Source organism: Pseudomonas sp. JE3303, from assembly GCF_056312565.1.
The window spans coordinates 57,672-269,607 of sequence record NZ_JBWGIF010000007.1 but is presented as its reverse complement, the minus strand read 5'-3'; the positions used below and the strand labels follow the sequence as shown (position 1 = coordinate 269,607).

Below are 211,936 nucleotides of genomic sequence, written 5' to 3'. Positions count from 1 at the left end.
CACGCCGAGCTGATCGACAAGATCTACGACGCCACCGCCCCGACCGGCAATGCTGCCGTGACCATGGTGGTGCGCGAAGCCATCGGCGTGGTCGGCCTGGTGCTGCCCTGGAACTTCCCGCTGCTGATGCTGGCCTGGAAGATCGCCCCATCGCTGGCCGCCGGTTGCTCGATCGTGGTCAAGCCGGCCAAGGAAACCACCCTGAGCGCGCTGCGCGTGGCCGAGCTGGCACACCAGGCTGGCGTCCCGGCGGGCGTGTTCAACCTGGTGCCTGGTGGTGGCCGTGAAGTGGGCGAGGCCATCGGCCGCCACATGGGCATCCCGATGGTCAGCTTCACCGGTTCGACCGACACCGGCCGGTTGTTCCTCAAGTACTCGTCCGAGTCCAACCTCAAGCGAATCGTCCTTGAACTGGGTGGCAAGAACCCGGCCGTGGTCATGAACGACTGTGAAGACCTGGACGAAGTCGCCCAGTTCGTCACTGCCGGTGCCTTCTGGAACATGGGCGAGAACTGCTCCGCGTCCTCGCGCCTGATCGTGCACAAGGACGTCAAGGACGACCTGTTGGGCCTGATCGCCAAGCACTTGAAGGACTGGAAACTGGGCGACCCGCTGGATCCGGACAACCGCCTGGGCGCGATGGTCAGCAAGTCGCACTTCGAGAAAGTGCGCGAGTACCTGGAATATGCCGCCGAGCAGAAGCTCGACGTGGTCCAGGGCGGGCAAACCGAACAGGGCGTGTTCGTGCAACCGACCATCGTCGACAACGTGGCGCGCGACAGCCGCCTGTTCGTTGAGGAGATCTTTGGCCCGGTGCTGAGCGTGACCAGCTTCTCGACCATCGACGAGGCCATTGAACTGGCCAACGACACCATCTACGGCCTGGCGGCCTCGGCCTACACCGGCAGCCTGCGCAATGCGCTGCGCCTGTCGCGTGAAATCCGCGCGGGTGTGGTCACGGTGAACTGTTTTGGCGAAGGCGACGCCTCGACGCCCTTTGGAGGCTACAAAGAGTCCGGATTTGGCGGTCGCGACAAGTCCATCTGGGCGCATGATCAATATACGGAGCTGAAGACCATCTGGATCAATGCCTCGTGATTGAAGCGGTGCTGTTCTGACGGAGTTCGGCACCCCGGCCACCGCCTCATGCAGGCGGTGGCCAACCTGATTCAACCTCTGTTGCAAGGCGGATAAGCAGCTCGGCTCGTCAGAGTCAGACAACGCTGCGGCGCTTGAGGCACCCGGATCACCGGGGCCATACATCTCCCCAAACAAACAAACCCGTGCACAGGTCCGCTGGGGAGTGGATGCGTGCGCATACCTTGTAGATCCAACTGCCCATGATCGCTTCAGATGTAAACGCTATCGTCCACGGGACGAGTCCTCGCCACGCCCTCGTGGTGGCCCATATCGCTGCGGTGCTGTTCGGTCTGACCGGCATCCTCGGCGCCCTTATCCATGCCGATGCGACCATCATTACCTATGGCCGCGCCGCCTTCGCCGTACTCGCCCTCGGCCTGGTCGCCCAGCTCCAGCGCCGCGCCCTGTTCAAGGGGCTCGACGTGCGCAAGCTGGTCGTGATGGTGATTACCGGTGCCTTGCTGGCCACCCACTGGGTGACCTTCTTCATTGCCATCAAGGTAGGCGGGGTCGCGGTAGCTACCTTGGGTTTCGCGAGCTTCCCGGCCTTCATCGCGTTGCTTGACCTTGCCGTGTTCCGCGAGCGCATTGGCGCCAGTGAAGCCATGCTGCTGTTGCTGGTGAGCATCGGGCTGGTGCTGGTGGTGCCCTCGTTCGACCTGCTCGACCAGGGCACCGTCGGCCTGCTCTGGGGCCTGGCCTCGGGCCTGTCGTTCGCCTTGCTGGCCATCGCCAACCGCCGTGCCGTGCGGGGCATGGATGCCTTGCAGGTGGCCTTCTGGCAGAACGTCACCGTCGCCGTGCTGGTCGCGCCGTTTGCCCTCAGCCACTTCGAGGCGCCCGGCCTGCAGGTGTCGGACTGGGTGTACCTGGGACTGCTGGGTGTGTTCTGCACCGGGCTGTCGCAGTTCCTGTTCGTCAAGAGCCTGGAAGGCCTGGAAGCGCGCAGCGCCGGGATGATCATCGCGCTCGAACCGGTGTATGCGATCGCCTGTGCCTGGTGGTTGTTCGGCGAAGAGCCTTCGGTGCGCATGGTCGTCGGGGCAGGCGTGATCATCCTGGCGACCGTGTTGTCGGCTTGGGGCAAGGTCAGCAAGACCAGCGAACGGGTAGCCTGACCAGGGCCGAGTGCGATGATGGCGAGTGGATATCCTGCTGATCGCGATTATGCTTCAAGAGACCTCGCCGCACGGCGGGGCCGTCAGTCTGTGTTCCATGCTTTCGTGCGATCCGTAGTCCGATGACCGCAGTCCGATGACAGCAGTCCGATGACATCAGCCCCAGGGCCAGGGTGCGGCAGAAAGAGGTAGTGGGGTACTCCGGCCTACAAGAAAAGACGGAGAAGACAATGGCGGCAATCGACAGTACAACCACGGGCCACGCGCCCAAACGAGGGATAACCAAGGAGGAGCGCAAGGTCATCTTTGCCTCGTCCTTGGGCACCGTGTTCGAGTGGTACGACTTCTACCTGTACGGCTCACTCGCCGCCATCATCGCGAAGCACTTCTTCGCCGGGGTCAACGAGACCACTTCCTTCATCTTCGCCCTGCTGGCGTTCGCCGCTGGCTTTGCCGTGCGCCCCTTCGGGGCGATCGTGTTCGGGCGCCTGGGCGACATGATCGGACGCAAGTACACCTTCCTCATCACCATCGTGATCATGGGTATCTCCACCGCCGTGGTGGGCCTGCTGCCCAGCTACGCCACCATTGGCGTGGCGGCGCCGATCATCCTGATCACCCTGCGCCTGCTGCAGGGCCTGGCATTGGGCGGCGAGTACGGCGGGGCGGCGACCTACGTAGCCGAGCACGCGCCGCCCGGCAGGCGCGGCTTCTTCACTTCGTGGATCCAGACCACCGCGACCCTGGGGCTGTTCCTCTCCTTGCTGGTGATCCTTGCCTGCCGCACGATCCTCGGCACCGAAGCCTTCGAGGCCTGGGGCTGGCGCATCCCGTTCCTGCTGTCGATCCTCTTGCTGATCGTCTCGGTGTACATCCGGCTGCAGCTCAGCGAGTCGCCGGTGTTCCAGAAGATGAAGGCGGAAGGGAAAGCGTCCAAGGCGCCGCTGACCGAATCCTTCGCCCGCTGGGACAACCTCAAGGTGGTGATCATGTCGCTGCTCGGCGGCACCGCCGGCCAGGCCGTGGTCTGGTACACCGGGCAGTTCTACGCGCTGTTCTTCCTGCTGCAGACCCTCAAGATCGACCCACAGACCGCCAACCTGCTGATTGCAGGCTCGCTGCTCATCGGCACGCCGTTCTTCATCCTGTTCGGCAGCCTGTCGGACCGTATCGGCCGCAAGGGCATCATCATGGCCGGCTGTATCCTCGCGGCGCTGACGTACTTCCCGATCTTCAAGGCGCTGACCGAGTACGGCAACCCGGACGTGTTCGCCGCCCAGGCGCAGAATCCGGTGAAGGTGGTCGCCGACCCCGACCAGTGCTCGTTCCAGTTCGACCCGGTGGGCAAGGCCAAATTCACCAGCTCCTGCGACTTGGCCAAGACCGTGCTCGCCAAGCGCGCCATTCCCTACGAGAACGTGAAAGCCGAGCCCGGCACCGTCGCTCAGGTCCGCATCGGCGACAAGGTGATTACCAGCTTTGACGGCACTGCCATGCCCGCGGCCGACTTCAAGACTCGCAACGATGCCTTTGTCGCCACCCTGGGTTCCGCCCTCAAGGACGCCGGCTACCCCGAGAAGGCCGACCCGGCCAAGACCAACTACCCGATGGTTCTGCTGCTCTTGACCGTCCTGGTGATCTACGTCACCATGGTCTACGGCCCCATCGCCGCCTGGCTGGTCGAACTGTTCCCCACCCGCATCCGCTACACCTCCATGTCGCTGCCGTATCACATCGGCAACGGCTGGTTTGGTGGATTCCTGCCAACGGTGGCATTCGCCATGGTCGCGGCGACCGGGGATATCTACTACGGGCTGTGGTACCCGATCGTGATTGCGGTGATGACGGCGATCCTCGGGACGTTCTTCCTGCCGGAGACCAAGGACCGGAATATCACGGATGACTGAGGCGTGGTCGCCCTCTCCTGTTTCTTGGGGGAGGGCGATACTCGCTGTGCTTGTTCACGGCCTCGCGAGGTCATGAACCTGATAAGGGCGAGTCCACCGGCTAACTCGGGACAACGGCCTCGGTGATCAGGGTATCCCTGGTTTGGCTTTTTTCTCAAGCCACTGCATCCAGAATCCCCTCTCGCGGGTAGTACAGGTAGCAGCCAAGACGCTGCCAAGCCGATTACCCTTTGGAGAGAGTTGCATGAACGCCAAACGAGTCCTCTGCATTGCCGCCACCTGCCTGGCGGTTGCCGTTCCCGCAGCATATGCCCAGTCCAGCGTGCCCGAGAGCATCAAGGTGCCTGACGGCCACAAGGTCGCGCTCGAGACCGTGGGCGTGGGTGAGATCACCTACGAGTGCCGTGACAAGGCCGGACGGCATCTAGCGCTCAACTACGTGCGCAACAGCGCAAGGGAGGTGCCGGTGGGCGAGCCCGATGAAATCGTGGACCTCGAACAGGAAAGCCCATTCGAGTTCAGCGCACGTTCCGATCGGGTGTTCCTGTGTCTTGAACAACTGGAACCGGCGCGGCGCAACTGCATCGTCCACGCCTACGTTGATGGTTAGGCCTACGCCAATCTAGCCGACCAGGGCCTCGACCAGCGTCTTGGTCAATGCACCGAGTCGCTCATTTTCGCTCCGCGCGAGCAATATGAAGCTGGCTTTGGGCAGCTCCGGCAATCTGTCCTGATGCAACGCAGCGACCCGCCCATCAACCAGCGAGGACGCATTCAGGCAGCCGACCCCAAGCCCGGCACCAACCGCAGCCTGCAACCCGGCCACTCCCGACGCCACATGTGTTACCACATGCTCGACCCCTTGCGCTCGCAGCCGGTCAATCGCCAACCGATGCAACGAGCAACCCTCTGGCAACAGCACAAGCGGCAGTGGCCGCCGCTCGGCAATCTTCCGTGATTCTGGCGCCGCCACCCAGTGCATCGCCTCGGTTCTCAGCAGATGCGCGTCCCCTGCATGCTCCGTGCGCAGAATGATTGCAAGCTCCAGTTCCCTGCGCCGATGCGCAGCCTCAAGCTCGTCGCTTTTCCCGATGAGGGTGCGCAGGCGCACGCGTGGATAGTGCTGGCCCAACCGGGCCAATATCACTGTGAGGTCGGCAGGACGGAAGTAGTCTGTAATGCCAAGCCGCACTTCACCTTCGAGTGGCACGTCGTGCAGGTCGCGCCAGGCAGTATCGGACAGCGCGAGGATCTGCCGGGCATGCATCAGCAGGCGGTCGCCTGCGGGAGTGGGGCGTACCCCGGCCTTGCTACGCACCAGCAGCACCTGCCCGGCGCGTTCTTCTAGCTTGCGAAGCTGCTCGCTCAGCGATGACTGCGAGAGATTGCGGACGGGCACTGCAGCCGAGAGGCTCCCGGCGTCGACAGCCGCGACCAGTGTGCGCAATTGTTCCAGGTCGAACCCACGCATGGCCATCCATCCGTTATCACGATGCCTGTAATCGTATCTTCCGGCTTTTCCGATTGATAGCAGGTTCCGATAATCGATCTATCCATCCGTCATCCAGGAGTACCTGAACATGCCACACATCGTCATCCAGCTTTCCGGCCCGCGCGATACCAGGATGAGTCGGCAAGTGGTCGCTACGGTCAATCAGCTGACGGAACGTGTATTGGGCAAGCTGCCTGCGGTCATGGCCACTACTGTCCAATACATCCCTGACGAAGACTGGTTCATTGGTGGACGGCCGCTGGCAGAGTTGGGCGGTAGCGCATTCCACCTGGATATCAGCATCACCGATGAAACCAACACCAAGGCGGAAAAGGCGCGGTTCATCAAGGAGGTCTTCAGTGCCCTGGCCGCGCTCAGGCCAGGGCTGCATGAGACTTCATACGTGCACCTGATCGACGCCCGCGCCGCCGCGTACGGTTATGGCGGGCGTACCCAGGAGTGGCGCCATCAGCAGGCTGGGGTCTGAGGCCTCAGGAGCGGGCGCCAAGCAGGTTCCAGTCATGCGGGAAACGCACCCGTACCGGCAGGGAGTCGACCCGCCACTGGTCTGCCAGCGGCTCGTCGAAGCGGGCCAGCACCATCAGGCCGCGGGACGGACTGCTGAAGGGCTTGCGCAGGTCGCCTGGCAATGGGTTGGCGCTTTCGGCGGGATTGATCACCGTTGCGCCGATGGAGCTGCCGTCGGGCAGGCGCACGTCCAGGCGCGAGCCGATGGCGGAGTGGGCGACGTCCTTGGGGTCCAGGTAGACCCACAGTTGCGCGGGGCCGGTACGTTCAAGGCGCAGCAGCAGGGTGCCGGGCCCGACGTTTTCGCCAGGCGCGGTGACGACTTCGGCCACACGTCCACCTTCCGGTGCAACGCTGTTGAGGTGGCTGAGCTGCCCGTCGAGCCAGCGCACTTCCAGCTGCTGCTGGCGCTGATAGCGATCGTCTTCACTGGCCGCGGCACCGCCAGCGACGCTGCGCTCGAAGGCCAGGCGTTCCGACTCTCGGCTGTCCAGTGCGTTTTGCGCCTCCAGCAGCTCGCCACGGGTCGCAGCGCCCTGGGCTACCAGCTTGCCGACATCCCGGACCCGCTGCCCGGCGCGCTGCACCAGTTGCTGCAGCACCTGGCGGTTACGCTCGACCACCGTGGCCGGTGCCGCGCCCGCAGGCGCCAGGTTACCTTGCAGCAAGGCCAGGCGCAGGCGCAGCTGTGGGTTGTCCAGATCTACCAGCGGGGCGCCAGGCGTCACATGGTCGCCGACCTGCACGTGCAGGGCGGACACCTGGCCGGGTTGCATGGCGCGCACCTCCAGGGTCGGCAGGCGTACCAGGGCAGGCGCTTCGACGCGGACCATGTCCAGGCCATAGCGCGCGGCCAGCCACAAGGCAGGCAGCAGGATGAGAAACAGGATCAGGTACCAGCGCAGGCGGAAGGCCAAGCGTTTGCCTGGCGCGTAGAGCACCTGCATGCCGCTGTCCTGGGTAGGGTTCTGTTCTTTGGGGCTGCGAAAACGTATCTTCATCGGGTTCTCGGGTAATCGGTCCAGGATTGCCAGTCAATACCGCCCAGGCCGCCGGGCAGCAGGGCGTCACGCCAGTCGGTGTGCTGCTGGCGCAGTTGCGCCGCGTTGGTGCCATGCCAGCTGAGGTCTTGCGGTTGGTCGCTCTCGACGCTCTGCGCAAGGCGCAGGTGCAGCCCTGGCCACTGTTTGGCGATCGCCAGTGCCTTGTCGCCGCTGCGCTGGGGGTTGCGGGTGTAGATCATCAGGCTGATGTCGTTCACCCCGATCTTTTCAAGCCCGCAGGGCACGCACGGGTCGCGCTGCGCCTCCTCGGCAAACCAGCGCGGGTGGCTCGACAACTGCAGAGGCCACGGGCTGGCGGCCTTGGCCTGGCGCACGGTTTCGAGCCAATCGCGCAGGCGAAGGCCAGGCACCGGCCAGCCGAGCTGCTCGACCTCGAGGTCCAGGTGCAGTCCATCGAAGGGCAGGGCGCGCAACTGCTCGATCGTTGCCATCAGCCCGTGACGCTGGCTGGGCTTTATCCAGTTGGGGTCGCCCAGCAGCAGGTTGACCTGCAGCGCCTGGCGATGAGCCTCCTGCAATAAAGTGCGCAACGCCGGGATGAGCTGGGTATCGGCCAACTGCACGCCGGTCAGGCCGAGGTTGATCCGGCCCATGCCCGCCTGGCGCAGGGCCGCGAGTTCGCCGGACTGCCGGCGCTGATCCAGCAAGGCGGTGCTGTCCCAGATATACACGCCCTGGGTCCAGGCCGTGCGGGTCGGCTCGCTGTCACGGGTCGCCTGGCTTGATGCGTTCTGCCAGTTCAGCCGGCCGCTGCCCAGCAGCGCGTCGAAGGCCTCGCTGTCATCACCGAACAAGCGCAGGGCGGCGTCCTGCAGCCAGGCTCCGTGCCATGCGGAGATCTGTCCGAAGCCTGCGGTGTAGCCGTCGACCTCCGCCTGCAACAGGCGCAGGCTGGCTTCGCCGGCATCGAGCTCGCCACGCTGTCGGCGTTCGCTGAGCAATTGCTGCAAGGCGTCGCGGCGCTCGCTCAGGCGCTGGTATTCGTTGACGCCCCGGCGCTGCTGCTCGATCACCTTGCCCAGCTCGCGCAGCAGGGCGCTTTGCTCTTGCTCGCGGGCCCGCACTGCCGCCTGGTAGCGCGCCTCGCCTTCGCGGTTGCGCGCCGAGCCATAGTCGAGCAGGTCCACCGGGGCCGCCAGGGTAATGCCGACGCTCAGGCCATGGCCGTCTTCCGGCGCGCCGCTGCGCTGCTCGAGGGTCTGCGCGACGCTGACGTAGGACTCGATGGCGCTGTACCACGGCTGCTCACGGCGGCTTTCGGCCGCGGCCAACTGCGCGTCACGGCCGGCGATGCGCGGATTGTAGTCCAGCTGCGTGCGCCAAGCGGCCAGCGGCTGCGGATGGCTGGCCAGCGGTGCAGCCTGCGGTGTGTCATCCGCACCTACGCTGACACCCAGGCTTTGCAGGCTGGCGCGGACATCCGCCAGCACGTCGTCCTGCAATTCGCAGCGGCGAGTAACGGTGGCCCATTCATTGCTCATCAGCTGAGCGTCCGAGGGCAGAATCCACTTGGCCTGCAGGCGCTCCCGGACCTGTGCTTCAGCGCGCTGGGCGGCTTGCCCGACGCCCCGGCACAAGCGCTGCTCTTCGTACGCCCGCCACCAGTCGGCATAGGCACTGCGCACCGCCAGGCGCTGCTGGGCCCGGCGAAAGCCTTGCTCGATGGTTGCCAGGCGCACGTCCCGGTCGCTGTCGCTGACCGCGTCGAGACGCCTGCGCAGGCTGCCCAGCAACGGGTAGCGCACTCCGACCGCGAAGCTGCGGCCGTAGTAGTCATTGCGCAGGTCTTCGGTGACCAGCTCGTGGTAGCGGCCGACATTGGCGTTGCCGAACATCTCCCAGCCGGCTTCGGATTGTCGTTGATCCCGCGCGGCATAGCGCGCTTGCAGCTCGGCGTTGGCTGCGCTCACCCCATGGCCGTCGCCGGCCTGGGACAGCGCCTGCTCCAGCGACAGTGGGGCAGCGCATGCCAGCCAGGGCGCGCAGCACAGCGCGGGCAGCAGTGTCCGTAATAGTTGTTTTGCACTCATGCAGCTAGGCAGCCTTAGAACCGATTGGCTCGTTTTAATACCCACCAGGGCGCCATGCTCGACTCTTCATGGCCGCGGCGCAGGGTTTCGTTGAGGGTGGCGACGACGCTCCAACAGCGCAGGGCGTACATCGCGAAGGGATAGAACGGCAGGATCCACGCCAGGCGCAGGTCTTGCCGAGGCCGCTCGCTGACCATCAGCACCAGCCCGAGGTAGAGCAGGGTGCTCAGCGCCAGGTACAGGGCATAGATCAGCAGCGAATAGAACACGAACGCGGTAAACGGCAGCACGATCGCCGCCACCAGGCTGTAGCCCACGATGATGAACGGCAGCACCAGCTGGAAGAACAGACCGCCCACCAGCAGCATCAGGAAATTCGGCCAGCCGACCAGGCGCGGGTTGAAGGTATGCCGGTGCTTGCGCAGGTAGACGAAGAACAGGTCACCGTCCCAGCGCAGGCGCTGATCGAGAAACCCGCGCAGACTCGAAGGCGCATCGGTGTGGCCGATGGCGCGGGGCTCGAACGGAATGCGCAGGCCATAACGGCGGAAGTAGCTCTTGATCCGCAAGGTCAGGTCCAGGTCTTCGGCAGTGTGCGTGTCCCAACCGCCGATCTGCTCCAGGAAACTGCGACGAAACGCGCCGAAGGCACCGGACACGTTGTTCACCAGGTTCCATTCGGCCAGCCCGATCTTGCTCATGTGGATCGACAGCAGGTATTCCAGCGCCTGGATCCGCGCCACCCACGACTGGCGCGCATTGCGCACCCGCAGGCTGCCCGCTACGGCCGGCACCTTGGGGTCGCGGAAGTGCCGCACCATGCGTACCACCATGTCGTTGTCGAACGAGGTATCGCCATCGACATTGATCAGGATTTCGCCGGTGCTGAACGACAGTCCTGTGTTCAGCGACGAGACCCGGCCACCACGCTGCCACTTGGCGATCGGCCGCAGCAGCCGGTTGGCGGGCAGTTGCTGGCGCGCCTTGAAGCGGCGCACCACTTCAGTGGTCTCACGGTTGGCGCTGGCGCCGTCGACGATCGGGATGATCTCGATTACGCCAGGATAGGTCTGCTCGGCCAGGCTGCGCAGTGTCAGCTCGACGTCCTTGCCCTCGCTGTAGCAGGTGATGATCACCGAAACCCGAGGTCGCCACGGACTGTTCACCGGGATCGTGCTGCGCCTGCGCACGAACCAGCGCAGGGTGCCGAGCAGCACCAGCAGGTTGAGCGGCACCTCCAGCAGCAAGAAGTACGGGAACACCATCAGAAACAGCTGCCAGTGGCCGTTGGGGCCGGCTATCTCCGCCAGCCACGCCTGCCAGTGCTCGAGCAGTGCGTTCATCCAAGTTCCCCGGCCAGGCGTGCCATCAGCAGCTCGGCGGTTTCCTTCTCGAGCAGGCCGGCCGGCGCCACGACGCCTGCGGTATGCAGCCGGATGTCCTGCAAGTCCTGCCCGACGAACAGCTCGCCGATCTGGTTCAACCGCTGGGTGACCCGCGCCATGCCCGCATCATCGGTGTACATCAGCAAGACCCAGAGCTGGTCTTCGCTGGTGCGGGTGCAGCGATCGGTATCGCGGATCGCCACCTGAATGCGCTCGATCAGCGCGTCGAGCAGCGCATGGCCCCGTTGCGGGCCTAGCCGAGCCAGGGTCACGCCCAGGTTGGCGAAGCGCATGCCGAGCAAGGCGAAGCTTGGCGCCTGGTGCCGCTCGATCAGTTCCAGCTGCCAGTCCAGCAGGGTCTTGAAGGTATTGGCGCCAACCATGGCCAGGCCGCCGAAGTAGTGATCGGTGTTGCGCTCCAGGCCTTGGCGGGCGTTGAGCAGGCCGGTTTCGGAGAGCTGGTAGTCGCGCATCTCGCGCACCTGCAGCTCCTCGGGCTGATGGTGCTCGCCACAATCCAGGCAGCGGGCCTCGACGTCGGCGTCAACGAAGAAGGCCTGGCAGCTGTTGCAGTTGTAGTTCTCGAGCGGACGGTCGTAATCGGTGCCGATATGGCGCAGGCGCGTCAGGCAGTTGGGGCAGACCAGCACGCCGTCCTTGAGAAACTCCGTCTGCCGGCCGATGTGCCCGCAGGTGAAGCAGTGCAGCGAGGCCTGGCGCTGGATGTCCAGCGAGGTACATTCCACGCACACATCGACGTAGTTCAGGTGGCCGCTGCCACAGCGGCGGCACAAGCGGATGCGGTCGACCAGTGCCGTGCTGTCGAGCAGGTTGCGTTGCACCAGGTTGCGCACCAGCGCCTGGCCATTGGCGGTCTCGCCGCCCAGGCAGTCCAGCAGCGGGTAGCTGTACAACTGCGCGCTGCCCGCATCGCGCAGGACCCTCAACCGTCCCGGCGTGCGCAGCCACAGGTAGGCCAGCAACTGAGCCTCGAGACCTTCGGGCGGCCGGCCGTTGTTGAACACCGCCAGGCGTTCGCGCCACCTGTGGCAATGCGCTTGCAACTGGGTATACGCGCCCGGCGCCGGGCCATCGCCGAGTGCCGAGACCAGGACATCGTCGCCGCCCTCGCAGAAGATCGGCACAAGCCGGAATTCGGGAGCCGCCCGCAACTGACGGAGCATCTGGCGGTTGTCTTCCAGGGAGGCCCGCAGGAACACGGCATCGAAGGGTGCGGCGCGCAGCAGAGTGGTGAGGTCGGTGAAGCAGATCGCTTGAGGGTAGAGCGACGTTTGGCCAGGGCCTACTTCAGCGACGCGAAGGAGAGCGTCGGTCATGGCAATTCCGTATCAAAGTTCGGAGGCTCGGACCGGGGAGAGGACGGGTAAGTTCTACAAAAGTGTTACAGCTTTAGGAATATGTATAACCATCGCGACCGATTGTGTCGCTGCGGGTAATGGATTCATTTGGTTTCCTGATCAATGTCGAAGAAAAACAAACTTCCCAAATCAGCATGCAGCACCGATGCTGGCCGACACGATCGCTATCCATCCTCAGGGAGAACACCGCATGAAAGACGTCGTTGTCGTCGCCGCGACCCGTACCGCCATTGGCAGTTTCCAGGGCGCACTGGCCGGCATGCCCGCTGTTGAGCTGGGGGCGGCCGTGATCAAGCGCCTGCTGGATCAGACGGGCATCGCACCTGGCGAGGTGGACGAGGTGATCCTTGGCCAGGTCCTGACGGCGGGTGCCGGCCAGAACCCGGCGCGGCAAGCCGCCATCAAGGCGGGCCTGCCTTACGCCGTCTCCGCGCTCACCTTGAACAAGGTCTGCGGCTCCGGCCTGAAGGCGGTGCACCTGGGCGTCCAGGCGATCCGCTGCGGCGACGCCGAAGTGATCGTTGCCGGCGGGCAGGAAAACATGAGCCTGGCGCCCTATGTCATGCCTGCTGCGCGCACCGGGTTGCGCATGGGACATGGCCAGTTGGTCGACACGATGATCAGCGATGGCCTGTGGGATGCCTTCAATGACTACCATATGGGTATCACGGCCGAGAACCTGGCTGCTCAGTACGACATCAGCCGCCAGGCGCAGGATGCTTTCGCCAGCGAGTCCCAGCGCAAGGCCTTGGCTGCGATCGAGTCCGGACGCTTCAAGGACGAGATCACCCCGATCAGCATTCCCCAGCGCAAGGGCGAACCGATGGTCTTCGACACCGACGAGCAGCCGCGCGCCGGGACCAGCGTCGAATCGCTGGGCAAGCTGCGGGCGGCATTCAGCAAAGAGGGCAGTGTGACTGCCGGTAATGCCTCGACGCTGAACGACGGTGCGGCTGCTGTGCTGCTGATGAGTGCCGACAAGGCCAAGGCCCTGGGCTTGCCTGTACTGGGCACGATCAAGGCCTACGCCAGCGCGGGTGTGGACCCGGCGGTGATGGGTATCGGTCCGGTGGCCGCTACGCGCCGGTGCCTGGACAAGGCGGGCTGGGAATTCGATGAGCTTGATCTGGTCGAGGCAAACGAAGCCTTCGCGGCCCAGGCGCTTGCCGTGGGACAGGAACTGGGCTGGGACAGCGGGCGGGTGAACGTCAATGGCGGCGCAATCGCCCTGGGGCATCCGATTGGCGCATCGGGATGTCGCGTGCTGGTGACGTTATTGCACGAGATGACCAGGCGCGATGCACGCAAGGGCCTGGCAACCCTTTGCATCGGTGGCGGCCAAGGCGTGGCACTGGCTATCGAACGCTGATGGAAGGCTGCCAGTCGAGTGCTATGCACAGGAGACGATCGGTACAAACCTAGCCGCCGCCTGCACCGCCGTTCATGTCGCTAGGACCATTGCTGCCGGTCTCGCCAGAAGTGCCGGTGCCGTTCATGGTCTTGCCGGGCGAGCGGTCGGTGCCGTCGCCGCCTGTGGCGCTGGTATCATTGCCGCCCTTGCCGCCTCGGCTTTCGCCACCGCCCTTGCCAGGACTGGCGCGGGTGTCGGAGCCACTGCCATCGCCAGCGTTGGCGCCTTCCTCAGGGGCGTTGGCGTTACCCGGCACCTGGCCGGCCTCCGGTGAATTGCTATGACCGGTGCCATCCATGTCGGTATCGGCCATGGCGAAGGGTGCGGCGAGCCCCAGGCACAGCGCCAAGGCTACAGAGGTTCGGATCCTGCTGTTCATGAGTGGTCTCCTGCTGGATCACGGTTAACTCCCAGGGGCGTAGTGCAGGCTCGCCCCTGGGAGCAGTTCAGCATGCCTGGACGATCAGCTACCGCCACCGCTGCCGCCGCTACCACCTGCACCGCCGCCTGCGCCGCCGCTACCTGCACCGCCGCTGCCACCTGAACCGTCCATGCCGCCGCTGTTGCCCGTACCCGCGCCGCCGGTACCCGAGCCCGTGCCGGTACCTGCGCCGGTGCCGGTACCAGCACCTTCGCCGCTATTGCCCGCCGCGGGCCCAGTCCCCGGTCCGCTGCCAGTGCCGGTCCCACTAGGGCCGCTGTTGGAGCCGTTCATGGTTCCGGTGGAGGTGCTGCTGCCGTTCTGGGTCTCGTTGGCCGCTCCGGGCCCGGTAGGATCACCGGCCGCAAAGGTCAGCGGCGCTGCCGCGCCCAGGCACAAGGCAAAGGCAAGATGCAGAGGTCTGATCTTCTTCATGGTGAATCTCCTTGGTGAGATGAGTCATGCATTGGGCTGCGCCATCGGGCGTCGGGTGCCCTGTGTGCGACAGGCGGTCATATCGACGGCGCGGCGGGCCGCTGGCGCCTGCAACTGAACCCGTGCCTGCCCGGTCCGTCAAACCTCACGACTGTCCATAAACAGACCAGGCGAGGGTGCCATGAAAATAGGCTGTCTAGGATGGGGGTCATTGCTCTGGAAACCGGGGCCGCTGCGCCTTGCGGGGCCTTGGCGGGAGGATGGCCCCAAGCTTGCCATCGAGTTCTGCAGGGTGGGCGATGGTGGAGAGCTGGCCACGGCCATCTGCGTCAATGCATCGCCGGTGCCAGTGTTCTGGGCACCGCTTGAAGTGGATGACCTGGGATCGGCCTGTGCAATGCTGAAGGAGCGGGAGCAGATTCCAGACCACCGCAGTGACGGCATCGGCTCGCTGATCGTCAGCCCCGACGCCACGGGGGCGCTGTGCGAGTGGGCGTTGGCCAGCGGACTGGACGCGCTGGTCTGGACTGCCTTGCCACCACGCTTCGACGATATTGAAAACCGCGTGCCGAGCGAGCGTGATGTGCTGGGCTATCTGGGCAGCCTGCAGGGTGAAACCCTGGAGCATGCCAGGCGCTATATAGAACAGGTGCCTCTGCAGATACAGACGCCGTACCGGGCCGCTATTGCACGTTTCCTGGGCTGGGAGCGCGGGCGAGGGACGGCGACGTGAGCTCCAGCGTGACTGCGCACGACCTTGGCATCGACCTTGAAAGCGGCGGCGAGGCGGCACTGTTCAGCTGGCTGGTCGCGAGCTTTCTGATGGGCAAACGCATCCGCGCCGCGACGGCGGTCAGGGCGCACCAGGTGATCGTGGAGCGCGGTGGCTGCGATACGCCACGCAAGCTTGCGCAGCGACCGCATCGGGAGCTGGTGCGGATGCTGGGGGAGGCCGGATATGCCCGCTATGACGAGTCCACCGCCCGGCGCCTGCATGCGCTGGCCCAGACACTCGAGCAGGATTACCAGGGCAGCCTGGGCTTTATGCGCGCGGTCACGGCAAGCGCCGAGGCGTTCGAGCGGCGTCTGCTGGCCTTCGACGGCATCGGGCCCAAGACGGCGGAGATCTTCATGCGTGAGGCGGCAAGCGTCCTTGGGTGAGAGAGATGGATGTGATCATTGGCACAGTGGAGCGGTCTATTGCCTGAATGAAGTTTCAGGAGGTACCCATGCCACTACCGTTGAATGACCAGCAGCGCCACGCCCTCTCGACCTTGCGCAAGCAGCATCCGCCGATCGGCAAATGGCTCGCGCGGCTGTCCCGCGTAGTTGCCGGCGAGGACTTGAAAGATGCGGATCTGGTCGCTGAAGTGTTATTGATGAAAACCGCTGCGTTTCGTGAATTCGGCGCCCCGGCGGCGGATGCGTTGATCACGGATCTGCTACGCCTCGACCGGATAGGGGCGCTGGAGCATGCCCAGGCACAGCGGTTTACCCTCGATCTGGAGGAGCTGCTGAAAGACTAGTTCTGGAGCGCCACCCCGCTGGGATGGCGCCGCGCTACTTCTGTTCACCACCGGGAGCATTTTCCCAGTGCTCACTACCTTCGGCGTTTCCGAGCTTCCTGTACGCCTTGCGCATTTCCCGCAACTGCTTGCTTTCCAGGTCTTCGAGCGACAGGACCGAATTCTGCGCGGACTTGGAGGCACGGATAAGTTCGTCCAGCTTGAGGTGAAGAATGTCGTTGTCGCGGTTCTGCGTGTTCTGGATCAGGAACACCATGAGAAAGGTGACGATGGTCGTCGAGGTGTTGATGATCAGCTGCCAGGTGTCGTTGTAATGGAAGTAGGGTCCCGTGGCCGCCCACAGGACGATCAGCCCCAAGGCGACCTGGAAAGTCCGTGGGTGCCCGGCCTTGTCGGACAGCGTCTGGCAGAACTTGGCGAATCTCATTGCACGTTTTCCTCTGCGGTTTACCTGATCGGTAGACCTCGGTGAAGCGGTGAAATTCTTTTTTACAACTTGGACAGGCCGAGCCCCCGCAGAAAACGCTGCGGGTGATCGGCGCGCGGTTCCACGCACGAGTCAAAGCGTCCGAACAGCTTGTAGCGATTCAAGGCAATCCTGTCGTACATCCAGTCACGCGCGACCCTTGGTACGAGCTTGGCAATGTTCAGCAAGCGCCAGGCTGGCGACAGGCGAGAGAAAATCTCGAACATCGCATCCGAGCGGGTGAACACGTCATTGCCTTCGACCAGTACGATGGTGTTGAACCGGTCCTGCGGCAGGCCCGCCCAGCCCAGCAGTGCCTGGCCTTCGGGCGACTGCACGGTGGCCAGGCGGATGCGTCGCCGGGTGTCGTGGCGGATGATGAAGTTCGCCCAGCCGTTGCACAGCTTGCAGGTGCCATCGAACAGCACCGCTGTCTCGCCTGGTGCCATCACCGGTGCCTGGTCACGCATGATTCGCATCTCCAAGTCCGAGGCAGCGCAGAATGCAGCCCCTGGCAGTCATCAGAAAGCACCTGGCGGCCATAGATTCATTCGCATTGCCCTTCACGCGGTTCTTGAACACCTGACACTATGCCCAAGGGTTATTTGACCATTGGTTCAAGATTCCCTAGGGTGGCCGACCATTATCCTGCCTGAGTTACCCATGACTGACCGCTCTACACTGCCCCCTACCGTCTACCTGCTGGGGTTGACCATTTTTTCGCTGGTGACCGCCGAATTCATGGTTGCGGGCATGATGCCCGCCCTGGCCGAGGCGTTTTCGGTGAGCCTTGCACAGGTGGGCAACCTGATTGCGTTCTATGCCTTGGGCATGGCGCTGGGAGGCCCGCCTGTCACTGTGCTGCTGCTCTCCCGCGGCATCAGCAACAAACGCGCACTGGTCGGGCTGCTGGCAGTATATGTCGCGTCGGGTGCATTGGCCGCCGCCGCGCCGACCTACACCGTGCTGGTACTGGCGCGGATTCTCATGGGGGTGTCCAGCGCGGCCTGTATTGGTCTCTGCATGACCCTCTGTGCCGGGCTGGTGCCGACCGAGCAGCGGGGCAGGGCGATAGCGGTGGTCCTGGCCGGCTTGATGCTTTCGCCGGTGGCCGGTGTGCCGATGGCGGCCTGGGTCGAGCAGCATCATGGCTGGCGTGCCAGCGCGTGGTTGGTGGTGGTGCTGGCTCTGGTCTGCACCGCGCTGGTCGCCAGCCGTCTACCCAAGGCCGAGGCGGGCAGCGAACCTGCGCTCGCGCGGCAATGGATCGCGTTGCGCAACCGCAGCCTGTGGGCCGCCTACCTCACCAGCGGCTTGATCATTGGCGCGACCTTCGCAGCCTTCAGCTACTGCACCCCGATTCTCATCGAGGAGGTCGGCATAGCCCCCGCCCAGGTCGCGCCCCTGCTGGCGCTGTACGGCGTGGCCAACGTGCTGGGCAACATGGTCGTGGGGCGCATCGCTGATCGTCATACGCTCTCTGCCCTCGGCTGGGGGCTCACCGTGATGGTACTTGCTCTGGCGGGCTTCGCGCTGTCGGGCGAGCAGCACTGGCTGAGCCTCGGCTGCTTCATGGCTTTGGGTCTGACTGGAGTGGCGCTGAACCCCGCGATGGTCGCCCGCGTGATGAAAGCGGCCGAGCCGGGTGCGCTGGTCAATGCCCTGCACACCTCGGTGATCACCGCAGGGCTGGCCCTGGGCAGTTGGGCCGGCGGCAGCGCGATCGATGCAGGTTACGGCCTGCGCGCCCCGTTGTGGGTGGGCGCCGGGATGGCGCTGCTGGGCGTGCTGAGCCTGGTGCGGCCGGTGATGGCGGGGAGGATGGCCAGGTCTTGCGCCTGAACCTGTAGGAGGGGCTTGCCAGAGCGCAGACCCCCGCAAACCCGGGCGCAGCCCGGGTTTGCATTTCAGGCATCCTGACGCTTATTGCATCCAGGGCGGCGGTGGCTCTTCGCCCTTCACCGGGCCGCGCTCGGCGTCTTCGCGGGCGGCGCGGCGGCGGGCGTCGTCGAGACGGGCGGCATCGATTTCGCGGAGGACGCCACCGACGTCGGCGTCGTGGTCGTCATCGGCGAACTCGCCGGTCAATGGGCTATCGGCACGCAGTTCGCCGGCCTCGTAGAGCGACCACATTTCGCGCGCGTAGCGGGTGGCCTTCAGCTCGGGCGCGAAGCGGCCGAAATAACCGCTCATGTTGCCTACATCCCGCTCCAGCATGCTGAACGCGTGGTTGTTGCCGGCTGCGTCCACGGCCTGGGGCAGGTCGATGATCACCGGGCCGTCGGGGCCGAGCAGTACGTTGAACTCCGACAGGTCGCCATGCACCAGTCCGGTACACAGCATCAGCACGATCTGGCGGATGACGAAGTCGTGATACTCAAGGGCCTGCTCGGGCTCGAGATGCACGTCGTTCAGACGCGGCGCGGCGTCGCCGTCGGCGTCCACCACCAGCTCCATCAGCAGCACGCCGTCCTGGAAATCGTAGGGCTTGGGCACCCGAACGCCAGCCCCGGCCAGGCGGAACAGCGCTGCCACTTCGGCGTTCTGCCAGGCATCCTCGGCCTCCTTGCGGCCATACTTGGAGCCCTTGGACATGGCCCGGGCCTGGCGACTGTTGCGCACCTTGCGGCCTTCCTGGTACTCGGCGGCCTGGCGGAAACTGCGTTTGTTGGCCTCTTTGTAGACCTTGGCGCAACGCACCTCGGCCCCGCAGCGCACCACGTAGACAGCCGCTTCCTTGCCACTCATCAAGGGCCGGAGCACTTCGTCGACCAGCCCATCTTCAATCAGCGGTTCAATCCGTTTTGGAGTCTTCATCGTTTCTTTGCTTTGGGTCCTGTCTTGCCAACACACGGGTTGCACGGGGCCGGCCATCGTCTCACAGACTGATGAGACTTGCTCGGCCAGGATGCAACAAAGACCCTGAACTTTCCCTGAACGGTCATCTCGAAATATCTAGACACATCCACCGTGGCCTGGCCAAAGCGAGCACCCCATGCAACTCCTTCACCCGAAGGCGCGTTTCAAGCCCTATCTTTCGGCCAGCGGGGGATGGGGGTCGGCGCATTCGGTCATGACCATTCTCTGGCGGGAACAGGCGCTGGCCAAGGCGCCCAGGGCCCTGCTGCACCAGAACAAACCCGACGGCTTTGCCTGCGTCAGCTGTGCGTGGGCCAAGCCGGGCCATCCCCATGCACTGGAGTTCTGCGAGAACGGGGCCAAGGCCACGGCGTGGGAGCTGACCAGCCTGCGCACCACCCCGGATTTTTTTGCCCGTCACACGCTTGCCGAGCTGCGCAGCTGGAGCGACTACGACCTGGAGCAGCATGGCCGCCTCACGCACCCGCTGCGCTACGACCCGGCTACCGACCGTTACCGTGTCACCGAGTGGCGCGAGGCCTACCAGGAAATCGGCCGCGAGCTTCGTGCGCTGCGGCCTGAAGAGGTGGTGTTCTACGCCTCCGGCCGTGCGTCGTTGGAAGCCTCGTTCATGTACCAGCTGTTCGCCCGTGCCTATGGCACCAACAACCTGCCGGACAGCTCGAACATGTGCCACGAGAGCACTTCGGTGGGGCTGCAGGAGAGTATCGGGGTCCCCGTCGGCACTGTCACCCTGGCCGATTTCGAGCACACCGACTGCATCTTCTTCTTTGGCCAGAACGTGGGCAGCAACAGCCCGCGCATGCTTCACCCGTTGCAGGAAGCGCGCAAGCGGAAGGTACCGGTCATCACGTTCAACCCGTTGCGCGAGCGCGGCCTGGAACGCTTCGTCAACCCGCAATCACCGCGCGAGATGATCGGTCCGGCCTCCACCGTCGTCAGTACTCAGTATCACCAGGTGGCGATCGGCGGCGACCTGGCGGCCGTCATGGGTATCGCCAAGTCGCTGCTGGAGATGGATCGCCAGGCGACGGCAGATGGCACGCCGGCCATCCTCGACCACGCCTTCATCGCCGAGCACACCCATGGCTTCGAACGCTTCGTCAGCGAGGTCGAGCGGTATTCCTGGGACACGCTCGAGCACCGCTCGGGCCTTGGGCGCGCTGCGATGGAAGCAGCTGCCACCGTGTACGCGCGCAGCGGAAGGGTCATGGTGATCTACGGCATGGGCATGACCCAGCACCGTCATGGCGTGGAAAACGTGCAGATGCTGGTGAACCTCCTGCTGCTGCGCGGCAACATCGGCAAGCCTGGGGCAGGTATCTGCCCGGTGCGCGGCCATTCCAACGTGCAGGGGCAGCGCACGGTAGGCATCACCGAAGACCCGGCAAAGGTGCCGGGGGACAAGATCGAAGCGCTGTTCGGCTTCAAGGTTCCCGAGCAGAAGGGCCGTGCGACGGTGGAGACCTGCGAGGGCATCCTCGATGGCAGCGTCAAGGCCTTCATCGGGCTGGGAGGCAACTTCCTGCGCGCCGTGCCGGATACCGATCGCATGGAGCCGGCCTGGTCTGGCCTGGCGTTGAATGTGCAAGTTGCCACCAAGCTGAACCGTACCCACCTCGTTGCGGGACGCAAGGCCTGGCTCTTGCCGTGCCTCGGACGTATCGAGATCGACCGCCAGGACGGCCATGCACAGACCTACAGCACAGAGGACAGCACCGGCTGCATCCGCGCCTGGAAGGGTACCAGCGAGCCGGCCGGTGATCAGCTTCGCTCCGAGGTGGCGATCATCGCCGGGCTGGCCGAGGCCACGCTCAAGGGGCCGTGCCAGATTCCCTGGGATGCCTGGCGGCACGACTACGCGCTGATCCGCTCGGCGATCAGCCAGGTCTACCCCGAGATCTTTCACGACATGGAGACCCGCATGTGGGAGCCCGGTGGCTTCCATCGCCCGATTGCCGCCAGTGAACGGAAGTTCAAGACCGAGTCCGGCAAGGCGCAATTCGTTGCGCCAGGCAAGCTCGATGAGGACGACGATGTCACAGTGGATCCCGACCGGCGTGATGTCCTGCAATTGATGACGCTGCGCAGCAACGACCAGTTCAACACCACCGTGTACGGCTACGATGACCGCTTTCGCGGCGTGCATGGCACGCGCAGCGTGGTGTTTCTCAACCGCAGCGACGTGATCCGCCTGGGGTTTGCGCCGGGCGACTGGGTCGACGTGCGCACGGCCATCGAGCCGCAGGTGCGGCGTCAGGTAGGGCCCCTGCAAATCATCGCCTATGACATTCCGGAGGGCTGCGCCGCAGCCTACTACCCGGAATGCAACCCGCTGGTCCCCCTGTGGCACCACGCCGAACGCAGCAAGGTGCCGGCCGCCAAATCCATCCCGGTCACCCTGCACCGGTCGCGCCCGTCGGCGGACGACCTCAAGCACGCAGTACCGGCGGGCGACCAGGTTGGTTGAATACAGCGACGCCGCCGCGGCACTGTTGGCCGCTCGTGCGCAATTTGCCATAACGATCAGTTTTCACATCGTGCTGGCGGCATTCAGCATCGGGCTTGCGCAAGGCCTGATGGTGCTCGAGGCGCTGTGGCTGTGGCGCAAACGCCAGGTCTACCTGGACGTCTACCACTTCTGGCTCAAGGTGTTTGCGCTGACAGTCGCGGTGGGCACTGCGTCGGGGCTGGTGATGGAATACCAGTTCGGTCTCAACTGGTCGCGCCTGTCGGCGCAGGCTGGGGGCATCATCGGACCACTGATGTTCTACGAAGTGATGGTGGCGTTCTTTCTTGAGGCGGGATTTCTCGGGATCATGTTGTTCGGTATGAAAAAGGTCGGGCCGCGTTTGCATTTCCTGGCGACCTGCGCCGTCGCGTTCGGGGCCTTGGTCAGTGCTTTCTGGATTCTCTCGGCCAATTCCTGGATGCACACGCCCGCCGGCTACTCGATCGATGCGAACGGCCGGTTCATTGCCGAGGACTGGTGGGCCATCGTGTTCAACCCCTCTTTTCCCTACCGCCTGGCGCACATGATCATTGCCGCGCTGATGGGCAGCGCGACCATGGTTGCCGGTACAGGCGCCTGCCAACTGTTGCGCGAGCCTGGCAATCCACGGGCACGGCTGCAGTATTCGATGGCCCTGTGGACGATCGCCGTGCTGGCCCCGCTGCAGATCGTCGTGGGCGACCTGCATGGCCAGCACACGCTCGAGGTGCAGCCGATCAAGATAGCGGCCATCGAAGGCTCCTGGCATCGCCCGGCGGAAGGCGCCGGGGAGCCAATGCGGCTGTTCGCCGTGCCGGACATGAGCGAGCAACGCAACCACTTCGAAGTGGCCATTCCTCGCATCGGCTCGCTCTACCTGACCCACGACCTGAGCGGCACCATCCGCGCGCTGGACGAGTTTGCCCCAGCCGACTTGCCGCCGGTGCCGATCGTCTTCTTCGCGTTCCGCGTGATGGTCGGCCTCGGTGTGCTCATGGCGGCCCAGGGGGTCGCCAGCCTGGTGCTGCGATGGCGCGGGCGCCTGGTGCAGGCCCGCTGGCTGCAACACGTGAGTGTCATCCTGGCGCCCGCGGGTTTCCTGGCCATGCTCGGCGGCTGGGTAGTCACCGAGGTCGGCCGCCAGCCTTTCACCATCCAGGGTCTGCTGCGCACCGCCGACAGTGTCTCGCCGGTGTCGGCGCATAACGTGGTCTGGGCGACAGTGGCGATTCTCGTGTTCTACACGCTGGTGTTCGGCGTTGGACTGTGGGTGCTGCTACGCCTGTTGCGTCAACCGCCCCGCGCGGGGGAACCCGGCCCGAAACCGGGCCTGAGCGAGGACAACTGACCATGTTCGGCGTCGACTGGCTCACCTTGCTCGGTGCGGGCGCCCTGGCGTTCTCGGTGCTGACCTATGTGCTGCTCGATGGCACCGACCTGGGCGTGGGCATGCTCATGGGGGCCAACCATCGTGCCCAGGACCGAGAGGTGATGGTGCTGTCGATCCTGCCGATCTGGGACGCCAACGAAACCTGGCTGGTACTGGGAGGAGGAGGGCTGCTTGCGCTGTTTCCGCTGGCCTACGCGACCTTGCTGCCCGCGCTGTATGTGCCTTTCCTGCTGATGTTCATGGCGCTGATCCTGCGCGCGGTCGCGCTGGAATTTCGTGAGTACCTGTCACGCAAGGACCTGGCCGATGCAGTGCTGCTGGCCGGCTCGCTGATCGCCACGTTCTGCCAGGGGTTGGCGCTGGGCACGCTGGTGCAGGGCGTGCCGCATACCGACGGTCAGTACAGCGGCAGCGGCTGGGAATGGCTGGGGCCGTTTCCGTTGTTCTGCGGACTGGCGCTGGTCGCAGGCTATCTGTGGCTAGGTGCCTGCTGGCTGTATTGGCGTACGGAGGGAGACCTGCACCGGCGCTCGGGAGGCCAGGCAAAGGCTCTGGCGGTGGTGGCGATGACGCTGCTGGCAGGTGTGCTGGGCTGGAGCCTGACCCTTGACGAGCGCTACGTACAGCATCTGTCACACCCCTGGATAGCTGGACCCGCCGGGCTCGCGGTGGTCGTCCTGCTCGCAGGCTTCTGGGTGGGCTTTCGCAGCTCGCGCCATTACTTGCCGCTGTTCTCGGCACTGGGCGTAGTGGTAGTGGCATTCGCAGTGATGCTGATGCAGATCTTCCCGCTGATCGTGCCGCCGAGCGTGACGTTGACCCAGGCCGCGTCGTCCTCATCGACCCAGGTGTTCATGCTGGTGGGGTTTGCGGTCATCGTCCCGGTGACGCTGGCCTACAACACGCTGGGTTTCCGGGTATTCGCCGGCAAGATCCGGCCGCCGAAACGGTAGAAGCCATGGGGCAGGGGCGCCCCATGGCAAACAGGCCTATTGGTTACGTGTCACTCGCCAGATGGTGTTGGCAAGATCGTCCGCAATGATCAGCGCACCCTTCGGATCGACGGTTACCCCTACTGGCCGACCGCGCGTCTTGCCATCGGAGCCACGGAAGCCTGTGGCGAAGTCGACCGGCTCGCCCGCCGGGCGGCCATCGCTGAACGGCACGAAGATCACCTTGTACCCCACCGGGTTTTCCCGGTTCCAGCTGCCGTGCTCGCCCACGAACACGCCCTGGGCGAACTGTTCGCCCATCGCCGGGATCGAGAAGTCGACGCCCAGCGCAGCGACGTGAGAGCCAAGGCTGTAGTCCGGCTTGATCGCGGCGGCCACCTTTTCAGGATTCTGCGGCTGCGCGCGTGGGTCGACGTTCTGGCCCCAGTAGCTATAGGGCCAGCCGTAGAACTCGCCTTCACGCACAGAGGTCAGGTAGTCCGGCACCAGGTCAGGCCCGAGCTCGTCGCGTTCATTGACCACGGCCCACAGCTGGCCCGAGTCTGGCTGGATGGTCAGCGCCGTCGGGTTGCGCAAGCCCGTTGCATACGGCTTGTGGGCACCCGTTTCGGCATCGATCTGCCAGACCAGCGCGCGGTCGATCTCGACCTCCATGCCACGTTCGGTGATATTGCTGTTCGAGCCGATACCCACGTACAGGAAGCGGCCGTCAGGGCTGACGGTCAGCGATTTGGTCCAGTGGTGGTTGATCTCCGAAGGCAGCTCGGTGACCGTGACGGGCGGCCCGCCGGCCTTGGTCTGGCCGTCCTGGTAGTCGAAGCGGACCAGCGCGTCCTGGTTGGCCACGTAGACCTTGCCGTTGGCAAAGGCCAGGCCGTACGGCGCATTGAGGTTTTCGGCGAAGACTTCCTTCACCTCGTAGGTCCCATCGCCATCGGCGTCGCGCAGCAGGGTCAGGCGGTTGCCACCCTTGACCTTGGTATTGCCCTGGGACTTGATGTAGCCGGCGATGACATCCTTGGGCTTGAGTTTCGCAGCGTTGCCGCCTCGGCCCTCGGCTACCAGGATATCGCCATTGGGCAATACCAGGGTCTGCCGTGGGATCCTCAGGTCCGTTGCGATCGCGGTGACGTTGTAGCCGTCTGGCACCGTGGGCTTCTGGTCGCCCCATTGCGCGGGTTCGGCGATCTTCATGCTCGGCAGCAGGCTGCGTTGCGGCTCGGGCAGTTTCGGGTCCGGGCCGCGGGCCTGGGTGCTGTCCGCCTCGCCGCCACATCCGCCCAGCAGCAGCGCGATGCTCAGGGCGGTCAGTGTGCTTGGATATTTCATTGCTCACCTCCCGAGCGCAGGTTGGTCAGCCCGGTCCAGGCGGTTACGAGGCTCAATACGCTCACGATCACCGACAGCACGAGGCCCGATGGCATCGCGGCCCAGGCGTCCTTGGCATGCTCGAAGGCGTTGACCAGGCCCAGCGCCCACGTCACCAGCAACAGCAGGAAATAGAGCACCGGTCTTCCCGCCTTGCGGTCCGCACGCACCAGGTTGACCAGTGCGAACAGCAGCGCAAGCCCGCAGAACACCAGGCCTCCGGCGATCAGCCAGGACGCGAAGTTGCTCCATTGGATCTGATAGGTCTTGAAGTAGGCGATGTCGCTTAGCAATGCGCCGAGAAACAGCGGTACGGTCCCGGCAAGCAAGATCGCGTGAAGCGGGCTTGGCGTGCAGCGGTAGAGAGGGGGGGCGGTAACGGACACGGCGGCTCCTTATCGTCAGAGGCTCTGGGCCAGAGGCTCGCGCGGACTGCGCGCTTAGGAAAGGATCGCGTTGTCTGGGGTTTAGTTCAGCGAGATTGCTTGACCCGGAAGCACCTGTGGGAACGGCCTTAGCCGCGAAGAAGTTGATGCGGTGCCTGGCACCGGCTTTGCCGGTGTTCGCGGGTAAACCCGCTCCCACAGATTGCAGTTGCTCCCTCAGTAACCATGGTGCGGTGTCGGGTCAGGTCGAGACACGGCTCAGCGCCGCCTGCAGCAACGGCGCGGTCTGCTCGTCGGTCATCGCCGGGTACACCTGCATGTCCATCAGGTCGCTCCACTCCAGCACCCATTTGAGCACCAGGGACAGGTCGTCGGTCTCGGCCACCGCGACGCCAAGGTGATGCCCGATGGCGTGCCAGCGGCCGTGGACCTTCAAGCCAGGGGGCGGGGCACCGCCGGTCTGTATGAAGCGCGCCATGGCGGCATTGCGGTTTTCGGTGGAAATGGTCCAGTGAATGAGAAAGAGCATGTGGCACCTCCCATCGGGTACCGGCACCAGGTCACAGCCCTGTCTGTGTGGCGCCGGGGCCACAGACAGGCAGACTGAGAAAACGGCTTCAACCCATAGGAATAGCAGCGTTCCCGGTATTGGAGCGGAGTTGTCGATCAAAGGCGCCGCGCATTCGACGCGCTGTCCGGCTAGGCTGCTCCTATTGCTGCAATGGGAAACCCGTCAATGCTGGTCGTCGAGCAACTGCACAAATCGTTCACTACCGTCCAAGGTCCGCTCCCGGTGCTGCAAGGGGTCGACCTGAGCCTGGAACGCGGCAGCAGCCTGGCGCTGATGGGTGAGTCAGGCAGCGGCAAGAGCACGCTGCTGCACCTGGTGGCAGGCCTGGACCGCGCCGACAGCGGACGCATCCTGATCGATGGCGACCCTCTCGACGGCCGTTCCGAATCCGCCCTGGCGCGCTGGCGCCGGGAAGGCATCGGGCTGGTATTCCAGCAGTACAACCTGATCAGCAGCCTGAATGTGGCCGCCAACCTGGCGTTCCAGGCAAGGCTTGCGGGACGGCACGATGCCCGTTGGGTGGATTACCTGGCGCAACGCCTGGGACTGGCTGCACTGCTGCAGCGGTATCCCGAGCAACTGTCGGGGGGGCAGCAGCAGCGGGTTGCCATCGGCCGGGCACTGGCGGGAAGACCCACGCTGGTGCTGGCCGATGAACCCACCGGCAGCCTTGATGAGGCCAGCAGCGACGAAGTGCTCGACCTGATGCTGCAACTGGTCGGTGAGGCGGGCAGCAGTGTGCTGATGGTGACCCACAGCCGGCGCCTGGCGGGACGGCTGGCACAACGATGCTTCTTGCACGCCGGCCGCGTGCAGGATGAGAACGCCGGATGAGCGCCTTGGTAATCACCCTGCAGGCGCTGATGAGTCACTGGCGGCGCCACCGCTTGCAGTTCTTCAGTATTCTCACGGGACTATGGCTGGCCACGGCGCTGTGGACCGGCGTGCAGGCGCTCAACACCCAGGCGCGCGCCGACTATGCCCGGGCCAGTGCCGTACTCATGGGCCCCGCGCAGGCGCAACTGGTGCCGCGCGGCGTGGAACGCTTCGAGCAGGGACTGTACCTGAGGCTGCGGCAACTCGGCTGGCAGGTCTCGCCGGTGCTGGAGGGCCGCCTGCGCCTGGCCGGGGCACAGCCGCGCAGTGTCCGGCTGATCGGGATCGAGCCGCTGAGCCTGCCACCGGGGACGGCTGTCGCCGGCACTCAGGCACAGTCTTTCGACCTGGAGGCGTTTCTTGGTACGCCCGGTCAGGCCTGGGTCAGCCCGGACACGCTGCAGCAACTTGGCCTGAACGCCGCAGACCAGGCCACCACCACTGAAGGGGAGCGGCTGCCACCCTTCGTCCTCAAGCCCGAGCTGGCGCCGGGGGTGATCGTGGTGGATATCGGTCATGCACAAGCCCTGCTGAATGCTCCCGCGCTGCTGTCACGCCTGCTGCTCACCGGCGATGCCAAGACACTGCCCGCGGAGATCGCCACCCGGCTCAGACTGCAGCCGCTTGGCGACGACGGCGACCTGCAGCGTCTGACCGACAGTTTTCACCTCAACCTGACGGCGCTCGGGCTGCTTGCTTTCGTCGTCGGTTTGTTCATCGCCAATGCGGCCATCGGCCTTGCCCTTGAGCAGCGCCGCGCACTGATCCGCACCCTGCGCGCCTGCGGCATCCGCCTGAGGACCGTATTGACCGGCCTTACGCTCGAACTGGGTGCGTTCGCGGTGCTGGGCGGCCTGGCGGGCGTCGCCAGCGGGTACCTGCTCGCCGGGCTGCTGTTGCCCGATGTGGCCGCCAGCCTGCGTGGTTTGTACGGTGCCCAGGTTGCAGGACAATTGAACCTGTCGCCCGAGTGGTGGCTGGCTGGGCTGGGGGTGAGCGTGCTCGGCGCGCTGCTGGCGGGGGTGAGCAGTGTCCTGCGTGCTGCCCGCCTGCCGTTGCTCGCCCTCGCACAACCCCAGGCATGGCGGCTTGCCCAGGGGCGATGGCTCAAGCGGCAGGCGCTGCTGGCTGGGCTGCTGATGCTGGTGGCATTCGCCTGCTGGCGATTCGGGGCCGGCCTGCTCAGCGCCTTCGGCATGCTGGCGGCGCTGCTGCTGGCGGCCGCATTGCTGTTGCCGGCATTGCTGGAGGGAACGCTTGCCGGGCTGGCCTGCTTGTGTCGCCGGCCATTGTCCGAATGGTTCATCGCCGACAGCCGCCAACAGCTGCCGGCACTGAGCCTGGCGCTGATGGCGTTGCTGCTTGCCCTGGCCGCGAGCGTGGGAGTGGGCAGCATGACCGAGGGCTTTCGCAAGACGTTCATTGGCTGGCTCGACCAGCGCCTGTCGGCAGCGCTTTACGTGACACCTGGAGATACCGCGCAGGCCCTGCGCATCAGTGAATGGCTGAAGCAGCAACCGTCGATTACCGCCGTACTGCCAAGCTGGCGCGTGGAGCTGCGCTTGCAAGGCTGGCCGGTACAAGTGCAGGGCATCGACGATCACCCGTATTACCATGCGCACTGGCCACTGCTGGAGCAGGGCCCGCAGCCCTGGGAGCGCCTGGCCGACGGCCAGGCAGTGATGCTCAGCGAGCAAATGGCCCGCCGTCTGGGCATCGCGGTTGGCGATACCCTCGAGCTGCCTACCACGCCCCGGCAAACCATGACTGTCGCAGCTGTCTATGCCGACTACGGCAACCCAAAGGGGCATATGCTGGTCAACGCCGGCTGGCTGCGCCGGTACGCTCCCCAGGCGATGCTCGCCAGTGTCAGCGTCAGCCTGGCACCTGAGCTTGCCGCGGGCCTCAAGGCACAACTGCAACGGCGCTTCGCCCTGGATGACAGCCGCGTGGTGGAGCAGGCCACCTTGAAAGCCTGGTCGACCGAGGTGTTCAGCCGTACCTTTGCCGCCACCGCCGCGCTCAACAGCCTGACCCTCGGGGTGGCCGGCGTCGCATTGTTCATCAGCCTGCTGACGCTGAGCCAGAGCCGGTTGGGCCAGCTGGCGCCGCTTTGGGCGCTGGGTGTGCGCCGCACACGGCTGGTCTGGTTGTCGCTCGGCCAGACCTTGATGCTCAGCAGCCTGACCGTGCTGCTGGCGATCCCCTTGGGATTGGTGCTGGCCTGGTGCCTGGTGGCCGTGGTCAACGTCCAGGCGTTCGGCTGGCGACTACCGCTGTACGTCTTTCCCGGACAACTGCTGCAACTGGCGGTACTGGGGATATTCACCAGCTTTCTGGCCAGTGCATGGCCGCTGTGGCAACTGGCGCGGCGTCAGCCGGGCGAGCTGTTGAGGCAATTCGCCGATGAAACCTGAAGCCTGCCTGTTGCTGCTTGCCATGCTGCTCAGCGGTTGCGACCCGCCGGAGCCCTCATCCAGGAGTTTCGCTGGCCTGGGGCAGGATGCCGCCGCCTTTGCGCAGGTGACCCCTGGTCACCCATTGGTCTTCCCCCGTGATCATGGCGCCCACGATGGGTTCCGGATCGAGTGGTGGTACGTCACTGCCAATCTCAGGGACGAGGAGGGACGTGACTGGGGCGTGCAGTGGACCTTGTTCCGCTCCGCCCTGCGCCCCGGCCCCGAGACTGCGGGCTGGGACAGCCCGAACCTGTGGATGGGCCATGCGGCGCTGACCGGTCCGGGCGGTCACCAGGCCAGTGAGACCCTTGCGCGTGGTGGCATTGGCCAGGCCGGCGTCGACCGCCAGCCGTTCCGGGCCTGGATCAATGACTGGTCGCTGCAGGGCGCCGGCAGTCTCGGGCAACTGCGGATGACCGCGAGCGGCAGGGGCTTTCGCTACGACCTGAAGCTCGCCAGCGCTCGCCCTCTGGTGCTTCACGGCGCACAGGGCTACAGCGAAAAATCCGGCAAGGGGCAGGCCTCGTATTATTACAGCCAGCCCTTTTACGAAGTCAGTGGCGAGGTGGAGCGTGATGGCCAGCGTATCCCCGTCACAGGCCGCGCCTGGCTGGACCGCGAGTGGAGCAGCCAGCCGCTGGCGGCGGGGCAGGAGGGGTGGGACTGGTTTTCGCTGCACCTGGACAGCGGCGCCAAGTTGATGCTGTTCCAGGTGCGCGAGGCTCAGGGCAAGCCCTACCGAGCAGGCACCTGGATCAGTGCCGAGGGTAAGACCAGGACAGTCCAGGGAGCACAGGTCCAGCTGACCGAGCTGGCCTGGACCACGCAGCAGAACGGGCGCCGGGTGCCCACCCGCTGGCGTGTGCAGGTGGCGGACCATGGCGTGGACATCGAGGTCGATGCGCTGGAACCCAAGGCCTGGATGCAGACCAGCTATCCGTATTGGGAAGGGCCGGTACGGTTGAAGGGAAGCGAGGGAGGCATCGGGTACCTGGAAATGACAGGCTATTGAAAATCATGAACCCCAACGGACGTCTATGATGAGTAGCAACCACACCTCTTGCCTGCTGATACAGGGGAATCGGGATGACCAGAAAAACAGCACGCCACTGCTCGGCATGGGTTCTGCCTTCCCTGCTCGCCCTCAACCTCGCCCTGGTAGCAGGATGCTCCAGCAAGCCACACACCGCTCGCTACGCGGCCTCCACCCTGGGGTCGGCCTGTTACGCCAAGGCCGTGCCCACCGCCGGTGAAGGTGGCCTGGCCTGGGGTTCCTCCCTGAGCGTGGCGCGGCAGAAATCCATGGCAAACTGCATGCGCTACGCCGGCCGCTCGGGGGGCACGCCCAAGACGTGTCAGGTCGTGCTGGCGAAGTGCAAATGATCCTGGCCCACGGTGCGCCTCACTTGAGGGAGGAACCTGCGTTTTGTCGAAAGAGGTAGAAAACCCATGCACTTCCAAGTGCAAGATCCGCGATGACGTGTGCGTGGGCTGCGGGCGGAGCAAGGATGACATCCGCAAATGGAAGAAGATGAAGAAGTCCGAGCGGATCGAAGTCGTGCACAAGGCCAAGGCCCGTCTGAAGGCATTGAAGAAAGCCAAGCGGTAAGGCCGTCGCTTATAGCTCGTCCGCGCATTCCGCAGCAAAGGTCAGCCTGCATTCCAGCCCAGGCCGGTTATCGATGAACTTGAGTTCGCCCTTCAGTTGCCGCGTCAGCGACCCGATGATTTTCATGCCCAGCGATCTGGACCGGAGCGGGGAAAAGTCCGCGGGCAGGCCCTTGCCGGAGTCGATGACGGATAGACGCCAGAGGCCGTCGATGGGTGCGAGACGGACAGTGATCGGGCCTGATGAAGGTTCTTCGTACGCATATTTGAGTGCGTTGGTTACCAACTCGTTGACGATGAGCGCCAAGGGGATGGCCAGGTCCATCGGCAGCAATACCGAAGCCATGTCCAGCACCAGGGACGCGGAAGCGGGCGCCGTCGCCGTGATGCCTTGCACCACGGTGCGCAGGTACACCCCGGCATCGACCGTATCGATGAGATCCGTCTGGTAGAGCTTTTCATGGACGGCCGCGATGCTCATGATCCGGCGCGAGATATCCGATAATGCCGTGCGGGCTTCCTGCCCCTCCATCTTGCGCAGCTGCAATTCGATCAGGCCAATGATCAGCTGCAGGTTGTTCTTGGTCCTGTGGTGGATTTCCTTGAGCAACATCTCTTGCTGCGCCAGCAGCGTCTGCTGCTGCTCGACCAGTTGGGTTTTCTGGCTGATGGTGCGGCGCAGTTCCATCTGGCCCATGACCTGGTTGGCCAGGATGGCCAGCGCGTGGAGCTGGTCGTCGTTCAGCGCGCGAGGTTGGTGGTCCAGCACGCAAAGCGTGCCGATGCCATGGCCTTCGGGGGTCTTCAGCAGGCAGCCGGCGTAGAAACGCAGGCCCTGATCGGCGGTAACCAGTGGATTCAGGCACATGCGTGGGTCAGCCAGCAGGTCGGGTATCACCGTGATGCCTGGCTGCAGCAGCACATGACGGCAGATCGACACATCCAGCGGAGTTTCACGGATGCCGAGGCCTACCTCGGCCTTGAACCACTGGCGGTCATCCTCGATAAGGTTGACCACGGAAATGGGGGTGCCGCAGATTCTCGCCGCCAAGCCGACAAGCTCGTCAAAATCAGCTTCCCGCGGGGTATCGAGAACCCCGTAGCTTCTCAGGGCCGCCAGGCGTTGTGGAGAAGAGGGCTCGTCAGCGGCAGGGTCAAGCTGCATGGGTTCACTCGCAATGGGCAGCCTGCAAAGGCGTTGAGTCATCAGGCCGCTGGCTGAAGTGAGGCGTAGCATCCGAGCTGTGCGTTGATGGTCGTGTAGAACGCGTCGATAGACCAGGGCTTGGGCAGGAAAACAGCGTGCTCAGGCAGCGGAGCGGCCATCCGCTCATGATAACCGCTCATGACGACAATGCGCATTTGCGGAGTCCGTTCATGGGCTGCCCAGGCCAGTTGCAATCCGTCGAGCCTGCCGGGGGTCTGCACATCGGTCAGCAGCAGGGTCCAGGGATATTCCTGCAGTCTCGTCAGACCTTCATCAGCGGTGGCAACCGCCTCGACGATCGCGCCCATGTCCTCCAAGGCGAAGACCAACAGCTCGCGAATGGCAGGCTCATCTTCGACAAGCAGAATGGCGGGGCTGTGCTGGGCTTGGATCAGATCGTTCATTCGGACATCTTGAAAAAAAAGACAGGGATAGGAGATGCGACATCATTACGACATCGGTGCGCCGTGGAAATTCACTGGCCGCTGTAAGGCCCCGCTGCACACCTCGGATCGATGACCCCCGTTGCCTCCTTGCGCTCCTTGTCCGGCAGTGACGACAGCAGGATCATCTGCTTGATGAACTCGATGATCCGCGGCTCGCCGATGTCGTTGTGTCCCTCGATGAGGTCGCCGGCAACGCTGACGTTCAGATAAGGGTTGCGCTCGCTAAGCTGTTCGCGGGTCAGGGTCAGGCCTGCCACGCAGATCTCCCGATCGGGTTTGGACTCGTCAAGCCATGCCTGCTGCAAGGTGACGCCAGGAGGGCTGGCCTGCCGGGTGAGGGTGTGGGTGATGTAGGGCTTGAAATGCCCCACTGCCGTGACGTTTTGCTGATCCCAGCCGTTGCGGTCGAAGACGGTGGAAACATACCGGCCCATAGGGAACAGGTACCGGGTCGCGTCATCCGATCGAGAGGTGAGTATCAGTTCCACCGGCAACTGCTCGGGAGGGTAGAAGGTGCGTGTGGCCGCCAGGTTGTGAATGACCGAATAACGCTGGGCCTCGAACGCCGGGTTGATCAGCACCACCAGGTTGCCGAAACCCTCCACGTCGAGTTGGCAGCCATAGTCACCGCCTTTTGTGCGCACGGCGCGGTCCTCGAGGATCTGGCCGACGGCTGACTGCACCACGAGGCCGCCGAAGCTGTGGCCTACCACCACCAGCTTGGTCTGGCTGGTGATGGCCTGGCCGGAGGCGACCAGGCGATCGCAACCGGTAGCAGGCATCGCCATCGTCTCTGGAACGGCAGGCTTGGCAGCCGCGTCCCGGGCCTTGCTGTCCTGGGTGCGCTTGATCAGTTCCAGACGGCTCAAGAGCTCGGTCACACCACCGTGGCCAACCTGCGCAGCCGTATTCTTGCGGTCCCAGAACGTCAGGTTGTTCAGGACCTTCAGCGTGATGGACTCGCCGCGCCAGCCCACATAGATCCCAGCCACCTCGCGGGCCGCACGGCCTTGCGCCAGGGCCTGCCTGCGCTCACCTCGGGCAAGGCTCTGGAGCACGCTCTGGAAGGTTTTCACGTTGCCGTCCCGTGAATCCTGGCGCAGTGCCAGCAGGTCCGGGTCCTGCCCTTTGGCCGAGTGGTGCCAGCCATGGACGAACACCACCATGAGCAAATCCTGATGAGCGGCCTGGCGCTCGAGATAGTCGAGCACCACGGCTCGCTGCTGCTCAGCACCAGGCGCTGGCCAGGGATCGCCCTGATCGTTGAATTCGACGAACCCCAGGGAATAGTCGAACGTGCTCTGGCCCGGCTCCTTGTGACGGTAGAGCATCGAGGTGGTACAGGCGGTGGCAGTGCCTTCGCAGAGGGTTGGCGACGTTCGGTAGGGGCCATACTGCGCGCAGCCGGCAAGGGCGATCGGGAGGCTCAAGAACAGGGCCGTGGGGAGAATCCTCATGATCGGTGCCTATGAGGTGGGTTTTACTGCTGTCAGAAATCCCTCCAGGAACGTTAGCAGGACTCTGGCGCGGCGTGCTCTGGGTGCTTTACTTGCCCGGTACCCACGCGAGCTGAGGGGGCAGGTGCAGATGTCCACCGAGACCGAGCAATACGATGCGGAGCGCGAGCGCATCACCAAGCGTCGCGAGCTGCTTGGCCTTCCTGTCTACCAGGCCGCCCTGAGGTCCGGCCGACCTTGGGGGCTGGCGCTTTCCGGCGGGGGCATCCGCAGCGCGACCTTCTGCCTGGGTGTGCTGCAAGCGCTGGCCCGGACCCGCTGCAACGATCAATCCGAGGAACAGCCACTGCTCGCGCGATTCGATTACCTGTCGACGGTCAGCGGTGGCGGTTACATCGGCAGCTTCTATTCGAGTCTGTTTCTGCCCAACCGGCTGCGCGGCACCGCAGTGGGGCAGCCGTCGCAGTCACCCGCCGACGCGGCGCGGGATGCCTGTGCAGTGTTGCAGCACGAGCCGCCCGGCAAGATCAGCACCGCCGAGGATTATTCCACCGGCCCGGTCGGCCGAGGGCCTGGTGCCTGGCTTCGGGAAAACGGACGTTATCTGACGCCAACCGGGGGCGGGGATAGTTTCTACGTACTGGCGATGACCTGGCGAAACTGGCTGTCGCTGCACTTCGTGATCGGCATGCCGATACTGTTGGCGCTGTGCCTGCTGTTTCTGCTCCAGGCGATACTGGGCATCAACCTGTTCGTCCTGCCCTTGCTCGCGCTGGTGACGCTGGCATTGCCCTGCACCCTGGCGTACTGGCTGGTTATCCCGCACCTGAGCCTGAATGAGCCCCCTAGGCTGAACAACCTATCGTACTGGGCCACGGTTGGTATCACCCTTGCGCTCGTGGTTGTGGGTCTGCTCGCCTGGCGCACGGGTGACTCACCCAAGGTCGGGCTGTTGACCCTGTGCTTCGCCCTTATTGCCGGGGCGGGCCTGGTCATCACCTCGCTGCTGGTGCGCAGTCTCTCATCAACCGGTGCGGGTGGCACCCTGCGTACCTATCGCGTGCTGGTGACCCGTTACCTGGGCAATGCGATCATCACGGTGGCAACGTTGTTGTTCCTCGCGAGCATGGCAGCGTTGGCGCAAGCCCTCTACAGTTTCCTCTTCCAGCAGTTCGGGGCCGCGACATTCGGCGGGCTGCCGGTGCTGATCTGGCTGGTACGTCATCTGGCGCTGGTCACGGATGAAAAATCCCTGCCGGGCTGGCTGCAGAAATTGCCGAGGGACGTGCTGGCGTTGATCGGCGGCACCGTGGTAGGCATCGCCGTGTGCCTCACGTGGGCCTTGATCGTGCTGTGGGTCGCGACCGATGGCAGCGATCTGTCGCTGAATTCCCATGGTGCTCCAAGGCTATGGGTGCTGGGGGCTCTGGCGCTGGTGCTTACCTTCGTGGCAGGCAGGTTTGTCGGTTTTCTCAATCTTTCCTCGCTTCACACGTTCTATGCGTCGCGTCTCACCCGCGCTTACCTGGGCGCATCCAACGGACGTCGCTTCTCCGGTTCCAGGGGTGGCAAGGAATTGAGCGTTGCCGAGCCACTGCCCGATGACGATATTGCCCTGGATGCCTACTACGGCACCGAGACCGCCGGTCCGCTGCACCTGATCAATGTCACCATGAACCTGACCGTGGACCCTGCCGAGCAGCTCGTCCAGCGGGATCGCAAGGGCAAGCCCCTGTGCCTGGCGCCCCACGGTTGGACGGCGAATGGGGCACGGTCGACAAGCTTCATGCTCGATGGCGTGAGCCATGAGCGTGATCCGACTCCAGGGCGCGCTTCCGAAATCATGCTCCCGCTTACCCTGGGCCAATGGATCGGGACCTCCGGCGCCGCCATTACCACCGGGTCGGGGCGTACCACCAGCCTGGGGCTGTCGTTGGCACTGGGGCTGGCCAATGTGAGGCTCGGGGTCTGGTGGTCCAGCCAGTTCCTGGACAAGGGGCAAGCGCGGTACATCCTCAAGGACCCACGCTGGGTGCGTCGCTTTCCCACTCAGTCGTACCTCTTCTATGAACTGACAGCCCATTTCCATGGGCATCGCCGAGACTTGCAGTACCTGTCCGACGGCGGACATTTCGAGAACACCGGCGCGTATGAACTGGTGCGCCGCGAGCGTGACATCGAGCTGATCGTGGTGTGTGACAGCGGTTGCGATCCCGCCTACCAGTTCAATGACCTTACCAACCTGGTGCGGCTCGCCCGGATCGACCAGCAACTGGAAATCAGGGAGGACCATGATGTGGTGAACCATCCGGTGCTCGGCCAGGTGTTCGGCAGCATCCGCGACTTCCAGGATCCCGCGGAACAGGGCAGCAGGAAGTGCGCGCTGCTGCTTGAGGTGTTCGATATGGCCGGCCAGGCCGAGTCACCCTCGCCACGGTGCCGGATTCTGGTACTCAAGCCACGCTTGATCCCCACGCTGTCGCCGGATGTCCTCAACTACGCCCTGGCCAACGAAACCTTTCCCAACCAGACCACCGCCGATCAATTTTTCGACGAGGCGCAGTTCGAAAGCTATCGCCAGTCAGGGCTGGGCATCGCCCGCATGGTGTTCGGGGCCCAGGGCATGGCGAATCCGGTGAGCAACGCGTTGTGGCATTACCTGGATCTGCGGTGAGGTTCAGCGGGTGGGTCGTTACGCTCAACGCATCTGTGGCCGCCCCGCCAAACCCTTCACTGCGCCCCATGCAAAACTGTTAGCCTTGCCAGGTTTGGGATGTATTGGACAGGCAATGGCCAACCACAAGATCGAGATTCGCCGGCGTAACGTCGAGAAGATTCTGCAGGCCGCCGAGAAGGTGTTCGCCGAAAAGGGCTATGGCGCCACGTCGATGGGCGACATTGCGGAGCAGGCCGAGCTGCCGCGCTCCAACCTGCATTATTATTTCAGTACCAAGGATGAACTGTACCGCGCGGTGCTGCAGGACCTGCTGGAAGTGTGGAAGCAGGACGCGCTGTGCTTCGAGTGCTTCGACGACCCGCGCGTGGTGCTCACCAGCTATATCCGGGCAAAGATGAGCCATTCACGCTCGCGGCCCCTGGGCTCCAAGATCTGGGCCGAGGAGATGCTGCATGGCGCGCCGCTGCTGGCCGTCGGCCTCGATGAGAGCCTGGTGCCCTGGGCGCAACTCAAGGAAGCCAAGATCCGCGCCTGGGTGGAGGACAAGCGCATTCTGCCGGTCGAACCCTCGGCGCTGCTGTACATGATCTGGGCATCGACCCAGCACTATGCCGACTTCGGGTATCAGGTAGCGTTGCTCAATGGAGGCGAGCCGCTGTCGGACATGGCGTTCGAAAGCGCGGTGCAGACGGTGACGAGCGTCATCCTGCGCGGTATCGGGCTCGAGCCATGAGGTCCTGCCTGGCGCGCTCCGCTGCGCACGCAGCGGAGCGCGCCCCAAACAGAACGGTCAGCTCGCCTCGCGGTATGGATTACGTGGATCCTGCGTCCAGTTGAGATAAGGCTTGCCGGTCTCCTGCGCCACCATGTCGATGCAGTTCTCCACCGGGCAGGTGATCTGGCACAGGTTGCAGCCCACGCACTCATCCTCGATCACACTGTAGACATGGGTGCCATCGGCGCGCGGGAGGCTGGCGATGGCCTGGTGCGAGGTGTCTTCGCAGGCAATATGGCAACGGCCACAGCCGATACAGGCGTCCTGGTCGATCTGGGCAATCACCTTGTAGTTGATATCGAGGTACTTCCAGTCGGTGGTGTGCCCCACCGCCAAGCCGCGGAAGGCCTCCAGGCTACGGTGGCCGTGCTGGTCCATCCAGCGCGACAGCCCGTCCTTCATGTCGTCGACAATGCGAAAGCCGTGCAGCATCGCCGCCGTGCACACTTGTACCGCGCCGCAGCCCAGGGCGACGAACTCGGCGGCGTCGCGCCAGTTGCCGATGCCGCCGATACCGCAGATCGGCAGGCCGCGGGTCTGCGGGTCACGGGCGATCTCGGCGACCATGTTCAGGGCGATCGGCTTGACCGCCGAGCCGCAATAGCCGCCATGTGTGCTCTGGTCGCCGACGATGGGGTGGGCCACCATGCGGTCGAGGTCGACGCTGGTGATCGAGTTGATGGTGTTGATCAGCGACACCGCATCCGCGCCCCCGCGATGGGCCGCGCGTGCCGACAGACGCACATCGGTGATGTTGGGGGTCAGCTTGACGATCACCGGCAGCGAGCAATGGGTCTTGCACCAGCGGGTGACCATCTCCACGTATTCGGGCACCTGGCCAACGGCGGCGCCCATGCCGCGTTCCGGCATGCCATGGGGGCAGCCGAAGTTCAGCTCGATGCCATCGGCGCCGGTGGCTTCGACCAACGGCAGGATGAATTTCCAGGACTCCTCCACACACGGCACCATCAGCGACACGATCAGCGCGCGGTCAGGCCAGTCCTTTTTCACCTGGGTAATTTCGCGCAGATTGATCTCGAGCGAGCGGTCGGTGATCAGCTCGATGTTGTTGATCCCTTGCACCAGCCGGTTGGCGCCAAAGTGCGCCGAGTAGCGCGACGACACGTTGACTGCGGCCGGATCCTCGCCCAGCGTCTTCCAGACCACGCCGCCCCAGCCGGCTTCGAAGGCGCGGACCACGTTGTAGGCCTTGTCGGTCGGCGGCGCGGAGGCCAGCCAGAACGGGTTGGGTGCCTTGATGCCGGCAAATACGATGGACAGGTCGGCCATTTATGCTGCCTCCACGTTGAGCATGAGTTCGGCATGGATGGCCTGAGCGGCCAGCTTGCCGTGTTGTACGGCCTGGACGGTCAGGTCCTGGCCCAGCGCGGTGCAGTCGCCGCCGGCATAGATGCCTGGCACGCTGGTGCGCATGCATGCATCGACGCGGATGCGTTCGCCATCCCGGGCCAGCTGCGCGGCCAGCGGGTCGGCAAGGCTGGCATCGTCGAAGCGCTGGCCGATGGCCTTGAAGATAGCGTCGGCGGCCAGTTCGAAGGTCTCGCCGCTGTCGCACAGGCGACCCTCGGCCAACAGCGTGCGGGCAAAGCGCATGCCGCGCACCCGGCCGCTGTCGTCCAGCAGCACGGCATCCGGGCGCGCCCAGGTGTGCAGGCGTACCTGGTTGGCCTTGGCAATGTCCTGTTCGTGGCCGGTCGCGCCCATGTCCTCGGCACCGCGCCGGTACACAAGGTTGACGTCGCGCGCACCCAGGCGGCTCATCTGCACGGCCATGTCGATGGCCGTGTTGCCCGCGCCGATCACCAGGCAGCGGTCGGCCAGCGGCAGTCGAGTCAGGTCGTCCGCCTGGCGCAGCTCGCGGATGTAGTCGGTGGCGGCCATCATGCCCGGTGCCTCTTCGTCCGCGAGGCCCAGCTGGCGCACGGCGTTCAGGCCCAGGCCCAGGAACACCGCATCGTACTGCTGGTGCAGTTCGCCCAGGTTCAGATTGCTGCCCAGGCGCAGGCCGTGACGGATCTCGATACCGCCGATCCCGAGCAGGAACTCCACCTCGCGCTGGGCGTAGTCGTCCACCAGCTTGTAGCGGGCAATACCATATTCATTGAGGCCGCCGGCTTTTTCCCGGGCTTCGAAGATCACCACCTCATGACCCTGCATGGCCAGGCGGTGGGCACAGGACAGCCCGGCAGGGCCAGCGCCAACCACGGCGATACGCTTGCCGGTGGCGGGGGAGCGCGTGAATGGATGCTCGGTGAAGGCGGCGTTGTCCAGCGCGTAGCGCTGCAACTGGCCGATGAGCACGGGCGCGCATTCCTGGGCGTTGTTGCGCACGCAGGCCTGCTGGCACAGGATCTCCGTCGGGCAGACCCGGGCGCAGCTGCCGCCCAGGATGTTCGCCGAGAGGATGCGTTCGGCAGCGCCCTGGAGGTTCTCGTCGCTGATGCGGTGGATGAACGAAGGGATGTCGATCTCGCTGGGGCATGCATTGATGCAAGGCGCATCGAAGCAATACAGGCAGCGCGCGCTCTCGAGGGCGGCCTGGCGGGCGGTGAGGGGAGGGGCGAGGTCGCCGAAGCGCTCGGCCAGCTGGTCGGCGCCGGCCCTGGGGCGCGGCAAGTGGTTCAGGGCATCGATCACGGTTGTAGCCTCTCTTTTCTTGTTGGACTCGCGGCCATCACGGGCGCTGTCCGTTCTGGGTGACGGCAGTCAACGGCAATACGGCGCCGTCCGGCCTCTGCGGGCCGGTGCGGCATTGCGGATGGATCAGCGGCTGACGGGGGTCGGGCGCTGCAACTCGGCGCGTCGGCTCAGCACCTCGTACACCGAGGGATAGGCCGGGCGCTCGATGTAGCGGCCGGCGCCGGGTTCGGCGCGCAGGTCGCCATCGGCCCAGACCACGCGGCCCTGGCTGATGGTATGGCTCGGGACCCCGTGCACCGTGCGGCCCTCGAAGATGTTGAAGTCGACCCGCTGATGGTGCGTCTGGGCCGAGATTATCCGCGTGCCCTGCGGGTCCCAGAGCACCAGGTCGGCATCGGCGCCGACACGGATGGCGCCCTTGCGCGGGAACAGGTTGAAGATCTTCGCGGTGTTGGTGGACGTCAGCGCGACAAACTCGTGCATCGACAGGCGCCCGGAATTGACCCCGGCGTCCCAGAGCACCGCCATGCGGTCCTCGATGCCGGCAGTGCCATTGGGAATGCGGCTGAAATCATTGCGCCCGGCCGCCTTCTGCTCGGCGCAGAAACAGCAGTGGTCGGTGGCGGTGGTGTGCAGGTTGCCTGACTGCAACCCCCGCCACAGCGCCTCCTGATGCTCGCGCGGGCGAAACGGAGGGCTCATCACGTAGCCGGCGGCGGTGGCCCAGTCCGGGTTGCGGTAGACGCTGTCGTCGATCAGCAGGTGACCGGGCAGCACTTCTCCATACACCGGCTGGCCCTTGGCCCGGGCGTAGGTGATCTCGTCCAGTGCCTCACGGGTAGACACATGCACCAGGTACACGGGTGTACCGAGGGTTTCGGCAATGCGGATGGCACGGCTGGCGGCTTCCCCCTCGACCTGCGGCGGGCGCGACAGCGGGTGGGCTTCGGGCCCGGTCAGGCCCTGTGCAAGCAGTTTCTGCTGCAGGTGGTAGACCAGCTCGCCGTTTTCCGCATGCACGGTCGGCACCGCGCCCAAGTGCAGGCAACGCTCGAAGCTGGCAACCAAGGTGTCGTCAGCGGCCATGATGGCGTTCTTGTAGGCCATGAAGTGCTTGAAGCTGTTCACTCCATGGTTCGCTACCAGCTCACCCATTTCCTCGGCCACCTGCTCGCTCCACCAGGTGACGGCGACATGAAACCCGTAGTCGGAGGCCGACTTCTGCGCCCAGCCGCGCCACGTATGAAAGGCCTCCAGCAGCGACTGCTGCGGATTGGGGATCACGAAGTCGATGATCGAGGTAGTGCCCCCGGCAAGACCCGCAGCGGTACCGCTGAAAAAGTCATCGCTGGCCACGGTGCCCATGAAGGGCAACTGCATGTGGGTATGAGGATCGATGCCGCCGGGCATCAGGTACTGGCCGCTGCCGTCGAGAATCTCGCAGCCGGCGGGGGGGTCGAGGTGTTCACCGATGGCGCGGATCAGGCCGTCGGCGCACAGGACATCGGCGCGGAAACTTTCTTCATGGGTAACCACGGTGGCGCCACGGATCAACAGAGACATGCCGTTTTTCCTCGCAGGCTGACCGGTCTTGGCCGGTTCTTGAAATTATGCTCGTGTCAGCGGCTGGAGGAGGAAAGATGCAATCCTGTCAGGCCTGACAAGAATGAAATCTAGATGCTGATCGGATAATGATCAAGAAAATATTTTATAAGCTTATTCAAATTATAACTTATTGAATTATAAGGATTTAAAACATAAAGAGCTAAAATGGTGAGGCCTCTCACCATTTTGACGCACTTGACAAGATGCGAATTTGAACGAGATTTTCCATGCAAAATCAGTCGTTTGAAACCTGCCTTCGAGGCGCGGGCGACGGTGAAAAAATCAGCGCTGCACCAGATTGAAACCTGCCGTGGCGTGCCGGCCAGGCTCATGGCGGACCAGGGAGACCGCCAGCAACTGCCCTGTTGCAGAAGAATGCGTCGAAAGATCAGTGAGTTACCTCCGGTTGGCGACGGCCATGCGGGACGGCTTCGGTCGACCCGGCACGCTTATTGAGTGCGGTCGCAACCGCCAGGCCGGACCGGAGGAGGAGTACTGGTGGTGTGTGCACTCCGGCCATCGCGTTAGCCCGATGAGCAAACAACTAGAAAAATCTGGAGAAGGCCCCATGCAACAGAGCAGATCGCAGGTGATCGAGCAGGACGGGTTGTATGAGTTGTCCGCGGGCAGCGATGTCCTCGACAGCCCTCGCTACAACCACGACATCGCGCCCACCAAGGTGCACCAGCGCACCTGGAACAAATGGCACATCACGGCCCTGTGGGTGGGGATGTCCATCTGCGTGCCCACCTACACTCTCGGCGGCGTGCTGACAGCCTACTTCGGCCTGAGCGTGGGCGAGGCGCTGCTGGCGATCCTGGTGGCCAACCTCATCGTGCTGATCCCGCTGACGCTCAACGCCTTTCCCGGTACCAAGTACGGCATCCCGTTTCCGGTGTTGCTGCGCTCATCGTTCGGCATCCTCGGCTCCAACGTGCCGTGCCTGATCCGCGCGGTGGTGGCCTGTGGCTGGTTCGGTATCCAGACCATGTTCGGCGGCCTGGCCATCCACCTGTTCCTGGGTTCGGTGTTCGACGACTGGAAGGCGCTCGGCGGTACGGGTGAGGTCATCGGCTTCATGCTGTTCTGGGCGCTCAACCTGTGGGTGGTGCTGCGCGGCGCGGAGTCAATCAAGTGGCTCGAAGTGCTGTCTGCGCCATTGCTGGTGGCGGTCGGTTTCGGCCTGCTGCTGTGGGCATTGCCGCACATGTCGATGACCGAACTGCTGGCCCAGCCGCCCAAGCGTCCCGAGGGCGCCAGCGTGGTCGGCTACTTCTGCGCGGGCCTTACCGCCATGGTCGGTTTCTGGGCGACGCTGTCGCTCAACATTCCCGATTTCAGCCGTTATGCCAAGAGCCAGAAGGACCAGATCCTCGGGCAGATCCTTGGGCTGCCACTGACCATGTTCCTGTTCGCATCCCTGGGGGTGGTGCTGACCGCGGCGTCGGCCTCGCTGGTGGGCGAAACGGTGTCCGACCCGGTGAGCCTGATCGGCCGTATCCAGAGTCCGGGATGGGTAGCGCTGGCCATGGCCTTGATCGTCATCGCCACGCTGTCGACCAACACGGCGGCGAACATCGTCTCGCCAACCAACGATTTCCAGAACATCGCACCCAGGCTGATCGGGCGCAGCCGCGCGGTCTGGCTCACCGGTTTCATCGGCCTGGCGCTGATGGGCCATGAGCTGTTGAAAAAGCTTGGCTGGATCGTTTCCGACCTGAGCCTTGAAAGCGTCTATTCCAACTGGCTACTGGGCTACTCGAGCCTGCTCGGGCCGATCGCCGGGATCATGGTGGTGGACTACTTCCTGATCCGCCGGCAGCGCCTGGACCTTGCCGGTTTGTACCGCGACGACGTCTACCCGGCCTGGAACTGGGCGGGATTCGCCGCCTTCGGACTGCCGGTGGGGCTTACCGTCATGTCGATAGGCAACAGCAGCTTCAGCTGGTTCTACGACTACGGCTGGTTCACCGGCTCGCTGTTGGGCGGGGCACTGTACTACGTGCTCGGTGCCCTGGCGGCGCGCAGCCCGGCACGTCTGGTCAAGCCGCTTCCCTGACGTTCACGGCCGCGTCACCGGCGCGGCTTCATGAAAACAACGACATGCAGACAATAACCGCCTGAGGAGACACCCCATGAGTCCCGCCCAGCAAGTCCTGCACTCCACCGAACACCACGTCGACAGCGCGCGCCTGTGGCAATCGCTGATGGACCTCGCGCGCCTCGGCGCCACGGCCAAGGGCGGCGTCTGCCGTCTGGCACTGACCGACCTTGACCGCCAGGCCCGTGACCTGTTCGTGCAGTGGTGCGAAGCGGCCGGTTGCAGCGTCAGCGTCGACGCGGTCGGCAACATCTTTGCCCGACGCCCCGGACGCAATCCCAACCTGCCGCCCGTGATGACGGGCAGCCACATCGACACACAACCTACTGGCGGCAAGTTCGACGGCTGCTATGGGGTGATGGCGGGGCTGGAGGTGATCCGCACCCTCAACGATCTGGGCCTGGAAACCGAGGCGCCGCTCGAAGTGGTGGTGTGGACCAACGAGGAAGGCTCGCGCTTCGCGCCCTGCATGATGGGCTCAGGCGTGTTCGCCGGCAAATTCACGCTTGAGGAGACCCTGGCCAAGACCGATGCCGAGGGCGTCACTGTCGGCGAAGCGTTGAGTTCCATTGGCTATGCCGGAGCGCGGGCCGTGCTCGGACATCCCGTCGGCGCCTACTTCGAGGCGCATATCGAGCAAGGACCCATTCTCGAGGACGAAGCCAAGACCATTGGCGTGGTGCTTGGGGCCCTCGGGCAGAAATGGTTCGACCTGACCCTGCGCGGCGTCGAGGCCCACGCCGGCCCGACCCCCATGCACCTGCGCAAGGACGCCCTGGTCGGCGCCGCCGCCGTGGTCGAAGCGGTGAACCGTGCGGCGCTCGGCCATCAGCCCCACGCTTGCGGCACGGTCGGTTGCCTGCAGGCCTACCCCGGTTCGCGAAACGTGATCCCCGGCGAAGTGCGCATGACCCTGGATTTCCGCCACCTTGAGGGCGACCACCTCGACGCGATGATCAGTGAAGTGCGTGCCGTGATCGACGCCACCTGCGCCAAGCATAGCCTCAGCCACGAGCTCACGCCCACGGCCAACTTCCCCGCGCTGTACTTCGACCCAGGTTGCGTCGATGCCGTGCGCGCGTCCGCGCATGCCCTCGGCCTGGCGCACATGGACATCGTCAGCGGAGCAGGGCATGACGCCATCTTCCTCGCCGAACTGGGGCCAGCGGGGATGATATTCGTGCCCTGTGAGGGGGGAATCAGCCATAACGAAATCGAAAACGCCACGCCGCAGGACCTGGCGGCCGGTTGCGCGGTATTGCTGAGGGCGATGCTGGCGGCTTCAGAGGCGATAGCGGAGGGACGATTGGCGGCGTGATCATCCAGAGCCGCCGCCGGCCCTGTATGCCGGCGTGCGGCCTCCTCCCGGAGCTCGCTTGGCGCATCCTGTGAAATCAATTCCACAGTGATGTGAATAAATGCCACCAATAGGAATCACCAGAACGAATAAGATGGCGTCCGCTAAATTGAGGATCCATCTGCATGACCGCGTTCGAAAATCCTGTCGCATCGCCAGTCAGCGCTCGCCGCGCGACTGTCGGTAGCCTGATCCTGGCCATCTCGGCCTTCCTGATTGTCACCACCGAGTTCCTCATCGTTGGCCTTCTGCCCGCGCTGTCACGAGACCTGGACCTGTCGATTTCCGCTGCCGGACAGCTGGTGACCCTGTTCGCCTTCACCGTGATGGTCGCCGGCCCACCCTTGACGGCGGCCCTGGCGCACCTTGACCGCCGCCGCCTGTTCGTCGGCATCCTCGTGCTGTTCGCCTTCTCCAATGCGCTTGCAGCGGTAGCGCCGAACGTGTGGGTGCTGGGCGTGGCGCGCTTCCTGCCAGCGCTGGCACTGCCGGTGTTCTGGGGCACGGCGAGCGAAACGGCAGCCAGCATGGCCGGTCCCGGCCGCTCCGGCCAGGCCATTGCCCGGGTTTACCTGGGCATCTCCGCTGCATTGCTGCTGGGCATTCCGCTGGGCACGCTGGCCGCCAACGCCATCGGCTGGCGTGGTGCGTTCTGGGCGCTGGCAGCCCTGTCGCTGCTGATGGCCCTGGCCATGCTGGCCTGGATGCCGCGGGTAGCACGCACGCCGCGCCTGGACTTCGCCAGCCAGGCACGGATCTACCGCGAGCCGTATTTCCTTGGCAATGTGGCATTGTCGGTGGTGGTCTTCACCGCCATGTTCACCGCCTATACCTATCTGGCGGATATTCTCGAGCGGCTTGCTGGCGTCGCCCCTGACCTGGTGGGCTGGTGGTTGATGGGCTTCGGCGCTATCGGCCTGGTCGGCAACTGGCTGGGTGGCCGGGTAGTAGGCCGGGCGCCGCTCAAGGCGACTGCACTGTTCCTGGTGCTGCTGGCCCTGGGCATGGCGGCGATTGCACCACTGGCAGGTTGGCCGATTGCGCTTTGCGCGGCGCTGGCACTGTGGGGTGTGGCCAATACCGCGCTCTATCCGATTTGCCAGGTGCGGGTGATGGGGTCGGTGACGCACTCCCAGGCACTGGCTGGCACGACGAATGTGTCTGCTGCGAACGCGGGTATCGGGCTTGGAGCGGTGATTGGCGGGTTGGTCATCCCGGCGCTGGGGGTGGAGTCGCTGGGGTATGTGGCAGCTGGAATAGCGATGCTGGCGGTGGTGCTGGTACCTGTGGTCGGCCGGTTGGGCGCCCGCCGATAAGTCCATGGCTTGAGCCGACGCGGAACCAGTGGGCCCTCAAATCCCACTGGACAGGCACGGCACGGGAGAATCGTGAACACTGCTGATGTCTGCCACGCCTTTTCCCCGGCACTCGCTCATCCCAGCAGTTGCTTTGAAATAAGCCGGGAAATCTCGACGATGGCAGTCCTGCCGGTAAACTCGAACTTGACCTTGCCCAACGACGAAAAATAGATTTCCAGCTCTGAATCAAGATCGAACGTGCCTGACGTTTCCACCGAGTATGCGACGATGTTCTTGTAGGGCAGGGAGGTGAAATCCTTCTTGCTCCCGGTGATGCCTTGAACGTTGACTGCGATGATCCGCTTGTTGGTGAATACCACACCGTCCCGCATGGACTTGTAGGCATCGATCACCTTTTCGTCGTCCAGCAACAAAGCCGTGACGCGTTCGGCGTACTCGTCGTTCTGCTTCAGCTTGAAGAAACCTTTGTTGTTGAAGTCGATCATGTCCGAAAAGTCCCTGATATCGAATGGCGTTATCCTGCGCCGTCGATTGTAGGCCGCGCTCACCTTATCGGTCACGGTTATATGCATATATCCAACTCGTCTTCCACAGTCCTCTTCAGCGCTTGCCCATCTGGCCGCTTGGCGCTTAGCTAATCGGTGGCCTCTCTCGGCCCACCCGCCGAACGGGCCAGACCCTCTCATCAACCTATGGCGCGCAGACCGCCCGAGGGATGACGGCCGCGCGGATAACATCAGGTGCACGCCATGAGCACACCCTTGGATCTGAAAGCATTGAAGGCCCGCCAGCAAGCGGCATGGGCCAGCGGTGACTACGCCGTGATTGGCACGACCTTGCAGCTGGTCGGCGAACGACTGGCCGAGGCCTGCGACCTGCGCTGGGACGAACAGGTGCTGGATGTCGCTGCCGGCAACGGCAACGCCACCCTGGCCGCCGCGCGGCGTGGCTGTCAGGTGACCTCTACCGACTACGTGCCGGAGTTGCTGAAGCGCGGTGAAGAGCGCACGCGGGCCGAACGTCTGAACAATGTGGTATTCCAGGCAGCTGACGTTGAAGCGTTGCCGTTTGACGACCGGACGTTCGATGCCGTGATTTCCACCTTCGGCGTGATGTTCGCTCCCGACCAGGCACAGGCCGCCAAGGAAATGATCCGGGTATGCCGGCCCGGCGGCAGGATCGGGCTGGCCAACTGGACGCCCCAGGGCTTCATTGGCCAGATGTTCAAGACACTGGGACGCCATGTGCCACCCCCCGCTGGAGCTCTGCCTCCGTCTCGCTGGGGGGATGAAGAGCAGCTGCACCAGCTGTTCGGGGATGCCGTTGGCTCGGTCAACGCGACCCGCCAGCATTTCAACTTCCGTTATCGCTCTGCGGCGCATTTCATCGAGGTGTTCAGGACCTGGTATGGCCCAGTGCACAAAGCCTTCGCTTCACTTGACGGTGACAAGGCCGCCGCCCTGGAGAAAGACCTGACCCAGTTGCTCGATGACAACAACGTGGCGGGCGCCACCTCGCTGGTGGTGCCCAGCGAGTACCTCGAAGTCGTCGTCCGGCGACGCTGAAGACAGGCTTCCAGGCCGGCAGATCAATGGAACGGGAACAGGTAGTTCATCCATGCCGCCATGCGCAGGAGGATCTTGCGCATGATCGCCACATGGTGGAAATGCTTGCTGTACAGCGCCGCCTGGCCATAGGCGCCGCCTGGCAGGAGCCCGGCGTATTGGGCGTAGTCCGGGTCGGTGATCTCGATGATCACCGGAACCCGGCCGGGTGGGGGTAGGCCGGTGTAGCTGATCAGGGTGCCGGAGGGTTGTATCTGGCCTTCGCCTATGACCGTGATGACATCTTTCACCCGGCCCTTGAACACCCTGCCCGGGATGCCGTCGAACGCGACCTCGGCTTCATCCCCGGGCGTGAGGCGCAACAGGCTGTTCTGCCGCATCCACGCGGCGAAGTACTGGTCGTCATCGGGAATGAACACCATCGACGGGCGCAGCGGCAGCTTGCTTGCCATCATCCCGGCGCGCAACGAAACATGGGTGACGAAACCCCGGCTCGGGGCCCGCACCACGGTGTTGTCCAGCTCGAACTGGGCGTTGTCGATCTGTGCCTGCAAGTCATCGACCCGGGCAATGGCCGCTTCCTGCTCGCGGCGAGTGCCGAAGTTGCGCTTGATCAGCTCGTTGATCCTGAACAGGTCGCCCCGCGCCGCCAGTTGCTGGGCCTTGAGCGACTTGAGCCGGTTCTGGAACGGTTCGGGATCGATGCGAAACAGCACGTCTCCCGGTTCCAGGCGCGTGTTGGCGCGCACGGGCACTTCGACCACCCGACCGGTGACGACCGGGATCACCGGCACCGAGGCGAAGTAGGAGCGCGCCACTTCCGAGTAGGGATGGTTGTAGTTCATCAGCAGGATCAGCGTGCCGATCAGCACGATACCGCCCAGCACCGCGGTGGGAACCGTCCATTTGTTCAGCGGGATGCGGAATACCTTGAAAATGGTCACGCAGATCGCCGAGTAGGTCAGGATCAGCAGCAGGTCCATGGGTCACACCCCGCGTTCGACGCGGGACTCCAGTCCTGCTTGATCTTCCAGCCGCTGGACCCGTCGGCGCAACTCGGCCAGCTCTTGTGTGAGCTCAGCTTCGCCTCTGCTCATCTGCTTGCCTGTCGCAAACCCCCAGCCCCGATCCTCCCGGTACAACATCGCCCAGATCCAGAGGAAGGGCCACAACGCATGGAGCGTGAACAGGCTCACCCAACCCGCTGCGTGGATCGCGTCCTGGTGTGGGTGATTGCGGTGTACGGCGATTTCATAGGGAATGTCGTGCAGCACGATGATCCCGTAGAAAAGAACCAGCGCCGCGAAGATGAGAATGCCGAGCGCAATATGATCGAGCATGATCGTTCTCCTGGAGGAAGGGGTAAGCCTTCACGAGTTGAATCACACGGCTGGCTAAACGAGTTTGGACCCGGCGCACACGGCAGGGGCGTTGGCTGACAAACGGCATGCAACTGTCAGAAACCGACCCTCCGGCTTGACCTGCTCCGCTGTCGAGTTTCCTATTCGGTGGAAACACTCCAGGAGAGCAATCAACATGAGCGAAACGAGCCACGTGTCGCCGGCCACGCTGCGCAAGGTCACCAGTGCCGCAGCGGTTGGAAACTTTGTCGAATGGTTTGATTTCGCGGTCTACGGGTTCCTGGCGACAACGATTGCCGGACAGTTCTTCTCAAGCAGCGATCCCGGTGCGGCATTGCTGCAGACCTTCGCGGTCTTTGCGGTCGCCTTCGCGCTGCGCCCATTGGGCGGCATCGTGTTTGGAGCGCTCGGCGACCGTCTGGGCCGCAAGCGCGTACTGTCGGCAACCGTGTTGCTGATGGCCGGTTCCACCACGGTGATCGGCCTGCTGCCCACCTATGCCAGCATTGGTCTGCTGGCGCCGGTATTGCTGACGATCACCCGTTGTGTCCAGGGCTTTTCCGCGGGCGGCGAGTACGCAGGGGCGTGCGCCTACCTGATGGAGCATGCACCGAGCGACAAGCGGGCCTGGTACGGCAGTTTCATCCCGGTCTCCACGTTTTCGGCCTTCGCCTGCGCGGCCGTCATGGCGTACCTGCTGGAGGCCAGCCTGTCACCCGCAGCCATGAGCGAGTGGGGCTGGCGCGTGCCATTCCTGGCAGCGGCTCCGCTGGGCCTGGTAGGTCTCTACCTGCGCTGGCGGATGGAGGAAACCCCTGCGTTCCGCCAGGCCATGTCCGAAGACCATACCGTTGCCCATTCGCCGCTGCGCGAAACGCTCGGGCAGCAGAAGGGCACCATCCTGCGGCTTGGAGCATTCATCTCGCTGACGGCGTTGTCGTTCTACATGTTCACCACTTATTTTGCGACGTACCTGCAGGTGGTGGCACACCTGGGACGGTCGCAAGCGTTGATGGTAACGACCCTGGCCTTGCTGTTCGCGGCCGGTATCTGTCCGCTGGCAGGGGCCTTTTCGGACCGCGTCGGCCGACGCAAGACCATCGGCGCGACCTGCCTCTGGGTGATCCTGACGGTATCCCCCGCCTATTGGCTGGCGAGCTCAGGCAGTGTTGCCGCAGCAATCGCCGGGGTCTTCATGCTGGCTGTTGGCGCGGTACTGTCGGGCGTCGTGACCGCGGCCTTGCTGTCCGAAGTCTTTCCTACCCGCACCCGCTACACGGCGTCGGCGATCACCTATAACGTCGCCTATACCTTGTTTGGCGGTACGGCTCCGCTGGTTGCGACGTGGTTGATCAGCCAGACGGGCAGCAGCCTGGCACCGGCGTTCTATCTGGTAGTGATCGCCTTGCTGGCCTTGGCGGGAGGCCTGGCCTTGCCAGAGACGTTCCGTATTTCGCTGCATGGCGATCCTGCAGCCGAGCCCGTCGACGCGGCGACGGGTGTTCGATCATTGGGGTGAGCCACTGGTCGCCGGTAGCGCAGGCACCTGCTCCAGGGTCCACACTTTAATGTGCGACTCTGAAGGAGGCGTACACGATGAGCACTACCTCACTGGGCGCGGTCATGGCGGCAGTGATTGCCGCAGCCAGCCAGTCAGCGCTCGCAGACTCGACGAACGATTACTACGGGACCGGTACCACGAACGAATCGACTTCTGCCCAACCTTTGACACGTACGGCACCAGCCATCGATCAGGATGACGCAGCCGACATTGCGGACGACAGCGTCCAGGCAACGGGAAGAAACGGTTCACACTCCATGCATCCCCCCGCACCCGTGGAGGCCGATCAGGTCGCCGAGGATCAATCGAAAGAGCCGTGACGCAGTACCTGCAGGGGCTGGCAAGCACGCTCCTGCAGGGTCCCGGCCAGGTCCTTGGCGTGTCCTCAGCGAGTCTGCTTGATGTGCGCGCGTACGCACTGGATCAGTTCGAGCAGACGCTCATCCTCGACCGGCACAGAGACGTCCACGGTATGCTGCCGCTTCGGCTGCTCGTCGGAGATCGTCACGATATACCGCTGGCAGTCTGCCGACCCCTTGGCGGGCACACACAGTTCGGCAGGCAGCTTGAAAAAGTCCGTGGCTTGCAAAAGATGCCGGATCCTCGATTGCTCCACCGGCGACAAGGTGTCCACATCCAGCCGTGACGCTTTGCAGAGGCCAGGCAAAAAGGCGATCCCGCCAGTCAGCTTCAACTCGATGTACATCAGAGTCACTCCTCTAGATCACAATGCCTACGGCGGCCCAGCCCTCGCTCACCGCCTTGTGCACGGTGCTGTCGATGCCATGCCTGCGTCCCGCCACATCCGCGGTGACCCGGGCGAAGCTGAGGAAGCCGCTGTCTGGCCTCACGCGTGGGTCCCTGAGCGCGTCGTACCAGATCCTGCCCGCTTTTTCCCAGGCATGGCCGCCGATGCGCGTGGCGACCTGGTAGAAGGCGTGGTTGGGAATCCCCGAATTGATATGCACGCCACCGTTGTCCTCGAAGGTACGCACGAACTGGTCCATGTGCTGGGGCTGCGGGTCCTTGCCGATGAGGTTGTCATCGAAGGCTGAGCCAGGATCGCGCATGGAGCGCAAGGCCTCGCCGTTTATACCGGGCGCGAACAGGCCGACGCCGATCAGCCAGTCAGCCTGATCGGCCGTCTGGCCGAGGGCGAACTGCTTGATCAACGCGCCGAAGACGTCGGCCACGGATTCGTTGAGCGCACCGGACTGATTGAAGTACACCAGTTGCGCCTCATCCTCGATGACCCCGTGGGACAGCTCATGACCGATGACTTCCAGCGCTATGGTAAAGCGGTTGAACAGTTCGCCGTCGCCGTCACCGAAGACCATCTGGGCCGAGTTCCAGAAGGCATTGTTGTAGTCCTCGCCAAAATGCACCGTCGCATCCAGGCGCATGCCCGCGTCGTCGATGGAGTTGCGGTCATACACCTGGGCAAAGAAATCGAACGTGATGCCTAACCCGTCGTAGGCTTCGTCGACGGCCAGGTCGCCCGTGGCCCCTTGCCCTTCAGCGCGGGCAAGGGTCCCCGGCAGCGTCTGGGTGCCCTTGGCGGTGTAGACGGTACGGCGTTTCTCGAGGCTCTGGGCCAACTGGACGGCTCGCTTGGTCTGCTGGATGTTCTGGTTCGAGAGCCGCATGGCCCGCAGGGTGTTGTCCACGGCCTTGGTGCGGATGGCGGCCTCGCGTTGCGATTGGGTGCCATTCCTGGCGATCGAATTGAGAATGTACGGGGGTACCAGGCAGAAAACCGGGTTTCGGCAATGCGTATGACGACACATGGCAGCTCTCCAGTCCAGATGGCCAGAGGCGTATCCGCCGGGGCATCTGTGGTCCGAAAGAGTGTTCAGCATAGTGCGCGGTGCGCGCATCGGCCAAGACTTCCGGTCGAAAAACCCGGATAATGCCGGCCTCTTCGCATTGCTCGTTATCACGGTGTTCCCGCATGGAAATCAAGGTCAACTTTCTCGACAACCTCCGACTTGAAGCCAAGTTCGATGACTTCACGGTGGTGGCCGATCAACCCATTCGCTACAAGGGCGATGGATCGGCGCCGGGGCCGTTCGACTATTTCCTGGCTTCGTCGGCCTTGTGCGCGGCCTACTTCGTGAAGCTGTACTGCGAAACCCGCAATATTTCCACCGAGAACATTCGGCTGTCGCAAAACAACATCGTCGACCCCGAAAACCGCTACAACCAGATCTTCAAGATCCAGGTCGAACTGCCTGCGGACATCTCTGCGAAGGACCGCCAGGGCATCCTGCGCTCCATCGACCGCTGCACGGTGAAGAAGGTGGTGCAGACGGGCCCGGAGTTCGTGATCGAAGAGGTGGAAAACCTCGATGCCGATGCCCAGGCATTGCTGATGCTCGATGCGGATCCAGAGGCGCGCACCTATATCGCGGGCAAGGACCTGCCGCTGGAGCAGACAATCGCCAACATGTCCGCGATTCTGGCGGACCTGGGCATGAAGATCGAAATCGCCTCGTGGCGCAATATCGTGCCCAACGTCTGGTCGCTGCATGTCCGCGACGCGCACTCACCGATGTGCTTCACCAATGGCAAGGGCGCCACCAAGGAAGGCGCGTTGGCGTCGGCGCTGGGCGAGTTCATCGAGCGCTTGAACTGCAACTTCTTCTACAACGACCAGTTCTGGGGCGAAGACATCGCCAACGCAGAGTTCGTGCATTATCCGAACGAGCGCTGGTTCCAGCCTGGCCGCAAGGATGAGCTGCCAGCGGAGATCCTCGATGCTTATTGCCTGAAGATCTACAACCCCGATGGCGAGCTGCGCGGCTCTCACCTGTACGACACCAACTCGGGCAACGAGGAGCGGGGCATCTGTTCGCTGCCGTATGTACGCCAGTCGGACGGCGAAGTGGTGTACTTCCCCTCCAACCTCATTGAAAACCTGTACCTCAGCAATGGCATGAGTGCCGGCAACACGCTGGAAGAAGCCCAGGTGCAGTGCCTGTCTGAAATCTTCGAGCGTGCGGTCAAGCGCGAAATCCTGGAGCGCGAGTTCACCCTGCCCGATGTGCCGCAAGAAGTGCTCGCCAAGTTCCCCGGCATCATGGCGGGTATCCAGGGGCTCGAAGAGCAGGGCTTCCCGGTACTGGTGAAGGATGCGTCGCTGGGCGGTGAACTCCCGGTGATGTGCGTCACCTTGATGAATCCGCGCACGGGTGGCGTGTTTGCCTCGTTCGGCGCGCACCCGAGCTTCGAAGTGGCACTGGAGCGCAGCCTTACCGAACTGCTGCAGGGCCGCAGTTTCGAAGGCCTGAACGATCTGCCCCAGCCCACCTTCGAAGGCTATGCGGTGACTGAGCCGAACAACTTCGTGGAGCACTTCATCGATTCGAGCGGCGTAGTGTCGTGGCGCTTCTTCAGTGCCAAGGCCGACTTCGAGTTTGTCGAGTGGGACTTCTCTGGCCAGGGTGAAGAGTCCAATGCCGACGAGGCCGCGACGTTGTTCGGCATTCTCAAGGACATGGGCAGGGAAGTGTACATGGCGGTATACGACCAGCTGGGCGCAACCGCTTGCCGCATCCTGGTGCCGGGTTATTCGGAAATCTACCCGGTGGACGACCTGATCTGGGACAACACCAACAAGGCGCTGTTCTTCCGTGCCGATATCCTGAACCTGCACCGCCTGGACAACGACGCCCTGCAGTCTCTGGTCTCGCGTCTCGAAGAAAGCGAGCTGGACGATTACACCGACATCAAGACCTTGATCGGCATCGAATTCGACGACAATACCGCCTGGGGCCAGTTGACCATCCTGGAGCTGAAGCTGTTGATCCATCTCGCCTTGCAGCAGTTCGAAGAGGCGAGGGACCTGGTAGGCGCTTTCCTGCAGTACAACGACAACACGGTCGAGCGTGGATTGTTCTACCAGGCGTTGAACGTGGTCCTGGAAGTGGTGCTGGACGAAGACCTCGAGCTGGAAGACTACGAAGTCAATTTCCGCCGTATGTTCGGCAACCCGCGGATGGATGCTGTGCTGGGGTCGGTGGACGGCAGCGTGCGCTTCCACGGCTTGACGCCGACCAGCATGAAACTCGAAGGCCTCGACAAGCACCTGCGCCTGATCGAGAGCTACAAGAAACTGCACAGTGCGCGGGCTGCTGCAGCGGTTCGGTAACAGCTTGGGGTCTTGTATAGAGCGCGGCGGCTAGGTTCTGGTCGCCCTCAGGACCAGGACAGGCATTGCGAAAGCCACCGTGCCGTCGGCACCTGCGAAGGCTCGCAGTGCCTGTTGCGCTTCTTGTTGCAACTGCTCGAACTGCGCATCGTCGAGCAGGCCGCCCAGCGTCCACACGCACGCTCGCTCGGTGGAAATCAGGGAGTTGATCGAGGCAAACCGTACTGTTCCCATGTGCTGTGTGACGGTCGCAGCGCTGACATTCGCCTCATGGCAGAGCGCGAGCAATCGCTCGCGGTCACCCAGCGCAAAGGGCGCACGGAACGCATCGGCCACATCATCGCCGAACAGACGCTGCAACACATCGGCCAGCGCGGCGTAGCCGGGCGAATGTTCCAAGGCGTCGCACACGGCGACGGCCAGGCGCCCGCCGGGGCGCAGTACCCGCAGCATCTCCCTCAGCGCGCCGGCGCAGTCATCAAAAAACATCATCCCGAATTGGCTGACGACCACGTCGAAGCTTTCGTCCGGGAAGGGCAGTGCCTCGGCCCGCCCGGCCCGCCATTCGATGTTCTCGTCCTTGCCCCGGGCTACCGTGAGCATCTCTTCATTGGCATCGAGTCCCACCACCTTTCCACCCGCACCGACGATCGCCGCCGCGGCGCAGGCCAACACGCCCGTACCGCATGCAACATCAAGCACCTTGTCGCCGCGGCCAATGCATGCCTCGGCCGCGACCCTCGGTCCCCACTGGTGGAACAAGGCCGGGACGAAGCACTGCTCGTAAACCTCGGCGGGGGAGCGCGGGGCTTGTTCTTCTTCGCAGCTGTTCACACTTCACCTCCGAAATTCATATCAGTATCGGTTTGCTGCGTCCGCTACACATTGATCGAGAAGGGGGTCAAAGCAAGGAGAAGCAGGAACGAGACTTTTCGCACGTTCCAGTGTTCAGCGACGCGGTCAACGAGGCCCTTGTCTTCCTCAAGGTCGCTGTAGGTGATCCCCTGCTGCTGCACTACCAGCGCAATAGGTATACTCCGCTGTTTTCCGGTCACTTCGAAGACATCACCGTGCCGGATTACAAAAGGACTTCGCAGACGCTTGCCAGTCGAGGGCTCAGGTTGAGGTTACGCCCGCCACCACGGCGCTGGCGCAGCAACTGACAGCTGGTTTTGGCAACCCCATCGAGCGTCGCTTCACGTTCATGAACCGCTGACTTCGGTCGCGCCGCTTTCAACCTGCATCGAGTGAACTATGTTAACGCTGGAACAATTCTCGGGTTTTCTGATTGCCGCACTGCTCATCACCGCCACGCCAGGCCCGGACAACCTGATGGTGCTGGGGATGGGGATATCCAAGGGGCGCAAGCAGGGGATCGCGTTTGGCCTCGGTTGTGCGATGGGTTGCCTTAGCCATACGCTGCTGGCGGTCGTGGGCATCAGCGCGCTGATCGCCGCCTCGACCGTTGCGTTCACCCTGCTCAAGGTGGTGGGAGGGCTTTATCTGATCTGGCTGGGCTACAACGCCTGGCGCAGCTCCGGCGTGGTGAACGTCAATGCGGTTGCCCCCCTGGAAACGTCCTTGACCAGGCTGTTTTTCAAAGGCTGCATCGCCAATGCCGTCAACCCCAAGGTGGTGCTGTTCTTCTTGTCTTTCCTCCCGCAATTCGTGGTCGCTGACCGCGGCCATGTCGGCGCTCAACTCGCAGGGCTTGGCCTGGTCTTCACCGTTCAAGCCGCTATCCTGTTCAGCCTGCTCGGCTACTTCTCAGGGAGCATTGGCCAATGGCTGAGCCGGAAACCCAAGGCCGGACTGATCCTGGACCGGGTGGCCGGCACGGTGTTCATGGGGCTGGGTTTGAAACTCATCTTTACCCGATAGACCGCCGCGGACCTTCGTTGCCCGCGAAAATATCCGCTTGGGAACAGGCCTATCACTAGGCCTTTTCGTTATTTCGCATAGGGGGTCTAGAACTTTTCTTTATTAAGCGGTCTATGTGGATGAGCCACTCTGACGTCCAGCGCAAACCTGCGGGTTTGAGCCGCCAGAGGGCACACGTCCAATTGCCATTGAGGTTGCCTTCGCTCATGAAATTCCATGATCCCCGGAGAGTGCTCTTCGCCCTGTTCGCGCTTGCGGCAGTGGGCTCGGCATCCGCAACACAGATCAAGACCCCTACACACACTGACATCTCTCAGGTCGCGGTCGTTGAGTCACCCGTCCACAGCGTCGAAAATCCCTGGCCGAGCCTGGCCACTGTCGGCGATGCCCAAACCGTGCCGTTGGTTGCTCATGAAGACCGGGACTGGCATGACGATCGTCGGCATGATCGTAGGGACGATTGGCGTCGAGACGAATGGCGCAGGGATCAATGGCGTAGAGAACAAGCCCGCCGAGAAGCCGATCGCCGTCGCGATTGGGAGCGCCACCATGATCGGCGCATGGGTCATCGGCACGAGGATGAGCGTCGTTACTATCGTCGCTAGTATGAAGCTGTCCGAAGGGGTTTAATCTCTCGGTACAGCTCTCTACGAGGTGTAAGACGATGACGACCAGCAAAAACACGATATGTCTCTGGTATGACGGCACTGCCCTTGATGCTGCAATGTTCTACGCCCAGACGTTCCCGGACAGCGCAGTAGGCGCCGTTTATCGTGCACCGGGCGATTATCCTGCGGGCAAGGAGAACGACGTGCTCACCGTCCAGTTCACTGTGATGGGCATCCCATGCCTCGGGCTGAACGGAGGGGATGCATTCAAGCATGACGAGGCTTTCTCGTTCCAGGTCGCAACGGACGACCAGGCCGAGACTGACCGCTTGTGGAACGCGATCATCGAGAACGGTGGCCAGGCGAGTGCATGCGGCTGGTGCAAGGACAAGTGGGGGGTGTCGTGGCAGATCACGCCACGTGTGCTGACCACCGCGATCGCCAGCCCTGACCGGGCAGCGGCCAAGCGAGCGTTCGAGGCGATGATGGGCATGCAAAAGATCGACATCGCTGCAATCGAAGCTGCGCTGAAGGGTTGACCACTGCGGGCCAAAGCCTAGCCCCACGACCCGCGGGGCTACACAGGCTGTTGTTCATCAGATTCGCTGGCACCGTCGTCCAGCGAATCCGATGCGGCCTCCAGCGCCGTCTCTGCCTCAACGGTACGCCAGCCATCGTGCGAGCCCAGCAGCGCAAGCGTGCTCGCGTCCTCGCATAACCGGTCGATATCGATATCCCGTTTTTGACATATGCGCAGTTCTGCATTGCTCACAGGCGTATTCTTGAACATGATGATTCTCCGCAAAGCTGCCCTGTCTTAGTATAGGTCCGCGCTGGAAACCGCTGGCGCGCGCGGCCATACAGCGGCACAACTTCGATCCAAGTGACGGAAACCAGGTGAGCATCAACTTCGATCTTAACGACCTTCAGGCCTTGCGTGCCGTAGTCGAAAATGGCAGTTTTCGCCGCGCGGCTGACTCAGTCCGTATCACGCAGTCAGCGCTGAGTCGCCGCATCGAAAAACTGGAGACAGCCTTGGGTGTCAAGCTCTTCGAGCGGACGACGCGAAAAGTGTCTTTGACCAATGTCGGGCGAGCATTTCTGCCCCAGGTCGAAAGGCTCCTTGATGACCTGGATCTGGCGCTGCTCAGCATCGGCGACGGAGGCGCAATGCGCCGTGGCACCCTTACAATTGCGTGCGTGCCGTCTGCTGCGTACTACTTCATGCCACAAGCAATTCGAAACTTTCATGGCCAGTATCCCAGGATCAAGATAAAGCTGATCGACGCTTCCGCGAACGAAGTCAGCGCTGCTGTAGCGTCCGGTGAAGCGGATTTCGGCCTGAGCTTTACCGGAAATCTTGCTCCGGAGATCGAATTTGTACCCTTGCTGGAAGAACGCTACGTCATTGCCTGTCGAAAAGACCACCCGCTGGCGTTGAGAGACAGCGTCTCCTGGTCCCAGGCCTACGAACATGACTACATAACGCTCGATAGATCATCGGGTAACCGGCTGGTGCTGGACCGTGCGCTTCCGGGACTACAGGTCGACAAGGACAGTATCTGCGAGGCTCGGCATGTCACCACGGTGCTCGGTCTGATCGAGGCAGGACTCGGGATCGCCGCCGTCCCGTCGATCGCCATGCCGATTTCACCCCATCCAATCCTTGCCAGCGTTGCGCTGGTGGAGCCTGAAGTCGTAAGGCACATGGGATTACTGAAGCGCCGCGGGCGTACGCTGACGCCTGCGGCTCTTGAGTTGGAACGCCTGATCAGGCAGTTGCCAGGCGTATCAGCGGGGGACTGAGTCCAGCCCGGTGGCCCGAACAGCGACCTGCGCTTCGGAGGACGAAAGGTACTCCAGCAGCTTTTTCGCTTCGGCCGGATGATCCGCACTTTTTGGAATACCGGCAGCGTAACGGGTCACCGACTGCACATTCTCAGGGATTTTGCCCACGAAGCTGACGCCCGGAACCGGCAACAGTTCAGCGACCTGCTGGAAACCGATCTGATAGTCCCCTTTGGCAACCACGGAGGCAACCGGTATGCGTTCTATCATCTTGCTCTTGGGGGCGAGCTGTTGCTGCATATCGAGCTTCCTGAAAAGCTCTTTCTCGATGTAGACGCCGCTTGCGCTGTCTGAGTAGGCGATGGACCGAGCGCCCAACAGCGTCTGTTTCAACTCGGCCTCGGTACCAATGGCAGGCTTGTCAGCGCCCGCTTTGACGACCATCCCGATCCGGGAGTCCGCGAGTTCGACACGAGAACTCGGGTCAACCTTGCCCTGCTTGATCAGTTCATCAAGCGCGTAGCCCACCATGATTACCACATCGGCATGTTCACCTCGGGCCAGGCGATTGGGAATCGCTTCCTGGGCCTTGCCCATCGAAGGGCCCAGCACTGTTTTCAGCGCATTGCCGCTGTGTTCCGCATACTGCGGACCCAGTCGCTGGTACGCGGGCGTGAAACCGCCAGATGTCATTACCGTCAGATCCTCAGCTTGAGCAAGATTTCCGTACGCACAGCCGACGAGGGCCAGAATCGATAGGGGTTTGAAAAGGGTTTTCATGACGACATCCTTCAAGCGGTAGCGAGTGACTGGGTGCCAAGGCGACGATAGAGAACCAGGGTCGCGGTGAACGCACACAGAGCGGCGAATATCATCCAGTAAGCGGGCGCAGCCTTGTCGCCGGTCAGGTGGATGAGCCAGGTAGACATGGCAGGGGTAAACCCACCAAACACGGCGGTCGCCAGGCTGTAGGCCAGCGAGAAGCCAGCGACCCGTACTTCCACCGGCATGATTTCCGTAAGTGCGGGGATCATTGCACCGTTGTAGATGCCGTAGAGGAAGGAGAACCACAGCAGCACTTCGAGCATGTGAGCGAAGCTGGGTGCCTGAGCAAGAAAGGACAAGGCGGGATAGGCAGTCAGCACCGTCAGCATCGACATTGTTGCCAGCAGAGGTTTGCGTCCAAATCGATCACTCAAAATGCCGCCGATGGGTAGCCAGATGAAGTTCGATACGCCCACCAGCAGCGTCACGATCAGCGCATCGCTTGTGCTCAATTGCAACACCGACCTGCCGAAGGTAGGGGCATAGACCGTGATCATGTAGAACGCGGTGGTGGTCATGGCGACCATCAGCATCCCCAGGATGACAATGCTGGCATTGCTGTAGAGCGTGCCAAACACCTGTTTCATCGTTGGGCGATGCTTGCGCGTCGAGAACTCTTCTGTCTCCTGAAGGCTACGACGCAGCAGGAAGATGAATGGAATGATCAGACAGCCTACTGCGAAAGGAATCCGCCAGCCCCATTCCGACAGTTGCGCAGGGGCGAGCCATTGATTCAGCGCGTATCCCAGTGCGGCGGCCACTACGATGGCTACCTGCTGACTGGCCGATTGCCAGCTTGCGTAGAATCCTTTACGGCCAGGTGTGGCCATCTCCGCCAGATAGACAGACACGCCGCCCATTTCCGCGCCTGCGGAAAATCCTTGGAGCAACCGCCCCAGAAGCACCAGCGCAGGTGCCCATAATCCAATGGTTGCATAGCCTGGCACCAACACGATCAGCAGGGTGCCGCTGGCCATGATCGCCAATGTGACTATGAGGCCTTTGCGACGCCCCACGTCATCGATATAGGCGCCGAGCAGTACGGCGCCGAGAGGCCGCATGAGGAAACCTGCGCCGAAGACCGCAAAGGTCATCATCAGCGAGGCAAACTCGTTGGAGGCAGGAAAGAATGCCCGGGCGATCTGGGTGGCATAGAAGCCGAACAGGAAGAAATCGAATTGCTCCAGGAAGTTCCCGGAAGTGACCCGGAACACCATCCCGGCCTTGGATTTCCCCTTGGGCGCCAGGCGTGACGTCTGATTCATATTGTTCTCCAGCGTTTTTAGAGTGTTTGTAACCGCTTGTAACTGGAGAGTGTGTGGGAACATGGCGGGAACGATAAACGTTGTTTTTTCATTGATTGATGCGTGATTGCGATCAATCCCTGTACAGATTTTCGGAAGCAGGGGCATCCTGTTGCCTGAAGGATCCGGCTGAATCAGCTATACAGCCTTGATCCACTTATCAGCCTGTAAGGACATTCAATGTTGCGCATACTCGGCAAAGCGTCGTCGATCAACGTGCGAAAGGTGCTCTGGACCTGCGCGGAAATCGGAATCCCCTTCGAGCGAGAAGATTGGGGAACAGGGTTCAAATCAACCCATGCACCTGAGTTCGTGGCACTCAACCCCAATGCAATGGTACCGGTCATCCAGGATGGAGACTTCACGCTTTGGGAATCCAACGCCATCATTCGATACCTGGCAGCCCGCTATGCACCGCAGCGGCTCTACCCGACCGAGGCGCGAGCCAGGGCAAGCGTGGATCAATGGATCGATTGGCAGGCTTCGGATCTCAACAGGTCCTGGAGTTACGCGTTCATGTCATTGGTGAGGCAGTCTGCCGAGCATCAGGACCGCGGTGCGCTGGCGGCAGGGTGCAATGAGTGGACCCGGCATATGCAGATCCTGGAGCGACAGCTCGACTCGACAGCTGCCTACGTCGCAGGCAGTGAATTTACTCTGGCGGATATTCCGATCGGTCTGTCGGTTAATCGATATTTCGAGACACCGTTCGATCAACCTCAACTGCCGGCTGTGCGCGATTATTACGAGCGGTTGAGTCTTCGGCCGGGGTATCTGTTGTACGGGAAGAACGGTACCCCTTAGCAAGCTGAGTCTGCTTGGCCTGCGAGCTAGAAGAAGCTGCGCTGTGCCTTGAACGTCACAACCCCGTCACAGAACGTGTTGATTCCGACGTACGCATCGCAGCCGCTGCCACTCAAGTCCGAGTTGCTGTAGACCAGGTTCAGGTCCATCCCGAGCCACGGCCGGGAAAGTTCCAGGGACCAATCGTTGAAGGTATCCACCTGGCTCCCGCCGCCAATGGTGAACGGTGTGCCCAGGCGGTGATGGGCCAGCTTGACGGTGACGCCTATATCAAACATCGGCAGTTGCCCGAAGTCGGCGAACAAGGTGCCCGTGCGGTTATCGGGATTGTCGTTCAGCGCCCCGCCCAAGCGGCTGCCGAACACCGACAGGCCACCGTACAGGGCGTAGCTGTCATTGCCCGAGATGTCCGGATAGCTGTAGTGGATCAAGCCCACTTCATAACCCAGGCTGGTGTCGAAGCGGTGCTTGTAGCCCATGTAGCTGTCCAGCTGCAGGGTGGAACTGGAGGTGATGCCCATGCTCGGCGCGTATTGGCCGAAGTACCAGCCGCTGGAGTGACTGAAGTCCAGCCCACCGTGAAACGAGCCGACGGCGCTGGGCGATATCAGCCCCTGCGCCATGGTACGGGTCGCAGTGGTGCCCAGCTTGAAGTCGAAATCGCCCAGCTGGCGCTGGATTTGCTGGGCCAGCAGCGATGGAGTGAACAGCGTGGCTGCGATCAGCAGCAGCAAGGGCCTGGTCATGATCGTCCTCCTGGAAAGGGCGCTCTAGAGCGGGACAGGATACCTGTGTGGGCGGCTGGGGGAAACCGCTCGGGCGTCGCGGCACTGCATGCAGGGTGTCATGGCGGGAACCTCGTGAGCGACCTACACTGGTTATCCACTGGTATTCACTGGCGTTTCGCTCACCCTGAAGGTAGCCGTTCATGAAGATCGTTCTTGCGTTTGCTCTTGCCGCTTGTGCCGCTGGCCCTGTCATGGCCGCCGACGACATGAACCTCTGTGAAGTGAATCTGCAAAAGCTGCGAGACCTGCGCGCCTCCATCGCAGTGGTGCCCCAACCGCTGCTGGGGGAGGTACAGCACTTGAGAATGGATGCACAGGATGCCAAGGACAATAACGATCCCAAGAAATGCGTAGGCTTGACGTTGAAGGCACTGCAGAAGCTCAGGACTGCCGGAAAAAGCTGAAAATCCAAGGTAGGGGGCTGAAGGCGGGCGCTATGACTGTACCTTTCAGCCTATTCGGCCACATTATTAGCACGCTATCGATTAGGCTGGCATTCAGGCAGCGGTCCATCCGGCCGCTGCAGTGATGTCAGGAGTATGAAAACAGTGCGTCCTTTCCTCCCGTTTCAAGTCGCCGCCAGCCTGCTGATAGGTGTGGCCACCCCCATTTTCGCCCAGTCGACCGAGCTTGAAGACCAGGCCTTCACCCGCGCTTCTGCCATCGAGCAGAAGCTGATCGACTGGCGCCGTGATATTCACCAGCATCCAGAACTCGGGGATCAGGAAACCCGGACATCGGCCCTGGTCGCCGAACACCTGCGCAAGCTCGGCCTCGAGGTGCATACCGGCATTGCGCGCACTGGCGTGGTCGCCATACTCGAAGGCGGCAAGCCTGGGCCAACCGTTGCACTGCGCGCCGACATGGACGCCTTGCCAGTCAAGGAGCCCGAGGGCTTGCCATTCGCCTCCAAGGCCCGCGGGACCTATAAAGGCCAGGAAGTGGACGTCATGCATGCCTGCGGCCACGATGCGCACACCGCCATGCTGATGGCCACGGCTGAAGTACTGGCCGGGATGCGCGAGAACCTGCCGGGCAAGGTGATGTTCATTTTCCAGCCGGCGGAGGAGGGCTCAAGCCAGGCCCTGACGGGCGACAACAAATCCTGGGGCGCGAAGCTGATGCTGCAGGAAGGCGCGTTCAAGAATCTCAAGCCCGATGCGGTCTTTGCCGTGCACGTCATGCCCGGCCGTTCGGGTGAGCTCAGCTGGCGTACCGGCGCGACCACTGCCAGCAGCGATGACCTGCAGATCACCGTCACCGGCAAGCAAGGCCACGGCGGCATGCCCTGGAACACCGTCGATCCCATCGTGGCCTCTGCCCAGGTGCTCACCGGCCTGCAGACCGTGGTCAGCCGGCGCACCAACCTGACGCAGTCGCCCGCGGTGGTCACCGTCGGCATGATCCAGGGTGGCAGCGCGCCTAACATCGTTCCTGGCGAGGTGCAGATGGCCGGCACCATTCGCACCTACGATGAAGCGGTGCGTGCGCAGGTGGGCCGGGACGTCAAGCTAAGCGCCGAGAAGATTGCCGAAAGCGCCGGGGCCAGCGCCGAGGTTTCAGTGGTTCCGTCGTACAGCACCACCGTCAACGATGAAAAGCTCGCTGCCCAGATGGCGCCAGTGCTTGACCGCGCGGCCTCTGGCAAGGTTGCCGTGGCTCCATTGGTTGGCGCTGCTGAAGACTTTTCATTCTTCGCCCAGCAAGTGCCGGGGCTCTACTTCTTCCTTGGCGTTACCCCGGATGGACAGGACCCGGCTACCGCCGCGCCAAACCACAACCCGAATTTCTTTGTGGATGAGCGCGCGTTGGTGGTAGGGACGCGGGCGCTTTCGGCGCTGACCATCGAGTTCTTGAACAGCGGGAAGAAGGGCTGAAACCTCGCGTGAATGGCCTGGGCTTCGCCTAGGTCATTGGCGTCACCCGCTACACCCTCTACCCCCGATCAAAGATCAAGCGCTGGTCTGAGACGTCCTCTTGTATTACGGAGTTGAAACAATGTCGCTTCACATCAAGACACCTTTGCTGGAATCCCTGCCGTTGTCCCAGCGCAACGGCACGAGGGTCTGGTTGAAAATGGAGGCGCTGCAGCCTTCAGGTTCGTTCAAGATCCGCGGAATCGGCCATGCCTGCGAACAGCACCTGGCCAATGGAGCACGACGCTTCATCTCCTCCTCGGGCGGCAATGCCGGGCTGGCCGTTGCCTATGCCGGGCGACGGCTTGGGGTGCCCGTGGTGGTCGTGGTGCCCGAGACAACGTCCGAGCGGGCGAAGCATCTGCTAGCGCTGGAGGGAGCTGATGTCATCGTTCACGGGAAATCGTGGTTCGAGGCGAACGAGCTGGCGCTTTCGCTGAAGACCGCCGAGGACGCGTTTGTCCATCCGTTTGACGATCCCTTGCTGTGGGAAGGGCATGCCACGATGGTGGATGAAGTCGTGGCCGAAGGCGTGCGGCCAGACGCGGTGGTTCTGTGCGTGGGGGGAGGAGGCTTGCTCGCTGGAGTCGAGGCCGGGATGCGCCGTAATGGGCTTGGAGATGTGCCTGTCTATGCGATCGAGACCGAGGGAATGGCCTCTCTCGACGCTTCGGTGCAGGCAGGTCGATTGACCGAGCTGCCTGCAGTTTCAGGCGTGGCTACTTCGCTGGGCGCTCGACAGGTCTGTGCGCGGGCTTTCGAGATTTCGCAAGAGCGGGAGGTGGTGCCGGTGCAGGTGTCGGATCGAGAGGCGGTGGACGCATGTCTCGCATTCCTCGATGACCATCGCGTGCTGGTCGAGCCGGCGTGTGGGGCCTCATTGGCGGTGCTTTATGGCGCCAAGCTCCCGGTCAGTCATTTGGAGAATGTACTGGTGATCGTGTGTGGGGGATCGACGGCGACGGTCGAAGCGTTGCTGCATTGCAAATGAGATGGGATGGTCAGTAATGTTCGGCGAGGACAATAGGTCAGGCCCGGGTATGGAAACACCGGGCCTGACCTGTCAACGCTCCATGACATCCCTGTCGCTTCGATCACTGAGCAGCGTGAATGTCCACTGGCTCGGCACTGACCGGCACGGGTTCACCTCGCGGCAGGTCATTATCGAGTAGTGTTCCCACGCCGAACCCCTGCATGGCCAGCGAGACCCGCAGTGCTCTGCAGGCCATGCGGGAATCTACTTCAAACCCTGCGAGGGCGTGAAGCATGAGGCGATCCATGTCCGGCTTCCGTCCAGAGCCAGGCTGTTTACGCGCTTTGGCCATGGCGATCTCCTTTACTCGTCTTTTCCTTGCACCAGACCAGACCCCAAGTCTGCACCGGTGATAGGGTTGCTCTCCGGATCAGAGGTCGTGCGCAGTTTCATGGCTTCCAGGACCTGCATTTCCCCGGCGGACAACGTGACCGATGCCATACCATCACCACCGTCCACAGCAGGACCAGGGTTCTCGACGTATTCCCACTCGCTGCCTTCATTCCAAGGACCACGAACGTTGGGCTCTCCGGACATGTTGAAGTACTTGTTGGTGAATTCTGGCATGCCGGGGAGCTTGCCCTGCGGGAAGTTGGGTTGGATAGCGTGCAGCGCTTTTTCGAACGAAAGCTGGTGGGCGATTTCCCGCGTCATCAAGAAGCCGAGAGCCTCTTTCACACCCGGGTCATCAGTGACGTTCATCAGGCGTTCATAGACAATCTTGGCCCGCGCTTCTGCTGCGATATTTGAACGGAAGTCCGCGGTAGGTTCCCCGATCGTATCCACATAGGCCGCAGACCACGGCACGCCTGCGGAGTTGGTGAGTGGTGCACCCGCCCCATAGAGAATGCTCGTGATATGCGAATCGTTGCCCGCGCCATTGATGGCTCGGTACAGTTCCCCCTCTTCTTCCACGCCTTCGGCGAGTCGGCCCTTGGCTCCCTTGTTCAGCATCACGATGATGGAACCGACGATCTCCAGGTGGCTCAGCTCCTCTGTGGCAATGTCCATCAGCAGGTCTTTGCGGCCCGGATCGTCCTCGGCCAGCGCTTGGGTGAAATAGCGACTGGCGGCTGCAAGTTCCCCTTGGGCACCCCCAAACTGTTCAAGCAGAAGATTCGCGAGGCCAGGATTGGGCTGAGCAACACGCACGGTGTACTGCAAACGCTTGTTATGAATAAACATGGTCTACCTCTCAGGCTGGTTCCAGATACCGTCACTTTCTTACGGACGAGAAAATGTTGACGGCGCTGTCCTAAATTCCGAGAGGTTGAGGCGCAAGTTGGTGCTGTTTTTTTTTGGCGTCTGCGGACGAATGGATGTGCCGGAATAGTTCAACGAGGCCGCCGAATTGCACGGGCATATCAGCGTTTTCGCGTTCCCACAAATTGAGTGGCATGGCCCAACAGTGGCTTTACTCACAATGTTTGAAATCTGCCTCGAACCGGCCCGGCGCACGGCGCTCTACTCTACCTTGTAGTCCATTTTGCCATTGGTCAGTACAGCGAACCTCTCCACACCCCCGTGGACTCCAAGATATCGAACCACTCGTTCGTTATCGTTGACCAGGAGGTTACATGAGCAAGAAACCCGAAACCGGCCATGGCTTTTCAGACAATCCACAGAAAGTGCATGACGCAGGAGGCAAGGGCGGATCCCACCAGGATGTCAAGACCGACAGGGCCGAAAAGGCGCGCGTAGGTGGGCAGCACAGTAACGGCGGAAGCGATCGCAAAGGCGGTCGCTCCTAGCTTGATCGACCGCTGTACAGATGCGGTGGCAGGGCAGGTCTACGCGTTCGTCGAGCCGGCCTGCTCCTGCTCCAACCGCTTGAGCAATGCCCGCGCAACCGCCTCGGAAGAAGCCGGGTTTTGCCCAGTGATGAGGTGCCCGTCTTCGACCACATAGCTCTCCCAGTCGGCAGCCTTTGAATAGTGCCCACCCTTGGCCTGGAGCATGTCTTCCACCAGGAACGGCACTACTTGGGTCAGGCCCACGGCCTCTTCCTCGGAATTGGTAAATCCAGTGACTTTCTTGCCCTTCACAACGGATTGGCCGTCGGGGGCGTTGACGTTCTTCAGCACGCCGGGCGCGTGGCAAACGGCGCCAATGGGCTTGTTCGAGGCATAGATGGCTTCGATGAGCGTCTTCGAGTCCTGGTCTTCCGCGAGATCCCAGAGCGGTCCATGCCCACCGGGGTAGAACACCGCATCGAAGTCATAGGGGTCGATTTCCCCCAGCGGCACCGTGTCGGCCAGTGCGGCTTGCGCTGTGGTATCGCCGCGAAAACGTCGGGTTGCATCCGTCTGCGCGTCTTCTTCATCGCTCTTAGGGTCAAGCGGTGGCTGTCCGCCCTTGGGCGAGGCGAGGGTGACGTGCGCCTTGGCGTCGATGAATTCGTAGTAGGGTGAGGCGAACTCTTCCAGCCAGAATCCCGTCTTCTTGCCGGTGTTTCCCAACTGATCGTGTGATGTCAGAACCATTAGAATCTTCATGCTAGCCAATCCTCCGGGGGTGCATGGGCAGTGCGCCGATCGCCTGCATTAACGTGGGAAACCGTACGGCAGCAGTCGTTCAGTCTCTCGCCATGACGCGAAAGCACCTAACCATCAAATCCCACTACGATATGACCAATCGAAGATAAAGCGAGCCGCCGGTGCTGGTCCGCCATTGACGGCAGCACCGATGAGCGCGGCTCGCGTGACGCGCCTCTAGCCCGCGCCGATGCTGCCGCAGAAAAGAGGGCGGCTACCGTCGGCCGGGCTGGTGCTGACGAGCAAGGCGTAACCACCCTTGCTCAGCTCCGTCAGCGGCACCGGTGCCTGGGCCCAGTACCGGGAGCGCGGGGCCAGCGATGGATAGTCGACGCTGTCGGCCTGACGGGTCGTGAATGCCGGCTGCGCACTCAGTTGCTGGCATGAGCCAGCATAAATCGCGGTGACCAGGCGGCTTGGTACAGCCAGGTCATGGGGGACGCCGCCGACGGTGACCCAGATGCTGGTCTCGTCGTGCGCCGGGCTTAGCATGGCTCGAGCGATGTGCTCTGCGTTTTGCGGGGTAGCATTGAGGGGGACATCAACAATCTCCGATCTGCTTGCGCAACCTGACATTGCCCCTGCAGCCACTACCAACGCCAGCCAAGATATTCTGTTCATCACAGATCTCCTGAGTTGAGGTGCGTTAGTTCATCCCCCCTGTGGAGTCTAGTGGTCAGTTCCAGTTGCGCGATTGAGCTGATGGGTGGTCGTCAAATCACTGGTATGTGTAGCGGGCTCGACATGCCCTCGTCCTGCAGGTACACCATCAACAGCCTCAGTCCCTCATCTGCGACAACGGCCTCGCCACCTGCTCCAGCGACTTGCGCTCCGCCGCCACTCCCCATGTTGCCTGAACGACCGCCGCAGCGATCATCAATGCCGCGCCGATCAGACATCCATACAGCACGTTGGTGCGCTCCCCGGTCTCGATCAGCGCGCCGAACAATGTCGGGCCAATCAACCCGCCAAGGCCCGTGCCGAACGCATAGAACACGGCAATGGCCAGTGCGCGGATCTCCAGCGGAAAGGTCTCGGCCACGGTGAGGTACGCCGAACTGGCCGCAGCCGAGGCAAAGAAGAAAATCACCATCCAGGCGATGGTCTGTTGGGTCACGTCGATCAGTTCCTGCTGGAACAGATAGCCGCTCAGGGTAAGCAGCACGCCGGAGGCGAGGTAGGTACCGCTGATCATGATGCGTCGGCCGACCACATCGAACAGACGGCCGAGCAACAGCGGGCCGCAGAAGTTGCCGAGGGCGAAGGGCAGTATGTACCAGCCTACCTGCGCCGATGGCACGCCGTAGAAGTCGGTCAGCACCAGCGCATAGGTAAAGAAGATGGCGTTGTAGAAAAACGCCTGGGCGGTCAGCAACGTCAGTCCCACCAGTGCGCGCTGCCGATGCTCGACGTACAGGCTCTGGAACACTTCGCGCAGCGGCGTGTGATCCCGCGCCAACAAGCGCAGGGGCGGCCCCTGCACAAGAGGAAGCTCGATGCCGCGCTCACGATACTGCCGCTCGATGCCGGCAACGATGCGCTCGGCTTCCTCAGGCCGATTGTGGATCATCAGCCAACGCGGGCTCTCCGGTATCCACAGCCGCATGAACAGGATCAGCAGGCCCAGCACTGCGCCGATGCCAAAGCACAATCGCCACCCCAGTTCGCCGCCGGCCACCGCCGGGTCCAGCAGGACCACCGCGCCAACCGCGCCCAGGGCCGCGCCGAGCCAGAAGGTGCCGTTGATGGTCAGGTCTACCCAGCCGCGATAACGCGCGGGGGTGAATTCCTGGATCGTGGAGTTGATTGCGGTGTATTCGCCGCCGATGCCCGCGCCGGTAAGAAAGCGAAACAGCAGGAAGCTTCCCAGGTTCCAGGAAAACGCGGTGGCCGCCGTCGCGCCGATGTACAGGAACAGCGTGATGAAGAACAACCTGCGCCGTCCCAGGCGATCAGTCAGCCAGCCGAAGAACAGCGCACCCAGTACCGCCCCGGCGATATAGGCAGCACCCGCCAGGCCGATCTCGATGTTGCTCATTGCCAGTGCCGGGCTGTCCTTGAGGGCGCCGGACACGGACCCCGCCAAGGTCACCTCGAGGCCATCGAGCAGCCAGGTGATGCCCAGCGCCAGTACCAGCAGCGTGTGGAAGCGGGTCCACGGCAGGCGGTCGAGGCGGGCAGGGATGTCGGTGCTGTAGACGTGTTCGTCCGCTGATGCGCCGGTGGGCTCCGGCAAGGCTTTGGTCGTCATGGCCACTCCTGTCGGGCATAGGTGCTCAGGCGCCAAAGCCACCATCGATCGTCAGGTTGGCGCCGGTGATATAGCCTGCCTGGGGACTCGCGATGAACACGACGAAGTCGGCGATCTCCTCAGCAGTGCCATAACGGTCCAGCGCCATCAGGCCAAGCATGCCCGGCGCCATCTCGCCATCGGCTGGGTTCATGTCGGTGTCCACGGGACCAGGTTGCACATTGTTGACGGTGATCTCGCGGGGGCCGAGATCACGGGCCATGCCCTTTACCAGGCCGGTCAGGGCAGATTTGCTCATGGCGTACGTGGCGCCGCCAGCGAAGGGCATGCGATCGGCATTGGTGCTGCTGATGTTGATGATGCGGCCCCCTGGACCCATGTGCTGCAGCGCCGCCTGGCTGGCGACGAACACACTGCGCACGTTGACTGCCAAGGTATGGTCGAAATCCTCCAGGGCCAGGTCTTCCACCGAGCCGAGGGCGAGAACGCCGGCATTGTTGACCAGGATGTCGATACGCCCGAACGCCTGCGCAGCTTTCGCGACCGCCTGTTGTACCGCCTGGGCGTCAGCGCTGTCTGCCTGGATGGCCAGGGCCTTGCCACCCGCGGCGATGATATCGTTTTGCAAAGCCTCGGCCTTGCTGGCCGAACTCACATAGGTGAACGCCACGCTGGCGCCCTCGGCCACAAGGCGCTTGACGATGGCCGCGCCAATACCGCGAGAGCCGCCTTGAACCAATGCGACTTTGCCCGCGAGCGAGGTAGGGTTTGTCATGACTGAGCTCCTGAACAGGGAAGGGCGTTGCGCCCGGGTTGATGGAAATTGTCCGCTAGGTGGCACGCAGGCCCCCGCGGACCCGTCGGTAGTATAGAAAGCCCAGAGCGCAGCGCGTTCGTCTGCTCAATGCCCCATGCCTCAGGTTTTGGCCATAATTTCTACGGCCGACCGCAGTCATCCCAGGATCGGCATGGCAACGTGCGCGTTCCCAGGAGGCCCACGATGGCTAGATATCGACATGCATTGCCGCAACTGAGCGAAAAGCTTTTCCTGACCGAGGGCGGCATCGAGACAACCCTGGTCTTTCATGAAGGGGTCGAACTGCCGCACTTCGCGGCGTTCCACCTGATGCACGACGCGCAGGGCAAGGCGCTGCTGCACAAGTGCTACAGCGCCTACGCCGACGTTGCCAAGGCCTACAGGACCGGTCTCATCCTCGAAGCACCCACCTGGCGCGCCAGCGCGGACTGGGGGCAGCGGCTGGGGTATACGCCTTACATGCTGGAAAACGCCAATCGCCAGTCGGTCGCGTTGCTGCAGGCGATCCGCGCGGCCTACGAGCCTGACGTGGAGACGATGGTCATCAGCGGTTGCCTTGGCCCGCGTGAAGATGCCTACCGTCTGGGCAACAAGATGACCGTCGAGGCGGCCCGCGAGTATCACCGTGCGCAGGTGCATATCCTGGCGGACACAGAGGCCGACATGCTGTGCGCCATGACCCTGAACTACATCGACGAGGGCATCGGCATTGCCCTGGCCGCACGTGACGAACACATGCCCCTGGCCTTGTCCTTCACCGTTGAGACCGACGGCAGGTTGCCCGAGGGACCGTCGTTGCGCGAAGCGATAGAAGAAGTCGACCAGCAGACGGGCAGCTATGCGCAGTACTACATGATCAACTGCGCCCATCCCACGCATTTCGAGTCAGCGCTGCGCGACGAGGCGGGCCCGTGGCTCCAGCGGATCCGTGGCGTCAGGGCCAATGCCTCGAGCAAGAGCCACGCCGAGCTCGATGACGCCACGGAGCTCGACAGCGGCGATCCCAAGGCGCTCGCCGCCCAGTACGCCGTGCTCAAGCGGCAACTGAGTCACCTGAACATCTTCGGCGGGTGCTGTGGTACGGATGCTCACCACGTCCGAGAGATTGCCAGAGCGTGTGCGCCGTTGTTCGGAGCCGCTGGATGAGGGTTGGGATGAAGCTTGGAATGACGTGACGCCCAAGGCGGGAATCTAGCCTAGGTCTTGCATATGTCTGCTTGTCCAGTTAAATTACATAGGTCGAACCTATGTCGGAGGAGCAACCCATGCGCACCGTCTCTATTTTCAGAAATGGCAAGAATCAAGCCGTTCGTTTGCCTATCGACATGGCATATGAAGGCGTTGGTGAGCTTGAGATCTCTCGGGAAGGGGACGTCATTACGCTGCGTCCCGCACGGCCATCCTGGTCCTCTTTCTTGGAGATGCCGATGGCGGATCCCGATTTCCTGCAAGAGCGCCCCGTTGTAGTTGGCGATGAAGGCAGGTTCAATCTGTGACCACGTACATGCTCGATACCTGCATTTGCTCGTTCATCATGAGAGAACATCCAGCGACGGTGATCCGGCGGCTGACATCTGAAGTCGAGCGGGGCAACCGAATTGTTATTTCTGCCATCACTTACGCCGAAATGCGTTACGGGCAAATCGGCAAAAAAGCTTCTGCCAAGCACAAAATGCTTGTGGATGAATTTGTGAAGCGGCTCGACGCGGTGTTGCCTTGGGATCACCACGCAGTCGACGCCACTGTTGAAGCCATGCGGGTACTGGGCGAAGCTGGCACGCCAATTGGTGCCAATGACAACGCTATTGCAGGCCATGCAATTGCTACTCGCTGCACGCTGGTGACCAATAATGTGCGTGAATTTGGCCGTGTTCCTGGCCTTGTATACGAGGACTGGGTTTAAGCCGCCGGAGCGGGAGGACACGTTTCACCCCTCACCACTCAACCGGCTTTCCATCCCAAGCCCAAAACGTCCCGCTCTGCGCAGGCCCATGGCGACCTACCAGCTCGATGATGCATTGCGCGGCGAAGGCCGGCTCGAACAGGTGCCCGGCGGGGACGTTGGCCTGGAAGGGCTGCGACAATGGCGTGTCGGTGGTGCCGGGGTGCAGCAGCAGTACCGTCGATGCCGGGTTGAGGCGTTTGAGCTCGATGCTGGCGGTGTGCAGCAGTTGGTTGAGCGCGGCCTTGCTCGCCCGATAGCTGTACCAGCCGCCCAGGTGATTATCGCCGATGGAACCGACCCTGGCCGACAGCGCAGCGAAGGTCGAGGGTTGCTTGCGCAACAACGGTAGCAGGTGCTTGAGCAGCAGCACAGGCGCGAAGGTGTTGGTGGAAAAGCTGGCTTGCAGGCCGGCCAGGTCCAGTTGCGAGAGGCTCTTTTCCGCCCGGGCGCCGTCTTGATGCAGTATGCCCAGGGTGCTGATCACCAAGTTGAGATGGCCGCAGGTGGTGCTGATCTCACGGGCCAGATCAGCCAGCGACTGCTCAGTGCGCGCGTCGCAATCTATGCGCACCAGGCGCTGGCCATATTGCCCGGCGAGTGCCGCCAGTCCACTGCTATCGTTCGCGTGGCGCGACGCAGCCCATACCTGGGCCACGTCTTTGCGCGCCAGCAATACCGCGCATAGCGCGAGCCCAATTCCCTGACTGGCTCCGCAGATCAATATGTTGGCCGGGGTGGGCAGGTCGGGAATCAGGCTCATGGAAAGACCTTGCATCAGGGGTTAGAAGGTATGAAAACGTCCAGGACCGGTCGTTCCGCAGACCTCGCAAACTCTGGCCCAATGCTGGGGAGTACCACTCACTGATGGGCTTGTGTCCCCTGTATTGGCCTCACCTGACCCTCACAACCCACGCAATATCGGCCTGAAATCTATTGAAATAAATAAGTAAAGCCTCCGGCTCACTTCTTGCTTTAGCCCTCAAAAAAGGCAAAAGGCCACCCCTGATGGCCTCAAGCCGCCTGGCACGACCCGAGGGCTTGTCGATGAAGAAACATGTTGCGTTGTGTGCTCATTTCCACGCGTTCAAGCTGTCCGCAGTGACAGCGCTGTTGCTCAGTCTGGGGCTGATTCCCGCAGTTGCCTCTTCATTGGACGATGTGGCTCAGCCACCGCCTACAGACCCTTCCGCATACTACGACCCCCCGGTCAATCCCTCGCAGGCATTGGAAGATCTGAAGAGTCTGCCCGAAGCCAACGAAGGTGCACTCGAGTTCAAGGACGGACTCTACGGCGACCGCTCGACCGTCAGCATCGACAACGTGCTGCCACCATTGCAGCAGACCTCCCGGCAGTACCCCACCAACGGCAAGCCGAGCCCGCTGTTCGGCGCCGAACCCTTCACCCAGCAGTTGCTCCTGTTCGAAGAGTTCGGCCCGGAGAAACTCGACCCCGCGACCGCACCGCCGACGTTGACCTTTCCACCTCCCACGGTAGGTCCCGCCCCGGCGCAGGACCCCAGCGCCGTGGCACGCAGCGGCCCCGATGGCAGCGCTCTGGAAGCCTTCCTCAAGCAGCCTGGCCTGTACCCGTACCCGTCCCAATATTCCAATGTGCTGGACCGCAACCCGTGGAAAGCGCAGATCGAAGACTTCCTCAACCGTCACTCGGTAGGCTCGCCCGCCGAAGGCCGGCCACCAGGAAAAGGCTGGTCGCACCAGCGCTGGAACGAGTTCTATCCCCAGGCCGCGTTCAAGACTGCCCAGGCAGGTGCGCGGATCAACCAGGGCCTGCGTGACCGCAAGCAGTTGCACGGTTATGCCAAGGGCGAGTTCGGCCCGGGCGGGCTCTATTACCAGACCTCCGACATCCCTACGACGCTGGGCACCACCCGGGGGATCGACACGCGTTTCCATCCCAAGATGCCCTTGCAGAATCACAAGTCACTGTGGACGTTCGATGGCACCTTCCCGGTAAAACTGCTGATGGTCCGGTACGGTCAACCGTTGCTGATGCGTCACTACAACGCCTTGCCGATCGACCCGTCGGCCAACGGCGGCTTCGGCCTGCACACCATCTCCACCCATGAGCACAACGGCCACTCGCCCGCCGAAAGCGATGGCTTCGCCAATGCCTACTTCTTCCCCGGGCAGTACTACGACTACCGGTGGCCAGTGCAACTGGCCGGGTACGACACGATCAACACACGCGCCGAAGATACACGCGCGGCCTTTCCCTGCGCGCCGGGCGAAACGCTGTTCGTCAATGACGCGTCACCCAGCCTGAAGACCTGCGAGAACGGCAGCATCAAGATCCGCGGCGACTGGCGCGAAACCATGAGCACCCACTGGTTCCACGACCACATGCTCGATTTCACCGCGCAGAACGTCTACAAAGGCAACGCGGTGATGATGAACTACTACAGCGCCCTGGATCGCGGCAACGAAGCGCTGCAGGACGGGGTCAACCTGCGTCTTCCCAGCGGCTCGGCCATGCCGTGGGGCAATCGCGACTACGATGTCAACCTGGTCATCGCCGACAAGGCCTGGGATGCGAACGGTCAGCTGTGGTTCAACCCGTTCAACACCGATGGCTTCCTGGGGGACCAGATGCTGGTCAACTGGCAATACGATCCTCGCCTCAAGGTACGGGCCCGCAGCTACCGCTTCCGCCTGCTCAACGGGTCGGTGTCACGCTATTTCAAACTCGCCGTAGTGCGTGAAGTGCCGGGCAATGCAGGGGAGTTCAAGGGGCCGTCGGGCTCCGGGGTGTCCTATGCCCGTGTGCCGTTCCACATGATCGCCAACGACGGCAACATCATGGAGCATGCCGTGCCCTTCGACGGCAGCATGGACCTCAACGGCGACGGCGACCGCCAGGACAGCAACGGCATCCTGCCCACCCAGTCCATCGCCGAGCGGTACGACATCATCATCAACTTCGCCAAGCACGGGATCAGCCCCGGCGACAAGCTCTACTTCGTCAATCTGCTGGAACACAACACCGGCAAAGGGCCGAACAAAGTCATCGCGCTGGGCGACGTGCTGTCCGAGAAGTACAAGGCAGTCATCAAGCAGACCAGCAAAGGCCCCGAATGGGACAAGGGCGATCCGGTGGTGGGCAAGTTCCTCCAGCTGGTGGTGCAACCCTACAGCGGCCAGGACCTGAGCATGGACCCGGTGGCCTACGAGCCGGCCAAGCCCGGCAAGGCCGCCGGCCTGAAGATGATTCCCCTGCCGCTCGACCGCGATGACGCGGGTGACAAGGCCAAGGTCAAGGCCGCCCGCCACCGTGAATTCACCTTCGGCCGCTCTGATGGCACCGACACCGCGCCCTGGACGATCAAGTCCGATGGCGGCTTCGGCTACAGCATGGACCCACGCCGTATCAGCGCCGCCCCTCAACTGGCGAGCGAAGCCACCGACGGCGGCTTCAGTGGCGACGGCACGCTGGAAGTGTGGAAGATCAAGAACGGGGGCAATGGCTGGAGCCACCCGGTCCACGTCCACTTCGAAGAGGGGGTGATCCTCTCGCGCGATGGCAAGGCCCCGCCAGAGTGGGAAAAATGGGCGCGCAAGGACGTCTACCGGATCGGCCCGGAGACCGACTCCTCGGTCGAAGTGGAAATGGCCATCCGTTTCCGCGAGTTCGCCGGCACCTACATGGAGCACTGCCACAACACCCAGCACGAAGACTCGTCCATGCTGCTGCGCTGGGACCTGGAGCATCCCGGGCAATTCCAGGTGATGCCAACCCCATTGCCCGGATGGGACGGCGTCGAATACATCAGTTCTGCAGCGCTGCCGGCTGTGCGCAGCAACAGCCATGGAGGTGGCGATGACAATGGTGATGGTGACGGTGATGACCAGGGCGCCAACAAGCCACCGGTGGCCATGCCGGACAGCGCTGCAGCCACCGCTGGCACGCCGGTCACCCTGAACGTGCTGGCCAATGACAGCGACCCCGACCGTAACCTGCCCCTGACGGTCTCAGGCCTCAGCCAACCTGACTCAGGGCAAGGCACGGTCAGCAGCACCGGTACGCACGTGGTCTATACCCCGCCTGCCACCGTGCAGACGCCGTTCACCGCCACCTTCACCTATGAGGCGCGCGACGCGCTGGGCGCTGTCTCGGTGGCGCCGGCAACCGTCAGTATCGCCGTCACGCCGGCCCCGCTCGCCGACGAGGTGCAGGTCAGCAGCGCCACGGTGCAGGTGCGCAGCAACAACCGCTACACCTGGGACCTGGCCGGCACTACCTCGCAGGCTACCGGCAACAGCATCCGCGTCACGGCCTTGACCAGCAGCGGAGCATTGGACCTGGGCGCTGCCACCTTGAGCCCGGCCGCCACAGGTGCGCGCTGGCGGCTGTCGGTCACCACGACGGGCAGTGGGCCTGTCAATCCCCCGACGGTCACGGTTCGCTCCGCGCTGGGCCAGAGCCTCACGGTGCCGGTCACCCTTCGCTGAAGCAAGGAGCAGGATCATGAGCAGATGCCGTCGTATCAGAGGTCCCCACCTGCTGCTGTTGCTCATGGTCGGCATCCTGCTCTGGCCCGCGCAGGCGCCCCGGGACGTGGAAGCCGCCACGCCCTGGGGGCAGAACTACTTCCCCAACACGCCGCTGGTGACCCAGGACGGCCAGCCGGTGCGCTTCTTCGATGACCTGATAAAGGACAAAGTGGTGGCGATCAATTTCATCTTCACCGGTTGCTCTGATTCGTGTCCGGTGGAGACTGCGCGGCTCAGGCAGGTGCAGAAGATCCTGGGCGATCGGGTGGGCAAGGATATCTTCCTGTACTCCATCAGCATCGACCCCTACAACGACACGCCGGCGACCCTCAAGCGCTACGCCCAGAAGTTCGGCCTCGGCCCAGGCTGGACGTTGCTGACCGGGGAAGCCGACGACATCGAGCAGTTGCGCCGACGCCTTGGCCTGTTCATCGAAGGGCTGGAAAACGGCCGTTCCAAGGACCACAACCTCAGCCTGATCATTGGCAACCAGGCGACGGGCCGCTGGATGAAGGCCTCGCCTTTCGAGAGCCCCTACATACTGGCGGACCGGCTGGGCAACAGCCTGCATAACTGGAAGAACGCCAGCAACCTGGCCAATGACTATGGCCATGCTCCGGAAGTACGGCCGCCCAGCACCGGCGAGCAGATCTACAGGACGCGTTGCTCGTCCTGCCATTCGTTGGGCGATGGCGCGTTGGGCGCGCCGCGTGGGATAGGTCCGGACCTGCTGGGGGTCACCCGGCAGCGTGAGGCCAAGTGGCTGGTCAGGTGGCTGAAGTCGCCGGACGGGATGATTGCCGAAAAAGATCCCCTGGCCATGCTGCTTTACGAGCAGTACAACCGCCTGGCCATGCCCAACATGCGCCTGGGCGACACCGAGATCACTGCGCTGCTGACTTATATGGAGGAAGAGACCCAGCGGATCCAGACGCCAGTGAACCCTTGAGCACGTTCGTCAGGCCAGCAGCTCGGTGATCCAGCGCGCGTGCCGGGCAACGTCGCGCACCTTGTCTTCCGGCACGGCGTGCCGCGCCCGGGCAAAGTGGGTCAAGGTCTTCTGCTTCTGCGTCAGCATGCACTGCCACTTGGCGAGAAACGCAGGGCTGCGTGCCTGCATCTGCATCGGGCCGAAATACAGCTCCTGGGCAGTGTACACAACAGGGCTGGCACGCTCGGCAACGATGATTTCGTAATCGAAACGGTTTTCCCGCAACAGCTGCTCGCAGACGATGCGGTAGCCATTGTCCATCAGCCACTGGCGCAGCGGCTGCTCGCCGCCGTTGGGTTGCAGGATCAGGCGCTCCTGGCCGCTCAGCCGCGCCATGCCGCTCTCCAGAATGTCACGGATCGTCTCGCCGCCCATGCCGCAGATGCTGACGGCCGTGATTCCGTCCTCCGGCTCGATGGCCTCCAGGCCATTGGCCAGGCGCACGCTGATCCGTTCTTCCAGCTCATTCTCCCGCACGGTGCGCTCAGCCGCCCCGAACGGCGTCAGCGCCACCTCGCCGGCCACCGCCGACACGATCGCGCCACGACGCATCAACGCCACCGGCAGGTAGCCATGATCCGAGCCGATATCGGCCAGCCGCGCGCCTGCTGGCACCTGCGCCGCCACGCACTCCAGGCGCATGGACAATGTTTCTACGTTCAACTACAGCCCCTTCTGACCATGAACCGTCGGCGCCCTGGCCGGATCGGGGGGCGATTCTGTCGTACGGAGATCGGGGCGGCAAGGAGCGCGTACTCGATTCAGTCGCCAAACGGACCCGCTGCAGTGAATGCGCCACCTTGCAGCCCGGCGGTGGGATCATCCGCCGCAGGCTTGGGCAGTTGATCCATCCGCGTGCGAAATCGCTCGGAGCTGTCCTGCGGGTTGAAGCCCAGGTGCGCCGCATGACGGTTGTTCCACCACAGGTCGCGGTTGGCCGAGACGCCATACACCACCGTGTGACCCACGTTTTCGGCAAGCAACCCACGTTCCACAAGGTGCGCCAGGTCTGGATAGCTCAGCCAGGTGGACAGCATGCGCAGGTTGCGTGGCTCAGGGAATGAGGAGCCGATGCGCAAGCTCACGGTTTCGATGCCGTAGCGATGGAAGTAGAACGTTGCGAGGTCTTCGCCATAGGACTTGGACAATCCGTAGTAGCAGTCCGGGCGGCGCTGGGAGTGCGCATCCACTGGCTCGTCCTGCGGGTAGAAGCCGGTGACGTGGTTGGAGCTGGTGAAGACCACCCGCTTGATTGCGCGCTTGCGCGCTGCCTCATAGATATGAAAAGTGCCACGGATGTTGGCCTCGAGAATCTCTTCGAACGCGCGTTCGGTGGAGATCCCACCCAGGTGCACGATGGCATCCACGTCGTCGGCGAGCGCCAGTACGCCGGCCTTGTCCGCCAGATTGCAGTTGATCACTTCTTCATGGCCGCCCGCCGGTGGCGCCATCGGGCTGATATCGGACACACGTACGACATTGGCGTGCGCCTGCAACGTTTCGCGCAGGATCTGCCCAAGACCACCGGCGGCGCCGGTCAGCAGGATGCGGTTGAAGGGTTTGTCCGGGGTAGCGGAGGAGGTTGGTGTCGTCATGGCGTACGCCTTTGGTTGAGATCGCGAGAGAGGTCCACAAAGGACTGCACCGGGCGTCCCTGGGGCGGGCTGCCCGGCGGCGGAGCATCACAGGAAGTTGTACTGGATCCCCAAGCGCCAGCGGGCCTGGCGGTCGTCGGTGGTGGACTTGACCTTGATGTCGCCCACCTCCATGAACGGCGCCCACTGCTTGTTGATCTTGTACTTGACGATCATGTTCTGCTCGTAGTCGTTCTTCTTGTTGTCGTAGCGGATGTAGTCGGTATCGAAGTAGATGTACTGGTACTCGAATGCCCACGGCCCTTGAGGGGTGTAGCCGAGCCATCCCTCCAGGCGGGTTGTGTTCTGGTTGTCCTTGGCGCGGTCGGCCCAGGAATGGTCGACCTGGTCGCGGTCGAGGTTCCTGGCGTCGTGACGTATGCGTGTGGCGGCGTACCAGCTATCAGAGATCTTGTAGCTGTACTTCAAGCCGAACTTGTAGGCGGTGGCGTCTTTTGAACTGTCCATCTGGAACGCGGGTGTCAGCGTCGACCTGGGGCTCAACTTGTAGTTGTAGTCCACGGTGAATTCATGACCGTTGTTGATCATGTTGTCGTACGCGACGTCCTCGCGGTCACCGGCGGTCTTGTACTTGATCTCGGCAGCGAATCCCAGCCCGCTGTCCATCCGGTAATTGAGCTTGATCCGGTCGGAATGGATGCTGTCGTCTTCGGTGTAGCCGTGGCGGTAGTTGATGCTGGCCGAGTCTGCGCAGACATGGAAGGACAGGCCGAGGGTACTGACAGCGATGAGATTGCGGAGTGTCTTGTTCATGCGATCTTCTTTTCTTGTTTTTGTCGAGGTCGTTATGAGCCGGATCGCCGGGATCTGATCCGGTAGTGCGAGGGCCGGGTGGCGAATTTCAGCACAAGTTATCGTACAACCATGGGGCTGTCTACGATTTCGTCAAATGTTGTCGGATGACTTGTAGAGATAGCTCTAGGATGGGCGTTTCAAGGGAAAATACGAGCGGGGTATGGCCGCTTCGAGGCTTCAAAACACACGAAGCGGGTGCCTAAACCTCATTTTGATAAAGTTTTCAGGGGCGCTTTTCAATTGTTGTATGATGACGTAGGATCAGGGCAGAGCGTGACACACCCGCCACAAATCCAATAAGAAGGCTCAGACGTCCATGATCATCACTGCTGTTAACGTTCAGGTTTTTTCCTACCCCACCCGCCGCGCTGTGGACAGCGCCGGCCATGCCCACCCGGGAGAAGTGACCCAGGCTCAGATGGCATTGCTGCGCATCAGGACCGAATGCGGCAACGAAGGCTTTGCACTGGGTGCGCCTGAGCTCATCCGCCCGTATGTGCTCGATGGTTTCGTGCGCAAGGTGCTGGTTGGCGCCAATGCGTTCGACCGCGAGAAGATCTGGCACGACCTGGCGCACTGGCAGCGTGGCAGCGCCAGCCAGTTGACCGATCGTGCCCTGGCGCTGGTCGAGCAGGCCCTGTGGGACTGGGCCGGGCGCAAGCTGAACGTGCCGGTGCATAAATTGATCGGCGGCTACCGCGACAAGGTTCCAGCGTACGGTTCGACCATGTGCGGCGACGAGCTGTCGGGCGGGCTGTCGACCCCTGAAGAATACGGCCGGTTCGCCGAAACCCTGGTCAAGCGCGGCTACAAGGCCATCAAACTGCACACCTGGATGCCGCCGGTATCGTTCGCGCCAAGCGTGAGCATGGATATCAAGGCGTGCGCCGCCGTGCGCGAGGCCGTTGGCCCGGACATCGCGCTGATGATCGATGGCTATCACTGGTACAGCCGCACCGAGGCCCTGACCATCGGCCGAGCCCTGGAAAAGCTGGACTTTGCCTGGTTCGAAGAACCGATGATGGAAGACTCCGCCGAATCCTATGCCTGGCTGGCTGGCCAGCTGGACATCCCGGTGCTGGGCCCGGAAAGCCTGGGCGGCAAACATTTGAGCCGCGCCAGCTGGGTGAAGAATGATGTCTGCGATATCCTGCGCGCCGGCGTTGCCGGGGTCGGCGGTATCGCACCGTGCCTGAAGGTCGCGCACATGGCCGAATCGTTCGGCATGGATTGCGAGATCCATGGCAACGGCGCGGCCAACCTGGCGGTGGTCGGTGCGATCAAGAACTGCACCTGGTACGAACGCGGCCTGCTGCACCCGTTCCTGAACTACGACGAGGTGCCGGCCTACCTCAAGCGCCTGGTCGACCCGATGGACGAAGACGGCTTCGTGCACCTGTCGGACCTCCCAGGCCTGGGCGAGGAGATCGACTTCGACTACGTCGAGACCAATACGCTGCACAGCTTCTGATTCGTGCATGGCGGTACGCGCCATGACGTGCCGCCCGAGAGTCCAATAACTATAAAAAGGCTATCTCACATGAGCGTTCTTCCCAAACTCTGGGCAGGGGTCTTTGCCGCATCGCTGGCAATGACCTCGATACCTGCGGCTTTCGCCAAAACGCCGGCCGACCAGTTGATCGTCGGCATGAGCATGATCAACCTGCTTTCCCTCGACCCGGCGGCGGCCACCGGGCTGGATGTCTCGGAGATCAACGCCAACCTCTATGACATGCTGCTGGTGCAGGATGTGAAGCAACCGGACCAGCTGGTACCGGCCTTGGCCGAAAGCTGGCAGGTCAGTGATGACCGCAAGACCCTCACCTTCAACCTGCGCAAAGACGTGAAGTTCCAGTCGGGAAACCCACTGGGTGCCGAAGACGTCGCCTGGTCGCTGCAGCGCATCCTCAAGCTCAACCTGGCCCTGGCTTCCACCTGGAAGGCTTACGGTTTCACTGCCGGCAACGCCGCCCAGTACATGCGCGCCACCGATGAGCACACCTTCGTTGTCGAGCTGCCGCGGGCGACCGATCCGACGCTGGTCCTCAACACCCTGGCTACCTCCCCCAGCGCCTTTATCCTCGACCGCAAGGTGGTGCAGCAGCATCAGAAGGGCGAGGATATGGGCGGCGCCTGGCTGACGACCCATGCCGCGGGCAGCGGCCCGTTCATTCTCAAGGACTGGCGCGCCAACGACGTGATCCTGATGACCCGTTTCGACGGCTACTGGGGTGGCCCGGCCAAGCTCAAGCGCATCGTCATGCGCAACATGACCGAGTCGCAGTCACTCCGGCTGATGGTCGAGCGTGGCGACCTGGACCTCGCCAAGGGCATGTCCGCCCCGGATATCGAAGCGCTGGAGAAGTCCGACAAGGTCCATACCCAGACCGTGCAGCGTGGCACTCTCTATTATGTAGCGCTGAGCGTCAGGCAAAAGCCCTACGATGACATCCGCGTGCGCCAGGCGGTCCGTTCGTTGATCGACTATCAGGGCATCAACCAGACCGTGATGCCGCACTATGGCCAGCTCAACCAGCGCCCGCTGCCGCTTGGCCTGTCGGCTCGCCTGGAAGACCCTGGCTACACCCTGAACGTGGCCGAGGCCAAAAAACTGCTGGCCGAAGCGGGTTACCCCGATGGTTTCAAGACCACCATCCGCGTACTGACCGAGCCGCCGTTCATCAACATCGCCTCCAGCCTGCAGTCGACCCTGGCCCAGGCCGGCATCCAGGCGACCATCGTCACGGGCACCGGCAACCAGATCTACGGCGCCATGCGCGAACGCACCTTCGACATTCTGGTAGGACGCGGCGGCGGCGGTGCGGAGCGGCATCCACATTCGAGCCTGCGCACCCTGGTGTACAACCCGGACAACCGCGACGAGGCCAAGCTGAGCAACTTCCAGGGCTGGCGTACCTCGTTCTTCAGCCCCGAGCTGAACAGCCTGATCGAACAGGCCGAAGTCGAACCCGACAAGGCGCAGCAGCTGGCCCAGTACCAGCAGATCCAGAAAACCCTGGACGCGCAGGTGGGGGCGATCCTGCCGGTGTCGCAGATGACCGACACCGTAGTGCTGTACCACGACGTGCAGAACTACCAGGGCCATACCGCGGCCACCACCCGTTACAAAGACGTCTACAAGTCGCGTTGAGCGGGAGCGGGGCATACGTGCCCCTCACGCCTCGGTCATTGGTGAACGCTTTTTCAGGAGCCTGTTATGTTTCTTTCGACTGCCTCTGTGCTGGGCACCCGCGTGTCTGGTACTGCGCGCCGGGCCAGCACGGTCCTGGTGACCCTGCTTGGTTTGCTGGCGCTGACCTTCGTCATTGGCCGGGTGATGCCACTGGACCCGGTGCTGGCCGTGGTCGGTCCTGACGCCGACAGCTCCACCTACGACCAGGTGTACCGATCCATGGGCCTGGACAAACCGATCTGGACCCAGTTCGGACTGTACCTGAACGACTTGCTGCACGGTGATTTCGGCAATGCGCTGCTCACCGGCCACCCGGTGCTTGAAGACATCAAGCGGGTATTCCCGGCGACTATCGAACTGGCCACCCTGGCAATCCTGTTCGGCATCCTCATCGGCTTGCCGCTGGGAGTGGTGGCGGCCAGCAATCAGGGCCGGCTGGGGGACCATGTGGCGCGTGTGATCACCCTGTTCGGCTACTCCACGCCGATCTTCTGGGTCGGCATGATGGGCCTGCTGGTGTTCTACGCCTGGCTTGGCTGGGCGGGCGGGGCAGGGCGTATCGACCTGGCCTACGACGGCATGGTGACCGAAGTCACCGGCCTGCTGCTGATCGATACGGCCGTGGCCCGCGACTGGGAAGCCTTCGCCAGCGCGCTGCGCCACATCGTGCTGCCGTCGCTGATTCTCGGCCTGAACTCGGTTGCCTACATCAGCCGCATGACCCGCAGCTTCATGCTCGAACAGCTCTCACAGGAATACATCATCACCGCACGGGTGAAAGGCCTGTCACGGCGCCAGGTGGTCTGGGGCCATGCGTTTCGCAACATCCTCGTGCAGTTGCTCACGGTCGTTGCCCTGGCTTATGGCTCGCTGCTCGAAGGCGCGGTGCTGATCGAGACCGTGTTTGCCTGGCCCGGCTTCGGCCAGTACCTCACCAGCAGCCTGATGCTCGGTGACATGAACGCGGTGATGGGGTGCGTGCTGGTGATCGGACTGATCTTTGTCGCACTCAATCTGATCAGCGATGCCTTGTACAAAGTGTTCGACCCAAGGACCCGCTAAGGCCCCCTCGGCCAGCGCGAACACAGCGAATAACTATAAAAAGAAGGTGCTCACATGAAGACAGTATTCCCGACCCTGCGCTCAAGCCTGCTGGGTGCGATCGTGGCACTGAGCCCGGTGGCTGCGGTGCAGGCCAAGACCCCCGCCGACCAGCTGATCGTTGGCATGAGCATGGTCAACCTGTTCTCCATCGACCCGGCCAACGCCCCAGGCCTGGATGCCTCCGGGGTCAACGCCAATCTCTACGATACCCTCGTCAAGCGCGACAACGGCAACCCTGAAAAACACATGCCGCAACTGGCCGAACGCTGGGAAGTGAGCGAAGACGGCAAGCGGATCACCTTTCACCTGCGCGACGACGTCAGGTTTCACTCCGGCAACGCCCTCACCGCCGAGGACGTAGCCTGGTCGCTGTACCGCGTGATGAAACTCAACTTCGGTCTCGCGACCACCTGGAAGGCCTACGGTTACAACGCAGGGAACATCCAGCAGCTGATCCGCGCCGCCGATCCGCACACCCTGGTAGTCGACCTGCCGCAGCCGACCGATCCGCTGCTGGTGATCGACTCGCTGGCGATTTCGCCAAGCGCTGTCATCGTGGACCGTGAGCAAGCCTTGAAACACGAGAAGAATGGCGATCTGGGCGCGGCCTGGCTGGTGACCAACGAGGCCGGAAGCGGCCCGTTCACCCTGAGCAAATGGAGCGCCAACGATGCGCTGGTCATGACCCGTTTCGACGGCTACTGGGCCGGCCCGGCGAAAATGAAGCGGGTGCTGGTCCGCCACTTGACCGAGTCGCAATCGCTGCGCCTGATGCTGGAGCGCGGTGACCTGGACCTGGCCTTCGGTATGGCTGCGCCCGACATCAAGGCCATCGAGAGCGCCGGTAATCTGCAGGTGCAATCGCTGCAGCGCGGCACGATGTACTACGTGGCGATGAACATGAAGCAGCCCGAATTCGCCAACCAGAAAGTGCGCGAAGCGGTGCGCAACCTGATCGACTACAAGGGCCTGGACGAGCAGGTGATGCCGCATTACGGCAAGCTCAACCAGCAACCGATGCAACTGGGCCTGGAGGCGCGCCTGCCAGACCCTGGCTACACGATGGACGTGGCCAAGGCCAAGGCATTGCTGACCGAAGCCGGCTACCCGCAGGGCTTCACCACCACCATCCGCACGCTGTCCGAACCGCCCTTCATCGACATTGCCGCACGCATGCAGTCGACCCTGGCCGAAGGCGGAATCAAGGCCAGCATCGTCACCGGCACCGGCAACCAGGTATATGGCGCGATGCGCGCGCGCAACTTCGAGATGATCGTGGCCCGGGGTGCCGAGCGCTACCCGCACCCGTATTTCAGCCTGCGTACATTCGTCTACAACCCTGACAACAGCGACGCCGCCGGCCTGCCCAACTTCCAGGGCTGGCGCGCGTCGTTCTTCAATCGCCAGCTCAACGACCTGATCGACAGGGTCGGGGTGGAGCGTGACGCCGGCAAGCGCCTGGCGCTGTACCACGAGGCGCAGACGCTGTACGACGAGCAGGTTGGCCCGATCATGATGATCTCGCAGATGACCGACACTGCCGTGAGCGCGGTGGACGTCAAGGGTTTCACCGGCGATGACGCCGAGGCGACCCGTTACCTGGACGTCTACAAGCAACGCTGAACCACCGCCCGGAGGCGTCTGCGGGCGTCCCCGGTCACCATGATTTCACATCGAGAGCATGCCGATGATTGCCAACATGTCTTCTACCGAATCAACCGCCAAGCGGCAGGCCGACAGCTCGCCCGCTTCGAGCCTCGACGCCTTGTACAAAAGCAGTGTGCGGGTGCTACGCCACCTGGTGCGCAACCCGATGACCCTGGTGGGGCTGCTGGTCGCCTTGCTGCTGGTCGTCGTGGCCGCCCTCGCGCCCTTGATCGCCACGCACGACCCGGTGGTGCAGAACCTCTCCAACGCCTTGCAGGCGCCTGGTGCCGCGCATTGGTTCGGCACCGATGAATACGGTCGCGACATCTTCAGCCGGCTGGTCTACGGCGCGCGCATCACGCTCTACATCATCGCCCTGGTGACCATCATCGTCGGCCCCATCGGGCTGTTCATCGGCACCGTCTCGGGGTATTTCGGTGGCATCGTCGATACGGTATTCATGCGCATCACCGACATTTTCATCTCGTTCCCCAGCCTGGTGCTGGCCCTGGCGTTCATCGCCGCCCTCGGCCCTGGCCTTGAACATGCCGTGGTCGCCATCGCGCTGACCTCATGGCCACCGATCGCACGTCTGGCGCGGGCCGAAACGCTTTCGCTGCGCAAGGCCGACTTTGTGGTCGCCGTCGAACTGCAGGGCGCGTCGTCGACGCGCATCATCCTGCGCCACATCGTGCCGATGTGCATGTCGTCAGTGATCATCCGCCTGACCATGAACATGGCTGGCATCATCCTGACCGCCGCGGCGCTGGGCTTTCTCGGCCTCGGGGCGCAGGCGCCGCTGCCGGAGTGGGGCGCCATGATCTCCACCGGCCGCCGCTACATGCTCGAGTGCTGGTGGCTGGTCGCGGTACCCGGTGCGGCGATCATGCTGGTCAGCCTGGCGTTCAACCTGCTGGGCGATGGCCTGCGGGATATTCTCGACCCGCGTAGCGAGTAACTGGAGGCTTCATGTCGACGCTCAAACTCAATGTCGATTCGCTCAACGTGCGCTTCGTCAACGGCAAGAAAGAAATGCACGCGGTGCGCGATGTGTCGTTCACCCTGGGCCGCGAAAAACTCGCCATCGTCGGCGAGTCCGGTTCGGGCAAGTCCACCGTCGGGCGCAGCCTGCTCAAGCTGCACCCTGGCAGTACGCAGATTACCGCCAAGGCCATGCAGTTCGGCGATGTCGACCTGCTCACCGCCAGCGAAAAGGCAATGCAGAAGATTCGCGGCCAGCGTATCTCGATGATCATGCAAGACCCCAAGTACTCGCTCAACCCGGTGGTCAAGGTGGGCGACCAGATCGCCGAGGCCTACCTGGCGCACCACAAGGCCAGTCGCAGCGAGGCGCGCGAGCGGGTGTTGCTGATGCTCGAGAAAGTGCACATCCGCGATCCCAAGCGAGTCTACAACCTGTACCCGCATGAAGTCAGCGGCGGCATGGGGCAGCGCATCATGATCGCCATGATGGTGATCACCAACCCAGAGGTGATCATCGCCGATGAACCGACCTCGGCACTCGATGTGTCGGTGCGCCAGCAGGTACTCAACGTGCTCGAAGAACTGGTGGTCGAGCAGCAGATGGGCCTGATCTTCGTCAGCCACGACCTTAACCTGGTGCGCAACTACTGCGACCGCGTACTGGTGATGTATGCCGGGCGCGTGGTCGAGTCGCTGGCGGCCTGCGACCTTCAATACGCCGAGCATCCATACACCCGTGGCCTGCTGGCGGCCTTGCCGAGCATGGACAACCGCCGCCCACGCTTGCCGGTACTGCAACGCGACCCGCTCTGGCTCACCTGCTGAGGTAAATGACCATGTCCATGATCCAAGCACAATCGCTGAACCTGAGCTTCGGTGCAGGCGCCGCGCTCAACCAGGTGCTGCACGACGTCAACCTGAGTGTCGAGGACGGCGAGTCGTTCGGCCTGGTGGGCGAGTCGGGTTCCGGCAAGACCACCGTGTTGCGTTGCCTGGCCGGCCAGTACCGGCACTGGAGCGGGGCGTTGCGCATCGCCGGCGTACCGCTGCAGCACAAGATCCCCAAGGAGCACTTTCGCAAGGTGCAAATGGTCTTCCAGGACCCGTACGGCTCGCTGCACCCGCGCCATACCATCGACACCGCGTTGCGCGAACCGCTGACCATCCACGGAATGGGCGAGCGTGATGACCGCATCAACGACATCCTGCTCAAGGTCGGCCTGAACGACAGCTTCCGCTATCGCTACCCGCACCAGCTGTCCGGCGGCCAGCGCCAGCGGGTGGCCATTGCCCGTGCGCTGATTCTGGAGCCGCGCGTGTTGCTGCTGGACGAGCCCACCTCGGCCCTGGACGTGTCAGTGCAAGCCGAGATTCTCAACCTGCTGTCGGACTTGAGGCAGCGCGAGAAGCTTACCTACCTGATGGTGACCCACGACCTGGGCGTGGTCAGCCACCTTTGCGACAAGGTTGCCGTGATGCAGCAGGGGCGCATTGTCGAGCGCCTGGACAGCCAGGCCTTGAGCCATGACCTGGCCACCCACGACTACACCCGCATGCTCGTGCAGGCCAGCCGCGACTTCAGTGCCGAGTCCCTACCCGCTGCCACTGCCTGAAGCTCGCAAAAAACAAGGAAGTCAAAACATGCCGTATGCAAAATCCCTCCTGAGCGCCCTGGCCATAAGCTGCAGCCCGCCACTCTGGGCGCTCGAAGCTCCGAGCAAGCTCCAGGTCCCCACCCTGGCGTACGATGACCAGCAGATTATCCTTGTATGGGAAAAGCCGGCTCGCCATGCCGATATCGTGGATTACCAGGTGTACGCCAACGGCAAGCTGCTGGGGAGCGCCAATGCCAACAATGGCCAGGTATCCCCGGCCAAGCCCTACATCGACAGGTTCTACGAACAGGACACCCGGAACTTTCATCACCGCATCGCCATTCACAGCTTCACAGCTCAGGGCCTCATGCCCGACACCGAATACCGTTTCACGGTGCGCTCGGTCAGTCGCGACGGCAAGGCGTCGGAGAACAGCCCGCCGGTGGTTCAACGCACCACTGCCGTGCCAGCGCTGTTCGATGTGAAACAATACGGAGCCCAGGGCGACGGCACCACGCTTGACACTGCCGCTATCCAGCGCGCCATCGATGCCTGTACCGTTGGCTGCAAGGTGCTACTGGCGGCCGGTACATACAAGAGCGGCGCACTCTACCTGAAAAGCAACATGACCCTTGAAATCGCGGAGGACGCGACGTTGCTTGGCTCCGAGCGCGCCGAGGATTACCCGCGCGACGGTTACATCCAGTACCCCTATTCAACCACCGTGCGCCCAGCCTCGCTGATCAACGCCCTGCCGCGTGACCCGCGCAAGCATCAGTCGTTCGAGAACATCCGCATCGTCGGCAAGGGCACCATCGATGGCAATGGCTGGAAGCGCAATGCGGATGTTGTGGATGAACGTGGCCAGGCTCTGCCGTTCTACCTCCCCAGCGACAATACCCGCTACCTGCACGATGGCGTGTTGGCCAAGGCCCAGGTGGAACGTGCAGTGGCCGAAGGCATGAACGTCAAGGACGCCTACGGTCAGATGCGCTCGTCGCTGATCACCCTGCGCGAGGTGAAGAACGTCTTCTATGGCGGCTTCACGGTGCTCAACCCGGCTTACCACGGCATCATGAACCTGGAGACCGAGAACGTGGTGCTGGCCAACACCACGCACAAGACCTACGACGCCAACAACGGTGATGGTATCGAGTTCGCCAACAGCCGGGGCGCACTGGTCTTCAACAACTTCTTCGATACCGGCGATGACTGCGTCAACTTCGCGGCCGGTACCGGCGCCGATGCGGTAGCCCAGAAACCCCAGGAAGATGCCTGGATCTTCAACAACTACTTCCGCAAGGGCCACGGCATGATTGTCGCTGGCAGTCATACCGGGGCGTGGATCCAAGACATCCTGGCTGAAGACAACGTTTCCGATGGCACCGATACTGGGCTGCGCATGAAGAGCACCGACTTCATGGGAGGAGGCGCGCGCAATGTCACCTTCCGTGATTCAGCAATACGCAACACCGCCAAGCAGGCGTTCATCTTCACACTGGATTACAACGATCCGAATGCCAAGCTCGATTACAAGCGATCGACGATACCGGGCCAGTTCCGCGATATCCGGGTCAGTGATGTCAGTGTCGAGAACGCCCGGATGGCAGCGATCGAGGTCAAGGGGGATAGCCAGCACGGTGCCTATCATCAGGGGCTGGCGTTTGAACGGGTACGGTTCAGCGGACCGGCCAGGGTGAAGATCGATGGCCTGAGGGATTCGCGCTTCGACAGTATCCGTTTCACCGAAACGGGGGGCGAGAATCCCTGGCAGGTGAGTGGCAGCCAGGGGCTTGCCTTCCATGACGTGGAGCCGCTACCGCAACAACCATGGCAGGCCGTGCTCCACTGACCCGTAACCACAGGTCTCACTCGCTGTAGAACGCCTGAAGCTGCTGCGCCGCACGCAGGCGCATGCGGCTGTTGCTCAGGTGCAGGTACATCGCCGCACGTGCGGCATCGACGTGTCTGCTGGCAATGGCGTCGAAGATCTGTTGATGTTCGGCGTTGATACCCGCGAGATAGGTGCTGCGATTGCTTTGCCCGGTGTAGGCGGAGTTCATGCGGGTTCGCGGGATCATCTTGGTGCCCAGGTGCTTCATGATGTCGATCAGATAGTGGTTGCCCGCGGCCTTGGCGATCTTCAGGTGGAACTGGAAATCGGCGTTGGTGGTGCTGCCGGATTTTTCCGGTCCTTGCAGCAACGCCTTCAACGCTTGTTCCAGCTCTTCAAGTGCCTGCGCACTGGAACGTTCGGCAGCCATGCCCGCAGCCTCAACCTCCAGGCTCAGGCGAAACTCCAGCAGGTCGAGAACATCGGACAACAGTACAATCGTCGCCGGCCCAACGTTGAACCCCTCTGGCGCCGGCATATCAAGCACGAAGGTACCGACACCGTGCTGGGTTTCGACCAGCCCCGCCGCCTGCATACGTGACAGCGCTTCGCGGACCACCGACCGGCTGACACCTTCGGTCTCCATGATCTTCGCTTCGGTAGGCAGTTTTTCGCCACGCTTGAGTGTGCCTTCACGCATGCGCTGGGCGAAGCGCTCCACCAGGGATTCGGCTAGACGGCGAGGCTTGTGAGTGGCGGGGGAGATTTGATCCGACATCATCGTGCTCTAGTGTGAACAGCGGCCATTATAGTGCGTTTCAACGTGAAGCTGCGGGTATAATCCAGCATCGTCTGGTTTGAATGGATCCATCCGATGGAGAATGTTTCCCCTGATCGACGCTTGAACCTCGCCCAGCAACTGGTGCTCGATCTGTCGCGCAGAATTCTCGCCGGCGAGCTGCCGGCGGGCAGCAAGTTACCGACCGAACAGGTCTTCACCGAGGAACGCGGGGTCAGCCGTACGGTAGTTCGCGAAGCGCTGTCGCGGCTGCAGGCAGAAGGGCTGGTAGAAACACGTCGTGGCATCGGCACCTTCGTGGTGGACACAGTCCGCCCAGGTGATTTCCAGGGCGGCAAGCCTGAAAAAGGCACCGCGTACGACGCCGTGGCGATCATCGAACTTCGCTTGAGCCTGGAAGTGGAGGCCGCCGCCATTGCTGCGCAGCGCGCCACACCCGAACAGTTGCTGGCCATACGCGCAGCGCTGGACGAGGCCAACGCCCTTGAGCTGACCGGGGAGGAAAGCACGCGCATCGACTTCAAGTTCCACGTGCAGATTGCCCAATGCACCGGCAACAGCTTTTTTATCGATGCCATGACTCATCTGAGCACTACGCTGATCTCTGCCCCGCAACAGGCGGCGCCTTACGTCTCGGAGCATCAGCGCGCACTACAGGTTCGTGAGCGCGAGCAGATCTACGCGGCGGTTGCGTGCAGAGACGCCGATGTAGCACGCGCGGCGATGCGACTGCACCTGACCAATTGCCTGCAGCGTGCGCGCGATGCCGTTGAGACAACGGCTGGATGATCGGATAGCGGCGGCGCGGGCTAGCAGGACGCAGCCCGGGCCATATGCATAGTCGCCTTTATATCTACTCCACGGCCTCGGCCACTCCTTGGTCCTCACCCAGGAACCCACCACTCTGGTGCTGCCACAGCCGCGCGTAGATGCCGTTCTTGCCGAGCAATTCGGTGTGGGTGCCTTGTTCGATGATGCGTCCCTCATCCATGACAATCAGCCGGTCCATGGCGGCGATCGTGGACAGCCGGTGGGCGATGGCGATGACGGTCTTGCCCTCCATCATTTCATCGAGGCTTTCCTGGATCGCGACTTCGACTTCCGAATCCAGGGCGCTGGTGGCTTCGTCCAGCAACAGGATCGGGGCGTTCTTGAGCATCACCCGGGCGATGGCAACGCGCTGGCGCTGGCCGCCCGACAGCTTGATACCCCGCTCACCCACCAAGGTGTCATAGCCAGAATGGCCTTGCCGGTCGCTCAGCTGGCTGATGAAACCATCCGCCTGAGCGTTGGCCGCAGCACTGTGGATCTGCGCGTCGGTCGCATCGGGACGGCCGTAGGCGATGTTGTCGCGAATGGATCGGTGCAACAGAGAGGTATCCTGAGTGACCATGCCGATGGCGCTGCGCAGGCTGTCCTGGGTGACATGGGCAATGTTTTGCCCGTCGATGCGAATCTCCCCGCTGTCCACGTCGTAGAACCGCAGCAACAGGTTGATCAGCGTGGACTTGCCGGCACCGGAGCGGCCAACCAGGCCGATCTTTTCACCCGGGCGGATGTTCAGGCTCAGGCCATCGAGCACCTGGCGTTCACCGTTGTAGTTGAAGCTCACGTTGTCGAAGGTCACCGCGCCGCCAGAGGTCGCCAGCACGCCCGCATTCGGCGCGTCCTGCACCTTGGGGCCACGGGTCAGGGTCGCCATGCCGTCCTGGACGGTGCCGATGTTCTCGAACAGCGACGTCATCTGCCACATTATCCAATGCGACATGCCGTTGATACGCAGTGCCATTGCAGTGATTGCCGCCACGGCACCCGTGCCGACTTCGCCCTGGTGCCACAGCCACAGGGCGTAGCCGCCTGCGCCCATGATCAGCGCGACCACCAGCGCCTGGTTGACGATCTCGAACTGGCTGACCAGGCGCATCTGGCGGAAACCGGTCTGCTTGAAGTCTTCCATCGCTGCGCGCGCAAAGTGCGCTTCACGCTTGGAGTGCGAGAACAGCTTCACGGTGGTGATGTTGGTGTAGGCATCGGAGATACGCCCGGTCATCGACGACCGTGCATTGGCCTGTTCCTGCCCGACTTGCCCCAGGCGTGGCACGAAGTACAGCATGGCCAGCCCGAACAACGCGACCCAGATGATGAAGGGCAGCATCAGTTTCAGCGCGAAGCCACCGGCCAGGGCGATGATCGCAATGAAGTAGACCCCGATCCCAGGTGCGATTTCGATAAGCGTGAACAGCACCTCGCGCACGGCCAGCGCGGTCTGCATTACCTTGGTCGTGACCCTGCCGGAGAACTCGTCGGAAAAGAACGAAAGGCTTTGCCGCAGCATCAGCCGATGGAAGTCCCAGCGCAGCCGCAGCGGCAGATTGATTGCCAATATCTGGTGTTGCACCATCGTACGCAGCGCCACCAGCCCGATGCTGGTGAACAGCACGATGCCGATGCCCCACAGCACGCGGCTTTCCTGCCCGTTCACCTCGCCCCCGGCCTGCCAGGCCGAGAGCAGGTCCACGACCTGCCCGAGAAAGGAAAACAACCAGGCTTCGTAGATCGATACACCCGCGCTGAGCAGTGCCAATGCGAGGATATAGCCACGCGCGCCTCGCGTGCAGGCCCACAGGAACCGTGCCAGGCCGACGGGGGGTGGGGGTGCCTCGTCGGGCGGGAAAGGGTCGAGCCTTTGTTCAAACACGCGAAGCATAGTGGTCTCCGAAATGGTCAAGTTACGGCGATTCTGCCATTTAACGGAAGCTTTGACTCATACCGCGCGCGAGGGTGCATTCGTATTGGCTTGAACGGTGCTGGCTATTCCGGCGTTGGCTATCTCCCAGGCATCACGCGGCTCGTCCAGGTCGCGGTTGCGCGTTTCCGGGGTCTTGAACGTGGTGTACAGGGTGATGAGGGTGAGCAAGGACAGGTAGCAGGCAATCGGCAACCAGGCACCCACGCCGGCGCTGGCGTCGCCGTCGTGACGCGCCACGACCCAGGCAATGAGCCCGGCCCCTATCATCGGCGCGATACCGCCCGCGATGACCGCCGACGCTTCCCGGGCGATCGACACGCCCATGTAGCGGTGACGCGAGCCAAACAGTTCAGGCATCAACGCCGCCTGGGTGCCGAACATGCCCCATGTGCCGATGCCCAGCGCGACCGAGATGGCAATGATGCTCGCCACGACGTTGCCCAGGCTGAGCACCCACCATACCGGGAATGCCAGCGCCAGTTGCAGGACCGCGAAGGCCCGGTAGACCACGACCCGGCCAAAACGGTCGCTGAGCTTGCCGGCGATGGGCACGGTCATCGCGCCGAGCAGGGCTGCGCAGATCAAGGTCAGTACCCCTACCGGCCCCTGCAGGCCCACCACGCCCACGATATAGCTCACCGCCAGGGCCTGGTAGATGGACGAGCCGCCGTTTTCACCCATCCGCAGGCCGATACCGATCAGCAGGGTAGGCCTGGAGTGCCTCATCGCGCTTTTCAGCGGGTTGTCGCACACGCGCTTGAGGGCCTTGAGGCGGATGAAGGTTGGCGATTCCTTGAGCGAAAGACGCATGTACAGGCCCAGTGCAATGATCACGACGCTGCTGAAGAACGGCACGCGCCACAGCCCGCTTTCGATGACGTTTTCATTGCCGATGACCACCAGGAAATACACCAGTGCCGCGAGGATGGTGCCCAACTGGATGCCAAGGAAGGGCAGGGCGGCATAGAAGCCGCGCCGGCCCTCGGGCGCATACTCGGTCATCATCACCGCGGCACCCGCCTGTTCGGCGCCTGCACCCAGCCCTTGCAGCAGACGCAGGACAACCAGCAGGACCGGCGCCAGGTAGCCGACTTGATCGAAGGTGGGCAAGGCACCGATCAGGGTGCTGGAAATGCCCATCAGCAGCACTGTGGCTGTCAGCACGAACTTGCGTCCGATACGGTCGCCGATCATCCCGAACAGCACGCCGCCCAGTGGCCGGATCGCAAAGCCCAGGAAGTAGGTGCCAAAACTGGCGATCAGGCTCATGGCAGGGGTCTGTTCAGGAAAGAACAATGGCCCGAAGATCAGTGCCGCGGCCAATGTATACAGCGCAAAGTCATAGTATTCCAGGGCGCTGCCCAGGGAGCAGGCCCAGGCCGCACGGTGCAAGTCTTTCTTGCGCTCCTGCGGGTCCTGGGTAGAGGCGATGTCGGATGCGGAATGATCGTGTGTCATCTTGGAACCTCCAGGTGCCTTTACGGCATCTTGTTTTTCACAGGTAGTGGGGCAATTACAATTTCAACCTCTGCATTTCCTGGAGCATGGCCTGCTCCATGATGTCGAGCGGCGCTTCCTTCCCGGTATACAGCTCGATCTGCCGGCATGCCTGGTGGACCAGCATGCGGGTGCCGGCCACGGTGCGGCAGCCCAGTGCCTTGGCTTGCGCCAGCAGAGCGGTCTGCACCGGTATGAATGCCACGTCCATGACGATCAGGTGGCTGGCCAGGCGGCCATCCAGTGGATTGCTGTCTGGCTGCTTGAAGCCCACGGAGGTCGCGTTGATGACGATGTCGAAGCTTTTCGCAGTGAACGTCTCGATGCCGCCGCCCCACTGGACCCCAAGGTCCTGGGCCAGCGCGGCGCCGCGCTCGGCACTGCGGTTGAACACCGTGACCTTGGCCGCCGCTTGCAGGCAGCCATAGACAACCGCACGCGCAGCACCGCCGGCACCTATCACGGCGATACGCTTGCCGCTCGGTTCGGTGACCTCCTGCAAGGCGCGTATCGCGCCCAGGTAGTCCGTGTTGTAGCCGGTCAATACGCCGTCGACGTTGTCGATGGTGTTGACCGCGCCAATCACCTGGGCCGATTCGTCGATGGCATCCAGATGCGCCATCACTGCCGTCTTGTAGGGCATGGAGACGTTCATGCCGCGCACCCCCAGGCTCCGGATGCCGGCCACGGCTGCGATCGGGTCTTCAACGCCAAAACAGACAAAGGTGTAGTCCAGGCCCAAGGCCGCGTATGCAGCGTTGTGGATCTTTGCGGACAGTGAAAACGGTGAACCCATGATTGAGCCGCAGAGTGTCGGCAAGGATTGAGGCATTGTTGAGGTCGTTGTTATGAGACTTAGACGACGCTGGTCAGGCCGCCATCGACAAATAGCGTCTGACCGTTGACGAAATCGGACGCAGGCGAGGCAAGGAACACGGCCGCGCCACACAACTCCTCCACGCTGCCCCAGCGCCCTGCGGGGGTGCGTTTCACCAGCCAGTCGGAGAACGCCGGGTCGTCGACCAGTGCCTGTGTCAGGTCGGTCTGGAAATAGCCCGGGGCCAGGGCATTGACCTGCAAGCCCTGCCCAGCCCAGTCGGCACACATGCCCCGGGTAAGCATGCGCACGGCGCCCTTGCTGGCGGCGTAGGCCGCGATGGAAGGGCGGGCCAGCTCGCTTTGCACCGAGCCGATGTTGATGATCTTGCCGCGCCGGCGAGCGATCATGTGACGGGCTACCGCCTTGGACACGTTGAAGACACCATCGAGATTGATGCTCATCAGCCGGTGCCAGTCCTCGGCGCTCACCTCCTGGAGCGCCTGGCGATGCTGCAGCCCGGCGTTGTTGACCAGGATGTCGATCGGGCCCAGGCGGTTCTCCAGCGTGTCGACCGCGGCCGCGACGGCCTGGTGATCGCTCACGTCGAACACTGAACACTCTACGTCCAGCCCTTCATCGCGCAACAGTGCGCAGGCACCGTTGGCGCGTTCGGCATCGCGGCCATTGAGCACCACCTGGGCGCCCGCCTGAGCCAGCCCACGCGCCAGGGCCAGGCCAATGCCCCGCACGGATCCGGTGATCAGGGCACGGCGCCGGTTCAGGCGAAAACTGTCGATCATGGGGATGTCCCTCTCTGGGGTTTAAGGCAATGGCGACACTTTCAACCGCTACCGCACCGGCGTGCCAATCGTTTATGGTGATCCCGTGATCACCGATCGTGATCACCAATGACTGGTTTCCAATTGGGGGGACGTATGGAACTCAAGCATCTGCGGGCGTTTGCGACCCTGGCCGAAGAACTGCACTTTGGTCGCGCAGCGGCGCGGCTGCACATCGTCCAGCCGGCCTTGAGTGCGCAGATCCGTGCGCTTGAGGAAGATGTCGGGGCGTTGTTGTTCGAGCGTGACCGGCACCGGGTCGAGTTGACCGAGGAGGGGGCGCTGTTTCTGCCCGAGGCTCTGGCGACCTTGCGGCAGGCAGCGCGGGCGCGGGAGGTGCTGCAGCAGGCGGCGGCTGGAGAAGTAGGCGTGTTGCGCCTTGCGTTCGTGTCTTCGACGTTGTCGCACTTGCTGCCCCGGCTCGTGCGTACGCTGGAGGAGCGCTATCCGCGTATCGAGCTTGAGCTCAAGGACATGCCATCACTCCCGCAGGGCCGGGCTTTGCTGGACAATGCCTTGGATTTTGGGCTGGTACGCCTGCCCCTGAACGTACCGGGCGTGCTTACCCGGATGCTCTTCGAGGAATCACTGGTGGTAGCGCTGCGCCAAGACCATCCCCTGTGCAACCAGCGCCGCATACAGCCTCGGGACCTGGCCGAGGCTCAAGTACTGGTGCTGGCGCGCAAGTTCGCTCCCGGTTTGCATGACCAGATGCTGGCGGGTTTCCAGCGACGCAAGATCACCCTGACGATTGCCCGGGAAATGGGCGAGTTCACGACTCAGTTGGCGTTGGTGGCCGCAGGCCTGGGGATCGGCATCTTGCCGAGCGGCGCTGCGTCGGCACTGCCCCTCGGGGTGGTAACCCGGCCGTTGAACCTGGCCATGAGCGGCGCGGGCATCGGCGTAGCCTGGACAGGACTGGAAAGCCCGCGCAAACGGGCGTTGATGCAGGTTCTCGACGAGCTTTATCCCGCTGATCCCCAGACCAATGCCGCGCTTACTGCTGCAGTGGTGGAGTGACTGCCTCATCAGCCGACTCAGCCGCAAGCTTCAATCGGTCAGCCTTGCTGATGTACTTGTCCTTGCTCTTCGGTGCCAGTTTGGCACTGGCCTTCTTGGCGCGCGCCTTGAATAACTGCTGCAGCTTCTTTTGACGATTCATGTGATCAACCCGACTTGCGAAGCCTGGAATGATATCAGCTCAAGAGAAGACAGGCAGAAACGACAGCTCGACGGATCGCCTCAATCGAAAGCGAAATCCCCGTAATTCAGACTTTGCATATTAGCTTATTCCTAAAATCAATTTAATTAATCATCAGATGCTCGTTAGAGTTGGGCTTCTACCGCCCAGGCCGGTACAGGTACAACCCTAAGGAGCATCATGCACACACGTCCGCGCTTTCTGATTCTCGCCGCCGCCTTGCTCGCGGCCACCCAGGCCCTTGCCGCCGACCGCCTGACCCTTCGCATCGGAGACCAGAAGGGCAACATGCGCGCCCAGCTCGAGGCCGCCGATGCCCTGCGCAACCTGCCCTATGAGATCAAATGGGCCGAATTCCCCGCTGCCGCGCCGTTGGCGGAGGCGCTGAACGCCGGGGCGATCGATGCCGGCATCATCGGCGATGCACCCCTGTTATTCGTGCTGGCTTCTGGCGCACCGGTCAAGGCGGTTGCAGTCGACAAATCAGACCCGTACGGCACCGCGCTGCTGGTGCGCCCCGACGCGCCGCTGCAGACCGCAGCCGAGCTCAAGGGCAAGCGCATCGCTACCGGCCGGGGTTCGATCGGCCATCATCTGGCGCTCAAGGCACTCGACAAGGTCGGCTTGAGCGAAAAGGACGTGGAGTTCCGTTTCCTTGGCCCGGTGGACGCGAAGATTGCCCTGGCCAATGGCTCGGTGGATGCGTGGTCGACCTGGGAACCCTATACCGCACTTGCCGAGCTGAGCGGGCAGGGCAGGGTGCTGGTGGATGGCCGAGGCCTCTCGAGCGGCAACAGCTTTCTCGCCGCGACCGAAAGTGCCCTGGACGATCCGGCACGACGGGCTGCGCTGGAGGATTATCTCAAGCGGCTGGCTGGCGCGCAGGTCTGGGCCTACCAGCACCTGGACAGTTATTCGAGCACCCTGGCGAAGATCATCGGCTTCCCCCAGGACGCCGCCCGCCTGCAGTTCGAGCGCCGCAAGCTGAACTGGCAGGGCATCGATGCGAAGACTATCGCCGAACAGCAGGAGACCGCCGACTTCTACCACGCCCATGGCTTGATGAGCGAGCGCCTGGACGTGGCCCCCACCTTCGCCAAAGGCTTCAGCGTGCCCAGCCCGGACGCCGTCGCAGCCCAACACTGATCGGAGAATGCCCCCATGCCTCATTTCAAACGCCTGCGTCACCTGGCCGCCGGCCTGCTGATCGGCGGCCTGCTGCCGGGGCTCGCCAGCGCCGAGCAGACCTTGCGGATCGGCTACCAGAAATCATCCACCCTGCTGACCCTGCTCAAGGCGCGCGGCACGCTCGAGCAGCGGCTACAGAAAGAGGGCATCCGTGTCAGCTGGCATGTGTTCCCGAGCGGCCTGCCGCTGCTCGAAGCGCTCAACCTGGGCAATGTCGACCTCTCGGCGGATGTCGCCGATACGGTGCCGGTGTTCACCCAGGCTGCGGGTGCGCGGCTGACCTACTTTGCCCGCGAGACACCATCGCCAACCGCCCAGGCGATCCTGGTGCCGGCTGACTCCCCGCTCAAGACCTTGGCCGACCTGAAAGGCAAGCGTGTCGCCGTGACCAAGGCCGCCGGCAGCCACTACCTGCTGATCCAGGCCCTGGCCAAGGCTGGATTGAGTTTCAAGGACATCAGCCCGGCCTACTTGATCCCTGCCGATGGCCGCGCCGCTTTCGAGAACCGCAAGGTCGATGCCTGGGTGACCTGGGACCCGTATGTGGCCAGCGCGCAGCGCCAGCAGAACGCACGCATCCTCGCCGACGGCAGCGGCCTGGCCAGTTACCAGCGCTACTACCTCGCCGGCAGCGACTACGCCAAGGCGCATCCAGAGGTACTCCAACAGGTGTATCTCGCATTGCGTGAAATCGGCCAGTGGACCAAGGCCAACCCGGAGGGTGCCGCCCGTGTCCTCGGACCGCTGTGGGGTAATCTGGACAGCGCCACGGTGCAGCAGGCCAATGCCCGTCGCAGCTATGACGTGCAGCCAGTGCGCCTGGACGACCTGGGTGAGCAGCAGCGCATCGCCGATGCGTTCCTGCGTGAAGGCCTGCTGCCCAAGCCGGTGGACGCCCGGGCCGTGACGCTGTACGAGCCCAAGGCTGTTCAGTGAAAAACGAAACAGGGCTGGGGCAGATCTCTACGGTATCAACCGCTCCGCCCGCAACCTGTCGAACACATCGAAAAACGCCTGATCGCTGGCCTGATACGCCGTGAATCCCATGCCCCGGCTCTTCGACATGTCCGTGACCACTTCAATCGGACGCCCGAGGTCCGCATCGGTGTGCCACGGCGAAACCAGGCGGGTGATATCCGCCTCCTCGAGCCCGTGTTCCGCGACGATCTGGCTCCAGGGCGTCTGGTCATCCGCCATCTGCGTTTCAAGTGGCGAAGCCGCAGCCGGGTAGTCTGCAGGGTCCAGGCCGAAGTATCGCGCGATCTGGCCCCACATCCATTTCCAGCGGAACACGTCACCATTGGTGATGTTGAAGGCTTGGTTGGCAGCTGCGGGGGTTGTGGCGGCCCAGAGTTGCTGCTTGGCAAGCTGGCGTGCGTCGGTCATGTCGGTGAGGCTGTCCCATTGCACCCTTGAGCCTGGAAACACGAACGGGCGCCCGGTGTGTTTGCAGATCGTGGCGTAGACGGCAAGGGTGGTCGCCATGTTCATCGCATTGCCGACGGCGACGCCGGTGACGGTATGCGGCCGGTGCACGCTCCAGGTGAAGCCGTCCTTCTCTGCGGCGGCGAACACTTCGTCTTCCTGGGCATAGTAGAAGTTTTCAATGTCCAGACGGCCCTGGTCTTCGCGGAACGGAGTCTGCGGAAGGCTGCCCTTGCCATAGGCTTCGAATGGACCAAGGTAATGCTTCAAGCCGGTGACCAAGGCCACATGCTGGACACTGCCGGCGGGGCGGACCGCATCCAGGACGTTGCGCACCATCGCGGCGTTGACCCGGATATTCTCGGCTTCCGTGGCTTGCCGAGACCAGGTGGTGATGAATACGTGGGTAGGTTTCAAGTCGGCCAGCGCGTGTTTCAGAGACGCCGGGTCCTGGAGGTCCGCGGCGACGGGAATCACGCCGGAAGCTGGCGAAGGATGACGCGAAAGCGCCGCGACCTGCCATTGGTTGTCGAGCAGTAACTGGGTGATGGCGCTGCCAACGATGCCGCTGGCGCCCACTATCAATGCTGTATGGTTCATGAGTTTCTCCTGGGGTGTAGCTTTTTGGCTCGCAGAGGCACTGGAGGTTCCTGCGGATCTACAGCCATTGTGCTCGCCCCCGTGTCGGCCAGAGGCCAGCTTCTGTTCGAGCAAAGAAGAAGTAGTCACAGGGTCGGGAAGACAGTCGGCGGGTCGACCCGTCCAGACGGCGTGAGGCATGCCCCCAGCACCTGCAGCAGCGCCCGCACCTTCGGCAGGCTCTGCCGGCTTTTCAGCCAGACCAGATTCAGCGGCAGGCTGTCCATCGCGAGCTGCGGCAGCACCTCGACGAGCTCGCCCGTTGCCAGGTACCGGTTCACCAGCCAGGTGGGCAGCTGGGTGATGCCCGCGCCCGCGACTGCAGCCATGAGCTGGCTTTCGCCGTCGCCAATGGCAATCCGACCTTGCATCAGACGGCGGTCGACGTGACCGGGTTGGCTGGAGAAGTACCAGGGGGTCACGGCACCGTCTTCGTGGCCATAGAGAATACAGTCGTGGGCGTCGAGGTCGTCGGCGGTGGCGGGTGTGCCGCGGGCTTCGAGGTACGCAGGCGCGGCGCAGAACACCAGGCGTTGGGCTCCCAGATACTGGTGGCCGAGCAGGGCGGGCCAGGCATCGGGGGCGCCGATGCGCACGACGATGTCGATACCTTGCTCGACGGGATCGACAAAGCGGTCGGAAAAGGTGATGTGAGGCAGCAGCTGCGGGTGGCCGCGCAAGAAATCCAGCAGCAGCGGCAGCACATGTACACGCCCGTAGGAGGCCGGCAAGTCCAGGCGCACCCGGCCTCGGGGTTCGGCGTCCTGGTCGCGCAGGGTCTGCTCGGCCTCTTCGAGACAGCCGAGCACTTCCGAGCAGGTGCGGTAGTACTGCGCGCCGGCATCGGTCAGCGAAAGTCGTCGAGTGGTGCGGTTGAACAGGCGCAGCTCCAGGCGCTGCTCGAGGCGGGCGATGCCTTTGCTGACGGCGGAGTTGGTGAGGTTCAGGCGCCGGGCAGCGGCAGAGAAGCTGCCGACGTTGGCCACGCAGACAAATACGTGAATGCCCTTGAGCGTTTCGGAAGAGATCATGGCGTCTCGCATTGGTGATATGGATTCACATCACCTCGTAGGAAATGGCTTAAATGATGGTCTTAATTCTCCAATAAGCTATGCGAAATGCCGCATGTGCTCAACAGCCACGTGCTGACGCCCAGCGGATTTCCACGTTTTGGAGGCCACACCCGATGACCGATCTGTTTGATACCTACGACCTTGCCGGTCTCACGCTGAACAACCGTTTCGTGATGGCGCCGATGACTCGCTCACGTGCGCCGGAGGACATCGCCACCGAGCAGATCGCGCTGCATTACACCCAGCGCGGCACAGCCGGCCTGATCGTTTCCGAAGGCACGCCCATCTCCCGCGAGGGGCAGGGCTACCTGTTCAATCCCGGTATTTTCACACCCGAACAGATCAAGGGCTGGAAGCTGGTTACCGACTCGGTCCGCAGCGTAGGCGGGCGCATGTTCGCCCAGCTGTGGCATGTGGGGCGTGTCTCGCACACCTCGATCCAGCTCGACGGCCAGGCGCCGGTTAGCTCGACGAACAAGGCCGCCGAGGGCGCGATTGCCTTTGGTTACGACGAAACTGGCGAGCCGGGCTTCGTTGCGACCTCCGTACCGCGAGCGCTGAGTTCCGACGAGGTCGGCCGGGTGGTCGAGGACTTTGCCCAGGCGGCGGAAAACGCCATTGCAGCGGGCTTTGATGGCGTGGAAATCCATGGCGCCAACGGCTACCTGATCGAGCAGTTCCTCAACCCGCGCATCAACGACCGCACCGATCGTTACTCAGCGCAAAACCTTGAAGACCGCCTGCGCTTCGTATTCGAAATCGTCGACGCGGTGTGCGCGCGCATTGGCGCGAATCGCGTGGGCATCCGCATCTCGCCCTACGGCCAGCTGTTCGACATGCCCATCTATCCCGAAATCGACGAGACCTATTCGGCGCTCTGCGCCGGCATGGGCCAGCGCGGCATCGCCTATGTCCACGTCATGGACCAGACTCATTTCTTCCTCGCCAGCGAGGGCGCTGAAAAGCAGGAGCAGGCACTGCGTGAACTGCTGCGCCACTGCAAGGCACAGTTGAACGGCACCGCGCTGATCCTGGCGGGCGACATGACGCTGGAGCGTGCGCAGGATCTGGTGGATGCCGGGCTGATCGACCTGGCAGGCTTCGGGCAGCCATTCATTGCCAACCCCGACCTGGTGGCGCGGTTGAAGCATGGCTGGCCGCTGACTACGCCGGATCGGGAGACGTACTACGGGGGTGATGGGAAGGGGTATGTGGATTATTCGCCCTACGAGGCGGTTTGATCGGAGGGTGTGAATCTTAGCGATGTAGAGATCAAGCGCCGAGGTGTTCGCTTGGTTTTTGCAGCGCCGCTGAGATCTAGCGCCGCCCGCGCGGCGCTCGATATCAGCGGCAACACAAGGCCCCAAGCGCACGCTCCGAACACATCCCCTGTAACACAAGTGAAATATTCCCCGCGTAACTTCCTGCATTACATAAAAATTGCAGTCGCAAGACACTTTGATTGCAGGCCCGCCCGCCTCACCGGCCGCGGGTCATATCACAAGGAGGTGAGCGTGGAACCCTGTACTGAAGTGCTCCGTCATCAAATGCAAAGCGCGCAACCCGTGCTGATGCGCCTGGACATCGAAATGCAAGGCATCGACTTCGACCCACTGGTACCGGCGAGCATCGATGCAGCCATTGCCACGGTATACCGGGTGATCGAATCGCTGCTGGGCCCGTTTCGTCGTAATCCGATCCTCGGGCCCTTGGCCGATGAGCTCAGGGCACAATACCTTGATGGCATCCACGCAACTGTCAAGGCGGCCCGGCCCCTCGCCTGACCGCCTCGATACCAGGGACTCAGCTGTCCTTGCTGCGCCCAGGCAGCACGCTGCTGATCAGCTGCTTGGCCGTCTGCTTGAGAATGCCGGCCTGGTCGGGATCGCCCTGCAGCAGGGTTGAAGCGAATTTCTTCGCCTGTTCAAGCTTGATGTGCGGAGGCAGGGGGGCGACGTTGGGGTCGGTGCGGAATTCGATCACCACCGGCACGTCACTGGCCAACGCTGTTTCCCACGCCGCGGCCACTTCATCTTCCCGCTCGACGTAGATGCCCTTGAGCCCGATGGAAATCGCGAACAGGTGATACGGCACGTCGGGAATATCCTGCGACGCGGCGTACTTGGGGTCGCCTTCCATGACGCGTTGTTCCCACGTCACCTGATTCAGGTCCTGATTGTTGAACACTGCGCAGATCCACTTGCCATTGGCCCACTGCTGCCAGTACTTGGCCACAGTGATGAGCTCGGCGAGATTGTTCATCTGCATGGCGCCATCACCGACCAGGGCAACCACTTGACGCTCGGGGTGAGCGAATTTCGCAGCAATCGCGTAGGGCACCGCCGCGCCCATGCTGGCAAGCCCGCCCGATAGCGAGCACATCATGCCCTCGCGCATTTTAAGGTCGCGGGCAAACCAGTTCGCGCAGGAGCCCGAGTCGCTGGTGATGATTGAGTTGTCGGGCAGGCGTGGGGACAGTTCGTGGACCACGCGCTGGGGATTGACCGGGTCGGCGGAGGTGAGCGCGCGCTTGTCCAGCTTCTTGTCCCAGGCGGCGCGCCAGTGTTCGATCCTGTCGCGCCACTTGCGATCGGTCTTCTGCTCGATCAGCGGGAGCAGCGCGTCGAGGGTGTCACTGGCGTCGCCGACCAGATTGACCTCCATGGGGTAGCGCAGGCTGAGCATGTCGGGCGCCAGGTCGATCTGCACGCCGCGTGCCTGGCCCTCCTTGGGCAGGAACTCCGAATAGGGGAAGCCCGAGCCGATCATCAGCAACGTGTCGCACTCGTTCATCAGGTCATAGCTGGGCTCGGTGCCAAGCAGACCGATGCTGCCGGTCACCCATGGCAGCTCATCGGGCAGCACGGCCTTGCCGAGCAAGGCCTTGGCTACGCCGGCGCCAAGTTTGTCGGCAATGGCGCGGACCTGCTCGCTGGCTTGCAGGGCGCCAGCGCCTACGAGGATCGCGACTTTCTTGCCCTCGTTGAGCACCTTGGCAGCGCGTTGCAGGTCTGCGTCATAGGGGACGACCTTGGGACGGCTGAAGCCGACACCAGAATGCACCGTGCCGTGAGCCCGTTCCGGTTCTTCGTAGGGGAGTTCCTGCAGGTCGTTGGGCAAGATCATGGCGGTGACCTTGCGCTCACCCAAGGCAGTGCGGACAGCGCGGTCCACCAGATGACGTACTTGCGAAGGCACCGAAGCCTGCTGCACGAATGCGCCGGCCACGTCCTTGAACATCGACACCAGGTCGAGCTCTTGCTGATAGTGGCCGCCCAGCGCAGCGCGGGCTTGCTGTCCGACAATCGCAAGCACGGGCATATGGTCCATGCGAGCGTCATAAAGACCCGTGAGCAGGTGCGAGGCACCGGGACCGGAAGTAGCGATGCATACACCCAGCTCGCCTGTGAACTTGGCATGGGCACTGGCCATGAAGGCGGCCATTTCCTCGTGGCGGCACTGGATGAACTCGATCTTGCCCGACCTGCGCATGGCACCGAATACCCCATTGATGCCATCGCCGGGGTACCCGAATATACGCGTCACGCCCCACTGGCTGAGTCGTTCGACCAGGAAGTCGCCTACTGTAGTCGCCATCTTTTCCTCTCCTCGTTGCGCCAGAAGCGCGCAGCTAGTCAATGAAAGTTACGACTTACAGGGCGAAGCAGGCGTTCAGACTCATTTCATGAAACCCACGAGGACTGTGCGCGGAACAGTTTCAGCCCTTGCTGTGGTTGGGCGAGCTTGGCGGCCTGGCAATGCCCCTGGGGCCAGCAACGCCCCAGATGGCCAGGCCCACGAGGGGCAGCACGAAGATCAGCACAGTCCAGGCCAGCTTGGTGCCCGCGCTCTTGGTGCTTCGCCAGACGCTGTTCAACGCCCACAGGTCGAGCAGCAGGATAATGACGGCTCCGGCGAGCCAGAAGAATGATGTCTCCATGGTGCGTCACCTCTGTCGATGATCAGCAAAAAGGTCTAGAGGATCGGCTTGCCCCCAGTAACCCCATACCGGCTGCCCGAGATGTAGCTGCCTTCGTCCGACGCCAGCAGGACGTAGATTGGCGACACCTCTACGGGCTGGCCCGGCCGGGCAAGGGGCGTCTGGCTGCCGAAATTGGATGCCTCTTCCTCGGGCATGGTGGCAACGATGAGCGGCGTCCAGATCGGGCCAGGCGCAACGCTGTTGACCCGGATGCCCTTCGGCCCGAGCATCTGCGCAAGGCCCGCCGAGAAGTTGGCGATCGCGCCCTTGGTCGCGGCGTAGCCCAGCAGGCTGGGTGTGGGCGAGTCCGAGTTCACGGAGGTGGTATTGATGATCGAGCTGCCCTTGGCCATGTAGGGCAGCGCCGCCTTGCAGATACGGAAGATCGCGGTGATGTTGACGTCGAACGTGCGTACCCATTCCTCGTCGGGAATGTCCTCGATGCTCTCATGGCTCATCTGGAAGGCCGCGTTGTTGACGAGCACATCGATGCGCCCGAAGCGCTCGACCGTCTTGGTCACCAGCTCGTCACAATGCGCCTTCTGTGCCAGGTCACCCGACAGCAGCAGGCACTGGCGCCCGGCCTGTTCGACCCAGCGCGCGGTCTCGCGGGCATCCTCGTGCTCGTCAAGATAGGCGATGACCACATCGGCGCCTTCGCGGGCAAAGGCGATAGCCACCGCCCGGCCGATACCGCTGTCGGCACCGGTGATCAGTGCCACCTTGTCGGTCAGGCGCCCGTGGCCGACGTAGCTCTGCTCGCCGCAATCCGGATAGGGTTCCATCTTGCTCTGCTCGCCGGGCACTTTCTGGGCTTGCTTGGGGAAAGGGGGAATGGGGTAATCACGCATACCGTTACTCCTGTCGCAGATGTGATGACTGTTGCCTTGTTGGAAACCCGGAAACCCATGCAGTTGGATCTGATGACGCCACGGCGCGACGAATGGGCATGAGCATGGTTATCATTGGCGATTCCAGCTGGTGCGCTGGAAACCATTTCCACAGGAAAACGGCGCCCATGATGGAATCGAATACACCGCCGCGTGGTCCCATCGTGAAGCGTGGTAATGACAGGCGTGTACTGCCTGTTGCAGGACAACAGCCTCAATCAATGGAGAGACGAAGATGAAAGCAGTCGTATTGACCGCCTTGCTGGCCACCGCCGGCCTGGCCCAGGCCCAGACCGTCGAGATCAATCTGGCGGGGCCTGATGGCGTCGGCAAACCGATCGGCAGCATCACCATCGAGCAGAACAAGTACGGCACCCTGCTTACCCCGGACCTGAAGGATCTCGAGCCAGGCGTGCACGGCTTCCACCTGCACCAGAATCCTTCCTGCGACGCTGCCCAGGCTGACGGCAAGACAGTACCGGCGGGTGCGGCAGGCGGGCATTGGGATCCAGCCAAGACCACCGCGCACAAGGGGCCCTATGACGACAGCGGTCACAAGGGCGACCTGCCGGCGATCTACGTCGGTGCCGACGGCAAGGCCACCTACCCGGTGCTGGCTCCACGCCTGAAGGCCGACGAGTTCAAGGGCCATGCGCTGATGGTGCACGTCGGTGGCGACAATCACAGCGACCATCCCGAAGCACTCGGTGGCGGCGGTGCGCGCTTTGCCTGTGGCGTGGTGAAGTAACAGCCCGAGGGCGCGGCGCGCGTGGGGACATTTCCCCGCGCGCCCCGCAGCACGCGAGGCCAGCAAAAATATCTTTCAGCCTTAGGTAAATCCTTTGTCGGGCAGGCGCCCGGCGCAGCGCCGCTAGGGTAATGTGACGGTTATCCCTATCAGTCCCGCGCGCGGCATGTTCCGGCGCCAGAGAGGTGCCTGTGGCTGCCTATACCCTGCGACAACTCAAGTATTTCGTCACCACCGTCGAGGCCGGCAGCGTAGCCGAGGCCTCACGCCAGCTGTACATCGCCCAGCCATCCATCTCGACCGCCATCAAGAGTCTCGAAGAAAGCTTTGGCGTGCAGCTTTTCATTCGCCATCACGCCCAGGGCGTGTCGCTGACGCCCAGTGGAAAGCGCTTCTACGCCAAGACCCGGGCGCTGTTGCAGATGACCCACGAGTTCGAGCAGAACGCCCTGGCTGACAACGACACCGTGGCCGGGCAGATCGACATCGGCTGCTTCGAGACCGTGGCCCCCTTGTACCTGCCGCGGCTGATCGCCGGGTTTCGCGAGCGCTACCCGGGCGTTGATATCCGCTTGCGTGACGGTGAGCAACAAGACCTGATCCAGGGCCTGACCGCTGGCACTTTCGATGTGGCGTTCCTCTATGACCATGACCTGGATGGCACCATCGAAGCCGAGCCATTGATGCCCCCGCAAAAACCCTACGTGCTGTTGCCCGAGAAACACCGGTTTGCCGGCCAGGCCCAGGTGTCGCTGCGCGACCTCTGCCCGGAACCGATGATCCTGCTCGACGTTGCGCCCAGCCGTACGTACTTCGTGAGCCTGTTCAACGACATGGGGCTGACGCCGAACATCGTGTTCAGTTCGCCCTCTATCGAGATGGTGCGGGGGATGGTGGGGCAGGGGTTCGGGTTTTCGCTGCTGGTGACCCGGCCGCATTCGGAGTGCACCTACGACGGGCAGAAGGTGGTGACGGTCGAGATCGCCGAGCCGGTGGCGACCTCGGGGCTTGCTGCCGCGCGATTGAAGCGGGTCCAGCTGACCAAGCCCGCCCAGCTGTTCGTGGACTTCTGCCGCGAAGAGCTGGGGCGGATCTGAGAGCAGCCCGGCCCGCCCTTTTGCAGGGCGGGCCGGGGGTTACATCTCGTCCGGCACCACTGCGATGATGTCGATCTCCATCAGCCACTCCGGCTGGGCCAATCCGGCCACTACCAACCCCGTGGATATCGGGAACACGCCCTTGAGCCACTTGCCGACCTCCTGGTACACCGCCTCCCGGAAGCGCGGGTCGGTGATATAGGTGGTGGTCTTGACGATGTGCGACATGTCCGAGCCTGCCTCCTCGAGCAGCTGCTTGACGTTTTTCATCGCCTGCTCGGCTTGCGCGCGCGGGTCTCCGAGGCCGACCAGGCGGCCTTCGAAGTCGGTGCCGACCTGGCCGCGCACATACACGGTGTTACCCGCCCGCACGGCCTGGCACAGGTCATTGTCCAGGGTCTGGTTGGGATAGGTGGCCTTGGTGTTGAACATGCGGATGCGGGTATGGGTTGGCATCAGTTGACTCCCTGGAGGCTGGTTTTCTTGAGCGCAGGCTCGGCATCGGCCTGGCGCTGGGTGCTGTCTCGATAGGCAAGGTAGGTGCGTTGCGTGGCGATATGTCCGGCAACATGCTTGGCGTCGTGCCACACGCCCCAGATGAATGAGGAGCCCCGGCGCGACAGCCATGGCAGGCCGACGAAGTACACGCCCGGTTCGCTGGACACGCCGCGCTGGTGCCTCGGCTTGCCGTTGGGGTCGAAGGCATCGACCTGCAACCAGCTGAAATCGGTGGCATAGCCGGTGGCCCAGATGACCGAGGTGACGCCTGCCTTGGCAAGGTCCAGTTCAGCGATCGGGTTGCTGACGCACTCAGGCTCAGGATGACGGCGTCGCGCTTCGGGTTCTTCGGGCAGGTCCAGGCCATTGCGCTCGATGTACGCATCGGCGGCATCCAGCAAGGCCAGGTAGTTTTCGTCACCACGGTCGAGGTTGGCCGCCAGGTCGTCCTGGAAGCTGACCACACCGTCGTTGAACGCCTTGGTCAGGCCGACCAGGTTCATGCCCTGATGCGCCAGCGCGCGGAAGTCCACGGTATGGCCGCCACGCGCACCGCTCACGGCGATGGTCACGTGCTCGCGGCCGGGCTTGGCGATCTCTGCGTCCCACTCGCCCAATACGCCCAGCCACCAGCAGAAGTCACGGTTGCGGTAGGCGCGTGGCGGGCGGTCGTGCGCACCTACCGACAGGTATACCTTGCGCCCGGCGCGCATCAGTTCCTCGGCGATCTGCACGCCGGACGATCCCGCGCCCACCACCAGCACCGCGCCTTCGGGCAACTGCTCAGGGTTGTAGTAGGCAGCCGAGTGGATCTGGTGCAGGGCCGGATCCTTGGGTGCGATCGGCGGGATCACTGGGCGCTGGAACGGGCCGGTGGCGGCGACTACGCGGCTGGCCTGGATCACGCCCTGGGAGGTCTCGATGGTGAAGCCGGGACGGTCGGCGTTGCGGACCACCTTCCTGACCTCGACACCCGTGCGGATCGGCAGGTTGAATTTATGTGCATAGGCTTCGAAGTAGTCCGCCACCTGGTCCTTGCCCGCGAAAGCATCCGGGTCCAGGTCGAATTCCAGGCCAGGGAAGCGGTCGTGCCACACCGGGCCGTTTGCGACCAGCGAATCCCAGCGGCCGGTGCGCCAGGCCTCGGCGATGCGGTTGCGCTCCAGCACCAGGTGCGGCACGCCGAGTTTGCTCAGGTGTTCGCTCATGGCGACGCCAGCCTGGCCTGCGCCAATTACCAGCGTATCAATAACGGTCTTGTCGATTGTCATGTCTGAGCCCTTGTTGAAGGCGGTTCTTGTGAGGTCGGTAGGGGTACCGCCTGTGCCTGGAGCCAGACTAGGGAAGGGCAATGGAACGTTAAAATATTATTTAGCTAACACTTGCCCATAATTATCTGAAGGCCCCGTATTCATTGGCCTTTGTCGAATTCATGCGTGCTTTTTTCTGATGTTCTGACGTCGCCGGTGCCACGTTATTTTTTTCCTTTCCAGGAACCATAAAAAAGGTCGTTTCGCTGTTGCCGGGTGCTCCCCAGAATGCTGTTTACCTATGACTCAAACCGAACAAGGAGCAACAACATGACCTTCTCCATCATCGGTCGCTGCCAGGAAACCGGCCAGCTTGGCATCGCCATCAGCTCATCGAGCATTGCCGTCGGCGCCCGTTGCCCGTGGGTACGCGCCGGCGTAGGCGCCGTGGCAAGCCAGAACATCACCTTGCCAGCGCTTGGGCCGCAAGTGCTCGACGCCCTCGAGCAAGGGCAACTGCCCACGGCGGCGCTGGACCGTGTATTGAGCGCCAATGGCTGGAGCGAGTACCGGCAGGTGACGGTCATCGACAGCCAGGGGCAGGTTGCGCTGTTCACGGGCAAGCAGGCCCTCGGTGTGCACAACGCAGGGGCCGGGGATCAATGCGTGGCTGCAGGCAACATGCTGGCAGGCCCGCAGGTCATCCAGGCCATGGTCAGTGCCTTCGAGCAGCACCACGGCCATCTCGCCGATCGCCTGCTGGCAGCCATGCATGCGGCGATCCAGGCGGGTGGCGAAGCGGGGCCGGTGCATTCGGCAGCGCTCAAGATCGCCGGCGAGCTCACCTGGCCCCTGGTGGACCTGCGCGTGGACTGGGCCGAGCAAGACCCGATCGGCCAGCTGGATGCGCTCTGGCAGGCCTACCGCCCGCAAATGCAGGACTACGTGACCCGCGCGCTCGACCCGACCACTGCCCCGAGCTACGGAGTGCCCGGCGATGAATGAACCGACCAGCCGCGCGCTGCTCGAGCGGCTGATCGGCTTTGCCACGGTCAGCCGCGATTCGAACCTGGAGTTGATTACGTTTATCCGTGATTACCTGGCCGGTCTTGGCGTGGAAAGCGAGCTGTTTCACAACGACGATGGCACCAAGGCCAACCTGTTCGCGACCATCGGCCCGACCGATCGTGGCGGCGTAGTGTTGTCCGGACATACCGATGTGGTGCCGGTGGACGGCCAGGCCTGGACCGTCGAGCCGTTTCTCCTTACCGAGCGGGAGGGCCGCCTGTATGGACGCGGCGCCGCCGACATGAAAGGCTTCATCGCCTCGGTGCTTGCCGCAGTGCCGGTCTTTCTCGCCGAGCCCTTGAGGCTCCCGGTGCATCTGGCGTTTTCCTACGACGAAGAAGTCGGTTGCCTCGGCGTTCGCTCGATGCTGGCCGACCTGCAGAAGCGTCCGCACAAGCCCCGGCTGTGCCTGATCGGCGAGCCTACCGAGCTCAAGCCCGTGCTGGGCCACAAGGGCAAGCTGGCCATGCGCTGCCAGGTCCAGGGTGCTGCTTGCCATTCGGCCTATGCGCCCCAAGGCGTCAACGCCATCGAATACGCTGCGCGGCTGATCGGCAAGCTAGGCGAGATCGGACAAGGACTGGCCTGGCCGGAGCATCATGACGCGCGCTTCGACCCACCGTTTTCCACGGTGCAGACCGGCATGATCAAGGGTGGCCGGGCGCTGAACATCGTCCCTGCCGAGTGCGAGTTCGACTTCGAAGTGCGGGCCCTTCCAGGCTTTGAAGCGCAGGCGGTGGCGGATGAGCTGCAGACCTACGCCCAGGTTGAGCTGGTGCCGCGGATGCATGCGGTGCAGGCGGACACCGGCATCCGATTCACGCCCTTGAGCGCCTATCCTGGATTGGCAACCGCCGCTGACAGCGAAGCCGCCCAGGTATTGGCGTTGCTCAGTGGGTCATCGGCGTTCGGGACGGTGGCGTTTGGCACCGAAGGCGGGCTGTTCGAGCAAGCCGGCATCCCGACGGTGGTGTGTGGGCCTGGGAGCATGGACCAAGGGCACAAGCCGGATGAGTTCGTGACCGTGGAGCAGTTGGCGGGATGCGATGCGATGCTGCAGCGCTTGGCCCACTACCTGCGCCAGGCAGGGCCCTGAACCTGGGGATGTGCAAGGTAATGCCCTGTGCCCGCTGGGAGTGACTTCAGCGGGCAGCTTGACTGCAGGCGCTAACCGCACGCCCTCACTGCGCCATGTGCAACTCTGGGAGCTTCACACGAAACCCCTGGGTAATCCCAAGGAGGCAGACGATCCCCAAGCCCATCCAGCACAGGCCGATCGTGAACGACATGCTCGACAGGCTGGTCCACAACCAGAGGGTGCTGAGAAAGCCCAGTGCCGGTATGGCGCCATAAAGCAGCCAGTTTCGGGTGCCGCGCAGTTTCTGGTCCACCAGGTAGTGCTTCACGACCGCGAGGTTGACCGCCGAGAAGGCAAACAGGGCGCCGAAGCTGATCATGTTGGCGACGGTGTCCAGGGTGATGAACAGGGCGATGAGCGACAGGATGCTGACCAGCACGATGGCTGTAGCCGGTACGCGTTTCTTCGTGACCAGCTGGCCAAACACGCGCAGCAGCGCGCCATCGCGGCCCATGGCGAACAGCACGCGGGATACGCTGGCCTGCGACACCATGGCCGAGGCAAAGCAGCCGGCCACGTAGGTGGCAGTGAAGGCGGTCACCAGCAATTCACCTCCCACGCGACGCATGACGTCCACCGATGCCGAGTCCGGGTCGGCGAAGGTGTTCCACTCGGGGTAGACCGACTGGGCGAAATAGGACACCAGTAGGAACAACAGGCCGCCGACCAGCGACACCACCATGATCGCCAGCGGAATACGGTAGGTCGGGTTGGTGGTTTCCTCGGCCATGGTGGAGACGGCGTCAAAGCCCAGGAACGACAGGCACAGCACCGCAGCCCCCGTCATGATCAGCGGCACGCTGAAGCCTTCATGATGGAAAGGCTTGAACAGCGACACCGGCTCGGATTGCTCGGCCAGGTTGTGGATCGACAGTGCGACGAAGACGACGATGAACACCAGCTGGACGACGACCAGGATCCAGTTGACCCGTGTGATGGATTCGATGCCCACCAGGTTGAGGAGCGTCACCAGGGCAATGGAGCCGATGACCCATACCCAGGCGGGCACTGCCGGGAAGTACTCGGACATGTAGATGCCGATCAGCAGGTAGCTGAGCAGCGGCAAGAAGATGTAGTCGAGCAACAGCGTCCAGCCGGCCATGAAACCGAAGTAGCTGCCGAAGGCCTTGCGGGTGTAGGTATAGACCGAGCCTGATTGCGGGTGGGCCTGCACCATGCGGCCGTAGCTGTACGCAGTCAGCAACATGGCGGCGAGTGTCAGCAGGTAGGCGGTGGGCAAATGCCCCTTGGTCATCTGGGTGACCAGGCCGTAGGTGGTGAAGACGGCCAGCGGGACCATGTAGGCAAGGCCGAACAGCACCAGCGCGGTGAGACCCATGGAGGTGCGGAAGCGGCCCGTGGCTGGTGCTTGCGATGGGCAAGGGTGGAGGTGAGTGTCGGCTGTCTTTGTTGTTGTATGCATTGCGAACTCCCGGTAATCGGATACAGGACGCTGCGGTGCGCGAGCGGCTCGCGGCCGTGGTTGAGGTTTTCAGCAGGACGCAGGGTGCCCACCCTTGCTAGGGAGGGCACTACCTCGTCAAATCAGAGCCTGCCGACGATCCGCGCGGTGCGGTCCACGGCGATGCGGGTTTTCTCGACCAGCTCGTCGAGCTCCCCGCGAGTGGCGACCAGGGCGGGCGCCATGATCATGCGGCCAAGGGTCGAGCGGATGATCACGCCTTCCTCGAAACCGAAGGTGCGGCACTGCCAGGCCAGGTCGTTCTCGTTGTCGAAGCGCTTGCGGGTGGCCTTGTCTTCGGCGAACTGCAAGGCGGCCAGCAGCCCTGTCCCTTGGATGTCGCCGATCAAGGGATGCTCAGCGAACACCTCGCGCAGGATCCGCTGCAGATACGGTCCTGTGTCGTCCTTCACCTGACGCACGATGCCCTCATCACGCAAGGCCTTGAGGTTGGCCACAGCCACCGCCGCAGCGACCGGGTGCCCGGAGTACGTGAGTCCGTGGGCAAATACGCCGCCGCGCTCGACCAGGGCTTCGGCGATGCGCCTGCCCAGCACCAGGCCGCCCATGGGCACGTAGCCGCTGGTCAGGCCCTTGGCGATGGACAGGGTGTCTGGCTGGAAGTCGAAATGCTCGTGCGCGAACCACTCGCCCGTCCTGCCAAAGCCGCCGATCACTTCGTCCGCGCACAGCAGCACGTCGTACTGGCGGCAGATGCGCTGGATTTCAGGCCAGTAGCTTTCTGGCGGGAAGATCATGCCGCCGGCGCCCTGGAATGGCTCTGCGATGAAGCCGGCAACATGCTCGGCACCCAGTTCGAGGATCTTCTCTTCAAGTTGCAGGGCGCAGCGCCGACCGAATTCGGCCGGGGTCAGGTCGCCACCCTGGGCGTACCAGTAAGGCTCATCGATGTGCGCGATATCCGGAATCATCCCGCCCATCTCGTGCATGAACTTCATGCCGCCCAGGGCAGTGGCCGCCAGGGTCGAGCCGTGGTAACCGTTCCAGCGGCCAATCATCACCTTCTTCTGCGGCTTGCCAACCACTTGCCAGTAACGGCGCACGGTACGGATCAGCACCTCGTTGGCTTCGGAGCCGGAGTTGGTGTAGATCGCGTGGCTGTAGTGCGCAGGAAGCAGGCTGAAGAGCAGTTCGGAAAGCTCGATCACCGCCGGGTGAGTCGTATGGAAGAACATGTTGTAGTAGGGCAGTTGGTCCATCTGCGCGGCTGCCGCGGCGCTCAGGTCCTTGCGGCCATAGCCGAGCTGGGTGCACCACAGGCCCGACATGCCATCCAGGTAGCGGTTACCGTCGTTGTCCCACAGGTTCAGGCGCTCGCCCCGGACCATTACCCGCGGCCCTTCGGCATTCAGCGCTTTCTGGTCCACAAACGCGTGGATGTGGTGGGCGGCGTCAGCCTGCTGATAGTCCTGGGTATCTCGTTGCGGTGCGAAGCGTGCGTTCATGGCTCTGTTCTCTTTCTTGTTGATGGCGCAAGGCGAGGAGGGGCTGCTCAGCGGCGTGTGCCGGTGTCCTGAGCGCCGGGGTTGGAAATATGCTCCCACACTCCGAAATTCCCCGAAATCACCCGTTGGGGTGAGGCGCAGAAGGCCCCGGCGCGGTGCTCGGCTACAGAGCTTTTTCATATGACTGGAGAACATTTTTACTAATTTTCCTCGCCGCGTAGGTGGAGCACCATCAGCCCATATCAATAACAACTGACCGTCTCAGCGGTCGATGTGGGAGTGCAGCGTGTTCGACCATGACTTCTGGCAGCAGCGGGCCTACCGCCAAACATTCATCGATACCGCGCTCATTGGCGGCCGCTCGGTGAAGTCTTCCTCGGGGGCTACTTTCGATGCCATCAACCCGGCCACGAACCGGTTGCTCGCCCAGGTGGCGGCCTGTGGCGAGGAGGAGGTCGACCTCGCCGTGCGCTCGGCTCGCCATGCGTTCAACGAAGGTTCCTGGGCGCGCATGGCACCGGCGCAGCGCAAGAAGATGCTGGTCAGGCTGTCCGAACTGCTGCTGGAGCACCGCGAAGAGCTGGCCCTGCTTGATTCGATGAACATGGGCAAGCCTGTCATGGATGCCTACAACATCGACGTGCCGGGTGCTGCCGGGGTATTCGCCTGGTACGGCGAGGCCCTGGACAAGGTGTACGACCAGGTCGCGCCAACCGCTGCCAATGCATTGGCCACCATCACGCGGGAAGCCTTGGGCGTCATCGCTGCAGTCGTGCCGTGGAACTTCCCGCTGGACATGGCAGCCTGGAAACTGGCGCCGGCACTGGCTGCCGGTAACAGCGTGATCTTGAAACCCGCTGAACAGTCGCCTTTCTCGGCCTTGCGACTGGGGCAGCTCGCGCTGGAAGCGGGCATTCCGGAGGGCGTGCTGAACGTGGTTCCCGGTCTGGGTGTGAGCGCAGGCAGGGCCTTGGGGCTTCATCCCGACGTTGATTGCCTGGTGTTTACCGGATCGACCCAGGTGGGCAAGTACTTCATGCAGTACTCCGCTCGGTCCAATCTCAAGCAGGTCTGGCTGGAGTGCGGCGGCAAGAGCCCGAACCTTGTGTTTGCCGACTGCCAGGACCTCGATCTGGCTGCCGAAAAAGCGGCGTTCGGGATCTTCTTCAATCAGGGTGAGGTGTGCTCGGCCAACTCCCAGTTGTACGTGCAGCGCTCCATCCATGACGAGTTCGTCGAACGTGTGATCGCAAAGTCTCGATCCTGGATGCCAGGTGACCCGCTGGACCCTGCCAGCGCTGCGGGGGCAATCGTCGACAGCGAGCAGACCACCCGCATCATGCGTGCGATCGGCCAGGCGAGTGAAGATGGCGCGAAGCTGCTGAGCGGTGGGGAGCAACTGACCTTCAATGGCTCCTCCAACTTCATCCAGCCCACGATATTTGGCGAGGTGAAGCACGACAGCGCACTTGCCCGGGAGGAGATCTTCGGGCCGGTGCTTGCCATCAGTGCCTTCGATGGCGAAGAAGAGGCCATCTCGCTGGCCAATGACAGCGTCTACGGCCTGGCTGCTTCGGTATGGAGCGATGACCTGAATCGTGCCCATCGCGTAGCCAAGGCACTGAAGGCCGGCACGGTGTCGGTCAACACCATGGACGCACTCGACCTTACCGTCCCGTTCGGGGGTGGCAAGCAGTCCGGGTTCGGCCGTGACCTTTCGCTGCACGCTTTTGACAAGTACACCCAACTGAAAACCACCTGGTTCCAGCTTCGTTAAATCGTGAGGGTTTCTCCATGCGTATATTCACCGCGTCGTTCAGCCTTGCCGTGCTCAGCGCTGTAAGCGCTCCAGCGTTCTGCAACCCTTCCAGTCTCACGGTCATCTCGTTTGGCGGCGCTACCAAGGCCGCCCAGCAGGCGGCCTACTTCCAGCCCTTTGAACAAAGCGGGGCGGCAAAGGTGGTGGCGGGTGAATACAACGGCGAACTTTCAAAGATCAAGGCCATGGTCGATGTCGGTCATGTTTCATGGGACGTGGTGGAGGTGGAAAGCCCGGAGCTTCTCCGAGGCTGCGAGGAAGGGCTTTTCGAGCGTATCGACCCCGCGCTGCTGGGCGATCAGTCGAACTATCTGCCCGGTACCGTAAGCGAATGCGGTGTGGCCAGCTATGTATGGTCCATGGTGCTTGCCTACAACACACAAAAGCTCGCCACCGGGCCTGCCTCATGGGCCGATTTCTGGGATACCCAGCGCTTCCCGGGCAAGCGCGGCCTGCGCAAAGGCGCCAAGTACACCTTGGAAGTGGCACTGCTCGCCGACGGCATCTCGCGCGACGATCTCTACACAGTACTGGCAACACCAGAGGGGGTGAATCGAGCGTTTCGCAAGCTCGACCAAATCAAGCAGAACATCCAGTGGTGGGAGGCCGGCGCGCAACCGCCCCAGTGGCTGGTGGCCGGCGATGTGGTGATGTCCGCGGCATACAACGGCCGGATCGCCTCCGCCCAGAAGGATGGCTCCAAGCTTGGCATTGTCTGGCAGGGCAGCCTGTACGACCCTGATCACTGGGCGATCGTGCGAGGGTCCAAGAACAAGGAACTGGCGGAGAAATTCATCACTTTCGCCAGCCAGGCCGAGTCGCAGAAAGCCTTTTCCACCCAGATTCCATACGGCCCCGTACGCACCGAAGCACTTGCTCAACTGCCCTCGGAGGTCCAGCATCAGCTTCCAACGGCCCCCACCAACCTTGCCGATGCGCAATTGGTGAACGCCGAGTTCTGGGTCGATCACGGTGAAGAGCTTGAAGAGCGTTTCAATGCCTGGGCAGCCCGCTGATGCCCTTTTGACCAAGGACCGCCTCGGGTCCGAAGCGTGGTTCGTCCACATGGCGCGGGTGGTCGATGGCATCGGCACTTCTGGGTTCGTCGATTCGCTGTTCGCTGCGATCAACTACCTGGCACCCGCCCAGGCCATCACGGTCTTCCTGTTCCCGCACGAGGGGTTGCCTTCGGCACTTTTCGAGCGGGACGAGGAAGGGCCGTGGATGCCTGAAGGCAGTGTCCGAAAGTACCTGGAGGGCTTCTACCTGCTGTGCCCCTTCTACCGGGCCTGCATGGACAGCATCGCGCCGGGTTGCTACCGGCTGAGCGACGTGGCACCCGACCACTTCAGACGCAGCGAATACTTCCTTTCCTTCTACCAGCATGCGCGTCTTGAAGACGAGCTCAACTACATTGTGCCGCTTGGGCCCAAGCTGACCATCGCGGTTGCCCTGGCCAGTACCGCCGGCTGAACCGGCGGCAGGTCGACGCGCTCAAGCGCATCGCCCCCTGGGTGCTGGCGGTCGTGCGCCGGCATTGGGGCGACCTTGACGCGGACTCCCTGGGCGGGCGCTTCGAAAGCGCGCTTGGCCGGCAGATCAACGCGGCGCTGACCCGGTTCGGCTCGTCGTTGTTGACCGAGCGTGAGTGCCTGGTGGCGCAGTACATGCTTCGCGGTCACTCCGTCCGGTCACTCGCAGAGCGTCTGGGTATCAGCGAAGAAACCGTCAAGACACACCGCAAGCACCTGTACGCCAAGCTGGACATCGCCAAGCAGTCCGAACTGTTTTCGCTCTTCATCGACTCCGTGGCCCAGGCCCAGGAAGGGCTGAGCAAAGACCCTTTGGAAAGCTACCTGCACCGCAGGCGCTGAGCCATGCGCTTTGCAAGTTGCGGCGTTTTTCTTCGCTACAGATCCGGGTCCAGGCCAGCGCTGTCGCCATGCCAGTCGAAACGCTCCACCTCATGGCGTCGTTTGCGGAAGGTGTAGGGCGTCTCTCCGTACTGTTTGCGGAACCACAGTATGAAATGGGACGCGTCCGAGAACCCGCAGGCGAGGGCGATGGTGGTGATGTTCTGGCTGGTGTTGACCAGCAGGCGACGCGCATGTTCCAGGCGCAATTTGCGCCAGTAATTGGCCGGCGGCTCTTGAGTGTTGGCGACAAACTCGCGGTGCAGCTGTCTTGGGTGGGTGCCTACGGCCTCAGCGACCGTCTGCAATGTCATGGAGGCGTCCAGATGAGCGCGCATGAATTCGATAGCGCGATGAACCCGGTCGTGCTGGTACACGCTTTCACTGGCCGCTGTCGCTCGCTCATCTTCCCTGCGTTCTTCCACAAGTAGATATTCAAGGCCTTTTTGAGCCCGGACTGAACCGCAGTGGCGCCTGATCAGGTTGGCGGCCAGGTCGATGGCGGTGCCGCCTGGGCAGGTGATGATGCCTCTGTCGTCCACGTAGCTTTTGTCGATGACCATCGTGGACGCGGGGAAACGTTCCTTGAACTCGTCGCGCAGTGTGAAATGCACAGCGCAGCGGCGCCCGTCCAGCAGGCCTGCCTTGCCAAGTACGAACGAGCCAGAGCACAGGGCGATGACGGGAATGTTTGCAGCGTTGACGGCCTTCAGGGCATCCAGCAGCCAGTCGGGTGGGTTGCGCGTCTCTCCCAGAAGCCCCCCGGCAATAACGATGTAGTCGTACTGGGCGAACATGTTGAGTGGCTTGGTGGGCAGAATGGGCATGCCGCAACTGGCGGTAATGGGCAGGTCATTCAGCGTCATCCAGTCCCACTGGCAGAACAGTTGTTGGCTGCGGAAGGATTTGTCCGCCGCGAAGCGCAGCGAATCCACGAGTCCCGCGACCGGCACCAGCGTGAACTGGTTCAGCAGCACGAAACCCACCCTCAATTCAGGCTTTACGGGCAGCTTGATATCTGCCTCCGGCAGCGGGTCACAGTGCTCTTGGTGAACCATGGACGAATACCTCACCTCATCGTGACTGCCGACATCTTAGAGGGAGTGGTAGGTCCGGGATATCACATTAGTCTCAGCAAATAGAAAAATTGGGACAAAAAGTGACTACGGCATGATCACTTCGAGAACCTCTTCGCTCCAGCCACGCAAAGAATCACCGCGACGGTCACGCCAAGCATTCCAAGACTCACGCGCTCATGCAGCAGGGTCGCTGCCAACGCTAGGCCGAAAAAAGGCTGGAGCAATTGCAGTTGTCCAACTGCCGCGATGCCACCCTGCGCCAAACCGCGATACCAGAAGACGAAACCGACCAGCATGCTGAACACTGAGACATAGGCAAGGCTGATCCAGGCTGGCGCCGAGATGCCTGTGAAGCTTTCCGGCAATTTGTAGAGCGTCAGTGCCGCCATCACTGGAAGGGATATGACCAGGGCCCAGGAAATCACCTGCCAACCACCGAGAACCTTCGACAGTCTGGCGCCTTCCGCGTAACCGAGCCCGCAAGCCACTATCGAAAGCAACATCAGGATGTCTCCTTCAGGCGAGGCAGTCAGCCCTTGGGATAACGCAAATCCGACGACAAGCAGGCTGCCCGCGATCGAAAAGACCCAAAAGGCCATGCGTGGGCGCTCACCGCCGCGCAAAACACCAAAGGCCGCTGTGGCGAGGGGCAACAGCCCAATGAACACAATCGAATGGGCTGAAGTGACGTACTGCAAAGCCATCGCGGTCAGCAGCGGGAAACCCACAACGACGCCAAGCGCTACTACGACCAACGCAATGATCTGACTACGTGAAGGACGCTTCTCCTTGAACAGCAGAAGCAGCGCCAGCCCCAGCAGTCCAGCGATGCTCGCGCGAGCAACTGTAAGAAAGAGCGGATCGAACTCCATGACAGCGACTCTAGTGGCTGGCAGCGAACCGCTGAAGATGAGCACACCAATCAGCCCATTGACCCATCCGCTGGTGGTCTTGTCGCTGCATTGATCGGGTAGATCAGTTGTGGTGCTCATGGCTGGTACCTCGCTGCTTGAGTGAGCAAAGCGTACGATCTACCTGGCAATACAATCAAGAAATTGTAATGGATACATTCCCCATGCCTCGCTCGCGCTACAAAGCAGTCGTTGACGCCCTTGCCGCTGACATCCGTGCCGGAAAACTCCCTCCTGGCACTCGTCTGCCTACCCATCGTGAGCTTGCAAAGAGGGAAGGGGTCGCCTTGGTGACGGCCAGCAGGATCTACGCAGAGCTTGAGCAAATGGGGCTCGTGAGCGGCGAAACCGGGCGCGGTACCTTCGTGCGTGAGACATCGCTGCCGCTGAGTCATGGCATCGATCAGCAGGATGTCGCCGCTGGGATGATCGATCTCAACTTCAACTATCCCTCGCTACCGGGACAGGCCGAGTTGCTGCGCACAGCGCTCAGGCAACTGGCGCTCTCGGGAGACCTGGAATCCCTTCTGCGTTATCAACCTCACGGCGGAAGAATTCATGAGCGCGCTTCGGCAGCACGTCACCTTCGAGAGCGAGGCCTTGAAGTTGAAGCGGCTCAAGTCCTTCTGGTGAATGGAGCTCAGCACGGCCTGGCGGTGACGTTGATGGCGCTGTTACGCCCAGGCGATGTCATTGCTGCCGATGCATTGACCTATTCGGGTTTCAAGGTGCTTGCCGAGGCCCTCCACCTGGAGATTGTCGCAGTTGCTTCATCCGAAAACGGCCTCGATCTCAGCGCCCTGGAGCGGCTTTGCAAAAACCGTCCTGTCCGCGCGATCTACACAATGCCAACGTTGCATAACCCGCTTGGTTGGGTAATGCCATTGAGCGACCGGGAGCGTCTTGCTGCCATCGCCAGTAAGCATGATCTGACAATCATTGAGGATGCGGCCTACGCCTATCTGGTTGAGGACGCGCCGCCCCCGGTGGCACAGCTGGCACCTGAGCGAACAGTGTATGTCTCGGGGCTTTCGAAAAGCGTGGCAACGGGACTGCGGGTTGGCTTCGTAGCAGCACCATCACACCTGAATCCGAAGTTGGAACGGGCAATTCGCGCTACCACCTGGAACACTCCTGGCGTTCTGACAGCCATCGCTACGGGATGGTTGGATGACGGCACCGTTGCCAGGCTGGAAGCGGAAAAACGCCATGATGCCCAGTCGAGGCAGGCACTCGCGGCAAGGGTCCTCAAAGGCATTGCCTATGTGAGCCATCCATCATCCTACTTCCTCTGGATACCGCTGGCCGACGACGCCCGCGCCGACAAGATCACCATGGCGCTGATGCAAGAGCAGATATCCGTCTCGACGGCTGAACCGTTTTCCACTTCTATGCATGTTCCGCATGCAATTCGGCTGGCACTTGGATCGACCGACATGAAATCGCTGGAGGCTGCCTTGAAGCGTGTCGCGTGGGTGGTCGGCGTCTATTCGTGATGCTGTGTTGGAAGCTTGAGCACCAGGGCTGGCCAAATGCCGGCTGCAGCTCGTCGTCTCACCTTCATGAAAGCCCCAAGCCGGCCGAAAGACAGTGAATCCATACATCGCGATCTAACCCATGTCCAAGCCGGTCTCCAATCCCGCTGATCGAGATGTCAGCACGCGTACGAGTGTGTCACTTTCCCGTAAATCTGCATCGACCTTCGCGGCAATCCTCGCAATTGCCTTCGCGTTGGGGGTCGGGCTGTTGATGTATTTCGCGTACAACCTGGATCGGGCCGAAGAACGCCAGACCCAATCGCTGATCGAGAAAAGCCTCGCGACGGTGAAAAAGTCTCAAAAGGTGACCGCGATCGACTATGCCTTTTGGGGTGATGCATACAAGTTCCTGCACTCTCAGGTGAGTGTCGAATGGGCATACGTACGGGAAAATTTCGGCCCGCCACTGTTCGAGGATTACGGTTTCAATGGCCTGTTCGTGGTCAGCTCTTTCGACCGCACGATGTATTCGGTAATTGACGGCAAGCTGGTCGATATCTCGGCCCCCGCCTGGCTCGGGCAGCCTGTAGGTGCGCTGGTGAACGCAGCCCGGGCCGGTGCCGAAGAGGGGGAAGTCGTCACACTGTTGATCATGCACCACGGTACGCCTGCTTTCATCACCGCAGCGGCCATCACACCGGGTACCGACCCAACGGTCGAGCCAGACGGCAGGTCCGCCTCGGTGATGTTGCTGGTCAAGCTGCTAGATGCGGCAATCCTGGAAGAAATAGGCCAGACCTTGGGCATAAAGGGCTTGCGCCTGGCGGCGGACGGTAAGGACGCACAGTCACAGGTCGTCTTGCAGGGCGACGACGGCAACCTCATCCGCTTGCAATGGGATGCGGTGAGAGCTGGTCGACAGATGGCCATTTTCGTTTTGCCGATGATAGTCCTGAGCGGGCTCACATTGCTGCTGATGACATGGGTCATGTCGCGCCGTAATGCAGCGGCTGCTCGCACCGTGGACGCCAGTCACGACCTGCTCAAGCGTAGTCAGGCCGCTCTGTCGATCAGCGAATCACGCTTTCGCGATGTCGCCGAAGCGAGCTCCGACTGGATCTGGGAGATCGATACCCAGGGGCGCGTGACCTATCTGTCCGACCGCTTCGAGAGCGTTACTGGCCTGCCCAAGCTTCGCTGGCTCGGCGCTTCGATCGATGAGTTCATAGCTCCCCCGGCCGGGGCCTTGCTGGATTGGCTGCGCGGCGCGGAGTGTGTGGGCGACAACGTCATGGAGTGCCGCTACACGGACGTGCACCAGCGCCAACGCATCGCACGAATCGCCGCGCGTAACATCGGGGCACAGGGTTTCAGGGGAACCGCTACCGATGTCACGGAGGAAATCGAAGCACGCCAGCGTGTCGAGTATCTCTCGCGGCACGACGTACTGACAGGCCTGCCGAATCGCGCTCGGTTGCGTGATTTCCTGGATGCCCGGCTGGCGCTGGCGTCGATGCCCGCTCAGCCCCTGGCCATGCTGACCATCGACCTCGACCGTTTCAAGCCGGTCAATGACTTGCTTGGGCATGCCACGGGTGATCGCGTCCTGCATCAGGTGGCAGGTCGAATCACTCAGTGCGTGCGCGCTGAAGATATCGTGGCCAGGGTAGGGGGTGACGAATTCGTACTGGTCCTGGTCGGCAAGATAGATCAGCCCGAGGTGGAGGCAGTGTGCCGGCGGTTGATCGAGCTGATCGAGCAGGTCATCGTCGTCGATGATCAGAATATTTTCGTCAGCGCCAGTGTGGGTATTGCCCTCGCGCCGCTGGATGCGTCACAGGCGACCGAACTGCTGCGCTATTCGGATATTGCGCTCTACGAGGCCAAGGCCAGCGGCCGCGGGACGTGGCGCTTCTATGCCAGCGACATGAACGAACGCATCATCGAGCGCCGGCGCCTGGAAAGCGATCTTCGCTATGGCATCAAGCACGGGCAGCTGGAGCTGAGGTTTCAACCGCGATTTCGGGTCAGCGACGGCCAACGGGTCGGGGCCGAAGCGCTGGTACGTTGGCAGCATCCGCAGAGAGGCCTCATGAGCCCGGATGAATTCATCCCCATCGCCGAAGAAACAGGGCTTATCACAGCGCTGGGCGACTGGGTGCTGAACGCTGCGTGCACACAGGCGGCACTATGGCCGGAGCCGCTGTTTGTGTCGGTCAACGTATCGTTCGGGGAGTTTCAGTGTGGCCAGCTGGTTGAGCGCGTGCAGGCTGCCTTGGAGAGGTCGGGCCTTGCGGCTGCGAGGCTTGAACTGGAATTGACCGAAAGCCTCGTGCTGGAGGATGCCGACCTGGCGCTTACCGTGATGCAAGGCCTCAAGCGCCTGGGCGTGCGGTTATCGATGGATGACTTCGGTACCGGCTACTCCACTCTTGGTTACCTGCGCTCGTTTCCGTTCGATGGGCTGAAGATAGACCGCAGTTTCGTCAACAAGCTGGGAGAGAGCTCCGTTGATCTTGCAGTTGTTCAAGCGGTGATCGGGCTGGGTCGTGCGCTCTCACTGACAGTGACGGCCGAAGGGATTGAAACGTTGGAACAGCTGCAGTCTTTGCAGTTGGCCGACTGTGATGAGGGTCAGGGCTATTACCTGAGCAGGCCCGTGGACAGTACGGCACTTGATGGGATCTGGAGGCTTGGGGCCTGAGCAGAGGGCAGGGGGTGAATTAACAGTCACCCCATTCGACGGGTGTTGCAAAACACCGGCAAACCACCGGATCGCAGGGAATTTCCACAGCGGCTCAGCGAACTAAAGCTGGTACTCAACGCAGGAGTGGATTGATGACTAGTGGCATGACCCCATCCAGGAACTGGTTCGACCAGGGGGCGCAAGCCTACGCGCGGTTTCGCCCGGAATACCCGCAGGCACTGGCGGCCTACCTTGCCTCGTTGGCACCGGGCAGGGCAGTGGCGGTTGATGTCGGCTGTGGCAATGGTCAGCTGACCAAGCACCTGGCGCCGTACTTCAGTTCGGTATCAGGTTTTGATCCCAGCGAGGATCAGATCCAGCACGCGCCGGAGCAGGAGAATGTGAGCTATCGATGTGCGCCCGCCGAAGATCTACCGTTGCCGGCGCGCAACGCCGATCTGATCACTGCCGCGCAGGCCGCACACTGGTTCGATCTGCCCCGGTTCTATGCTGAAGTCCGCCGCGTGGCCACGCCAGGTGCCATTCTTGCGCTCATCAGCTATGGCGTACTGAGCCTGGACGCCGATATCAATGAGCGCTTCGAGCGTTTCTACTGGAAAGAAATCGGCCCCTTCTGGCCAGCAGAGCGCAAGCTCGTGGACAGCGGCTATGCCACACTGGAGTTTCCGTTTACGGAGATTGCCGGGCAGCCCATCGCTATCACCCTGGAGTGGAGCCTTTCGGAATTTCTAGGGTATATCTCTACCTGGTCCGCGGTGCGGCGTGCCAAGGAGGCTGGGCAGGAGTCGGTGCTGCATCGCTTTGCCAGCGATATGGCCGCTATTTGGGGTGAGCCGGATGCCAAGCGGGTGGTCACCTGGCCAATCAACATGAGGATAGGGCGGCTCTGAGCTGACTTACAACGTGGGTTCACAGGTCGGGTTACGGCCGCACGCAATGTGTAAATAGCGGCGGGCGGACTCCACTTATCAGCCTCAAAAGACGGCAAAACTTCAGACTTCACCTATATCGTGTAGGACATTTCCGAATTATCCTTCTACCGCCTTTGAGCGCTTGCGGTGGGAATCCTGCCGGACTAGTCTCGGCCGGTCGTTGCACATCAACGACCGGTTGTGACAGGCCGGTGATTAATTGGTTCTCGAAAGCGCCATGTAGATGACAGGGCCTGTTCGTTAGGCCTTTTGCTTGAAGGCAGCAGCACTCGACATAGAGGGCGGAAGCGCCTAGCGATTTTCGCCCGCAGTCGTGGCCGTTGCGTCAAAGCGCAACTTCACCTTCGATATCGTCGTCTAGTTTGGTGCTATGACCGGCTTTGCCCAGGATTGTCTGGGCGAGGTCTTGTGGCCATGCGCTAATGTTGCGCACGGTCGGAATGTCAGCTTTCAGCAAGAGCAGAGGCTCCCGGTGTGGATGTGAAGTGCAATGGCAGAACCAGATCACGCGTCAGCGGCGCCAGGTCGAGATCGACAAGATTCGACAATGCTGTCGTGCCTTGTTTGCGGACGAGCAATGCCTTTCCTTGTGAATTGAGCATCAGTGCTGCTGCGATATGGATAGTTCCTGTCATGTGTTTCTCCGTCATGTGTGGGATGTAAGCATTTCATGGATCACCCCGCATCCCTCAGCCAGATCCCTTTCGAACGAAACCGTCACTCTATTTGAAACGAAAGAAGTCACGCAGGTGTTCGATGAAGAAAGACACCTTGGCTGACAGGTTAAGCCGCTCCAGATACACCGCGTAGATGTCTGCCGAGGGCGTCTGGTAATCCGCCAGCAATTCGACCAGCCTGCCGCTACGCAGATGTTCCGCCAGGTTCCACTCGGCACGCATGAGGATGCCATGACCATCCAGTGCCCAGTTCAATGCTACCTCTCCATCGTTGGTACTCAGGCCGCCGCGTACCTTGACAGTCTCGACCTGCTTGCCCTTGCTCAGCCGCCAGTTCCCGAAGGCTGCATCGTTCTGGCGCAGGACAATGCAGTTGTGCTGTGCGAGTTCCTTGGGGGTCTGCGGGCAGCCTGCCGCACTCAGATATGCGGGAGCGGCGCACAGGAGGCGGCGGTTCACCGCGATCTTGCGCGCCACCAGCCGCGAGTCCGGTAATTCACCGAAGCGGATCGCTACATCAATTGCATCATCCGGCAGGTTGATCGGACGATCGCTCAGTTGCAGCTGCACTTCGACTTCAGGATACCGCTGGACAAACGAAGAGATCGCCGGCCCGACGTGGGTACGGCCAAAGCCGAGCGGGGCATTGACCCGCAAGAGGCCCTTGGGTTGCGCACGGCTACTGGATACCTGCCGCTCCATCTCCTCGATCTCACCCAGGATGCGCTGCGCATTGAGCAGGTATGTCTCGCCCTCTGCGGTGAGGCTGATGCTGCGGGTAGTGCGGTTCAGCAGGCGTACGCCGAGCCGGTGTTCCATTTGTGCCAGACGCTTTGAGACGGCAGGCGGCGTGAGATTCATTTCCCGAGCAGTAGCAGCAAGGCTGCCCACCCTCACCAATTGCGTGAAAAAAGACAGCTCGGAGACAGGGTTCATAGTTAGCTTCAGGTTAATAATGAAGTGAATTTCATTGTATTACAGCATTTTGGAAAGTCGAGTATCTTCCAATCGTGATTAGCCACAAGAAGAACCTGTGCTTTTTTCTGCCCGGTGCCTTTGCCCCATCCCGGGTCTGGTCAGCACAGTAGCCAAATCAATCCGACTCATAAAAATAAAGCGGAGAAGGCTATGGTCAAGCGACTCATAGGAAAGCTGTACGTCCAAGTACTCATCGGCGTTGCTGTCGGCATCAGCCTCGGCGTGTTCTGGCCTGAAATCGGCGTCGATCTCAAGCCGCTGGGCGATGCGTTCATCAAGCTGATCAAGATGGTGTTTGCCCCCATCATCTTCGCCACCGTTGTACTTGGCATCGCCAAGATGGAAAACATGAAGGAGCTTGGCCGTGTAGGGGCGCGGGCACTGATCTACTTCGAGGTGCTCTCCACGTTCGCACTGGTGCTTGGCCTGCTGGTAGTCAATTTCGTCAAGCCCGGCGCTGGCATGAACGTCGATGTCGCCACCTTGGATGCATCGAGCATCGCCACTTATACAGCGGCTGCAGAAGCGGGCGGAGGGTTCACTGACTTCCTGATGCAGATAATCCCGTCCAGCGTGACCGAGGCGTTCGCGAAGAACCAGATCCTGCCGATCCTGCTGTTCTCCACACTGTTCGGTATCGCCTTGGCCCATCTGGGGCCGCGCGGCAAACCCATGGTCGATGTGCTGGAGTCGTTCTCCCACGGCATGTTCCACATTGTCGGCATGATCATGCGGGTTGCACCGCTGGCAGCATGCGGCGCCATGGCGTTCACCGTTGGCAAGTACGGGCTGGGCTCGATCGTGTCGCTGGGCAAGCTGGTGGCGACCATGTACCTCACCTGCTTCCTGTTCGTTGTGATCGTCCTGGGCTTCATTTCGCGCCTGTCCGGCTTCAGCTTGTGGAAGTTTCTCAAGTACCTCAAGGAGGAGCTTTTCACGGTCCTGGGGACCAGTTCCTCCGAGTCGGTGGTACCGCAGCTGATGACCAAGCTGGAAAAAGTGGGGGTGTCCAAGCCGGTCGTGGGTCTGGTCATTCCCTCTGGCCTGACCTTCAACCCTGATGGTCAGTGCATCTACTACACCATGGCGGCCATCTTCATCGCGCAGGCCACCAACACCCCGCTATCGCTCATGGACCAGTTGATCGTGCTGGGTGTGCTGTTGCTGACCTCCAAAGGCTCGGCAGGCGTGACCGGCTCCGGCTTCATCACCCTCGCAGCCACGTTGGCCACGATGGACAACATTCCGGTTGCCGGCATGGTGCTGCTGCTTGGCGTGGACCGCTTCATGTCCGAAGCCCGCGCCATCACCAACACGATCGGCAACGCGGTCGGCACCATGGCCATCGCCAAGTGGGTGGGTGCCCTCGACCAACAGCAAATGGATCGTGTGCTTGACGGCCAGCCCCAGCCTGAGCAAGCCCCTTCCCAACAGACAGTAACGCTGAACCCAACCGTGAAAACACCCGTTGCCGGCGCTTGATTGCCTTGTCGTCAGCACCCGCGCATAGCCTTGAAATGCTGTAAGGAGAATAACGTGGATAAAGAATCAGCTGTTTCATCGCTCACCGACACGATGGCGAAGTTCACCGCCTACATCGGCAAACGCCTGCCCAAGGACGTCAAAGCCAAGACCGCCAAGCTGCGTGCAGCGGAAACCAACCCGTTGGCGATTGCCGTGTACGACTCGATGGCCGACAACCAGGAGTATGCCGACAAGCTCGACCGCCCCAGCTGCCAGGACACCGGGGTGATCCAGTACTTCATCTCTGCCGGAGCACGCTTCCCGCTGCTCGGCGAGCTGGAAGGCATTCTGGAGGACGCTACCAAGGAAGCCACCATCAAAGGCCCGTTGCGGCATAACGCGGTGGAGACCTTCATCGAGAAAAACACCGGCACCAATACCGGCTCGAAAATCCCATGGCTGGACTGGGAAATCATTGCTGACGCCGACCACGCCATCATCGATGTGTACATGGCCGGCGGTGGTTGCACCTTGCCCGGCTCGGCCAAGGTCCTGATGCCAGGGCAGGGCTATGAAGGCATCACCGAATTTGTCTTCGACGTGATCACCTCGCGAGGCATCAACGCTTGCCCGCCACTGCTGGTAGGTGTCGGCGTGTCGACCTCGGTGGAAACCGCAGCACGCCTGTCGAAGCGAGCGATCCTGCGCGAGGTGGATTCCAGCCACCCCAATGAAAGTGCAGCCTTGATGGAAAAACTGCTGGAGGACGGCCTCAACGAAATCGGTATCGGTCCGCAAGGCCTGACCGGCAACAGCAGCGTCATGGGCGTCAACATCGAGTCCTCGGCACGGCACCCGTCGACCATCGGTGTGGCCGTCTCCACCGGTTGCTGGGCGCACCGCCGCGGCAAGATCCGCATCAATGCCGACCTGTCCTATGACATCCTCTCGCATGAAGGAGTAGTTCTTTGAAAAAGATCCTCAGCACGCCGATCAAGGACGAGGACTTGGCCGACCTCAACGTCGGTGATGTGATTTACCTGACTGGCCAACTGGTCACTTGCCGCGATGTAGCGCATCGTCGCCTGATCGAACTCAAGCGCGAGCTGCCGGTAGACCTGCGCGGCGGGGCGATCTTCCATGCCGGACCTATTGTCCGTAAAAAAGACGATGGTAGCTTCGAGATGGTTTCCATTGGTCCTACCACCAGCATGCGCATGGAGAAGTTCGAGAAGGAATTCATCGAGCAAACTGGCGTCAAGCTGATCGTTGGCAAGGGTGGCATGGGGCCTGAAACGACCACTGGCTGCCTCGAGAACAAGGCCGTGCATGCGGTGTTCCCGGGCGGTTGCGCGGTGTTGGCTGCGACGCAGGTCGAAGAGATCGAGCGCGCCGAGTGGCAAGATCTGGGTATGCCGGAAACCCTCTGGGTGAACCGCGTGCGTGAGTTCGGCCCACTGATCATTTCGATCGACACCAAGGGCAACAACCTGTTCGAGCAGAACAAGCTGCGGTTCAATGAGCGCAAGGGAGCGGTAATCGAGAAAATCAACGCGCAGGTCCGTTTCATCAAGTGATCTGGCTGGACGGCCACGGCGATCATGCCGTGGCCTACACGGCTATGGGCAGATGATCCGGGGTGCGTATTCGCTTTCCATCCAGATGCCCATGCCAACGCCGAATCACTTATGCGGAACGCTGGTCAAGCGTTATACACTCATGGTCGCCACTCTCAGAGCTGCATCTGAAACAGGCAGCCAGAATTCGGCGCGCTGGCCAGTGTTTCCAGCTTCAACGCATGCCTGGCACTGGTGATATACAGCGTCTTGCCGTCCTCTGCGCCAAAGCAAAGGTCGGTAGGCGTGGGCACGGGGAGTCCGATCATCCGGTCAAGATTCCCGTCAGCGTCGAAACGCGCCAGGCTCCACCCCTCAAGCTGAGTCGTCCATACTCCGCCTGCAGCATCCAGCGCCAGGCCGCCCAGCCGACCGCCGCCCCGCGGCAGTGAGGCGAACCTGCGCACGGAGGGGCTGCCAGGGTGCAACAGGAGAATGTCGCCGGAGTCCGGGGCGAGGGCATACACCACACTGCCCTTTGCGTCCCAGCGCAAGGCACTGATCTGCTCTGGCAAAGCCCATCCATGGCGCAGTTCACCCTCCGCACTGAGTTCACCGATCACGCAGCCGCTTGCGCTCCTTGCACATGCCCATAGCGCGCCTGAAGGATGTGTCGCCAGGGCCAGCAGACGGTTGCCCAGCACGTCCTGGCGCGGGTGTTCATGGCCGTTCCAGTCAATCAGCGACCAGCCGCCGGCCTGCGCCACCAGCAGGCCGTCAGGGCGCAGCTCCATGGCCCGGACAGGCAGGTCCAGGCGGGTCAGCAGGCGGCTGTTGTGACCATCCCAGCAATGGATCGCCGGGGCGAGGGTATCGGCCCAGTACAGGCGCTGCTGGCCGGCATGCCAGCGCGGGAACGCGCCGTGGAAGGCCCAAGGGCCGGCAACCACGCTCAGTGCAGCGGCGCCTTGTGGCGCGGCATCTGGACGTAGCTGCTCGCCCACCCGGCGGGCGGCCTCGGCCAGCTCCGTGCCGAGCAGGGTGAGGCGCTCCAGTGTGAGCCGATAGGCCGGCCCGGCCACGCTCAGGGCGCCGCGCACATGACCTTGTTTGTCGACGATGGGCGCAGCGACGCAGCGGATCCCCAGGCGGATTTCTTCATCGTCCAGCGCGTAGCCACGGGCCTGGGTGATCTGCAGCTCGGCCAGCAACCGCCTGCGGTCGGTAATGGTCAGCGGAGTCAGCGGCGCGAGCACCACGCCCTTGAGCACTTCGTCGCGCGCCGTCGGTGTGAGCGCCGAGAGGATTGCCTTGCCTTGGCCGGTGCAGTACACCGGCTTGCCCTGGCCAAGGCTGGCCGCCGAGCGTTGCGTATGGGCGCCATCGCAGCGTTCCAGCGACAGCACCTGGTTGCCGTCGAGCACCGCCAGGTACGAGGTCTCGCCGGTGAGGTCACGCAAGGCGCGCAGTTCTTCGCTGGCGGCTGCCACCAGGTCGGGCTCCAGGTAGGCGTTGCGGACCATTTCCAGGTAGTTGAAACCCAGGCGATAGACCTTGCGCGTGGGGTCGCGGCGGATCATTCCGCGCTCCACCAGGGTGGCGATGATGCGATACAGCGTGGTGCGCGGCAGCGGCACCTGTTCGGCCAGTTCGGCCTGGCTGATGCCGGTTGCAGTTGCGCCAATGGCCTGGAGCACGTCCAAGGCTTTCTCCAGTGCGGCGGTGCCTTCACCTGTTTTCATTGTTGATTCCCATCAGTTGGAACTCAGCTACCTGTACGCTCAGTTTGCCCCTTTTTCATCCCTATTTCCGCAATAGAATCGACATCAACAGGGCTTGCAGCGAATGCTAGTCCCATATGTTGGGAATTCTAGCCCGGCAGCCATCGGATGAACCCGCGAGGAGAATCAATAACAATGTCCGTCATCCACAACTACGCTGACGCCCACGAGAGTGTTTCCGGCAAACAGGTCGCTGTGAGCGACGCCGTACTCGCCAAGCTCGCTACCTGCAGCAGCGGTTCGCTGACTACTCAACTCTTCAAGCGTGGCTTCCGGCAGCCGGCGCTGGTCGGCTTGCGCGCCATGACCCGCGATGCCAAAGCGTTCGCCGGGCGTGCCTTCACCATGCGCTTCATTCCCGCACGCGAAGACATCGACACCTACTCCACCATGACCACCAAGCCCAATGAGGACAACCTGCAGTGGGTGGGCGTGGAGCAGATCCAGCCGGGCGACGTGCTGGTGATCGACAGCCGTAACGACCCGGCAGCCGCCTCCGCTGGCAACATCCTGGTCACCCGCCTGCTGGCCCGCGGTGCCAAGGCTATCGTCACTGACGGCGCCTTGCGCGATGGCAGCGAAATTGCCGCAATGCGCCTGCCGGCGTATGCCCGTGAGATCACGGCCACTACCCGTATCTCTTACCACCACGTCGCCGACCTGCAGGTACCGATCGGCTGTGCGGGAGTCGCGGTCTACCCGGGCGACATCATTGTCGGTGATGCCGACGGCCTGACCGTGGTCCCGGCGCACCTGGCCGAGGAACTGGCCGACGTGTGCAGCGTGCAGGACGACATCGAAAACTACCTGGCCATGCGCATCGCCGCAGGCGAAGCCTTGTGGGGCGTGTATCCGCCGAGCCCAGCATCGGTTTCCGATTATCACGCCTGGGTCGCTGCCGGCCGCCCGGCGATTCCGTCGATCATTGACAAGCAGGAGGTCTGAACCATGGCCGAGCACAAGCATGCGCAACTGATCCGCCGTTACTTCGACGCCTGCAACGAGGGTGACTACGACAAGCTGGTGTCGTGCTTCACCCCGGACGCGGTGCATTACTTCCCGTCGGGGCTGCCGGAGATTCCGTGGCGCACCGCTGACACCATTGCCCGCAGGTGGGTGTGGTGTGTCGAGAACCTGGGGTCGCAGTGGACCATCGAGAAGATCCTGGTCAGCCATGACAGTAATGAAGCGGTGATCGAGTGGACCCACTGGAAGAGCAGGCTCGGCACCGCCCTGCGGGGAGACGAGTGGTATGTGTTCGATGAGCAGAGCGGTTTGATCAAGGAAATCCGTGCTTACTACGCCTCGCCGGCGCAACTGGAGGTGGTGATCAATGAACTGGTCGAATTCGACTATGCCGGCCGGGGATATCACCTGGAGCCGAAGGCGCGTTAACGCTATCAGCCTCTTCGCGAGCAAGCCTTCTCCCACGGGACAGTGGAACGCTCGACCACAGCGCCGTACCTGTGGGCGTGGGCCTGCCCGCGAATGACCGCACCGCCATTGTTGAAGGAGTCACCCATGACCACCCCGCACAACCCGAATTTTTCCGCCATCGACAACGTCGTCGCCAAGGCCGCTGCCGCCGCGGACTTCTGGGCCGATTCCAGCGCCAGCCAACGCGCCACTCTGTTGCGCGGCCTGGCCGATGCCCTGGAGCAACAGCAAGCTGAACTGGTCGCCATCGCCGACCGCGAAAGCGGCCTGGGCGAAGCCCGACTGAACGGTGAAGTAGCGCGCACCGCCTTCCAGCTGCGTGGCTTTGCCAGCGAAGTGGAAGCGGGCGTGCCGTATCGTCAGGTCGAGGACCAGGCCATCGCTGGCGCACCACCCGCCGGGCGCCCGCGCCTGACCCGTATCCGGCGCCCACTGGGCCCGGTAGCTATGTTCTCGGCCAGCAACTTTCCATTCGCCTTCTCGGTGCTCGGTGGTGACACTGCCTCGGCCTTGGCTGCCGGCTGCCCGGTGGTAGTCAAGCCGCATTCCGGCCACCCAGAGCTGTCGCGCGCGGTCTTTGCCCTTGCCGCTGGGGTAGTGCGTACTCAAGGTCTGCCAGCAGGCTTGTTGAGCCTGGCTGAAGCGCCCAATCGCGACGCAGGTACGTATCTTGTACAGCACCCATCGATTGCTGCCGTCGCCTTCACAGGCTCTTACCAAGGCGGCAAGGCCCTGTGGCAGGCCGCCAACGAGCGTGAGCGCCCGGCGCCGTTCTTTGGTGAACTGGGTTCGATCAACCCGCTGGTGGCCCTGCCATCTGCGCTGGAAAAAGACAGCGAACACCTGGCAAAGACGCTGGCTGGCTCGATCACCCTCGGATGCGGACAATTCTGCACCAGCCCCGGCGTGATCGTGCTGCTCGAGTCGCCGCACAGCCAGCGCTTCGTCGCCCAGTTGGCCGAGGCCATTGCGCCGATCGCCACCCACCGTATGCTCACCCCCAGCATGCGGCAGGGCTTCGAAGCCGCGGCCACTACGGTCGCCGCCACCGCCACGCCCGTGTTCGCTCCGCAAGCCGATCGCGCAGGCCCGGCGCCGCGCCTGTTCGCCACCGATGCTGCTTCGTTTATCGCCAATGCACACTTGCGTGAGGAAATGTTCGGGCCGGCCGCGCTGATCGTCACAGCCCAGAGTGTGACTCAAGTGACTGAGGTGCTCGACGCTGTAGGCGGCACACTGACCACCACCTTGTGGGGCCTGGACGCCGACAACGACGACAACCGTCAGCTGCTGCGCGCTGCCCAGCGGGTCTCCGGACGTGTACTGTTCGCCGGCGTTCCTACCGGTGTCGCCGTTTGTCATGCCCAGCAGCATGGCGGGCCGTGGCCGGCCTCCACCGCGCCGCAGACCACCTCGGTCGGCTTTGCCGCAATCGAGCGCTTCCTGCGCCCGGTCGCGTTGCAGGACGTACCGGCCTGGGCATTGAGTTGAGGAGGGCAGGGCGATGATGAAACATATCGTGCTGTTCCGCCGCCTGCCTGGTGTCGATGCACAGCCTGAACTGGAAAACCGGCTGGTCGCGCGGATGCGCGGCCTCACGGACGAGATCGACTTCATCCGCGATTGGCGCGTCGCTGCCAACGAACTCGACCGGCCGATCTGCTGGGACTACATCCTCGAGTCCAGCTTCGATGATGCCGACGCAGTAGAGCGTTACCTGCCACATCCTGCGCATCAGGCCCTGGTCGCCGATCTCAAGCAGTACTTCGAATGGGTGGCAGTGGATTACAGCGTCTGAGTGACCCAAGAATTACCTGGCCCTCTTTCGGGCCAGGCGTGATAACAAAAAAGATCCGGCATCACAGGTGCCGGGCGGAGTCGTACATGAACAAGAAAAAGAATTACCGCTGGACGATTCTGACCATGCTGTTCCTGGCCATGGTCATCAATTACGTTGATCGCGCTGCCCTGTCGATCGCCATGCCCTTCATCACCCAGGAGTATCACCTCACGCCCGCCGAGAAGGGCATGATCTTCAGCAGCTTCTTCTTCGGCTATGCAGTGTTCTGCTTCGTAGGCGGCTATCTGGCCGACCGCTTCGGCCCCAAGCGCGTGCTGACCTGGTCGATGAGCTTCTGGTCAGTGCTGTGCGGCTCGACAGCCCTGGCCTTCAACTTCTGGTCGTTGCTGATCGTTCGTGCGCTGTTCGGTGTGGGCGAGGGGCCGGTATCGACCACGGCCAACAAGACCGTCAACAGCTGGTTCCCGATCAAGGAGCGCGCCCGCGCCATCGGCATCAACCAGGCTGGCGGCCCGCTGGGCGGCGCACTGGCCGGGCCCATCGTTGGCTTCCTCGCGCTGTGGCTGGGCTGGCGCGTTGCGTTTGTGGTGATTGCCGTGATCGGCGTGCTCTGGGCGATCGCGTGGTACCGCATGGCCGCCTCCACGCCGAAGGAGCATCCTCAGGTTTCGCCGGAAGAGCTGGCGCTGATCAATCAAGGCCGCGAGGCACCGGTGACGAGCGTGGCTGATGCCCCGCGCACGCCGGTGCTGCAGATCATTCTGCAGCGTTCCGTACTGGTCACCGGTGTTTCGCTGTTCTGCTACAACTACATCCTGTATTTTTTCATGACCTGGTTCCCCAGCTACCTGATCGACGCCAAAGGTATCGACCTGAAGTCCATGAGCATCGTCACTGCGCTGCCATGGCTGGTGGGCACGGTCGGATTCGTTTGTGGTGGCCTGCTGATCGACTGGGTGTACAAGCGCACTGGGAAGCAGTTGTTCTCACGCAAGGTGGTGCTGGTGACTTGCCTGTTGATCGCGGCAGTGTGCATCGGCCTGACCGGCCAGGTGCAGAGTGTGACCAGCACCGTGGCAGTGATGACTGTGGCCATCGGGTTCCTGATGCTGACCGCGCCCGCCTATTGGTCGTTGATCCAGGACGCGGTTCCAGACCACCAGGTGGGCACCGCCGGCGGCTTCATGCATGGCCTGGCCAACCTCTCGGGGATCGTCGCGCCGACTGTGACCGGTTTCATCATTCAATCCACCGGCACCTACGCCAGCGGCTTCGGCCTGGCCGCGGGCCTCGGGATTCTGGGCGCGCTGATCGTCGCGTTCTTCGTCGGCCAGAAGCCGGCCAAGCAGCCCAGCGTGATCGCTACCGCCTGAACTGACAGCTACCTACGATTTCTGGGAAATACGCCATGCCTACGCTTCTTGTCACCGGCGCTGCCGGTATCGTCGGAACCGCGCTGCGCCCATTCTTGCGCAAGCGGTTCAACCTGCGGCTGCTCGACCGCAAGCCGGTCAGCGACCTGGCCAATGGGGAAACTTCTCTGGTTGGCGACCTGACCGATCCGGCCTTCGTGCGCCAGGCCGCCGAAGGCGTCGATGCAGTGCTGCACCTGGCCTGTGCCCACGGCACCGATATCCAGTTCCAGGCCACGGTAGAGCCTAACTACCATGCCACCCTGTACCTGCTGGAAGCCGCCCAGCGTGCAGGTGCCAAGCGATTCGTGTTCGCCAGCAGCCACCATGTGCTGGGCCAGTACCACAGCCAGGCGGCCAGTCATTTCGATGACAGCCCGGTGGCTCCGGACAGCTACTACGCCTTGAGCAAAGTGTTTGGTGAGGCGGCCTGTGCCACCTTTTCCCAGCGCAGCGAGCTGGCAACCTTCATCGTGCGCATCGGCAACGCCGACCCCAAGGTCGCCGATGCTCGACGGCTACGGCTGTGGACCAGCGCCCGGGACCTGGCGCAACTGGTGTTGATCGGCCTTGAGCATCCGCACGTGCGGCACGAGGTGGTCTACGGCGTGTCGGAGTGCCCGGACGCCTTCTTCCATAACCGCCGCGCCCGCGAGCTGGGCTACCAGCCGCAGGACAATGCCGCCGACCATCTGGCGGACAGTTTCCTTGCCTATGACGCCATGGCTCCTGTCGGGTCTGGCCGCGACCACGTTGGCGGCGCCTATGCAGGTGTTCCGTTGGCCAGTGTTCTGGAGCACGCATGAAAATCATCCGCATCGATACTCAGATTGTCGAAATTCCCTTTCGCGATGGCGGCAAAGGCCTGGGGATTACGCCGACCACCTGGCACACCCTGGAGAACGTGCTGATCCGCCTGGAAGATGAGCACGGCAATGTTGGCTGGGGCGAGGCGTTCGGCTACTTCGTCGCCGACGCCACCAAGGCGCTGATCGACCGGCTTATCGCGCCGTTGCTGCTGGGGCGGCAGGTCGATGACATCGCGGCGTTCAACCGCGAGCTGCAACTGCGCCTGCACCTCTTTGGCCGTTACGGGGTGACGATGTTCGCCATTTCCGGCGTCGATATCGCTCTGTGGGATCTGGCGGCTCGCCGTGAGAACGTGCCGCTGCACCGTTTGCTTGGCCCGGCCAGCCGCGATCAGGTGCCGGCCTATGCCAGCCTGGTGCGTTACGCCGATGATGAGGTGGCCCCGGCGATTTGCGAGAAAGCCCTGCGCATGGGCTTCACCGACATCAAGCTGCATGAAGTGACCGTGCCGGAAATCGCCGCCTGCCGCCGCGCCATTGGCCACGACGTGCCGCTGGCTACCGACGTCAACTGTGGCTGGACGGTGGCCGATACCCGTGAACGGTTGCCGGCCTTGGCCGACCTGCAATTGGCCTGGCTGGAAGAGCCGGTCTTCCCGCCCGAGGACTTCGCCACGCTGGCCAGCCTGCGGGGGCAAGGCGTGCCGTTGTCAGCGGGTGAGAACTGGTGCACCGCAGTGCAGTTCGAACAGGCCCTGCTCAGTGGTGCGGTGGATTCGATCCAGCCCAGCGTGACCAAGGTCGGCGGTATTTCCGAATGTCTGCGCATTGCTGAGCTCGCCAATCAACATGCAGGCGTGGTGCTGCCGCACTGCCCGTACTTCGGACCTGGCCTGATCGCCACCTTGCACCTGGCCGCAGTCCAGCCGAAGGTGGCTCAGATCGAATACCTTTTCGTCGAGCCGGCCGGCTGGCTCTACCCGGTGGAGCAACTGCGCCAAGGCAACCAGCTGCATATCCCGCAGGGCCCGGGCCTGGGTCTCGACATTGACCTGGTGGTGGCAGAGCGCTTCCGCCGCTAAACCACAAGTCTTCACCCTTTGCTCCCCACCGCCGCGCCCTGGCTCGGCGGCAGGGGCAAGCTGTGCCCGAAAAAGGATACTGGAGGTTTCATGCAACCTTTGATTCTGCGCAATGCCACCTGGTCGCTCGGCCTGCTGCCAGCCTGGGGCGGGCGTATCGCACACTTGCGCGCTGACGGGCTCGACCTGCTGCTGCCGATCGCGGCCGGGCAATTTGACCCGCTGAACTGGCCGCGGGCAGGCGCCTATCCGCTGATGCCGTATTCCAACCGCCTTCGCGATGCCCGCCTGGATTACGCAGGTCACGCCTATCCACTACCGGCACATCCCGCCGCGCAACCGCATACCTTGCATGGAGTGGCCCATACGTTGCCTTGGCACGTCGTGGAGGAGAGCGGGCAACAATTGACCATCGCCTGCAATTATCAGGGGGAGCACTGGCCCTGGCCGTTGCGCGCCGAGCAGTGCTTCGTCCTGGATGGCACACGCCTGCGCATCAGCCTGGCGCTGACGAACCTGGGCGATGGGCCGATGCCGGCTGGCCTGGGCCTGCATCCCTACTTCAAGCGCCACCCGGGCATGTGGGCGAGCTATCGCGTGGGACGTGAGTGGCAGATGAATGAGCATTTTCTGGCCACGGGCGCGTTCGAGGATAAGCGACGTAAAGTCATGATCGATGCCGACTCTTCCCAGGCCATGGCCCACTATCAATCACGCTGGAATGGCCAACTGCGGATCGTCTATCCCATGGGCCACTTGCACCTCTTGGCGTCTCGACCGCTGAGCCACTTCGTCGCCTTTGCACCGGCCGACAGCGACTACCTATGCCTGGAGCCGGTGTCGCACCTGGCCGACGCCTTCAACCAGCCTCGCGATGACTGGCACGAGACCGGCACCTGCGAACTCGCCCCTGGTCAGCGCCTGGAAGCCACGCTCGATTTTACCTGGCAAGGGCGCTGACGCCATCCCCGGCCGCTGTACCTGACACACCCATAAAGAGAACAAAAACAATGAGACACTCCTCGACTGGAGCGGGCTTCGCTCGCGCTGCAAAACCCTTGTCGCTGCTACTCGGGTTAAGCCCGTTGTGTACCCAGGGTGCGTTCCTGGAAGACAGCAAGGCCAACCTGACGTTTCGCAACTTCTACTACAACCATGACCTGCGCGACTCGACCAGACCGGCACAGTCGAAGCTGGAGGAGTGGGCCCAGGGCTTCATCCTCAGGGGTGAGTCGGGTTACACCGACTCGGCCATCGGCGTGGGTATCGATGTCTATGCCGGCCTGGGCCTGAAGCTCGATTCGTCACCTTCGCGCAGCGGCACTGCACTCCTGCCCGGGGCCTATAACCGCGCAGGCGGGCCGCGCAATGGCGACCCGCGCTCGGTGGACGAGTTCTCCGAGGCGACGGCGGCAATAAAGCTTAGATACTCGAAAACCGAGCTCAAGGTCGGAGGGCTGTTTCCGAAGATCCCGTTGGTGAGTTCGGGCGACGCGCGCTTGCTGCCGCAGTTCTTCGAAGGCGCCATGCTGGATATTCGCGAACTGAAAGATGTCGATATAGGCCTCGGCCAGCTGCGCCAGGTCAACCAGCGTGAATTTGCTAGCGCACGCGATATCCAGGTGGGCAACTACTACAGTGTGTTCAGCGACCGTTTCGACTACCTCGGCGGCACTTGGCGCGCCACGCCGCAGACTTCGGTGGGGGTATGGGGCGGGCGGCTGCGAGATGTCTACCAGCAGACCCTGTATACCGCCGCCCACACGCTCCAGACCGGCGACTGGAACCTTTCCGCCACGCTCAACTACCTTGATACCGGCGAGTCCGGCAGAGAAAAGGCCGGTGCCCTGGACAGCCGCATGACTTCGGGCATGCTCAGCGCCAACCTGCGGGCGCAAACCTTCCGCCTGGGCTACCAGTACAACGCCGGGGACAGCGCTTTGCCGTTCATCCACGACACCGACCTGCCGGGGGTGGCCAACGCCGTGCAGGTGCTGCGTTTCGACCGAGCCCAGGAGCGCTCCTGGCAAGTCCGCTACGACCTTGATTTCGCCGCGCTCGGCGTTCCCGGGCTGACCGCGTTCGCGCGCTACGTGAAAGGGGACAACTTCAAAGTGACCGGTGAGGACGCTAGTGAGTGGGAGCGCAACCTCGACATTACCTACGTCATCCAGAGCGGGCCGCTTAGAAACCTTGCCCTGCGCTGGCGCAACGTCGAACTGCAAGGCGACGCCACCGGCCGGCGTGATGAAAACCGGATGATCATCGCCTATACCTTGCCCTTGCTCTGACTTGGAGAACTGACCATGACTTCCCGGCCGCTCGACCCTGCGATGCGGGCCTATATCGACGCTAGCCGCTGCTTCACGCCGCGTGACGACAGTCTCGCAGCACGGCGTGAAGCGTTTCTTGAGGCCTGCCGCGCCTGTACTCCGGCGCTCCCGGATGGTTGGCAGGTCGCCGATATCGACCTGCAGGACTTGCCCCTGCGTTGCTACAAGCCTGCAGGCGTGGCCCCGGGTGGCGGTTGGCCTACGCTGCTGTACCTGCATGGAGGTGGATGGGACCTGGGCAACCTGGATACCCATGACTGGTTTGCCCATGCCCTGGCACAGCGTGTACCACTGGCCATCGTCGCGGTCCAATACCGGCTGGCCCCGGAACATGCCTACCCGGCACCGCTACAGGACTGCCTGAAGGCCTGGGCGGCACTGCGCAACGGCGAAGTGGACGCCGACCTCAGCCGGGTCCGGCTGATAGTGGCCGGCGATAGTGCCGGCGGCACCCTGGCGGCCGGGCTGTGCAGGGCGCTGCGCGAGGAGGGCCAGCCGCAGCCGCTGGGGCAGCTGCTGGCTTACCCGGTGCTGACCGCCCGCCAGCACTTGGCGTCGATGCAGCAACATGCCGAGGCGCCGATGATGAGCGTGGCGGGGCTGCAGCAGTCGTTGCAGGGCTTCTTGCCCGACGAGGCGTACCGTAACGACCCCCGCGCCATGCCGCTGGAGGCCGATGATTTCGCAGGCCTGGCGCCAGCCCTCATGGTGGTGGCGCGGGTCGATCCGCTGTGCGACCACGGCATCGCCTACGCGGCGGCGCTGCAGGCGCACAGCGTGCCAGCCGAAGTGTGGGTGGGGGAGGGGATGGTGCATTCCAGCTTGCGGGCCTTCGGCGTGGCGGAAGTCGAGCAGGCCTGGAACTCCATGGCGGCACAGTTGCAGCGCTGGGCCGGCAACTAGGGCGCTCGCAGCCCTCAGGTGCTTTCGCGCACCACTAGGTTGAAGCCGACGTCTTCGACGTGCTCGCCGCGGGCCAGGCTGCCGTCCATGCGTTGCAGCAGCAGCTCGGCGGTGCGCAGGCCGATGCGCTGGCCGTCGATGCTCACCGTGCTCAGGCGCGGATGGGTGTGGGCAGCGAATTCCAGGTCGCCAAAGCCCATCACGGCCATGTCCTCGGGAATGCGCAGGCCCTGGGCTTGCGCTTCGGCCATGGCGCCCTGCGCCAGCAGGTCGATACTACAGATCACGGCGTCCATCTGTACCTCGGCAGCCAACAGGCGGGCCATGGCCTGGCGGCCATGCCCCATGTTTACCGGGGCTGCCTCCATCTCGCAGGCAACGATCTGGATATCCGCCTGTTCCAGGCTGGCTACGCAGGTGTGGCGGCGGCGCGTGGCGCGGGCGTCGTCGCTCCACAGCAGGCCTACCCGGCGATGACCACGCGCAATGATGTGCTCGGCCATGGCGTGGCCAACGGCGTCGTGAGAGAACCCGACCACCGTGTCGATAGGCTCTTGCGCCAATTCCCAGGTTTCGACGACGGGTGTGCCACGAGCGATCAGTTTTTCGCGCGCTGCTTCGCTCTGCAGGCACCGAGTGAGAACGATGCCGTCCGGGCGGCGGGCCAGAATCGCATCGATCAGCTCGGACTCGTGGCTTTCATTCAGGTCGGACTGGCTCAGCAATAGCTGATAACGCGCTGCGGCAAGGCGCTTGCCAAGCTCGGTGACGGTGTCGACAAAGGCACGGTTGGCAATGTTGGGCACCACCACGATGACCAGTCGGGTGCGCTGGGAAACCAGGGCGCCCGCAAGCATATTGGGCACATATCCCGTCTTGCGGATGGCAGTTCGTACCTTTTTCTGGGTTTTTTCCGAAACCAGTTCAGGCCGGTTTATCACCCGGGAAACGGTGATCGGAGACACCTTGGCCATTTTCGCCACGTCATCCAGGGTAGCGGGCGTAGCCAGGTGCGGCTTCGGATCAGCGGCAGTAACGGATGATTCCAGCATCGAGGGCCTCTAGGTAGCAGCTTAACGCGCGCTGCCGATTCTACCGGAACAGCGGGTGATTTCCTGCATTTCATACAGATTCCCAATGCATGGGAATTTGCCTCGAAAGCAGATTTGCATGCCCCGTAACACAAGGCCTAGGATTAATGACAGCGCTGTCATTTGATAGCGCTGTCATTGGTTGGAGACAGCGCCGGTACGCGCTGCAAACCGCCAGAATTCAAAGCGGGCGCCGGTGCAAGGCTCTGCACTACGCCAATAAAAACAATGAGGCAATCGCGATGCACAACCATGACACCTACGCCGCTGGGTCTTCCCCCGGTGCAGTGGCCGCGTCCAACACGGCCACCCGCTATCGCTACCTGATCCTGGCCCTGATCACCATGGTGCTGGCGCTGAGCAGCGGCGACCGCGCCGCGTTGTCGGTGGCAGGTTCCGACATGAGCAAGGAGCTTGGCATCGACTCGGTGGAAATGGGCTACCTGTTCTCCATCTTCAGCTGGGCCTATGTCATCTTCCTCATCCCGTCGGGCTGGTTGGCCGACCGATTCGGCTCCAAGAAAACCATGGCGCTGGCCATCTGCGTCTGGTCGGTCTTCACCGTATGCATGGGCCTGGTGCACTTCGTTGGCATGATCGTGCCGCTGCTGTTGGGGTTGCGCTTTCTTCTGGGCGTTGCCGAGGCACCGGTGGGGCCAGCCTCGACGCGGGTGATTGCCTCCTGGTTCCCGTCCTCGGAGCGGGGCATGGCCGGGGCGATCTTCAACAGCGCGCAATACATATCACTGGCGTTCTTTACCCCGTTCATGGGCTGGCTCTGTTACGCCTTCGGCTGGGAATACGTGTTCATCGTCATGGGCATTGTCGGTTTCGGCGTTGCCGCAATCTGGTGGAAAAACTACTACCTGCCGGTCAGCCATCCGAAGATGAACGGTGAGGAGCTCGACTACCTGCGCAAAGGTGAAGCACTGGTGGACCTTGAGGCTCAAGCCGCGCTGCCCAGGGAAAAACGCAGCAGTTCGCTGGCCGCAGTCGGCGTGCTGTTCAAGAGCCGCATGCTGCTGGGCATGTTCATCAGCCAGTATTGCGTCAGCGCGGTCACCTGGTTCTACGTCACCTGGTTCCCGATCTACCTGGTCAAGGAGCGTGGCTTCGACATTCTCCAGGCTGGCCTGGTGGCCTCCATCCCGGCGCTGTGCGGCTTGATTGGCGCGGTGTCGTCGGGCTTCTTCTCCGACTACCTGCTGCGCCGTACCCAGTCCCTGAGCATCGCCCGCAAGACGCCGATCATCACTGGCGTGCTGCTGAGTTCCACCATGATGCTGTGCAACTACGTCGACGCCCAATGGCTGGTGATCGCGGTGATGAGCCTGGCCTTCTTCGGCAAAGGCTTCGGCAATCTCGGCTTCAGCGTGGTGGCCGACACTGCGCCGCGGGAAATGATCGGCATGACTGGTGGAGTGTTCAACGCCCTGGGCAATACCGCAGGCATCGTCACCCCGGTAGTGATCGGCTACCTGCTGCACTCCAGCGGTTCGTTCAACAGCGCGCTGATCTACGTCGGCGCCCATGGGCTGCTCGCCGCATTTTCCTACCTGGTCATCGTCGGCCGAATCCAGCGCCTGCAACTGGCTGACCTGACCGGCAAACCTTCTTCGAACGCTCTGTGATTCAGAGGACGCTTCCCATGATCGAAAGCAACGTTTATGTCGACCCAGAAATCGCCGCTCTGCAACCCGGATCAGCCACCACCGACAGCATCGAGTGGATCAAGTTGTCGTACACCGTGCTGCCGCTTGGCGCACCGATCAGCGATGCCAAGGTGCTGACTGGCCGGCAGAAGCCACTGACCGAGATCGCCTTCATCTTTGCCGAGATCCGCACCCGTGAAGGCCACGAGGGTATTGGCTTCGGCTATTCCAAGCGTGCTGGCGGACCCGGTATCTATGCTCATGCCCAGGAGATTGCCCCGGCGCTGTTGGGGGAAGATCCCAACGACATCGCCAAGCTCTTCACCAAGCTGCTCTGGGCCGGTGCTTCGATGGGCCGCAGCGGCCTCACCACCCAGGCCATTGCGCCGTTCGACATCGCGCTGTGGGATCTGAAAGCCAAGCGCGCCGGCTTGCCGCTGGCCAAGCTGCTCGGTGCCCACCGCGACTCGGTGCAGTGCTACAACACCTCCGGTGGCTACCTGTCGACGCCGCTGGAGAAGGTGCTGGAAAACGTTCAGAGCTCCCGTGGCAATGGCATCGGCGGCATCAAGATCAAGGTCGGCCAGCCCGACACCAGCATTGACTTCAAACGGGTACAGGCCGTGCGTGATCAACTCGGCGAAGGCTTCCCGCTGATGGTCGATGCCAACCAGCAATGGGACCGCGTCACCGCTCAGCGCTTTTGCCGCAAGCTCGAGCAGTTCGACTTGACCTGGATCGAGGAGCCGTTGGACAGCGCCGATGTCGAAGGGCACGCCGCGTTGTCCGCCTCGCTGGACACCGCGATTGCCACCGGCGAAATGCTCACCAGCTTCAACGAGCACGCGCAGCTGATCACGGCCAACGCCTGCGACTTCGTGCAGCCGGATGCCCCCAGAGTCGGTGGCATCACGCCATTCCTGCAGATCATGAGCCTGGCCAGCTTCAAGGGCCTGAAGCTGGCGCCGCACTTTGCCATGGAGATACACCTGCACCTGGCCGCTGCCTATCCGGAAGAGCCGTGGCTGGAGCACTTCGAGTGGCTTGAACCGATGTTCAACGAGCGCCTGGAACTGCGTGAAGGCCGCATGTGGGTCCCGAACCGTCCGGGCTTGGGCTTCTCCCTCAGCGAGCAGGCCCTGGCCTGGACCCAGCACAACACCGAATTCGGCAAACACCCTTGAACCAGCCATGGCGGTGGCGCCTGAGCTGCCATCGCCATGTGTGCCACACCCATAGGATAAGAACATGAGTCACCGTGAAGTCAGCCCCGTCATTCGCCTCGATGCCGCCGACAATGTCGTTGTAGCGCGTATCGAAATTCCTGCCGGCACCGCCATCCCCGATGAAGGCGTCACCACCTTGCAGCCGGTGCCGCTGGGGCACAAGGTCGCTGCCCGACTGATCGCCAAGGGCGAGCCGGTGCTCAAGTACAACACGGTGATCGGCTACGCCGCCGAAGACCTGCAACCTGGTAGCTGGATGCACAGCCACAACATCGCATTCGGTGAAACCGATCGCGACTATCGCTACGGCCTGGACTACGTGCCTACCGCATTGCTGCCAGCAGGGCAACGCGCGACTTTCCAGGGTATCGTCCGCGAGGACGGGCGCGTTGCCACTCGCAACTATCTTGGAGTGTTCGTGGTTGGCAACTGCGGCGCGACGGTGGCACGCAAGATCGCCAACCACTTTGACGAGCGGCGCCTGGCAGCTTTCGCACATATCGACGGTGTAGTGCCTTTCGTGCACGAAATCGGTTGCGGAATGGAAATGACCGGCGAGCCGATGGACCTGCTGCGTCGTACCATCGCCGGCCACATAAAACACCCCAACACCGTGGGCGCCGTGGTGATAGCCCTTGGCTGCGAGCGCAACAATATTCACGGCTTCTTCGAGCAGGAAGGGCTGGTGGAAGGCGACATGCTCAAGAAACTGGTGATTCAGGACGTCGGCGGGGTAAAGAGCGCCACCGACCAGGGCATCGCGCTGATCGAAGGCATGCTGCCCAAAGCAGACCTGGTACGGCGCCAGCCGGTGTCGGCAGAACACTTGATGATCGGCATGCAATGCGGGGGTTCCGACGGTTTTTCCGGCCTTTCGGCCAACCCGGCGCTAGGGGCGGCGGTAGATATTCTGGTACGCCATGGCGGCACGGCGATCCTCTCGGAAACTTCGGAAATCTTCGGTGTCGAGCACACGCTGACCGCGCGGGCAGTCACGCCTGAAGTAGGACGCAAGCTGATCGACCGCATCGACTGGTGGCTGGAATACAACCGTGGCCGCGACACCCAGATCAACGGCCGGGTCAGCCCGGGCAACAATGCCGGTGGCTTGGCCAATGTGCTGGAAAAATCCTTGGGCGGTGCGAAGAAAGGCGGCAACGCGCCGCTGATGGATGTGTACGAGTATGCCCATCCGGTGACGACCCACGGTTTGGTGTTCATGGATACGCCCGGCTATGACCCTGTCTCGGCCACCGGCCAGATCGCTGGCGGAGCCAACCTGATCGCCTTCACCACCGGCCGCGGCTCGTGCTTTGGCTCGGTGCCTGCCCCTACCTTCAAGTTGGCCAGCAACTCCCCCATGTACCAGCGCATGAGCGACGATATGGACATCAATTGCGGGCAGATCATCGACGGCGACAAGACGATTGCCCAGATGGGGCAGGAAATCTTCGAGCAATTGCTTGCCCATGCCTCAGGTAAGCCGACCAAGAGCGAGCTCAATGGCTTGGGCGAGGATGAGTTCTGCCCTTGGCAGATTGGCGTACTCGCCTAAGCGGCCGGCATAGCTCCCAGACCTACACAACAACAATGGCCGGTGCAAAACCCGGCCACACGGACCTGTCATGCACAAAAACAACAAGATTCTGCCTGCCGTCCTTTTGCTGACCGTTACGCTCCCAGCCCACGCCGATGGCTTCCTGGAAGACAGCCAGGCCTCCTTCAAGGCCCAGAACTTCTACCTTAACCGCGACTTTCGCGAAGACCCGGGTATTTCCAAGCGCGAAGAATGGGCGCAGGGTTTCATCCTCGATTTTCGCTCCGGCTACACCCCGGGCGCACTCGGCTTCGGCATCGATGCCTTGGGCATGCTGGGGCTGAAGCTCGACTCGTCCCCCGTCCGTAGCGGCACTGGGCTGCTGCCCGTGGGCGACGATGGCCGTGCGCCGGATGAATATAGCAAGTTCGGCATCACCGCGAAGGTGCGACTATCGAAGACCGAGCTGAAAATAGGCACCCAGGTGCTCAAGTACCCGACCATCGCCTCAAGCACAGGCCGTATCCTGCCGCAGACTTTCCAGGGCGGCGTGCTGACTTCCAAGGAGCTGGATAGCCTCACCGTCACCTACGCCCAGATCGACCGCACCACCAGGCGCGACTATTCGCACGGCGAGGCCATGAGCCTGGTCAACAAGAACGGGCGTTTCCGGGGAACCCCCGAAACCGATGACTTTCGCATGGCCGGTGCGGACTACGTGGTCACCCCTGACCTGACCCTCAGCTACCAGTACGGCGAGCTGGACGAGACATATGGCCAACACTACCTCGGCCTGCTCGGCAGCACCGCACTCGGCGCCGGCAAGCTGGCCCTGGACGCGCGCTTCTTCATCAGCGACGACAAAGGCCAGGCCCTCGCCGGACAAGTCGACAACCGCACGCTCAACGTATTGCTCAGCTACAGCCAGGCTGGTCACACCGTCGGCATCGCCTATCAGGGCTTGTCTGGCTCAACCGCCATGCCCTACCTGACAGGCACCGACGCCTACCTGACCAACTACATGATGGCCGCCGACTTCATGGAGGCCGGCGAGCGCACGTGGCAGTTGCGTTACGCCTACAATTTCGCCGCGCTCGGCATCCCCGGGCTGACCCTCTCGACCCGCTACAACCAAGGCGAACATGCCAACCCGGCCACCTTTGACGGCGAAGGGCGTGAGTGGGAGCGGGATACGGACCTTGGCTACACCATCCAGTCGGGCTCTCTGAAGAACCTCAACCTGCTGTGGCGCAACGCGGCGCTGCGCTCCAACTACCAGCGCGATATCGATGAGAACCGACTGATCATGAGCTACACGCTGCCGCTGTTCTGATTATCAAGGTCATGTACGAGGAGTAACCGCCATGCCTTGGCGGTATGGCCGGTAAGGTTTTTACCGGCCTTTTTTTGGGAGCACGGTTAGACAGACGCTGAATCTCCCCTCGACCAGGCCTGGGGGTGTCAGAAATTTTGTGTTCGGGCATAACATGAGTAAGAGGGGCATGTATGCCAAACAAAAAGAAACCTGCGCGCCAACCGGTGCGAGAGCTGCCGAAAATCCCGAAGGAGCTGCTTGAGCAGTTTCCTGACACCCTGATGACCGCAGAGGCGATCGAAGAGGCCTCTGCGGCGTTCAAGAAGGCACTGATCGAGGGGGTGTCTGGCTTCGCCGACACTCAGACAGTAGGTGCCGACCTGCCGCCGGCGTTGCCGCAAGTTAACCGGCTAAAGACTGGTCCTCGCTGCCGGAGCCATCGTGCAATGCAACAGGACCGTTCTATGAACCGGCATGCGCGCGCGGAGCCTTTCTCGCCAAGCCATCGTATGCATCCAGCATCCGATCGCACCATGCCATGACTGGATCGGCGTCTTCCAGCAAGCGGTTGGAACTTACGACGCGGGCCCACTGAAATGCGCCGAAGGCGATATGGTCGGCGTAGGCGGGTGCGGACCCTGTCAGATACTCTTGAGCCGCGAGCGTGCTACGCAGCGGCTTGATGGCATCCAGGAATTCTTTCAAGGATAAATCGCGCCGGGCGCGCAACTCTTCCAAGGAGAGCCCAAGCGCAGCCTCCCGGGTCCGCCTGAAGTACGATTTGTCCTGCTCCGCCAGCACCGCGTATACATCAGGCAGAATCACACGCGCCAGCGCTGGCTGTACCACCTCAGTGACCCATCGATCAATGAATCGAGTCAGAGCCACAACGCCGGCATCCCCCATCAGCGAAGGTCGCCGTGGATAGTGCTGATCCAGGTACTGCGCGATAGCCCAGCTATCCACTACACACTGCTCACCATCCATCAAAACGGGAACCTTCCCTTGGCCTGAAAAGGCTATCGTCTCCTTTTCAGTGAAACGCCACGCAATGGTCTCGACCGCCAATCCCTTGTGCGCCAACGCCAGTCGCACTCGCCAGCAATATGGGCTGAACCGCCAACTGTCGTCAGCGCCAGCAAGATCATATAGTCGTAGTCGAGTAATCATTCATGGCTCCCAGATATTCGAACGGTAATCCGCTTACCTTTACACAGAACGCTTACCAAGACCTACGGGCAGCTACAGCGTGCGAAGCATTTCCCAGAAGGATGCCCCTACGCCCGTGATGCTTTCACCCGCGATCAATCCTGCTGCCGCCGTAATCGCAAAACGCTCCGTGACGCTCGGCCACCGGCAGTTGACCAGCCAGGTCAGGATTGCGCCCAGGCTCATCATCATGGCCGTCGACGCCGGCAATATGAATGCCAGGCCTAGCGCGGCAGTGCTCGGGAGCCAGCGGGCTGCCCGTTGCGGCAGCAAGCTGTCCAGCACGCCGAGCAGCACGCCAACACCGCTACCGGCCACTATCGCCCAGCGAATCTCCGGCGACAGCGCCCCCAGCCCCTGCGTCAACGTCTGCGCCACCGCTTTCCAGGTCGCAACGGCCGGCGCGGGCCATTGCTCGGTCAGCAGCATGGTCTGCGGATCGGGGATCAGCAGCAGGTACACCAGCACACCGACCACGCTGCCGATGAAGATACCGATGCATTGGGCGATGAGCTGCTTGTGCGGCGTCGCGCCGATCGCCAGGCCCACCTTGAAGTCGTTCATCAGGTCGGTGGATTGCCCGGCCGCGCCACCCGCCGTGTTGGCGCTCATCAGGTTGAGCGCCACCTGGCCGGGGGCGACCAGGCCGAAGCCAAGCTGCGACAGCTTGCCGATGGCGCCGATCGGCGCAATGCCGGTGGCGCCGACCACGCGCGCAGCGACCACGGCAAGGCAGATAGCCAACGGAATGCTCAACAGCGCCATCCACCAGTCGATCCCGAACAGCAGGGCCTGCAGGGCCACTACCAGCGCGATGGACAGCAGCAGCCCTGCTGCGGGCCCGGGGGAAAACCGCACGCTGGCGCGCGACGCCCGGCTTACAGGCCGCTCGGCGGGTGAACGCCGTGACACTTGCAACAGACGAACCGCCAGTGAAGTCAGGGTCGCACAGACCATCAGGCTCACGCCCGGCCACAACAGCCCTGCATAGACATTCGATGGCGTGAGCAAAATGCCCAGCATCGCGCCGGTCAGCACCGCCCGCACGCTCAGTTCACGCTCGACGCGAACCTTCGGGAGGAGAGTGGGTGGAGTATGTCCCATGGCAATCTTTTGTAGTTGTCGCACGCGCGGTCTGGACAACTGAGCCCTGACAGCCACGAAGGTTCAGTAACGCTAGCGGCCCTGGAAGCCAGATCCTGCCTCTCTGGGAGAAACTTTTTGCAAAACAGGCACGATCCCCCAAAAGGTTACTGCTGGGCACGGACACCCGCCAAGGACAACTTCACGTCCACCGGCATGATTGAACTCTCAATGAATCCGATGAGCAAAATCAATTTTAAGGTTTGGACAACGCTTCATATCCTGCTCAGGCGCACCATGACGCCTGTCATCACAGCCTGGGCGAGCCCTTAGCCATGACCGCGAAGCAAAATTGACTTGATCCTGTGCCTTGGGTTTTCGCGCCTATTCTTTCCAGAGTGAACCGCATGCACAAATTGCTCGTTGCAACCTTGTTCGGCTGGCTGTGCCTATCGGCCCAGGCAAAGGAGTTCCACCCGCTTCGAGAGCACGAAAGTCCTGTCGAGCAACGGTTGCGTGATCACTTCCTTGACGCAGCACGTCGTGGCGATGGGATGATGCTCAAGGAATTCATCCAGGCGGGATACAATCTGAATGTTCGAGACGACAAGGGCTATACCGGCCTGATCCTGGCTGCCTATCACGGCCAGCGTGAAACCGTGGAACTACTGCTGGAGGCGGGGGCCGACCCTTGTGCGCAAGACCAGCGGGGAAACACAGCGTTGATGGGCGCGGTCTTCAAGGGTGAACTACGTATTGCCCGGCGCCTTCTCGATGCCGAATGCAACCCTGATCAGCGAAATGCCTCGGGCCAGACAGCGGCCATGTATGCAGCCATGTTTCAGCGCAACGACCTGCTCGACACTCTGATGGCCCGTGGCGTCGATATCAAGGCTACCGACGCGTTGGGCAATAGTGTGCAAAGCTTGCAACAGGGGGCGCTCAACGGTACGCCGAAGTAATCATTGGCAACCGTGTTTCCATATCAACGCAGCGTACCGAACATACGCTGACCGTATTTCATGAAGCGTTAGCGTCCGGCTTGTTAATTTCCCTGTTGAATAACTGGAGCGTCCGTGCAGCCGTTTATCTTACACTCGCCAACCCGTATCAACCGGCCAGATACTCGTCTACCGACTTGACCGTGCCATAGCCAAACGCGAAAGCTGCCATCATGGCTGCGTGAACCTGGGCCGCCGGCACTGTCACCCCATTGAATTCAAGATCCAACGTTGCACAGGCATCGTGTATCACCGTTGTCGGATAGCCCATGTCTGCGGCGGCGCGCACGACGGCATCGACGCACATGTGGCTCATGGCGCCGACGACAACGACCTGCTCGATGCCACGATCATCCAGCTGCTGCTTGAGATCAGTGTCACGGAAGGAATTGATGTGGTTCTTGGTGATGACTGGCTCGCCATCCCTGGGCGCCACGGCCGCTTGAATATCCACGCCATCGGAGCCCGGCACGAAAACCGGCGCCTCGCCATTGGCAAACTCATGACGAACATGAAATACGGGGATGCCTTTGCTGCGGGCATTCTCAACGACTCGGGCGGCGTTCGAAGTCGCCGCCTCGATGCCCGACAACGGTAGCTTGCCGGTTGGCAGGTATTCGTTCTGCAGGTCGACAACGATCACACCTTCTAGCTTCATGGCCTTTCTCTCCATCAGCGTTCATGTACCGAGGACGGCGCGTACGCGCGAAGGAGGAGTATAGCTACAGCGTGCGCAGCATTTTCCAGAACGATGCACCTACGCCCGTGATGCTTTCACCGGCGATCAAGCCTGCTGCCGCTGAGAAGGATGAGACGTTGGTCTGGGCTGCGCATTTGCTGTCGGGGGCGGGCGTTGGTAGAGGATGTGAGGATGGGCTTGGCTCGGTGGACTGGTTAGAAGAGGGGCGGGCTGGGGCTGGTCTCCGAAGTGCAGTGGCTACTGGAGCGTGGATTGTCTTGTGGTTGCTGCTGAGGGTGGGCTTGTGGCTTGAGGTTGCCAGTGGAGGGCCATCCCCACCGCTACAAGAGCTATCGAAAATCCCGAAGGAGCTGCTTTAGCAGTTTCCCAACACGCTGAGGACCGCAGAGGTCATCGAAGAGGCCTCTGCGGTGTTCAAGAAGGTGCTGATCAAGCGAGCCCTAAATGCCGAGCTTGGTCATCACCGAAACACTCTGTTTCCCCAAGCGGAACCGAAATGCTAAACAGCCTAGGCGCCTTCACAGTGTCGAACCACCGTTCAGCAACCGCCTGGAACGTCAGCACCTGCTCGGCTCGCAGTTTTTCCGCCTTGGCCTTCCTGGCTCAGTGAAGCGATACCTAACGCAGCGCTGGTACGGACCTGTTGTGCCAGCGTTTGCGCGCCCTTGAGGCCGATATCAGGATACCGGCTTTCCTTGCCGTGAGCCGGTATTTGAGCCGCCATAGCTTGCCCAAGGCCTGCTGACCTCCAGGTACAGGCCTAGCACGATGTGTTGATCTTGGCAGGCTGCAGACACCGTCCCTTAGAAGCTATCCGGATCCCCGAAGAACATCTGAATCCGCGACCGCAACCACCGCTCCGCCGGATCATTGTCCTGCGCCCCCCGCCACGCCATGTGCAGCTCGAAACTGCGCACCTCCATCGGCAGGTCCTCAGCCCTCAACCCGCCCGCCGCCGTGAGCACCTCGGCGGTGTAGTCAGGCACGGTGGCGACGATGTCGGTCCCCGCGAGCAGGCTGCCCAGCCCGTTGAACTGCGGCACCGCCAGCACCACATGACGCTTGCGGCCGATCTCGCCCAGGGTCTCGTCGATAAACCCGCTCAGGTCACCGGCGAACGACACCAGCGCATGGGGCCGGGCGCAGAAGTCGTCGAGGGTGATGCTGCCGGGTACGCTGTCGGCGCGCAGCAGCTTGGGCTTGCTGCGGCGCAGCAACTTGCGCTTGGCGTTGGCTGGCAGTTCGCTGGTGTAGCTCACGCCGACCGAGATCTCGCCCGAGGCCAGCAGGGTCGGCATGAGCAGGTAGTTGACCCGGCGCACCACCAGCACGATGCCGGGCGCTTCGGCGCGAATGCGCTTGAGCAGGCGCGGCAGCAGGGCGAACTCGGCGTCGTCGGACAAGCCGATGCGAAACACGGCGTTGCTGGTCCCGGGGTCGAACTCGGCGGCGCGGCTGACGGCGGTGGAGATCGAGTCCAGCGCGGGGGAGAGCAGGGCGAAGATCTCGTGGGCCCGCGCCGAAGGCTCCATGCTGCGCCCGGTGCGCACGAACAGGGGATCGTCGAACAGGCCGCGCAGGCGCGAAAGGGCCGCACTGATGGCGGGCTGGCCGAGAAACAGCTTCTCGGCGGCACGGGTCACGCTACGCTCATGCATGAGTGTCTCGAAGACGATCAGCAGGTTGAGGTCGACGCGGCGCAGGTCGTTACGGTTCATCAGGAGCTTCGCAAGGATGGGGCAGGGGTGAATCTTAAGGCCAAAGGCTGTTAACCTGCACCGCTTTGTGAGCACCCGGCCCGGATAAAACCGCAGGGGCTCAATCGATGCCAGGCATGTCGACTATTAATAGCCGCTGATGGTCTAACGCTCAAAGCCCGGATAAAGTCCGTGGTATTGAAGATTCACTAGGCGAGGTTTGCGATGTCCCGCATGATCCGTTTCCACAAGTTCGGCGCGGCCGATGTGCTCAAGTGCGAAGAGCAGGCCGAGCCGTCACCCGCTGCGGGCGAGGTACAGATCCGCGTCGAGGCGATCGGCGTGAGCTGGTACGACGTGCTCTGGCGGCAGAACCTGGCGCCGTCCAAGGCCCGCCTGCCCGCCGGTATCGGCCACGAGATGGCGGGTGTCGTCACGGCGGTCGGCGACGGCGTCGACGACCTGGCGGTCGGTGACCGGGTCGCCAGCTTCCCGGCCACCAGCGCCAACGACCACCCGGTCTACGGCGAGGTGATCGTGCTACCACGCACGGCCCTGACCCGCTACCCCGAGCACCTCACCCCGATCGAGGCCAGCGTGCACTACACGCCGCTGCTGATCGCCTATTTCGCCTATGTCGACCTGGCCCGTGCCAAGGCGGGGCAGACGGCCCTGGTGACCGATGCCAGCCACTGCGCAGGTCCCGCCTTCGTGCAGTTGGGCAAGGCGCTGGGGCTCAAGGTGTTCGCCGCCACCAAGGATCCGGAGCAGCGCGACTGCCTGCTCAGCCTGGGCGCCGACAAGGTGATCGTCACCGAAGAGCAGGACCTGGTCATGCAGGTCGGCAAGTACACCGATGGCCGTGGCGTGGACATGGTCCTCGATGGCATGGGCGGTCCGCAGATGTCGCTGCTTGGCGATGTCCTGGCGCCGCGCGGCAGCCTGGTGCTGTATGGCCTGCAGGGTGGCAACCAGACGCCGTTCCCCGCCTGCGCGGCGTTTCAGAAGAATATCCAGTTCTTCCTGCATTGCGTGAGCAACTTCACGGGCAAGCCGGAGCTGGGTATCAGCCAGGACCACGTGGCGCTGCAGCGCGCATTGCGTGACATCAACCAGTTCACTGCCGATCATTTGCTGACGCCTCAGATCGTCCGGGTCTACCCGTTCGAGCAGGTCGTCGAAGCCCATCGCTACATGGATGAATGCCCCTGTGGCGGGCGAGTGGTGCTGGACCTCAGCGGCGGCTGATTGCCGGGCATGACGTGACCTTTTACTCCCGGCAATAAGCCCGAGCCCCGTCTCGGGCTTTTTTATAGATATTTCCTACGCGCAGCTCAGAACGGTCCTACGGGCTACATAGGGATAATCGATCCAGCATAGGTACTCTCCAGTCAGCGGTGAGCGCCCTGGCGACCCTATTCATTGCCAGTGAGGTGACCCTATGAGCAAACGCCATGATCAGGCCATGCACTCTATCTACCAGCAGGTGCTGGCGCGCCTGCTCGGCCACATGTCGCAGGCGCAGCGGGCGTCATTGCAGTTGCTGATCCAGCGCCTGGTGGTGGCGGCCGGTGGCCTGCAGCGGATCGGTGATTTCACGCTGCTGCTGCTCGATGCCGGTGACCGGCGCAGCGCTCATGCCCTGGCCTGCCTGCGCGCGGCCCAGCTGAGTATCGCCACGCGTTCGCGGTGCACTTTCACTCTGCGGGTCGCGGTTGTCCGGATGACGGGAGTGGGCAGCCACGCGCTGGGTAATTGCGAGCGCAGCTTCGGTGCGCTGTTTCTCCACGACGACCCCCGCGTGCAATTGCTGATGATCGAGGACGGGCAGGTCATGCCGTTCGACAGCCGGAGGCCGCAGCCGCGCCTGACGCAGGAGCGCGAGGCGTTTCTGCTGTTCGGCCACCTGGCTGCTGCACGGCCGCACTGCCTGCTCGGCAGCCGTCATCAGCTGGCACTGGCCGACGCCTATACCCAGGTACTGGGCGTTGACGGCGAGGCAAGTGCGCTGGTCTGTGCGTTGCCGGCGGGCCAGCGGCAACGCTACCTCGCCTGGGCGCGACGTAGCCTGCGCCATGCAGGACAGCCGACGGGGTGGCCGTTGCAGGCCTGCGCCCGAACCCTGGCCGCAGGCCTGAGTCACCTGCACCATGACCTGCAGCGACAGCTGCAAGGTGCCGTGCAGAGCCCGGCGGCGTTCCGCAACTGCGCATCTGCGGCCGTGCCGCTGGAAATCATCGCCGTCGATGGACTGCTGCATGACCTGGCCGCACCGCAACGTCTCGATGGCATGCTTGGCCATCGCGAAGGCTGGACTGATGGCGTGCCTGCCCTGGAGGCGATCAGCGATCCTGTGCTGGTGGCTCACTTGCACGGGTTGCGGGGTGAGTATTTTTCCCGTCGCGGCTATGAAGAAGGTTTCAATGGCTATATCTGGCGCAGGCGTGGCGATGAGGCAAGCGTGGACATCCCTGGCTGGGAGTCCGTGCGGGCAGAGGCCAGCGTCTATTTCGAGCAGGCATTCGAGCTGCGAGACCCGCAGTTGGCCTGCCTGCTGTACGCGCCGTTCATCGGTCGCGGACAGCGCCTGGAGTATTACCTGCGCCGCTGCCACCCGGCCATGCGCGTTGCGCTGCCCTACCTGCACAGGGCATTGCAGGGCCGGGACTGCCCGCAAGCGGTGGAGCAGTGGCTGGTCTCGAACAGCGGCCTGAGCATGGTGCAACTGCAGCGGTTGTATCGACATCACCCCTCTTCGGTCGCTGGCGATTCGTTGCTGGCGCAGCTTGGGGCGCGGGACATCGACCTGCGCCGAGCCCTTGCTGGGTGACGTCAGCATCCCCAGCTTGCGGAGTGCACCGGGGCGCACTCCACCCCTCGGCCCCAGCATGACGGTCGTCGCTTCACTCGGTTTTTTTCACATTCACTTCACGCACCTCCAACAGCCCAACTTCTAGAGTCCCCGCCCATTCGTAGCCGTTCCAGCGGCTACGCCAGCGCCCTGTTTTTTCCACGGGCAGCAATGACAAGGCGCGGACTCCGGGTCAGGTAAATGCCGGCGCTTTGCGCACGCTTGTAAGCATCGCAAGGAAGTAACCATGCAGTCCCCTTCACGTACAGCTTTTTACCTGAGCAATCTAGGTCTACCCGTGCTGCTGGCGGTGGGTATCTTCGTTTTTTTCGATCTGACGAATCTGGACATCTGGATCAGCAACCTGTTGCTCGATCCAGTCAGCGGCCAGTTCCCGCTACTTCATGACCCGTGGTTTGAGAAAGTTACCCATAAATGGCCTCGGATACTGCCCAACTGGACCGGTGAAGCAGCGGTGATTGGATCGCTATTGTCCTTCGTATGGCCTCGGTTTGCGGAACATCCTCAAGCTCCCGCCACCCGTTTGCTGGAGACGACGAAGATCGCACCATTGCTTCGCTTTACCACCCATCATCGTCGTGACTTACTATTCGTGGTGATAGCCTTCGCTTTATGCACCACCGTCATTCACTATCTCAAAAGCCACACCAGCGTTTACTGCCCTGTGGAAACTACTCTCTACGGCGGTACTGAGCTGCGCATGGAATGGTTCCACAACTTCAGGTGGCTTGGCAAAGCTGGCTCGGGACGTTGCTGGCCGGGCGGGCACGCCTCCAGTGGCTTTACCCTGCTGGCACTGTATTTCGTTGCCGTGCGCTACGGCTGGCGCCATGCACGCGCACTGCTGGTGGCAATTCTCTCTCTGGGCTTCATCTACGGTACAACCCGCGTACTGCAGGGTTGGCACTATATGTCGCACACCTTTTGGGCAGGCATTTTCGTCTGGTTGACAACATGGACGACTGCACTGGTGTTCTATGGCCGGCTGGCCTTGCAATCGCCTGTCCGGATCTGCGATGCGAAGCAACGCCGATGGGGAGTCGGCACCTCGCCATCACCACTGCGTGCAGAAAGAAGTCTGGATACCACCAGCGAATAGAGCGTTACCCACGACGTTGAGCAGCATCAACGAAACCAACCGCTATCGCACTGAGGCCGGCAGATCACCACTGAAGGGTGTATCGCGCACTTTCTTTCTCACAATGCCTGGAGCTTCTTTATCGACCGGCTGATAGAGGTGTCGTGCGATGGCTGGCTGCTCTATCGGCCCGACACTGCCATCGCACGGCAAACGCGTGGACAACCTGGCATAAGACAGGATTTACACATTACCACTCGGATCTCACGCGCCGCTCATCGGAAGAAATCCGCTCCGTTTACCGCTACACGTCATACACCAAAGCCGCCACGGTCCCGCCCCAGCAAGTCCATTTCGATTTCTGCGGGACAATTTTTCTTTTCTGATGACCGACACCGTGATCCGGCTCGCTTGCAAGCGAGGTGGATCTGTATGTATAACCAGTATCCGTTCGCTGCCCCCGACCCTCACCGTGATCGCCCACTCCGTCGAAGACCCGTTCTACTACCTGCACAACTTCCAGCAGGTACTGGAGTGGGTAGAACTGCGTTATGCCGACCTGCTCGAGGCTGAGGAACAGGCGTTTATCCGTGCGTTCGGCCTGTTGCCCCAAGCCTCCCGCGGCTTGCTGGTGCGCATGGTCATGCGCAAGGGCCAGCTGTTTCGCGCCAGCAAGCTCGATTACGCCGAGATCGGCTGCACCCGCCAGGCCCTGGAACCGCTGCTGCATCACCAGTGGGTCAGCACCGATGCCCAGCTGAGTCTCGAGCAGCTGTTCGCCTTGCTGCGCAAGGAGGAAGTCGCCGAATGCTTCGTCGCCCAGTTGGCCCATCCACGCGCGGCCAAGTCGCTGCTGCTGACCCAGCTGCAAGCGCTGGCCCTGCCTGCCAGGCCGTTTGCCGAGTGGTTCCCGGACTGTTCCGATGTGATCGTCGAGTGGCGCCTGCAAGCGCTGTGCGACCGCCTGCGGCTGTTGTTTTTCGGCAATCTCTACCAGGACTGGTCCGAGTTCGTCCTCGCCGACCTGGGCCTGCTGCGGTACGAGCAAGTGGCCTTCAGCGCCGACTCACGGGCGCTTCGCCAGCGCGCCGAGGTGGAGCTGGCCATGGCCTTGCACGACTGCGCCGAACGCCTCGAACAGGGTGAGCCGCCGGCTCGTGTACTGGCGGCGCTCGAGGGTCTGCACAGCGACAACCCTTGGCTCGTCCGGCGCCGTTCGCGGCTGCTGTTCCAGCTTGGCCAGCAATGCGAGCGGTTGGGTGAGTGGAATCTTGCCTTGGCGGTGTACGCCGACTGCCGTCATCCCCAGGCACGCATTCGCCAGGTGCGCGTGTTCGAGCGCAGCGAGCAATGGGCGCCGGCACTGGCGCTGGCCAGCGAGCTGGCGGCGGCGCCGGCCAACCCCCTTGAGGTACAGGCGCTCGAGCGCATGCTGCCGCGTCTGCGGCGCAAGCTTGGCGGCCCGCCGCAGCCGCGCAAGCGGGCCTCGACGGTGCGGCTGGTCGAGCTGGAGCTGCCGGTCGAGCAGTCCTTGCTGGGGGTAGAGGAGGCCGTGCGCCTGCACCTTGCGCAGGAGGGGGGGCAGGCGCACTACGTTGAAAACACCCTGTTCAACAGCCTGTTCGGGCTGCTGTGCTGGGAGGCGGTCTTCGCGCCAGTGCCGGGGGCATTCTTCAACCCGTTCCAGGCTGCGCCGCAAGACCTGCACGACGCTGACTTCCAGTCCCGGCGCGGCGAACTGTTCGAGGCGTGCCTTGGCCTGCTCGATGACGACCGCTACCAGCAGCGCATCCGGCAGTGCTTTTCGGCCAAGCAGGGCTTGCAGTCGCCCTTCGTGTTCTGGGGCATGCTCAACGAGACCTTGCTTGACCAGGCACTGACCTGCCTGCCACCCGCCCACCTGAAGCAATGTTTCCGGCGCCTGCTGCAGGACGTGAAGAACAACCGCACCGGCATGCCCGACCTGATCCAGTTCTGGCCGCAGGAAGGGCGCTACCGCATGGTCGAGGTCAAGGGGCCGGGCGACCGCCTGCAGGACAACCAGCTGCGCTGGCTCGACTTCTGCCATGCCCATGGATTGCCGGTGGAGGTCTGGCACGTGCGCTGGTCCGGGCAGGCCGCATGAGCTACACCGTGGCCGTGCGCGCGCTGTGCGAGTTTACCGCCAAGGCCGGAGACCTCGACCTGCGCTTCACGCCGTCGCCCACCGCACAGGAAGGCATCAGCGGCCACCGGCGGGTGGTGGCGCGGCGTGACGCCGGGTACGAGTCGGAAGTCGCCCTCGAAGGACATTACCAGAGCCTGCGGGTGCGCGGCCGCGCCGACGGTTATGACCCGGCGCGCAACCGCCTTGAGGAGATCAAGACCCACCGCGGCGACCTGGCCCGGCAGCCCGGCAACCACCGGGCGCTGCACTGGGCCCAGGCGCGGGTCTACGCCTGGCTGCTCTGCCAGCAGCGGCAGCTGGACGGGATCGAAGTTGCGCTGGTCTACCTGGATATCGACAGTGACCGCCAGACCCTGATCACTGAGCACCATACCGCTGCCTCCCTGCAGCAGTTTTTCGAGCAGCAGTGCCAGGTCTTTCTCGCCTGGGCCCAGGCCCAGGAGCGCCGGCTCGCCGAGCGCGACCAGGGGCTAAAGGCGCTGGGCTTCCCCTACAAGGATTTCCGGCAGGGCCAGCGGCAACTGGCCGAGACCCTGTACAAGGCAGTGAGCACCGGCCGCTGCCTGATGGCCCAGGCCAGCACCGGCATTGGCAAGACGCTGGGGACCTTGTTCCCGCTGCTCAAGGCCATGGCGCCGCAACAGCTGGACAAGCTGTTTTTCCTGACCGCCAAGACCCCAGGGCGTGCCCTGGCGCTGAATGCCCTGCGCCAGGTCATGGACAGCAGCCCGGATCTCGCCCTGCGCAGCCTGGAGCTGGTGGCCCGCGACAAGGCCTGCGAATACCCCGGCACTGCCTGCCATGGCGAAGCCTGCCCCTTGGCCAAGGGCTTCTACGATCGCCTGCCTGCTGCGCGCGAGGCGGCCATCCGCCAGCCCATGCTCGACCAGGGCACCTTGCGCGAGGTGGCTTTGGCGCACCAGGTCTGCCCTTACTACCTGGGGCAGGAGATGGCGCGTTGGGTGGACGTGCTGGTGGCCGACTACAACTACTATTTCGACGCCTACGCCTTGCTGTTCGGTCTGACCCAGGCCAATCAGTGGAAGGTGGCGGTGCTGGCCGATGAGGCGCACAACCTGGTGGAGCGGGGCCGGCAGATGTACAGCGCCACCCTGGACCAGGGCCAGTTGCTGACCCTGCGCCAGAGCAAGCCCGCAGGCCTGGGCACTGCCCTGGACCGTCTCAACCGGCAGTGGAATGCCCTGTACAAGGATCAGATCGCCCCGTACCGGGCCAGCGAGCAACTGCCGGATGCCTTCATCAAGGCGCTGCAGCAGTGCATCGGCCTGATCCAGGAACGGCTCAACGACGCGCCCAACGAGGTCGAGCCGCAGGTCCTGCAGTTCTATTTCCAGGCCCTGCAGTTTACCCGTGTCAGCGAACTGTTCGACGAGGATTTCGTCTTCGACATCAGCCCGCGAAACGGCCCGCGCCAGCGGCGCCTGGCCAGCCTCTGCCTGCGCAATGTGGTGCCCGCGCGGTTGCTGGGCCCGCGCATGGCGGCCGCGCGCAGCGTCACGCTGTTTTCCGCGACCTTGAGCCCCCGGCGTTTCTACGCCGACCTGCTGGGCATGCCCGCCGACACGGCCTGGCTGGAGGTCGCCGCGCCGTTTCGTGCCGAGCAGCTGAAGGTGAGGGTGATCAGCCAGGTCTCCACCCGTTATCACCAGCGCCAGGCCTCGCTGGCGCCGATCGTCGAGCTGATTGCCGCGCAGTACCAGGAGGTGCCCGGCAACTACCTGGCGTTTTTCAGCAGCTTCGAATACATGGACCAGGTTGCCGCGCTGCTTGCCGAGCGCCACCCGGCAATTCCCCGCTGGAGCCAGGCGCGGGGCATGGACGAGGCCGCGCGCGCGGCGTTTCTTGCCCGCTTCGTGCCAGACGGGCAGGGGGTGGGTTTCGCGGTGCTCGGCGGGGCATTCGCCGAAGGGGTGGACCTGCCGGGCACTCGGCTGATCGGCGCGTTCGTGGCGACGCTCGGACTGCCGCAGGTGAACCCGGTCAACGAGCAGCTCAAGCAGCGCATGGGTCGATTGTTTGGGGCGGGGTTCGACTACACCTATCTCTATCCCGGCATTCGCAAGGTGATCCAGGCAGCGGGGCGGGTGATCCGGGGGGATGAGGACCGGGGCACATTGCTGCTGATCGATGAGCGGTTTGCCGAGCCTGGGGTACGGCAGATGTTCCCGGGGTGGTGGCGGGTGGAAGGCGAGTAGCGGTTCGTTGCGGACCGGCAGTGCACCTCGCGGGCATAAAACAGCCCACCCGGATCGCACACCTCTGAAACTCCCATTACACTGCGAGCTCCAACCCCCACATTTCCTGAATCTCGAGGTTTATGCATGACGCTCAGTCCTTTGGCAGGCAAGCCGGCACCGGCCAGTGTGCTGGTCGATATCCCCCGGTTGCTGACCGCGTACTACACGGGCCGGCCGGATGCTGCCGTGGCGGCGCAGCGCGTGGCATTTGGCACCTCTGGGCATCGCGGTACTTCGCTTGAACTGAGCTTCAACCAGGATCATGTGCTGGCCATCACTCAGGCGATCTGCCTGTACCGCAAGGCCCAGGGCATCGATGGCCCGCTGTTCGTCGGCGCCGACACCCATGCCCTGTCCGCACCCGCCGCGGCCAGTGCGCTGGAAGTCCTGGCGGCCAATGGCGTGCAGGTGATGCTGTCGCAGGACGATGAGTACACCCCGACCCCGGCCGTGTCCCACGCCATCCTCTGCTACAACCGTGGCCGCACCCAAGGCCTGGCCGATGGCGTGGTCATTACGCCATCGCACAACCCGCCCCAGAGCGGTGGCTTCAAGTACAACCCGCCTAACGGCGGCCCCGCCGACAGCGATGTGACCAAGTGGATCGAGAACAAGGCCAACGAACTGCTGGCTGCAGGCCTCGAGGGTGTCGAGCGCATGGACCATGCCCAAGCCTTGCAGGCGCCTACCACTCACCGGCATGACTACGTCGGCAACTATGTCGCCGATCTGGAAAACGTCATCGATTTCGACGTGATCCGCGAGGCCAAGCTGCGCCTGGGCGTCGACCCTTTGGGCGGTGCTGGCGTGCGCTACTGGTCGGCAATCGCCGAGCGTTATCAGCTGGACCTTGAAGTGGTCAATTCCGAGGTGGACCCAACCTTCCGCTTCATGACTGTGGACTGGGATGGTCAGATCCGCATGGACCCGTCCTCGCCGCATGCCATGCAAGGCCTGATCGGCCTGCGCGAGCGTTTCGACGTGGCCTTCGCCTGCGACCCGGACCACGACCGCCACGGCATCGTCACCGCCGATGGCCTGCTGGCACCGAACAACTACCTGGCTGTAGCCATCGACTACCTGTTCCAGAACCGTCCGCAATGGCGCAGCGATGCCGCAGTCGGCAAGACCGTGGTCAGCAGCGGCATGATCGACCGCGTCACTGCGCGCCTGGGCCGCCGGCTGCATGAGGTGCCGGTGGGCTTCAAGTACTTCGCCCAGGGGCTGTTCGAAGGCTCGCTCGGCTTTGGTGGAGAAGAGAGCGCTGGCGCCTCGTTCCTGCGCAAGGACGGCAGCGTCTGGACCACCGACAAGGACGGCCTGATTCCCGCGCTGCTTGCCGCCGAGATGACTGCCCGTACCGGCCGCAACCCGAGCCAGGCCTATGCTGCGCTGACCGAGGAGCTGGGCAAGCCATACGCTACCCGTGTCGAGGCCAAGGCCGACCCGCGGCAGAAAGCCCTGCTGAGCAAGCTGGCGCCCGAGCAGGTCAAGTCCACCACGCTTGCTGGCGAGCCGATCGAGCAGATCCTCAGCCATGCACCGGGTAACGAACAGGCGATTGGCGGTCTCAAGGTGATGACCGCCAACGGCTGGTTCGCTGCCCGGCCGTCGGGCACCGAAGACATCTACAAGATCTACGCCGAAAGCTTCATTGACGAGGCGCATCTGCAGCGCCTGGTCAGCGAGGCCCAGGTACTGGTAGACGCGGCAATCGCGTGATGTTGACGGGGGAGGCGCGAGCCTCCCCCTTGTTTGCACAGGCCAGTATCAGGCCACGTCCACCAACACCACCTCACTGTCCTCCAGCGCCACTACGGTCAATATCTCCTCCCGCTCGACCGCTACCCCATCCCGGGCTTCGGCACGCAGGCCATTGACCTCGATCGCCCCCTTGGCCGGTACCAGATAACCACGGCGCCCGGCTTCGAACCGGTACTCTGCCGTCTCACCGGCACGCAAGGTCACAGCGGCCAGGCGTGCATCAGCGCGGATCCGCAGGCTGTCCTCATCCCCGGCGCGGCCACTGGCCAGGGTCACGAAACCCTCGCCACGATCCCCCTTGGGGAAGGGCCGGGTGCCCCACGAGGGTGCTTCCCCCGTGCGATCCGGAATGATCCAGATCTGGAAGAGAAGGGTGTCGACTGCTTCCACGTTGAATTCGCTGTGAGTGATGCCGGTGCCAGCACTCATCACCTGCACGTCACCCGCTTCGGTGCGGCCCTTGTTGCCCAGGTTGTCCTGGTGGGTGATCGCGCCTTCGCGGATATAGGTGATGATTTCCATGTCGCGGTGTGGATGGGGCGGGAAGCCACTGCCGGCGGCGATCAGGTCATCATTCCAGACCCGCAGGTTGCCCCAGTGGGTGCGTGCTGGATCGTGGTACTCGGCAAACGAGAAGTGATGGTGGGCATCGAGCCAGCCATGGTTGGCGTGACCGAGGCTGTCGAAAGGTCGAAGTTGCAGCATGGCGGTGCTCCTTGATGAGTGGAATGACGCCATGATGCGCTATAAACGTATCGAAATTAAGCGTAATTATCGACTCAATTAGATCTATATAATCGATACTTGTAAGCGCGGTTCTTTCTCCGTTCCAGCGTCTAATCAACTGATTTTTCAAGCATTCGCTGGCGGTTTATTGCTGATAAAGCGAACATGACCGCTGAATTTTTCTATGCGTGGAGTCGCCGTGTCTCACGACCACCCTCAGTCACCGGTCGAGCTGACGCCGCCGGCACAATTACCCTGGCTGCGCCGCCTCGCCGCACGGCTGCTGGGCCGTGGCCTAAGTGGGCTGCAGGCACAGCACCGGGATTCCTGGTTCCTGGGCCACGCCACGGGTCAGCGCAATGGCCATGCCGATGGCTTGCGCGAAGGCTATGACCAAGGGCGGGTCGACGGCTACGAGGCCGGACGCCAGGTGCTGGTGATTCGAGACAGCCGCCCGGACGGCCACGGTGTTCCCGGTGAAGACGACAAGCTGTTCGATGACTGGCGCCTGCCCCTGACCGCAGAGCTGAAGAAACGCTTCAAGGCGGACGTGGCCCAGCGCCTGCCAGCCGAGGTGCAGCCCAGCGCAGCGCAGTGGAAACTGATCTTCAGCGACACACCATCGACCTGCGTGGTGGCGGGCGCCGGTGCGGGCAAGTCCACCTCCCTGGTCCTGCGCATCCTGCTACTGCGCCATTACCTTGGCTTCGAGCTGGACGCCATGACGGTGGTCACGTTCACCCGCGAGTCGCGCAAGGACTTCATCAAGCGTCTTGTGCAGGTGTTTGGCTTGTGGGAACTGAACCTGAACCCGGTGCAGGCGCGCGAACTGGTCCGCACCTTCCACTCGCGCATCCTGCCGCTGGTGCGCAGCCTGCCGGGTTTTGGCCAGGTGCGTGCCTTCGAGACCCTGGGCAGCGAATTGCCCAACGGCAGCGAAGCCAATGCCGAAAGCAATCCATTCGACCTGCGCCTCAACGATGCGCAGCGCCAGCAGCTCAACCTGTGCTACCGCGACCTGCTTCACGACAGCCCGCGCTTTGCCGAGCTCATCGCCGGGCTGCGCCGCGAGGCCCTGCAGCTCAAGTCGCTGGACCGCGACCATCCTGATGTGCAGAAGCGGGTGGCGGTGACCCAGCTGTCGTCCCAGCGCGACGAAGAGCTGTGCGACCTGATAGAAGACCTCTGGTTCTCGGCAGGGGCCTGGCCCATCAAGGGCATCGAGCCCAATCGTCACACGGTCGAGATCAACGGCAGCCGCTTCCATGTCCATGGCCACGTCGCCGAGCTGGATGCCTGGGTCGTGCTGGGCTTTGATCCTGGGGAGAGCCAGCAGTACAAACGCTCCGGAGCCAAGTTGCCGGTGTGGGCAGAGTGGGTGATCAAGCGCACCCTGTTTCAAGCTTTCTGCGATAAGCCTGTGATCTGGCTGGAAAACTATTCAGCGGCCAGGCGCCTGGCGTCTTCCCTGGCGGGCGACGCGGTGGCGGGCCCGGGCTTCGAGTACAAGGTCAAGGGCGAGCTGGCTCCGGCACCGTTGCTCGACGCGTTTGTCGGCGCCGCGGGTTTTATCGAAAACCTCGGACTGGAGGTATCGACGGCCGTCAGCGGCATGAGTTTCCCGCCCGGTGACACCGATGCACTGTTCTTTGAAGCCTTGAGCCTGTACTCCAAGGCCCTCGAGGCGCATCTGCTCGCACAGTCGCCGCCGATCATGAGCTACAACCGCATGTTCGCGCTGTTCGGGGAAAACAACCCGGAAAACCTCCGGTTGCTGCCTGATCCACTCTTGCGGCCGCTGGCACACCTGATGATCGACGAGTTCCAGGACGTCTCGCCGCAGATCGTCAGCTGGCTGCGCGCCTGCCTGCGCGAGATTCGCCGCCGTGGTCCCGCGCTGCATGTCGGGCGTGCGGCGCAGCACTCGTCCTTGCTGTGCGTCGGCGATGACTGGCAGTCCATCTATGGCTGGCGCGGCAGTTCGCCCAAGTACTTCATGGAGTTCGCCAAGGAGTTTCCCTCGCCGGCCAACACACGCGTGATGCTGGTGGAAAACTACCGCAGCCATCAACACATCATTGATGCGGCCGAGCATCTGGTGAAACCGGCACCGGCCATCAATGGCAAGAAGGCCAAGGCAAGTGGCCCCGCAGCGCTGCTGCCGGTGAGCCCGGTGCGGGTCATGGAGCGCGATGATGCGAGCCTTGCCCAGACCGTCGAGGAGCACTATCAGCAAGGCGAGACAGTCATGATACTGTTTCGAAAAAGCAGCGATAAGTCTTTGATAGCAGAGAGTATACGCTCGATAGTTGAAGTGGATTCGAGATTGCCCGCGGATCAGCGCCGTCTTCGCCAGCTGACCTACCACAGTGCCAAGGGCCTCCAGGCCGATGCCGTGTTCCTGCTCGGTGATTGCCAGCACATGACCCGTTCGCCCTACAAGAACCAGGTCTATCGCCTGGCGGGCCTTGGCCGCAGCGGGGATGCCCAGGCATTCGACACAGCGCAGCAGGAGGAGATCCTGCGCCTGGCGTACGTGGCGGTCACCCGGGCGGTGCGGCACTGCTACTGGTATGTGGAAACGCCGAGCGGCGAGGCAGCGAAACTGCCCCGCGCGTCCAGTCAGGTAGATGGCCGGCAGGCCTTCTTCGAGGACCTGCGCGGCCAGTAGGGCGGATCAGTTCGGGCCGGTCTCAAGACCGCGCGTCAGGCTCAGCAGCAAGCCTTCCTCGACGGTCCTTTGCTCGCTGAGCAGAGCGTTGATCGCCGCGTTGTACTGCTCGGAGTTGATCTCGACCCGCTGCAGGTTGCCCTGGGCATCCACCAACGGCCTGCCCAGGGCCTCGGCGAGGGTTGTGCTGACCGAGGGGGCCAGCTGCGTCACGGCCATGCTGTCCGGGTCCAGGCAGTACTCCAGGTAATCAAGGCCTGCTCGCCAATAGTGGGTGAGCACCTCGAACTGCCCGCCATAGCGACGCTTCAGGGCGGCCTGCCAGGCCGGTTGCCCGGCGATCCATTCGTGTCGCGCGCCGGCGTCGGCGTCGAGCTCCCGGACCGCTTCGGCAACATTGTGTTGCACCCGCGTGGAAACCTGAGCACTGTCCCGGTAGAGCATGCCGTGGCTTGGCTCAGGGTAGTCCAGCGTCTTCGCCAATCCCTGGCGCAACGCGAGGCGGATCTCGATATCGTCTACCAGTGTCTGGCGCAGATTGATGTCGGGCAGCTCTTCCGGCACGTCGAGCTCGTCCAGCGCTGGCAGGTCGTCCAGGTAATCGATCAACGCAGCCTTGCGCATCCCCCGCTTGTAGGCGATACGCTCGGCAAGCCGGTTGACCTGCTCGCGCCGGTACAGCTTGCGGTACAGCTGCAATTGCGCGGGGCCGACGTGAGCGCCTGCTCCTGCCTCGTGGCTCAGCACTTCGACCTCCAAGGCACTGAACGCATCCGTACCGGCGTCGCCGCAGGTCGCCGGGAAGGTCTGCGCGAGGGCGTCGAGGCGCTCACGCAGGGCTGTGTCAGCCCCCGCCTTGGCCAGCAGCGCCCATACCCTTTCGCGCAGCACCGAGGGCTGGCGCTGCGCCTCAGCGGACTCCGCCAGGCGCTCAAGGACCTCGAGCAACCACGCATGCTCGCCGTCGTCGAACAGCGCGGACCACAACTCGGTCTGTTCTGGCGTGCTGTCGACGGCCCAGAAGGCTTGCCAGTCCTCGACGGCGGGCCGGTCCTCGAAGACAGCCACGCCGATGCCTCGCAGCCGAGCCCTGCCGGCGGCCTCCAGCTCGTTGTAGTTGAACAGCCAGCGCCTGCCGTTCACACCGGCAGCCAGGTCGCGGGCAAAGGGCATCTGCAGCACGGTGTCGAGCGCTGGTACCCGATGGATCTCGTTGGAGGACAGGTCAATGTGACGCAGCTGATAGCGTGGCTGGTTCATCAGCGTGCTCAGGCCGGGTGGCCAGGCGGTGAGCTCGCAGTGGCTCAGGTTCAGATAGTCGAGCCTCGCCATGAAACTCAGGTCCGGAGCAACGCGCAGAGGATTGAGTTCAAGGTGCAGGACCTGGGTATGGACCAGGTCCTGGAAACAGCGGGCCATCGCTTCATCCAGGGTGATGCGGTTGTTGGCCAGGCTCAGGGCGTCGAGCTTGAGCTGGGCCAGGAACCGGAGATCCGTTTCGCCCAGTACCAGCAGGTTGCGACGCAGGTTGAGCAGGCGCAGGCGCCGCATGCCCAGCAGGGCTTCCCTGGCCGTGACGGAAATGCCGGTCAACTCGTTGCCGGTCAGATGCAATTCCTGCACATCGGGCGCCGCTTTCAGGCCTTGGAACAGCGTCTCGCTGTCGATTGCCGGATTGCCGCTGATATACAGCTGCTCAAGGTTGGGGAAGCACCCAAGGAAATCGACGGCCATGCGCTGCATGCCGAGATTCTCTATCTTCAGCACCTTGATGTGCTCCAGGCGGGCCGTGAGCGGGGGCAGTTCGGACAATTGCATGTTGTCGAGGGTGAGCATCCCGCGCATGACACCGCCTTCCTTGCGCCAGGCGTTTTTCAGGCGTTCCGAGCATTCGGCTCGGTGCTCGCGCTCCAGGAAATCTGCCGATGAGTGCGTCCACTGGGCCAGGCCGCGATCAAGGATGTAATACTCCTGCTCCAGCTTGCGCAGGGCGGCTGCTGGATTGCTGCCCAGGCCGTCGCGCAGCTGTCTGATCTGCGCGCTGTCCAGCTCGGGGAACAGCGCCCGCATGCGGCGGTCGACCGGTCCTGCGGAGCGGCCGCTCAAGGGATAGCCCAGGCGGCCATCGCCCAGCCGCAAGGGTGAGCGCCAGCCGGTGGCAGCCTGCTGTTGACCGATGAGCTTGCCAGCGTTGGCGCGGTCGGCGGCCGCGGTGTCGAACAACGTTGTCGCGGGCAGATCCGGATGCTCGAGCTGCAAGCCGGCGAGCAGGCGGCGGCTGTCGTCATTGGCCAGGCCCTGCCGGGCCAGGCCTAGGATCGCGCGGTCCAGGCGCACGCGCGCCTGCAAGTGCCGCGCCTCTTCGGCAATCCGTAACGGCACCCGCCCTTGAGCGGTCATGCGCTGGCGCTCGGCGCTGCTTGCATGGCGGACGATTTCCTCCAGCGCTTCAGGTGGCAAGGAAGGGAACTGCCGTCCCAAGGTCGCGGCGGCGGTGCCCGACAGCTCGCGATGTCCCTGGTACAAGCTGCTGAACAGCGACTGGCGCTTGTGCTCCAGGTGATCGGCCAGCCGATCCTGCAGGGCTTGCGCGCGGTCCTGCGCCGGCACTTTCTCTCCCACCAGCGCCACCGCAACTTGCTCATCGAGCTGGGCCAGCACCGTCGGGGCGAGCTCGCCATTGTCGAGCTCGGTGCGGGTGACCTGCACGACCGTGTCGCCCAACTGTCGCGGGCGCCCATAGGTCACGGAACTCCCCCACGGCTCCGTACCCTCGAAGACTTGCAGCAGATGGTCGTCTGGCCAGCCGGGCAGCTCCACCAGCGCTGTGCTGGCAAAACTCTTGTAGGCCGCCAGGGGCAGGTTGGAGCGGGTCCGGGTGATGATCTCGCTGACCTCCTGGTCCCCCTTGATCCGCTTCAGGGCGTCTTCAAGCAAGGCCGGTGGCGGCTGGTCGGCGACGTGCATGCGCTGGAGCACGCCTTGGTCGGTGCCGCAGGCGCGCAGGGCAAGTTCAAGCTGGTGGTCATCGAGCCCCTGGGTCATCGGGCCCATGCGGTGCAGCAACCGCGCGGGCTCCCATTCCAACGGCTGCTCGACGTCCAGGCGCCAGGCACCCTTGCCGTTATGCCTCAGGCGTGGGCTGTAGGCAGTGGCGTCATTGGGGTGCCGGATCCGCCATTGCCCATCGCCCTCGTGATACTGCTCGAACAGCTCGCCATCCAGGCGAATACAGGTCTTGCCGCCGCTACTGTACTGGCCCATCGAGTTGGGCTCGGACTGTGCGGCAAGCGTGACACTGCTGCGGTAAGGGGTCAGGTCGGGATGCCAGAGCCGCTCGGCGTCGTCGACGAAGACGCTGCGCAGTTGCTCGACGAACCCCGACGCCTTTATCACCGCCGCGCCGCCTGCCAGCGTCCCCACGGTGATAGCGTTGACCAGCAGCGACTCGACGTGCGCAAGCGCCTGGGCGCTATCGCCGTCTTCCCAGGCCTGGATGCCATGAAAGACATCGCCCATCACCTGGGCCGCGCCAATGGCCAGCATCAGCGGATTGAGCAGGGGAACGAACATGGCGGCCACGTTCACGACGTCCAGTCCGAGCTCCAGCCAGTGTTCGAGTTGCTCGCGGCGTGCCCGGGCGTTGGCATCGGCGGTGGGCACCGCGATGGTCCTGGCGTCCCCGCGCAGCTTGAGCGCGTGGGCATTGGCCAGGTGATGCCAGGCCCCGGCGGGAAGGGTACGCTCCTGAACGTCCAGGTGAACCTTCGCACGAGGCGCCAACCCCTCTGCGGGTTCATTCACGGTTTCGAACAGCGCCTGCTGCAGTCGGCTCGCCAGTGCCGGTTGCAACCGGCGCGGGGCGTAGCCGATCAGCAGGCGTCGGAAGGGTGTACTCACCAGCCGGCTCTTGAACTCGCGGCTCCAGGCTTGCAGCGAGGCATACTCGCGCACCGGGTGCAGCGGATCCCCAGGGATATAGACAATGCAAGGATTGACCTGGTCGCCATCGACCGGACCGATCAACAGCACTTCATGGATTGGCGTACCGAACAGTGTGATTTGTCTGCAAGCGACGGGACGCTGGCGGTAATAGCAGTCCGTGTTGGGCTGGCAGAATTGCAGCAGCGCCTGGTAGCCGGCATCGGTCAGCAGGCCCTGCAGGTTGGCAACCAGCGCGCACACCGCCAGTTCATCGCGGCTGGCCTGGGCCATCAGCGGTTGCCAAGCTGCGCCCTCCAGGACCTTGGCGAGGTGCGCTTGGTACTGCTGGCCGAGGTCCAGCGTCCGGCATCGGCGCACGAATTGACCCAAGGTCAGGCCTGACAACGGGGAAGCGTCGTTTGGCCCTTGCTGCAACCGGCTCAGCGGGCCAGGCTCGTCCTCGCGTTCGAAGTTGTGCAGCGCAGCTGCCAGGAGGCTGCGTGACTGCGCAGCGCCAACCGCTTCGATGCTTGGCTCGGGTTGCTCACGAACGCCGCCCAGCGGCAGTTCGCCACCCACAGGGTCGATGTAGACGTGCTCTTTCCAGGGTTGAAAGCGGTATTGCGCCGTGAGCACCGAAGCCTTGATGCCCAGCGCCTGCTCCAGCAAAGGCGTGCAAAAGTCATTGATGCCCCGCAGGTGGACCAGCGCCTTGGCCAGCGCCTCACGGCTACGGTCGCGCTGTTTGATGGCCTCGCCCAGTTGCTGCTGGCTGGTGGCAGCCGCCGTGGCGTACCAGGCAAAGGGACGGCCCTCTACGTCGAGGTATTCCTTGCGCAGGCTCTGCAGCAGGCGGCTGGCATGGGTACTGCTCAACTGCGTGCTCCAGCGGGGCAAGGCCTGGGTGATGTGCGTGGCGTACAGGTGGTCGGGGGTAGTGGTTGGCATGACTGGCGTCTCCAGCGTTTCAGGAGCCGCAATCAGATACCCAGGCATTGGCGTGCTGGTGGTAGTTATCGGTCACCACGCGTTCACGTATCGCTTGCAGCTCCGCCCCCGATTAAGGGGATTTACCGGGGAATGCCCCCCAATCCGCTCAGGTTCCCAGCCCAACTGATTGATTCAAGGACGAAATTTGAGATGGCACGGCCTTTGCTCCGGAGCTTTGCAGAGTAACTCTGTTCCGGAGGCGCCGCCATGAAGACCCCGTTAAAGGGCTATGCCCTCAGCTCTCTTGTGCTGGCCATGTTCGGCTGGCACGCCAGCAGCGAGGCGGCCATCCAGTGCCAGCGCACGCTGGTGGCCAATGTCGTGGCGCTGGACCAGCCACTGATGTTCAACCGCTTGGGGGCGCAGAACGCCAATGGCATGATGTTCGCGCTGCAGCAGGATGTGGTCGACGAGCATAACGTGCCGCTGAGCAAGGGCGGGGCGGCAGTGCCGGGCAAGGTGACCCTGCGTCCGGACAAGCGGCCCCGGCCGATCGTATTGCGGGTGGCTGCCGGGGACTGCCTCACGGTCAACCTGACCAACCTGCTGGACTACCAGGCCAACCCCAACAAGCATGGCGCCGGGCACGACGAGAACGAGGTCGAGGGCGAGGAGGAAGAGGAGGGCGCCGAAGCGCCGGAGGCCAATGACGGCGCTGGCGAGCACTTCGTAGCCGACGAACAGGTCAGGGACCGCCATGTGGGCTTCCAGGTCAACGGCATGCAGGCGGTCAACGGCATCAGCGATATCGCCACCTATGCCGGGCGCAACCCCAACGCGCTAGTCACCCCGGGCTCTACCCGCACCTACACCTTGTATGCGGAGCGCGAAGGCGCCTTCGCCGCTACCAGCCACGGCGCCACCTTTGGCGGCGAGGGCAACGCGGGCAACGTCGCCAACGGCCTGTTCGGCCAGGTGGTGGTGGTGCCCAAGGGCGGGCGCATGTACCGCAATACCCTCACCGAAGAAGAAATGCGCCTGGCCACCACCGGCCGCGCGCCGACCGGCCAGCCGGTGATCAACTACGAGGCCCGCTACCCGCAGGTCCAGCCCTGGATCGCCGAAGGCAAGGCTGGGCTGCCAATCATCGCCATGGCCAACGGCAACGAGATCATCAGCAGCGAATCGGATGCCATCGTCATGGGCCCAAACCCTGATGGCAGCTTCCCACGCAGCACCTATCCGCTCGAGAGCATCAACAAGCGCAACCCGGCCGTGCCCAACCGGCTGGAACCCTTCCGTGACTTCGCTTCCCAGTTCGCTGACGAAGTGGCCGCCACCCAGGCCTTCCCCGGCTACTGGGCAGACCCGGTCATGGGCCACGTTCTCGAGCCAACACGTGATTCCTTCATGATCAACTACGGCTCCGGCGGCATGGGCGCCGAGGTCGTGGCCAACCGTCTGGGCGTAGGCCCGATGCACGACTGCCTGTCGTGCGCGTACGAGGAATTCTTCCTCAGCGCCCATACTGTTGGCGATGTGGCGATGCTGGTAGACGTGCCGGCCAACGTTGGCCTCGAGAACATCCGCCCAGGCGAGACCCCGCGGCCCGATCAGGTCGGCGTCAAGGCCAGCATGGCGCTGTATCCGGCCGAGCCTGCCAACGTCAACCACAGCTATATCGGCGACTTCGTCAAGTTCCGCAACAGCCACAACGGCCACGAACAGCACATCTTCCACCTGCACGGGCACCAGTGGCTGTTCAACCCCAACGACGACAACTCAGACTACATCGACGCCCAGGGCATCGGTCCGGGCGTGGGCTACACCTACGAGATCGCCAACGGCGGGTCGGGCAACCGCAACCGCGTGGCGGGCGATGCGATCTACCACTGCCACTTCTATCCGCACTTCGCCCAGGGCATGTGGGCCATGTGGCGGGTACACGACGTGTTCGAGGAAGGCACTCGCCTTGAGGTCAGCGGGCAGGGCGCCCAGGGCTACCACAGCACACCGTTTGCATTGCGCAGCGGCAAGCCGGCTGCCGGTGCACGGGCGTTGCCCGACGGCGAGATCGTCGCGGGTACGCCGATTCCGGCGATCGTGCCGTTACCCGGCAAGGCCATGGCGCCGATGCCGGGCAAGGTCGCCGTGGTGCCGAAACTCGCCGAGCAGCTGGTGGCTGGCCATGAAGAAGACGATGACGACGAGGAAGGCGACGACCACGACCATGAAGCCGCCGAGCCCAAGGCCATCGGCTCGCTGGCCCTGGTCGATCGCAGCGACACCAACCGCAACGCCGATGGCAGCCTGAAAAACCCAGGCTTCCCGTTCTGGATCGGCGGCATGGAAAGCAGCGTCGGCCAGCGTCCGCCAACCCCGCCGCTGGACATGCTCGACCCCGCGATGGCGCGCCAGCTGAAGAACAGCGGCAAGGCCCTGTGGGCGAATCTGGACGCCAACCAGGTCGATGGCTGGGACGGCGGCCTGGGCCGGCACGCACTGGACGGTGTCGCCGCTGGCGGGCATGCCGAGGTCACCACCACGGCGCTGGACTTCTCCAAGGTGCTCACCAAGGCCAAGGCGATCTACCTGCCAGAAGAAGGCACCGAGGTCGAGCAGGCGGCCATGCAGTTCCACGCCAAGCCCGAGCATGCAAGCTATGCGCTGTTGCCCGGCAGCCAGGTGGTGCCGCGCGCCTTCCGCACCAACGGTGCCTTGCCTACCGCCGGCGCGCCGTTCTTCGAGCCGTGCATGGACGACCGCGGCAAGCGCCTGACCCGCAACGGCGGGGCGGGTGAGTACAACAGCGGTGAGCGTGCGGACGGCATGAGCTTCCGTGGCTCGTCCGCCTTTACCGCCGACAGCCCGCGCATCTACAAGGGCGCCAACATCCAGTTCGACGCGGTGTACAACAAGGTCGGCTACCACTTCCCGCAGGCACGCATCATCGCCCTGTGGGAAGACGCCTGGCCGGTCATCACCAAGCAGCGTCCACCAGAGCCGCTGGTGATGCGCATGAACACCTTCGACTGCACCATGTACCAGCACACCAACCTGATCCCGTCCTTCTACGAGATGGACGACTACCAGGTGCGTACGCCCACCGACGTCATCGGCCAGCACATCCACCTGCCGAAATGGGACCTGACCGCGGCCGACGGCTCGGCCAACGGCTGGAACTATGAAGACGGCATTCTCTCGCCCGGCAGCGTGGTCGAGCGTATCCATGCCATCCGCGAGTACAACGAGTGCACCGAGGGCGACGCCCGGGACGGCACCGCAGCCTGCCCGAAAGCCAAGCAGCACCCGTTCTTCGGGCGCTACGGCCGCGCTGACTGGGTCGGCGCGCGGACGGCCATGCAGCGCTGGTTCGCGGACCCGCTGGTCAACGTGAACAACGTCGACCGGGGCTTGGGCACCATCTTTACCCACGACCACCTCGGCCCATCGACCCACCAGCAACTGGGTCTCTACGCCACCGTGCTGGCCGAGCCCGCCAACTCCACCTGGTACCACGGCGAGACCGGCGAGCAGCTATACAACCCGGCCATCCGCCAGGACGGCGGCCCTACCTCGTGGCAGGCGGTGATCAAGACCGGCGATCACGACGGAGATGGCCGCAACGACAGCTATCGCGAGTTCTTCCTGGAGTACAGCGACTTCCAGCATGCCTATGAAGCCGGGGTGTATGTCGGTGCCGGCCCTGATGGCGTGCCCAACGCCCAGGCGTTCCCGGCCAGCGCCGACAGCTTCCGCTACGCCATCAACCCGCCCGTGCGGCAAAAAGCGTCGAACCTGCTCGAAGCCGTGGTCGAATCGCGAGGTGGCCTGGCACCGGGTTGCCCGAGCCGGCCTTGCCCGCAGGCAATCTCGGTGGATGACCCTGGCATGTTCGTCGTCAACTACCGCAACGAGCCGCTTGCCCTGCGCGTCTTCGACCCCAACAAGGTCGCCCCGGACGGCAAGCGCGGCATGCAGGCAGACGGCCTGGGCGGTGACCTGGCCTATGCCATGCAGAGCCGTACCGACCGTGCGATCCCGGCGATGAACCTGGCGCCTTCTGCGATCACCTCGGCGGTCGGGCCAACCGGCGGCACCACGCGGTTCCCACCGCACATCAACAAGGGCAGCGAACCGGGCGACCCGTTCACCCCGATGCTGCGGACCTACTCGGGCGACAATGTGCGGCTGCGCGTTCATGCCGGGGGGCATGAAGAGGAGCACAACATCACGCTGCACGGGGTCAAGTGGCTGCAGAACGGCACGGGCTTCGGCAACAGCTCGAACTCGGGCTGGAAAGCCTCGCAGATGATCGGCATCTCAGAGCAGCTGGGCTTCATGGCGCCGGTCTCGATGATCTCCAGCTCTGCGGCGGCCAACGGCGACTACCTGTACTCGATGGACGCGGCCCTGGAAGGCTACTGGAACGGGATATGGGGGGTGATGCGCAACTACACCGCCCCGCGCAACGACCTGTTCCCGCTGCCGAACAACCCGCAACCCGTAGCCCAGCGCAACACCGTGGCGTTCGACGGGATCTGCCCGCGCAACACTGCCAACCCCAGCGGCATCGGTACGCGGCCAACGGTCAAGCGCAGCTATGAAGTGGTCGCGGCGCTGGCCAACGACATCCTCGAGAACCGTCACGGGGTCAGCCTTGCCGACCCTGCCGGTATCGGCCAGCATGTCGGCGGCCCGCTCAAGGCCAACGGCGGCACCCTGGTGTTCAACAGCCGCCGCACGTCGATTCCGCAGACCACCGTGGTGGACGAGGAAGATGGTGAAACCTTCACCATCGGTGGCCACAGCGCGCCGCTGCACGACCCGACCGCCGTGCTCTATGTGCGCAAGGCCGACCTTGACCCGGTCACTGGCAAGCTCAAGGCAGGCGTGCCGGTCGAACCCCTGGTACTGCGCGCCAACGCCGGCGACTGCATCAGCGTGACCCTGGAGAACCGCCTGCCGCTGGTCATGCCGGACCTGGCCAGCACCGCGGTGATGCAGAACGTGGTCAAGCGTGACCGCCATGGCAGCGAAGGCTCCACGGCCTTCAACAACAACATGATGCGTCCGTCCAGCCACATCGGCCTGCACGCCCAGCTGCTCAGCTATGACATCACCAAGTCCGACGGTGCCAACGTAGGGCTCAACCCGACCCAGACCGTGCCACCACGGTCCGGCAGCAGTGGCGCCTACCCGAGCAAGGTGTACCAGTACTACGCCGGTCACCTGGAGCGTGAAGGCAAGCCTGTGAGCCAGCTGGGCCGCACCGTGGACAACATCGAGACCACCGCCATCGAGTTCGGCGGCCTCAACCTGACCCCGGCCGATGTCATCAAGCAACCGCAGAAAGGCCTGGTCGGCGCCATGAGCATCCTGCCGCAGACCGCCACCTGGACCGAAGACGCGGCCAGCCGCGCCTCGGCCACGGTGCAGGTGAGCGGGCAGGCGGCCTACCGCGACTTCGTCACCGTCTGGCAACGGGCGATGAACATGCGCTGGGCCGATGGCCGGCCGGTCGAAGGCATCGCCACCGAGGGCAACGGCGTGCCGGGGGATCCGAAGGATAACGGCAACATGGCGATGAACTACAAGACCGAGCCGCTGTGGCTGCGCTTCGGCCTGGCTCCGGATGCGCCCTTCGGGCACGCCGACGGCAATGGCTTTGGCGATGTGCCAAACGCCCACATGGCCTACAGCAATGCCCTGGTCGGGGGCGATCCACAAACCCCGATCCTCTGGGCCAAGCCTGGCCAGCCGCTGCGCAACCACATCCTGATGCCAAGCGGGGGGAGCCGCGGCATCACCTACCAACTGGACGGGCACCTCTGGCCGCTGCACGCCTACCAGTCCGAGAAGAGCGATCTGGACGGCTACCCCATGAGCTTGCCGGGGATCGGCTCGGTGCGCTTCGGCTACAACCCGATGCAGATGTACATCGGCGCCCAGGAGAGCGTGCTGCCAGCGGCGCACTTCAGCTTCATGGTGCCCAGTGCCGGGGGTGCCAACGCGGTGCCGGGGGACTACCTGTTCCGAGACTACGCAGCCTATGGCAACACCTCGGGGCTCTGGGGACTGCTGCGGGTGACCAACGAAGCGCCGCCAGCCACGGCCCCGGCGCAATAAGAAGAAACACAGGGGGAGCATGGACATGAAAAAGAAAAACCGCTCCGCGTACCTAGGGATTCTGGTGGGGGTAGCGCTGATCGGCCTGGGCTTGGGCGTGGCGTACGAGAAGTTCTGGTACGACCCGCACGGCTTGCTGCAGGAGTCTGCCGAAGAGCAGGCCCTGCACCGGCTGAGCAGGGATGGGGTGACCGTGGAGTTCGAGGCGCGGCCACTGGAAGGCACCGAGCTGCGCGAAGGGGCCTTTGCCAACGTGCGCTTCAAGGTGACCGAGCAGAGCAGCGGCCAGCCGTTGTCCGGCATGGCACCTGGCGCGTGGCTGGACCCGGCGCAGAACGCGCCGGCCGAGGGCACCCGCGACGCGAGCTGCAAGGCGAGGGTGGCGCTGTTTCTCAAAAGCAGCATCGGCGCGCGTCCCTTGCTCGACCTCAACAGCTACTTCCTGCTGGTGCTGAACAAGGATGCCAGCCTGACGGTGATCGACCCGACGGTATCGGTGGGCGGTGTCACCAGCACCCTGGCGCGCATCGAGCTGCCCGGCAAGCCCATGGACTGGGTCGCCGCCAGCGATGACCGCCAGGTGTTCGTGTCCATGCCTGACCTGGGCCAGGTCGCGGTGATCGACACCGAGACCTTCCGCCGGGTCGCCAGCCTGGACGCTGGCGAGCAACCGGTGCGCGTCACCCTGCAGCCGGACCAGCGCCGGCTGTGGGTCGGCAACAACAGCCAGGACCCGGCCAAGGGCGGGGTCTCGGTGATCGATGTGCCCAGCCGCAGTACCCTGAAATTCTTCAATACCGGCAGCGGGCACCATGAGATCGCCTTCAGCGGCGACTCGCGCTTCGCCTACGTGAGCAATCGCGACAGCGGCACCCTGAGCATCATCGACATCGCCGAGATGCGCATCGTCAAGACCCTGGAAGTGGGGCCGCACCCGCTGTCGGTGTCCTACTCGGCGCTGTCCCAGGCGGTCTACGTGGCGGATGGCCAGGAGGGCACCATCAGCGTCATCGATGCCCGCAGCCATCAGTTGCGGCACAAGGTCAAGGCCGAGCAGGGCCTGGGCCCGATGCGCTTCAGCAGCGACGGACGCTTCGGCATCGTGCTCAATACCCTGGAAAACCAGGCGCTGGTGATCGATGCCAGCAACGACCGGCTGATCCACCGTATCCCGGTGGCGGCCGAACCCTACCAACTGACGTTCACCAAGGGCTATGCCTACGTGCGTGGCCTGGCCTCGCCCAAGGTCAGCATGATCAACCTGGGTAGCCTGGGCGAGGGGCGCGAGCCGATCGTCCAGGGATTCGAGGCTGGTCCCGCCGCGCCGCGCCAGGCCGGCGACCTGCCACTGGCCCAGGGCCTGAGCGTGGCCCGCGATGACAACTCGGTGTTCGTGGTCAACCCGGTGGACAACACCACCTACTTCTACGCCGAAGGCATGAACGCACCGATGTCGGGCTACACCAACCGCGGCCACGAGGCGCGCGCCGCGATCGTCATCGACCGCAGCCTGCGCGAGGTGGCGCCGGGGGTGTATGGCTCGACCATCAAGATGCCGGCGGCAGGCAAGTTCGACGTGGCCTTCCTGCTCAACCAGCCGCAGATCATCCACTGCTTCAGCACCGAGGTTGCGCCTGCCCCGGGCGCCGCCAAGCGCCAGGGCGTACGGGCGGAGTTTCTTGCCGGCAGCCAGCCGGTGACAGAGCACAGCGCCTATACCGCCAAGGTGCGGATCATGGGCGAGGACGGCAAGCCGCGCACCGGTCTCAAGGACCTGAGCGTGCGCTACTTCCTGGCGCCATCGTCATTGGCCCGCAGCGTGACCTTCAACGAGGTCGGCCACGGGGTCTACGAGGCCACGCTGAAACTGGCCGGGGCGGGGGCGTGGTACCTGCACCTGCAGTCGCCGTCGCTGGGCCGCCGCTTCACGGAACAGAACTACACCAGCCTGCGCGTCCTGCCAGCCGCGCCGTCTACCGCTTCCCATGGGGATTCGAGGAGTGTCCGATGAACGCCTTGCACCACGCGAAACTGCTCAGCCTGGGCCTGCTCCTGGCCAGCAACCTGGCCCTGGCCCACGCCGGTCATGACCACGATGCCCATGCCAAGCACCAGGCCCCGGCGGCGCACCATGAAAAAGCCGACGTGCGCTTCGCCGACGTCGGGCTGCTGGACCAGGACGGCATGCCGGTGCGCCTCGAGAAGGACCTGGTCGGCGATCGCCTCGTCGTCATGGGCTTCATCTACACCAGCTGCACCACGGTCTGCCCAGTGGTGTCCTCGATCATGGGCAAGGTCCAGCAACAGCTGGGTGGGCGGGTAGGCGAAGAAGTGCAGCTGGTGTCGATCAGCGTCGACCCGCAGCGCGATGATCCCAAGCGCCTGCAAGGCTACGCCAAGGCGTTCCAGCATGGGCCCGGCTGGAGCTGGGTGACCGGCTCGTCCTACGCCATCACCGAGACGCTCAAGGGCCTGGGCAGCTTCAGCGCCGACCTGACCCAGCACCCGCCGCTGATTCTCGTCGGTGACGGCCGCACCGGACGCTGGACGCGCTATTACGGCTTTACCGATCCCGCGGTGCTGATCAGCGAAATCGACCGTCTCAGCGCCCACCGCGTGCACGCCCGCCACACCGCGATCGCCGGTACACCCGACAGCCTGGAGGTGCAGCCATGAACAGCCAACGCCGTGATCGCCACGGCCTGCAACGCTTGGACTGGATGGCGCTGGCCGCCTGCCTCTGGGTCTACTCCTCGGTGGGCATCGCCCATGAAGGCCATGCCCCTGCCGCGCCGCCGGCCGCCGCTGCCGAACCCGCTGCGGCGTCCGCCAGCAGCAGCGGCACACGCGATCCCGAGGCCTGGTTCACCGACACGGTGCTCAAGGACCAGAACGGCCGGGAACTGCGCTTCTACAGCGATGTGCTCAAGGGCAAGGTGGTGATGCTCAACGTGATCTTCACCCACTGCAGCGATGCGTGCCCACTGATTACCCGCAAGCTGCGCGAGGTGCGCGAGGCCATGGGTGAGGAAGTCGCCAGCCAGGTGACCTTCATCTCCATCAGCAGCGATCCAGTGAACGACACCCCCGAGGTGCTCAAGGCCTTTGCCCAGAAGCAGGGTGTGGACGGCCCGAACTGGCTGTTCCTGACCGGCGACAAGGCCCAGGTCGACCTGGTGCTCGGGCGCCTGGGGCACTTCCTGCCCAGCCCCGAGCAGCATTCGACCCAGTTGATCGCCGGTGACGTGGCTGGCAAGCGCTGGAGCAAGATCCGCCCGGATGCCCCGGCCACGGCGATTGCCCAGCGCATGCAGCTGCTTGCCCAACCCCTGGCGGGTCGGTGAGCGCCGTGGGCCGGCTACTGGCGTTGTGCATCGGGCTGAGCCTGAGCTGCGCGGTCGCGGCCCTTGAACTTACCCCCGCGGAGGAGGCTGGCAAACGTTTGTACCGTGAGGGGGTGTCGAGCAGCGAGGCGCAGGTGATGGCGCGGGTCGGGGCCAGCGACATGCTGGTGCCGGCCAGTGTGCTGCCCTGCGCCGGATGCCACGGCAACGACGGCCGCGGCAGGGTCGAAGGCAGCGTGCGCCCGCCATCACTGGAATGGCAACGGCTGGCCTTGGGGCAGGGTGACCGCGAAGCCAACGGCCGCAGTTACCCGGCCTATGCCGAGGGCAGCCTGGCGCGGGCCGTCCAGGAGGGCGTGGATCCTGCCGGCAATCGCCTCGACCCCGCCATGCCACGGTTTGTGCTGAGCATGGCGGACCAGCGCAACCTCACTGCTTACCTCAAGCGCTTTGGCGAGGAGCGCGATCCTGGGGTGGAGGACGACATCCTGCGCCTCGGTACCCTGTTGCCGGAACAAGGCCCGCTGGCCGAAGCCGGCCGGGTGATGCGCGCGGTGCTCGAGGACGGTATCGAGCAGCTCAACCTCCAGGGTGGGGTGCACGGCCGGCGCCTGCAACTGGTGTCGCTCGATCCCGGTAGGGACCAGGCCAGCGGCGAGCTCGCCCTGGCCCGGCTGATCGGGCAGGAGCGGGTGTTCGCGTTGATCGCGCCGCTGGCGCCGATGCTCGATACCCAGCTGGGCAGCCTGCTGGAACAGGCCGGAGTACCGCTGATTGGCAGCACACCACGCGGCGGTGGCAGCGCGCAGGTGTTCGACCCGCTGCCCGATCTGCGCGACCAGCTGCTGAGCCTGGCCAGTTATGGACGCGAGGCCTTGAAGCTGGCCCCAGGCACGCTCCGGGTGGTGTACGCGGGGGACGATCAGGCAGTGCATGCCCAAGCGTTGCAGGCGCGGCTGCAACAGCTGGGTTGGGAGCCGCTGCCAGTGCAGGCCTACAGCGGCGAGGCGGTGGACGGGCAGGGGCTGTTCTTCCTCGGCCGCGGCGCGGCCTTCAGCGACCTGACTGGGCGTTTGCAGGCTGCCGGGCAGGCGCCCTATCTGTTCGCGGCCTCGAGCCAGGTCGCCAGCACGATCGCCGGCCTGGCGCCGGCCTGGTCGGAGAAGGTGTTCCTGGCCTATCCGTTCGTGCCTGGTGACTGGACCGGGCAGGGCCGGGCGGCGATCACCGCGCTGCAGAAACGCCAGGGGCTGGACGGGCGCCAAGGCTCGTTGCAGGTGACTACCTGGTGCGCCTTCCGGCTGTTCACCGAAGCATTGCGCCAGGTGGGCCGCGATGCCAGCCGCGAGCAGCTGGTCCTGGCACTGGAAGGCCTTCACGACGTCCATACCGGCCTGACCCCGGCGCTGGGCTTCGGCCCTGGTCGCCGCCACGGCCTGGCCGGTGCCCATGTGGTCTCGGTGGCGATGGCGCCATCGGCCGGGCTGCAATTCCGCGCTGTCGCTCCATACCGGCCGGTGCCGGATATCCCTTGAGAGGAAATTGCCATGCGTATCGTGCTGCTCTGGCTGCTGGTGCTGTTGGTGGTGGGCGTTGTTCAACTGTCGTGGGCCGGCCCGGCCCCTGTCGCGCGGGTCAATGGCGTGGACATCAGTGTCATGCGCCTGGAACGTTACTTTACCGATTACCTGCAGGGCCAGGGCCGTGCGGTCACCAGCATCCGCAGCCCGACGCTGTACAAACGCCTGCGCGAGGAGGCCCTGGACGAGCTGATCGACAAGGAACTGCTGTGGCAGGAGGCCCAGCGCCGTGGCGTGGAGGTAACCGATGCCCAGGTGGCAGCGTTTGTCGGCGAAGTCGAAAAGCTCTTCGGGACCCCGGAAATCTTTGTCCAGCGCCTGTCCGAGGCGGGTTTCGATCGCGCAAGCTTCGCCGACTACACTCGTCACGAGATGGCGGCCCAGCAGGTCTTCGCGCAGTTGTCGGCCGTCGAAGCGCCGAGTGAGGAACAGGTAGAAGCCTATTTCGCGGCCAACCGTGAACGCTTGCAGAACCCGCAAGACCCCGAGAACCAAAGTGATAGTGATTTGGTCATACGTGAACAAGGGCTGGGGCTGGCCAGGGTTGCGCTTGTGGGTCAGCTCGAGGCCCAGGCCCGGCAAACGGTGCGACAGCGATTGCGCGCCTCGGCGCAGATAGAACGGGTGCAATGATGCCGCTGTTTCCCCCATAGTTGGGGTCAACCCTAGGGGCACAGTGCCATTACCTTCCCCGAGGTTGGGGGCAGGGGAATCGGCGCAGCCGGGGGAAACCTGCGAAATCAAAGACATACAGTGGTGCAACATAACACTTCAAGCCTGGCACGAAGTCTGCGTAAGCCCTATCAAGGCCGCACTTCGAGGCCCGGGCAACCGGGCAGTTCTTAGGAGTCGACCTTGGTGAACAGAGTATTGGTTGTCGATGACGAGCAGACCCTCGCGCAAAACCTGCAGGCTTACCTGCAGACGCAAGGCCTGGACGTCCATGTTGCCCACGACGGCGCCAGTGGAATCGAACTGGCAGCACAGCTGGCGCCGGATGTGATTGTGCTCGATTTCCGCTTGCCCGATATGGAGGGGTTTCAGGTCCTGGAAGCTGTACGCAAGAACAGGGACTGTCATTTCGTGCTGATCACCGCCCACCCGACCGCCGAGGTCCGTGAGCGGGCCGCCGAGCTGAGGGTCACGCATGTCCTGTTCAAGCCGTTCCCGATGGTGGAGCTGGCGCGTGCGGTATTCGACCTGATGGGCATCGAGCGCAGACGCAGGGCCACGGACACGCCGGCAGAGGGTTTCGTCGAGGGACGCCAATCGAGGAACGAAACGTTCCCCCTGCAGTTGTACGATGGCAGCTGGGTCTTGGCCGATCGCCGACGCAATGGCGCGCAGCCTCCCGAACCTGACGACACACTGCATATCCGGGAATAGCGGCGCCCGCAGCCTGTACCTGCGACGCGCCCCCGAGCGGAGTCGCAGGTTATGTCACAAACAGTCGATAACGAGTTGACCCCGTCGCGGGCACACCTCTGTTCAGCCTACCCCCGCGAACTCCTGGCCCAGGCGCGCAGCCAGGCCGGCGACGAACGCCTCCTCGCCTGCCTTGAACGCCTCTCCACCGACACCCCCGCCACCTTCATCCAGCGCCTGGCCGTCACCCTGCATTACCCGGTGCTCGACACCCAGGCCCTGTTCGCCAGTACCCCACTGTTCGAGCGCGTCAGCCTGGCCCAATGCCTCAAGCGCGAGTTCATCCTGGTCCAGCACCAGGGCCAGGCCATCGGCGTGTTCGCCGACCCCTTCGACAGCGCCCGCCTGACCTGGGCCGACGACCGCCTGCAAGGTGCGCCGCTGTACCTGGTGCACGCAACCGACCTGGCCGCCTACCTCGCACGCCATGAAGAAAGCTTTCACGCCGTCGACTCCCTGGACGGCGACGCCGAGGCCGGTGCCGAGGCCGATCACCTGCAAAGCCTGTCGCTGGCCAGCATCAGCGAAGACCAGAGCCGGGTGGTCAAGCTGGTCAACTCGACGCTGTACGACGCGCTCAAGATGCACGCCAGCGACATCCACCTGGGCATGACCGGCCACGGCCTGGTGATCAAGTACCGTATCGACGGCGTGCTCAACAGCGCCGGCAAGGCCAGCGGCAGCACCTTTGCCGACCAGGTGATCTCACGCATCAAGGTCATGGCCGAGTTGGACATCGGGGAAAAGCGCGTGCCCCAGGATGGCCGCTTCAAAGTCGCCATCAGCAATCGCCAGGTCGACTTCCGCGTCTCGATCATGCCCAGCATCTTCGGTGAAGACGCCGTGTTGCGGGTGCTCGACAAACAGGACCTGTCCGACCGTGTCAGTGGCGTGCAGCTGCAGGCCCTGGGTTTCGAGGACCACACCCTGCGCAGCCTGCGCCGGCTCGCCGCCGAACCCTACGGGATGATCCTGGTAACCGGCCCGACTGGCAGCGGCAAGACCACCACGCTCTACGCCATGATCAGCGAGATCAACCACGGCGTGGACAAGATCGTCACTATCGAAGACCCGGTCGAATACCAGCTGCCCGGCGTGCTGCAGATTCCGGTCAACGAGAAGAAAGGCCTGACGTTCGCCCGCGGCCTGCGCTCGATCCTGCGCCACGATCCCGACAAGATCATGGTCGGTGAGATCCGTGACCCGGACACCGCGCAGATCGCCGTGCAGTCGGCCCTTACCGGGCACCTGGTGTTCACCACCATCCACGCCAACAACGTGTTCGACGTCATCGGCCGCTTCAGCCAGATGCAGGTCGACCCCTACAGCTTTGTCTCGGCGCTCAACGCGGTGCTGGCACAGCGCCTGATTCGCCTGGCCTGCACCCATTGCGCCAGTGCCTGGCAACCCGATGCAGAGACCCTGGTGGCCTCGGCCCTCAGCCCCGAGGCGGTCGCTGGCTGGCGCTTTGTCCGCGTCCAGGGTTGCGGCCAGTGCCGGGGCAGTGGCTATCGCGGCCGCACGGCGATCGCCGAGCTGCTGCTGCTCGATGACGACCTGCGCCAGATGATCGTCGAACGCCGCCCGCTGGCACAGATCAAGACGCTGGCCTGCCAGCGCGGCCTGCGCCTGTTGCGCGGCTCGGCGCTGGACCTGGTCCGTGAAGGACGTACCACGCTTGAGGAGATCAACCGTGTCACATTTATTGCCTGATCGGTATTGCGCCGTACTCGGCGCCGAAGGGGTGGGCCTGGGCCGCTGGCACGGGCGTGAACACCAGTGGCTGGGCAGCCGCGACTTCAGTTGCGACGCTGACCAGCCCGCCTGGGAGCCGGCCCTCGAGGCCCTCGGCCACTTGCTGGTCGAACACCGTATCCAGCGCGGCCAGTTGCGCGTGCTGCTGTCGGCCCGCTACAGCCGCTTCTGCCTGGTGCCCTGGAGCGAGGTCATTGGCCGCCCCACCGAGCTGCAGGGCTACGCCCAGGCCTGCTTCGAGAACCTCTACGGCCAATCGCTGGATGATTGGCAGGTGGTGCTCTCGCCAGAGTCGGCGGGCCGGGCGCGCATCGCCACGGCATTGCCCCAGGCCCTGCTGCAGGGCCTGAATACCCTGAGCAGCCGCGCCAAGCTCAGCCTGCGCTCGGTGCAGCCTTACCTGATGGCGGCGTACAACCGCTGCGCGGCACTGCTGGAGCAAGGCGACTTTCTCTTCGTGCTGGCCGAGCCGCGCCGCAGCGTGTTGTTGCTGGCCGCTGGTGGCGCCTGGCAGCAGGTGCTGGCCCAGGGCTGCGCTGACACCGACCAGGCGCTGCAGGCCCTGATCGAACGCACGTGCGAGCTGTACGGCGGGCAGATGCCGCGGGTGTTCCTGCATGCTCCGGGCCGTCAGGACATGCCTGCCGTACGGGCGGTGCGCCTGTGCCCTGTGGTCGGCAACGCTGATCCACTGTGCGCCATGTGGCGAGCGGTGGCTTGAGATGCGCGCCCTGGACCTGGAGTTCCAGCCCCGGCGCAGCAGCCCCCTGGCCTGGACGCTGCTTGCCATTGGTATCGGTCTGCTGCTGGTGCTGCTGGTTGCCCAGCAACTGTGGCAGGCCGAGCAGCAGGCCCTTGAGGCGCAGGTGCTGCGGCTCGAGCAGCAATTGGGCCGGCGCCCGGCCGGCAATGCGCCACAAAACACCACCGCCAACCGCGAACAGGCCGAACGACTAGCACAGATGCGCAGCGTTTCGCAGCAGCTGCAAAGGCCATGGGAGCAGCTGTTCAGCACGCTCGAACGCTTGCCCCAGGACGATGTGGCACTGCTGGCCCTGACCCCGGACGCGCGCAAAGGCCAGCTGCGTATCAGCGCCGAGGCCCGCAACCTCGAAGCCATGCTGCAGTTCCACAAACGCCTGGAAAGCATCGACCAGCTGCGTGACGTCTCGCTGCTCAACCACGAGATCAACGCCAAGCAGCCCGAGCATCCCGTGCAGTTCAACCTGTCCGCCACCTGGGAGACCGGCAATGCGCATCCCTAGCCTGATACTTCACGAGCAACTGCGCCGCCTTGGCCGCGCAGGCCTGGGCGCGGTGCTGTTGCTGCTGCTCGCCGTGCTCGTGGCGCTGTTCGCCGTGCTGCCCCAGTGGCAGCAGGTTCGCCAGCTACGGGCCTCGGCGGCCGACGCCACGGTGCAGGTACAGCGCCTGCAGCGCGGAGAGCTCAAGGTCGAGATCAAGCCCGAGCAGCAAGCCCTGGACAGCCTGCGCGAAAAAATGCCCGGCCAGCCCCAGGCCAGTGAACTGATTGATCGCCTGTACCGCCTGGCCCGCGCCGAGCGCATCACCCTGGCACGCGGCGAATATGCCCTGGGCGTCGATCCCAAGACGCAGCTGGCGCGCTACCAGATCCTGCTGCCGGTACGCGGCAGCTATCCGCAGATCCGTGGCTTCCTGCAAGCCTTGCTCGGCCAGCTGCCGACCTTGGTCATCGAAGACCTGGAGCTGCAACGCAAACGCATCGGTGATGACCAGCTCAGCGGTCGTCTGCGCATGACCCTTTACCTGTCGAGGTCGTGATGAACAGCCAACGTGCAGTGATCTGGATAGCGTTCCTCGGCACCAGCGCGGTACTGGCCTGGGCGCCGGGGCACTGGTTCGGCGATGCGCCGGAGGAGGTGGCCGCTGCGCGCCCGGCGCCGGCCAAGACCCATGTGGAGTCCAAGCCCGTCCGGCCTGTGCTAAGCCATGCCGCCTCGAGCAACCTGTTTCCCAGCCAGCGCTGGAGCGCAGCGCCCACCGTGACCACGGTCACCGAGCAACCCGTGGCCGCAGTCGCCGAGGCCTTGGTGCCCACCGCGCCCGTACTGCCGTTCCAGTTCGTCGGCCGCCTGGCCGATCGCCTAGACCAGCAAGTGTTCCTGCAGAACGGCGAGAAGCTCTACGTGGTGCGCCAGGGCGACGTGATCGACGATACCTACCGCATCGAGCAGATCTCCGCCACGGAGCTGAACCTGGTCTACCTGCCTCTGCATCTGTCCCAGACCCTGTCTGTCGGGAGCGCACCATGAAGACATCGACGCTGTGCAAACCCGCCCCGTTCCTGCTGCTGGCCCTGTGCGTTGCCATCGCTGGCTGCGGCACCAGTGCCGCGCGCAAGGACGGCCAGGCGCTGATCAAGGACGGCCAGTACGAGGCGGGTATCGCCCGCATCGAAGAGGCGCTGCGCGATGACCCGCGCGACACCGAGCTGAACATTGCCCTGGCCCATGGCCGCCAGACGGCCGTCGAGAGCCTGCTCACCCAGGCCGACAGTGACCGCTCGCGGCATGACTTTGCCAACGCGCGCATGGGCTACGGCCGCGTCCTGACCCTGGAGCCCAACAACCGCCGGGCGCTGGAAGGCGTGCGCCAGATCGAGCAGGTCCGCAACCTCGGCGAGCGCACGGCCATGGGCCAGGCGGCGCTGCGCCAGGGCGACCTGTTCGGCGCCGAGCGGCACATGCGCGAAGTGCTGCGGCTAGACCCGCAGAACGAGGGCGGGCTGGCCCTGCGCCGTGACATCGAGAACGTCCAGGCGCGCACCGCCCAGCCGTTCCCGCAGCTGCGCAGCAAGCTTGACCGGCCGGTGACCCTTGAATTCCGCGACGCCAACCTGAAGACTATCTTCGAAGTGCTGTCCCAGGTGGCCGGGCTCAACTTCATCTTCGACAAGGACCTGCGTCCCGACATGAAGGCCACCATCTTCGTGCGCGACGTGCGCATCGAGGACGCCGTGGCGCTGCTGCTGGACCAGAACCAGCTGCACCAGAAGATCGTCAATGACAACACCGTGCTGATCTACCCCGATTCACCGCAGAAGACCAAGGACTACCAGGAACTGGTCATGCGCACCTTCTACCTGACCAGCATCGACGCCAACACCGCGATGAACATGGTCAAGACCATGCTCAAGACCCGCGACGTGTTTGTCGACGAACGCCTCAACACCATGACCATCCGTGATACCCCCGACGCCATCCGCATGGCCGAGAAGCTGCTGCAGTCCCAGGACCAGTCCAACCCCGAAGTGGTGCTGGAAGTGGAGGTGATGGAGGTGGCGCGCTCGCGCATTCTCGAGCTGGGCCTGCAGTGGCCCAACACCTTTGGCGTGCTCAACAACGAAGGCAACGGGGTGACGGTGCTCGACCAGCTGCGGGGGATCAACTCCGGCCGGATCACCATCGCGCCCTCGCCCCAGGCCAAGATCAACGCCCAGGACAACGACATCAATACCCTGGCCAGCCCGGTGATCCGCGTCAGCAACCGCGAGCAGGCGCGCATCCACATCGGCCAGCGGGTGCCGATCATCAGCGCCACCTCGGTGCCTTCCACCCAAGGCCCGGTGATCACCGAAAGCGTCACCTACCTGGACGTGGGTCTCAAGCTCGAAGTGCAGCCAGTGGTGCACCTGAACAACGAAGTGGCGATCAAGATTGCCCTCGAAGTCAGCAACGCCACCCCGCTGGAGCCTACACGCCAGGGCACCATTCCGGTCCAGGTCGACACTCGTAACGCGCAGACCAGCCTGCGCCTGCACGACGGCGAGACGCAGATCCTGGCGGGACTGGTGCGCAACGACCACGGTGCCAGCGGCAACAAGATCCCGGGCCTGGGTGATATTCCCGGCGTCGGCAGGCTGTTCGGCAGCAACAAGGACAACATGAGCAATTCCGAGCTGGTGCTGTCGATCACCCCGCGCATCGTGCGCAACCTGCCGTACCAGAGCCCCTCGGACATGGAGTTCGCCACCGGCACCGAGACCAGCATGCAGATCCGCCAGATGGCCCGGCCACTGGATGCGCCCGCCGAGCCCTCGGGCGAGCCCATGGAGTCGCAGCCGATGGTTGCTACCCCGGCCGGCGGGAGCCGCTAGTCATGAGCGCGCGCATGGGCGGCTTCAGCCTGATCGAAGTGGTGCTGACCCTGGCGCTGCTCGGGCTGCTCGCATCGATGGCCGCGCCGCTGACCGAAACGGTGGTGCGGCGGGGCAAGGAGCATCAACTGCGTGAGGCGCTGTACCAGATTCGCGACGCGATCGACGCCTACAAGCGCGCCTTCGACGCTGGCTACATCGAGAAGAGCCTCAATGCCACGGGCTACCCGCCCAGCCTGCAGGTGCTGGTTGAAGGCGTACGCGATGTGCGCAGTGCCAAGGGTGCGAAGTTCTATTTCCTGCGGCGCATCCCACATGACCCGCTGACCGCCGCGAAGGATGAGGACCAGGGGGCCTGGGGCTTGCGCGCCTACGACAGCAGCGCCGACAACCCGCGCGAAGGCGAGGACGTGTACGACGTGTATTCCAGGGCCGCTGGCAAAGGCCTCAACGGCATCGCCTACGGACAATGGTGAACAGCATGCGCCGCAACCGAGGTTTCACCCTGATCGAGCTGCTGGTGGTGATGGCGATCATCGCCACCCTGATGACCATCGCCATGCCAAGCTACTTCAACAGCCTGGAGGCCTCGCGCGAGGCCACCCTGCGCCAGAGCCTGGCGGTGCTGCGCGAAGCCCTGGATCACTACTACGGCGACACCGGCCACTATCCCGAGTCGCTGGAGCAGCTGGTGGAACAGCGCTACCTGCGCAACGCCCCGGTCGATCCGATCACCGAGCGCCGCGATGCCTGGCAGCTGGTAGCCCCGCCGGAAGGCGTGGCTGGCGGAGTCGCCGATATCAAGAGCGGTGCAACCGGGAGGGCGCGTGATGGCAGCCTCTATGCCGAGTGGTAGCCGCGCCGAGGCGGGCTTTACTTACCTGGGCGTGCTGTTCCTGATTGCCGTCAGCAGCATGGCGCTGGCCGCGACCGGCACGGTCTGGAGCACCAGCGCCCAGCGCGAGCGCGAACGCCAGCTGCTGTGGGTTGGCGGCCAGTATGCCCAGGCCCTGCGCAGTTTCTACCGCAGCTCGCCGGGGCTGGCCCACTACCCGCGTGACCTGGCCGAGCTGGTGGAAGACAACCGTTTCCCCGACCCGCGCCAGCACATTCGCCGCCTGTACCCGGACCCTCTGACCGGCAGCGATGACTGGGGGCTGCTGCGCGATCTCGACGGGCGCATCACCGGCGTCTACAGCCGCTCGGTCGAGGCACCGCTCAAGCAAAGCGGGTTTGATGCCCAGTGGTCCGGTTTCGAAGGCCTGCAGCAGTACAGCGACTGGCAATTCGTGGCCGAGCAGGCGTTCGCCGAGAGCACTGCGGGCGGGCGCACCCACAACAGCCCGGGAGACACGCCATGAAGCGCTGGTTGGTGGGCTTCGTGCTTGGCCTGGTCCTGCTGGGCCCTCAGGCGCGGGCCGGCGGCGAGGACGAGATGATGGGGTTCATCGTCGACCAGACGATCTCGCACATCGGTCACGGCTTCTACAACAGCTTCACCGATCGCCTGCGGGCCACCAGCCGGCTGGATTTCAACCTGGTTGTGCGCGAGCGCCCGGATGCCCGCTGGGGCAGCCTGGTGACCGTGGAATATGAAGGCGAGGTGTTGTACCGGCGATTCCTGCCGCCCAACACCACGCAACTCGAAGAAGAGGCCGTCGCGGCCGCCGAGCTGGTCAAGCAGCAGGTCATCCAGCGCAAGTTGCAACGGCTGCTGCAGGACACTACCGATCTGGAGAGGGACGAGCTATGAACACCTATTTTTCACGCAGTCTCGCCGCCTGCGCCCTGGTCGGCGCCCTGGCAAGCCAGGCCCAGGCCACCGAGCTTGTGCATACCCCGATCAACCCGGCCTTTGGCGGCAACCCGCTCAACGGCACCTGGCTGCTCAACAACGCCCAGGCCCAGAACGACTACGACGATCCCGACATCAAGAGCCGCGCCTCGGCCTTCGCCGGCACCTCGGCACTGGAGCGCTTCACCAACCAGCTTGAATCGCGGCTGCTCTCGCAGTTGCTGGACAACCTCAACAACGGCAATACCGGAAGCCTGTCGACCGACTCGTTCATCGTCAACATCCTGGACGATTCGGGCGCCCTGAGTATCGAGGTGACCGACAAGGCCACCGGTGAAATTTCTGTCATCGAGGTCAGCGGCCTGAACCCCTGAGAGGGACGGGACCATGGGGAGAAACCATATGAAACGCCTGCTCAGCACACTGCTGATCCTCGCCGCCTTGCAAGGATGCAGCACCCGCGATCCGATGTCCGCAGAGGTCGACAGCGAGACCCCGACCCTGACGCCGCGGGCCTCGACCTACTACGACCTGCTCAACATGCCCAGGCCCAAGGGAAGGCTCATGGCGGTGGTGTATGGATTCCGCGACCAGACCGGGCAGTACAAGCCGACCCCGGCCAGCTCGTTTTCCACCAGCGTCACCCAGGGCGCGGCGAGCATGCTGATGGATGCGCTGAACGCCAGTGGCTGGTTCGTCGTGCTGGAGCGCGAAGGGCTGCAGAACCTGCTGACCGAGCGCAAGATCATCCGCGCGTCGCAGAAAAAGGCCGACGTCCCGGTAAACATCCAGGCCGAGCTGCCGCCGTTGCAGGCCGCCAACCTGATGCTCGAAGGCGGCATCATCGCCTACGACACCAACGTACGCAGCGGAGGAGAGGGCGCCCGCTACCTGGGCATCGACATCAGCCGCGAGTATCGCGTCGACCAGGTCACCGTCAACCTTCGCGCGGTCGACGTGCGCACCGGGCAAGTGCTGGCCAACGTCATGACCAGCAAGACCATCTACTCGGTAGGGCGCAGTGCCGGCGTGTTCAAGTTCATCGAGTTCAAGAAACTGCTGGAAGCCGAGGTCGGCTACACCACCAACGAACCGGCACAACTGTGCGTGCTCTCCGCCATCGAAGCTGCCGTTGGCCACCTCCTGGCCCAAGGTATCGAACGGCGCCTGTGGCAAGTGTCGGGGGAGGGAGACAAGGCGACGGTGGACAAGTACCTGAGCCAGTATCAGCAGCAGTGAGTCATGTTGGGGCTTTTGAGGCCTGGTGGCGCCTGGTCTGGAGGATATCCATCTGTCAGGTTGGCCTGGCGTCACCATTTCGCCTGTACGGCCAGATGGGGTGCTGGAAGTTCGTGGGAGTGGCTTCAGCCGCCATGCCTGTGAGCCTCATCCCGCCTTGCGCAAAGTCAGATTGATCCGCCGCTCCCCCAACCGAGGATGCTCTCCAGGCTTGAGCGCCATGACCCCATGAAACCGCAACCGATCCTCCCCACCCCAGACCAGCACATCCCCATGACTCAACGCAATCCGCTGGGTCCGATCCGACCGACTCATCCCCCCAAACAGGAACACTGCCGGCAACCCCAGCGAAACAGACACGATCGGCTGACTGAAATCCCGCTCATCGCGGTCCTGGTGCAAGCTCAGCCGAGTACCCGGCCGATAATGGTTGATCAAACACGCATCAGGCCAGAAATCCTCGAACCCTGCCAATGCCGCCGCGCGATGGGCCAACTCGCCGAGCACCTCCGGCAGTGCCGGCCACGCCAAGCCGCTGACCGGATCCACCGCACTGTACCGATACCCCTTGGCATCACTCACCCACCCCAGCGCCCCGCAATTGCTCAAGGCCACGGCCATCCGCAACCCCCCCGGCGTCTGCATGTGCCGAAACGGCGCAGCCTTGAGCACCGGTCGCAAGGCATCGAGCAAAGCCTCGGCGCAGGCCAAGGCGAAGCCAGGCAATAGCACCGTGTGCGTGGCAAGCCGTTGTGGCTGGGGACCAAACAGGTCAAGGTCGGACTGGATCATGGCTGTTTTACGGATAATGGTTGGCAGACTCAGTATTGCATGCAGGGACTTGCAGGGGCGGCCTTGTGTCGGGAGGCCGGACCGCGCGAAGCGGCCGCGCGGCGCATCGCGTGGCGTGCGCTTGGGGCCTTGTGGTGCTGCTGATATCGAGCGCCGCCCGCGCGGCGCATCGCGGGACAAGCCCGCTCCCACTTTGTTGCAACGTGCCATGGCCTGTGGGATTTGGGTTGTCAGCCTTGGTGCATGACTGAAGGCAGGTGGGGGCAGTGTGCTCACTCCAAGATCTTCGCCGTGCAGACAAGGCTAAGACTCCAGTCTGTCAGGCCATGGCACGTTGCAACAAATGTGGGAGCGGGCTTGTCCCGCGATGCGCCGCGCGGGCGGCGCTCGATCTGATGGGCGCTGCAAACCTCATGGCATGCGCCTGGCAGTCATAACGCGGTCGAAAGCCAACCGCATAGTGGATCTCTTGCATTCCCTGGCGCCCTTGTGTTGTCAGCCTTGGTGCATGACAAAAGTGCGTGCAGGGACAGAGGTTCCCGGAGAAAACCAGGAAAAAAATGACCGCGGCGCCAGGGAGAGCAACCGCGGCCCAAAGGGGAGAGGTTATTGCTGCAACACAGTTGCCTGGTTGGCGTTGCCGTACTGGCTGACGGTCGCGCTCATGTTCGCGCCACTCTGGTCGACAAGCGCCTGGTTGCTGTTACCACCCTGGGTCACGTAGGCGACGTTCACGCCGTCGGCCTGCTTGATATTGGCTTCGTTACCACTGCCATACAGCTGCCAGGTGTAGCTCTGGTTACCCGTGCCGGACTGGTCGAGCTTGATGGTGTTGTCGGTCCCGACCGTACTGCCATAGCCGTAGTTCTCATAACCGCGCTGAGAAGCGATCAGCAGGTTGTCCGTGCCGTTCTGTTCGAAATACAGTTCGTTGTTGCCGTCGGCCTGGGTGGTCTCCATCTGGTTGCCAGTGCCTTTCTGGTTCAACCGCGCAAGCTGCTGCACGTCGTTCTGGGTCAGGTTGACGCTGTTGCCAGTTCCGTCCTGGTTGATCTCGGCGCGATGGCCGCTGCCAAACTGGCCACCGGCCTTGTCGCCTTTCCAGTTGCTGGCCATGATCTTGTTGGAGCTGCCCAGGGTGCTGATGCTCAACGTATGGTTGTCGCCGTTCTGGTAGGTGTAGTGCAGGTTGTCACTGCCGGTCTGGGTGATGCTGGTCACCGATTGGGTAGTCTCGAACTGGTCGGACCAGGTGGCGTTACGCTCGCCGCTCTGCAACAGCACCGCAGTGTTGCTGGCGCCGAAGCTCTGGTCGATGATGCCTTCGTTGACCTCGCCGGTCTGGGTCACGGTAACGCGGCTGTTGGTCTGGCTGTCCTGCCAGACCTCCACCGAGTTGCCCGTGCCTTTCTGGTCGATGCCGATGGTGCCGCCCTGGCCGTCGCGCTGGTCGCCATACGCCCAGTTGGACTGCCCGTCCTGGTAGATCTCGATCTGGCCACCCTCGTGGCCCAGGTGCTCTGCGGCGCTGTAGTTGTCAGTCCCGTTCTGCACGCTCAGGGCGCGGTTGTCGCCACCACTGAACAGCTGCTCGACATAGGCCCTGTTCTCCTGCCCGGTCTGCTGGGTGACCGCCTGGGAGCCGTTCTGGCTGTCCTGGTAGACGAACGAGTAGTTGCCCGTGCCGTCCTGGGCCTGGTTGGCCGAGTTGCCGAAACCGAGCGACTGGCTGGCAAAGGTATCGTTGAGGGTGCCACGCGCGACCTGGTTGACCATGCTGCCTTCCTCGCCCAGTTGCTCGGCGTAGCCTGCGTTGTATTCACCGTTGACGGTCTGCTGGACCTGGCTGGTGCTGAACTCCTGCACCGCCAGGTGATTGTTGCCCAGCCCAGTCTGGCTCTGTGCGGCGGTCGAGCCCGGGGAGGCCTTTTGCTGGACCTCGGCGATGTTCTCGTTACCGGTCTGGCTCTGGGTCGAGGTGCTGTTATCGGCCATCGCCTGGCCGGCAAGCGCCAGAACAACCGCGGCGCTTAAGGGAGCGAGCTTGAACATGGTGATGCCTCCAGGTTTAGCGATATTGAGTGATCTGTACGTGCTGGCCGTTACCGGCCTGGGTCACGGTGCTTGAAAGCCCCGTGCCCGCTTGCTCGATGCTGGCGGAATTGCCATTGCCTATCTGGTCGATCTGCGCGCGGTTGCTACTGCCGCTCTGGGTGATCGACGCGCTGTTGCCGCTACCCTGTTGACTGATCAGGGCCATCAGGTCACTGCCCTGTTGCAGGATGAACGCCTCCTGCGCGCTGCCGGACTGGACGATCCGGCCCAGCAGCGCCTGGCCGTCCTGGTCGATGGCGGCGCGGTTGCCCGTGCCTTGCTGCGCGATCACCGCCTGCTGGCCACTGCCGGTGGGCAGCAGGGTGATGATGATGGGGTCGCCCAGGTCCGACCCTGCGGCCAGGTCGCCGTTGTCCATCAGGTCATCGGCGTGGACGGCCTGGCCCGCCAGGGCCAGGCTGAGCAGCAAGGTGGACAGGTACTTCATGGCGTTCTCCCGGGCTTACTGCAGGTTCACCGGCACGGTGCGCACGGTGCCTTGGCTGCTGCGGATGGTCGCCGTCGGGTTGGCCGTCGGGATCACCGTGGTGCTGTTGCTGACCGTCAGGCGCCAGCGGCCGGTCACCGGTACGGTGGTCGTGCCGAGGGTCACCAGGCCCGTCGGTGTGGTCACCTGCACGGTGATGGTGTTGCCGGTGGTGACCGACGAGGTACCGCTCAGGTCCCAGTTGAAGCGGTTGTTGGAGCGCGCGGTGACGGTGGCGGCAGTGACCGCAAAGGTCTCCGCGGCTGGCCGTGGGGACACCTGCACGGTAACGGTGGCCGGCGCCGACAGCGCACCGAGGGCATCACGCACGATGTAGGTGAACGTGGTGGTGAAGGCTGCAGTGACGGTTGCCGGTGGTGTGTAGGTGACCTGGCTGCCGTCGGTGCTGACCGTGCCGCGTCCGCCCGTAGGCTGGGTGACGCTGGCGACCGTGAGTGGCAGGTTGCCTTCAAGGTCGGTGTCGTTGGCCAGCACGTTGATCACCAGCGGCGCGCCCAGGGTGGCGACGGTTTCAGCGACCGCGGTCGGTGCCTGGTTGGGCGCGACGTTGATGGTCACCGAGGCCGGCTCCGATCTCAGGCCCTTGCTGTCTGCCGCGCGGTAGGTGAAGGTCGCCACCAGTGGCGAGGTGGCGCCAGGCGGTGGGGTGTAGGTCACGCCGGCGCTGCCGTTGAGCACTACCGAACCCAGGCCGGTACCCGGCTGGGTAAGGTCGGTGATGGTCAGCGGCACGTCGCCATCCGGATCGGTGTCGTTCGCCAGCAGGTTCAAGCTCAGCGGTACGCCGACGCTGGTGCTGCCGATGTCGGCCTGGGCCAGCGGTGGCTGGTTTTCGGCCTCCACCGGGGCGGTCCCTACCACCACGACCGGCTCGGTGTCGCTGCCGCCGGCGGCGGACTTGATCGTGACAGTGGCGGGCGGCTGGGTGAGGTCGTTGACCGTGATGCTCTGCAGTGTGCCGGCCTTGGACAGCCGGCCGTAGCCTTGGGCCACCAGGTCCGGGATCACCACTTCGTCACTGGAGGTGGCCTCGATCACCAGTCGCTTGGTAGCCCAGTCGAAGCGCGCAGTGCGCACCTTGACCACGTCGCGAAGCGTGCTGGACAGCGCGGTCGGACGGGTACCACCGGTTGCGCTGCTGGCCGTGACGACCACCACCGCGGGCGGTGCCGTGGTGCTGCGCTGCTGCGCGAAGAACAAGCCGTTGTTGTCGGCCAGCATGCTGAACTGGCACGGCGAGGGCGGCGTGCCGACCAGTGCCAGACCGTTGCGCATGCACAGGCTGGCGTTGTTGGGAGCCTTGGCGAAGACCTCGACACGGGTGCCGTTGGCATTGCGCTGGTAGGTGGCCCGCTGCAGTTCGACGGGGGTCTGGGCGCGCGGGTCGAGCACTTTGCCCGACAAGGTGAAGGTGTTGCTCTGGATGGTCCCGGGAGGGCCTTCGATGCGCACGAAGTTGGTGTTGAACGGGCTGCCGGTGACCGCTTCGACCAGGTTGGGGTCGCCAACGAAGGTTTCGCTCGCGCCGGTGTCGGGGTTGATCTCGGTGTACGGGCCGTTGACGCTGCGCAGGAACGGGCCGATGTTGCCGTTGAGCACACCACTGAAGTCCCCCGGTGCGCCGATGCCGATGTCGCGGGTGATGTTGATGGCACGCCGTCCCGCGGCGGTGACGTTGACTGTCTCGACGCCATACGGGTGGGTGATGGTGTAGACGCCCGCACGCGGCACCGAGGCGCGGATGCGGATCCGGGCGAAGCTCTGCTGGTCGCCATCGACCGGGTTTTCGGCGGCGAAGGCCGCTTCGATGCCGGCCACGTAGACCTCGAGCTCATAGCCGCTGTTGCCCACGGCCGGGATCTCGGTTTCGGCCAGGAACCAGAACATTTCAGGCGGCCAGTTGTTCGGGAAGACCAGCGGCAGGGCATCGTCGTAGATTCCAGGCTCCGGCAGCAGGGTGCACATGTAGGCCGGGGCACCCGCTCCACCCGGCGCCCGCGAACTGGTCGCACGCGACTGGCAGAGTTCCAGCGACAGCTCGTTGGCGTCCTGGTACCACATCGGGTAGCGGCCTGTGGCCAAGGTATAAGGGCCGGGGTCGACCGAGGCAAGACCTGCCCAGGCGGTACCGGTCAGTGTGAAAGTGAGACCGGCGGCGAAAAGCGCCCGGCGTGGCCAATTATTCATGCTGCCTCCTTGAAGGCGGAGCCTTGGACTGTTCATGGCACCAGCACCACGTCTTCGCTGTCGCTGCCGCCGTTGGCACTGGTCACGCGGACCGTGGCAGGCGGGATCGGCGAGAGCCCGGTGGTCAATGTCTTCAGCGCGCCGTTGCCGCTGAGGCTGCCGATTACCGCACCGTTGCCGGTGCTGGCGCTGAGCGTGGGCGGGCTGACCTCGTCGCTGGTGGTGGCGACGAGGGTCAGCTGGCCGCTGGCCAGGCTGTACTCGGCGCGAGTGATAGTGACCAGGTCGGTCAGCGGCAGGTGGGCGTAGGTTGGAGCGCTGCTGGGGATCGCCAGGTGGTTGTCGGCGGTCACCTGCAGGTTTACCGGCAGGCTCGGGTTGAGCGCCGACTGGGCGTACCAGGCGCCCGTACTGTTGGCCTCGGTCAGTGCCAGGTTGGGGGTCTGGCTCACCAGCGAGACGGTCGCCGGCGCAGGCGGGGCCATCACGAACACGTCCTGCTGGGCGCGCAGGTCGCCGTCCTGGGTGTGCCGTGAATAGGTGCTTCGCAGCGGGATCAGCGGAGTGGGGCGGACCACGTCGGACAGCTTGCCCGAAATCGAGAACAGCTCGGTGCGCAGGTCGATGCCGTTGGGGCCTTCGATGCGCACGAAGTTGGTGTTGAACGGGCTGCCGGTGACAGCCTCGGTGAGGTTCGGGTCACCGATGTAGCGCTCGCTGGCACCGGTGCCTGGGTTGGTCTCGGTGTAAGGGCCATTGACGCTGCGCAGGAACGGCCCGACATCGCCCTTGAGGGCGCCATTGTAGGTTTTCGGCGAGCCGATGCCGATGTCGCGGGTCATGTTGATCGCCCGGCGGCCAGCAGCTGGCACATCGAACACGTCGACCCCATAGGGGTGGGTGATGACGTAGGTGCCTGCCACCGGCACATCGACGCGGATACGCACACGGGCAAAACTGACCTGGTCGCCGTCGATCGGTTCCTCGACGTTGAAGGCCGCTTCGATGGCGGTCCCGAAGTCCAGGTCGATGCCGCGGGCCGCGTCGACGATCGAGGCATCGGCTGTGAACCAGAACGCCTCGTCGGGGAAGTTCTGCGGAAACGCGATGGGCTCGGCGTCATCGAACACGCCCGGCGTCGGCAGCAGCGTGCACATGTACGACGGGGCGCCCGGTGCACCCGGCGCCCTGGAACTGACCGCCTTGGACAAGCACAGGTCCAGGACCCGCCCATGGGTGTCCTGGTACCAGGCGGCGAAATGACCATTCTCGGGGAGGTAGGGCCCAGGGTCTACATCGTAGAGTGCGGCCTGGGCCGGCACCTGGAGAAGGCTGGCGAAAATCGCGAGCGCCAGTGGATGCGGTGTTGGTCGGTGCATGAGAAATCCCTCTTGCAAACGGGCCCATGGACTTGGGGCGTCTGAGCAGGGTCGGGCAACAACCGTACCAATTTCATAAAACGGCTTTGCAGGCCCCGTGATACATGGCCTGAGCGGGCATTGTCGAAAGACCTGACGCAGATGTGCAGCGGGCCCGCAGCCCCAGGATTGGGGGAAATGGGGGTGCCTCGGACAATGACCGAGTACTGGCCCCAACTATGGGCTATACCTTCCAAGGTCCCCCTGCCGGAGCCAGCCATGGACCTTGTACCGCGCGCCGACCTGCTACAGCTGGCCGACTCGGGTACGGCGCGCAAGCCGTTCGATTTGTTGCGTTGGTACGCCTGGGTGAGCCTTGCGATCATCTTTTCGATCGCCGTTGGACTGGGGTTGATCTCCAGCCGTTTCATCATCGACGAGAGCGTCGAGCGGGACGCGTTGCTGACCGCCCAGTTCATCCAGTCGATCGGCGACGCCGAGGTGCGTCATGTGTCGATCCCCAATGTGCGCAGCATGGGTGAGTTGCTCGACCCGCGCATGGACGGCGCCATGCCCGATGTCGACCCGGATGCCCGGCGCAAGGCACGTGGAGAGTTTCTCGATCACGTCGCGCACCTGCCAGACGTGCTGCTGGCCAATATCTACGCGCCCGACCGCACGGTGATCTGGTCGAGCAACCCTGCGCTGACCGGCGATGTGATCGAGGCGGACGATGACCTGGAGCGCGCCTTCGAATACAAGAAGCGGGTATCGGCCAGCTACCACAACTTCGACGATGCGCGCGTCGAGCAAATGTTCGTCACCCCGCCCCAGCAGCTGTTCATCGAGAACTACATCCCGCTGTTCGATGCCGATGGCGATCGGGTGACGGCGATGGTCGAGATCTACAAGGAACCCCACGACCTGATCGTGCGCATCGAGCATGGCCTGCTGATGATCTGGCTCGCCATCACCCTGGGCGCCGTACTGGTGTACGGGGGCTTGTACTGGATCATGCGCCGCGCGGCGCGACAGCTGGCGGTGCAGCAGAAACGCCTGATCAATAACGAAACCTTCGTGGCCCTGGGCGAGATGTCCTCGGCGGTGGCGCACAGCCTGCGTAATCCACTGGCCAGCATCCGCTCCAGCGCCGAGCTGGCCCAGGCGTTCGATGAGGGGCCGGCGCAAAAGAACATCAACGACATCATCCAGCAGGTCGACCGCATGTCGCATTGGGTCCGGCAGCTGTTGCAGTCGTTGCGTCCCCTGAACGATGAAGCTGTGCCCGTCGATCTGCCGGTGGCCTTGCACGAGAGCCTGCAGGCGTTCGCGGTGCCGTTGCTGCGTGGCGGCGTGCAGCTGGAACTGGCCAAGGTGCCCGACGTGCAGGTGCTGGGCCAGCCGGCGCTGCTAGGGCAGATCTTTCACAGCGTGATCGCCAACGCCCTTGAAGCGATGGAGCAGGGCGGCAGCTTGCGTGTGGAGGTGGTTCGCCAGGACCGGCGCTACCTGACCCTGCGCCTGACCGACACCGGCCGCGGCATGAGCGAACAGCAACAGCGCATGGCGTTCCGGCCGTTCTTTACCACCAAGCAGGGTGGGCTGGGCGTCGGCTTGATGCTGGTAAAGCGGATCATGGAGCGTTTCGGCGGCTCGATCCGGCTGAACAGCAGGGAAGGGACTGGCACAAGTGTCCTGCTGAGCTTCCGCCTGGTGAGCGGTGCATGAATGCATTGGGAAAAAATTCCCCAGGATCGGGGCTTAAGCCTCGAATATTTCTCATAAGTACTCTACAACTAGCTGATAAATATGCATCTTTGATTGATGGATGGCCAATGGCCGGAAACTTGCAACAGATCTGAAAGGCAGGCGAAGACGCAACGTTCTCGGCAAAGTGCTATCAATGCGCTACTCCCGGTAACGGACTGCACGCGGATTCACGGATGGGCATCCACGCGGGATCATCTTGATGCAGATGCTGGAAAACGAAGGGGCCAACAAGGTGTTTCCGCCCGCCAGCGCATTGGCCGCGCCGCTGCGAGAGTTCAACCTGCTGCGCTGGTTTTCGGTGGTCAGCCTGGTGATCATCGCCACTGTGGCGGGTGGGCTGGGATATGTGACCACGCGCTTCGTGGTCAAGGACAGCGTCGAGCGTGACGCCATGCTCACCGCACAGTTCATCCACGCCATGGCCCAGGCGGAGGTTCGCCATTCGCAGCTGCCACCGGGCAGCACCATGGGCGAGCTGCTCGACCCGCGCAAGGACGGCCAGCACCCCCGGATCAGCGCGGAACTGGCCGAGTCGACTCGAGTCGAGTTTCTCGACCATGTGGAGCACTTGCCCGACACCCTGCTGGCCAATGTCTACGCCCTGGACCGTACCGTCGTCTGGTCGACCAACAAGCAGCTCATTGGCAAGCGCATTATCAGAGATGCCGAGCTTGAGCACGCGTTCACCTCGAGCCGCGCGGTGTCGGCCAGCTACCACGAACCCGATGAGGCGCGTGAGGAGCAAAAATTCCAGCGAGTGCCCCAATACCTGTTCATCGAGCTCTACCTGCCCATGTTCGACGCCCAGGGCGAACAGGTGCTGGCAATGGTCGAGATCTACAAGGAGCCCAAGGACCTGATCCGCCGCATCCAGCGTGGCTACGTGCTGATCTGGACCTCGACGCTGGTGGGGGGGGCGTTGATCTACTTCGGCCTGTTCTGGATCGTTCGCCGCGCGGCCAGCATGCTGCAGCACCAGCAAGGCCGGCTGGTGGCCAGTGAAACCTATGTGGCGCTAGGCGCGATGTCTTCGGCGGTTGCCCATAGCCTGCGCAACCCGCTGGCCAATATCCGCTCCAGTGCCGAACTCGCCCAGGACATCGCCAGTACGCCTGCGCAGAAGAACATCGGCGATATCATCAGCCAGGTCGACCGCATGTCCCGGTGGGTGCGCGACCTGCTGGTGTCGCTGCGTCCGACCAGCGAAGAACCGGAGGCGGTTGAGCTGGTGGCGGCGATCGAGGACACCCGCCACGCCTTCGCCCAGCAGATCGAGCGTCACAACGTGCGTTTCGAGCTTGATGCGCCCACGGCGCTATGGGTTGTCAGCCAGCCGCTGCAACTGACGCAGATTCTCAACAGCCTGTTTTCCAACGCCCTGGAGGCGATGCCCCAGGGTGGGCGCCTGTTGGCGCAGGTCACCAGCCTGGACGGGCAGAACGTGCAATTGACCCTGAGCGATACGGGCAAAGGCATGACCCGCCAGCAGGAAAACATGGTGTTCAAGCCGTTTTTCACCACCAAGCAGGGCGGCCTGGGGGTCGGTCTGGTGCTGGTCAAACGCATCATGGAGCGTTTTGGCGGCTCGGTCAGCCTGAGCAGCCGCGAAGAGGAAGGAACCCGCGTGAGCCTGATTTTCAATATTGCAGCCGGAGGGGAACATGGAGCACAGCATCCTGGTGGTCGAGGATGATGAAATCCTCGCGGACAACATCCGAACCTACCTGAACCTGAAAGGCTTCGAGGTCACCGTTTGCCACAGCGCGGAGCTGGCGCTGGAGCAGGTGCAGCGTCACCGTCCCGACGCGGTGCTGACCGACAATTCGCTGCCAGGCATGGGCGGGCACGAGCTGCTGCGCACGCTGGTGGCGCGCGATCCGGCGTTGAAAGTGATCATGATGACAGGCTACGGCAACGTCGAAGATGCCGTACTGGCCATGAAGGAGGGCGCCTTTCACTACCTGACCAAGCCGGTGGTGCTGGCCGAACTCAAGCTGATGCTGGACAAGGCGCTGGCAGCCGAACGGATGGAGCGCACACTGTCGTTCTATCAGGAGCGCGAGGCGCAGAAGTCTGGCTTGCAGGCGATGATAGGCGACTCGCCGGCCATGCTCGGCCTCAAGCACACCCTGCGCCAGTTGCTGGACGCCGAACGGCGCATGGCCAGTGACGATCTGCCGCCGGTGCTGGTGGAGGGGGAAACCGGCACCGGCAAGGAGCTGGTCGCCCGCGCCCTGCATTTTGACGGCGCGCGCAGCAAGGGGCCTTTCATCGAGTTCAACTGCGCGTCCATCCCTGCAAACCTGCTCGAGGCGGAGCTGTTCGGCCACGAGAAGGGCGCGTTTACCGACGCCAAGGAAAGACGCGTAGGGCTGGTCGAGGCGGCCGATGGCGGTACGCTGTTTCTCGACGAGATCGGTGAAATGGACCTGGTGCTGCAGGCCAAGCTGCTCAAGCTGCTGGAGGACCGCAGCATCCGGCGCATTGGTGCGGTCAAGGAACGCAAGGTGGACCTGCGGATCATCAGTGCGACCAACTGCAACCTTGAACAGATGGTCCAGCAGGGCAAGTTTCGCCGCGATCTGTTCTTCCGCCTGCGCATCATCGCCCTGAAGGTGCCGCGGCTGTATGCCCGCGGCCAGGACATCCTGTTGCTGGCCCGGCATTTTCTTGCCCATCACGGGCGGCGTTATGGCAAGGCGAACCTGCGCTTCTCGAGCGATGCCGAGAGCCTGATGCTGGGCTACAGCTGGCCTGGCAATGTGCGTGAATTGCGTAACATGCTGGAACAGACGGTACTGCTGGCGCCGAACGAGGTGATCGCTCCCCACCAGCTCAACCTGTGCATGAGCCTGATCGACGAACCCATGGCCGGCCCACCGCCCGCCAGTTACGAAGCCCCGCGCCATGAACCGGAGCACGGCATCACGCTGCCGGACATGGAGCGCGATCTGGTGTGCAAGACCCTCGACCGCACCGACTGGAATGTGACCAAGTCTGCGCGTCTGCTGGGCTTGAGCCGGGACATGCTGCGCTATCGCATCGAGAAACTTGGCCTGGCTCGGCCCGATAAGCGCCAGTGGTGATCAGCGCTGCTGACCGCTGCCGGCATCGCCCTGGCCCGCGGTGCCTTCCGAGCCGCTGCCGTCCATGCCCGGCAGGCGTGGGTCAACGGATTGCTCGGCGGGTGGGGTTTGCTGGCCGCTGCCCTGAACCCGCGGGTCGGTATCGCGGGGCACGGGCGCCTGGGTAGGGTTGCGGGTGCTCTCTGTCCCTGCTTCGGGCATGGTGCCGTGCGGATTGTCCGGATGCGTCGGGCCAGTGCCGACGGCCAGGGCCAGTGGGGAAGCCAGGATTGCGGCCAGCAGGGCAAGGGTCGAGTGGCGTTTCATGGTCAAACTCCTTTTGAGGGAACACGTGTGGTGTAGGCGTTGATCCCACACCCCAAGTGCCCCACGCTCGACCAACGGTCAGACCACCTGCGCCAACAGCATGATGAACACGATGCCCACCACCGAAAGAATCGTCTCCATCAGGGTCCAGGTCTTGAACGTCTCCGCCACGGTCATGTTGAAGTACTGCTTGACCAGCCAGAAGCCCGCATCGTTCACATGCGACAGGATCAGCGACCCCGCGCCGGTGGCGAGCACCAGCAGCTCGCGGTTGACGCCCGGCACCATGTCGACCACCGGGGCGACAATGCCCGCGCCCGTAATGGTGGCCACCGTGGCCGAGCCGGTTGCGATGCGGATTACCGCGGCCACCAGCCAGGCCAGCATGATCGGCGAGATTTCCGCCTGGACCGCCATGTGCCCGATCACATTGCCCACGCCGGTATCGACCAGCATCTGCTTGAAACCGCCACCGGCGCCCACGATCAGCACGATGGCCGCGGTGGGTGCCAGGCTCTGGTCGAGCAGCTTCATGATCTGCTGGCGGGAGAAGCCGCGTGCCGCGCCGAAGGTATAGAAGGCCAGCAACAGGGCAGCGAGCAGGGCGGTAATCGGGTGGCCGATCAGGTCCATCCACTGGCGTACGATGTGCTCGGCAGGCAGCACCACGTCGGCGAAGGTCTTGAGCAGCATCAGGAACACCGGCAGCAGCACCGTGAGCAGGGTCACGCTGAAGCTCGGCAGGTTCTGCTGGTTGGACTCGCGGGCGATCTGGTCCATCAGCTCCTGGGATGGCGTTCCCGGGATGTAGCGGGAGATGAAGTTGCCGAACAAGGGGCCGGCGATCACAGCAGTGGGCAGCGCGACGATCAGGCCATAGAAGATGGTCTTGCCGATGTCAGCCTGGAAGATCCCGATTGCCAGCAAAGGCCCCGGATGCGGCGGCACCAGGCCATGGACCACCGACAGGCCGGCCAGCAGGGGAATGCCGATCTTGATCAGCGATATCCCGGAGCGGCGCGCGACGATGAACACCAGCGGGATCAGCAAGACGAAGCCGATCTCGAAGAACAGCGGGATACCCACCAGGAACGCGGCGAACATCATCGCCCAGTGCACCCGCTTCACGCCGAAGGCGCGGATCAGCGTCTGCGCGATCTGGTCGGCCCCGCCAGAGTCGGCCATCAGCTTGCCAAGCATGGTGCCCAAGGCAAGCACGATCCCGACAAAGCCAAGCACGCCGCCAAAGCCGTCCTGGAACGACTTCATGACCTTGGCCACTTCCATGCCCGAGGTCAGGCCGAGAAAACCGGCCGCCAAGGTGAGGGCGACAAAGGGGTGGACCTTGAAGTGGGTGATCAGCAGCACCAGGCCGACGATGGTGACCAGTGCATCCAGCAGCAGATAGGTATCAGTAGCCAGTCCAAACATTGTTCAGTGCCTCGATTTTATCGTTGTTTTGGCGGAACTCTTTTTGACGCCCAAGGCGTCGAGACAGCGCTGTCTTTGGTGAGCCGGACAAACCGCCCGCTCAGGCAGTCCGCGCCTGCGCCCGCTCACCGCAGGGCTTTAGCCAGTCGTCGACCTGCGCGGCCAGTTGCTCGATCGGATCCGTGGCATCCAGTGCCAGGGTCAGCGGCTCGCCAAGAGGCGATTCCAGGGCGGCGAACTGGCTGTCGATCAGGCTGGCCGGCATGAAGTGGCCGGGACGCAGCAGTACCCGTTGTTCGGCGGCATCAGGGGTGAGCGCGAGAAACACGAAGCCCAGGTCCGGCACTGCATGGCGAAGGCTTTCGCGGTAGCGGCGTTTGAGCGCCGAGCAGGTGAGAATCGGGCGTTCGCCGGCCTTGAGCGTGGCCTGCAATTCTTCACCCAGGCGCACCAGCCAGCCTGCGCGATCATCGTCATCAAGGGGAATGCCAGCGCTCATCTTGGCGATGTTCGCGGCGGGGTGAAAGGCATCGCCTTCGATCAGGCGGCCGCCGCTTTTCATGGCAATGGCAGCGCCGACGCAGCTTTTGCCGCAGCCAGCCACGCCCATCACCACAATGGCGGACAGGGGAGAATTCATCGGTACCTCCTGCGGGGCAAGGTAGCGCTGTCTTTGGCCATGAGGACCGCGAACAGGGGTGCCAGCTTCCCGGGTGTTATTTATTTTGTCTGACGCAGTATGGACGCTCGGCACAGATGCGCGACCAAAGAGTCATTGCCTGTGTCCTGAGACAGCGCTACCTTAGTGCCCGTTCCCTCACTTTGGCAAGTCGAATAACAACACTCCATGACGCGCACTGGCTCCCGTAC

The 211,936-nt window shown here is 63.2% G+C and carries 185 protein-coding genes and 6 pseudogenes (1 of these 191 running past the window's edge); 116 read left to right on the top strand and 75 right to left on the bottom strand.

Annotated features, from left to right (window positions below):
* From AC0ZZU_RS12575 to AC0ZZU_RS12555, 5 genes and pseudogenes are all read left to right on the top strand, one after another.
* Positions 1-1,098: aldehyde dehydrogenase family protein (locus tag AC0ZZU_RS12575; protein ID WP_476341068.1), on the top strand; the 1,098-nt coding region annotated here is incomplete at its 5' end.
* Between the two features lie 242 nt (positions 1,099-1,340).
* Positions 1,341-2,258: a DMT family transporter gene (locus AC0ZZU_RS12570; protein WP_476341067.1), complete on the top strand. Its 918-nt coding sequence runs from the start codon at positions 1,341-1,343 to the stop codon at positions 2,256-2,258.
* 230 nt (positions 2,259-2,488) lie between these two features.
* Complete coding sequence (locus AC0ZZU_RS12565) at positions 2,489-4,165, top strand: MFS transporter (protein ID WP_476341066.1); 1,677 nt, start codon at positions 2,489-2,491, stop codon at positions 4,163-4,165.
* 244 nt (positions 4,166-4,409) lie between these two features.
* Positions 4,410-4,580: pseudogene (locus AC0ZZU_RS12560) on the top strand (DUF3455 domain-containing protein); the annotation flags it as partial.
* Between the two features lie 3 nt (positions 4,581-4,583).
* A pseudogene (locus AC0ZZU_RS12555) lies at positions 4,584-4,772 on the top strand (sigma-70 family RNA polymerase sigma factor); the annotation flags it as partial.
* A gap of 15 nt (positions 4,773-4,787) precedes the next feature.
* Here the strand turns inward: AC0ZZU_RS12555 and AC0ZZU_RS12550 are convergent.
* Positions 4,788-5,636: a LysR family transcriptional regulator gene (locus AC0ZZU_RS12550; protein ID WP_476341065.1), complete on the bottom strand. Its 849-nt coding sequence runs from the start codon at positions 5,634-5,636 to the stop codon at positions 4,788-4,790.
* A 109-nt stretch (positions 5,637-5,745) separates the two neighbouring features.
* Here AC0ZZU_RS12550 and AC0ZZU_RS12545 point away from each other — a divergent pair, with 109 nt between their 5' ends.
* Positions 5,746-6,144: a tautomerase family protein gene (locus tag AC0ZZU_RS12545; protein WP_476341064.1), complete on the top strand. Its 399-nt coding sequence runs from the start codon at positions 5,746-5,748 to the stop codon at positions 6,142-6,144.
* A gap of 4 nt (positions 6,145-6,148) precedes the next feature.
* Here the strand turns inward: AC0ZZU_RS12545 and AC0ZZU_RS12540 are convergent, their stop codons facing one another.
* From AC0ZZU_RS12540 to AC0ZZU_RS12525, 4 genes are read right to left on the bottom strand one after another with little or no spacing between them, the layout of a single operon-like run.
* A complete protein-coding gene (locus AC0ZZU_RS12540) occupies positions 6,149-7,186 on the bottom strand; it encodes an HlyD family secretion protein (protein WP_476341063.1) in 1,038 nt (345 codons plus the stop codon).
* Positions 7,183-9,279 (bottom strand): TolC family protein, encoded by a 2,097-nt coding sequence (locus AC0ZZU_RS12535; protein ID WP_476341062.1) that lies wholly within the window; start codon positions 9,277-9,279, stop codon positions 7,183-7,185. Before AC0ZZU_RS12535 ends, AC0ZZU_RS12540 begins: the two co-directional genes overlap by 4 nt.
* A gap of 14 nt (positions 9,280-9,293) precedes the next feature.
* Entirely contained in the window at positions 9,294-10,622 is a 1,329-nt protein-coding gene (locus tag AC0ZZU_RS12530) for a glycosyltransferase family 2 protein (RefSeq protein WP_476341061.1), read from the bottom strand.
* Complete coding sequence (locus tag AC0ZZU_RS12525) at positions 10,619-12,001, bottom strand: TackOD1 domain-containing metal-binding protein (RefSeq protein WP_476341060.1); 1,383 nt, start codon at positions 11,999-12,001, stop codon at positions 10,619-10,621. Before AC0ZZU_RS12525 ends, AC0ZZU_RS12530 begins: the two co-directional genes overlap by 4 nt.
* Positions 12,002-12,233: 232 nt before the next feature.
* On the opposite strand from AC0ZZU_RS12525, the gene AC0ZZU_RS12520 reads away from it, so the two are divergent.
* On the top strand, positions 12,234-13,412 hold the full coding sequence (locus AC0ZZU_RS12520; protein WP_476341058.1) for an acetyl-CoA C-acetyltransferase: 1,179 nt from the start codon (positions 12,234-12,236) through the stop codon (positions 13,410-13,412).
* 49 nt (positions 13,413-13,461) lie between these two features.
* Here AC0ZZU_RS12520 and AC0ZZU_RS12515 read toward each other — a convergent pair whose 3' ends face one another.
* A complete protein-coding gene (locus AC0ZZU_RS12515; protein WP_476341057.1) occupies positions 13,462-13,833 on the bottom strand; it encodes a hypothetical protein in 372 nt (123 codons plus the stop codon).
* Between the two features lie 84 nt (positions 13,834-13,917).
* Positions 13,918-14,310, bottom strand: a complete 393-nt coding sequence (locus AC0ZZU_RS12510) for a hypothetical protein (RefSeq protein WP_476341055.1) — start codon at positions 14,308-14,310, stop codon at positions 13,918-13,920.
* A gap of 181 nt (positions 14,311-14,491) precedes the next feature.
* Here AC0ZZU_RS12510 and AC0ZZU_RS12505 point away from each other — a divergent pair, with 181 nt between their 5' ends.
* The 3 genes from AC0ZZU_RS12505 (at position 14,492) to AC0ZZU_RS12495 (ending at position 15,836) form a co-directional block, all read left to right on the top strand.
* Positions 14,492-15,043 (top strand): hypothetical protein, encoded by a 552-nt coding sequence (locus AC0ZZU_RS12505; protein ID WP_476341053.1) that lies wholly within the window; start codon positions 14,492-14,494, stop codon positions 15,041-15,043.
* Entirely contained in the window at positions 15,040-15,471 is a 432-nt protein-coding gene (locus tag AC0ZZU_RS12500) for an HhH-GDP family DNA glycosylase (RefSeq protein ID WP_476341051.1), read from the top strand. The genes AC0ZZU_RS12505 and AC0ZZU_RS12500 overlap by 4 nt, the downstream gene beginning before the upstream one ends.
* A gap of 68 nt (positions 15,472-15,539) precedes the next feature.
* The gene (locus AC0ZZU_RS12495; protein ID WP_476341050.1) at positions 15,540-15,836 is read left to right on the top strand and encodes a hypothetical protein; all 297 of its coding nucleotides are present in this window, start codon (positions 15,540-15,542) and stop codon (positions 15,834-15,836) included.
* Between the two features lie 34 nt (positions 15,837-15,870).
* On the opposite strand, the gene AC0ZZU_RS12490 is transcribed toward AC0ZZU_RS12495, so the two are convergent.
* Together AC0ZZU_RS12490 and AC0ZZU_RS12485 are read right to left on the bottom strand one after the other, a co-directional pair.
* Positions 15,871-16,263 carry a low affinity iron permease family protein gene (locus tag AC0ZZU_RS12490; RefSeq protein ID WP_476341048.1) on the bottom strand — a complete coding sequence of 131 codons (393 nt, stop codon included), beginning with the start codon at positions 16,261-16,263 and terminating at the stop codon, positions 15,871-15,873.
* A 62-nt stretch (positions 16,264-16,325) separates the two neighbouring features.
* Complete coding sequence (locus tag AC0ZZU_RS12485; protein ID WP_476341046.1) at positions 16,326-16,772, bottom strand: thiol-disulfide oxidoreductase DCC family protein; 447 nt, start codon at positions 16,770-16,772, stop codon at positions 16,326-16,328.
* A gap of 193 nt (positions 16,773-16,965) precedes the next feature.
* Between AC0ZZU_RS12485 and AC0ZZU_RS12480 the strand changes: the two genes are divergently transcribed.
* Positions 16,966-18,144: an MFS transporter gene (locus AC0ZZU_RS12480; protein ID WP_476341044.1), complete on the top strand. Its 1,179-nt coding sequence runs from the start codon at positions 16,966-16,968 to the stop codon at positions 18,142-18,144.
* A gap of 81 nt (positions 18,145-18,225) precedes the next feature.
* On the opposite strand, the gene AC0ZZU_RS12475 is transcribed toward AC0ZZU_RS12480, so the two are convergent.
* A complete protein-coding gene (locus tag AC0ZZU_RS12475) occupies positions 18,226-19,119 on the bottom strand; it encodes a PA4780 family RIO1-like protein kinase (protein WP_476341042.1) in 894 nt (297 codons plus the stop codon).
* Positions 19,120-19,297: 178 nt separating this feature from the next.
* On the opposite strand from AC0ZZU_RS12475, the gene AC0ZZU_RS12470 reads away from it, so the two are divergent.
* The 3 genes from AC0ZZU_RS12470 to cydB are packed head-to-tail and all read left to right on the top strand — an operon-like array spanning position 19,298 to position 24,016.
* Positions 19,298-21,652: an FdhF/YdeP family oxidoreductase gene (locus tag AC0ZZU_RS12470; RefSeq protein ID WP_476341041.1), complete on the top strand. Its 2,355-nt coding sequence runs from the start codon at positions 19,298-19,300 to the stop codon at positions 21,650-21,652.
* On the top strand, positions 21,645-23,021 hold the full coding sequence (locus AC0ZZU_RS12465) for a cytochrome ubiquinol oxidase subunit I (RefSeq protein WP_476341039.1): 1,377 nt from the start codon (positions 21,645-21,647) through the stop codon (positions 23,019-23,021). Before AC0ZZU_RS12470 ends, AC0ZZU_RS12465 begins: the two co-directional genes overlap by 8 nt.
* A gap of 2 nt (positions 23,022-23,023) precedes the next feature.
* On the top strand, positions 23,024-24,016 hold the full coding sequence (cydB, locus tag AC0ZZU_RS12460; protein ID WP_476341037.1) for a cytochrome d ubiquinol oxidase subunit II: 993 nt from the start codon (positions 23,024-23,026) through the stop codon (positions 24,014-24,016).
* Positions 24,017-24,052: 36 nt separating this feature from the next.
* On the opposite strand, the gene AC0ZZU_RS12455 is transcribed toward cydB, so the two are convergent.
* The 3 genes from AC0ZZU_RS12455 to AC0ZZU_RS12445 form a co-directional block, all read right to left on the bottom strand.
* Positions 24,053-25,345 carry a PQQ-dependent sugar dehydrogenase gene (locus AC0ZZU_RS12455; RefSeq protein WP_476341036.1) on the bottom strand — a complete coding sequence of 431 codons (1,293 nt, stop codon included), beginning with the start codon at positions 25,343-25,345 and terminating at the stop codon, positions 24,053-24,055.
* A complete protein-coding gene (locus AC0ZZU_RS12450) occupies positions 25,342-25,770 on the bottom strand; it encodes a DUF2231 domain-containing protein (RefSeq protein ID WP_476341035.1) in 429 nt (142 codons plus the stop codon). The genes AC0ZZU_RS12455 and AC0ZZU_RS12450 overlap by 4 nt, the downstream gene beginning before the upstream one ends.
* A gap of 241 nt (positions 25,771-26,011) precedes the next feature.
* Entirely contained in the window at positions 26,012-26,299 is a 288-nt protein-coding gene (locus AC0ZZU_RS12445) for a DUF3303 domain-containing protein (protein WP_476341033.1), read from the bottom strand.
* A gap of 207 nt (positions 26,300-26,506) precedes the next feature.
* Between AC0ZZU_RS12445 and AC0ZZU_RS12440 the strand changes: the two genes are divergently transcribed.
* The 5 genes from AC0ZZU_RS12440 to AC0ZZU_RS12420 all read left to right on the top strand — a co-directional run bounded on the left by AC0ZZU_RS12440 (position 26,507) and on the right by AC0ZZU_RS12420 (position 31,285).
* Positions 26,507-27,175 (top strand): ABC transporter ATP-binding protein, encoded by a 669-nt coding sequence (locus tag AC0ZZU_RS12440; protein ID WP_476341031.1) that lies wholly within the window; start codon positions 26,507-26,509, stop codon positions 27,173-27,175.
* Entirely contained in the window at positions 27,172-29,634 is a 2,463-nt protein-coding gene (locus AC0ZZU_RS12435) for an ABC transporter permease (protein ID WP_476341030.1), read from the top strand. The genes AC0ZZU_RS12440 and AC0ZZU_RS12435 overlap by 4 nt, the downstream gene beginning before the upstream one ends.
* Positions 29,624-30,688, top strand: coding sequence for a lipocalin-like domain-containing protein (locus AC0ZZU_RS12430; RefSeq protein ID WP_476341029.1), 1,065 nt, complete (start codon positions 29,624-29,626; stop codon positions 30,686-30,688). Before AC0ZZU_RS12435 ends, AC0ZZU_RS12430 begins: the two co-directional genes overlap by 11 nt.
* A gap of 74 nt (positions 30,689-30,762) precedes the next feature.
* Positions 30,763-31,059: a hypothetical protein gene (locus AC0ZZU_RS12425; RefSeq protein ID WP_158459305.1), complete on the top strand. Its 297-nt coding sequence runs from the start codon at positions 30,763-30,765 to the stop codon at positions 31,057-31,059.
* 43 nt (positions 31,060-31,102) lie between these two features.
* Positions 31,103-31,285, top strand: coding sequence for a DUF1289 domain-containing protein (locus tag AC0ZZU_RS12420; RefSeq protein WP_476341027.1), 183 nt, complete (start codon positions 31,103-31,105; stop codon positions 31,283-31,285).
* A gap of 9 nt (positions 31,286-31,294) precedes the next feature.
* On the opposite strand, the gene AC0ZZU_RS12415 is transcribed toward AC0ZZU_RS12420, so the two are convergent.
* The 3 genes from AC0ZZU_RS12415 to AC0ZZU_RS12405 form a co-directional block, all read right to left on the bottom strand.
* The gene (locus AC0ZZU_RS12415; RefSeq protein WP_476341025.1) at positions 31,295-32,449 is read right to left on the bottom strand and encodes a histidine kinase dimerization/phosphoacceptor domain -containing protein; all 1,155 of its coding nucleotides are present in this window, start codon (positions 32,447-32,449) and stop codon (positions 31,295-31,297) included.
* 41 nt (positions 32,450-32,490) lie between these two features.
* Positions 32,491-32,895: a response regulator gene (locus AC0ZZU_RS12410; RefSeq protein WP_476341024.1), complete on the bottom strand. Its 405-nt coding sequence runs from the start codon at positions 32,893-32,895 to the stop codon at positions 32,491-32,493.
* Between the two features lie 71 nt (positions 32,896-32,966).
* Positions 32,967-34,394 (bottom strand): hypothetical protein, encoded by a 1,428-nt coding sequence (locus tag AC0ZZU_RS12405; protein WP_476341023.1) that lies wholly within the window; start codon positions 34,392-34,394, stop codon positions 32,967-32,969.
* Positions 34,395-34,524: 130 nt separating this feature from the next.
* On the opposite strand from AC0ZZU_RS12405, the gene AC0ZZU_RS12400 reads away from it, so the two are divergent.
* Together AC0ZZU_RS12400 and AC0ZZU_RS12395 are read left to right on the top strand one after the other, a co-directional pair.
* A complete protein-coding gene (locus AC0ZZU_RS12400) occupies positions 34,525-37,068 on the top strand; it encodes a patatin-like phospholipase family protein (protein WP_476341022.1) in 2,544 nt (847 codons plus the stop codon).
* Between the two features lie 115 nt (positions 37,069-37,183).
* Positions 37,184-37,804 carry a TetR family transcriptional regulator C-terminal domain-containing protein gene (locus AC0ZZU_RS12395; RefSeq protein ID WP_476341020.1) on the top strand — a complete coding sequence of 207 codons (621 nt, stop codon included), beginning with the start codon at positions 37,184-37,186 and terminating at the stop codon, positions 37,802-37,804.
* Positions 37,805-37,861: 57 nt separating this feature from the next.
* Here the strand turns inward: AC0ZZU_RS12395 and preA are convergent, their stop codons facing one another.
* From preA to hydA, 3 genes are all read right to left on the bottom strand, one after another.
* Positions 37,862-39,136 carry an NAD-dependent dihydropyrimidine dehydrogenase subunit PreA gene (gene preA, locus AC0ZZU_RS12390; RefSeq protein WP_158459309.1) on the bottom strand — a complete coding sequence of 425 codons (1,275 nt, stop codon included), beginning with the start codon at positions 39,134-39,136 and terminating at the stop codon, positions 37,862-37,864.
* Positions 39,137-40,504, bottom strand: coding sequence for an NAD(P)-dependent oxidoreductase (locus AC0ZZU_RS12385; RefSeq protein WP_476341019.1), 1,368 nt, complete (start codon positions 40,502-40,504; stop codon positions 39,137-39,139).
* Between the two features lie 126 nt (positions 40,505-40,630).
* Entirely contained in the window at positions 40,631-42,070 is a 1,440-nt protein-coding gene (gene hydA, locus AC0ZZU_RS12380) for a dihydropyrimidinase (RefSeq protein WP_476341017.1), read from the bottom strand.
* 610 nt (positions 42,071-42,680) lie between these two features.
* Between hydA and AC0ZZU_RS12375 the strand changes: the two genes are divergently transcribed.
* The 3 genes from AC0ZZU_RS12375 (at position 42,681) to AC0ZZU_RS12365 (ending at position 46,886) form a co-directional block, all read left to right on the top strand.
* Positions 42,681-44,171 (top strand): NCS1 family nucleobase:cation symporter-1, encoded by a 1,491-nt coding sequence (locus AC0ZZU_RS12375; protein ID WP_476341016.1) that lies wholly within the window; start codon positions 42,681-42,683, stop codon positions 44,169-44,171.
* Between the two features lie 76 nt (positions 44,172-44,247).
* The gene (locus AC0ZZU_RS12370; protein WP_476341015.1) at positions 44,248-45,531 is read left to right on the top strand and encodes a Zn-dependent hydrolase; all 1,284 of its coding nucleotides are present in this window, start codon (positions 44,248-44,250) and stop codon (positions 45,529-45,531) included.
* Between the two features lie 164 nt (positions 45,532-45,695).
* Complete coding sequence (locus AC0ZZU_RS12365; protein WP_476341013.1) at positions 45,696-46,886, top strand: MFS transporter; 1,191 nt, start codon at positions 45,696-45,698, stop codon at positions 46,884-46,886.
* A 116-nt stretch (positions 46,887-47,002) separates the two neighbouring features.
* Here the strand turns inward: AC0ZZU_RS12365 and AC0ZZU_RS12360 are convergent, their stop codons facing one another.
* Entirely contained in the window at positions 47,003-47,374 is a 372-nt protein-coding gene (locus tag AC0ZZU_RS12360; RefSeq protein ID WP_476341011.1) for a PH domain-containing protein, read from the bottom strand.
* A 264-nt stretch (positions 47,375-47,638) separates the two neighbouring features.
* On the opposite strand from AC0ZZU_RS12360, the gene AC0ZZU_RS12355 reads away from it, so the two are divergent.
* Positions 47,639-48,454 carry a class I SAM-dependent methyltransferase gene (locus AC0ZZU_RS12355; RefSeq protein WP_476341010.1) on the top strand — a complete coding sequence of 272 codons (816 nt, stop codon included), beginning with the start codon at positions 47,639-47,641 and terminating at the stop codon, positions 48,452-48,454.
* A 23-nt stretch (positions 48,455-48,477) separates the two neighbouring features.
* Here the strand turns inward: AC0ZZU_RS12355 and AC0ZZU_RS12350 are convergent, their stop codons facing one another.
* A complete protein-coding gene (locus tag AC0ZZU_RS12350) occupies positions 48,478-49,437 on the bottom strand; it encodes an HlyD family secretion protein (protein WP_476341009.1) in 960 nt (319 codons plus the stop codon).
* A 3-nt stretch (positions 49,438-49,440) separates the two neighbouring features.
* Positions 49,441-49,794 (bottom strand): DUF3302 domain-containing protein, encoded by a 354-nt coding sequence (locus tag AC0ZZU_RS12345; protein WP_476341007.1) that lies wholly within the window; start codon positions 49,792-49,794, stop codon positions 49,441-49,443.
* Between the two features lie 196 nt (positions 49,795-49,990).
* Between AC0ZZU_RS12345 and AC0ZZU_RS12340 the strand changes: the two genes are divergently transcribed.
* Both AC0ZZU_RS12340 and AC0ZZU_RS12335 read left to right on the top strand, forming a co-directional pair.
* The gene (locus AC0ZZU_RS12340) at positions 49,991-51,334 is read left to right on the top strand and encodes an MFS transporter (RefSeq protein ID WP_476341005.1); all 1,344 of its coding nucleotides are present in this window, start codon (positions 49,991-49,993) and stop codon (positions 51,332-51,334) included.
* Positions 51,335-51,411: 77 nt separating this feature from the next.
* Positions 51,412-51,696, top strand: coding sequence for a hypothetical protein (locus AC0ZZU_RS12335; protein WP_476341004.1), 285 nt, complete (start codon positions 51,412-51,414; stop codon positions 51,694-51,696).
* A 65-nt stretch (positions 51,697-51,761) separates the two neighbouring features.
* On the opposite strand, the gene AC0ZZU_RS12330 is transcribed toward AC0ZZU_RS12335, so the two are convergent.
* Together AC0ZZU_RS12330 and AC0ZZU_RS12325 are read right to left on the bottom strand one after the other, a co-directional pair.
* A complete protein-coding gene (locus AC0ZZU_RS12330; RefSeq protein ID WP_476341003.1) occupies positions 51,762-52,082 on the bottom strand; it encodes a protealysin inhibitor emfourin in 321 nt (106 codons plus the stop codon).
* Positions 52,083-52,095: 13 nt separating this feature from the next.
* Positions 52,096-53,163, bottom strand: a complete 1,068-nt coding sequence (locus tag AC0ZZU_RS12325; protein WP_476341002.1) for a M4 family metallopeptidase — start codon at positions 53,161-53,163, stop codon at positions 52,096-52,098.
* 164 nt (positions 53,164-53,327) lie between these two features.
* On the opposite strand from AC0ZZU_RS12325, the gene AC0ZZU_RS12320 reads away from it, so the two are divergent.
* A complete protein-coding gene (locus AC0ZZU_RS12320) occupies positions 53,328-55,526 on the top strand; it encodes an OsmC domain/YcaO domain-containing protein (protein WP_476341001.1) in 2,199 nt (732 codons plus the stop codon).
* 30 nt (positions 55,527-55,556) lie between these two features.
* On the opposite strand, the gene AC0ZZU_RS12315 is transcribed toward AC0ZZU_RS12320, so the two are convergent.
* Positions 55,557-56,360 (bottom strand): class I SAM-dependent methyltransferase, encoded by an 804-nt coding sequence (locus AC0ZZU_RS12315; RefSeq protein WP_476340999.1) that lies wholly within the window; start codon positions 56,358-56,360, stop codon positions 55,557-55,559.
* A gap of 420 nt (positions 56,361-56,780) precedes the next feature.
* Here AC0ZZU_RS12315 and AC0ZZU_RS12310 point away from each other — a divergent pair, with 420 nt between their 5' ends.
* The 3 genes from AC0ZZU_RS12310 (at position 56,781) to AC0ZZU_RS12300 (ending at position 58,554) form a co-directional block, all read left to right on the top strand.
* Entirely contained in the window at positions 56,781-57,407 is a 627-nt protein-coding gene (locus AC0ZZU_RS12310; RefSeq protein WP_476340997.1) for a LysE family translocator, read from the top strand.
* A gap of 429 nt (positions 57,408-57,836) precedes the next feature.
* Positions 57,837-58,037, top strand: coding sequence for a hypothetical protein (locus tag AC0ZZU_RS12305; protein WP_476340996.1), 201 nt, complete (start codon positions 57,837-57,839; stop codon positions 58,035-58,037).
* 34 nt (positions 58,038-58,071) lie between these two features.
* Positions 58,072-58,554, top strand: coding sequence for a VOC family protein (locus AC0ZZU_RS12300; RefSeq protein ID WP_476340995.1), 483 nt, complete (start codon positions 58,072-58,074; stop codon positions 58,552-58,554).
* Positions 58,555-58,592: 38 nt separating this feature from the next.
* Here the strand turns inward: AC0ZZU_RS12300 and AC0ZZU_RS12295 are convergent, their stop codons facing one another.
* On the bottom strand, positions 58,593-58,805 hold the full coding sequence (locus tag AC0ZZU_RS12295) for a hypothetical protein (RefSeq protein WP_476340994.1): 213 nt from the start codon (positions 58,803-58,805) through the stop codon (positions 58,593-58,595).
* A gap of 107 nt (positions 58,806-58,912) precedes the next feature.
* Between AC0ZZU_RS12295 and AC0ZZU_RS12290 the strand changes: the two genes are divergently transcribed.
* Complete coding sequence (locus tag AC0ZZU_RS12290; RefSeq protein WP_476340993.1) at positions 58,913-59,821, top strand: LysR family transcriptional regulator; 909 nt, start codon at positions 58,913-58,915, stop codon at positions 59,819-59,821.
* Here AC0ZZU_RS12290 and AC0ZZU_RS12285 read toward each other — a convergent pair.
* Entirely contained in the window at positions 59,807-60,583 is a 777-nt protein-coding gene (locus AC0ZZU_RS12285; protein WP_476340991.1) for a substrate-binding domain-containing protein, read from the bottom strand. The two genes, AC0ZZU_RS12290 and AC0ZZU_RS12285, sit on opposite strands and share 15 nt — an antisense overlap.
* A gap of 11 nt (positions 60,584-60,594) precedes the next feature.
* Positions 60,595-61,893: a tricarballylate/proton symporter TcuC gene (gene tcuC, locus AC0ZZU_RS12280; protein WP_476341077.1), complete on the bottom strand. Its 1,299-nt coding sequence runs from the start codon at positions 61,891-61,893 to the stop codon at positions 60,595-60,597.
* Positions 61,894-62,112: 219 nt separating this feature from the next.
* Between tcuC and AC0ZZU_RS12275 the strand changes: the two genes are divergently transcribed.
* A complete protein-coding gene (locus AC0ZZU_RS12275; protein WP_476340989.1) occupies positions 62,113-62,736 on the top strand; it encodes a glutathione S-transferase family protein in 624 nt (207 codons plus the stop codon).
* A 26-nt stretch (positions 62,737-62,762) separates the two neighbouring features.
* Here the strand turns inward: AC0ZZU_RS12275 and AC0ZZU_RS12270 are convergent, their stop codons facing one another.
* The gene (locus AC0ZZU_RS12270) at positions 62,763-63,482 is read right to left on the bottom strand and encodes a TorF family putative porin (RefSeq protein WP_476340988.1); all 720 of its coding nucleotides are present in this window, start codon (positions 63,480-63,482) and stop codon (positions 62,763-62,765) included.
* Between the two features lie 182 nt (positions 63,483-63,664).
* On the opposite strand from AC0ZZU_RS12270, the gene AC0ZZU_RS12265 reads away from it, so the two are divergent.
* The 3 genes from AC0ZZU_RS12265 (at position 63,665) to AC0ZZU_RS12255 (ending at position 66,431) form a co-directional block, all read left to right on the top strand.
* Complete coding sequence (locus tag AC0ZZU_RS12265) at positions 63,665-63,928, top strand: hypothetical protein (protein ID WP_476340987.1); 264 nt, start codon at positions 63,665-63,667, stop codon at positions 63,926-63,928.
* Positions 63,929-64,072: 144 nt separating this feature from the next.
* Positions 64,073-65,401 carry an amidohydrolase gene (locus tag AC0ZZU_RS12260; RefSeq protein WP_476340985.1) on the top strand — a complete coding sequence of 443 codons (1,329 nt, stop codon included), beginning with the start codon at positions 64,073-64,075 and terminating at the stop codon, positions 65,399-65,401.
* A gap of 121 nt (positions 65,402-65,522) precedes the next feature.
* Entirely contained in the window at positions 65,523-66,431 is a 909-nt protein-coding gene (locus tag AC0ZZU_RS12255; RefSeq protein WP_476340984.1) for a pyridoxal-phosphate dependent enzyme, read from the top strand.
* Between the two features lie 103 nt (positions 66,432-66,534).
* On the opposite strand, the gene AC0ZZU_RS12250 is transcribed toward AC0ZZU_RS12255, so the two are convergent.
* The gene (locus tag AC0ZZU_RS12250) at positions 66,535-66,765 is read right to left on the bottom strand and encodes a hypothetical protein (RefSeq protein WP_476340982.1); all 231 of its coding nucleotides are present in this window, start codon (positions 66,763-66,765) and stop codon (positions 66,535-66,537) included.
* Positions 66,766-66,776: 11 nt separating this feature from the next.
* Positions 66,777-67,658 carry a manganese catalase family protein gene (locus AC0ZZU_RS12245; RefSeq protein ID WP_476340980.1) on the bottom strand — a complete coding sequence of 294 codons (882 nt, stop codon included), beginning with the start codon at positions 67,656-67,658 and terminating at the stop codon, positions 66,777-66,779.
* Between the two features lie 392 nt (positions 67,659-68,050).
* Here AC0ZZU_RS12245 and AC0ZZU_RS12240 point away from each other — a divergent pair, with 392 nt between their 5' ends.
* The gene (locus AC0ZZU_RS12240) at positions 68,051-68,224 is read left to right on the top strand and encodes a con-10 family general stress protein (protein WP_476340979.1); all 174 of its coding nucleotides are present in this window, start codon (positions 68,051-68,053) and stop codon (positions 68,222-68,224) included.
* Between the two features lie 39 nt (positions 68,225-68,263).
* On the opposite strand, the gene AC0ZZU_RS12235 is transcribed toward AC0ZZU_RS12240, so the two are convergent.
* From AC0ZZU_RS12235 to AC0ZZU_RS12220, 4 genes are all read right to left on the bottom strand, one after another.
* Entirely contained in the window at positions 68,264-68,968 is a 705-nt protein-coding gene (locus AC0ZZU_RS12235; protein ID WP_476340977.1) for a type 1 glutamine amidotransferase domain-containing protein, read from the bottom strand.
* Positions 68,969-69,184: 216 nt separating this feature from the next.
* Entirely contained in the window at positions 69,185-69,499 is a 315-nt protein-coding gene (locus AC0ZZU_RS12230; RefSeq protein ID WP_476340975.1) for a hypothetical protein, read from the bottom strand.
* 286 nt (positions 69,500-69,785) lie between these two features.
* Complete coding sequence (locus tag AC0ZZU_RS12225) at positions 69,786-71,258, bottom strand: MFS transporter (protein ID WP_476340974.1); 1,473 nt, start codon at positions 71,256-71,258, stop codon at positions 69,786-69,788.
* Positions 71,259-71,283: 25 nt separating this feature from the next.
* Positions 71,284-72,033, bottom strand: a complete 750-nt coding sequence (locus tag AC0ZZU_RS12220; RefSeq protein WP_476340973.1) for a 3-oxoacyl-ACP reductase family protein — start codon at positions 72,031-72,033, stop codon at positions 71,284-71,286.
* A gap of 225 nt (positions 72,034-72,258) precedes the next feature.
* Here AC0ZZU_RS12220 and AC0ZZU_RS12215 point away from each other — a divergent pair, with 225 nt between their 5' ends.
* The 3 genes from AC0ZZU_RS12215 to AC0ZZU_RS12205 all read left to right on the top strand — a co-directional run bounded on the left by AC0ZZU_RS12215 (position 72,259) and on the right by AC0ZZU_RS12205 (position 73,978).
* Positions 72,259-73,221 (top strand): homocysteine S-methyltransferase family protein, encoded by a 963-nt coding sequence (locus AC0ZZU_RS12215; protein ID WP_476340972.1) that lies wholly within the window; start codon positions 72,259-72,261, stop codon positions 73,219-73,221.
* A 119-nt stretch (positions 73,222-73,340) separates the two neighbouring features.
* Positions 73,341-73,571: a type II toxin-antitoxin system VapB family antitoxin gene (gene vapB, locus AC0ZZU_RS12210; RefSeq protein WP_476340970.1), complete on the top strand. Its 231-nt coding sequence runs from the start codon at positions 73,341-73,343 to the stop codon at positions 73,569-73,571.
* Complete coding sequence (locus AC0ZZU_RS12205) at positions 73,568-73,978, top strand: type II toxin-antitoxin system VapC family toxin (RefSeq protein WP_476340969.1); 411 nt, start codon at positions 73,568-73,570, stop codon at positions 73,976-73,978. The genes vapB and AC0ZZU_RS12205 overlap by 4 nt, the downstream gene beginning before the upstream one ends.
* Positions 73,979-74,009: 31 nt before the next feature.
* Here the strand turns inward: AC0ZZU_RS12205 and AC0ZZU_RS12200 are convergent, their stop codons facing one another.
* On the bottom strand, positions 74,010-74,780 hold the full coding sequence (locus AC0ZZU_RS12200) for an SDR family NAD(P)-dependent oxidoreductase (protein ID WP_476340968.1): 771 nt from the start codon (positions 74,778-74,780) through the stop codon (positions 74,010-74,012).
* Between the two features lie 284 nt (positions 74,781-75,064).
* Between AC0ZZU_RS12200 and AC0ZZU_RS12195 the strand changes: the two genes are divergently transcribed.
* Positions 75,065-78,487 (top strand): Ig-like domain-containing protein, encoded by a 3,423-nt coding sequence (locus AC0ZZU_RS12195; RefSeq protein WP_476340966.1) that lies wholly within the window; start codon positions 75,065-75,067, stop codon positions 78,485-78,487.
* Positions 78,488-78,551: 64 nt separating this feature from the next.
* On the top strand, positions 78,552-79,478 hold the full coding sequence (locus tag AC0ZZU_RS12190) for an SCO family protein (protein ID WP_476341076.1): 927 nt from the start codon (positions 78,552-78,554) through the stop codon (positions 79,476-79,478).
* A 9-nt stretch (positions 79,479-79,487) separates the two neighbouring features.
* Here the strand turns inward: AC0ZZU_RS12190 and AC0ZZU_RS12185 are convergent, their stop codons facing one another.
* The 3 genes from AC0ZZU_RS12185 to AC0ZZU_RS12175 form a co-directional block, all read right to left on the bottom strand.
* A complete protein-coding gene (locus AC0ZZU_RS12185) occupies positions 79,488-80,183 on the bottom strand; it encodes a tRNA (adenine(22)-N(1))-methyltransferase (protein WP_476340965.1) in 696 nt (231 codons plus the stop codon).
* A gap of 98 nt (positions 80,184-80,281) precedes the next feature.
* A complete protein-coding gene (locus tag AC0ZZU_RS12180; RefSeq protein ID WP_476340964.1) occupies positions 80,282-81,115 on the bottom strand; it encodes an NAD-dependent epimerase/dehydratase family protein in 834 nt (277 codons plus the stop codon).
* Positions 81,116-81,202: 87 nt separating this feature from the next.
* Positions 81,203-81,928: an oligogalacturonate-specific porin KdgM family protein gene (locus AC0ZZU_RS12175; RefSeq protein ID WP_476340962.1), complete on the bottom strand. Its 726-nt coding sequence runs from the start codon at positions 81,926-81,928 to the stop codon at positions 81,203-81,205.
* A 358-nt stretch (positions 81,929-82,286) separates the two neighbouring features.
* Between AC0ZZU_RS12175 and AC0ZZU_RS12170 the strand changes: the two genes are divergently transcribed.
* From AC0ZZU_RS12170 to AC0ZZU_RS12135, 8 genes are all read left to right on the top strand, one after another.
* Positions 82,287-83,441: a mandelate racemase family protein gene (locus AC0ZZU_RS12170; protein WP_476340961.1), complete on the top strand. Its 1,155-nt coding sequence runs from the start codon at positions 82,287-82,289 to the stop codon at positions 83,439-83,441.
* 69 nt (positions 83,442-83,510) lie between these two features.
* On the top strand, positions 83,511-85,121 hold the full coding sequence (locus AC0ZZU_RS12165) for an ABC transporter substrate-binding protein (protein WP_476340960.1): 1,611 nt from the start codon (positions 83,511-83,513) through the stop codon (positions 85,119-85,121).
* Between the two features lie 66 nt (positions 85,122-85,187).
* The gene (locus tag AC0ZZU_RS12160) at positions 85,188-86,225 is read left to right on the top strand and encodes an ABC transporter permease (RefSeq protein ID WP_476340958.1); all 1,038 of its coding nucleotides are present in this window, start codon (positions 85,188-85,190) and stop codon (positions 86,223-86,225) included.
* 54 nt (positions 86,226-86,279) lie between these two features.
* Entirely contained in the window at positions 86,280-87,890 is a 1,611-nt protein-coding gene (locus AC0ZZU_RS12155) for an ABC transporter substrate-binding protein (protein WP_476340956.1), read from the top strand.
* 64 nt (positions 87,891-87,954) lie between these two features.
* Positions 87,955-88,872 carry an ABC transporter permease gene (locus tag AC0ZZU_RS12150; RefSeq protein ID WP_476340954.1) on the top strand — a complete coding sequence of 306 codons (918 nt, stop codon included), beginning with the start codon at positions 87,955-87,957 and terminating at the stop codon, positions 88,870-88,872.
* Between the two features lie 11 nt (positions 88,873-88,883).
* Complete coding sequence (locus AC0ZZU_RS12145; RefSeq protein WP_476340952.1) at positions 88,884-89,723, top strand: ABC transporter ATP-binding protein; 840 nt, start codon at positions 88,884-88,886, stop codon at positions 89,721-89,723.
* Positions 89,724-89,734: 11 nt separating this feature from the next.
* The gene (locus tag AC0ZZU_RS12140; protein WP_476340951.1) at positions 89,735-90,511 is read left to right on the top strand and encodes an ABC transporter ATP-binding protein; all 777 of its coding nucleotides are present in this window, start codon (positions 89,735-89,737) and stop codon (positions 90,509-90,511) included.
* Between the two features lie 28 nt (positions 90,512-90,539).
* Entirely contained in the window at positions 90,540-92,345 is a 1,806-nt protein-coding gene (locus tag AC0ZZU_RS12135) for a glycosyl hydrolase family 28 protein (RefSeq protein WP_476340950.1), read from the top strand.
* Positions 92,346-92,361: 16 nt separating this feature from the next.
* On the opposite strand, the gene AC0ZZU_RS12130 is transcribed toward AC0ZZU_RS12135, so the two are convergent.
* Positions 92,362-93,105, bottom strand: coding sequence for a FadR/GntR family transcriptional regulator (locus tag AC0ZZU_RS12130; protein WP_476340948.1), 744 nt, complete (start codon positions 93,103-93,105; stop codon positions 92,362-92,364).
* 96 nt (positions 93,106-93,201) lie between these two features.
* Here AC0ZZU_RS12130 and AC0ZZU_RS12125 point away from each other — a divergent pair, with 96 nt between their 5' ends.
* Positions 93,202-93,915, top strand: a complete 714-nt coding sequence (locus AC0ZZU_RS12125) for a FadR/GntR family transcriptional regulator (protein ID WP_476340947.1) — start codon at positions 93,202-93,204, stop codon at positions 93,913-93,915.
* Positions 93,916-93,979: 64 nt separating this feature from the next.
* On the opposite strand, the gene AC0ZZU_RS12120 is transcribed toward AC0ZZU_RS12125, so the two are convergent.
* Genes AC0ZZU_RS12120 through AC0ZZU_RS12105 form a run of 4 tightly spaced genes read right to left on the bottom strand, consistent with a single transcriptional unit; the run spans position 93,980 to position 98,992 of the window.
* Entirely contained in the window at positions 93,980-95,833 is a 1,854-nt protein-coding gene (locus tag AC0ZZU_RS12120; RefSeq protein WP_476340946.1) for an ABC transporter ATP-binding protein, read from the bottom strand.
* A gap of 57 nt (positions 95,834-95,890) precedes the next feature.
* The gene (locus AC0ZZU_RS12115) at positions 95,891-97,333 is read right to left on the bottom strand and encodes an MFS transporter (RefSeq protein ID WP_476340944.1); all 1,443 of its coding nucleotides are present in this window, start codon (positions 97,331-97,333) and stop codon (positions 95,891-95,893) included.
* Positions 97,334-97,388: 55 nt separating this feature from the next.
* Complete coding sequence (gene aroE / locus AC0ZZU_RS12110) at positions 97,389-98,204, bottom strand: shikimate dehydrogenase (RefSeq protein ID WP_476340943.1); 816 nt, start codon at positions 98,202-98,204, stop codon at positions 97,389-97,391.
* Between the two features lie 23 nt (positions 98,205-98,227).
* Positions 98,228-98,992 (bottom strand): SDR family oxidoreductase, encoded by a 765-nt coding sequence (locus AC0ZZU_RS12105; protein ID WP_476340942.1) that lies wholly within the window; start codon positions 98,990-98,992, stop codon positions 98,228-98,230.
* A gap of 135 nt (positions 98,993-99,127) precedes the next feature.
* Here AC0ZZU_RS12105 and AC0ZZU_RS12100 point away from each other — a divergent pair, with 135 nt between their 5' ends.
* Complete coding sequence (locus AC0ZZU_RS12100; RefSeq protein WP_476340941.1) at positions 99,128-100,051, top strand: LysR substrate-binding domain-containing protein; 924 nt, start codon at positions 99,128-99,130, stop codon at positions 100,049-100,051.
* On the opposite strand, the gene AC0ZZU_RS12095 is transcribed toward AC0ZZU_RS12100, so the two are convergent.
* Positions 100,029-100,193, bottom strand: coding sequence for a DUF2986 domain-containing protein (locus tag AC0ZZU_RS12095; RefSeq protein WP_158459344.1), 165 nt, complete (start codon positions 100,191-100,193; stop codon positions 100,029-100,031). The genes AC0ZZU_RS12100 and AC0ZZU_RS12095 overlap by 23 nt on opposite strands.
* A 219-nt stretch (positions 100,194-100,412) precedes the next feature.
* On the opposite strand from AC0ZZU_RS12095, the gene AC0ZZU_RS12090 reads away from it, so the two are divergent.
* Positions 100,413-101,378 (top strand): ABC transporter substrate-binding protein, encoded by a 966-nt coding sequence (locus tag AC0ZZU_RS12090; protein ID WP_476340940.1) that lies wholly within the window; start codon positions 100,413-100,415, stop codon positions 101,376-101,378.
* Between the two features lie 15 nt (positions 101,379-101,393).
* Complete coding sequence (locus AC0ZZU_RS12085; protein WP_476340938.1) at positions 101,394-102,356, top strand: aliphatic sulfonate ABC transporter substrate-binding protein; 963 nt, start codon at positions 101,394-101,396, stop codon at positions 102,354-102,356.
* A 27-nt stretch (positions 102,357-102,383) separates the two neighbouring features.
* On the opposite strand, the gene AC0ZZU_RS12080 is transcribed toward AC0ZZU_RS12085, so the two are convergent.
* Both AC0ZZU_RS12080 and AC0ZZU_RS12075 read right to left on the bottom strand, forming a co-directional pair.
* Positions 102,384-103,445 (bottom strand): SDR family oxidoreductase, encoded by a 1,062-nt coding sequence (locus AC0ZZU_RS12080; RefSeq protein ID WP_476340936.1) that lies wholly within the window; start codon positions 103,443-103,445, stop codon positions 102,384-102,386.
* 125 nt (positions 103,446-103,570) lie between these two features.
* Positions 103,571-104,515 carry a LysR family transcriptional regulator gene (locus tag AC0ZZU_RS12075; RefSeq protein ID WP_476340934.1) on the bottom strand — a complete coding sequence of 315 codons (945 nt, stop codon included), beginning with the start codon at positions 104,513-104,515 and terminating at the stop codon, positions 103,571-103,573.
* Between the two features lie 155 nt (positions 104,516-104,670).
* On the opposite strand from AC0ZZU_RS12075, the gene AC0ZZU_RS12070 reads away from it, so the two are divergent.
* Together AC0ZZU_RS12070 and AC0ZZU_RS12065 are read left to right on the top strand one after the other, a co-directional pair.
* Positions 104,671-105,798 carry an alkene reductase gene (locus AC0ZZU_RS12070; protein ID WP_476340932.1) on the top strand — a complete coding sequence of 376 codons (1,128 nt, stop codon included), beginning with the start codon at positions 104,671-104,673 and terminating at the stop codon, positions 105,796-105,798.
* Positions 105,799-106,071: 273 nt separating this feature from the next.
* Positions 106,072-106,341: a hypothetical protein gene (locus tag AC0ZZU_RS12065; protein WP_476340930.1), complete on the top strand. Its 270-nt coding sequence runs from the start codon at positions 106,072-106,074 to the stop codon at positions 106,339-106,341.
* A gap of 19 nt (positions 106,342-106,360) precedes the next feature.
* Here AC0ZZU_RS12065 and AC0ZZU_RS12060 read toward each other — a convergent pair whose 3' ends face one another.
* The 3 genes from AC0ZZU_RS12060 to AC0ZZU_RS12050 form a co-directional block, all read right to left on the bottom strand.
* Positions 106,361-108,154, bottom strand: coding sequence for a thiamine pyrophosphate-requiring protein (locus AC0ZZU_RS12060; RefSeq protein ID WP_476340928.1), 1,794 nt, complete (start codon positions 108,152-108,154; stop codon positions 106,361-106,363).
* Between the two features lie 121 nt (positions 108,155-108,275).
* The gene (locus AC0ZZU_RS12055) at positions 108,276-108,497 is read right to left on the bottom strand and encodes a PLDc N-terminal domain-containing protein (protein ID WP_476340926.1); all 222 of its coding nucleotides are present in this window, start codon (positions 108,495-108,497) and stop codon (positions 108,276-108,278) included.
* Between the two features lie 35 nt (positions 108,498-108,532).
* Positions 108,533-109,390, bottom strand: a complete 858-nt coding sequence (locus tag AC0ZZU_RS12050) for an SDR family oxidoreductase (protein WP_476340924.1) — start codon at positions 109,388-109,390, stop codon at positions 108,533-108,535.
* A 274-nt stretch (positions 109,391-109,664) separates the two neighbouring features.
* Between AC0ZZU_RS12050 and sodC the strand changes: the two genes are divergently transcribed.
* Both sodC and AC0ZZU_RS12040 read left to right on the top strand, forming a co-directional pair.
* The gene (gene sodC, locus AC0ZZU_RS12045; protein ID WP_476340922.1) at positions 109,665-110,177 is read left to right on the top strand and encodes a superoxide dismutase [Cu-Zn] SodC; all 513 of its coding nucleotides are present in this window, start codon (positions 109,665-109,667) and stop codon (positions 110,175-110,177) included.
* Between the two features lie 191 nt (positions 110,178-110,368).
* On the top strand, positions 110,369-111,274 hold the full coding sequence (locus AC0ZZU_RS12040; RefSeq protein WP_476340920.1) for a LysR family transcriptional regulator: 906 nt from the start codon (positions 110,369-110,371) through the stop codon (positions 111,272-111,274).
* 39 nt (positions 111,275-111,313) lie between these two features.
* Here AC0ZZU_RS12040 and AC0ZZU_RS12035 read toward each other — a convergent pair whose 3' ends face one another.
* Both AC0ZZU_RS12035 and AC0ZZU_RS12030 read right to left on the bottom strand, forming a co-directional pair.
* Positions 111,314-111,730, bottom strand: coding sequence for a RidA family protein (locus tag AC0ZZU_RS12035; RefSeq protein WP_476340919.1), 417 nt, complete (start codon positions 111,728-111,730; stop codon positions 111,314-111,316).
* Positions 111,730-113,043, bottom strand: a complete 1,314-nt coding sequence (locus tag AC0ZZU_RS12030) for a flavin-containing monooxygenase (RefSeq protein WP_476340917.1) — start codon at positions 113,041-113,043, stop codon at positions 111,730-111,732. The genes AC0ZZU_RS12035 and AC0ZZU_RS12030 overlap by 1 nt, the downstream gene beginning before the upstream one ends.
* 309 nt (positions 113,044-113,352) lie before the next feature.
* Here AC0ZZU_RS12030 and AC0ZZU_RS12025 point away from each other — a divergent pair, with 309 nt between their 5' ends.
* Positions 113,353-114,027 (top strand): DUF1028 domain-containing protein, encoded by a 675-nt coding sequence (locus tag AC0ZZU_RS12025; RefSeq protein ID WP_476340915.1) that lies wholly within the window; start codon positions 113,353-113,355, stop codon positions 114,025-114,027.
* Positions 114,020-115,186 carry an acetylornithine deacetylase gene (gene argE, locus AC0ZZU_RS12020; protein ID WP_476340913.1) on the top strand — a complete coding sequence of 389 codons (1,167 nt, stop codon included), beginning with the start codon at positions 114,020-114,022 and terminating at the stop codon, positions 115,184-115,186. The genes AC0ZZU_RS12025 and argE overlap by 8 nt, the downstream gene beginning before the upstream one ends.
* Positions 115,187-115,271: 85 nt before the next feature.
* Here argE and AC0ZZU_RS12015 read toward each other — a convergent pair whose 3' ends face one another.
* Together AC0ZZU_RS12015 and AC0ZZU_RS12010 are read right to left on the bottom strand one after the other, a co-directional pair.
* The gene (locus AC0ZZU_RS12015; protein ID WP_476340911.1) at positions 115,272-116,651 is read right to left on the bottom strand and encodes an APC family permease; all 1,380 of its coding nucleotides are present in this window, start codon (positions 116,649-116,651) and stop codon (positions 115,272-115,274) included.
* Between the two features lie 122 nt (positions 116,652-116,773).
* Positions 116,774-118,156, bottom strand: a complete 1,383-nt coding sequence (locus AC0ZZU_RS12010; protein ID WP_476340909.1) for an aspartate aminotransferase family protein — start codon at positions 118,154-118,156, stop codon at positions 116,774-116,776.
* Positions 118,157-118,427: 271 nt separating this feature from the next.
* Between AC0ZZU_RS12010 and AC0ZZU_RS12005 the strand changes: the two genes are divergently transcribed.
* From AC0ZZU_RS12005 to AC0ZZU_RS11995, 3 genes and pseudogenes are all read left to right on the top strand, one after another.
* Positions 118,428-119,933: an aldehyde dehydrogenase gene (locus AC0ZZU_RS12005; protein WP_476340907.1), complete on the top strand. Its 1,506-nt coding sequence runs from the start codon at positions 118,428-118,430 to the stop codon at positions 119,931-119,933.
* A 17-nt stretch (positions 119,934-119,950) separates the two neighbouring features.
* The gene (locus AC0ZZU_RS12000) at positions 119,951-120,991 is read left to right on the top strand and encodes an ABC transporter substrate-binding protein (RefSeq protein WP_476340905.1); all 1,041 of its coding nucleotides are present in this window, start codon (positions 119,951-119,953) and stop codon (positions 120,989-120,991) included.
* A gap of 49 nt (positions 120,992-121,040) precedes the next feature.
* A pseudogene (locus AC0ZZU_RS11995) lies at positions 121,041-121,849 on the top strand (helix-turn-helix transcriptional regulator).
* A gap of 35 nt (positions 121,850-121,884) precedes the next feature.
* On the opposite strand, the gene AC0ZZU_RS11990 reads toward AC0ZZU_RS11995, so the two are convergent.
* The gene (locus tag AC0ZZU_RS11990; RefSeq protein ID WP_476340903.1) at positions 121,885-122,946 is read right to left on the bottom strand and encodes a GlxA family transcriptional regulator; all 1,062 of its coding nucleotides are present in this window, start codon (positions 122,944-122,946) and stop codon (positions 121,885-121,887) included.
* A 116-nt stretch (positions 122,947-123,062) separates the two neighbouring features.
* Entirely contained in the window at positions 123,063-123,959 is an 897-nt protein-coding gene (locus tag AC0ZZU_RS11985; RefSeq protein WP_476340901.1) for a DMT family transporter, read from the bottom strand.
* Positions 123,960-124,042: 83 nt separating this feature from the next.
* On the opposite strand from AC0ZZU_RS11985, the gene AC0ZZU_RS11980 reads away from it, so the two are divergent.
* From AC0ZZU_RS11980 to AC0ZZU_RS11970, 3 genes are all read left to right on the top strand, one after another.
* Complete coding sequence (locus tag AC0ZZU_RS11980) at positions 124,043-125,374, top strand: aminotransferase-like domain-containing protein (protein ID WP_476341075.1); 1,332 nt, start codon at positions 124,043-124,045, stop codon at positions 125,372-125,374.
* A 121-nt stretch (positions 125,375-125,495) separates the two neighbouring features.
* Positions 125,496-128,060: a bifunctional diguanylate cyclase/phosphodiesterase gene (locus AC0ZZU_RS11975; protein ID WP_476340899.1), complete on the top strand. Its 2,565-nt coding sequence runs from the start codon at positions 125,496-125,498 to the stop codon at positions 128,058-128,060.
* A 134-nt stretch (positions 128,061-128,194) separates the two neighbouring features.
* Positions 128,195-128,953: a class I SAM-dependent methyltransferase gene (locus AC0ZZU_RS11970; RefSeq protein ID WP_476340897.1), complete on the top strand. Its 759-nt coding sequence runs from the start codon at positions 128,195-128,197 to the stop codon at positions 128,951-128,953.
* 485 nt (positions 128,954-129,438) lie between these two features.
* Here AC0ZZU_RS11970 and AC0ZZU_RS11965 read toward each other — a convergent pair whose 3' ends face one another.
* The gene (locus tag AC0ZZU_RS11965; RefSeq protein WP_476340895.1) at positions 129,439-129,630 is read right to left on the bottom strand and encodes a hypothetical protein; all 192 of its coding nucleotides are present in this window, start codon (positions 129,628-129,630) and stop codon (positions 129,439-129,441) included.
* Positions 129,631-129,717: 87 nt separating this feature from the next.
* The gene (locus tag AC0ZZU_RS11960; RefSeq protein WP_476340893.1) at positions 129,718-130,608 is read right to left on the bottom strand and encodes a LysR substrate-binding domain-containing protein; all 891 of its coding nucleotides are present in this window, start codon (positions 130,606-130,608) and stop codon (positions 129,718-129,720) included.
* Positions 130,609-130,800: 192 nt separating this feature from the next.
* On the opposite strand from AC0ZZU_RS11960, the gene AC0ZZU_RS11955 reads away from it, so the two are divergent.
* From AC0ZZU_RS11955 to ttdB, 3 genes are read left to right on the top strand one after another with little or no spacing between them, the layout of a single operon-like run.
* Complete coding sequence (locus tag AC0ZZU_RS11955) at positions 130,801-132,132, top strand: dicarboxylate/amino acid:cation symporter (RefSeq protein WP_476340891.1); 1,332 nt, start codon at positions 130,801-130,803, stop codon at positions 132,130-132,132.
* Between the two features lie 54 nt (positions 132,133-132,186).
* Entirely contained in the window at positions 132,187-133,086 is a 900-nt protein-coding gene (ttdA, locus tag AC0ZZU_RS11950) for a L(+)-tartrate dehydratase subunit alpha (RefSeq protein ID WP_476340889.1), read from the top strand.
* Positions 133,083-133,691, top strand: coding sequence for a L(+)-tartrate dehydratase subunit beta (ttdB, locus tag AC0ZZU_RS11945; protein ID WP_476340887.1), 609 nt, complete (start codon positions 133,083-133,085; stop codon positions 133,689-133,691). The genes ttdA and ttdB overlap by 4 nt, the downstream gene beginning before the upstream one ends.
* Positions 133,692-133,846: 155 nt before the next feature.
* On the opposite strand, the gene AC0ZZU_RS11940 is transcribed toward ttdB, so the two are convergent.
* Positions 133,847-135,412 (bottom strand): IclR family transcriptional regulator domain-containing protein, encoded by a 1,566-nt coding sequence (locus AC0ZZU_RS11940; protein WP_476340885.1) that lies wholly within the window; start codon positions 135,410-135,412, stop codon positions 133,847-133,849.
* A 174-nt stretch (positions 135,413-135,586) separates the two neighbouring features.
* Between AC0ZZU_RS11940 and AC0ZZU_RS11935 the strand changes: the two genes are divergently transcribed.
* The 10 genes from AC0ZZU_RS11935 (at position 135,587) to AC0ZZU_RS11890 (ending at position 145,228) form a co-directional block, all read left to right on the top strand.
* The gene (locus AC0ZZU_RS11935) at positions 135,587-136,396 is read left to right on the top strand and encodes an RraA family protein (RefSeq protein ID WP_476340883.1); all 810 of its coding nucleotides are present in this window, start codon (positions 135,587-135,589) and stop codon (positions 136,394-136,396) included.
* Between the two features lie 3 nt (positions 136,397-136,399).
* Complete coding sequence (locus AC0ZZU_RS11930; RefSeq protein ID WP_476340881.1) at positions 136,400-136,846, top strand: nuclear transport factor 2 family protein; 447 nt, start codon at positions 136,400-136,402, stop codon at positions 136,844-136,846.
* Between the two features lie 126 nt (positions 136,847-136,972).
* Positions 136,973-138,379, top strand: a complete 1,407-nt coding sequence (locus AC0ZZU_RS11925; protein WP_476340879.1) for an aldehyde dehydrogenase (NADP(+)) — start codon at positions 136,973-136,975, stop codon at positions 138,377-138,379.
* Between the two features lie 13 nt (positions 138,380-138,392).
* Complete coding sequence (locus AC0ZZU_RS11920) at positions 138,393-138,686, top strand: Dabb family protein (RefSeq protein WP_476340877.1); 294 nt, start codon at positions 138,393-138,395, stop codon at positions 138,684-138,686.
* Positions 138,687-138,772: 86 nt separating this feature from the next.
* Positions 138,773-140,062, top strand: coding sequence for an MFS transporter (locus AC0ZZU_RS11915; RefSeq protein WP_476340875.1), 1,290 nt, complete (start codon positions 138,773-138,775; stop codon positions 140,060-140,062).
* 35 nt (positions 140,063-140,097) lie between these two features.
* Complete coding sequence (locus AC0ZZU_RS11910) at positions 140,098-140,907, top strand: NAD-dependent epimerase/dehydratase family protein (RefSeq protein ID WP_476340873.1); 810 nt, start codon at positions 140,098-140,100, stop codon at positions 140,905-140,907.
* Complete coding sequence (locus AC0ZZU_RS11905; RefSeq protein WP_476340871.1) at positions 140,904-141,992, top strand: mandelate racemase/muconate lactonizing enzyme family protein; 1,089 nt, start codon at positions 140,904-140,906, stop codon at positions 141,990-141,992. Before AC0ZZU_RS11910 ends, AC0ZZU_RS11905 begins: the two co-directional genes overlap by 4 nt.
* Positions 141,993-142,082: 90 nt before the next feature.
* Positions 142,083-142,952: an aldose 1-epimerase gene (locus AC0ZZU_RS11900; RefSeq protein WP_476340869.1), complete on the top strand. Its 870-nt coding sequence runs from the start codon at positions 142,083-142,085 to the stop codon at positions 142,950-142,952.
* A gap of 50 nt (positions 142,953-143,002) precedes the next feature.
* Positions 143,003-144,283 carry an OprD family porin gene (locus AC0ZZU_RS11895; RefSeq protein WP_476340867.1) on the top strand — a complete coding sequence of 427 codons (1,281 nt, stop codon included), beginning with the start codon at positions 143,003-143,005 and terminating at the stop codon, positions 144,281-144,283.
* A 15-nt stretch (positions 144,284-144,298) separates the two neighbouring features.
* On the top strand, positions 144,299-145,228 hold the full coding sequence (locus tag AC0ZZU_RS11890; RefSeq protein ID WP_476340865.1) for an alpha/beta hydrolase: 930 nt from the start codon (positions 144,299-144,301) through the stop codon (positions 145,226-145,228).
* A gap of 14 nt (positions 145,229-145,242) precedes the next feature.
* On the opposite strand, the gene AC0ZZU_RS11885 is transcribed toward AC0ZZU_RS11890, so the two are convergent.
* Positions 145,243-146,280: a LacI family DNA-binding transcriptional regulator gene (locus AC0ZZU_RS11885; RefSeq protein ID WP_476340862.1), complete on the bottom strand. Its 1,038-nt coding sequence runs from the start codon at positions 146,278-146,280 to the stop codon at positions 145,243-145,245.
* A 383-nt stretch (positions 146,281-146,663) separates the two neighbouring features.
* On the opposite strand from AC0ZZU_RS11885, the gene AC0ZZU_RS11880 reads away from it, so the two are divergent.
* The 5 genes and pseudogenes from AC0ZZU_RS11880 to AC0ZZU_RS11860 form a co-directional block, all read left to right on the top strand.
* On the top strand, positions 146,664-147,950 hold the full coding sequence (locus AC0ZZU_RS11880) for an MFS transporter (RefSeq protein WP_476341074.1): 1,287 nt from the start codon (positions 146,664-146,666) through the stop codon (positions 147,948-147,950).
* Between the two features lie 17 nt (positions 147,951-147,967).
* The gene (locus AC0ZZU_RS11875) at positions 147,968-149,155 is read left to right on the top strand and encodes an L-talarate/galactarate dehydratase (protein WP_476340860.1); all 1,188 of its coding nucleotides are present in this window, start codon (positions 147,968-147,970) and stop codon (positions 149,153-149,155) included.
* A 64-nt stretch (positions 149,156-149,219) separates the two neighbouring features.
* The gene (locus tag AC0ZZU_RS11870; protein WP_476340858.1) at positions 149,220-150,752 is read left to right on the top strand and encodes a UxaA family hydrolase; all 1,533 of its coding nucleotides are present in this window, start codon (positions 149,220-149,222) and stop codon (positions 150,750-150,752) included.
* Positions 150,753-150,822: 70 nt separating this feature from the next.
* Positions 150,823-152,067 (top strand): OprD family porin, encoded by a 1,245-nt coding sequence (locus AC0ZZU_RS11865; protein ID WP_476340856.1) that lies wholly within the window; start codon positions 150,823-150,825, stop codon positions 152,065-152,067.
* Between the two features lie 173 nt (positions 152,068-152,240).
* Positions 152,241-152,387: pseudogene (locus AC0ZZU_RS11860) on the top strand (IS256 family transposase); the annotation flags it as partial.
* 124 nt (positions 152,388-152,511) lie between these two features.
* Here the strand turns inward: AC0ZZU_RS11860 and AC0ZZU_RS11855 are convergent.
* Both AC0ZZU_RS11855 and AC0ZZU_RS11850 read right to left on the bottom strand, forming a co-directional pair.
* Positions 152,512-153,219 carry a glutathione S-transferase N-terminal domain-containing protein gene (locus tag AC0ZZU_RS11855; protein ID WP_476340854.1) on the bottom strand — a complete coding sequence of 236 codons (708 nt, stop codon included), beginning with the start codon at positions 153,217-153,219 and terminating at the stop codon, positions 152,512-152,514.
* A 72-nt stretch (positions 153,220-153,291) separates the two neighbouring features.
* Positions 153,292-154,239: pseudogene (locus tag AC0ZZU_RS11850) on the bottom strand (OPT/YSL family transporter); the annotation flags it as partial.
* 509 nt (positions 154,240-154,748) lie between these two features.
* Between AC0ZZU_RS11850 and AC0ZZU_RS11845 the strand changes: the two are divergent.
* Positions 154,749-155,303 carry an ankyrin repeat domain-containing protein gene (locus AC0ZZU_RS11845; protein ID WP_476340852.1) on the top strand — a complete coding sequence of 185 codons (555 nt, stop codon included), beginning with the start codon at positions 154,749-154,751 and terminating at the stop codon, positions 155,301-155,303.
* A 148-nt stretch (positions 155,304-155,451) separates the two neighbouring features.
* On the opposite strand, the gene AC0ZZU_RS11840 is transcribed toward AC0ZZU_RS11845, so the two are convergent.
* Positions 155,452-156,000, bottom strand: coding sequence for a cysteine hydrolase family protein (locus AC0ZZU_RS11840; protein WP_476340850.1), 549 nt, complete (start codon positions 155,998-156,000; stop codon positions 155,452-155,454).
* Positions 156,001-156,323: 323 nt separating this feature from the next.
* Here AC0ZZU_RS11840 and AC0ZZU_RS11835 point away from each other — a divergent pair.
* Positions 156,324-156,506, top strand: a pseudogene (locus AC0ZZU_RS11835) (hypothetical protein); the annotation flags it as partial.
* Between the two features lie 339 nt (positions 156,507-156,845).
* On the opposite strand, the gene AC0ZZU_RS11830 reads toward AC0ZZU_RS11835, so the two are convergent.
* Entirely contained in the window at positions 156,846-157,760 is a 915-nt protein-coding gene (locus AC0ZZU_RS11830; RefSeq protein WP_476340848.1) for a LysR family transcriptional regulator, read from the bottom strand.
* Positions 157,761-157,964: 204 nt separating this feature from the next.
* Between AC0ZZU_RS11830 and AC0ZZU_RS11825 the strand changes: the two genes are divergently transcribed.
* Together AC0ZZU_RS11825 and AC0ZZU_RS11820 are read left to right on the top strand one after the other, a co-directional pair.
* Positions 157,965-158,987 (top strand): zinc-dependent alcohol dehydrogenase family protein, encoded by a 1,023-nt coding sequence (locus AC0ZZU_RS11825; protein WP_476340846.1) that lies wholly within the window; start codon positions 157,965-157,967, stop codon positions 158,985-158,987.
* A 193-nt stretch (positions 158,988-159,180) separates the two neighbouring features.
* Complete coding sequence (locus tag AC0ZZU_RS11820; protein WP_476340844.1) at positions 159,181-160,569, top strand: hypothetical protein; 1,389 nt, start codon at positions 159,181-159,183, stop codon at positions 160,567-160,569.
* 73 nt (positions 160,570-160,642) lie between these two features.
* Here the strand turns inward: AC0ZZU_RS11820 and AC0ZZU_RS11815 are convergent, their stop codons facing one another.
* Positions 160,643-160,768 (bottom strand): hypothetical protein, encoded by a 126-nt coding sequence (locus tag AC0ZZU_RS11815; RefSeq protein WP_476340842.1) that lies wholly within the window; start codon positions 160,766-160,768, stop codon positions 160,643-160,645.
* Between the two features lie 69 nt (positions 160,769-160,837).
* On the opposite strand from AC0ZZU_RS11815, the gene AC0ZZU_RS11810 reads away from it, so the two are divergent.
* The 4 genes from AC0ZZU_RS11810 (at position 160,838) to pgm (ending at position 167,836) form a co-directional block, all read left to right on the top strand.
* Positions 160,838-161,710, top strand: coding sequence for a phosphatase PAP2 family protein (locus AC0ZZU_RS11810; protein ID WP_476340840.1), 873 nt, complete (start codon positions 160,838-160,840; stop codon positions 161,708-161,710).
* Positions 161,711-162,161: 451 nt separating this feature from the next.
* Complete coding sequence (locus tag AC0ZZU_RS11805) at positions 162,162-163,814, top strand: VRR-NUC domain-containing protein (RefSeq protein WP_476340838.1); 1,653 nt, start codon at positions 162,162-162,164, stop codon at positions 163,812-163,814.
* Positions 163,811-166,072 (top strand): ATP-dependent DNA helicase, encoded by a 2,262-nt coding sequence (locus AC0ZZU_RS11800; RefSeq protein ID WP_476340836.1) that lies wholly within the window; start codon positions 163,811-163,813, stop codon positions 166,070-166,072. Before AC0ZZU_RS11805 ends, AC0ZZU_RS11800 begins: the two co-directional genes overlap by 4 nt.
* 126 nt (positions 166,073-166,198) lie before the next feature.
* Positions 166,199-167,836, top strand: coding sequence for a phosphoglucomutase (alpha-D-glucose-1,6-bisphosphate-dependent) (gene pgm, locus AC0ZZU_RS11795; RefSeq protein WP_476340835.1), 1,638 nt, complete (start codon positions 166,199-166,201; stop codon positions 167,834-167,836).
* 48 nt (positions 167,837-167,884) lie between these two features.
* Here the strand turns inward: pgm and AC0ZZU_RS11790 are convergent, their stop codons facing one another.
* Positions 167,885-168,583 (bottom strand): pirin family protein, encoded by a 699-nt coding sequence (locus AC0ZZU_RS11790; protein ID WP_476340834.1) that lies wholly within the window; start codon positions 168,581-168,583, stop codon positions 167,885-167,887.
* Between the two features lie 205 nt (positions 168,584-168,788).
* On the opposite strand from AC0ZZU_RS11790, the gene AC0ZZU_RS11785 reads away from it, so the two are divergent.
* Positions 168,789-171,275 carry a UvrD-helicase domain-containing protein gene (locus AC0ZZU_RS11785; RefSeq protein ID WP_476340833.1) on the top strand — a complete coding sequence of 829 codons (2,487 nt, stop codon included), beginning with the start codon at positions 168,789-168,791 and terminating at the stop codon, positions 171,273-171,275.
* A gap of 6 nt (positions 171,276-171,281) precedes the next feature.
* Here AC0ZZU_RS11785 and AC0ZZU_RS11780 read toward each other — a convergent pair whose 3' ends face one another.
* Entirely contained in the window at positions 171,282-176,147 is a 4,866-nt protein-coding gene (locus AC0ZZU_RS11780; protein ID WP_476340831.1) for an NEL-type E3 ubiquitin ligase domain-containing protein, read from the bottom strand.
* A 249-nt stretch (positions 176,148-176,396) separates the two neighbouring features.
* Between AC0ZZU_RS11780 and mnxG the strand changes: the two genes are divergently transcribed.
* From mnxG to AC0ZZU_RS11685, 19 genes are all read left to right on the top strand, one after another.
* Positions 176,397-182,258 (top strand): manganese-oxidizing multicopper oxidase MnxG, encoded by a 5,862-nt coding sequence (gene mnxG / locus AC0ZZU_RS11775; RefSeq protein ID WP_476340829.1) that lies wholly within the window; start codon positions 176,397-176,399, stop codon positions 182,256-182,258.
* 25 nt (positions 182,259-182,283) lie between these two features.
* The gene (locus AC0ZZU_RS11770) at positions 182,284-184,269 is read left to right on the top strand and encodes a YncE family protein (RefSeq protein ID WP_476340828.1); all 1,986 of its coding nucleotides are present in this window, start codon (positions 182,284-182,286) and stop codon (positions 184,267-184,269) included.
* Positions 184,266-184,934 (top strand): SCO family protein, encoded by a 669-nt coding sequence (locus AC0ZZU_RS11765; RefSeq protein WP_476340827.1) that lies wholly within the window; start codon positions 184,266-184,268, stop codon positions 184,932-184,934. Before AC0ZZU_RS11770 ends, AC0ZZU_RS11765 begins: the two co-directional genes overlap by 4 nt.
* A complete protein-coding gene (locus AC0ZZU_RS11760) occupies positions 184,931-185,602 on the top strand; it encodes an SCO family protein (RefSeq protein WP_476340826.1) in 672 nt (223 codons plus the stop codon). The genes AC0ZZU_RS11765 and AC0ZZU_RS11760 overlap by 4 nt, the downstream gene beginning before the upstream one ends.
* A 5-nt stretch (positions 185,603-185,607) precedes the next feature.
* On the top strand, positions 185,608-187,137 hold the full coding sequence (locus AC0ZZU_RS11755; protein ID WP_476340825.1) for an ABC transporter substrate-binding protein: 1,530 nt from the start codon (positions 185,608-185,610) through the stop codon (positions 187,135-187,137).
* Positions 187,138-187,149: 12 nt separating this feature from the next.
* Positions 187,150-187,815 (top strand): SurA N-terminal domain-containing protein, encoded by a 666-nt coding sequence (locus AC0ZZU_RS11750; RefSeq protein ID WP_476340824.1) that lies wholly within the window; start codon positions 187,150-187,152, stop codon positions 187,813-187,815.
* 222 nt (positions 187,816-188,037) lie between these two features.
* Positions 188,038-188,568, top strand: coding sequence for a response regulator (locus tag AC0ZZU_RS11745; RefSeq protein WP_476340822.1), 531 nt, complete (start codon positions 188,038-188,040; stop codon positions 188,566-188,568).
* Between the two features lie 51 nt (positions 188,569-188,619).
* Entirely contained in the window at positions 188,620-190,320 is a 1,701-nt protein-coding gene (locus AC0ZZU_RS11740; RefSeq protein ID WP_476340821.1) for a GspE/PulE family protein, read from the top strand.
* Positions 190,301-191,083, top strand: a complete 783-nt coding sequence (locus tag AC0ZZU_RS11735) for a hypothetical protein (RefSeq protein WP_476340820.1) — start codon at positions 190,301-190,303, stop codon at positions 191,081-191,083. The genes AC0ZZU_RS11740 and AC0ZZU_RS11735 overlap by 20 nt, the downstream gene beginning before the upstream one ends.
* A gap of 1 nt (position 191,084) precedes the next feature.
* Positions 191,085-191,627, top strand: a complete 543-nt coding sequence (locus tag AC0ZZU_RS11730; RefSeq protein ID WP_476340819.1) for a PilN domain-containing protein — start codon at positions 191,085-191,087, stop codon at positions 191,625-191,627.
* Positions 191,614-192,165, top strand: coding sequence for a type 4a pilus biogenesis protein PilO (pilO, locus tag AC0ZZU_RS11725; protein WP_476340818.1), 552 nt, complete (start codon positions 191,614-191,616; stop codon positions 192,163-192,165). Before AC0ZZU_RS11730 ends, pilO begins: the two co-directional genes overlap by 14 nt.
* The gene (locus AC0ZZU_RS11720) at positions 192,165-192,656 is read left to right on the top strand and encodes a hypothetical protein (protein WP_476340817.1); all 492 of its coding nucleotides are present in this window, start codon (positions 192,165-192,167) and stop codon (positions 192,654-192,656) included. The genes pilO and AC0ZZU_RS11720 overlap by 1 nt, the downstream gene beginning before the upstream one ends.
* Positions 192,653-194,500, top strand: coding sequence for a secretin N-terminal domain-containing protein (locus AC0ZZU_RS11715; protein ID WP_476340816.1), 1,848 nt, complete (start codon positions 192,653-192,655; stop codon positions 194,498-194,500). The genes AC0ZZU_RS11720 and AC0ZZU_RS11715 overlap by 4 nt, the downstream gene beginning before the upstream one ends.
* 2 nt (positions 194,501-194,502) lie before the next feature.
* Entirely contained in the window at positions 194,503-194,976 is a 474-nt protein-coding gene (locus tag AC0ZZU_RS11710) for a prepilin-type N-terminal cleavage/methylation domain-containing protein (RefSeq protein WP_476340815.1), read from the top strand.
* A 5-nt stretch (positions 194,977-194,981) separates the two neighbouring features.
* Positions 194,982-195,356 carry a type II secretion system protein gene (locus tag AC0ZZU_RS11705; protein WP_476340813.1) on the top strand — a complete coding sequence of 125 codons (375 nt, stop codon included), beginning with the start codon at positions 194,982-194,984 and terminating at the stop codon, positions 195,354-195,356.
* A complete protein-coding gene (locus AC0ZZU_RS11700) occupies positions 195,331-195,861 on the top strand; it encodes a type II secretion system protein (protein WP_476340812.1) in 531 nt (176 codons plus the stop codon). The genes AC0ZZU_RS11705 and AC0ZZU_RS11700 overlap by 26 nt, the downstream gene beginning before the upstream one ends.
* Positions 195,858-196,253: a curli production assembly/transport protein CsgE gene (csgE, locus tag AC0ZZU_RS11695; RefSeq protein ID WP_476340811.1), complete on the top strand. Its 396-nt coding sequence runs from the start codon at positions 195,858-195,860 to the stop codon at positions 196,251-196,253. The genes AC0ZZU_RS11700 and csgE overlap by 4 nt, the downstream gene beginning before the upstream one ends.
* Complete coding sequence (locus tag AC0ZZU_RS11690; RefSeq protein WP_476340810.1) at positions 196,250-196,669, top strand: curli assembly protein CsgF; 420 nt, start codon at positions 196,250-196,252, stop codon at positions 196,667-196,669. The genes csgE and AC0ZZU_RS11690 overlap by 4 nt, the downstream gene beginning before the upstream one ends.
* Before the next feature lie 28 nt (positions 196,670-196,697).
* Entirely contained in the window at positions 196,698-197,534 is an 837-nt protein-coding gene (locus tag AC0ZZU_RS11685) for a CsgG/HfaB family protein (RefSeq protein ID WP_476340809.1), read from the top strand.
* A 147-nt stretch (positions 197,535-197,681) separates the two neighbouring features.
* Here AC0ZZU_RS11685 and alkB read toward each other — a convergent pair whose 3' ends face one another.
* From alkB to AC0ZZU_RS11660, 5 genes are all read right to left on the bottom strand, one after another.
* On the bottom strand, positions 197,682-198,326 hold the full coding sequence (alkB, locus tag AC0ZZU_RS11680; RefSeq protein WP_476341072.1) for a DNA oxidative demethylase AlkB: 645 nt from the start codon (positions 198,324-198,326) through the stop codon (positions 197,682-197,684).
* Positions 198,327-198,932: 606 nt separating this feature from the next.
* Positions 198,933-200,378, bottom strand: a complete 1,446-nt coding sequence (locus tag AC0ZZU_RS11675; protein WP_476340808.1) for a curlin — start codon at positions 200,376-200,378, stop codon at positions 198,933-198,935.
* Between the two features lie 16 nt (positions 200,379-200,394).
* The gene (locus AC0ZZU_RS11670; RefSeq protein WP_476340807.1) at positions 200,395-200,868 is read right to left on the bottom strand and encodes a curlin; all 474 of its coding nucleotides are present in this window, start codon (positions 200,866-200,868) and stop codon (positions 200,395-200,397) included.
* Between the two features lie 15 nt (positions 200,869-200,883).
* Positions 200,884-203,115, bottom strand: coding sequence for an Ig-like domain-containing protein (locus AC0ZZU_RS11665; RefSeq protein ID WP_476340806.1), 2,232 nt, complete (start codon positions 203,113-203,115; stop codon positions 200,884-200,886).
* A 32-nt stretch (positions 203,116-203,147) separates the two neighbouring features.
* Positions 203,148-204,494, bottom strand: coding sequence for a hypothetical protein (locus AC0ZZU_RS11660; protein WP_476340805.1), 1,347 nt, complete (start codon positions 204,492-204,494; stop codon positions 203,148-203,150).
* Between the two features lie 258 nt (positions 204,495-204,752).
* Between AC0ZZU_RS11660 and AC0ZZU_RS11655 the strand changes: the two genes are divergently transcribed.
* From AC0ZZU_RS11655 to AC0ZZU_RS11645, 3 genes are all read left to right on the top strand, one after another.
* Positions 204,753-206,201 (top strand): ATP-binding protein, encoded by a 1,449-nt coding sequence (locus AC0ZZU_RS11655; protein WP_476340804.1) that lies wholly within the window; start codon positions 204,753-204,755, stop codon positions 206,199-206,201.
* A 241-nt stretch (positions 206,202-206,442) separates the two neighbouring features.
* The gene (locus AC0ZZU_RS11650; protein WP_476340802.1) at positions 206,443-207,936 is read left to right on the top strand and encodes a sensor histidine kinase; all 1,494 of its coding nucleotides are present in this window, start codon (positions 206,443-206,445) and stop codon (positions 207,934-207,936) included.
* Positions 207,905-209,329: a sigma-54-dependent transcriptional regulator gene (locus tag AC0ZZU_RS11645; protein WP_476340801.1), complete on the top strand. Its 1,425-nt coding sequence runs from the start codon at positions 207,905-207,907 to the stop codon at positions 209,327-209,329. Before AC0ZZU_RS11650 ends, AC0ZZU_RS11645 begins: the two co-directional genes overlap by 32 nt.
* Here the strand turns inward: AC0ZZU_RS11645 and AC0ZZU_RS11640 are convergent, their stop codons facing one another.
* From AC0ZZU_RS11640 to AC0ZZU_RS11630, 3 genes are all read right to left on the bottom strand, one after another.
* Positions 209,330-209,635, bottom strand: coding sequence for a hypothetical protein (locus AC0ZZU_RS11640; protein ID WP_476340800.1), 306 nt, complete (start codon positions 209,633-209,635; stop codon positions 209,330-209,332).
* Between the two features lie 78 nt (positions 209,636-209,713).
* On the bottom strand, positions 209,714-211,066 hold the full coding sequence (locus AC0ZZU_RS11635; protein WP_476340799.1) for a GntP family permease: 1,353 nt from the start codon (positions 211,064-211,066) through the stop codon (positions 209,714-209,716).
* 100 nt (positions 211,067-211,166) lie between these two features.
* Complete coding sequence (locus AC0ZZU_RS11630) at positions 211,167-211,706, bottom strand: gluconokinase (RefSeq protein ID WP_476340798.1); 540 nt, start codon at positions 211,704-211,706, stop codon at positions 211,167-211,169.
* Between the two features lie 207 nt (positions 211,707-211,913).
* On the opposite strand from AC0ZZU_RS11630, the gene gntR reads away from it, so the two are divergent.
* Positions 211,914-211,936 carry the 5' end (the start) of an HTH-type transcriptional regulator GntR gene (gene gntR / locus AC0ZZU_RS11625; RefSeq protein ID WP_476340796.1) on the top strand. The gene runs 997 nt beyond the window's last position, so the window shows 23 of its 1,020 coding nt (coding positions 1-23); its start codon is at positions 211,914-211,916; the stop codon falls past the right edge of the window.

Coding starts and splice junctions, on each gene's coding strand:
- AC0ZZU_RS12570 (WP_476341067.1), top strand. CDS start 1,341: ATGATCGCTTCAGATGTAAACGCTATCGTCCACGGGACGAGTCCTCGC.
- AC0ZZU_RS12565 (WP_476341066.1), top strand. CDS start 2,489: ATGGCGGCAATCGACAGTACAACCACGGGCCACGCGCCCAAACGAGGG.
- AC0ZZU_RS12550 (WP_476341065.1), bottom strand. CDS start 5,636: ATGCGTGGGTTCGACCTGGAACAATTGCGCACACTGGTCGCGGCTGTC.
- AC0ZZU_RS12545 (WP_476341064.1), top strand. CDS start 5,746: ATGCCACACATCGTCATCCAGCTTTCCGGCCCGCGCGATACCAGGATG.
- AC0ZZU_RS12540 (WP_476341063.1), bottom strand. CDS start 7,186: ATGAAGATACGTTTTCGCAGCCCCAAAGAACAGAACCCTACCCAGGAC.
- AC0ZZU_RS12535 (WP_476341062.1), bottom strand. CDS start 9,279: ATGAGTGCAAAACAACTATTACGGACACTGCTGCCCGCGCTGTGCTGC.
- AC0ZZU_RS12530 (WP_476341061.1), bottom strand. CDS start 10,622: ATGAACGCACTGCTCGAGCACTGGCAGGCGTGGCTGGCGGAGATAGCC.
- AC0ZZU_RS12525 (WP_476341060.1), bottom strand. CDS start 12,001: ATGACCGACGCTCTCCTTCGCGTCGCTGAAGTAGGCCCTGGCCAAACG.
- AC0ZZU_RS12520 (WP_476341058.1), top strand. CDS start 12,234: ATGAAAGACGTCGTTGTCGTCGCCGCGACCCGTACCGCCATTGGCAGT.
- AC0ZZU_RS12515 (WP_476341057.1), bottom strand. CDS start 13,833: ATGAACAGCAGGATCCGAACCTCTGTAGCCTTGGCGCTGTGCCTGGGG.
- AC0ZZU_RS12510 (WP_476341055.1), bottom strand. CDS start 14,310: ATGAAGAAGATCAGACCTCTGCATCTTGCCTTTGCCTTGTGCCTGGGC.
- AC0ZZU_RS12505 (WP_476341053.1), top strand. CDS start 14,492: ATGAAAATAGGCTGTCTAGGATGGGGGTCATTGCTCTGGAAACCGGGG.
- AC0ZZU_RS12495 (WP_476341050.1), top strand. CDS start 15,540: ATGCCACTACCGTTGAATGACCAGCAGCGCCACGCCCTCTCGACCTTG.
- AC0ZZU_RS12490 (WP_476341048.1), bottom strand. CDS start 16,263: ATGAGATTCGCCAAGTTCTGCCAGACGCTGTCCGACAAGGCCGGGCAC.
- AC0ZZU_RS12485 (WP_476341046.1), bottom strand. CDS start 16,772: ATGCGTGACCAGGCACCGGTGATGGCACCAGGCGAGACAGCGGTGCTG.
- AC0ZZU_RS12480 (WP_476341044.1), top strand. CDS start 16,966: ATGACTGACCGCTCTACACTGCCCCCTACCGTCTACCTGCTGGGGTTG.
- AC0ZZU_RS12475 (WP_476341042.1), bottom strand. CDS start 19,119: ATGAAGACTCCAAAACGGATTGAACCGCTGATTGAAGATGGGCTGGTC.
- AC0ZZU_RS12470 (WP_476341041.1), top strand. CDS start 19,298: ATGCAACTCCTTCACCCGAAGGCGCGTTTCAAGCCCTATCTTTCGGCC.
- cydB (WP_476341037.1), top strand. CDS start 23,024: ATGTTCGGCGTCGACTGGCTCACCTTGCTCGGTGCGGGCGCCCTGGCG.
- AC0ZZU_RS12455 (WP_476341036.1), bottom strand. CDS start 25,345: ATGAAATATCCAAGCACACTGACCGCCCTGAGCATCGCGCTGCTGCTG.
- AC0ZZU_RS12445 (WP_476341033.1), bottom strand. CDS start 26,299: ATGCTCTTTCTCATTCACTGGACCATTTCCACCGAAAACCGCAATGCC.
- AC0ZZU_RS12440 (WP_476341031.1), top strand. CDS start 26,507: ATGCTGGTCGTCGAGCAACTGCACAAATCGTTCACTACCGTCCAAGGT.
- AC0ZZU_RS12435 (WP_476341030.1), top strand. CDS start 27,172: ATGAGCGCCTTGGTAATCACCCTGCAGGCGCTGATGAGTCACTGGCGG.
- AC0ZZU_RS12430 (WP_476341029.1), top strand. CDS start 29,624: ATGAAACCTGAAGCCTGCCTGTTGCTGCTTGCCATGCTGCTCAGCGGT.
- AC0ZZU_RS12425 (WP_158459305.1), top strand. CDS start 30,763: ATGACCAGAAAAACAGCACGCCACTGCTCGGCATGGGTTCTGCCTTCC.
- AC0ZZU_RS12415 (WP_476341025.1), bottom strand. CDS start 32,449: ATGCAGCTTGACCCTGCCGCTGACGAGCCCTCTTCTCCACAACGCCTG.
- AC0ZZU_RS12410 (WP_476341024.1), bottom strand. CDS start 32,895: ATGAACGATCTGATCCAAGCCCAGCACAGCCCCGCCATTCTGCTTGTC.
- AC0ZZU_RS12405 (WP_476341023.1), bottom strand. CDS start 34,394: ATGAGGATTCTCCCCACGGCCCTGTTCTTGAGCCTCCCGATCGCCCTT.
- AC0ZZU_RS12400 (WP_476341022.1), top strand. CDS start 34,525: ATGTCCACCGAGACCGAGCAATACGATGCGGAGCGCGAGCGCATCACC.
- AC0ZZU_RS12395 (WP_476341020.1), top strand. CDS start 37,184: ATGGCCAACCACAAGATCGAGATTCGCCGGCGTAACGTCGAGAAGATT.
- preA (WP_158459309.1), bottom strand. CDS start 39,136: ATGGCCGACCTGTCCATCGTATTTGCCGGCATCAAGGCACCCAACCCG.
- hydA (WP_476341017.1), bottom strand. CDS start 42,070: ATGTCTCTGTTGATCCGTGGCGCCACCGTGGTTACCCATGAAGAAAGT.
- AC0ZZU_RS12375 (WP_476341016.1), top strand. CDS start 42,681: ATGCAACAGAGCAGATCGCAGGTGATCGAGCAGGACGGGTTGTATGAG.
- AC0ZZU_RS12370 (WP_476341015.1), top strand. CDS start 44,248: ATGAGTCCCGCCCAGCAAGTCCTGCACTCCACCGAACACCACGTCGAC.
- AC0ZZU_RS12365 (WP_476341013.1), top strand. CDS start 45,696: ATGACCGCGTTCGAAAATCCTGTCGCATCGCCAGTCAGCGCTCGCCGC.
- AC0ZZU_RS12360 (WP_476341011.1), bottom strand. CDS start 47,374: ATGATCGACTTCAACAACAAAGGTTTCTTCAAGCTGAAGCAGAACGAC.
- AC0ZZU_RS12355 (WP_476341010.1), top strand. CDS start 47,639: ATGAGCACACCCTTGGATCTGAAAGCATTGAAGGCCCGCCAGCAAGCG.
- AC0ZZU_RS12350 (WP_476341009.1), bottom strand. CDS start 49,437: ATGGACCTGCTGCTGATCCTGACCTACTCGGCGATCTGCGTGACCATT.
- AC0ZZU_RS12345 (WP_476341007.1), bottom strand. CDS start 49,794: ATGCTCGATCATATTGCGCTCGGCATTCTCATCTTCGCGGCGCTGGTT.
- AC0ZZU_RS12340 (WP_476341005.1), top strand. CDS start 49,991: ATGAGCGAAACGAGCCACGTGTCGCCGGCCACGCTGCGCAAGGTCACC.
- AC0ZZU_RS12335 (WP_476341004.1), top strand. CDS start 51,412: ATGAGCACTACCTCACTGGGCGCGGTCATGGCGGCAGTGATTGCCGCA.
- AC0ZZU_RS12330 (WP_476341003.1), bottom strand. CDS start 52,082: ATGTACATCGAGTTGAAGCTGACTGGCGGGATCGCCTTTTTGCCTGGC.
- AC0ZZU_RS12325 (WP_476341002.1), bottom strand. CDS start 53,163: ATGTGTCGTCATACGCATTGCCGAAACCCGGTTTTCTGCCTGGTACCC.
- AC0ZZU_RS12320 (WP_476341001.1), top strand. CDS start 53,328: ATGGAAATCAAGGTCAACTTTCTCGACAACCTCCGACTTGAAGCCAAG.
- AC0ZZU_RS12310 (WP_476340997.1), top strand. CDS start 56,781: ATGTTAACGCTGGAACAATTCTCGGGTTTTCTGATTGCCGCACTGCTC.
- AC0ZZU_RS12305 (WP_476340996.1), top strand. CDS start 57,837: ATGACGATCGTCGGCATGATCGTAGGGACGATTGGCGTCGAGACGAAT.
- AC0ZZU_RS12300 (WP_476340995.1), top strand. CDS start 58,072: ATGACGACCAGCAAAAACACGATATGTCTCTGGTATGACGGCACTGCC.
- AC0ZZU_RS12295 (WP_476340994.1), bottom strand. CDS start 58,805: ATGTTCAAGAATACGCCTGTGAGCAATGCAGAACTGCGCATATGTCAA.
- AC0ZZU_RS12285 (WP_476340991.1), bottom strand. CDS start 60,583: ATGAAAACCCTTTTCAAACCCCTATCGATTCTGGCCCTCGTCGGCTGT.
- tcuC (WP_476341077.1), bottom strand. CDS start 61,893: ATGAATCAGACGTCACGCCTGGCGCCCAAGGGGAAATCCAAGGCCGGG.
- AC0ZZU_RS12275 (WP_476340989.1), top strand. CDS start 62,113: ATGTTGCGCATACTCGGCAAAGCGTCGTCGATCAACGTGCGAAAGGTG.
- AC0ZZU_RS12270 (WP_476340988.1), bottom strand. CDS start 63,482: ATGACCAGGCCCTTGCTGCTGCTGATCGCAGCCACGCTGTTCACTCCA.
- AC0ZZU_RS12265 (WP_476340987.1), top strand. CDS start 63,665: ATGAAGATCGTTCTTGCGTTTGCTCTTGCCGCTTGTGCCGCTGGCCCT.
- AC0ZZU_RS12255 (WP_476340984.1), top strand. CDS start 65,523: ATGTCGCTTCACATCAAGACACCTTTGCTGGAATCCCTGCCGTTGTCC.
- AC0ZZU_RS12250 (WP_476340982.1), bottom strand. CDS start 66,765: ATGGCCAAAGCGCGTAAACAGCCTGGCTCTGGACGGAAGCCGGACATG.
- AC0ZZU_RS12245 (WP_476340980.1), bottom strand. CDS start 67,658: ATGTTTATTCATAACAAGCGTTTGCAGTACACCGTGCGTGTTGCTCAG.
- AC0ZZU_RS12240 (WP_476340979.1), top strand. CDS start 68,051: ATGAGCAAGAAACCCGAAACCGGCCATGGCTTTTCAGACAATCCACAG.
- AC0ZZU_RS12235 (WP_476340977.1), bottom strand. CDS start 68,968: ATGAAGATTCTAATGGTTCTGACATCACACGATCAGTTGGGAAACACC.
- AC0ZZU_RS12230 (WP_476340975.1), bottom strand. CDS start 69,499: ATGCTAAGCCCGGCGCACGACGAGACCAGCATCTGGGTCACCGTCGGC.
- AC0ZZU_RS12225 (WP_476340974.1), bottom strand. CDS start 71,258: ATGACGACCAAAGCCTTGCCGGAGCCCACCGGCGCATCAGCGGACGAA.
- AC0ZZU_RS12220 (WP_476340973.1), bottom strand. CDS start 72,033: ATGACAAACCCTACCTCGCTCGCGGGCAAAGTCGCATTGGTTCAAGGC.
- AC0ZZU_RS12215 (WP_476340972.1), top strand. CDS start 72,259: ATGGCTAGATATCGACATGCATTGCCGCAACTGAGCGAAAAGCTTTTC.
- vapB (WP_476340970.1), top strand. CDS start 73,341: ATGCGCACCGTCTCTATTTTCAGAAATGGCAAGAATCAAGCCGTTCGT.
- AC0ZZU_RS12200 (WP_476340968.1), bottom strand. CDS start 74,780: ATGAGCCTGATTCCCGACCTGCCCACCCCGGCCAACATATTGATCTGC.
- AC0ZZU_RS12195 (WP_476340966.1), top strand. CDS start 75,065: ATGAAGAAACATGTTGCGTTGTGTGCTCATTTCCACGCGTTCAAGCTG.
- AC0ZZU_RS12190 (WP_476341076.1), top strand. CDS start 78,552: ATGGTCGGCATCCTGCTCTGGCCCGCGCAGGCGCCCCGGGACGTGGAA.
- AC0ZZU_RS12180 (WP_476340964.1), bottom strand. CDS start 81,115: ATGACGACACCAACCTCCTCCGCTACCCCGGACAAACCCTTCAACCGC.
- AC0ZZU_RS12175 (WP_476340962.1), bottom strand. CDS start 81,928: ATGAACAAGACACTCCGCAATCTCATCGCTGTCAGTACCCTCGGCCTG.
- AC0ZZU_RS12170 (WP_476340961.1), top strand. CDS start 82,287: ATGATCATCACTGCTGTTAACGTTCAGGTTTTTTCCTACCCCACCCGC.
- AC0ZZU_RS12165 (WP_476340960.1), top strand. CDS start 83,511: ATGAGCGTTCTTCCCAAACTCTGGGCAGGGGTCTTTGCCGCATCGCTG.
- AC0ZZU_RS12160 (WP_476340958.1), top strand. CDS start 85,188: ATGTTTCTTTCGACTGCCTCTGTGCTGGGCACCCGCGTGTCTGGTACT.
- AC0ZZU_RS12155 (WP_476340956.1), top strand. CDS start 86,280: ATGAAGACAGTATTCCCGACCCTGCGCTCAAGCCTGCTGGGTGCGATC.
- AC0ZZU_RS12150 (WP_476340954.1), top strand. CDS start 87,955: ATGATTGCCAACATGTCTTCTACCGAATCAACCGCCAAGCGGCAGGCC.
- AC0ZZU_RS12145 (WP_476340952.1), top strand. CDS start 88,884: ATGTCGACGCTCAAACTCAATGTCGATTCGCTCAACGTGCGCTTCGTC.
- AC0ZZU_RS12140 (WP_476340951.1), top strand. CDS start 89,735: ATGTCCATGATCCAAGCACAATCGCTGAACCTGAGCTTCGGTGCAGGC.
- AC0ZZU_RS12135 (WP_476340950.1), top strand. CDS start 90,540: ATGCCGTATGCAAAATCCCTCCTGAGCGCCCTGGCCATAAGCTGCAGC.
- AC0ZZU_RS12130 (WP_476340948.1), bottom strand. CDS start 93,105: ATGTCGGATCAAATCTCCCCCGCCACTCACAAGCCTCGCCGTCTAGCC.
- AC0ZZU_RS12125 (WP_476340947.1), top strand. CDS start 93,202: ATGGAGAATGTTTCCCCTGATCGACGCTTGAACCTCGCCCAGCAACTG.
- AC0ZZU_RS12120 (WP_476340946.1), bottom strand. CDS start 95,833: ATGCTTCGCGTGTTTGAACAAAGGCTCGACCCTTTCCCGCCCGACGAG.
- AC0ZZU_RS12115 (WP_476340944.1), bottom strand. CDS start 97,333: ATGACACACGATCATTCCGCATCCGACATCGCCTCTACCCAGGACCCG.
- aroE (WP_476340943.1), bottom strand. CDS start 98,204: ATGCCTCAATCCTTGCCGACACTCTGCGGCTCAATCATGGGTTCACCG.
- AC0ZZU_RS12105 (WP_476340942.1), bottom strand. CDS start 98,992: ATGATCGACAGTTTTCGCCTGAACCGGCGCCGTGCCCTGATCACCGGA.
- AC0ZZU_RS12100 (WP_476340941.1), top strand. CDS start 99,128: ATGGAACTCAAGCATCTGCGGGCGTTTGCGACCCTGGCCGAAGAACTG.
- AC0ZZU_RS12095 (WP_158459344.1), bottom strand. CDS start 100,193: ATGAATCGTCAAAAGAAGCTGCAGCAGTTATTCAAGGCGCGCGCCAAG.
- AC0ZZU_RS12090 (WP_476340940.1), top strand. CDS start 100,413: ATGCACACACGTCCGCGCTTTCTGATTCTCGCCGCCGCCTTGCTCGCG.
- AC0ZZU_RS12085 (WP_476340938.1), top strand. CDS start 101,394: ATGCCTCATTTCAAACGCCTGCGTCACCTGGCCGCCGGCCTGCTGATC.
- AC0ZZU_RS12080 (WP_476340936.1), bottom strand. CDS start 103,445: ATGAACCATACAGCATTGATAGTGGGCGCCAGCGGCATCGTTGGCAGC.
- AC0ZZU_RS12075 (WP_476340934.1), bottom strand. CDS start 104,515: ATGATCTCTTCCGAAACGCTCAAGGGCATTCACGTATTTGTCTGCGTG.
- AC0ZZU_RS12070 (WP_476340932.1), top strand. CDS start 104,671: ATGACCGATCTGTTTGATACCTACGACCTTGCCGGTCTCACGCTGAAC.
- AC0ZZU_RS12060 (WP_476340928.1), bottom strand. CDS start 108,154: ATGGCGACTACAGTAGGCGACTTCCTGGTCGAACGACTCAGCCAGTGG.
- AC0ZZU_RS12055 (WP_476340926.1), bottom strand. CDS start 108,497: ATGGAGACATCATTCTTCTGGCTCGCCGGAGCCGTCATTATCCTGCTG.
- AC0ZZU_RS12050 (WP_476340924.1), bottom strand. CDS start 109,390: ATGCGTGATTACCCCATTCCCCCTTTCCCCAAGCAAGCCCAGAAAGTG.
- sodC (WP_476340922.1), top strand. CDS start 109,665: ATGAAAGCAGTCGTATTGACCGCCTTGCTGGCCACCGCCGGCCTGGCC.
- AC0ZZU_RS12035 (WP_476340919.1), bottom strand. CDS start 111,730: ATGCCAACCCATACCCGCATCCGCATGTTCAACACCAAGGCCACCTAT.
- AC0ZZU_RS12030 (WP_476340917.1), bottom strand. CDS start 113,043: ATGACAATCGACAAGACCGTTATTGATACGCTGGTAATTGGCGCAGGC.
- AC0ZZU_RS12025 (WP_476340915.1), top strand. CDS start 113,353: ATGACCTTCTCCATCATCGGTCGCTGCCAGGAAACCGGCCAGCTTGGC.
- argE (WP_476340913.1), top strand. CDS start 114,020: ATGAATGAACCGACCAGCCGCGCGCTGCTCGAGCGGCTGATCGGCTTT.
- AC0ZZU_RS12015 (WP_476340911.1), bottom strand. CDS start 116,651: ATGCATACAACAACAAAGACAGCCGACACTCACCTCCACCCTTGCCCA.
- AC0ZZU_RS12010 (WP_476340909.1), bottom strand. CDS start 118,156: ATGAACGCACGCTTCGCACCGCAACGAGATACCCAGGACTATCAGCAG.
- AC0ZZU_RS12005 (WP_476340907.1), top strand. CDS start 118,428: ATGTGGGAGTGCAGCGTGTTCGACCATGACTTCTGGCAGCAGCGGGCC.
- AC0ZZU_RS12000 (WP_476340905.1), top strand. CDS start 119,951: ATGCGTATATTCACCGCGTCGTTCAGCCTTGCCGTGCTCAGCGCTGTA.
- AC0ZZU_RS11990 (WP_476340903.1), bottom strand. CDS start 122,946: ATGGTTCACCAAGAGCACTGTGACCCGCTGCCGGAGGCAGATATCAAG.
- AC0ZZU_RS11985 (WP_476340901.1), bottom strand. CDS start 123,959: ATGAGCACCACAACTGATCTACCCGATCAATGCAGCGACAAGACCACC.
- AC0ZZU_RS11980 (WP_476341075.1), top strand. CDS start 124,043: ATGCCTCGCTCGCGCTACAAAGCAGTCGTTGACGCCCTTGCCGCTGAC.
- AC0ZZU_RS11975 (WP_476340899.1), top strand. CDS start 125,496: ATGTCCAAGCCGGTCTCCAATCCCGCTGATCGAGATGTCAGCACGCGT.
- AC0ZZU_RS11970 (WP_476340897.1), top strand. CDS start 128,195: ATGACTAGTGGCATGACCCCATCCAGGAACTGGTTCGACCAGGGGGCG.
- AC0ZZU_RS11965 (WP_476340895.1), bottom strand. CDS start 129,630: ATGACAGGAACTATCCATATCGCAGCAGCACTGATGCTCAATTCACAA.
- AC0ZZU_RS11960 (WP_476340893.1), bottom strand. CDS start 130,608: ATGAACCCTGTCTCCGAGCTGTCTTTTTTCACGCAATTGGTGAGGGTG.
- AC0ZZU_RS11955 (WP_476340891.1), top strand. CDS start 130,801: ATGGTCAAGCGACTCATAGGAAAGCTGTACGTCCAAGTACTCATCGGC.
- AC0ZZU_RS11940 (WP_476340885.1), bottom strand. CDS start 135,412: ATGAAAACAGGTGAAGGCACCGCCGCACTGGAGAAAGCCTTGGACGTG.
- AC0ZZU_RS11935 (WP_476340883.1), top strand. CDS start 135,587: ATGTCCGTCATCCACAACTACGCTGACGCCCACGAGAGTGTTTCCGGC.
- AC0ZZU_RS11930 (WP_476340881.1), top strand. CDS start 136,400: ATGGCCGAGCACAAGCATGCGCAACTGATCCGCCGTTACTTCGACGCC.
- AC0ZZU_RS11925 (WP_476340879.1), top strand. CDS start 136,973: ATGACCACCCCGCACAACCCGAATTTTTCCGCCATCGACAACGTCGTC.
- AC0ZZU_RS11920 (WP_476340877.1), top strand. CDS start 138,393: ATGATGAAACATATCGTGCTGTTCCGCCGCCTGCCTGGTGTCGATGCA.
- AC0ZZU_RS11915 (WP_476340875.1), top strand. CDS start 138,773: ATGAACAAGAAAAAGAATTACCGCTGGACGATTCTGACCATGCTGTTC.
- AC0ZZU_RS11910 (WP_476340873.1), top strand. CDS start 140,098: ATGCCTACGCTTCTTGTCACCGGCGCTGCCGGTATCGTCGGAACCGCG.
- AC0ZZU_RS11905 (WP_476340871.1), top strand. CDS start 140,904: ATGAAAATCATCCGCATCGATACTCAGATTGTCGAAATTCCCTTTCGC.
- AC0ZZU_RS11900 (WP_476340869.1), top strand. CDS start 142,083: ATGCAACCTTTGATTCTGCGCAATGCCACCTGGTCGCTCGGCCTGCTG.
- AC0ZZU_RS11895 (WP_476340867.1), top strand. CDS start 143,003: ATGAGACACTCCTCGACTGGAGCGGGCTTCGCTCGCGCTGCAAAACCC.
- AC0ZZU_RS11890 (WP_476340865.1), top strand. CDS start 144,299: ATGACTTCCCGGCCGCTCGACCCTGCGATGCGGGCCTATATCGACGCT.
- AC0ZZU_RS11885 (WP_476340862.1), bottom strand. CDS start 146,280: ATGCTGGAATCATCCGTTACTGCCGCTGATCCGAAGCCGCACCTGGCT.
- AC0ZZU_RS11880 (WP_476341074.1), top strand. CDS start 146,664: ATGGTGCTGGCGCTGAGCAGCGGCGACCGCGCCGCGTTGTCGGTGGCA.
- AC0ZZU_RS11875 (WP_476340860.1), top strand. CDS start 147,968: ATGATCGAAAGCAACGTTTATGTCGACCCAGAAATCGCCGCTCTGCAA.
- AC0ZZU_RS11870 (WP_476340858.1), top strand. CDS start 149,220: ATGAGTCACCGTGAAGTCAGCCCCGTCATTCGCCTCGATGCCGCCGAC.
- AC0ZZU_RS11865 (WP_476340856.1), top strand. CDS start 150,823: ATGCACAAAAACAACAAGATTCTGCCTGCCGTCCTTTTGCTGACCGTT.
- AC0ZZU_RS11855 (WP_476340854.1), bottom strand. CDS start 153,219: ATGATTACTCGACTACGACTATATGATCTTGCTGGCGCTGACGACAGT.
- AC0ZZU_RS11845 (WP_476340852.1), top strand. CDS start 154,749: ATGCACAAATTGCTCGTTGCAACCTTGTTCGGCTGGCTGTGCCTATCG.
- AC0ZZU_RS11840 (WP_476340850.1), bottom strand. CDS start 156,000: ATGAAGCTAGAAGGTGTGATCGTTGTCGACCTGCAGAACGAATACCTG.
- AC0ZZU_RS11830 (WP_476340848.1), bottom strand. CDS start 157,760: ATGAACCGTAACGACCTGCGCCGCGTCGACCTCAACCTGCTGATCGTC.
- AC0ZZU_RS11825 (WP_476340846.1), top strand. CDS start 157,965: ATGTCCCGCATGATCCGTTTCCACAAGTTCGGCGCGGCCGATGTGCTC.
- AC0ZZU_RS11820 (WP_476340844.1), top strand. CDS start 159,181: ATGAGCAAACGCCATGATCAGGCCATGCACTCTATCTACCAGCAGGTG.
- AC0ZZU_RS11810 (WP_476340840.1), top strand. CDS start 160,838: ATGCAGTCCCCTTCACGTACAGCTTTTTACCTGAGCAATCTAGGTCTA.
- AC0ZZU_RS11800 (WP_476340836.1), top strand. CDS start 163,811: ATGAGCTACACCGTGGCCGTGCGCGCGCTGTGCGAGTTTACCGCCAAG.
- pgm (WP_476340835.1), top strand. CDS start 166,199: ATGACGCTCAGTCCTTTGGCAGGCAAGCCGGCACCGGCCAGTGTGCTG.
- AC0ZZU_RS11790 (WP_476340834.1), bottom strand. CDS start 168,583: ATGCTGCAACTTCGACCTTTCGACAGCCTCGGTCACGCCAACCATGGC.
- AC0ZZU_RS11785 (WP_476340833.1), top strand. CDS start 168,789: ATGCGTGGAGTCGCCGTGTCTCACGACCACCCTCAGTCACCGGTCGAG.
- AC0ZZU_RS11780 (WP_476340831.1), bottom strand. CDS start 176,147: ATGCCAACCACTACCCCCGACCACCTGTACGCCACGCACATCACCCAG.
- mnxG (WP_476340829.1), top strand. CDS start 176,397: ATGAAGACCCCGTTAAAGGGCTATGCCCTCAGCTCTCTTGTGCTGGCC.
- AC0ZZU_RS11770 (WP_476340828.1), top strand. CDS start 182,284: ATGAAAAAGAAAAACCGCTCCGCGTACCTAGGGATTCTGGTGGGGGTA.
- AC0ZZU_RS11765 (WP_476340827.1), top strand. CDS start 184,266: ATGAACGCCTTGCACCACGCGAAACTGCTCAGCCTGGGCCTGCTCCTG.
- AC0ZZU_RS11760 (WP_476340826.1), top strand. CDS start 184,931: ATGAACAGCCAACGCCGTGATCGCCACGGCCTGCAACGCTTGGACTGG.
- AC0ZZU_RS11750 (WP_476340824.1), top strand. CDS start 187,150: ATGCGTATCGTGCTGCTCTGGCTGCTGGTGCTGTTGGTGGTGGGCGTT.
- AC0ZZU_RS11740 (WP_476340821.1), top strand. CDS start 188,620: ATGTCACAAACAGTCGATAACGAGTTGACCCCGTCGCGGGCACACCTC.
- AC0ZZU_RS11730 (WP_476340819.1), top strand. CDS start 191,085: ATGCGCGCCCTGGACCTGGAGTTCCAGCCCCGGCGCAGCAGCCCCCTG.
- pilO (WP_476340818.1), top strand. CDS start 191,614: ATGCGCATCCCTAGCCTGATACTTCACGAGCAACTGCGCCGCCTTGGC.
- AC0ZZU_RS11720 (WP_476340817.1), top strand. CDS start 192,165: ATGAACAGCCAACGTGCAGTGATCTGGATAGCGTTCCTCGGCACCAGC.
- AC0ZZU_RS11715 (WP_476340816.1), top strand. CDS start 192,653: ATGAAGACATCGACGCTGTGCAAACCCGCCCCGTTCCTGCTGCTGGCC.
- AC0ZZU_RS11710 (WP_476340815.1), top strand. CDS start 194,503: ATGAGCGCGCGCATGGGCGGCTTCAGCCTGATCGAAGTGGTGCTGACC.
- AC0ZZU_RS11705 (WP_476340813.1), top strand. CDS start 194,982: ATGCGCCGCAACCGAGGTTTCACCCTGATCGAGCTGCTGGTGGTGATG.
- AC0ZZU_RS11700 (WP_476340812.1), top strand. CDS start 195,331: ATGGCAGCCTCTATGCCGAGTGGTAGCCGCGCCGAGGCGGGCTTTACT.
- csgE (WP_476340811.1), top strand. CDS start 195,858: ATGAAGCGCTGGTTGGTGGGCTTCGTGCTTGGCCTGGTCCTGCTGGGC.
- AC0ZZU_RS11690 (WP_476340810.1), top strand. CDS start 196,250: ATGAACACCTATTTTTCACGCAGTCTCGCCGCCTGCGCCCTGGTCGGC.
- AC0ZZU_RS11685 (WP_476340809.1), top strand. CDS start 196,698: ATGAAACGCCTGCTCAGCACACTGCTGATCCTCGCCGCCTTGCAAGGA.
- alkB (WP_476341072.1), bottom strand. CDS start 198,326: ATGATCCAGTCCGACCTTGACCTGTTTGGTCCCCAGCCACAACGGCTT.
- AC0ZZU_RS11675 (WP_476340808.1), bottom strand. CDS start 200,378: ATGTTCAAGCTCGCTCCCTTAAGCGCCGCGGTTGTTCTGGCGCTTGCC.
- AC0ZZU_RS11670 (WP_476340807.1), bottom strand. CDS start 200,868: ATGAAGTACCTGTCCACCTTGCTGCTCAGCCTGGCCCTGGCGGGCCAG.
- AC0ZZU_RS11665 (WP_476340806.1), bottom strand. CDS start 203,115: ATGAATAATTGGCCACGCCGGGCGCTTTTCGCCGCCGGTCTCACTTTC.
- AC0ZZU_RS11660 (WP_476340805.1), bottom strand. CDS start 204,494: ATGCACCGACCAACACCGCATCCACTGGCGCTCGCGATTTTCGCCAGC.
- AC0ZZU_RS11655 (WP_476340804.1), top strand. CDS start 204,753: ATGGACCTTGTACCGCGCGCCGACCTGCTACAGCTGGCCGACTCGGGT.
- AC0ZZU_RS11650 (WP_476340802.1), top strand. CDS start 206,443: ATGCAGATGCTGGAAAACGAAGGGGCCAACAAGGTGTTTCCGCCCGCC.
- AC0ZZU_RS11645 (WP_476340801.1), top strand. CDS start 207,905: ATGGAGCACAGCATCCTGGTGGTCGAGGATGATGAAATCCTCGCGGAC.
- AC0ZZU_RS11640 (WP_476340800.1), bottom strand. CDS start 209,635: ATGAAACGCCACTCGACCCTTGCCCTGCTGGCCGCAATCCTGGCTTCC.
- AC0ZZU_RS11635 (WP_476340799.1), bottom strand. CDS start 211,066: ATGTTTGGACTGGCTACTGATACCTATCTGCTGCTGGATGCACTGGTC.
- AC0ZZU_RS11630 (WP_476340798.1), bottom strand. CDS start 211,706: ATGAATTCTCCCCTGTCCGCCATTGTGGTGATGGGCGTGGCTGGCTGC.